Here is a 170,162-nt window from a genome sequence, read left to right as displayed (position 1 = left end):
CTCACCGAAGTGAGTCGGGGTATCAACATATCTGGCGTTGACTTTTGGCACGCTGTTGAGTTCTCAAGGAACGGACGCTTCCTTTGTACTCACCCGCAGAACATTTTCTGGGGCTTTCCTCCGGGCGCTTCCCTTCGGTGTTTCTTTTGTTCTTTGTTCTTGCGTTTCCGACTCTATCAGACTCTTTCGTGTCCGACTTCCTCGGTGCCTTTCCGGTTCCCGCTCCTGCCTTTCGGCTTTCGCGTTTCCCTTTCCGGCGGTTCCGACTTTATCAGAAGTTCTGAGTCGGAATTCCCGCCCCGCTCGGGTCGTCCCTGGGCACCTGAGTGCGCCGGGCTTCCCTCGCTGGCGGAGCCGTAAACCTAACGGAGCGGGGCGCCCCGATGCAAATCGAGGCGCCCCGCTCCGGAGCTCACGCAGTCGAGAGGGTCAGACCTCGACGACCACGGGCAGGATCATCGGCCGTCGGCGGTAGTTGTCCGAGACCCATTTGCCCAGCGTGCGGCGGATGAGCTGCTGCAGCTGGTGGGGTTCGACGACGCCGTCCTGGGCCGACTTGTCCAGGACTTCCTGGATCCGGGGCATGACGGCATTGAACGCAGAGTCGTCGATGCCGGAGCCGCGGGCCTGGATGGTCGGGCCGCTGGTGATCTTGCCGGTGCTGGAGTCCACCACCACGAAGACCGAGATGATGCCCTCGTCGCCGAGGATCTTGCGGTCCTTCAGTGCGGGCTCGCCGACATCGCCCACGGAGAGGCCGTCCACATAGACGTATCCCGCCTGGACCTTGCCGACGATCTTCGCCTTGCCCTCGACGAGGTCGACGACGACGCCGTCCTCAGCGATCACGATGCGGTCGTGCGGGACGCCGGTGAGGGCGCCCAGCTCGGCGTTGGCGCGCAGGTGGCGCCATTCGCCGTGGACCGGCATCAGGTTCTTGGGCTTGCAGATGTTGTAGAAGTACAGGAGCTCGCCCGCGGACGCGTGGCCCGAGACGTGCACCTTGGCGTTGCCCTTGTGGACGACGTTCGCACCCCAGCGGGTCAGGCCGTTGATCACGCGGTAGACCGCGTTCTCGTTGCCGGGGATGAGGGACGACGCCAGGATCACCGTGTCGCCCTGGACGATCCGGATCTGGTGATCGCGGTTGGCCATGCGGGACAGCGCGGCCATGGGCTCGCCCTGGGAGCCCGTGCAGACCAGGACGACCTCGCTGTCGGGCAGATCGTCGAGCGTCTTGACGTCGACGACCAGGCCCGGCGGGACGCGGAGATAGCCCAGGTCACGGGCGATGCCCATGTTCCGGACCATCGAGCGGCCGACGAAGGCGACCCTGCGGCCGTACTCGTGGGCGGCGTCCAGGATCTGCTGGATGCGGTGCACATGGCTGGCGAAGCTCGCCACGATGATGCGCTTCTGGGCACCGGCGAAGACACCGCGGATCACGTTCGAGATGTCGCGCTCGGGCGGGACGAAGCCCGGCACCTCGGCGTTCGTCGAGTCGGAGAGCAGGAGGTCGATGCCCTCCTCGCTCAGCCGCGCGAACGCGTGCAGGTCCGTCAGACGGCCGTCCATCGGGAGCTGGTCCATCTTGAAGTCGCCGGTGGCGACGACCATGCCCGCGGGGGTGCGGACGGCGACGGCCAGGGCGTCCGGGATGGAGTGGTTGACCGCGACGAATTCACAGTCGAACGGGCCGAGGTGCTCGCGGTCGCCCTCGACGACCTCGAGCGTGTACGGACGGATCCGGTGCTCCTGGAGCTTCGCCTCGATCAGCGCGAGGGTCAGCTTGGAGCCGATCAACGGAATGTCCGGCTTCTCGCGCAGGAGGTACGGGACACCACCGATGTGGTCCTCGTGCCCGTGCGTGAGCACGATGCCCTCGATGTCGTCGAGGCGGTCCCTGATGGACGTGAAGTCCGGCAGGATCAGGTCGATTCCGGGCTGCTCCTCCTCGGGGAAGAGCACTCCGCAGTCGACGATCAGCAGGCGACCGTTGTACTCGAAGACGGTCATGTTGCGGCCGATCTCACCGAGGCCGCCGAGCGGGGTGACCCGCAGGCCGCCCTTCGGGAGCTTCGGCGGGGCGCCGAGTTCAGGATGCGGATGACTCAAAAGACTCTCCTCACCACGCGCGCCACGTACCTCCAGGGCACGTGGCGCGTATGACGTTCGTGCATTAGCAGTTGTTGTGTGGGGTGCGGGCTGCGGTCGGCTTGCGACGCGCCCGCGGTTTTCCGCTTATTCAGTTGTGAAGTCTGTGGCTACAGCTGTACCCCGCCGGCCGCGAGATCGATCTTGAGCTGGGCCGTCTCGTCGGGTGACAGTTCCACCATCGGGAGGCGCAGCGGGCCCGCGGGGCGTCCCTGGAGGGCCAGTGCCGCCTTGGTCGTGATCACGCCCTGGGTGCGGAACATGCCGGTGAAGACCGGGAGCAGCTTCTGGTGGATCTCCGTGGCCTTCTGCACGTCGCCCGAGAGGTGCGCCTCGAGCATGGCGCGCAGTTCCGGGGTGACGACGTGGCCGACGACGGAGACGAATCCGCAGGCGCCGACGGACAGGAGGGGGAGGTTCAGCATGTCGTCGCCGGAGTACCAGGCGAGGTCCGAGCGGGCGATGGCCCAGCTGGCGCGGCCGAGGTCGCCCTTGGCGTCCTTGTTGGCGACGATCCGGGGGTGCTCGGCGAGCCTGACGATCGTTTCCGTGTTGATCGGCACGCCGCTGCGGCCCGGGATGTCGTACAGCATGACCGGCAGCTCGGTGCTGTCGGCGATGGCGGTGAAGTGCCGGAACAGGCCCTCTTGCGGGGGCTTGTTGTAGTACGGCGTGACCGTCAGGAGGCCGTGGGCGCCTGCCTGCTCGGCGGCGCGGGCGAGCTCGATGCTGTGGCGGGTGTCGTTCGTGCCGACGCCAGCGACGATGTGGGCGCGGTCTCCGACTGCGTCCAGTACGGCTCGTACGAGCTCGTTTTTCTCCGCGTCACCGACGGTCGGGGACTCACCGGTGGTGCCGTTGATGACCAGGCCGTCATTGCCTGCGTCCACCAGGTGGGCGGCGAGCTGCTGCGCGCCGTCGAGGTCAAGTGCGCCGTCCGCCTTGAAGGGCGTGACCATGGCGGTGAGGACCCTCCCGAAGGGGGTCTGCGGAGTGGAGGTCGGAGCCATGGGTAACACGCTACTCGCTGCTCAGCGCGGGGTCGCCCCTCGGGGGATGTGTGCGGACCTGACAAGTGTGGAGCCCGGCACTGCCTGCTCGGGGGTTCAAGCAGTGCCGGGTCCGTTTGATCAGGCTAGATGAACTTCACGAAGTGTCGCAATCCGGACACTTCACTCGGCGCATCCGCACATCAGTGCCTTACGGCGCCACACGTCCGTTCTTGTTGAAGGCCGCATGGGTGAGAGGCATCAGCTCGGCCCACTGCTGCTCCATCTTCTCGCCGACCATCTCGATCTCCCGCTGCGGGAAGGACGGGACCTTGGCGAGCTCGTGCTGCGTACGCAGACCGAGGAAGTGCATCAGCGAACGCGCGTTGCACGTCGCGTACATCGAGGAGAAGAGGCCTACGGGGAGCACCGCGCGGGCGACCTCGCGGGCGACGCCCGCGGCGAGCATCTCCTGATACGCCTCGTACGCCTGGCGGTAGGAGTCCTCCATGACGCGGCCCGTGAGCTCCTGCTGGGCCTGGCTGCCCTCGACGAAGACGTACTTCCCGGGGCGGCCTTCCTGGACGAGCTTGCGGGAGGCGTCGGGGACGTAGAAGACCGGCTGGAGCTCCCTGTACCGACCCGATTCCTCGTTGTACGACCAGCCGACGCGGTGCCGCATGAACTCGCGGAAGACGAAGATGGGGGCGCTGATGAAGAAGGTCATCGAGTTGTGCTCGAAGGGGCTGCCGTGGCGGTCCCGCATCAGGTAGTTGATCAGGCCCTTGGAGCGCTCCGGGTCCTTCTGGAGTTCTTCGAGGGACTGCTCGCCCGCCGTGGAGACTCGGGCGGCCCACAGGACGTCGGAGTCGGTGGCGGCGTGCTTCACCAGCTCGACGGTGACCTCGCTGCGGAAGCTGGGCTTGAGGTCTTCGGTGGGGGTCTCGCTCACAAGCGGGGGTCCTTCCATGTGCATCACTCGGGGCGGCGCCCACTCTATGGCCAGGCACTGACAATCGGCCGTTCGGTGACCCGCCACGACATTCTTCGACTAATTTGCCGAAACAGGGCACCTTTTGGGCGATTCGCGCGTCTATCCAAGTAACAGAGTTCACAGAGCTCGGTTCGAGACCCGTGAGGAGAAGCGCGCCCCATGTTCCGTCGGCGAGAGCCCGTCCCGTTCGCCTTCATCGCCGAAGCCGACAAGTTCCGCAGTAACGTCACTCCCCCGCCGCGCGAGCGTGCGTCGGCCAGTCAGATCATGGGCCGCACGCTCATCGGTCTGACCGTCGTGGCCGGTCTGGTGGGATCCCTGCTCTTCGGGATGCCCGCGATGTCGGCCGATCAGTCACCCGCACACAACCAGCAGTCGGAAGCATCCGAAGGCCGCTGACCGGCGCGGAGCTCCATCGTCCGGCACTGACTCGTCCGGACCCCCAAGGGTGGTAGCAGGGAGCACGGCTCGATAGCCTCACCGGGCACAGCCCATGTGTGGATTGAGTGAGGATCAGCCCGTGCCCCTGCCCTTCCTGACCGCGGACCGCGCCTTCGACGACGCGGCGGACGACGCCGCGCTGCCTTTCGACGACCGCGATCACTGGCGTCGGCCCTACCGGCCGGGGCCCTGGCGCGTGGGTGCGGGCGCACTCCTGCTGCTGCTCGCCTCGTTCGTCCTCTTCGCGGCCGTGATCATCGCGTTCGCGGACTCGCTCGCGGGCGCCGCCATCTGCGCGGGGCTCGCCGCCCTCATCATCGTGAGCGCCCTCCGGCTGCTGCGCATGGGCACCTGGGTGAGCGCCCACGGGCTGCGCAGGGTCGGCTTCCTGACGACGCAGACGGTCGCGTGGGCACAGATCTCCGCCGTACGGACCGCGCAGCAGCCGGTGCGCTGGCTGGGGCTCCCCCGCACGGTGCAGGGGCAGGCGCTCGTTCTCGTACGCCGTGATCAGCAGTCGGCCGGGGTGCAGCAGCCGCTCCTGACCGACCGGAACGCGGACTTCCTGGCGCGGCACGAGGCGTTCAACCGCGCGGCCGACTCCATCGAGGTGTGGGCCGACGAGTACCGGCCCACCGCCTGACCGGTCTGCTCCGTCTGCTCAGCCCCTAGACGTTCACCGGTCGGCCCGCGTGCAGGGCGATGGCCCGCTGCATGGCCTTCCGCGCGCGGGGCGTGTCCCTGGCGTCGTGATAGGCGACGGCCAGCCGGAACCAGCAGCGCCAGTCGTCCGGCGCGTCCTCGGTCTCGGCCTTGCGGCGGGCGAAGACCTCGTCCGCCGAGTCGCGGTCGATGCGGCCCGCCGGAGTCCGCTTCAACTCGTCCACCGGAAGGCCGCCTTCGGCCTCCAGCTCGGCCGCGAGGCGGTTGGCGCGCTGGACGAACTGGGTGTTCTTCCAGAGGAACCAGATGCCGATGAACGGCAGGATGAGCACCGCGATGCCGAAGGTGACGGTGAGTACGGTGCCGTGCTTTATCAGGAGCACGCCGCGGCTGCCGACCAGGACGAAGTAGACGACCAGGACGGCAGCCGTGACGGCATAAGTGATCTTTGCGCGCATGTCTCTCAGCTCTCGGGTCAGCCGAGATCCAGGAAGTGTTCCAGGCCGAACGTGAGGCCCGGAGTGCTCACCACGCGGCGAGCGCCGAGCAGGATGCCCGGCATGAAGCTGCTGTGGTGCAGCGAGTCGTGGCGCACGGTCAGGGTCTCGCCCTCGCCGCCGAGGAGGACCTCCTGGTGGGCCAGGAGGCCGCGCAGGCGCACGGAGTGCACCGGCACCCCGTCGACGTCCGCGCCGCGGGCGCCGTCCAGGGCCGTCGACGTGGCGTCGGGCTGCGGGGCGCTGCCCGCTTCCCTGCGGGCCTCGGCGATGAGCTGGGCGGTGCGCGTGGCGGTGCCGCTGGGGGCGTCCGCCTTGTTCGGGTGGTGCAGCTCGACGACCTCGACGGACTCGAAGTACGGCGCCGCGAGCTGCGCGAACTTCATCGTCAGGACGGCGCCGATGGAGAAGTTCGGAGCGATGAGCACGCCCGTCTCCGGGGACGCGGCCAGCGACGTGCGCAGCTGCGCGAGGCGCTCGTCCGTCCAGCCCGTCGTGCCGACGACCGCGTGGATGCCGTGCCGTACGCAGAAGTCGAGGTTGTCCATCACCGAGTCGGGGTTGGTCAGCTCGACCGCGACCTGGGCGCCGGTCTCCGCCAGCGACTCCAGCTTGTCGCCCCGGCCGAGGGCGGCGACCAGTTCCATGTCCTCGGCGGCCTCGACGGCCTTCACGGCCTCGGAGCCGATGCGGCCCTTGGCGCCGATGACCGCCACGCGCAGCTTGCTCATGTCCTTGATTCCTTAAGGGAGTTGGGCCCTCGGGCGGCCTAGGCGACCGCTTCGTGGAGGCGGGCCGCCTGCTTGTCCTTGAGCGGGCCGATGGCCGACAGGGACGGGCGGTGGCCGAGCACGTCGCGGGCCACTTCGCGCACCTCGTCGGGGGTGACCGCGGAGATCCTGGCCAGCATGTCGTCGACCGACATGTGCTCGCCCCAGCAGAGCTCGCTCTTGCCGATGCGGTTCATCAGGGCGCCGGTGTCCTCCAGGCCGAGCACGGTGGAGCCCGCGAGCTGGCCGATGGCGCGGCCGATCTCGTCGTCCGTCAGACCGTGCTCCGCGACCTGGTCGAGCTCGTCGCGGCAGATCTTCAGGACGTCGTGCACCTGGCTGGGGCGGCAGCCCGCGTACACACCGAAGAGGCCGGTGTCCGCGAAGCCCGACGTGTACGAGTACACGCTGTAGGCCAGGCCGCGCTTCTCCCGTACCTCCTGGAAGAGGCGGGACGACATGCCGCCGCCCAGTGCCGTGTTCAGCACGCCCAGGGCCCAGCGCCGGTCGTCGGAGCGGGCCAGGCCCGGCATGCCGAGGATGACGTGGGCCTGCTCGGTCTTGCGGTTGATGACCTCGACGCGGCCCGAGGTCCGCAGGGTGCGGGAGCCCTGGCGCGGGATCATCGGGGTCGCGTCGGTGTGCCGGAGCGCGCCTGCCTTCTCGAAGGCGGCGCGGACCTGGCGTACGACCTTGTTGTGGTCCACGTTGCCCGCGGCGGCGACCACGAGGTGGGTCGGGTCGTAGTGCTTCTTGTAGAAGCGGCGGATGCGGTCCGCGTTGAGGGCGTTGATCGTGTCCTCGGTGCCGAGGACCGGGCGGCCGAGGGGGGTGTCGCCGAGCATCGTGTGCGCGAACAGGTCGTGCACGCAGTCGCCCGGGTCGTCCTCGGTCATCGCGATCTCTTCGAGGATGACGCCACGCTCGGCGTCGACGTCCTCCTGGAGGATGAGGGAACCCGTCAGCATGTCGCAGACGACGTCGATCGCGAGGGGCAGGTCCGTGTCGAGCACGCGCGCGTAATAGCACGTGTACTCCTTCGCCGTGAAGGCGTTCATCTCGCCGCCGACCGCGTCGAGCGCGGCGGAGATGTCCAGGGCACTGCGCTTCTTGGTGCCCTTGAAGAGGAGGTGCTCCAGGTAGTGCGTGGCGCCGTTCAGGGAGGGCGTCTCGTCGCGGGAGCCGACGTTGGCCCAGATGCCGAAGGTGGCCGAGCGCACGGAGGGCAGGGTCTCCGTGACGACGCGCAGGCCGCCGGGGAGGGTCGTCCTGCGGACGGTTCCGATGCCGTTCTCGCCCTTGATCAGGGTTTGGGTACGGGCGACGGCCCGCGCCTCCGAAGAGGTGCGGGCCGTCGTCGTGGTGCTACGCGACGTCACTTGTCGGTGTCGTCCTTCTTGTCGTCGTCCTCTTCACCCTCGATGACGGGGATGAGGGAGAGCTTGCCGCGGGAGTCGATCTCGGCGATCTCGACCTGGACCTTCTGGCCCACACCGAGGACGTCCTCGACGTTCTCCACGCGCTTGCCGCCGGCGAGCTTGCGGATCTGCGAGATGTGCAGCAGACCGTCCTTGCCCGGGAGCAGGGACACGAACGCACCGAAGGTCGTCGTCTTCACGACGGTGCCCAGGTAGCGCTCGCCGACCTCCGGCATGGTCGGGTTGGCGATGCCGTTGATCGTGGCGCGGGCGGCCTCCGCGGCCGGACCGTCGGCGGCACCGATGTAGATGGTGCCGTCGTCCTCGATCGTGATGTCGGCGCCGGTGTCCTCCTGGATCTGGTTGATCATCTTGCCCTTGGGGCCGATGACCTCACCGATCTTGTCCACCGGGATCTTGACGGTGATGATGCGCGGCGCGTTCGGGGACATCTCGTCCGGAACGTCGATCGCCTCGTTCATCACGTCGAGGATGTGCAGACGCGCGTCGCGGGCCTGCTTCAGCGCGGCGGCCAGGACCGAGGCGGGGATGCCGTCGAGCTTGGTGTCGAGCTGGAGCGCGGTCACGAACTGCTTCGTACCGGCGACCTTGAAGTCCATGTCACCGAACGCGTCCTCCGCACCGAGGATGTCGGTGAGGGCGACGTAGTGCGTCTGGCCGTCGATCTCCTGGGAGATCAGACCCATGGCGATACCGGCGACGGCGGCCTTCAGCGGCACACCGGCGTTCAGCAGCGACATCGTGGAGGCGCAGACCGAGCCCATGGACGTCGAGCCGTTGGAACCGAGGGCCTCGGAGACCTGGCGGATCGCGTACGGGAAGTCCTCGCGCGAGGGGAGCACGGGCACGATCGCACGCTCGGCGAGCGCGCCGTGGCCGATCTCGCGGCGCTTCGGCGAACCGACGCGGCCGGTCTCGCCGACCGAGTACGGCGGGAAGTTGTAGTTGTGCATGTAGCGCTTGCGCGTCACCGGGGAGAGGGTGTCGAGCTGCTGCTCCATGCGGAGCATGTTGAGGGTGGTGACGCCCAGGATCTGGGTCTCGCCACGCTCGAACAGCGCCGAGCCGTGCACGCGCGGGATGGCCTCGACCTCGGCGGCCAGCGTACGGATGTCCGTGACGCCACGGCCGTCGATGCGGACCTTGTCCTTGATGACGCGCTCGCGGACCAGCTTCTTGGTCAGCGCGCGGTAGGCACCGGAGATCTCCTTCTCGCGGCCCTCGAACTGCGGGAGCAGCTTCTCGCCGGCGATCTCCTTGACGCGGTCCAGCTCGGCGTCGCGCTCCTGCTTGCCGGCGATGGTGAGCGCCTGGGCGAGCTCGGTCTTGACCGCGGCGGTCAGGGCCTCGAGGACGTCGTCCTCGTAGTCCAGGAAGACCGGGAAGTCGCCGGTCGGCTTGGCGGCCTTCGCGGCGAGGTCCGACTGGGCCTTGCAGAGGGCCTTGATGAAGGGCTTCGCGGCTTCCAGACCGGCGGCGACGACCTCTTCGGTCGGGGCCTCGGCGCCGTCCTTCACCAGCTGGATGGTCTTCTCGGTGGCCTCGGCCTCGACCATCATGATCGCGACGTCGCCGTCCTCGAGGACGCGACCGGCGACGACCATGTCGAAGACGGCGTCCTCGAGCTCGGTGTGCGTCGGGAAGGCGACCCACTGGCCCTTGATGAGCGCCACGCGCGTGCCGCCGATCGGGCCCGAGAAGGGCAGGCCGGCCAGCTGCGTGGAGCAGGAGGCGGCGTTGATCGCGACCACGTCGTACAAGTGGTCGGGGTTGAGCGCCATGATCGTCTCGACGATCTGGATCTCGTTGCGCAGGCCCTTGCGGAAGGAAGGACGCAGCGGGCGGTCGATCAGGCGGCAGGTCAGGATCGCGTCCTCGGAGGGGCGACCCTCACGACGGAAGAACGAACCGGGGATCTTGCCTGCGGCGTACTGCCGCTCCTCGACGTCCACCGTCAGGGGGAAGAAGTCGAGCTGGTCCTTGGGCCGCTTGGAAGCGGTGGTGGCCGACAGCACCATGGTGTCATCGTCCAGGTACGCCACGGCGGAGCCGGCGGCCTGCTTGGCCAGGCGACCCGTCTCGAAGCGGATGGTGCGGGTGCCGAACGTGCCGTTGTCGATAACAGCCTCGGCGTAGTGGGTCTCGTTCTCCACTGTTCTCCTACGTGTCTACGTTTCGTCTTCGCGCCCCTGGTCCCGTGTGGACCGGAGACGGTGTCCCGTGCATCCGCGTTCATCGCTCGTGCTGCGTCTGCTGCGTCTGCCGCAGCCGCGTCCATGCGTCCTGCATGGACCGGGACCGGGTGGAGAAGCGCGCCGTGTGTGCGGGCCGGTCTTCGATCGAAGCACCCGGAGATGTCTCCCGGGGGCCACTACCGAGGACCGGCGGCGGCTGGGTGCGCCTCTCCCTCGTGGGGGTTTTCGTTCTCGCGCCCCGGGGGCTTTCCCGCCCTCGGGGACGCGCGTGTGTCACCAGACTACAAAGTGTCGGCGGCACCGCGCATGTACAGCAAAGGGAGCGGCCCCCTTCGAGTGCCTCGAGTGGGAACCGCTCCCTTCACCATGTCTTACTCGGTCCTGCTTGGTCTTACTTGGCGCCGGCCGCACCGCGGCGGATGCCCAGGCGCTCGACCAGCGTACGGAAGCGCTGGATGTCCTTCTTGGCCAGGTACTGCAGCAGGCGACGACGCTGGCCGACCAGGATCAGCAGACCACGACGGGAGTGGTGGTCGTGCTTGTGCGTCTTGAGGTGCTCGGTCAGGTCCGAGATACGGCGGGAGAGCATCGCGACCTGAACCTCGGGGGAGCCGGTGTCGCCCTCCTTCTGGCCGAACTCGGTCATGATCTGCTTCTTCGTAGCGGCGTCGAGCGACACGCGTACTCCTCGTGATGTCTTCGAGTGCCTCCGAGTGCCCCTGGTCTCAATCTCAGGGAAGCTTCCGTGACTCGGGAGGCGGGGATGAGCCGTCCGGCGCGGGTCCGGGTCCTGGTGGGCCCGGGGTCCGGATCCCTGGGGATTCGGAGGTGCGCATACAGACGGTCGTTTCACAGGGTACCAGTCGGCTTGTGGGGGGGTTTGGCCGGGACGGGGCGGCCCCGGAGCCGCCGTCAGTGGCTGCTCGCGAATCCTCTCATCACCAGTTGGTGCGGATCGTCGTCCTTCGCCCGCTCTACGCCGGTGGTCGCGAGGAAGATCCTGCCGCGTTCGTAGACCACGTCCGGTGGGTCGACGGCGGTCATCTCCGGCATCTCGGCGTTTCCGAAGAGCAGCAGGAGGCTCTCCTTGCCCGAGTCCGGATCGAGGCTGACGGCCGCGGAGGGCGCGCTTGCGGCTTCCCTGTACGCGATGACCCGGTCGCCGCTCATCCGCAGCGGGAACATGGGGCGCCCCGGCTTGGCGTCGAATTTGCGCACGCCGTTCCCGGTGTCCAGGTCGAAGGCCACGACTTCGTTGGATGCATGGCCCCAAGAGGTCTCCGGGGAGAAGTCGCGCGGCCTTGTCGACATGTAGAGCTGCCGGTCCCCGACGACCACCCCTGTGCAGAGCTCCACCTTGGCGGCGAAGGTCCCGTCGCAGCCGTGTACGTAGCGGTCTTCCTCCAGCCGGATCGTGCTCCGCTGCCTGCCACGGTCAGTGAGGGCGATCAAGGTGGTGACCTGTATGTCTCCGGCCGCGACCGCGATGACGGGCGGCTTCGAGGAAGCGATCCTGACGCCCTGGACGCCCGGGGCGACCTTGTACGTCCACAGGGACTTGCCCGAGCGCGGGGCAATCTTCTGCACGCGGAACTCGGGATCAGTGGCATCCCCGCACTTCTTCAGGACGAGCAGACCGCGGCCTCCGGCGAAGCCGAGGTCGGCGCAGTTCGAGATCGTGGTGTCGACCCAGAACCGCCTGCCGCTGGTCATGTCGTACGCCACCGAGGCCTGCCCTGTGGCGGCGACCACGGCGCCCCGCGTCATCGTCACGTTGACGTCCATGGCTGAGGCACTCTCACCGGGCAGCTTCTTGTCCCAGAGCTTCCTGCCCGTGTCCACGTCGAACACAGCGATCCGGTCGCAGGCCACCGTCGTGCTGTCCTGCCCCTTGTCACCCTTCGCCGGGCGCTGCCCCGAGTAGGCGACGGCGGTCCTGCCGTCCACGCTGACGTGCCGGGTCACCGCGCAGACAGGCCCGCGGAACTTGATCTGCCACGCCTCTTCGGAGTCCTTCGTCCTGATGCCCCTGACGACGTTGCCGGTCCCTTTCGCGACGATCTTGTCGGTCGCCCACAAGCCGAGCGTCGAGGCTTGCTCACCCTCCTTGAGCGTCTTGGCCGTGTACTCGGCGGTGGTGCCGCCCTCAGGGGTCCTGGGACTCTTCTCGACCGTCTCCCGGATCGCGTCGGGAGGCTGCCCGGCCGACGCCGGCCGCGCATCCGATACGTCATCGCCGCTGGTCCCCCAGAGCGCCCAGGCGCCGGAGCACAGCGCCGCGACCAGAGCCAGGAGTACGCCGACGACGATCGACGTACGCCTCTTCTTTCCCTCGGCTGCCGCGACCGCGGACTGGGTGAAGCGGGACGGGGGCGGTCCGAAGCTCACGCTGACGGGGCCTCTCTGAAAGGTGAAGTAGGTGCGGCGTGGCTCATCAGCTGGTCATGGCCCTGGCCTCGGCGTACACCTCGAAAACCGCGAGGGTCAGCGGCACCAGGGTCAGCAGGACGAGAGACTCGGCGATCTCCAGGGAACGGCCCCAGAACGGAGTCACTCCGGTACGTGAGGCGACCAGGCCGATGCCGATGACCAGGGCCGCCGCCAGCGCGATCGCCGCGACGAGCCAGATGGTCCGCAGATCGAGGGCCGCGCTGTCACCGGCCGAACCGCCGGGCAGGTCGAGGCAGAGGCCGATGCCGAGCAGGACGAGCGCAACCAGGCCTGCGGCCAGCACGGCGGCAACCTGAGCGGTGTAGCGGAACAGGTGCGCCCGCATCAGCATCGCGATCCCCGTGGCCAAGGCCAGCACCTGTCCCCACCTGTCGCCGGAGAAGCTGAGGACCGCGGTGGAGCCGATCGCCACGACCGCGCAACCGCCGACGAGCCCGACGAGGAGTTCCTGACCACGGCGGGCCTGGGCCGCGATGCGCTCCGCGTCGACGGGCTCCTGCGGGGCCGGGTCCGTCCCGTAGCTGCCACGCGTACCGTGCGGAGGCTCGAAACCGATGGGCAGACGGGCGAACCGCATGGAAAGACCGGGCAGAAAGGCGAGCGCCCCCACGGCCACCGGAGCGCACAGGGCAGCGGTCTCGACAGGTTCCAGCTGCCACAGCGCCGCGAGGAACACGGCGAGCAGGCCCACCGCGGAGGCGAAGACGAAGGCGACGAACGGACCGACGCTGCGCGGCGAGAGCAGGCCGAGGATCACGGCTGCCGTCAGGACGGCGGCGCAGGCCAGCAGGAACTGCAGCCTGCCCACGCCCTCTCCGTCAGCCGTCGGGAGCAGGCCGGAGCCCGCCACCGCCACATTCGGCAGCGCGCCGAGGCCGAGAGCGAGGGCCGAGGCCCGGTCGTCGTACACGCGCGCGCGGACGGCGGCGAGCGTGAGCAGCAGTACGCCCGCGACGGCGGCGAGGATGCCCGGCAGTCCATGCATGTCGTGGCGCGGATCGGCGGCCCACGCCACGTAGGCGAGGAGTGTCGACAGGACGGTCCCGCCGATGAGTCCGGCGCCGCGCGTCAGGTCGCCGGTCCACAGCACGCGGTCGCGGGTCACCGCGGATGCGACGACCTCGGACACATCGTCGAAGACGGCGGGCGGCAGCGATTCGGAGAAGGGGCGCAGCGTGAGCAGTTCGCCGTCGAGGATGCGCTGGGCGGCGAAGGTGCGGGCGCTGTCCAGGACGGCGCCGTCACGTCGCACGAGGTGATAGCCGACCGGTGCGCCCTCGGCCGGCTCCTGCCGGGAGAGCCGCAGGATCTCGGGGTAGATGTCGGCGACAGGGACGTCGTCGGGCAGTGCCACGTCGATGCGGCTGTCGGGCGCAACGATCGTGACCCGGCAGAAGCCGAAGGCCGTGCCGGTGCCGGCTCCGGAGCCGTGTCCGGATGAGCCTTCAGGCGGGTTTCCGCTGCCCGGCCGCCCGAATCCGGTGGCCGTCGTGGAGGCCGTCGTGCTCACCTGCTGCTCCCCCTCAATGCTGATGCCGGTGTTGCTGCCGGTCACGGTCAGCTCCGGTGCCCGTGTTACTGATGTGGCAACCGCGCCTGTTCACCGACTGTGTCGTATTGCGCCGCACGTCGCGGGAAAACCGACCCACCTGGCTGATTCTTGGACGGCGCCCCCACCACGTACCACGAAATGGCCCCATTCTTCGGCCAGTTGACACCACCTGTCACTGGCCGAATCAACCGCCGCTCGTGTGCACATCCGGCACCCTATCCCCGGGTGGTGACTACCGGTATCAGTAGGATCACACGGCGATCGCATCGCCCGGCCATCCGGGCGGCGAACGGAACGCCCGCCCCTACAAGGGAATTGGTGCTCAGTGAGCCACATCGTCGTGAAGCGCCCACCTCGCACGCTGCCCTCCGCCGTCCCCACCGACGAGGTCGTGCTGCAGCCCCCGCCCGAGCTGCCGCGCGGGCAGCAGGAGGGCGCGATGATGCAGCTGCTGCCCATGCTGGGCATGGGCGGCTCCGTGGTGTTCTTCTTCATGCCGAGCGCACATCCGTTCATGAAGGTCATGGGCATGGTGATGGTGGCATCGACGGTGGCCATGTCCGTGGCGATGCTGATCCGCTACCGCCGGGGCAATCAGGGGCAGTTGGCGGACCTGCGGCGCGACTATCTCGGGTATCTGAAGCAGACCCGGCGTACCGCCGTCGAGACGGCGCGGGCACAGCGCGACGCGCAGTACTACCTCCACCCCTCCCCCGAGCAGTTGTGGGCCCTGGTCGCCGAGGGCAGCCGGGTCTGGGAGCGGCGCACAGGCGACGCGGACTTCGGACAGGTGCGCATCGGCCTGGGCCCTCAGTCACTCGCCACTCCGCTCGTACCGCCACAGACGGCGCCAGTGGACGAACTGGAGCCGCTCACCGCGGGCGCGATGCAGCGCTTCCTCGCCGCGCACAGCACGTTGGAAGACCTGCCCATGGCCATCTCGCTGCGCGCCTTCTACCACGTGACGGTCAGCGGGGACCCCGAGACGGCACGGAGCACGGCACGTGCGCTCACCGCCTCCCTTGCCTCGCTGCACTCCCCCCAGGACCTGGTGATCGCTGTCGGGGCGGGCACGGCCGCCGCGCCCGCCTGGGAGTGGACCAAATGGTTGCCGCACAGCCAGACGCCGGGGGTCGCGGACGGAGCGGGTAGCCGACGCCTCATCACCGGTGACCCGATCGGACTGGAGGCCATGCTCAACGCACGGCTGCAGGGTCGGCCGCGTTTCCACTCCGAGGGATCCCCCCTGCCGGACGAGCCGCACATCGTCGTCGTGCTCGACGGACTGTCGCTGTCCCCGACAGCGGCCCTCGCGTCGCCCGAGGGACTACAGGGCGTGACGATCGTAGAGGTGGTGCCGGGCGAACTGGCGCATGGGCGTGGCGGTCTGTCGCTCGCAGTGCATCCGGGGGCGCTGCGGATCGAGTCGGACCACGGCCTGGTGTACGAAGGAACTCCGGATGTCCTGTCGTACGAGGGGGCCGAGGCGCTCGCCCGGCAGCTTGCCCCGTTGCGCGTCCCCTCCGGAGGCGACGACGACGAACCGCTGCTGGCCAAACTGGAGTTCACCGACCTGCTCAATCTCGGTGACGCCGACTCGGTGGACACGAGGCGGACATGGCGCCCTCGCTCGCTCTCGGAACGGCTGCGCGTTCCCATCGGCGTCGGCGAGGACGGCCGTCCCGTGATGCTGGACCTCAAAGAGGCGGCGCAGGAAGGCATGGGTCCGCACGGGCTGTGCGTGGGGGCCACCGGTTCCGGCAAGTCGGAGCTGCTGCGCACGCTGGTGCTCGGCCTCGCGGTGACGCACTCCTCGGAGAGCCTGAACTTCGTCCTCGCTGACTTCAAGGGCGGTGCGACCTTCGCCGGCGTGGCGCAGATGCCGCATGTCGCCGCGGTCATCACCAACCTGGCGGACGACCTGACGCTCGTCGACCGCATGGGCGACTCCATCCGGGGCGAGCTCAACCGCCGCCAGGAACTGCTGCGGGACGCGGGCAACTACGCGAACATCCACGACTACGAGAAGGCACGTGCCGCGGGCGCCGCGCTCCAGCCGATTCCGTCCCTGGTACTGGTCATCGACGAGTTCAGCGAGCTGCTCACCGCGAAGCCGGATTTCATCGACATGTTCGTGCAGATCGGCCGCATCGGCCGATCGCTCGGCGTCCATCTGTTGCTGGCTTCGCAGCGCCTGGAGGAGGGTCGGCTGCGGGGTCTGGAGACGTACCTCTCGTACCGCGTCGGGCTTCGCACCTTCTCCGCCGCCGAGTCACGCGCCGCTCTCGGAGTGCCCGACGCGTATCAACTGCCGAACGTGCCCGGATCCGGCTACCTGAAGTTCGGCACGGACGAAATGGTGCGTTTCAAGGCCGCCTACGTCTCCGGCGTGTACCGGTCGGAATCGGGTCAGGCCACCACTTCGGGCGGCCCGCTCCCCGTGGACCGGCGTCCAGTGCTGTTCACCGCGGCCGAGGTGCCCGTGCGGTACGCGGCCGCGGCGGTGCCCGAGCCGCGTGCCGCCGCGGCGCCGGACACGGACGGCGCGGACGACGCCCTCGCCGACACCGTCCTCGACGTGATCGTGCGCCGCCTGGAGGCGCAGGGCCCGGCCGCCCACCAGGTGTGGCTGCCGCCGCTGGACAGCCCGCCGTCCCTGGACACGCTGCTCACGGGGCTCACGGCCGTGGAGGGCCGCGGCCTCACCCAGCCCGGCTACGAAGGGGCGGGACGTCTCGTCGTACCGCTGGGCCTCGTCGACAAGCCCTACGAACAGCGGCGCGACCCCCTGTGGTGCGACTTCTCCGGGGCAGCCGGTCACATGCAGATCGTCGGCGGACCCCAGTCCGGGAAATCGACCCTGTTGCGCTCGCTGATGGCGGCCTTCTCCCTCACCCACACCCCGTACGAAGTGCAGTTGTACGGACTCGATTTCGGCGGCGGGGGGATGGCGTCCGTCGCCGGACTCCCCCATGTCGGCGGCGTCGCCTCGCGCCTCGACCCCGAGCGGGTGCGACGTACGGTCGCCGAGGTGTACGGCGTTCTGTCCCGTCGCGAGGAGTACTTCCGCACGACGGGTATCGCGTCCATCGCCGACTTCCGCGCGCGCCGGGCCCGTGGCGACATCTCGGTGACCGACCAGCCGTGGGGTGATGTCTTCCTGGTCATCGACGGGTGGGGCAACTTCCGTTCCGAGTACGAGGGTCTGGAGCCGGCCGTCCTCGACATCGCCGCGCGGGGCCTCGGCTACGGCATCCACCTGATCCTCACCGCGTCACGGTCCATGGAGGTCCGCGCGAACCTCAAGGACCACCTCATGAACCGTCTCGAACTGCGGCTCGGCGACACCATGGACTCCGAGTTCGACCGGAAGGTCGCCGCCAACGTTCCCACCGGAGTGCCTGGTCGCGGCCAGACGGCACAGAAGCAGCACTTCATGGCGGCCGTCCCGCGTATGGACGGGCTGTCCTCCGACTCGGATCTCGCCGAGGCCACGGCGGCCCTGGCCACCGAAGTCGCCCGGCACTGGACGGTGCCGGGCGCTCCCGCCGTCCGCCTGCTGCCGCGCGAGCTGCCGGCCGACGAACTGCCCGCGGGCAACGCCTACCCGGACCGGGGCGTGTCCTTCGCCCTCGACGAGAACAACCTCGCACCGGTCTTCCTGGACTTCGAGCAGGACCCGTTCTTCCTCGTCTTCGGCGAGAGCGAGTCCGGCAAGTCCAATCTCCTGAGGCTGCTCATCAAACGGCTGACCGAGCGCTACAGCGGCGACGTCTGCAAGCTCTTCGTGGTCGACAACCGCCGCTCACTCCTCGACGCCGCTCCGGCCTCCCACCTGGCCGAGTACATCCCGATGTCCAACGCCATGGACCACCACATGGCGGCCCTGGCCGACCTGATCCAGCGGCGCACCCCGCCCACGGACGTCACCGCACGGCAGCTCCGCGAGCGCAGCTGGTGGCAGGGCCCGACGGTGTACGTGATCGTCGACGACTACGACCTGGTGTCCACGTCCAGTGGCAACCCGCTGGGCCACCTCACCGAGCTCCTCCCGTTCGCCCGGGACGTGGGCGTGCGCTTCATCATCGCCCGCTCGACGGCGGGTGCGGGACGGGCGGCCTACGAACCGTTCATGCAGCGGGTGAAGGAGCTCGGGGCCCAGGGCGTGGTCCTGGCCGGCGACCCGGACGAGGGCGACATCCTGGGCGGGGTACGACCCCGGCCCATGCCGGTCGGCCGGGGGATCTTCGTGTCGCGGAAGCGGGGGAAGCCGATGGTGCAGACAGGGCTGGTGGACGGGGAATTCTGAGGGGATGCCGTTCTTCCCAACCTCTGAACAGGGACAGAGCCCGCAAGTAGGGTGGCCCCACAGCTCTTTCGTACGTTGTGAAGGGACCCTCCGCCATGACCGACGCACCTGACACCGAGGCGCAGGAGAAGGCTCGCAAGGAACGCGAGAAGGAGGAGCTCTACGCTCTCGACATCTCCGGTATCGAGTGGCACAGCGCGCCGGGCACCGAGGAGCACGAGGAGCGGGTGGAGATCGCCTACCTGCCCGAGGGCGCCGTGGCCATGCGGTCGTCGCTGGATCCGGAGACCGTGCTGCGGTACACGGCGGCGGAATGGCGGGCGTTCGTCCTGGGCGCGCGGGACGGGGAGTTCGACCTGGAGCCTTCTGTGCGCAATGGCGGGGTCGCGACGGCCGAGTGAGGATGGGGCCGCTCGTCTGTCGGCCCCGTGAAGGACGGGGTGGACGCCTCCCGCGCGCGTCCACCCCGATTCGTCTACGCCGTGCCCCGGCTCGGGCTCGCTCGAAGCAAGCCTGCGCCGGCCCGGGCTCACTGGAAGTAGCTGGCACCCTTCAGGTCGCCGCCCCGGTAGTCACCGCCGGCCTGGCCGACCTTCTGCCCGATGTCGACCAAGGCGCGGTGGATGGCCTCGACGTGCTTGTCCCATTCCTTCTGCTTCGCGATGTACGCCGTGTGGGCCTCGCCTTCCCAGCCCTCGGCCACCTTGGCGACGGCCCGCTTGATGTCCGCGAGGTCCGCTTCCAACTGCTTGGCCTGAATACCGAGCTCAGTGGTGATGGCGTCAAGGCCGCCGTATTTGACCGCGAGTTCGTCCATGTGCACGTTTGCCATGCCTGCCCCGTCTCTCAGTAGTTGTGGGGGACTCGCCCCTCGAAGACCTCAGCGGTTTCAGTAGCTGCTGATCGCCGAGTGCTGTCCGCCGTACTGGACGTCGATGCCGTCCATGGTCGACCTGACCTGGTCCTCGAGCCCGTCGGTCAGCTTCTCGTTGCCGCTGATGCCTTCCAGGAAGTCCACCAGGATGTTTCCGACCGCCCGCATGTGCTCGTTGATCTCGGTCTGCTTCCTGTCGAAGGCATGCGCTCCGATGCCCCGCCAGTTGCCTTCCATCGTGTCGAGCGTGCCCTGGAGGCGCTTGAGCTGCTTCTGAACCGAGTCGTACTTGCCCACGATCTCTTTCTTCAGAAGCGCCACTTGCTCGTTGTTCAACTTCTGGCCGTCAGCCACGGCTGGGCTCCTTTCGCGAACTGTCGTCGGGGTGAGATGAGTCGGATGAATTGGGCGAAGCGTCGTCGTGATGTGCCGAGTTCAGGCGCGACGTCGAGCGCGCACCGCGAAAGCGCCGCCGCCGACCGCCACGACTGCGGCGAGGCCGCCCAGGACCGGCCACAGCAGGTTGCTGCCGTCTTCGTCGTCCGAGGCGCGCTCGGCGGCGGCAGTCTCCTTGCCGTCCGAGGCCGTCCCCTTCCCTGGCGGTGAAGGTGCCTCGGCGGGCGCGGATGCGGCAGGGGTCGAGCCGCCATCAGAACCGGCACCGGCGGTCTTCTTGTTGGTGATGGGATCGACGTCCGCGGGACCAGGCTTCCCTTCGCCCTTCACGACGTTGCGTGCGGGCCGGATCAGCCCGTAGCCGAGGTAGTCACTGGGCTCGTCCTTCGGCCAGTCGCGGCCCGCGGTGTCGATGAGGACGCGGAGGACCTGGTTGGCGGTCCAGTCGGGGTGCTTGGACCAGACGAGGGCGGCGGAGGCGGAGGCGATGGCGGTGGCCGCGCTGGTGCCGCCGCCGCCTTCGTCGCAGTAGGAGCGGAACGTGGCGTCGCACCAGCGGGGGATGTCGAGGCCGGGGGCGGCGAGATCGACGTACTCTCCGAATTCGGAGAATTTGGCGACCTTCCCGGAACGATCAGCTGCCGAAACTCCCACAACCTGGGGGTACGCAGCTGGATACCCTACGAAGTTCTTCGTTTTCGCATCGTTGCCGACACCGGCGAACAGCAACTTGCCCTTTGACGACGCATACTTCACTGCGGACTTCTCTGCCTGGGACATGAAGTCGCTGCCGAAGGACATGTTGATGATTCGCGCTTCGCTGTCGGCCGCGGCCCTAATGGCAGCAGGGCTGTCGCCCTCTTTCGCGCCCAGTTCCTTTCCCGTCGTGGTGCGGATGGGAATGATCCCGGCATCCGGAGCCAGCCCCTTCAGGCCACCGCTTCGACCGGAACCCGCGATGAGCTCAGCCATGGTCGTGCCATGCCCCGAATAGTCGTCCTGGGCACCGCCCGCTGCACCCGTGACATCTTTGCCGGGCAGCACATGCCCCTTCAAAGAAGGAGTCGCCCTTACACCTGAATCGACAACGGCGACTTTGACGCCTTCCCCAGTGCTGACCTTCCACAGTTCCTCGGCGCTCATCGCGTCCAGGTACCACTGCTTGGAGTGAACGTCGGCACCGGCCGCGGTCGGAGCCAGTCCCACCGCCACCAGGGTCAGCGCACCCACCGCAGAGCCCACGGTGACGGCTCTTCGCCGAGCGCAACGTGCGAGCGGCGCCCTACCGTCACGTCGACTGAACCCTGACTCCATGCCCTGCACGCCCTCGCTCACAACTAGTCGATCACTGGTGGTACGTGTCGCCGCACGGCATTCAGATGGGTCTCTTCGTCCTCGATCGCATACTCAGCCCGCCGCCCTTCGCCGCCCTCTTCTTTGCCGGGATCGCGCCGATCTCCCGCAGGCCGACGAACGAGGCCGGCACCGCCGACGGAGAAACCGCTCTTGCGGCCCGGCGACGCGGAACTACGGGCCTTCGGATTGCCGACCACACCGCCAGAGCTTCCGCGCTTACTGCCACTGCCACTCGTAGCTCGCAAATCAAGGGGGCCCTCAGCCCCTACCACCGGGCCGCGCGACACCCTGTACCCGCTCGAACCAGTGACGGGATTCGAGGCGGGCCGCCCACCCACCACGCCTCGGGTCTGCCCTGCTCCGGTGTGCGGGATGCCGGGTCGCTGTTCCGACGTACCGAGCGGACGCGGGGTCCCGCCGGTGACACTTCGTCCCGCAGGCGGGTGGCCAGGCGCCGACGGATTACTGATACTCCGCCCCTGGGCCGTCGGCCCCGTACGTCCTGTCGACGCCGAGGGCCCACGCCCAGGGCTCTCCTGTGCCCCCTTGGGCCCGCCCGTACCGGTTCGCCCCTGCGCGGGCATCGGGCGCTTCGCGTCTCCGCCAGGGCCGGGTGTGCGGACCGTGGGTGCTTTGCTGGTCGGATTGAACCGGCCCGCGCCCAGTGGAGGAGCACCGTCGTTGGGGGTAGGGCCGGATGTCGAGGGGTGCGGGCCCGGCACAGGACTGATGTCTTGTGGGGGCAACGTCTTGATGCTGTCGATCTCCGTACCCACAGGGCGCTCCGCAGAGGCTATGGGGGTGGGCGTCTCATTGCGGGACGACAAGGGCACGCTCGACGAACCCGTGTCGCCCGACGTCTTCATGTCACCCGGAGTGGGCGTGTCCCCTCCCGGCCCTTGAGATGACGCGGACACCAGCTCGCTGCCAGTAGACGCAGCGGGGGGCTGCTGTCCGCCGTCGCCCTCCCCGGGAGCGAAGCGCGCAGGCGGCGGTAGGCCGACATCGGGCATCGCCGAAAACGTAGGCGGCTCCTGGCTCGCCATCCCTTCTTGCGACACCTGGTAGAACGACGCCAACCGGTTCATCTGGTTGATCGCTTCCTGACGGTGCTTCTCCGCCTTGACCGCGGCGCCGTACTCCTCGTTCCCCTCGACCCGCTTCGGAGAAGGAATGTCCTCCACAGCCTTCGGGTCGACACGGCTGTCCCGGGGCGGCATGGACGCGCGCACGGACGTCAGCCCGGCGCTTGCCGACTCCATGTGGGAGCTCACAGCAGCGGCGAAGTCCGAAAGCTTGTGCGTGTCCTTGACCAGATTCTTGCCCCACTTGCGGAACGCCTCTCCCGCCTCGCCCTCCCAGTCGACCCTGTCGATGTGCTGACCGAGTTCCCGGGCGGCCGCGGCGATCGCGTTCCGTGCCCCCTGCAGCGCCCTTCCGGCACTCTCCATGTCCGTCGGTTCGGCCTCCTCGACCAAGTCGATCATGTCGTTGAGGCGGTGTCCTTCGAAACCCACTAGGACCACCCTGCATCGGACTTGTCGCTGCCGTGGCCGCCTTGGGCGTCCGGCTTGCCGCTGCGCTCTCGCTCGTCCTGCATCTGCTCGCGGCCGACCTTGGTCTGGATCGCCCAGAAGCGCTGCCGGAGGTCCTCTTCGAGGTTGTCGAAGCCGACGTCGGCGCCGTGCACGGCGATCCCCATGGCGTCGATCTGATCACTGAGCATCTTGGACAGCGACGTCAGCCGCTCGTGGACCTGGTCGTACTGCGAATACAGCCCGTCGGCCTCGGGAAAAGCGCTGCCCGGGCCGCTGAAGGACGCGCGGGAGACCTTCTGCGCGCCGACCTTCGACGAACCACCGGCCGAGCCTTCGAACTCTGTGAGAAGCGTGTTGATGCGCTGCCGGAACGTCTTCAACGCTTCCAGCCCGCGCTTGACATCGGCGCCTGACGACCCCGTGGCACCCCCGTGCACGTTCGCAGAAAGCACTAGGCCTTCCCTCCCCGTTACCTGCCTGCCCGACCCTCTCGTGATCGCGGTGGCTGATGGTCAACAGATACCCCCTACATCACTCTAACCACTACGCGCTGCGCCCCAACGCAACTGTTGACTATGGCAGTTGCCATCAAGCCAATGCGCGGCACAAGCCCGTGACCCGAAACCACACACAAGCCGCGATCACCCTCACTGCGGAACCAGTACCGGCCAAGACAGCCAGGCAGGCGCGCGACAACACCATTCGAAACGCGACACGTTGTTAAGTTGCTCGATACGCGGACATCCTGACGCTGGAGGTATGCCGTAACGATGCATGCGGCGCCACCCCCAACCGCCACCGATACCGCCGGGGCACGACGCAGTACAACTGGACGGGAGACGGGGCGACTTGTGATGAAGGCAGAGGCTCACGACGAAACGGATTACGGAGAAGGCGCACCCTCCGTCGGGACACAGCTGAATGCTCTTCCCGACGATCCGAGCGCAAACCCACCCATGCTGAGGCCACCAGACTTGGCGTCCTCCCCCGCCGAGAAGCAAGCCGCCGCCCGAGCAATCGAAGATCGCATCGAGCCAGACACCAAGGCGGCGGGCGCCTGGGCCAACGAGGAGACGATGACCGCCGTGACGGCCTTGAAAGCGGACGGCGGGTGGCTGACGTCCGACGCCCTCAGGGACGCTCACAAGACTTGGGGCGAGCAGGTGCAAAACCTGCTGCACCGTCTGTCGTCCGAGAAAGCGGCCCTACGAGGCAGCAACACCGTGCTGACCGCTACGGACGAGGCAGTTGAGTCCGGGGTGCGGAACTCGTCCTCGCTGGACGCCTACTGATCGCTGCCCATCGCCGCCCGACAGCTAATGGGGGACAGATGCCAACCTACAACGAGATCATAAATACAGACCTGTCAGCGCTAAGCAGCGCCGCCGACCGCTGGGAGGATATGGCGACGAAGAAACTGCACGGCCAAGAGGTGGCCTACAAGCGTGACATACGCCAGATCTCTATGGGGTCGACCTGGACGGGCCTAAGTGCAGAAGCCGCAGATAAGCGCTTCGAGGTCACTCTAAAGGAGTTCAAAAAGGCGCAGACGGAGGCAAAAGCCATCGCGTCCCTCCTCCGAGAAGCAGAGGCTCTGTTCCGCGCGTTACGCGACAACCTCAAAGGCGCCCGCGAAGACGCGATCGAAGCAGGCATGAAGGTTTCCGACCAAGGAGCCGTTTCTTACAACACCGAGAAGCTGAGCGCAGCGCAACTGACTGACTACCTCCATGATCCAGGATACCAGGACAGCGCAAAGAAGGCTGCCAGTTCCTGGCAAGAACTCATCGACCAGATCGTGAAGGACGTGGGTAGCGCCGACAGAGATGTTCAGGCAGCCCTACAAGGAGTAGCGATAGATGGGGACCTCGCCGATGGCACGCCGCATGGCTTTAATGGTCAAGCTCAAGGTGACATAAAGAATTACGCACGCGAACAGCACAAGGAGGAGCGAACTGACGCCTGGGACATCGAGGGCAATGTCAAACTGAACCTGCTCGACGCGGGTTTCACCGTAACCTCAGATCCAAAGTATGGCAAACAGGCCGCCGTAAAAGCATACACGGACGCAATACATGCAACCGCCGAGGGGACGCTTACCCGCGGGGACTGGAAGCTTGCCGGGATAGCAGACGGCTACTTCGGCGCTAGAGCAACCGCGAACTACGGATTCAACAAAGAGGGCATCGTCGGTAAGGCAGAGGTCTCCGGAGGTCTGCGGGCTCTGACCGAGGGACGCGCCGAATACGGCCCTTACGCCGCCGGGTACGGACGGGCCGAAGGCTTCGCCGGGGTCGAGGCAGGAGTGAATGCCAAGGTCACCAAGAGCGAGATCACGGTCGGGGCGAAGGCGTTCGGTGGGGCGAAAGGAACCATTGCGGGAGGTGGGGAAGTCGCCGGCATTGGAATCGGCGGGACAGCCGAGGGCTGGTACGGCCCGGGTGCTGAAGCCTGGTGGGGTTACAAAAAAGATGATGACGGCACGTTCCACCTCGGCGGAAAAGGGGGAGCTTCGCCTCTGGTCGGCGGCGCATTGGGAGTCGAAATTACTGTCAATCCTGACAAGTTCGCCAAGACCGCCTCCGATGCCGCTGACGTGCTGGGTGAAGGGGCCTCCGCAGTCGGCGACGGCATTGATGCCGTCGGCGATGGTATTGATGCCGTCGGCGACGGCCTCGGATCCTTCAAAGACTCCATCACAGGACTGCTGTGATCGGCTCCACAGCGAAGGAAGCACCTACTCATGACGCCCACGCCTGTCAAGTTTAGATTGCCAGACGGCTGGATTCCGGCTCACCCACAAGGAACTCTCGACGGGAATGCAGATTTTGCCGCAGTGCACCCTTCGCCAGATTCGAGTTTCGCGGCCAACATCACTATTAACTGCAAAGAACTATCAGGCATCAACTCTTTGGCGGACCTAGCAGATGAGTCGGCAGAGTACCTACACAGAGTTGCTGAAGACGTGACTCTGACCCTTCGCCGCGAAGTTGGATCGCGCAGTGCTCCCGCCCTGGTTCAACGACTACTCTTGGTAGTCGTCCGTGACGGAGTGCGCCAGAATCTCGCGCAATCGCAGGTTTACCTGCCTCTCACGGACGAAGAGAATCCCGGAGATAAGCGCATCTCTGCCCAAATCACCCTGACAGCCACCGAATCCCAGCATGACCGAGTTTTGGCTGACTTTCAGTCATTTGTTCGAACAGTCCGCCTGGATGTGGAGTCAGGAGATTAGCCGTGGGGATCTGGAACAAGCTGACCGGCACCAAATTTCCCGATAGTGGCGTGCCGTCAATACCCCCGTCCGAAGTCAGAAGTGCCCTACTCGCACTTAACGGACCTGGTGTGCCGTACCGCGTACGTGATGCCCCGCCGGCCGAGAAGGCGGATCTGGTAGCGGAGTGCCAGATCGCGAGGGTGGGCTTGAGAATGAAGATTAGGATGCGCCTGGTCCCTCATAAGCGCGAGGTACGCGTCCTGCACGAACGATGGGAAAATCGCTCGGGTGACAACTCTAGTTCCCAATATGGTCGCGGCCACGCACCCGCCGTATTTCGTCAGCGCGAAACTACGCAAGGAGACGACGGCAAGAGCCGCCAGGTTGAGGTGTACCGCTTCGACACGCGAGAGGTGACGGAGCCTCTCGCGAAGGCTGTACTGGCCGCCGGGTGGACGTGGCGGGGGGTATTGAAGCTATAACGTCACCCCAGACGTCGCCCGTGTCTGCGTCGCGCGTCCCGCACAGCCACCCCCACCCCTCCGAGCCCCGTCACCACAACCACCGCCCCCACGACGGCATACGTGGCCAGGCGGGCCGTTCGTTCCTCTGCGGTCTCGCCCAGGTGGAGTTTCGCGGGGGTTGGAGCGTCGGCGCGGGTTATCCCCTCTCGCGGAGTAGGGGATTCGAGGGGGTGATCGTCCTCCGTCAAGGCGCGGGTCGGGTCCGCGATGCCCCAGCCGACCAGCCGGTCGTGGCCCGCCACCGAGCGTTCCGCTGTCTGTTGGATCTGGGCCGTGATCTGTCGCGGGGTCCAGGTGGGGTGCTTGGATTTGAGGAGGGCCGCCAGGCCTGCGACGTACGGGGCCGCGAAGCTCGTGCCGCTGTCGGCGCAGTGGCCGCCTCCCGGGACCGTGGAGATCATGTCGACTCCCGGGGCCGCCACATCGACGAAGTCGCCGGACTGGGAGAAGGCGGCTCGTTCGTTGTTGCGGTCCGAGGCCGCCACCGCGAGCACGCCCTCGTAGGACGCGGGGTAGGTCTTCTTGACGTTGCCGCCCAGGCCGTCGTTGCCTGCTGAGGCGACGACCACCCGCCGCTTCCCCAGGGCCCTGTCCACCGCCCGCTTCAGTTCCGGCGCGGGCTTCGCCGCGTTCGCGGTGTCCTGGGAGATGTTGATGACGTCCGCGCCGACGTCGACCGCGTGATCGATGGCTTTGGCAAGCGTTGCCGCGGTGCCGTGGCCCTCCGCGTCGTTCTGTGTGATCGGGATGATCGTCGCGTCCGGGGCGAGGCCCACGAAACCGGTGCCCTTGGCGGGGCGTGCCGCGATGATGCCCGCCACCCGGGTGCCGTGACCGACGCCGTCCGTCGTGCCGTTCGACTTGCCGCGGTCGATCTTCTCGCCCTTGTCGTTCTTGGCGGGGAGAAAGTTGCGGCCACGGGACGCGTCCACCGCGGGCTTCAGCTGCGGGTTCTTGGTGTCCACGCCGGTGTCGATCACCGCTACGCGCACTCCCTTGCCCCTGGACTGGAGCCACAGTTCGTCCAGGAGCACGCGTTGCAGGGACCAGGGGCGCCCCTCGTACTTCTTGGACGGGAACGTGCACTGACCGGTCGGCGACGACGGGTCGGCGTCGGCCTGCGTCGGCGTCGCCACGGCGAGAGTCAGCGCGGCCGTGACCGCCCCGGCAGCCCTCCTCGCGCCACGGGAACGTACGACGGAAGCGTTCGTCATCTCAGCGGCCCCCTCATGCCTCAGGAGCCCTGCGGCTGGCGTGCCGCGGCCGTCGACAAGCGTGGCCCTGTGGGCAGGAACTTGGACCAGGCCGCGGGGATCGGCGTCACGACGGTGTCTTCGTACCCGAGGCGCGTCTGAGCCTGTTGCGCCTCCTGCTCTTGCTGCTTGCGCTGCTTCGCGGACGTCCCGATGCCCGCGTCGTCGGTCGCGCTGTCGCTGTTGGACTGCATCGCGTAGCGCAGGCCCGTGTCGGTGACCAGGAAGATGCCTCCGGCCTCGGTCTCGGAGCCGAGGAACTGGCGGTAGAGCTGGCCCGAGCCCGGCGTGACGTACGCGCTGGACGAACCGGTGGGAAGTGTGGCCGGGAAGTCGGTGCCGGCCCAGGTGCTGAGGGTGGGCGCGCCGTCGTCGGCGTCGACGTCGCGCAGGACGTTGCAGACGGTGTTGCGGCTGCCGCGTGTGCTGGACGCTTCGTTGGCGGTGCTCGGCTCCTCACGCGGCCATGCCTTCCCCGCCCCGAATTCCTTCGTCTCGGGGCTGAATGCCGCGGCGCTCAGTTGCCGAGCCCGGCCGTTCTGTCCGAGGACGACCAGGTCGGGGCTGCTGAGGAGCAGTTTCGCGGTGAAGTCGGAGACCGGGGCGATCCGGCCCGGGAGGACCACGTAGTGCTGGGGGCCTTCGCCGTCGGTCGCCTTGAGGATCATGCCGACCTTGTCGGCCGCGTCGTCCTGCAGGCCCGGCACGTTCGCGTCGGCGCCCGGGGGGCCGTCGATCTCGGGGAAGTCGATCGCGTCTCTCCGGAGCAGAGTGTCGAGCCACTGTTTGGAGACCCGCTGCGGTTCACGGTCGGACCCCACGAGGACGCGCAGCAGCAGTCCGCGCTCCTCCTTCTCCGAGATCCGGTACGCCCTGCCGCGGGCGTCGACCACATAGCGTGTCCGGTCCGGGCCCACGACGTACAACAGTTCGCCGCCCTGCAGGCGTTCACGGCCCTCGGTCCTGTTCCGGTCGCGGTCCCCCAGAACAAACGCTGCCTTCTGAATGCTGCTGCCGCCCTCGACAGGACGTTCGCAGACCGCCCAGCGCTTGGCGGAGCCGGCCTCCGGCGCCGAGGGCAGGCGGTCGGGGGCGTACGGGATGCCGATGGTGGCGCCGTGCGGGATCTTGCCCTTGTCGAGCACGGACTCGTCGACGTTGATGACCTCGCCCTTGTCGGAGTCGAGAAGGAGCTTCGCCGAGGCCATGTTGAGGACCGGGTGCAGTTGGGGTTTGCCGTGGGTCTCCAGGACGACGTAGCGGGTCGTCGAGTCGCTCGCGATGATCACGTGTGCCTTGGGATCGTCCCAGCCCGGTTTGGCCGCCGGCCGGAACATTCCCCACGCGCCGAAGACGGCCAGGACGATCACCGCGACGATGAGGCCGGGCACCACCGCACGCAGCGGGCGAGGAGCTCCTTCCTCCGAGCCCGAGGGTGAGGGCTGGATGAATGCGGCCAGCGTGCGGCGCTTGGCGAAGATGTACGCATTGAGCTCGTCCCGTCGTGATGCCATGCGTATCTGGTTCTCCCCGTGGGCGACCTGAGTGGCTGCTGCTCCCCCGTGCGGCGGCGGGCCATGCCCCCGCATTCCGTTGTCGGGCCGGACCCCTACTATGCCTGTTGAGTAATCGCACGTGCGGGCTGGGTGAGGTTATTGAGCTTCAAGCGCCTCTCCCTAGAGGGTGGTTCGGGAGACTTACGGGGGTTGGGCTGGTGACTTCAACGTCGCGCAGGCGGACGGCAGGACGGCGTGCGGAGTCCGCCACTCGGACGCCGGGGCCATCAGGCAACGATCTGCCGGGCAGGTCAGGGGCGTCCGGGAACCTCTCTGTCCATCTACGCTCGCCTTCGCGGCAGTTGGGATCATCTCTCCTGCTGCAACTCACGTTGCTGCAGGTCGCCGCCGCTCTGCTCGTGGCGGCCTGGCTCATCGGTCCGCTGGCTCTCGCTCCGGCATCCGTGGCCGCCGCGGTGCTGGTGCTGTTCGCCGTCGTACGTCGCCATGGTCATCCCTTGCATGAATGGCTGTGCACAGCCAGGGAGTTGCGGTCCCGTCGACTCAGTTCGGCGGAGAGAGCGATACCGCCGGGCACCGACCCTGCTTTCGCTCCGGCCGTCGAGTGTGACCCCGCACTGCGTACATACGCCTACAGCGGCCGGGACCGCCGTCAGGTCGGGATGGTCGGCGACGGAACGTTCGTGACCGCGGTGCTGCAGGTGGAATCGGACGTGAGGGCGCTGCGTGCCGATCGCGGACGACAGCCGTTGCCGGTGAGCCTGGTGCGGGACGCGCTCGAAGTGGACGGCATCCGGCTCGAGTCCGCCCAGATCGTGCTGCACACCCAGCCGGCCCCCGCGCTGCACCTTCCCCAACAGTCCTTGGCCGTCAGCAATTACGCGCCGCTGCAGGCCCTCACGGGTGCGCCCGCGGTGCGGATCACCTGGGTCGCCCTCAAGCTCGATCCGGAGCTGTGCCCGGAGGCCGTGGCAGCGCGCGGGGGCGGTCTGACCGGGGCCCAGAAGTGCGTGGTGCGCGCCGCGGACCAACTCGCGAGTCGACTCACAGGAGCCGGATTCCACGTGACCGTCCTCAACGAGGAAGAGCTGGCCTCCGCCATCGCGACCTCCGCCTGCGCCAACCCCTTGGTGACGGCTCAGGCCAACAGGTCCGACGTTCCGGAGCGCAGAACAGAGGAATCCCCGCGCGCGTGGCGGTGCGACAACCGGCGCCACACCACCTACTGGGTGAAACGCTGGCCTCAGCTGGGGGGATCCGGAGGGCCGTCGCTGCCACAGCTCGTGGCCCTGCTCACTGCGGTTCCTGCGCTGACCACGACCTTCAGTCTCACGCTCGGACGCGGCGCACGGCAGGAGATCGCCCTGCGCGGTCATCTACGGGTGACCGGGCGCGGCGATGCCGAACTCGTCTCCGCAAGGCGGTCTTTGGAGCAGGCTGCCCGTCAGGCCGGGACGGGACTGGTGCGGCTGGACCGCGAACAGTTACCGGGGATGCTCGCCACGCTTCCGCTCGGGGGTACTCGCTGATGGCTGTCTCGACTCCTCCGGTCACGGGTTCGCCGGACGAACCGACCAGGGATTCGTTCGTGTCCGCCGTGCGAGGCGGGTTCGGGCTGATCGGGCCCCGACACGCGAGGCATGCGCTCTCCGCCGACCAAGTGGACTCGCTCGAGCTGCCGATCGGTGATGACGGGGTCGTGATCGGTGCGGACGCGGAGGGGCGGCCCGCGACCCTTGGCGTCAATCGCCCCACGCCGCACGACATTCTCTTCATCGGCGGTCTGTGGACAGCTCAGATCATTGCGTTCCGGGCCGCCGCGACCGGGGCCCGGGTGGCGGTGGAGACCGGGCGGGCCGGGGCTTGGGCGCAGCTGGTGCAGGCGCTCGGGGTCGGGCAGAGCGGGATGGCCGTGCACGACGTGGGGCGGGTGCCGCCGCAGGGGGCCTCCGCGGGGAGTCCGGTGCTCGTCGTGCGGGACTGCGGGATGCGGCCGCCTCGGGGGCGGGTCGCCTCCGCGCCCTGGCAGTCCGTGCTGACGGTGCTGCCCTATCTGAGTCCCGTCGCGCCGCGACTCGTGCGGCAGGCGCGGCTGGTGGGTGTGCAGCGGGTGTCGCCGGACGAAGCGGCGCAGATCGGGCGGCTGCTCGGGCTGCCGGGCGGGGATGTGGACTCGCTGCCGACGCTTGCGGACGGGGTGACCCTGTGGTGCGCCGATCGGGACCGGCAGTACGTGATGACGCAGGCCACCGATGCCGAGACCGGATTGTTGGGTACCGCTCGACGGATGGACTGACGGCCCGGGGCATTGGGTAATTCGGGGTGCGGTGTCGGCCGTTGGGTGATTTGTCCGTCACGGTTTGATGTACGCGGAACACTCCCGGGTGGGGCGTGACGCAATGGACAGCATTGGTGGGGTGGACTGCCCTGCCGTGCTCGTGGTTTTGGTGATTAGGCTGGGACAGGGCGCGACGCCAGAACCCTCGAGCGGTTCGTGCGCGTCCCTCTACGGGGAGAGCCAGGCGGATCGGACGACAGGAACGGTCGCCCCCCACCACGGCACGAGGGTGCTCGACCACATCAGGAGGCATTGTGAACAGCGATCGGGACGAGATCCGCGGGGGCTGGGACTCACCCGTCGATGATCAGTCCGACGCGGAGTCCGCTGCCGAGACGACGGGCGAGTTCACCATCGACTACGCCCCGCCCGCCTGGTACACGCAGAACGCTTCGGGCAGTGCGGGTGAGACGCCTTCGGCGCCGCCCGTTTCTACGCCGCCTGTCTCTACGCCGCCGGTCTCCGCGCCGTCTGCCTCCGCGCCCACGGCGTCTGTTCCGCCTGTTTCCGGTTCGGCGGATTCCGGTTCGGTGGATTCCACCGGAGCGGGGTCCGGTTCGGATGCTCCGGCTGCCGCCGCTGCCGCGCCGCCGCCCGCCATGCCGTCCTTCTCCGCTCCGCCGCCTCCGCCGCTGCCGGTGGGTCCGCCTTCGGCGGGTGTTCCGGGTGCGGTGCCGAAGTTGCCCGTGGGGAGCGGGTTCCAGCCTGCCGCCTCGGATTCCGTGGACGCGGCGGATGACGCAGACAATGCAGACGATGCAGACAACGAAGGCAATGTGGACGACGCGGAGGAGACTGGCGCCGGGGCTCCTGCCGCCGCTCCCTTCGTGCCTTCCGTCGTGCCGCCGGTGGCTTCCGGTGGTGGCGTCTCCGACTGGAGCGGGGCCCTTGCCGGGCCTGCCGCTTCCGTGCATGTGACCGGTGTCGTGCCGAAGAACGAGGTGGACGCCCTCGCGGAGGCCCGGGGTCTCGACGAGGACAACGACGAGGGCGCGGACGCGGGTGCGGACGCGGGTGCGGGTGCCTCTCCCGCTGAGCGGCCGGTCGTCGAGCCCGTCGCCGAGAGCCTCGGCAGTGGTGACCTTGAGAGTGGCGCCACCATGCGGTTCTCCGCCCGTGCGCTGAAGCGGGAGATGGAGGAGCGGGCCGTCGCGGCCGATGTCGCCGAGGCGCCTTCGAGTGATGGTGACGGTGATGGTGATGACGCCGGGGAGGAAACGGGGCTCCGTGGCGTGGACGAACCCGATGAGGACAGGGGCTCGGACGAAGGTGAGCAGTCTGCCGCCCAGCAGGGCCTGGACAGCGGTTCGGACGCTGACGATGACTCCGTCTCCGTAACCGAGGAAGTGGGTTCGTCCGGCTCCGAGGAATCCGCGCCGCAGGATGCCGTGGCCGCCGCGGCTGACGACGCCGTGCAGGACTCGGCGCCGTCCCCGTGGCCCCCGCCGCCCTCGCCGCAGGACGTGCTGCCGCCGTTGCCGCCCGCGTTCCAGCCCGCGGCTCCGGCCTCCGCGCCGCAGTGGCCCGTACCTACGCCGACTGCGCCTCCCGCGCAGCAGCAGCCGGTACAGCCTGCGGCGCCCGAGCCCGCACAGGCGCAGACCCCGCCTGGTCAGCCGCAGGCTCCGCAGCCTGCGCCGGGCGCCTGGCCTGCGTCGACGCCCACGGCTCCGCCCGCCCCGGCCGCCCCTGGCGCGCCCTTCGCACCGGCCCCGGCCGCGCAGAACTCGGCGCCCGAGCCGTCCCAGGGCGGCTACGGATTCCCGCAGTCCACGCCCGCCACCCCCGGCGCACCCTTCGCACCAGCCCCGCCCGCCCAGAGCTCCACTCCGGAGCCGTCCCAGGGTGGGTACGGGTTCCCGCAGGCGCCCGCGCCTGCCGCCCCCGGTGCGCCGTTCGCACCGGCCCCGCCCGCGCAGAACTCCGCACCGGAGCCGTCGCAGGGTGGATACGGATTCCCGCAGTCCACGCCCGCCGCCCCCGGCGCGCCCTTCGCCCCCGCCCCGCCCCCGCAGAACTCCGCACCGGCCGCGCCCGCGCCTGCCGCTCCGGAGTCGTCTCAGGGCGGGTACGGGTTCCCGCAGTCGTCCGCGCCTGCCGCCCCCGGCGCACCCTTCGCACCGGCCCCGCCCCCGCAGAACTCCGCACCGGCCGCCCCTGAAGCGCCCGGCCAAGGCAGTGGGTACGGGTTCCCGCAGGCGCCCGCGCCCCAGGGGCAGCAGCCGGTTCAGCCGGGGCAGCCCGGCCAGCACGTTCAGCCAGGGCAACCGATCCCGCCCGGGCAGCCGTTCCCCGGGCAGCCGCAGGCTCCCGTGCCTCAGGGGCAGCAGGCGGTTCCGGGCGCGCAGCCCCTTCCGCACCAGCAGCCTCAGGCACCGCAGCCTCAGGCCCCTCAGCCCCCGGCCCCGCAGCCCCATGCGCCCCAGCCCCAGGCACCCCAGCAGTACGCTCCCCAGCAGCCGCAGCCTCAGGTGCCCGCCCAAGCCCAGGCCCAGGCTCAGCCGCAGGCACCTCAGCAGCCCCAGCCCCAGCCCCAGGATCCGCAGGTTCAGCAGGCGCAAGGGCCCATCGACCCCCGCACCGGCGCCGCCTGGCCGCAGGCCGTGCAGCACGATCAGCGGGAGCGTACGAACCCCGGGGCCCCGCTCGGTTACACCGCCGCCGTCGAGCTCTCCTCCGACCGGCTGCTGCGCAACAACAAGCAGAAGGCCAAGAGCAGTCGGCCCGCGGGCGGTTCGCGGTTCAAGCTGGGCGGCAAGAAGGAAGAAGCCGAGCGGCAGCGCAAGCTGGAGCTCATCCGGACGCCGGTGCTCTCCTGCTACCGGATCGCCGTCATCAGCCTGAAGGGTGGCGTCGGCAAGACGACCACCACCACCGCGCTGGGCTCCACCCTCGCCACCGAGCGCCAGGACAAGATCCTCGCGATCGACGCCAACCCCGACGCCGGTACGCTCGGCCGACGCGTGCGGCGCGAGACCGGGGCCACCATTCGTGACCTCGTCCAGGCGATCCCGTACATCAACTCGTACATGGACATCCGCCGCTTCACCTCGCAGGCGCCGTCCGGGCTCGAGATCATCGCCAACGACGTCGACCCGGCCGTGTCGACCACGTTCAACGACGAGGACTACCGGCGCGCGATCGACGTACTCGGGAAGCAGTACCCGATCATCCTGACCGACTCCGGTACGGGGCTGCTGTACAGCGCCATGCGGGGCGTGCTCGACCTTGCCGATCAGCTGATCATCATCTCTACGCCGTCCGTGGACGGGGCGAGCAGCGCCTCGACGACGCTGGACTGGCTGTCCGCGCACGGGTACGCCGACCTCGTCTCGCGGTCCATCACCGTCATCTCGGGTGTGCGTGAGACCGGCAAGATGATCAAGGTCGACGACATCGTGTCGCACTTCGAGACGCGGTGCCGAGGCGTTGTCGTCATCCCCTTCGACGAGCACCTCGCCGCGGGCGCGGAGGTCGACCTCGACATGATGCGGCCGAAGGTGCGGGAGGCCTACTTCAACCTTTCCGCGATGGTCGCGGAGGACTTCTCGCGGGCTCAGCAGCAGCAGGGGCTGTGGACGTCGGACGGGAATCCGCCGCCGCATCTGGCTCCGCCTATGCCGGGCCAGCAGGTGCCTCAGCCCTCGGCGCAGCCGTACGCTCCGGGGCAGCCGCAGCCGCAGCCGTACGCTCCTCAGCAGCCTCAGCCGCCGCAGCAGCCCCAGCACGGGCAACAGCCCCAGCACGGTCAGCAGCCCTACCCGCAGCAGCCGGGTGCTCCACAGGGGTGGCAGACGCAGCCGCCGCAGCAGGGTCAGCCTCCCCAGCAACAGCACCAGCAACAGCAGCCGCAGCCGCCCCAGCCCCAGGACGGGCAAGCACCCCCGCCCGCTCAGCCCGGGGCACCGTTCCAGCCCGGCGCGCCGTTCCAGCAGCCGCCGCCCCCGCAGCAGTAGCGGTAGCAATAGCTGCCGACAGCACCCAAGTGGGCCCGCACCGTTCCCCGGTGCGGGCCCACCGGCGTTCACGCCCCCGTTCGCCGCGCCCGGCACCGTGGGCTGTGCCCACCCGTTCCGCCGTGCGGAACGCCTGCCCACAGCGGAGGCGACCTCGGCACCCGCACCACCACCCACAACAGCCGAACCAACCCCACCCAACCGCCAGGTCAAGTCCCCCCTCCCCCCGCCGTCACCCCCTCACCAGCCATGCGTCAGTGGTCTTGACCAATGCGGAGCGGATCCCGGTCAACTCGTTATTTCCGCAGGCCACATGGGGTTCACACGCCGTTGACGCGCGCAGACCGGCGCTGGTAAACACACAGCAACCAGCTGACGTTCCTTGATCAACCAACGTGCAACCAAACGTGCAAACAATGTGCAACCAGCCATCCCTGCGCGAGCGATGACGCGAGGTCACCGACCCATGGACACACAAGATCAGCACGGCAGATCAGCAGTACCCCGGACAGCGGGCAGCAGGACAGCACCGCACGCAGCACCGCACCGCCCCCGTCCCCGACCCCGCGGCCGCCTGCGGCTCGTGCTCGCCGGTGGGGCCGCCGCGTTCACTCTGACGGCCGGTCTCGCCACACCGCTCAACCTGGCCCCGCAGCAGGCACAGGCCAAGGCCGATGACGGCAAGAAGGTCCTCACCGTCGCCGTGGCGCAGAGCGTCGACTCGCTCAGCCCGTTCCTCGCCCAGCGGCTGCTCAGCACCAGCATCCACCGGTTGACGTACGAGTACCTGACGAACTACGACCCGAAGGACAACAAGGCGATCCCGGGGTTCGCCACCAAGTGGAAGCCTTCCGCCGACAAGCTGACCTGGACGTACACCATCCGGGGCGACTCCAAGTGGTCGGACGGCAAGCAGGCGACCGCCGAGGACGCGGCGTGGACGTTCAACAAGGTGATGTCCAAGGAGGGCACCGCCACCGCGAACTCGAACTTCGTCACCAACTTCAAGAAGGTGACCGCGCCCAGCCCCACCAAGCTGGTCATCGAGCTGAAGAAGCCGCAGGCGACCATGGCCGCCCTCGACGTGCCGATCGTTCCCAAGCACGTGTGGGAGAAGGTCGACGACATCTCGAAGTTCAACAACGACAAGATGCCCGTCGTCGGCAACGGCCCGTTCGTCCTGACGGACTACAAGGTCGACCAGTACGTGAAGTTGAAGGCCAACAAGGACTTCTGGCGCGGTTCCGCCAAGTTCGACGAGCTGGTCTTCAAGACGTACAAGGACCAGGACGCCGCCGTCTCCGCCCTCAGGAAGGGCGAGGTCTCGTTCGTGGCCGGGCAGCCCGCGCTCACTCCCGCGCAGGCCGCGTCCCTCAAGAACGAGGACAACATCAAGGTGAACGAGGGGCCGGGGCGGCGCTTCTTCGCCCTTGCCACCAACCCGGGCGCCAAGACCCTCGACGGCAAGAAGTTCGGCGACGGGAATCCGGCGCTCCTGGACAAGAAGGTCCGCCAGGCGCTCTTCCTCTCCGTGAACCGTGAGGCGCTCGTCGAGAAGGTCTTCCAGGGCCACGCCGTCGAGGGCGCGGGGTACATTCCGCCGCGCTTCTCCGACTACGCCTGGAAGCCGTCGGCGGACCAGGAGATGAAGTACGACCCGAAGCGCGCCGCCGCGCTCCTCGACGAGGCGGGCTACAAGAAGAACAGCGACGGCAAGCGGGTCGGGAAGGACGGGAAGCCTCTCGACTTCCGCATCCTCTGCCACGCCACCGACCCCAACGACAAGGCCGTGGGGAAGTATCTGAAGGAGTGGTGGGGGGACCTGGGCATCGGGCTCAAGGTCAACTGTCTGGACGACGTCTCCGTGCCCTGGTACGCGGGCGAGTACGACCTCGCCTTCGACGGGTGGTCCGTCAACCCCGACCCCGACTTCGTGCTCGGCATCCACACCTGCTCCGCACTGCCGGTGAAGGCCAAGGAGAGCGCGGCCACGGACAACTTCATCTGCGACAAGAAGTTCGACAGCCTGTACGACAAGCAGCTCGCCGAGTACGACCAGGGCAAGCGTGCCGACATCGTGAAGCAGATGGAGTCCTGGCTGTACGACTCCGGGTACATGAACGTCCTCCTGTACCCGAACGCCGTCGAGGCCTACCGCACCGACCAGATCAAGTCCATCACCACCATGCCGACGGCCGCGGGCAACATCTACGGCCAGGACGGATATTGGAGCTGGTGGTCGGCCGTGCCCGCGGATGGGAAGAGTTCCTCCAAGGACGGCAGCTCGACCGGTGTCATCATCGGTATCGCCGCTGCCGCGGTGGTGCTCGTGGGCGGCGGAGTCCTGTTCGCCCTGCGCCGCCGTTCTACCGCAGAGGACCGCGAGTAACGCATGACCGCTGACAGCAATCCCGCACTGCTCGACACCGAGGGCCCCCAGGGCCCCGGGGCCGACGGCGACCCGGCTCCGGCCGGGGCGGCGTCGGCCCGCGGGCTCCGGGCCCGCAACACCCGCGCCTACCTCCTCTATGTGGCGGGCAAGATCGGCGGCGCGGTCGTGTCGCTGTTCGCCGTGCTCGTCACCAGCTTCTTCCTGTTCCGGCTGATCCCCGGCGACCCCGTCAAGCAGATGACGGGCGGCAAGCGCGTCTCGGCCGAGCAACTCGCCGCGATGCGCAAGGAGTTCGGCCTCGACAAGTCGGTCATGGCCCAGTTCTGGGACTACACCGGCAATGTCCTGAGCGGCGACTTCGGCACGTCTTACCAGTTCCACGCCCCCGTGATGGACAAGATCACGGAGGCGCTCCCCGCGACGCTCCTGCTCACCGGAACGGCGTACGTCCTCTACACGCTCATCGGCATCTGGCTCGGCACGCGCACGGCCTGGCGCAACGGCAAGCTCGGCGACCGCTTCAACACCGGGCTCGCCCTGACGCTGTACTCCGTGCCGTCGTTCTGGCTGGGGCTGCTGCTGATCATCACCTTCTCGGTGGGCATCGGGCCGATCCCCGGGATGTTCCCGACCGGCGGCCTGGAGTCCGGGGGTGAGACCGGCTTCGCGTACGTCGTCGACGTCGCGCACCACATGGTGCTTCCCGTCATCACCCTGGTCGCCGTCGGGTACGCGCAGACACTGCTCGTCATGCGGTCCTCGCTCCTGGACGAGATGGGCAGCGACTATCTGACGACCGCGCGTGCCAAGGGGCTCAGGGACGACCTCGTGCGGCGTCGGCACGCCGTCCCGAACGCGCTGCTGCCGACCGTCACGCTGATGTTCGTCAACCTCGGCACGGTCGTGGCGGGCGCCATCCTCGTCGAGACCGTGTTCTCCTGGCCGGGCCTCGGCGGGCTCTTCTACCAGGCGCTGAGCGTGCCCGACCTGCCGCTGGTGCAGGGGCTGTTCTTCGTCTTCTCCGTCGCGGTGATCCTGATGAACACCCTGGCCGACGTGATCTATCCGCTGCTCGATCCCCGGGTGGGCCGATGACGACCGAATCCGCACCGACCAACCCGCAGCCGACCGATCCGGCACCGACGGATCCGGCACCGACGGATCCGGCATCGGCCGCCCCGGCACCGTCCGCCGCCAAGAGCGCGCGGTCACTCGCCTGGACCAGGCGCAGGCACTCCGCCGTGCGCTTCTGGCGCGAGTACCGCACGCACCGCGCCGGGCTCGTCGGCCTCGCCGTGCTCGTCCTGATCGCCCTGGCCGCGGTCTTCGCGCCGCTGCTCGTCGGCACCGACGCGCAGAGCGTGACCGCGGCGCCGGGCCGGCCGATGGAGTCGCCGAGCGGGGAGTTCCCGCTGGGGACCGACCAGTTCGGGCGCGATCTGCTGGGCCTGCTCGTGTGGGGCGCGCGCATGTCGCTGACCGTGGGGCTGCTCGCCGCCGTGCTCTCGGTGGCCATCGGCACGCTCGTCGGGATCACCGCGGGGCACTTCAAGGGCTGGTACGCCACTGTGATCATGCGCATCACCGACTGGTTCCTGGTGATGCCGACGCTCGTGCTCGCCATCGCGCTCGCCGCGGTGATGTCCGGCACGGTCTGGACGATCATCCTGGCGATCGGCGTGACGACCTGGCCGACCACGGCACGCCTGGTCAGGGCCCAGACCCTCGCCGTGGAGTCGCGCCCCTACATCGAGCGGGCGCAGGCCCTCGGCGGCGGCCACGGCCACATCATGGCCCGGCACGTCCTGCCCAACGTCATGCCGCTCGTCCTCGCGCAGACCACGCTGGTCATCTCCGGCGCCATCCTCACCGAGGCCACCCTCGCCTTCCTCGGCCTCGGCGATCCGACGAACGTCTCGTGGGGCGGCCTGCTGCAGGACGCGCGCGAGGCGGGCGCGGTCAGCGCTGGGCACTGGTGGTACCTCGCCCCGCCCGGTCTCGCCATCGCGGTCGTCGCCCTGGCGTTCACGCTGTGCGGCCGTGCCGTGGAATCCGTGCTCAACCCCAGGCTGGGGGCCTCCCGTTGACCGACAAGACCCCGCTGACCGACGAGACTCCGTTGGCCGACAAGACCCAAGCGAACACGACGCAGCGCCTGCTCGACGTACGCGAACTCGAAGTGACGTACGCCAACGGGGCAGCCGCGGTCCGCGGTGTGAACCTCCACGTCGACGCGGGCCAGAAGCTGGGCGTGGCGGGCGAGTCCGGCTGCGGCAAGTCCACGCTGGCGCTCGCCCTGCTGCGGCTGCTTCCCGCGGGCACCAAGGTGTCCGGCGAGATCCTGCTCGACGGCGAGGACATCCTCACCATGAAGTGGGGGCGGGTCCGCGCGGTGCGCTGGGCCGGTGCCTCGATCGTCTTCCAGGGCGCGATGCACTCGCTGAACGCCGTGCACCGCATCGGCGACCAGATCGCCGAGCCGATCCTGCTGCACAAGAAGGCGACGCAGGCAGGCGCGAAGAGCAAGGTCGGCGAGCTCCTCGAACACGTGGGGCTGCCCGCCGCCCGCGCGGAGGCCTATCCGCACGAGCTATCCGGCGGCCAGCGCCAGCGCGTGATGATCGCGATGGCACTCGCCTGCGACCCGCGGCTGATCATCGCCGACGAGCCGACCACCGCGCTCGACGTGATGATCCAGGCCCAGATCCTGCGCCTGATCGAGCAGCTGGTGGCCGAGCAGGACCTCGGTCTGATGATGATCAGCCACGACCTGGCGGTGCTCTCCGACACCTGCGACCGGCTCGCGGTGATGTACGCGGGCCGCGTCGTCGAGGAGGGCCCTGCCTCCGAGGTCTACGAGAACGCCCGGCACCCGTACGGAAAGGCCCTGTCGGCGGCCTTCCCGCGCATCGGCGACATCACGTCGCGGTTCGCCCCGCGCGGCCTGCCGGGCGATCCGCCCGACCCGTCCGCGCTCCCCACGGGCTGTACGTTCCACCTCCGCTGCCCGGTCGCCCTCGACTCCTGCGCCACGGAGGACCAGGCCCTGCGGGACGCGGGGCCGCACCACCGCGCGGCCTGCGTCCATGCGGGCGCGCCGCTGCCCGCGCAGCCCACGTCGGCGCCCGTGACGGCGGAGCGCACCCCGTGACCGAGAGCCCCCGTGAAGAGGAACCGCGCATGACCACGCAGGAACCAGGCACGACCGCGCCGGGAACCGATGGCGCGCTGCTGAGCGCCGACGGCCTGCACATCGCCTTCCCCGGCCGCCGCGGCGGGCCGACCGCACGCGCGGTGGACGGCGTCGACCTCGACATCAAGGGCGGCGAGATCGTCGCCCTGGTCGGCGAGTCGGGCTGCGGCAAAACAACGCTGGCCCGCTCACTGCTCGGCCTCGTGCCCCCGACATCGGGCAAGGTCACGTTCGGCGGCGAGCCGCTGAACTACTCCGGCCGCGCCCTTAAGGCGTACCGCAAGCGGGTCCAGCTGGTCCTCCAGGACCCCAGCGGGTCGCTCAACCCGCGGCACACGGTGTACGACGCCGTGGCGGAGGGGCTGCGCATCCACGGGTACGCGGGTGACGAGCGGGAAGCGGTCGCCGGGGCCCTCTCCCGGGCCGGTCTGCGCCCGCCGGAACGCTTCTTCCTGCGCTACCCGCACGAGCTGTCGGGCGGCCAGCGCCAGCGCGTGGTCATCGCGGGCGCGCTGGTCCTCGAACCTGAACTCATCGTCGCCGACGAGCCGGTGGCCTCCCTCGACGCCTCCGTGCGCGGCGAGATCCTCGCGCTCCTGCTCCGGCTCCGCGACGAACTGGGCCTCTCCGCACTGGTGGTGACGCACGACCTGGGCCTCGCCTGGAACATCGCGGACCGGGTCGCGGTGATGTACCTGGGCCGGATCGTGGAGACGGGCACGGTCGAGGAGGTGCTGACGTCACCTCAGCATCCTTATACGCAGGCCTTGCTGTCCGTCCTGCCCGAGGCGCCCGGCGATCCCGTCGTCCTCACGGGCGAGCCCCCGGACCCCTCCCGCATCCCCGGCGGCTGCCGGTTCCACGCCCGCTGTCAGGTGCTCGCGTCCGGCGAGGCGGAGCGGGCGGGTGTGGCGGATCGCTGCCGCGGCGAGGATCTGGCCGTACTGTCCGGAGGGAGCGGGACGCAGGTCGCCTGCCACTGGGCGGCGGCGCGCTAGCGGGGTGGGGAGGGCGCCCGCAGGGCGCCCTCCAGGGGCGCGGGGAACTGCGCGAGCAACCACGAACGCACCCGCAGCCGCGCACAGCCGTCACCGCCAACGGCGACTAGGCGCGTTCCGCTGCCTCGACAAGCTCCCCGCACCGCTTCACGTCATCCGCCATCGCCACGAGCAGCGCGTCGATCGAGTCGAACTTGGCCTGGCCGCGCACGAAGGCCAGGAAGTCCACGGCCACGTGCAGCCCGTACAGGTCGAGGCCGACGCGGTCGATCGCGTACGCCTCGACCGTTCGCTCGGTCCCGTCGAACTGCGGGTTCGTGCCGACCGAGATCGCCGCGGGCATCGCCTCGCCCTCGACGTGCAGCCATCCGGCGTAGACGCCGTCGGCGGGGACGGCCGTGTGGGGCAGCGTCTCCACGTTGGCCGTGGGGAAGCCCAGCTCGCGACCGCGCTGGGCGCCGCGCACCACGACGCCCTCGACGCGGTGCGGGCGGCCGAGGATCTCCGCCGCTCCGGTGACGTCGCCCTCGGCGATCAGGCGCCGGGTCAGGGTGGAGGAGAACGGCTCGCCGCCACCCGCCTCGCCGCTCACGTAGAGGTCGATGACGTCGACTTCGTAGTCGTACGTACCGCCGAGCTCGGCCAGGAAGTCGACGTTCCCCGCGGCCTTGTGGCCGAAGCGGAAGTTGGGGCCCTCGACGACCACGCGCGCGTGCAGCTTGTCGACGAGGACCTTGACCACGAACTCGGCGGGCGACAGCTTCGAGAACTCGGTGGTGAAGGGGAGGATCAGGAGCGCGTCCACACCCAGCTCCGCCATCAGCTCGGCGCGCCGGTGGTGCGGGGCGAGCAGCGGCGGGTGGCTGCCGGGGCGCACGACCTCGCTGGGGTGCGGGTCGAAGGTGACGACCACGGCGGGCACGCCGAGCTCACGCGCGTGCTCCACGGCACGCCCGATGATCAGCTGGTGCCCGCGGTGTACGCCGTCGTAGGAACCGATGGTGACGACGCTGCGCCCCCAGTCCTGGGGGATGTCCTCCAAGCCACGCCAGCGCTGCACTTCTTTGCTCCTCGCCGAACCCGTATACGTCACGTACATCTGTACGTTCCCATTGCCGATTGCGCAGGACTAAGACTGCCATGCCGACACCTCGCGGCTCGCACCGGAGGGAGTGGCGGGGGTCACTCTCCTAGGCAGGGACGCGGACACCGCCCGCGAGGTTCTCGAGCACCCGGCGGGCGCTCGGGCCGACCAGGGCGGCCCAGTCCTGCGGAGCGGCGTCCATCCAGCCGGTGACGAGCGCGGCGAAGCCCGCACGGCCGCGGGCCAGTTCGACCAGGCGCCGGTCGAAGCAGTTCGCGCCCTCCGGGGTGCGGACGAGCAGCTGTCCGGTGCGGTGCACGCGCTCGCGGGAGCGGTCCTCGCCGCACTCCGCCACGCCGAGCGCCACCGCCCGCAGGACGCTCTCCAGGACCGCGGAGTCCCGCTCCTGGCTGAGCAGTACGTCGAGGAGCTCGCCGCGCAGGGTGCGTGAAGCGGTGGTGCCGGGCGCGGCGAGCACGGGGGCGAGGGCCATACGTACCTGTACGTGCCTGCTGTGCAGGAGTCCGGCCACCAGCGGGAAGAGGACGGGGCGCACGTCGGGGCCGTGTTCGAGGCGGCGGTCGATGTACGCGACGGCGGCGGTGGCCGCTTCGGGGCGGGCCTCGACGAGGTCGTGGACGAGGGTGGCGACGCGGCGCGCGAGGGCGGGGGTGGTCACGTCGGCGAGGCAGCACAGGATGGCGTCGGCGGCCTGGTCCGGCGCGTGCAGCCGGGTGCGGAAGGCGTCCAGGACGGGGTCGGGGTGGGTGGTCAGGGCGGCGGCGAGGGCGCTCGCGGGCAACTGGGGGTCTCCGGCGGTGAAGCGTTGCAGGGCGTGCGGCAGGTGCCGGGCACGGGTCTGCGGATCGCGGACGAGGAGGGCGAGCGCGGCGCCGTGCAGGGCGTCGTCGGCGGGGCGGGCGAGGAGCGTGCGGGCCGCGCACCGCAGGAGCTCGCGGGCGGCGCCGGTGGTGACGTGCGGGGCGGCCCGCAGCCCGTAGGCGGCGGCCGCTACGCGTCGGGCGGGGCGCTCGTCACGGGCCCAGCGGTCCACCGCACGGCACACGGCCGCGGGCTCCTCCTCGGCGAGCGCGGCGAGCACTTCGTCGGCGCGGGCGTGCCCGCAGTCGACCAGGGCCTCGGTGAGGTTGTCGATGGCGCGGTGCCGGTGGGTGTGGAGCAGCGCCTGCGCGGCGGAGGCGACGGTGGCGTCGGGCGCCGCGTCCAGCGGCCGCTCGTCGGTGAACCACCGTGCGAGGTGCGGCTGTACGGCCGCGGGGTCGGCGCGGAGCAGTTCGGCGACGGCGTCCAGGCGGCGGTCCGGGGCCCCCGGTGGTCCGTCGTGCACGACGAGCCGCCGCAGCAGCGCGAACCGGTCGGCCTCGCCCAGCGGCAGGCGCAGCCAGAAGGCGGTCCCGAACTCGCCCCGCTCGGCGAGCGGTTCGAGCACCGCTAGGTAGGGCGTCGCGTCGGGCACCCTCAGCAGCACCTCCCCGAGCAGGTGAGCGGCCCACCACGCGGCGTCTCCGAACTCGCCCGCCCCACCCGTCCCATCGGCGCCGCCGCCCTCTCCCCCGCGGCCGAGCTCCACCAGCGCGTCCGTGAGCTCGACCAGCCGCGACGCCAGTTCCGCCGCGCCCCGCTGCCTGCCCAGCAACAGCAGGGCCTGGATCACCGGGCCGATGCGGTGCCGGGGCACCGGCAGCGGCCGGGCGGTGGGAGCGGGGGCTTGTTTGCGCCTCCGTTGGTACGGGACCGACGGGTCCCGTCCCGTACCCCTGTGCCGGTGGACCAGCGCCGTCAGGGCGCCGTCCAGGTCCAGGTGCGTCCCCTGGATCCAGTCGGCCACTTCCTCGTGCGCGAAGCGGTAGCCCGCCCCCGCGGGCACCAGCAGCCCTTCCGTGAGCACCGCCGACGCCCATCCCGTACAGCCGAGGCCCTTTCCGCCGCCCTTGCCCGGCAGCGCCCCCCACGGGAAGACCGCTTCGAAAGAGGCCCTGTCCAGCTCCCCCTGGCCGGGCCCGAGACAGCGCCGCGCCGCCTCGTGGACCTGCCCCGACACCGCCGCGGCGAGGCGGCGCACGGCGCTCCCACGCAGCCCGTTCGCCGCCGCGAGCCGCACCGCGATCCGCAGGCACAGCAGGTCCAGATAGGCGCCGAAGATCTCCTCGCGGCCCGGGGTGCCCGGCGGCGGGGCGTCCGGCAGGGCGCCCCGCACCTCGGAGAGCAGCCGCAGGGCCAGCGGGTGCCGCTCGTCCACGGCGGCCAGCGCACCGTCCGGGATGCCGTACCTCGCGCGGGCCCTGCGCGCCTGCGGCTCCGGCAGATCCCCGATGCGTACGCAGCCGGGGAGCTCCGCGCCGTCGGCCGCCGTGTGCAGCGACGCCTCGTCGAAGTGGGCTCCGGCCTGCTCCCAGTACTCCGCGCGGCAGGCGACGACGAGCCGCGCGCCCGTGTCCCGCAGCCACCGGGCCGTGCCGCCGCTCCACTGTGCGAGGCGGTGGGAGAGCACGGTCGGCATCTCCTCGGGCCCGTCGAGCAGGAGCAGCAACGGCCGCCCCGCGTCCCGCACGAGCCGGGCCACCCGGCCCGCGGAGAGGTCGCCGAGGCCCCGGTCCCCCGGCTGGTCCCCCGACTCCCCTTCGGAGGCCGTGAGGATGCGTCCGGCGCGGTCGAGGGCCCGTTCCACCGCGTCGGCCACGGACGCGTCCGTGCCCCGCAGGTCGGCGCCGCGCAGCCAGAGGGTGGGGGCGGGCTCGGCGCCCCTGGCCCTTCGTGCGGCGAGCGCGGCCAGTTCCGTGGTGCGGCCGGTGCCGGGGTCGCCGACGAGTCCGAGCACCTGTGCGGTGCCGGTCGCGAAGGCGGCGAACTCCCGTGCCGTATCGGGTCGTTCGACCGGTTCGTGGGGCGGTACGAGCGGGCCGTCGGAGCCGGCCGAGGTGGCGGTGAGGTGGAGCGCGCCCGCGAGGTTGAGGTCGTCGCCGTACGCGGGCACGGTCGCCGCGTTGCGCGCGACGAGCTCGGCGAGCGGTCCGCCCGGGTCGGCGGCGGCCGCGTCCCGCAGCGACACCGCGAAGCCCGCCGGGCGGTGCGCGCAGACGTCCTGGTCCGGCGCGGCGGGCTCGGGGCTCTGGGGCAGCAGGGCGGTGCCGAGGACGGCGAGGACGGCGCCGGTCGAGGCGTCCACGACAGGACCGCCCGCGGCACCGCCGCCGAGCCGCAGCGCGTCGGCGCCGTCCGTGCCGATGGCCAGCTCCAGGGCGGCGCCGACCAGATGGAAACGGTCCGTGGCCGTGTAGGTGACCGCCGAGGTGCCGAGGACCCGTGCCTCGCGCCAGCCGCGGGCGGCGATCCGCACATAGGTGCCGGTCGCCACGGAGCCCCGTGCGGAGACGGGGAGGGGCCGCAGCCCGAGGCCTTCGGTGCGGACGAGTGCGAGATCGGTGCCTGGCAGCGGCACCACGGCCTCGGCCGGCACCACGCAGGTGCGTTCGCCCGGCGCGTGCAGGACGATCCTGGCGAGCCCGTCGACCGCTTCGTGACTGGTGATGACCGTGCCGTGGTCGTCGGCGGCGAACCCCGTGCCCCGCGGCCGCCCTGCGAGATCGCAGACCCGCACCAGGGACAGCTCCGGCGCCGGAGCCGAGAAGCCGTCCCGGCCGCGTCCCGCCATGCTCGAACCTCCCCGCCGTGCCCCGTTACTCCGACCGTAGGTCGACGGTGATCAGCAGGACAGGAGGCAACACGAACGCGCCCCCTTCCGACCCCTCGGTTCACTCCGAGCGCCTGCCCGAAGGGGTGAATGAGCGCGTGTCGGTGGATAGACCTCTAGAGGGGGGAATCGTGAAGCGGCGGACCTCAGTCCGCCGCTTCACTACATGCCGCCCGAAGAGGGCGCGTCACGCGAAGACGGCCAGGCTCTTGGCCTTGCCTCGCGACTCCTCCGCCAGGACCAGGAAGCGGCCCTCGGCGTCGAAGACGGCGACGGCGCCCACGCCCGCGTACTCATCGGGCATGTCGATCCGGACGCCGTTGAGCAGCAGCCGACCGCGCTTCTCGTCCACGTCCCAGCGCGGGAAGGCCCGGCCCGCGGCCTCGGCCACCGGCATCACGGTCAGCTCCTCCTGGAGCTGGTCGAGGGTCTTGGCCGCGTCCAGCTTGTAGGGGCCGACGCGGGTCCGGCGCAGCGCGGTCAGATGACCGCCGACGCCGAGGTCGGCGCCGAGGTCGCGGGCGATGGCCCTGATGTACGTCCCCGAGGAGCAGACGACCGAGACGACCAGGTCGAGCACGGGCGTGCCGTCCTCGGCGACGGCGTCACGGACGTCGTACACCGTGAAGGCGGAGATCGTCACGGGCCTGGCCGGGATCTCGAAGTCCTCGCCCTTGCGGGCGCGGGCGTACGACCGCTTGCCGTCGATCTTGATGGCGCTGACCTTCGACGGCACCTGCATGATGTCGCCGGACAGCTTGGCGATGCCCGCGTCTATGGCCTCACGGGTGACCTTCGAGGCGTCGGCCGACGAGGTGATCTCGCCCTCGGCGTCGTCGGTCAGCGTGTTCTGCCCGAGGCGGATGGTGCCCAGGTACTCCTTCTCGGTCAGCGCGAGGTGACCGAGGAGCTTGGTGGCGCGTTCGACACCGAGCACGAGGACGCCCGTCGCCATGGGGTCCAGGGTGCCCGCGTGGCCGACGCGACGGGTCTTGGCGATCCCGCGCATCTTGGCCACCACGTCGTGCGAAGTGAAGCCGGACGGCTTGTCGACGATGACAAGGCCGTCCGGCGTTGTGGTGCTGCTCTGGCTCATGCGCGGGCGTCGCCGTCCGTCTCGTCTGCTTCTTCGTCCTCGGGCTTGCGGTACGGGTCGGCGTCACCGGCGAAATCGGCGCCTGCCGAGACCTCCCGCACCTTGGCGTCGGACAGCCGTGCCTTGTCGAGCAGGTCCTCGATGGCCCGCGCGTTGTCCGGCAGGGCGTCCGCGACGAAGGCCAGGGTCGGCGTGAACTTCACGCCCGCGGCCTGGCCGACCGCCGACCGGAGCACGCCCTTGGCGCTCTCCAGGCCCGCGGCGGCTGCCGCACGGTCCTCGTCGTCGCCGTAGACCGTGTAGAAGACCGTGGCCTCCCGCAGGTCACCGGTCACCCGGGTGTCCGTGATCGTCACGTGCGTTCCGAGCCGCGGGTCCTTGATCCCGCGCTGCAGCTTCTGAGCAACCACCTCTCGAATGAGGTCCGCCAGCCTTTTCGCCCGCGCGTTGTCGGCCACTGCTCCGTCTCCCTTATCCCCGGGCATTCCCTGGGCTTGTCTTGCTGTGTTCAATCATCGTCGCCGTGCAGCCGCCGTCGCACCGACAGCAGCTCCACTTCGGGCCGGGCGGCGACGAGGCGCTCGCACCGGTCCAGTACGTCATGGAGGTGGCCCGCGTCACCGGACACCACCGCGAGGCCGATCTCGGCCCGCCGGTGCAGGTTCTGACCGCCCACTTCCGCCGCGCTCACCGCGTATTTGCGCTGGAGCTCAGCGACGATCGGACGGACGACGGAGCGTTTCTCCTTCAGCGAATGTACGTCGCCGAGGAGCAGATCGAAGGACAGAGTCCCCACATACATGTGTGTCCGGATGTCCCGCCGGTACGGGTTCGAGGCCCCGCCAACCGCTTGGCAGGGACACAAGAACCGTACACGGAACGGCCGGGGCCGATCGACGGAATTTTCCCCGTCGACCGGCCCCGACACTGAACCGAGCGGATCAGATCAGTGAACTGATCAGCCGCGCGGCTTCTCGCGCATCTCGTACGTGGCAACGACGTCGTCGATCTTGATGTCGTTGAAGTTTCCGAGGTTGATACCGCCCTCGAAGCCTTCGCGGATCTCGGTGACGTCGTCCTTGAAGCGGCGCAGACCCTCGATGTTGAGGTTCTCCGCGATGACCTTGCCATCGCGCAGCAGGCGGGCCTTGGTGTTGCGCTTGACCTCGCCGGAGCGGATGAGCACACCGGCGATGTTGCCGAGCTTGGACGAGCGGAAGACCTCGCGGATCTCCGCGGTGCCGAGCTCGACCTCCTCGTACTCCGGCTTGAGCATGCCCTTGAGGGCCGCCTCGATCTCCTCGATGGCCTGGTAGATCACCGAGTAGTAGCGGACGTCGACGCCCTCGCGCTCCGCCATCTGCGCGGCACGGCCGGCCGCGCGGACGTTGAAGCCGATGACGATGGCGTCGGAGCCCATCGCCAGGTCGATGTCGGACTCGGTGACCGCACCCACACCGCGGTGCAGGACGCGGATGTCCACCTCTTCGCCGACGTCGAGCTGGAGCAGCGAGCTCTCCAGGGCCTCGACGGAACCGGACGCATCACCCTTGATGATGATGTTGAGGTCCTGGACGAGACCGGCCTTGAGCACCTGGTCGAGGTCCTCGAGGGACACCCGGCGGGTGCGCTTGGCGAACGCGGCGTTGCGCTCACGGGCGGCACGCTTCTCGGCGATCTGACGGGCCGTACGGTCCTCGTCGACGACCAGGAAGTTGTCGCCCGCGCCCGGGACGTTGGTGAGACCGAGCACGAGGACCGGAGTCGACGGGGTCGCCTCCTCCACGTTCTCGCCCTTGTCGTCGAGCATCGCGCGGACTCGGCCGTACGCGTCACCGGCGACCATCGTGTCGCCGACGCGGAGGGTACCGCGCTGGACGAGGACGGTCGCGACGGCGCCGCGGCCCTTGTCGAGGTGGGCCTCGATCGCGATGCCCTGCGCGTCCTGCTCCGGGTTGGCCCGCAGGTCGAGCGAGGCGTCCGCGGTCAGGACCACGGCCTCGAGCAGCTGCTCGATGTTCTGGCCCTGCCGCGCGGAGATGTCGACGAACATCGTGTCGCCGCCGTACTCCTCGGCCACCAGACCGAACTCGGTGAGCTGACCGCGCACCTTGGTCGGGTCGGCACCCTCGACGTCGATCTTGTTGACCGCGACCACGATCGGCACGTCGGCCGCCTTGGCGTGGTTCAGCGCCTCGATCGTCTGCGGCATCACACCGTCGTTCGCCGCGACCACGAGGATCGCGATGTCGGTGGACTTCGCACCACGGGCACGCATGGCGGTGAACGCCTCGTGACCGGGGGTGTCGATGAAGGTGATGGCGCGCTCTTCACCGTTGACCTCGGTGGCGACCTGGTACGCACCGATGTGCTGCGTAATACCGCCGGCCTCGCCCGCAACGACGTTCGTCTTGCGGATCGCGTCCAGAAGTCGGGTCTTACCGTGGTCGACGTGACCCATGACGGTCACGACCGGCGGACGGGAGACGAGCATTTCCTCGCCGCCCTCGTCCTCGCCGAACTCGATGGAGAACGACTCGAGGAGCTCGCGGTCCTCCTCCTCCGGGCTGACGATCTCGAGGACGAAGTTCATCTCGTCCGCGAGGAGCTTCAGCGTCTCGTCGGAGACGGACTGCGTGGCGGTGACCATCTCGCCGAGGTTCATCATCACGCCGACCAGCGAGGCCGGGTTCGCGTTGATCTTCTCCGCGAAGTCGGTCAGCGAGGCACCGCGCGACAGGCGGACGATCTGTCCGTTGCCGCGAGGCAGCATGACGCCGCCCACCGACGGGGCCTGCATGGCCTCGTACTCCTGGCGCCTCTGCCGCTTCGACTTGCGACCACGACGGGCGGGCCCGCCGGGACGGCCGAACGCACCCTGCGTGCCACCACGGGCACCGGGGCCACCGGGACGTCCACCGAAGCCGGGACGGCCACCGAAGCCGCCGCCGCCACCGGGACGACCGGCACCGCCGCCACCCGGACCGCCGGGACGGCCGGCGAAGCCGCCGCCACCGCCACCGGGACGACCCGCGAAGCCGCCGCCACCGGGACGACCGCCACCGCCGCCGCCCGGGCGACCGCCGCCGCCGGGACCACGGCCACCGCCGGGGCCACCGCCGGGACGCGGACCCGCGGCGGGACGCTGCGGCATCATGCCCGGGTTCGGACGGTTACCAGCGGGACCGCCGCCGGGACGCGGAGCGCCGCCCTGCGGGCGGGGCATGCCGCCCGGGGTCGGACGGGCGCCGCCCTGACCCTGCGGACGGGGAGCGCCACCGGGGCCGCCCTGACCGCCCTGCGGGCGCGGGGCGCCACCGGGGCCACCCTGGCCGCCAGGCCCACCGGGGCCGGGACGTGCACCGCCCGGACGGGGCGCCTGCGGGCGCGCCATGCCGGTGGAGCCACCAGAGGTGAAGGGGTTGTTGCCCGGGCGCGGACCCGAGGGACGGGCACCGCCGGGACGCGGGGCGCCACCCTGGCCGCCGGGGCGCGGAGCACCCTGACGGTCACCACGGTCGCCGCGGTCACCACGGCCCTGACCCTGACCCTGGCCCTGACCGGGGGCCGGACGGCCACCGGGCTTCGGGGCGCCGGGACCCGGACGGGCGCCGGGGCGCGGGCCGGACGGGGCGGCAGGAGCCGCGGGTGCCGCAGGCGCGGCCGGCGGAGCGGTGAACTCCGGGGCGGCCGGGGCCGGGGAGGCCGGTGCGGGCTTGGGGGCCGGCAGCTTCGGGCCGGGCGTCGGGCGCGGGCCCGGCGTCGCGGGGGCCGCCGCGGGCTTCTCGGCCGCGGCGGGCTTGGGCGCCGGCGGCTTCGGCGCAGCCGGACCCGGACGGGCGGCCTGCGCGGGAGAGGGGGATGCCGGAGCCGCGGGGCTCGCCGGCTTGGGGGCGGCCTGCTTGCGCGGCGCGCCGGGCTTGGCGGCGGACTTGCCGTTGCCACCGCCCTGGTTCAATGCGTCAGTCAGTTTGCGTACTACCGGCGCCTCGATCGTCGAGGACGCCGAACGTACGAATTCACCGAGTTCTTGGAGCTTGGCCATGACGACCTTGCTCTCTACGCCGAACTCCTTGGCGAGCTCGTATACCCGGACCTTAGCCACTTCGCTCCTTTTAGGTCCGGGTTACGCCGGACCGTCGCTACTTCATGGGCGTACTCATCGCGTGCTCATCGAGTGCTCATCGCAATCTCGACCTACTTCCAACTCGCGGGGTACCAGGGCCACACGGGGTTCCGTGCGCCCACGTCTTTCGGTGTTGCCTACTGGGCAACTGTCTTGACCGCCCGGCGCAACGCCTCCGTGTCGAGCGGTCCCTGGGCTCGGAAGGCCCTCGGAAACGCTCGGCGGCGGACCGCCAGGTCTAGACAGACCAGGGCGGGGTGTACATACGCACCCCGGCCGGGCAGCGTACCGCTTGGATCGGGGACGCAGGCGCCCTCTTTCGCCACGATGCGCAGCAGATCGCTCTTGGCCGCTCGCTCCCGGCACCCCAAACAGGTGCGCTCAGGGCATGCGCGGGCATGCGTCCGGCCAGACACGCTTAAGTCTACCTCCCCGCACCGACCTCACCCCTTTGGGGCAAGAATCGAACGGCTACTCGCCACATACTGTCGTGATCCAAGCGGTGACCGCCCGGAATTTATTCCCGGAACGGCCCCACCGCCCGCTGCTAGTCGTGCTCGGGCTGCTCGGTGTCGGGCCTGATGTCGATCCGCCAGCCCGTGAGGCGCGCGGCCAGGCGGGCGTTCTGCCCCTCCTTGCCGATCGCCAGCGACAGCTGGTAGTCCGGCACGGTCACGCGGGCCGAGCGGGCGCCGAGGTCGACGACCTCGACCTTGCTGACACGGGCCGGGGAGAGCGCGTGGGCGACCATCTCGGCCGGGTCGTCGGACCAGTCCACGATGTCGATCTTCTCGCCGTTGAGCTCGCCCATGACGTTGCGCACACGGCTGCCCATGGGGCCGATGCAGGCGCCCTTGGCGTTGAGCCCCGAGCGCGTCGAACGGACCGCGATCTTGGTGCGGTGACCGGCCTCGCGGGCGATGGCCGAGATCTCGACGGAACCGTCGGCGATCTCCGGGACCTCCAGCGCGAAGAGCTTCTTCACCAGGTTCGGGTGGGTGCGCGACAGCGTCACGGACGGGCCACGGACACCCTTGGCCACCCGGACCACGTAACTGCGCAGGCGCATCCCGTGGGGGTACTGCTCGCCGGGCACCTGCTCCTGCACCGGCAGGATGGCCTCCAGCTTGCCGATGTCGACCAGCACGTTCTTCGGGTCGCGGCCCTGCTGGACCACGCCGGTGACGATGTCGCCCTCGCGCCCCGCGTACTCCCCGAGCGTCGCGTCGTCCTCGGCGTCGCGCAGGCGCTGCAGGATGACCTGCTTCGCGGTGGTCGCGGCGATGCGGCCGAAGTCGGACGGGGTGTCGTCGAACTCCTTGGCCTCCTGGCCCTCTTCGAGGTCGGCCGGGTCCTCGGTCGCCCACACCGTCACATGGCCGCTCTCGCGGTCCAGCTTCACGCGTGCGCGACGGAAGCTGCCGTCGGTGCGGTGGTAGGCGATGAGGAGGGCCGACTCGATCGCCTCGATGAGGAGGTCGAGGGAGATCTCCTTCTCCCGGACCAGACCCCGCAGGGCACTCATGTCGATGTCCACGGCTACGCCTCCTCTTCCTTCTTGTCCTTGCGGTTGAACTCGACCTGCACACGCGCCTTGTCGATCTCGTCGAAGGCGAGGCGGCGGGACGTGGCCTTGCGGCCCTTCACGCCGGGCACTTCGAGGTCGAGGCCTTCGTCGTCCACGGTGAGGATGCGGGCGGTCAGCTCGCCGCCCTCGGTCAGCTGGAACTTCACCAGACGGTCCACGGCTCGCACGTAGTGCCGGTGCTCGGTGAGGGCCCGCTCGGCGCCGGGGGATCCGACCTCCAGGTCGTACTCCCCCGCGCCCATGGCGTCCGTCTCGTCGAGCTTCGCGGAGAGCACGCGGCTCACTTCCGCGATCGCGTCCAGGTCCACGCCGTCCTCGGAGTCGATGACGACTCTCAGCACCCGCTTGCGCCCGACGGAGGCCACTTCGATCTCTTCGAGATCCAGGTCCTGCGAGGTGACGAGCGGTTCCAGTAGTTGCCGCAGCCTCTCGCTCTGGGTGGTGCTCATCCGGGTGACTCCTCGGCCGCGTGTGCTGTTGTGGGTGCGTTGCAAGTCTGCGTGTCAGGTCAAAGGGTATCCGGTCCGAAGGGGTGTTGCCGCCCACGAACGGGACGATGCGGCGCTCCGTTCCGAGCCGCTAGCGGGTGCCGGGGCGGTCCGAAGGTACGGTGATCACCGGGCCCGCGCCCATCGATCTCCCCTTCTGCTCCTTTGCGTTCCCTTCCACACCCTTCTCGCTCGCGCCTTTTGGCCTTCCTTCCGAGGACGTCTGCCGTGCCGTCGTATCTCACCGCCCCGCGCTCCCGTCCGGGACCGCGCCGAAGGAGTCTGCTCACTGGGGCCGCCGGTGTCGCGTCGGCGGCGCTGCTCGCGGGCTGCACGGACTCCGCCGACTCCGACGCCGACGAGCGTCCTTCCGCCACCCGGCGGCTGCGCGCCACGGCGGCGAAGGACAGCAGGAAACTCCTCCGGCAGTACGACGCCGTGGCCGCGGCGCACCCCTCGCTCGCCGAGCGGCTCAGGCCGCTGCGCGCCGAGGTGGAGCAGCATGCGGAGGCGTTCGAGGCCGACCCCGGCAACCGCGCCACGGGCTCCGCCGCTCCCTCTGCGTCCCCCTCTGCGTCCGCCTCTGCGTCCGCGTCTGCCTCCACAGCACCGTCGCCCTCCGTGGCCTCCGAGCCCAAGAAGGCCCTGCGCGAGCTCGCCGACGCCGAGCGCAAGCTGGCCGACCGGCGGGGCGACGCCCTGGTCGACGCCCCGGCCGAGGAGGGCAGGCTGCTCGCCTCCGTGGCCGCGGCGGGCGCGGCCCACGCCTATCTGCTGACGGAGACGGAGGACCACAAGTGAGCGACACGCACACACAGGGGTCGGGTTCGCGAGAGACCTCAAAGGCCTCGAAGGACGCAGAGCTGAAGGCCCTGCAGTCCGCCCTCGGCGCCGAGCACGCCGCCGTGTACGGCTACGGGGTCGTCGGCGGCCGGATCGGCGACAAGCGCAGGGCCGAGGCCCGCACGGCGTACGACGCGCACCGCGCCCGGCGCGACGAGCTGCAGCGCGCGGTGCGCGACCTCGGCGGCGAGCCGCAGTCCGCGGACGCGGCGTACTCGCTGCCCTTCCCGGTGCCGGACTCCGCGGCGGCCGTCCGGCTCGCCACGGAGCTGGAGGACCGGGTCGCGGGCGTCTACTCCGATCTCGTCCGCGCCACCTCGGGCACCCGGCGGAGCACCGCGGCCCGGGCGCTGCGGGAGGCGGCGGTCCGTGCGGCACGGTGGCGGGGCGGGAGCGTAGCCTTCCCTGGGCTCGCCGAGCGGTCGACACCGTCGTCCGCAGCGGCCACACCCAAGGCGTAACGCGCTCAGGAAGGGAACAACTCGCGCATGGCTTTCGAACCGCCGCGGCGCCTCGTCACAGCACTCGGCGAGACGGCGCAGGACGGCGACGACTGGCTGGAAAAGCTGCCCGAGGCAGTCGAACAGTCCGTCGCTCTACGCGAGTTGACCGTCGACCGGGTGCATGTGCCCGGCGGCCGCAGCAGCCTCGTGCTGCTGGTGCGGCGGGCCGACGACACTCCCGCGGTGCTGAAGCTCGTGCCGCCCCGGTCGCGTCCGGAGAGCGAGCGGGCCGCGCTCGCCCACTGGAACGGCCTCGGCGCCGCACGGCTGCTCGACCCCGAGCTCTCGGACGGGGCGCTGCTCATGGAACGACTGCACCGTGATGTGTCCGTGCGGTCGCTGCCCGAGGCCAAGGCGCTGCTCGAGGCGGCGGGGACGCTGCGCAGGCTGTGGGTGGAGCCGCCCGCCGGGCACCGGTTCGAGACGGTCGCCGAGCGGACGGGGCGGCAGGCCGACGCGATGCGGGCCTCCGCCGCGGCGGACGCGGAGGTCGCGCCGCTGGTCGACGCGGCGCTCGCGGCCCGGGACGAGCTGCTGGCGGCGAACCCGCAGCCCCGGCTGCTGCACGGCACGTTCCGGCAGAGCAAGGTCCTCGCCGGGGACCGGCTGCCGTGGCTCGCGGTGGGGCCCGACCCGGTGGTCGGCGAGCCCGCCTTCGACCTGGCGCGGCTGGTCCGTGACCGGGTCGAGGACCTGATCGCGTCGCCGTCGGGCGCCTCGATCACGCGGCGGCGCGTGAAGAAGCTGGCGGAGTCCCTGGAGGTCGAGCAGGAGCGGCTGCGGGGCTGGACGCTGTTCCGGGCGGTCGAGTCGGGCGTCCGGGCGCTGCGGGTGGGGCGGCCGCAGGACGCGGAGCTGCTGCTCGAGTTCGCGGGCTGGCTGTAGCGGTACGTACGTGAGAAGGGGGCGCCCCGCCGTGCGGAGCGCCCCCTTCTCGTATGCCGTCAGGCCGTCAGGCGGGCGATCGCCTCGTCGACCGGGAGCTCCTCGCGCTCGCCCGTGCGGCGGTCCTTGAGCTCGACGACGCCGTCGGCGGAGCGGCGGCCCGCGACCAGGATCTTCGGCACGCCCATCAGCTCGGAGTCGGTGAACTTCACGCCCGGGGAGACACCGGGACGGTCGTCGACCAGGACGCGGACACCAGCGGCGGCCAGCTTGTCGGAGACCTCCAGGGCCAGCTCGGTCTGCAGGGCCTTGCCCGCCGCGACCACGTGGACGTCGGCCGGGGCGATCTCCTCGGGCCAGATCAGGCCCTTGTCGTCGGCGTGCTGCTCGGCGAGGGCGGCGACGGCGCGCGAGACGCCGATGCCGTACGAGCCCATGGTCACGCGGACCGGCTTGCCCTCCTTGCCGAGGACGTCGAGCTGGAAGGCGTCGGCGTACTTGCGGCCGAGCTGGAAGATGTGGCCGATCTCGATGGCGCGGTCCAGCTTGAGGCCGGTGCCGCAGTTCGGGCACGGGTCGCCCTCCTGGACGACCACGACGTCGACGTACGTGTCGACCTCGAAGTCACGGCCCGCGACGACGTTCTTGGCGTGCACGCCGTCCTTGTTGGCGCCGGTGATCCAGGCGGTGCCGGGAGCGACGCGCGGGTCGGCGACGTACTGGACCTTCTCCAGGCCCTGCGGGCCGACGTAGCCGCGCACGAGGTCGTCGCGGCCCTCGAAGTCCGCGGCCGTGACCAGCTCGACGGCGGCCGGGGCGAAGTGGGCCTCGACCTTGTCCAGGTCGACCTCGCGGTCGCCGGGGACGCCGACGGCGACGATCTCGCCGTCGACCTTCACGAGGAGGTTCTTGAGCGTCGCGGAGGCCTCGACGCCGAGGTGCGCGGCGAGCGTCTCGATGGTCGGGGTGTCCGGGGTCGGGATCTCCTCGGCGGCGGACACGTCGGCGGCGTCCACCGGCTTCAGGGCGAAGGAGACCGCCTCGGTGTTCGCCGCGTAGTCGCAGCTCGGGCAGTCCGCGAAGGTGTCCTCACCGGCCGCGGCCGGGGCGAGGAACTCCTCGGACTTCGAGCCGCCCATGGCACCGGCGGTGGCGGCGCAGATGCGGTAGTCCAGGCCGAGGCGCTGGAAGATCTTCTGGTACGCGGCGCGGTGCATCGCGTAGGACTGGGCGAGGCCCTCGTCCTCCAGGTCGAAGGAGTAGGAGTCCTTCATCAGGAACTCGCGGCCGCGCAGGATGCCCGCGCGGGGACGGGCCTCGTCGCGGTACTTCGTCTGGATCTGGTAGAGGGTCACCGGCAGGTCCTTGTAGGACGTGCACTGGTCCTTGACCAGGAGGGTGAAGATCTCCTCGTGGGTGGGGCCGAGGAGGTAGTCGCCGCCCTTGCGGTCGTTGAGCCGGAAGAGCTCCGCGCCGTACTCGGTCCAGCGGCCCGTCGCCTCGTACGGCTCACGGGGCAGCAGGGCGGGCAGCGAGACCTCCTGGGCGCCCATGGCGTCCATTTCCTCGCGTACGACGCGCTCGACGTTGGCGAGGACCTTCTTGCCCAGCGGCAGCCAGGACCAGACACCGGCGGCGGTGCGGCGCACGTAGCCCGCGCGGACGAGGAGTTTGTGGCTCAGTACCTCGGCGTCCGCCGGGTCGTCGCGCAAGGTCTTCGCCATCAGTCGGGACATGCGCTGGACCTGGGCCATGGTGAACTCCTGCTGCTGGGGGTCCCCCCTGCTCGAGCGGAGCCGAGAGCTCGGGGGAGGGTGCTGCCAGGAGGTTAGCCGGGGGGCGCGGGCGGGCGGAAATCGGTTACGGCTCAGGACCGTTTCGGCAGGGGCAGCGGAGCGCCCATCACGGCGTACGGCTTGGCGGCGCTGGGGAACAGGACGCGGCGGGCCAGGTCCGCGTATCCGAGGGAGCGGTAGAGGCCGCGGGCCGGGCTTTCGACGTCGATCGCGGAGAGGATCGAGCGGGGCTCGGGGACGCCTTCGGTGATGGTCGTGATGAGGGCGCGTCCGATGCCGCGGTTCTGGTGGCCCGGATGCACGTGCAGCTCGGTGATGACGAAGGAGTCGTCCAGCCAGCCGTCCAGGTTCTGGCTGCGCAGGTACGGCTCGACGACCGTCGACCACCAGTGGCCCCGGCTGTTGGGCATGCCGTAGACGAAGCCGACGAGCCGGTCGTCGGGGGTGGTCGCGCCGAACGCGCGGGCGCCCGGGTAGGTGAGGTGTCGCAGGACGATCTGGCGCCGGACGGCCACTTCGTCCTCGCTCAGTCCGAAGGCGTGGGCCTGGACGCGCAGTGCGTCGTCCACGCGCGCGGCGAGGTCGAGCGGCGCGATCACGACATCGTCTGTCATGGGGCGACCCTACTTCGCGTTGCCCGCGTTCAGAACAGGACGCTCATGAAGGCGCCGACCTCCTGGAAGCCCACCCTTCGGTAGGCCGCCCTGGCCGCGGTGTTGAAGTCGTTGACGTACAGGCTTGCCACCGGGGCGACGTCCGCGAGTGCGTAGCGCAGGACGGCCGCCATGCCGGGGGCGGCGAGGCCGCGGCCGCGGTACTCGGGGGCCACCCAGACGCCCTGGATCTGGCACGCCTGTGAGGTGGCGGCGCCGATCTCCGCCTTGAAGACGACCTTGCCGTCCCGGTCGAGGCGGGCGAAGGAGCGTCCGGAGCCGACGAGTTCGGCGACACGGGCCTGGTAGAGGAGGCCGCCGTCGCCCGCCATCGGCGAGACGCCGACCTCCTCGGTGAACATCGCCACGCACGCGGGCATGATCGTCTCCATCTCGTCCTTGCGGACACGACGGACGTACGGGTCGGGGACGATGTCGTCCGGGAGCCGGTCGGTGACCATCAGGGGCTGCTGGGCGCGGACCTCGCGGGCGGGGCCCCAGGAGGGCTCCAGGAGCCGCCACAGCTGGGCCGTGGACTCGGCGGGGCCGACGATGGACGAGCAGCGGCGGCCGGACCTGCGGGCGCGGTCGGCGAAGCCTCGGACGGCTCGCGGGGTCGCGCAGATGGGGACGAGGTTGGCGCCCGCGTAGCAGAGCGAGGCCAGCATGCCGTCCTCGTACCAGCCCCACATCTCGCCGCCGAGGCGCCAGGGGTCGAGGCCCGCCACCTTGACGCGGGCGGTCACGAAGGCGTTCGCGACCGGCTCGCGGTCGAGCACGGCGAGCGCGGCGTCGAGGTCACTCGGTTCGAGGACCCTGGTGGTGGTCTGAGTCAACACGTGCGGGGGCCTCACCATACGGTCTGCTGATCTCCGCACTGTACCTGGCGGGGGCGCCTTGTGCGGGGGGTGCCTTTTGTCCGTTGGGGGGCTGGCTGTCGGGCGGGGTCTCCCCCGGTGGGGGCGGGGGTCTTTTCGCCGCTTCGCGGCGTTGCTCCCACCCACCCACCCGTTTGCCCCGCACCGTGCGGCTGGGGTGGGGGCGCTCCGCACTGGGGCGGGGGCGGGGGCACTCCGCACCGGGGCTGGGGTGGGGGCGACCCGCAGGGCGGGGGCGGGGGCGCTCCGCACCGGGGCGGGGTAGGGGCGACCCGCGCCGGGGCGGGGTAGGGGCTGGGTGGGTGGGGGATGTGTCGCGGCTCGGTGGTTTGGGGCGCGGCTCAAGAGCGGCGGGGCACAGGCAGGGGCGGGCAGGGCTCCTGCCCGCCGGGGACCGTACGCACCTGTGCCCCGGCGCTTCGTGAGCGGCGGGGCACAGGGGGAAGTGCGGGGAGGGTGTCTCGGGGTCAGCCTGCGACCGAGATCGTCGGCTCGCCCGACTCCACGCCGTCCTTCTCCATCTGCTCGGCGATCTTCATCGCCTCGTCGATGAGGGTCTCCACGATCTTGGACTCGGGGACGGTCTTGATGACCTCGCCCTTGACGAAGATCTGGCCCTTGCCGTTGCCGGAGGCGACGCCGAGGTCGGCCTCGCGGGCCTCGCCCGGGCCGTTCACGACGCAGCCCATGACGGCGACGCGGAGGGGGACCTCCATGCCTTCGAGGCCCGCGGTGACCTCTTCGGCCAGCTTGTAGACGTCGACCTGGGCGCGGCCGCAGGACGGGCAGGAGACGATTTCCAGGCGGCGCTGGCGGAGGTTGAGGGATTCGAGGATCTGGATGCCGACCTTGATCTCCTCCACGGGCGGCGCCGAGAGGGAGACGCGGATCGTGTCGCCGATGCCCTCGGAGAGCAGGGCGCCGAAGGCCACGGCCGACTTGATCGTGCCCTGGAAGGCGGGGCCCGCCTCGGTCACGCCGAGGTGCAGGGGGTAGTCACTCTGGGCGGCGAGCTGGCGGTAGGCGTTGACCATGACGACCGGGTCGTTGTGCTTGACCGAGATCTTGATGTCCTGGAAGCCGTGCTCCTCGAAGAGGGACGCCTCCCAGAGGGCCGACTCGACGAGGGCCTCGGGGGTCGCCTTGCCGTACTTCTTGAGCAGGCGGGCGTCCAGGGAGCCCGCGTTGACCCCGATGCGGATCGGCGTGCCCGCGTCCTTGGCGGCGCGCGCGATCTCCTTGACCTTGTCGTCGAACTGCTTGATGTTGCCCGGGTTGACCCGGACCGCCGCACAGCCCGCGTCGATCGCCGCGAACACGTACTTCGGCTGGAAGTGGATGTCGGCGATCACCGGGATCTGCGACTTGCGCGCGATCGTGGCGAGCGCGTCCGCGTCGTCCTGCGTGGGGCACGCCACCCGCACGATCTGACAGCCGGAAGCCGTCAGCTCCGCGATCTGCTGCAGTGTGGCGCCGACGTCGGACGTGCGCGTCGTCGTCATCGACTGGACCGAGACCGGAGCGTCCCCGCCCACGGCCACCGTGCCGACCTGGATCTTGCGGCTGACCCTTCGGTCGGCGAGCTTGGTCGGAACGGACGGGATTCCGAGCGATACGGCAGTCATCTGGCGAGCATCCCCAAGAGTGTGGATCACAGAGTACGGATCACTAAGTGTGCATCTGGGTCCCGAGATCGGCGGGCTCCGGATTCGAGATTACGGCACCCCGCAGGGCCCGGGCACATCACGCCCGGAAGTCCACCCAATGGTGGGCGGCCCGTCACACAAGGTGCCGGGCCGCCGCGAACTTCCCGTAATCAGGAGATTCTCACCGGATTCACCACGTCCGCGATGAGCACCAGGATCGTGAAGCAGATGAAGATGCCCGCCACCACGTAGGCGACCGGCATCAGCTTGGCGACGTCGAACGGGCCCGGGTCGGGGCGGCGCAGGACCTTCGCCGCGTTGCGGCGCACGGACTCCCACAGGGCGCCCGCGATGTGGCCGCCGTCGAGCGGGAGCAGCGGCAGCATGTTGAAGAGGAACAGCGAGAGGTTGAAGCCCGCGATGAGGAACAGCATCATCGCGATCTGGTTCTCCGGCGGGATGTCCAGGGTGAACACGTCGCCGCCCACCCGGGCCGCGCCGACGACGCCCATCGGGGAGTCCTGCTTGCGCTCGCCGTCACCGAACGCCGCGTTCCACAGATCGGGGATCTTGGACGGCAGGGCGATGATCGACTCGACGCCGTTCTCCATCATGTCGCCCATGCGGTCGACGGAGTCGCCGAAGGACTGCTGCACGATGCCGGTGGCGGGGGTGAAGCCGAGGAAGCCCGCGGAGACGTACTTGCCCTCCACGTAGGCCCCGTCGCCGTCGGTCTTGGTGACCTGGTTCTTGATCAGGTTCGCGTGCAGGTCCAGCCGCTTGCCGTCGCGCTCGACCGTGATCGTGGCCGGGCCGATGGTCTCGCGGATCTTGGACTGGAGCGCGGACCAGTCGTCGACGGACTTCCCCTGGAAGCCGACGATCTTGTCACCGGGCTTCAGGCCCGCCGCCTTGGCGGGCGCGGCCTTGTCGCCCTTCTCGCACTTCGCGCGGTTCTCGCTCTGCTGGATGACGCAGTCGGAGACCTTGCCGACCTGGGTCGTCTGGCTGCTGATGCCGAACGTCATCATCACGCCGAGGAAGATCGCCACGGCCAGGATCAGGTTCATGAACGGCCCGGCGAACATCACGATCACGCGCTTCCAGGGCTTGCGCGTGTAGAAGAGGCGGCTCTCGTCGCCGGGCTGGAGCTCTTCGAAGGCCGCCGAGCGGGCGTCCTCGATCATGCCGCGCCAGGGGGACGTCGACCGTGCCTCGATGCGGCCGTCGGCGCCGGGCGGGAACATGCCGATCATGCGGATGTAGCCGCCGAGGGGGACGGCCTTGACGCCGTACTCGGTGTCGCCCTTCTTCCGTGAGAAGAGGGTCGGCCCGAAGCCCACCATGTACTGCGGCACGCGGATGCCGAACATCTTGGCGGTCGACAGGTGCCCCAGTTCGTGCCAGGCGATCGAGAAGAGCAGCCCGATCACGAAGACGACTATCCCGAGGATCATCATCAGTGTCGTCATGCACGGGCCTCCGCGGTCGTCTTTGCTGCCAGTTCGCGTGCCCGAGCACGCGCCCAGGTCTCCGCTTCGAGGACGTCGGCAACGGTCAGGGAGGTTCCCGACCCACCGGTGACAGCGACGCCGTGTTCCTCCACGGTCCTCGTCACGGTCTCCATGATGCCGTTGAAGGGCAGCGCGCCCTTCAGGAACGCGTCCACGCATTCCTCGTTGGCGGCATTGAACACTGCCGGGGCCGTGCCCGCGAGCTCCCCGACGTGCCGGGCGAGCCCGACCGACGGGAACGCGTCGTTGTCGAGGGGGAAGAACTCCCAGCTCGACGCCTTCGTCCAGTCGAAGGCCGGGGCGGCGTCCGGGATGCGCTCGGGCCAGCCGATGCCGATGCCGATCGGACCGCCCATGTCGGGCGGGGTGGCCTGGGCGAGGGTCGAGCCGTCGGTGAACTCCACCATGGAGTGGACGTACGACTGCGGGTGGACGACGACCTCGATGCGGTCGAAGGGGATGTCGTAGAGCAGGTGGGCCTCGATGACCTCCAGGCCCTTGTTGACCAGCGTCGCGGAGTTGACGGTGATCACCGGGCCCATGGCCCAGGTGGGGTGCGCCAGCGCGTCCTCGGGGGTGACGTGCGCGAGATCGGCCTTCGTACGTCCCCGGAAGGGGCCGCCGGAGGCGGTGACGACCAGCTTGCGTACGTCCGCGCGGGTGCCTGCGGCCAGCGCCTGGAAGAGCGCCGCGTGCTCGGAGTCGACCGGGATGATCTGGCCGGGCTCGGCGATCGCCTTGACCAGGGGGCCGCCGACGATGAGGGATTCCTTGTTGGCCAGCGCGAGGGTGCGGCCCGCTTCGAGGGCGGCGAGCGTCGGGGCGAGGCCGATGGAGCCGGTGATCCCGTTGAGGACCGTGTGGCAGTCGGACGCGGCGAGCTGGGCCGCGGCGTCGGGTCCCGCCAGGATCTCGGGGAGCGGTTCCCCCGCGCCGTACTGCCCCTGGAGGGCCTCGCGCAGCGCCGGTACGGCGTTCTCGTCGGCGACCGCGACCGTCCCGACCCGCAGCTGGCGCGCCTGCTCGGCGAGGAGGCCGACGCGGCCGCCCGCGGCGGAGAGCGCCGTGACGCGGAAGCGGTCGGGGTTGCGCTGGACGAGGTCGATGGCCTGGGTGCCGATCGAACCCGTGGAGCCGAGGATCACGATGTCCCGCGGTCCGTCCCCCGTCACGGGGTCGAAGACGAGGTGCGGGTCGGCGAGGGGGGATGGGCTGTCGCTCATCCCCCTATTGTGGCCGCATCCTCCGTCCGGCCCGACAGGGCGTGCCCGATCGGGGTCACTGCTTCTTGTCGCGGGTGTCGAAGTCGCCCTCCAGGACGCCCTCCGCGGTGTCCATCGTCGGCGCGCTGAAGCGGAGTTGGCCGCTGGACTGGCGGGCCTCCAGGCTCTCGGCGCGGACGTCCAGGTTGAAGAGGTAGCCGACGGACTCCTCCTTGATGGCGTCCATCATCGCGGTGAACAGGTCGAAGCCCTCGCGCTGGAACTCGAACAGGGGGTCCCTGCCCAGGTAGGACCGCATCCAGATGCCCTCCTGGAGGTAGTCCATCTCGTACAGGTGCTCGCGCCACTTCCGGTCCAGGACGGAGAGCACCACGCGGCGCTCCAGTTCGCGCATGACGTCCGAGCCGAGTGCGCGCTCGCGTTCCTCGTAGCGGGCGCTCATGTCGTCGGCCAGGACCTCGGTGATCAGTTCGGCGGTCACGTCGGCGCGGGTGCCCGCCTCCCGGTCGAGGTCCTGGGTGGTGACGCGTGCGGGGTAGAGCAGGCGGCAGGCGGTCCAGAGCCGTTGCAGGTCCCACTCCTCGGCGAAGCCGTCGGCGGTCTCCGCTGCCACGTACGCGTCGAGGGTGTCGGCCATGAAGTGGTGGATCTGCTCGCGGAGGTCCTCGCCCTCCAGGACGCGGCGGCGCTCCTGGTAGATGAGGCTGCGCTGGCGGTTGAGGACCTCGTCGTACTTGAGGACGTTCTTGCGGGTCTCGAAGTGCTGCTGCTCGACCTGGGACTGTGCGGAGGCGATGGCGCGGGTCACCATCTTGTTCTCGATGGGCACGTCGTCCGGGACGTTGGCCATGAGCATGACGCGTTCGACCAGTTCGGCGCGGAACAGCCGCATCAAGTCGTCGCCCAGCGAGAGGTAGAAGCGGGACTGGCCGGGGTCGCCCTGGCGGCCCGAGCGGCCGCGGAGCTGGTTGTCGATGCGGCGGGACTCGTGGCGCTCGGTGCCGAGGACGTAGAGGCCGCCGAGGCCGGTGATCTCGTCGTGCTCGGCGGCGGCCGCGGCCGCGATGCGCTCCAGGGCCTCGCGGTACCGGTCCGGGTCGTCCTCCGGGGCCCGTCCTTCCGTTTTGAGCTCGGCCTCCGCCATGGCCTCGGGATTGCCGCCGAGCATGATGTCGGTGCCGCGGCCCGCCATGTTCGTGGCGACGGTGACGGCGCCCCTGCGGCCCGCCTGCGCGACGATCTGCGCCTCGCTCAGGTGGTTCTTGGCGTTGAGCACCTCGTGCCGGATGCCGCGCCCGGTGAGCAGGGCGGAGAGGTGCTCGGACTTCGCCACGGACACCGTGCCGACGAGGATCGGCTGGCCCGTGCGGTGCCTTTCGATGATGTCGGCGACGACCGCGTCGAATTTCACGGACTCGTCGCGGTAGATGACGTCGGGCCTGTCGGCGCGGACCATCGGCTTGTTGGTGGGGATGGGCACGACGTGGAGTTTGTAGATCTGGTGGAACTCGGCGGCCTCGGTCATGGCCGTGCCGGTCATTCCGGAGAGTTTTCCGTAGAGGCGGAAGAAATTCTGCAGGGTGATCGTGGCGAGCGTCTGGTTCTCGTCCTTGATCTCCACGCCCTCCTTGGCCTCGATGGCCTGGTGGACGCCTTCGTTGTAGCGGCGTCCGGCGAGGATGCGCCCGGTGTGCTCGTCGACGATCAGGACTTCTCCGTCGGTGACGACGTAGTCCTTGTCCTTCTTGAAGTGCTCCTTCGCCTTGAGCGCATTGTGCAGCTGGCCTATGAGGGAGGTGTTGGCCGAGTCGTAGAAGTTGTCGATGCCCAGCTGGTCCTCCAGGAATTCCACGCCGTTGTCCAGTACGGCCACGGTGCGCTTCTTGGGGTCGTACTCGTAGTCGTACGCGGCGCGCAGTTCCGCCAGTTCGATCTTGCGCTGCGGTGCCGTGAACTTCTCCTCCTGGATCGCGATGCCCCGCATTCCGCGCACGGCGTCGGCGAAGAATCCGTACCAGTGCGTGGGCTGGTCGGCCGGGCCCGAGATGATCAGGGGGGTGCGGGCCTCGTCGATGAGGATGGAGTCCGCCTCGTCGACGATCGCGTAGTGGTGCCCGCGCTGCACCAGCTCCCCCTTCGACCAGGCCATGTTGTCGCGCAGGTAGTCGAAGCCGAATTCGTTGTTCGTGCCGTACGTGATGTCGCAGGCATAGGCGGCGCGCCGGTCGTCCGGGCTCATCTCGGCCTTGATGACACCGACGGTCAGACCGAGGAAGCCGTAGACGCGGCCCATCCACCGGGCGTCGCGCTCGGCCAGATAGTCATTGACCGTGACGAGGTGGACTCCGTCGCCCGCCAGGGCGTTCAGATACGCGGGCAGGGTGGCCGCGAGGGTCTTTCCCTCCCCCGTCTGCATTTCGGCGATGTTGCCGAGGTGGAGTGCCGCGCCGCCCATCACCTGGACATCGAAGTGGCGCATGCCGAGGATGCGCCGGGCCGTCTCGCGGACGGTCGCGAAGGCCTCCGGGAGCAGATCGTCGAGGCTCTCCCCGTCCGCGTAACGCTCTTTGTACTCGTCGGTGAGGGCGCGGAGTTCGGCGTCGGAAAGCCGCTCGATCTCGCCCTCGATGGAGTTGACCTGAACCCTGACGCGTTCGAGCCGACGCAGCATTCTGCCTTCGCCCGCTCGCATGATCTTTCCCGTGAGGTGTTCCAGTTTGAGGACGGACACGGTGATCCCCTCCCTGGCTCGCCGGCCGGTCCGCTCATTGTGGGCGGGGCCACATCACGGCAGCAAGCAGACCGGTTACGGGCGGGGCGGAATGCGGCGCGCGCGAAAAGAACGGGTGAAAGGGGCGGTGTCGCTCACTTTGCGGTGTCGCCCATTCGGCGGTGTCGCTCATTCGGCAGTGTCGCTCACTCGACGTGCGCGGCGATGGTCCGCGCGCACTCCATCGACTCGGTGTGGGCGGTGTCGATCTCCACGTCGTAGACCATGCCGCGGTGGACCGTCTCGGCCTGGGACGCGGCCACGCCGACGGCCCGGTCCCCCCGTGCGATCTCGCGGGCCGCCGCGATCTCATCGTCGCACCGGACGCCGACCCACAGCACCGGCAGCCCGCTCAGGGCCTTCTGCCAACGGTGCTGCGAGTCCGCGCCGCCGAGGAAGATCTCGTCGACGACGATCCGGGCGCCCGCGCGGGCCATCGCGGCGACCCCCTCGATCCAGGCCGCCTCCAGGGCCCGGAACTCCGGCCCGACGCTCACCGTGCCGTCCGCGGCGAACTCGATCCCGGCGTCCGACGCCTGCATGGACGCGGGCATCGCGCCGACGAACGTGTCCGCCCCGAACGCCAGCCACGGCCCCGGCAGGACCGACTGCAGGCACCGCACGATCCCGGACTTCCCCGAGCTGGAGCCACCATTGAGAACGATCACCTGGGTCATCACCGGGCCACAGTAGAAGCGCCCGGATCCCGCTCCAAACGATTTCCCGTACCGGTCGGGCCGGGCCCTCACCCCTCCTTGATCACCCTGCGGACATCGGGCAGGGGCGTCTCGGGCAGCGCGGTGTCCGCGATCCACGGGCCGTCGCCCGAGGGGTCGACGACCCCCGCTTCGAGCCAGGTGTACGTCCCCGAGAGGACGCCCTTGACCACCTTGCGGTCCAGCTCGTCGGTGTTGGTCCAGAGCCGGTCGAAGAGCTCGTCGACCCGGATGCGGGACTGGCGGCAGAAGACGTCGGCCAGTTGGTACGCCTCGCGGCCGTACTCCTCGGTGGTGCGCAGGAGTTCGGCGCGCACGCACGCCGCGCTCATCGCGAACAGCTCGGCGCCGATGTCGACGATCCGGCCGAGGAAGCCCTGCTTGGTCTCCATCTTCCCCTGCCAGCGGGACATGGCGTAGAAGGTCGAGCGGGCCAGCTTGCGGGCGCCGCGCTCGACGTAGCGCAGATGGCCGGAGAGGTCGGCGTGGCCCGCCGGGTGGAACTCGGCGTACGAGCTCGGGAGTTGGCCCGGGCCCGCCACCAGTTTCGGCAGCCAGCGGGCGTAGAAGCCGCCCGCCTTCGCACCCGCCTTCGCCTTGTCGGACAGGGACTTGTCGGGGTCGATGAGGTCGCCCGCGACCTTCAGGTGCGCGTCCACGGCCTCGCGGGCGATCAGCAGGTGCATGATCTCGGTGGAGCCCTCGAAGATGCGGTTGATCCGCAGGTCCCGGAGGATCTGCTCGGCGGGGACGGCGCGTTCGCCGCGGGCCGCGAGGGACTCGGCGGTCTCGAAGCCGCGGCCGCCGCGGATCTGGACGAGCTCGTCGGCCATCAGACAGGCCATCTCGGAGCCGTACAGCTTGGCGAGGGCGGCCTCGATGCGGATGTCGTTGCGGTCCTCGTCGGCCATCTGCGAGGAGAGGTCGAGGACGGCCTCCAGCGCGAAGGTCGTCGCCGCGATGAAGGAGATCTTCGAGCCGACCGCCTCGTGGTACGCGACGGGCTTGCCCCACTGCTCCCGCGCGGCCGACCACTCACGGGCGATCTTCAGGCACCACTTGCCCGCGCCGACGCACATGGCGGGCAGGGAGAGCCGCCCGGTGTTGAGGGTGGTGAGGGCGATCTTGAGGCCCGCGCCCTCCGGGCCGATGCGGTTGGCCGCGGGGACACGCACCCGGTGGAAGCGGGTCACGCCGTTCTCCAGGCCGCGCAGGCCCATGAACGCGTTGCGGTTCTCGACGGTGACGCCCTCGGCCGCGGCCTCGACGACGAACGCGGTGATGCCGCCCTTGTGGCCCTCGGACTTCGGCACCCGCGCCATGACGACGAGGAGGTCCGCGACGACGCCATTGGTGGTCCACAGCTTCACGCCGTCCAGGACGTAATCGTCGCCGTCGGGCACCGCCATGGTGGCCAGGCGTGCCGGGTCCGAGCCGACGTCGGGCTCGGTGAGCAGGAACGCGGTGATGTCGGTGCGGGCGCACCTGGGCAGGAAGGCGTCCTTCTGCTCCTGGGTGCCGAAGATCTTCAGGGGCTGCGGCACGCCGATCGACTGGTGCGCGGAGAGTAGCGCGCCGATCGCCGGGTTCGCGGAGCCGACCAGGGCGAGGGCCTTGTTGTAGTAGACCTGCGTGAGGCCGAGCCCGCCGTACTTCGTATCGATCTTCATGCCGAGGGCGCCGAGCTCCTTGAGGCCGATGAGCACCTCGTCGGGGATCTTCGCCTCGCGCTCGATGCGAGCCGAGTCGATCTTCGTCTCGCAGAAGTCGCGGAGCTTGGCGAGGAACTCCTCGCCGCGCTGGGCGTCCTCGTCGGGCGGCATCGGGTGCGGGTGCACGAGGTCGAGACGGAATCGGCCGAGGAAGAGTTCCTTGGCGAAGCTGGGCTTGCGCCAGTCCTGCTCGCGGGCGGCCTCGGCCACCTGCCTGGCCTCTCGTTCGGAGACCTTCGCCCGGTGCTCGGGTGCGGGGGATGTTGCGGACATGAGGTTCACCTCGCCGCGTGTCGGGGCCACCGGCCCGGCCCGTTACCGACCGGTGCTACTCGATCGTATGTACCCGATTCGGGGCGGCCCCACCAGCCCTCGCGCAGCATCCGGCCGCACCTGATCACCCGGGCACCGGGGCGGGCGAGGAAATGCAGGGCAATTAATGGACTGAATGCGTGAATGCGGACGACCCTTCATTCATGAAGCCCCGCCACAACAGAACTGCTGTGCAGAATGCAGCCGTCACCCCCCCCCTGAAATTGGAGCAATGATGATTCGGAAGGTTCTGGCCGGCGCCGCGCTCGCCACCGCCGCCACCGCCGCGACCGTGAGTGCCGCCGGTGTGGCCTCGGCGACGACGAGTGGCCCCGAGGCCGAGAACACGACCAGCAGCGCGCACGACATGAACAAGGCTGCCCGGGTCGCCTACGGCGAGACGGTCAGCGGGACGGGCACCGGCTCCTCGGAGTTCGCCACCGACAACGGCGACGTCGCCATCGCAGGCGACACGGGCGGCGTGGCCAACGCCTACGGCGCCCCGTTCGTCGACGTCGACCTGCGCTGCGCCGTTCCCGCGGCCCAGGGCGTGGGCGGCAACGTCCTCGGCGGCCCGGTCACGACCTGCAACAACGCGCCGGTCGACCAGTTCGACGCCCCCGAGCGCATCCTCTGATCCCGCGCCGGGGATTCCGCCCTGCCGACAATTCGGGCCGGAAATCCCCGACCTGCAATCAGGGCCCGGCATTGACTCCGCGCGTCGAGTTCAGTAATTCCCCAGGCTGCCTGACTGAATGAAGCGCGAAATCCCCTTTCCTTATGGAGCAAAGATGATCCGGAAAGTTCTGACCGGTGCCGCGCTCATGGCGGCGGCCGCCGCCGCGACCGTCGGCGGTGCGGGCGTGGCCGCGGCCGACGCCTCGGAGTTCGCCACCGAGAACGGCGACGTGGCCATCGGCGGCGACACGGGCGGCATCCTGAACAGCTACGGCGCCTCGTTCGTCAACGTGGACCTGCGCTGCGCCGTCCCCGCGCCCCAGGGCGTGGGCGGCAACGTGCTCGGCGGCCCGGTGGCGGCCTGCACCAACGAGCCGGTCGACCAGTTCGACGCGCAGGAGCGCATCGTCTGACGCACGGCGCACAGCACGACGGCCGGAGCCCCCGCACAGTGGGCTCCGGCCGTCCGCCTTTGTGGCGCGGGTCTGCAGGTTCTGCAGGTTCTACAGAGCGAGGCCCGTCAGGACCATGACGCGCTCGTAGGTGTAGTCGTCCATCGCGAAGCGGACGCCCTCGCGGCCCACACCGGACTGCTTCACGCCGCCGTACGGCATCTGGTCGGCGCGGTAGGACGGGGCGTCGCCGATGACCACGCCGCCGACCTCCAGGGCGCGGTGCGCGCGGAAGGCGGTCTGCAGGTCGTGCGTGAAGACGCCCGCCTGGAGGCCGTACTTGGAGTCGTTGACCGCGTCGAACGCCTCGGCCTCGCCGTCCACCTTCTTCAGGGTGAGGACCGGTCCGAAGACCTCCTCGTAGGCGATGGTGACGTCGGCGGGCACGTCGGCGAGCACGGTCGGCGCGTACGCGGCACCGTCGCGCTTGCCGCCGGTGAGGACCTTGGCGCCCGCCTTCGCCGCCTCGTCGACCCAGGACTCCACGCGCTTGGCGGCGTCCTCGTTGACCAGCGGGCCGACCTCGGTCGCCGGGTCGGACGGGTCACCGGTGACCTGGGCCTCGACGGCCTTGATCACGCGCGGCACGAGCCGGTCGTACACGGCGGCGTCCGCGATGACCCGCTGCACGGAGATGCAGGACTGGCCGCCCTGGTAGTTGGAGAACGTGGCGATGCGCGAGGCCGCCCAGTCGAGGTCCTCGTCGGAGGAGTAGTCGGACAGGACGACGGCCGCGCCGTTGCCGCCGAGCTCCAGGGTGCAGTGCTTGCGCGGCACCGAGTCCATGATCGCGTAGCCGACCTTCTCGGAACCCGTGAAGGAGATGACCGGCATCCGCTCGTCCTGGACCAGGGCGGGCATCTTGTCGTTGGCGACCGGCAGGATGCTCCACGAACCGGCGGGCAGCTCGGTCTCGGCAAGCAGCTCGCCGAGGATCAGGCCGGAGAGCGGGGTGGCCGGAGCAGGCTTGAGGATGATCGGCGCGCCGACGGCGATGGCCGGGGCGATCTTGTGCGCGCAGAGGTTCAGCGGGAAGTTGAACGGCGCGATGCCGAGGACGACGCCCTTGGGGAAGCGGCGGGTCAGGGCGAGGCGGCCCTGGCCGCCCGCGTCGGTGTCCAGACGCTGGGCCTCGCCGCCGTTGAAGCGGCGGGCCTCCTCCGCGGCGAACCGGAAGACGGAGATCGCGCGGCCGAGCTCGCCACGGGCCCACTTGATCGGCTTGCCGTTCTCGGCGGAGATCAGCTGGGCGATCTCCTCGGTGCGCTCGACCAGGCGGTTCGACACGTGGGTGAGGGCGGCGGCGCGGACGTGGGCCGGGGTCGCGGCGAACTCGTCGCGCACGGCGTACGCGGCGGCGACGGCCTCCTCGACCTGCGCGTCGGTCGGTACGGCGGCCTTGCCGACGACCCGTCCGTCCCAGGGCGAGGTGACGTCGAAGGTGGTCTCGCCGGTGGTCTGGCGACCGGCGAGCCAGAAGGCGTGGATGGAAGTCATGTCGATTCCCGGCCCTTCCGCGGTGGTGTGTCTGGGGGTACGTCCCTCACCGTAGGGGCAGCGGGAGCCGCTGACGTTTATCCGACGCGGAGTACTGGCCTGGGGCCTCGCGCCGCTTTGTCAGGGCGGGTGGGACGAGGCGGACCGCGCGGCGGAACAGTTCAGTCCGATGCCGTCGACGTTGCCTTCAGTGACAGCCACAGCTCCATGCGGACGTCCGGGTCGTCCAGGGAGCGGCCGAGGATCTCCTCGACCCTGCGCATGCGGTACCGCAGGGTGTGCCGGTGGACGCCGAGGTCCGCCGCCGCCGCGTCCCACTGGCCGTGGCGGGAGAGCCAGGCCCGCAGGGAGGCGACGAGATCCCCGCGGCCGGTCGCGTCGTGCTCGTGCAGCGCCCGCAGCAGACCGTCCGCGAACGCCCGCACCGCGTCGTCCGCGAGCAGCGGCAGGACGGACCCCGCGGCCAGCTCCTCGTGCTCGACCAGGGCGCGGCCGCGCCGCCTGGCGACGGACAGCGCCTGCTCGGACTGCTTGTACGCGGTGGCAGCGGCGATCGGTCCGGCAGGCGCGGAAAGACCCATCACCAGCTCACCCTCCTCGCCGGAAGCGGTGGCCTCGCGCCCCGTGGCGCCGCGCCCCGCCTCCAGCGCCGCCGCGTACTCCGCACAGGCCCGCACGCCCGCGCCCCCGTCCACGACGAGCAGCACGAGCCGATCCCCGTACGGGACGACGAGCAGCGCCTCGCCGGAGCGCGCGGCCGCGGCCTCGACGACGTCGACGAGTCCGGCGAGCGGGTCCCCGTTCCCGGAGGCGTCGGCGACCGCGGCGAGCACCGCGGCCGATGCGGTCCCAGGTCCTGCCTCCGCCCCTCCGGCAGCCTCCCCATGGCCCTCGGCGCCCGCCCGCACCCGCGCCGCGGACGCCGACGCCACCTGCGCGACGACGAGGCGGAACGGCGCGTCGAGGAGCCCGCCGTACAGCTCGCCCGCGACGGTCCGCGCGTGGTCGGGCTCCCCCGCGAGCAGCATCCGCAGCACGGCCGCGCCGATCCGCTGCTCGGCGGCGTGCAGGGAGCGGGAGCGCTCGGTGGTCAGGGTGAGCAGGGCGATGGCGGAGTGCACCGCGTACCGCTCGGCGGTGCCGAGGGTCGACTCGGTGCCGACGGCGAGCGCGGCGCGCGGCCTGCGTCCCGTGCCGAGCGAGTGCAGCTCCACGCGGTCCTCGGCGCCCGCGACGACGGAGCTGGCGGGGGCCGGGCGCTCCCTGAGGCGTTCGACGTCGGCGGTGACCCGGGCGGCCCTGCGGTTGGCCCACTCCGGCGCGGCGGCGACGACGGCGCCCGACGCGTCGTACAACGCGGCCCAGCCGTCGACCTGCCCGGCGAGCGCGAGCAGCAGCCCTTCGGGGCCGTCGCTCAGCGCCTGCTTGGTCAGCTCGCGCTGGGCGGCGAAGCCCGCCGTCACCGCGCGGTACTGCTCGGCGGCGATGGCGGCCGACACCGCCTTGCTGATGGCGAGGAACGGGGTGCGCCGCGGCACCTCGATGAGCGGCAGACCGGCGTCGGTCGCGGCGTCGAGGAGGGCCCCGGGGATGTCGGGGTAGTGCACGCCGACGGCGAAGCCGAGCCCGACGACTCCGGCACCGGCCAGCCGCTTCACGTACCGCCGCATGGCGTCCGGGTCTTCCGCGTCCAGCTTGAGCGCGGTGATCAGGAGGAGTTCGCCGCCCTCCATGTAGGGCACGGGGTCGGCGAGTTCGCTCGCGTGCGCCCAGCGCACCGGGGTGTCCAGGCGTTCCTCGCCCGCGCGCACGGTCAGCTTGAGCGCGGAGTGGTGGACGAGCGAGGCGAGCGTGGGCGGCATGGGACCTTCAGGTCTGCGGCAGGCGGGGCGGGTGGGCGCGACGGGGATCTTCGCGATGTGGATCTTTTGGCCGGTCCGTATGAACGACCTGTGTCGATTCTGCCTCACCGTATGGTGCGACAGAGACCGAACACCACGTACGTGTGATCCGGCAGCTCATCCGCGTCGGGTTTTCCGAATGCCCCGTCCACGCCGCTTCAGGCCGGGCCCTTCCCGCTTCAGGAGCGCAGGTCCACCAGGAGCGGGGGCGCGTGCTCCCCGCGTACGTCGGTCAGCGACAGCACCGCGTGCCCCGGCGGCACCCCGTGTGCCAGTTCGGACGCGGACCAGCGCTCGCGCTCTACCTGACGGACGGTGACGGCGCGGGCGGTCGGCGCGTTGCCGGTGATGACGCGGCGCAGCATGTGCACGGTTTTGCCCAGTGGGGTCTCGGCGATGATCTGCCGGTCGGTCACATCGCGCGCCTCCGTCCACTCCTTGCCCCAGACCTCCGCGAAGTCCTGGCCGTCCCACGGGGTGAGGCCGGAGAGCGCCATGCGGCAGCCGATCGCGCCGAGGAGCGGTGTGCGCAGGGGCCGGGGTACGTCGTCGAGCGTACGCAAGGTCATGACGACGCCCGCGTTGGCGGACCGCAGACGCTGGATGCGGCGTACGGATTCCGGGGTGACCGTGCCCGACGCGTCGTCCAGGACCAGGCAGGCGAAGAGCGAGCGGTCCTCGCGCCCGGCGGCGGTCGCCGTGAACTGGGCGAGGACGAGGCGCGCCAGGATCCGTGAGGCGTCGGCGTGCCCGCGCTCGGGGAGGTCGATGCGGACCCGTACGGGATGGTCCAGGGCCCGCAGCGAGAACGGGGTGCTGCGGCCCGAGGTGTCGAAGAACGGGGCGAAGGCCGGGCGGTCGAGGAGCGCGATGCGGTCGGCGAGGACCGCGCCGGGGTCGCCGGGGTGGCCGAGCTGGCGCTCCCGGGCGTCGAGTTCGCGGATCATCCCGTCCTGCCCCGCCGCCTGCAGCGCCTTGCGCAGGGCGCCGAGCGGTCCTGGCGAGCCGTCGAGCAGGGCGCGCAGTTCCGGCACCGAGGGGAAGCGCCGGTGGACGGCGAGGAAGGGGCCGAGGAGTTGGGCCAGGCAGGTCGTGGAGCGGCGGCTGTCGCCGCTGGGGTGCGGGTCGACGAGGTCGCCGACGAGGGCTTCGGCGAGCACGGCCGCGGCCTCGTCGGGGTCGTTGGTGCCGCCGTACAGATCGAGGTCGTACGCGGAGTCGGGCTGCCCGATCCGCACCACCACGTCGTAGTCCTCTGCGGGCCCGAGCCCCGCGCCCGCGGCCCCGACGACCACCACGGCCGCCCGCCCGGCGAGTGCGCCCAGGCACAGCGACTCGGCGAGCGGCCACACCACCCGTGCGGTCTTGCCGGAGCCGCCGGGGCCGACTGCGAGCAGCGAGGTGCCGAGCAGGTCGGGCCCGAGCGCGAGCCCGGTGCTCCGGTAGGCGTAGGGGTTGCGGGGGTCGTCGGCGGTCGTCCCGATGCGCACCTGCGCCGTGGCGAGGTCGTGGCGGGCGGCCCGCGAGGGCAGGTCCCGGTCGCCCGAGGGGTGCGGGCAGGCGCGGGCGCCGTCGCGCAGGACGGCGTCGGTGAAGACGGCGAGCGGGCTGCGCCCGGCCCGCACGGACCGCCAGGCCCGCACGATCCTTGCGTGGTCCACGTCCCGCATCAGTCCGGCCGCCGCGTCGGCGGCGAGCCGGTCGGCGGCGGCCTCCGCGCCCGCGGCCCGCAGCTGCGGCCAGCGGGCGGGGTCCTCCTCGGGGGCGGGCGGCGGCGGGGGCGCGTCGGGACGGCGCAGGTGAGGGGCGACGAAGCGGCGCCAGACCTCGCCCCAGCGGCCGATCCTGCCGACGCCGATCATGATGGCGAGCGCGATGAGGGTGTAGTAGCTGTACCAGACGAACGCGTTGCCGACCTTGTTGCCGCTGTAGAGCCAGGCGTCGGGCAGGAACAGCTCGATCGGCAGCACCCACCAACCGCCCAGGTAGTTGTTCCACAGCAGCGACCAGAGCAGCCAGCCCACCAGGAACGAGATCAGCGCGCCGCTCAGCAGCTGCCGGGTCGGCACGGTCTCGGGCTCCTGCTCGGGCCGCGGCCTGTGCGCGAACCGCCAGATGCCGGGCAGGGCGGCGGGCCGCGGCGCGCGCAGCCAGGCGAGGAAGGCGGCCCCGTCGGGCAGCGGCGGCGCCCCGGGGGCCTGCGCGGGCCGGGGCGGCGGCGTCATGGACCCGCGCGAAGGCACCACGGACCCGTTCGGAGGCGACGCCGGGCGCGGCACCGGAGTGGCATGGGTGCCCTGCGCGTCCTGCGTGCCGTCGGAATCCACGATTCTTGCCCCCTGGCCTGCCGCTCTCTTGTTTCGCGGGTCAATCTAGTGCCCCCGCAGGGGGAGTTCACCGGATACGCGCCCGGGCCCGCGGCGATCCGGCCCCGGCGGGCGCCTCCGCGGCGAACGCTCCGCTATCCCCACCACTATGTCCACCACGGACAACCGCCACGCCGAACGACTCCCCCATGGAGCATGCCCACCCCATGGCCTCGCCCCTAACCTGCGAAGAAAGCAGTAGAGCGTCCGTATCGTCGCCCCACCCCCAGGAGCCCCTCATGACTGCCCTTCCGCAGGAGCGCCGCGTCGTCACCGCCATCCCCGGTCCGAAGTCGCAGGAGCTGCAGGCCCGCCGTACCGCCGTGGTCGCCGGTGGCGTGGGCTCCGTGCTGCCCGTGTTCGCCGCGCGCGCGGGCGGCGGCATCATCGAGGACGTCGACGGCAACCGTCTGATCGACTTCGGTTCCGGCATCGCCGTGACCTCCGTGGGCGCGTCCGCCGAGGCCGTCGTGCGCCGCGCCGCCGCGCAGCTGGAGCAGTTCACCCACACCTGTTTCATGGTCACGCCGTACGAGGGCTACGTCGCCGTCGCCGAGGCGCTCGCGGAGCTCACGCCGGGTGACCACGAGAAGAAGTCGGCGCTGTTCAACTCCGGCGCCGAGGCCGTCGAGAACGCCGTCAAGATCGCCCGCGCGCACACCAAGCGCCAGGCGGTCGTCGTCTTCGACCACGGCTACCACGGCCGCACCAACCTCACGATGGCGCTGACCGCCAAGAACATGCCGTACAAGCACGGCTTCGGTCCGTTCGCGCCCGAGGTCTACCGCGTCCCGGTGGCCTACGGCTACCGCTGGCCCACGGGCGAGGAGAACGCCGGGCCCGAGGCCGCCAAGCAGGCCATCGACATGATCAGCAAGCAGGTCGGTGCCGAGAACGTCGCCGCGATCATCATCGAGCCGGTGCTCGGCGAGGGCGGCTTCATCGAGCCCGCCAAGGGCTTCCTGCCGGAGATCGTGAAGTACGCGAACGACAACGGCATCGTCTTCGTCGCCGACGAGATCCAGTCCGGCTTCTGCCGTACGGGCCAGTGGTTCGCCTGTGAGGACGAGGGCATCGTCCCCGACCTCATCACCACGGCCAAGGGCATCGCGGGCGGTCTGCCGCTCGCCGCCGTCACGGGCCGCGCCGAGATCATGGACGCCGCGCACTCGGGCGGCCTCGGCGGCACCTACGGCGGCAACCCGGTGGCCTGCGCCGGTGCGCTCGGCGCCATCGAGACCATGAAGGAGCTCGACCTCAACGCCAAGGCGAAGCACATCGAGTCGGTCATGAAGACCCGCCTCACCGCCATCGCCGAGAAGTTCGACATCGTCGGCGACATCCGCGGCCGCGGCGCGATGATCGCCATCGAGCTGGTCAAGGACCGTACGACCAAGGAGCCGAACCCCGAGGCCACCGCGGCCCTGGCGAAGGCCTGCCACGCCGAGGGCCTGCTCGTGCTGACCTGCGGCACGTACGGCAACGTCCTGCGCTTCCTGCCGCCGCTGGTCATCGGCGAGGACCTGCTGAACGAGGGCCTGGACATCATCGAGGGCGCCTTCGCCCGCGTCTGAGCGTCGGGGCGTGTGAAGAAGGTGTGCGGGCCCCATGACGGGTTGCCGATCCGTCTGTCGGCCCGCCACCGCCTGCCGTACGGTTTCTGCAGATGAGAGAAACACCCCGCTCGCAGGGAACTGCGTGCGACACCACGGCGGAGCCTCCCCAGCCCCGTCCTGGTAGTGCCTCTGCGCACACACCCGGAGCTTCCAGCTCCGGAACTCCTCACCGATCGGACGGCCGCCCGCCCCAAACCCCCCGGGGCGCGCGGACCACCGATCCGGACGGCCGCTTCGGAGACTCCCCCGACGGACCCGCGTGAGCAGGTCCCCTCGGACAGTCCGGGCCGGTCGGCCACCGAAGGGCCAGCACACTCCCCCCCTTGTGCTGGCCCTTCGGCATGTCGGGCTCCCGACGGGCTCCCCGGTCAGCCCGGTCTGCCGGTTCTGCGTCCCCGTGCGTCCAGCAGGTTGCCCGCCCGCTTCGCCGTCCGCAGCGTGATGCAGCGGTCCGCGATCCGTACGCCCTCCAGGCCGTCCTCGATCTGCGCCTCGAGCCGGGTGACGTCCGCGAGCTCCCGCATCCAGACGCACACCGCCAGGTTGTACGTGCCGACGGTGGTCACCACCAGACGGGCCTCGTCCAGGCCCGCGAGCCGGGCCGCGGCCCCCGCCAGACGCCTCGCTGGGACCTGGAGGAAGAGCCAGGCCTGCACGGACCGGCCGCACCGCGCACGGGCCACGTCCGTCCACAACACCACCCGCCGGTGCAGGAGCAGGCGCTGCACGGCGTCGCGGGCCCGGCGCACGGGGACGCCGGTGCGGGCCGCGATGGTGGTGGCGGGCATGCGTCCGTCGGTGCGCAGGGCCGCGAGCACCGCGCGGTCGAGCGCGGTCGGCTCCGTGGAGGCGCCCGGTTCGCGCAGGCCGTGGCCGGTGAACCGCGCCGCCTGGTCCGCGGAGAGCTCGCCGAGCCGCCAGTCGCCCGCCTCCCGGACGAAGGACGTGACGAGCTGGGTGCGCACGGCCCGGATCTGCGGCCCGGTGCCGAGCCGCTTCAGGAGATAGTCGGCCAGCGCCACCTCGTCGGCGGCGCCGACACCGACCAGCAGATCGCGCCCGCCCGACGTGAGGTCGAGCGTCCGGCACTCCGGGTCGTCGACGATCGAGTCGGCCACCTCAAGGGGGTTGCCCGCGCACTCCACCTCGACGACCGCCAAGCGGCCCCCGGCGGGCCCCGGTTCGTACGCCGTCACCCAGGCGAGGCCCGCCGTCCGCAGCCGGTTCCAGCGGCGCGCGACGGTGACGGCGTCCACCCCGAGCACGGCGCCGACCTTCGCCCACGAGGCCCGCGGCTCGATCTGCAGGGCGCTGACGATCTGCAGGTCAAGCCGGTCGAGGTCCGGATCCGCCGCGAGCGGCTCGGCTGCGCCGCCGGTCGGCGAATGGGCTCTCACAACTCCCTGTATAACGCGCCTTCCTGCGCGAGGCAGGTCGTTTTCGCCGTGATCCTGCGCAGCACTCTTCGCCACCGGCGCTCTGCGTGAAGATCGCGAAGCACTGCCTTGTCGCCGGTCACCGTCAGCTTCACCGTTCACCATCAGCGTTCACCGTCAGCGTCACCAACAGGCCTTCGCGGGAGAAAAGTTGAGCATCCCCTACATATCGCGCCGCCGTTTCCTGCAGACGACGACGGCCGCCGGTGCCGCTGCCACGACGGGTGCGCTCACCGGCATCGGCCTCGGCAGCGGCAGCGCACATGCCGCCGCCGAAGCCGCCGCGACCCGACTGCGCTTCACCGCCACTACCAACGGCGCCGCGTCCCTCGCGGGCGACCGGATGATCGCCGAGGTGCAGGGCGTGCTGTGGTCCCTGCCGCGCACGGGCGGCGACGCCGTGCCGCTCACCCCGGCGGACCTGGAGCCGACGCGTCCGGTGCACTCGCCCGACGGCCGCCTGATCGCCGTCTGCGCGTTCCGCACGGGCAACTTCCACATCTGGACGCTGAAGCCGGACGGCTCCGAGCTGACCCGGCGCACCGAGGGCGACTGGGACGACCGCGGCCCCGCCTGGTCGCCCGACGGCAAGCGGATCGCGTTCTCCTCCGAGCGCGGCGGCGACCCGGTCACGGGTGCCCCCTTCCGCATCTGGGTCCTTGAGCTGGCCACCGGCGAGCTGACCCGGCTGACCGGGCGGCCCGGCCAGTCAGGACCCGTGCAGGACGGCGCGTGGGAGGACTTCGACCCGGTCTGGTCGCCGGACGGGAAGCGGGTGCTCTTCGTCCGGGCCGCGGTGAAGTCGGGTGCGCTCGACGCCCGCACGGTCGCCTCCGTGGCCGCCGACGGCAGCGGTGCGGTGACCGTGGAGCACACCGACGCCACCACCGCCCAGATCTTCGTGCCCGCCGTCTCCTCGAACGGCACCCTGGCGTATCTGCGCACGACGGCGGCGCCGAACGCCGCCTGCGCCCTCGTCGTGGACGGCGAGGCGGTCGCGGTGGGCGGTGACGTGGAGCCCGCGCCGCCCCGCTGGATCTCCGCGAAGGAGCTGCTCCTCACGGTCGACGGCCAGTTCACCGTCGTACGGCCCGACGACCCCGGCACCCGCAAGGACATCCCGTTCACCGCGCCGCTGCCCCTGGACAGGCCGGACTACCGGCTCAAGACGTTCGACCTGGACGGCACCGGGAGCCGCCCCGTGCGCGCCTTCGACCTGCCCGTCCTCTCCCCCGACGGCAAGCAGGTCGCCTTCACGGCACTCAACTCCCTCTGGGTGGGCGAGGTCTCGGGCGGCAAGGCTCCGCGCCGGGTGACGCGGGCCAAGGCGACCGGGTACCTCTACGCGGCCGCGTGGACGCCCGACGGCAAGGCGCTGCTGTACTCCGACGACCGCGACGGCATGCCCGCCGTCCGCCGCCGGGAGCTGGCCACCGGCAAGGAGACGGTGCTCGCGTCCGGCGGGCGCATCCAGGCGGCGCTCTCCCCCGACGGCAACCGCCTCGCCTGCTTCGACCTCGCGACCAACCTGCTGGTGCGGGACCTGCGGACCGGCGAGGAGAAGGTGCTTGCCGCCAGCCCGCCCGGTGGCGAGCTGTCCGGCAGGCCCAGCTGGTCCGCCGACGGCCGCCATGTCGCGGTGAGCTTCCGCAATCGGATCAACCAGCGCTTCCGCGAGGGCTACAACCTCATCCGCGTCATCGACACGGCCGACGGATCCGCACGGACCCACGCGGTGGCACCGCACGCCTCCATCTCCGACCGCAACAGCAACGGTCCCGTCTGGTCCCCCGACGGCCGCCACATGGCCGCCGTCGTCGAGTCCGCGCTGTGGCTGCTGCCCGTGGACTCCGACGGCACCCCGAACGGCAAGCCCCGCACCTTCCCCGCCGAGGCCGCCGACCACCCCACCTGGTCGGGCGACGGCCGCCACGTCCTCTATCTCTCCGCGGGCCGCCTCCGGCTCCTCACCGTGGCGGACGGCAGCGTCCGCACGGTCAAGCTGCCGCTCGACCACCGGCGCCCCGCGCCCGCGGACACCGTCGTCCACGCGGGCCGCTTCTGGGACGGCTCCGGGGGCGACGAGAGCGTCCGCGAGAACGTCGACGTGACCATCCGCGGCGGCCGCGTCACGGCCGTCGGACCGCACCGCTCCGGCCGCGCGGCGGGCCGCCGCGTCGACGCCTCCGGGCAGACCGTGATCCCCGGCCTGTGGGACACGCACATGCACCCGCAGCCGGGCATCTACGGCGGCCGCCAGTCCGCCCTTTTCCTCTCGTACGGCATCACGAGCGCCATGTCGATGGGCGGTTCCGGCTACGAAGGGGCGAGGCTCCGCGAGGCCACCGCCGCCGGTGAGCTTGCCGGTCCCCGGCTCGTGACCGCGAGCGAGGTCCTCGACGGGTCGCGCATCGCCTGGGACAACCGCGTCCACGCGACCCGCGAGGGCCTGCGCCTTACCCTCTCCCGGGGCAAGGCCCTCGACTGGGACTTCGTCAAGACCTACGTCCGGGCCCCGGGCTGGGTGATGGAGGAGGCCACGCGCTTCGCGCACGAGGAGATGGGCGTGCGCTGCGGCAGCCACAACCTCTCCCCCGGCATCCAGCTCGGCCAGGACCTGACGACGCATCTGCAGGCCACCCAGCGCGCCGAGTTCGGCCACGCGACGTCCGCGGGCGAACTCGCGTACCAGGACGTGACGGAGATCTACACCGCCACGGGCGACTTCCACCTGGTCGCGACGCCCTTCTCGGCCACTCCCCTGATCGGCGCGGCGCCCGGCCTCGCCGACGACGAGCGGGTCACGCGGCTGATGCCGCCGTGGGAGACCGCCCAGGTCCGGAGCCTGGCCGAGCAGCCGCCCACCGACGCGCAGCTGGCCACCCTGGCGCGGGAGACCGGCATCTACCGCAGGATCTCGACCGGCGGCGGACTGATCGCCCTCGGCACGGACTCCCCGGGCATCCCGACCGGCCTGGGCGTCCACATCGGTCTGCGCGCCCTGCGGCGCGGCGGCTACTCGGCCGCCGATGCGCTGCGCACGGCGACCTCCGCGCCCGCACGGATCTTCGGCCTCGACCGCGACCTCGGGACGCTGGAGGTGGGCAAGCTCGCCGACCTCGCGGTGATCGACGGTGACCCGTTCACCGACTTCGACTCGCTGGTACGCACGGTGTCGGTGATGCGGGGCGGAGTGCCGTACGAGGTGAGCGACCTGGTCTCGGCCGTCCCCGCGGTGAAGGTGACGGCGAAGGAGCGCGAGCAGTGGGCCCGGACGGGCAAGCAGTTGCGGAACAGGTGCTGCGACCACGGGCACTGAGACCGCCCGGTACGACAGCACGGACGAGCACACGCACGTCGTCGAAGGCCCCCGCCGGATCGTCCGGCGGGGGCCTTCCGCCGCGCGCCGACGCCCTGGCGCACGCGTCGGCGATCATCCCTGCCAGGCTGTGGCGCATGTCTGCATCCCCGGCCCCGCGACGGCCGGCCCTCACCCTCTCGCTGTGCGTCGCCCTCTTGGCCCTCTTCGCGCTCCTGACCTGGCAGGTCGTCGCCGGAGGACCGCTGCGCCGCGCCGACGAGCGCGCGGGGCGCGCCCTCGCGGGCAGCCGTCTGCCGGACCGCGCCGCGGAGTTCCTCGCCGACCTCGGCAACATCATGGTGGCCGTGCCGGTGCTGGTCGCGGTGGCCGCGTACGCCGCCTGGCGCGCGCGGCAGAGCGGTACGTCCCGGTGGTGGCTGCCCGCGGTCGCCGCGCTCCTCGCCATGGCCGCGGTGCCCGCGCTGGTCGCCCCGCTCAAGGCGCTGATCGACCGCCCGGGCCCGCCCGGCACGGCGGGCGACGGCGGCTTCTTCCCCTCGGGCCACGCAGCGACGGCCGCGGTCGCCTACGGAGCGGCGGTCCTGCTCCTGCTGCCGCTGCTCCGTGGCGCCTACGGCCGCCGCGAACTGGTCATCGGATGCTGTCTGCTGAACGTGGCGATCGGGTTCGGGCTGGTGCGGCGCGGCTACCACTGGCCGCTGGACGTGGTGGCGAGCTGGTGCCTGGCCGCGGTGCTGCTGCAGGCGATGCTGCTGCTGATCGGCAGGAGACGGTGCTGATCAGCCGAAGTACGCGTCGAAGTTCTTCGAGAACTCCCCGTTGTTGAAGCGGTCCCAGTTGATCGACCACGTCATCAGGCCGCGCAGGTCCGGCCAGCTTCCGTGGGTCTTGTACGAGCCGCAGTTGCTGCCCTTGGTGAGGCAGTCCAGCGCCTTGTTGACCTCTCCCGTGGACACGTGGCCGTTGCCCGCGTTGACGGAGGCGGGCATGCCGATCGCGACCTTCTGGGGCGGCAGCGCCCGGAAGACGTTGTTCTTGTCGCCCGCCACGGGGAAGCCGGTGAGCAGCATGTCGGTCATCGCGATGTGGAAGTCCGCGCCGCCCATGGAGTGGTACTGGTTGTCCAGGCCCATGATCGGGCCGGAGTTGTAGTCCTGGACGTGCAGCAGCGTCAGGTCGTCGCGCAGGGCGTGGATGACCGGGAGGTACGCGCCCGCGCGCGGGTCCTGCCCGCCCCATTTCCCGGTGCCGTAGAACTGGTAGCCGAGCTGCACGAAGAAGGTCTCGGGCGCCATGGTGAGCGTGAAGCCGGAGCCGTACTTGGCCTTGAGGGTCTTCACCGCGGAGATGAGGTTGACGATCACCGGGGTCTTCGGGTTCTTGAAGTCGGTGTCGTCGGCGTTCAGCGAGAGCGAGTGGCCCTCGAAGTCGATGTCCAGGCCGTCGAGTCCGTACTCGTCGATGATCTTGGAGACCGAGGCGACGAAGGTGTCGCGGGCCTGTGCGGTCTTGAGCTGCACCTGGCCGTTCTGGCCGCCGATGGAGATCAGGACCTTCTTGCCCGCCGCCTGCTTGGCCTTGATCGCGGCCTTGAACTCGTCCTTGGTCTCGACGTTCGGGCACTCCGTCTTGGGACAGAGGCCGAAGCGGATGTCCCCCGAGGTAGCGGAGGTCGGTTCGCCGAAGGCGAGGTCGATGATGTCCCAGCTGTCGGGGGTGTCGGCGAGCCGGGTGTAGCCGGAGCCGTTGGCGAAGCTGGTGTGCAGATAGCCGACGAGGCTGTGCGCGGCCGCGGCGTCCTGGCCTGCGGCCCGCGGTTCGGGAGCGGCTGTCGCACGGGTCGAGAGCAGGCCGGACGCGGCGAGCGCACAGGCCGCGACGGCGACCACGGCGGCACGTCTCACACGGCTCGCGGGGCTGGTTCGGGGCAACGAAGAGCGATCCACAACTGCCTCCGGGCATGGGGGGGATTGGAGGGCGGGTCGCGCATAACTTGGTCCAGACCAATTAAGTTGTCAAGGTTTTCGGCAGCTCGCTCCTCTCCTCGCCCCTCCGCTCACTCCTCTCCGTCGCCCGCCAGTTGCGCGGCCGCCTCGTGCATGGCGAGTTCGAGGAACCCCGGGTCGGTGAGCGTCCCCGAGCCGTCCGGCGGGACCAGCCAGCGGACGCCGCCCGCGGCCCGGCCCGGGTAGGGCACGACGACCCAGGTGCCGCGCCCCGCGCCGCGCACACCCGTGCCGAGCCAGCGCGAGACCGTGCCCGCGGGCACGAAGAACCCCATGCGTTCGTCGCCGAAGTCGGCGAGCACGGGGCCGGGGCGGTCGACGCAGCGCGTCAGCACGTCGAGCGTGGGATATCCGAGCTCACCGGGGAGGATCAGCACGTCCCAGAGCCGCCCCGCGGGCAGCAGCGCGACCCCGAGGGGATTGCGCTCCCACTCCCAGCGGCACGCCTCCGGATCCGGCGCCACCGACACCAGCCATTCGATCGCCGACCTCGTCCCCGAGTCATCCGAGCCAGTCATGCCGAGACCTGCCTTCCCTGTGTACGACAACATGCACGTCACGGGGGGAGACAGGCCTCGGGCCCAAGCATTACGCGGGTTTCGGCTGCCAATTGAACAGCGGGCGTCGGCAGCGGGCGTAGGGCCCCTCAGCTGTCGAAGCCGAGGCCCAGCTTGTCCATCGTCTTGAGCCAGAGGTTCCGCTTGCCGCCGTTGGCGTCGGACCTGGCGAGCGACCACTTGGTCAGCGCGACACCGGTCCACGCGAACGGCTCCGGCGGGAACGGCAGCGGTTTCGTCCGCACCATCTCCAGTTCCGTGCGCTCCGTCCGCTCGCCCGAGAGCAGGTCGAGCATGACGTCGGCGCCGAACCGGGAGGCCCCGACGCCGAGACCCGTGTAGCCCGCCGCGTACGCGACGCGCCCCTTGTGGGCCGTGCCGAAGAACGCCGAGAAGCGCGAGCACGTGTCGATCGCGCCGCCCCACGCGTGCGTGAAGCGGACCCCTTCGAGCTGCGGGAAGCAGGTGAAGAAGTGCCCCGCGAGCTTCGCGTACGTCTCGGGCCGGTCGTCGTACTCGGCGCGCACCTTCCCGCCGAACGGGTAGATCGCGTCGTAGCCACCCCACAGGATGCGGTGGTCGGCGGAGAGCCGGAAGTAGTGGAACTGGTTGGCGCTGTCGCCGAGGCCCTGGCGGTTCTTCCAGCCGATCGCCGCCAGCTGCTCGTCGGTCAGCGGCTCGGTCATCAGCGCGTAGTCGTAGACCGGCACGGTGTACGGGCGCAGGCGCTTGACCAGCGAGGGGAAGACGTTCGTGGCGAGCGCGACATGCTGGGCGAAGACCCTGCCGTACGGCGTGCGGATCGCCGTGCCCGCCCCGGAGGAGGACAGCTCCAGCGCGGGCGTGTGCTCGTAGATGCGTACGCCCTTCTCCAGGCAGGCACGCTTCAGGCCCCACGCCAGCTTCGCCGGGTGCAGCATGGCGACGCCCTCGCGGTCCCAGAGGCCGCCGAGGAAGGTCGGCGAGTCGACGTGCTCGCGCAGCGCGTCCGCGTCCAGGAGCTCGGAGCCTTCCGCCAGGCCGCGCTCCGCCATCTCCTCGTACATCTCGCGGAGTTCGGCGAGCTGGTGCGGCTCGGTGGCGACGTCGATCTCGCCGGTGCGCTCGAAGTCGCAGTCGATGGAGTACCGCTTGACGGCCGCCTCGATCTCGTCGAGGTTGCGGGCGCCGAGCTCCTCCAGCTTCCCGATCTCGCCGGGCCAGCGGGACAGGCCGTTGGCGATGCCGTGGGTGAGCGAGGCGGCGCAGAAGCCGCCGTTGCGGCCGGAGGCTGCCCAGCCCGCCTCGCGGCCCTCGACGAGGACGACATCGCGCCGCGGGTCGCGCTCCTTGGCGATGAGCGCGGTCCACAGGCCGCTGTACCCGCCGCCGACGACGAGCAGGTCGCACCGCTCGTCACCGGTGAGGGCGGGCTCGGGGACGGGCCTGCCGGGGTCGTCGAGCCAGAAGGACACCGGCTTGGCGTCGGCGAGGGACTCGGTGAAACGGGTCATGGCACCAGGGGCCATGATTTCCACTCCTTCAGAAACAGTTGGTGCGCTGTCACGCCTGCTTGTTGCGGCGCTTTCCGATGAGCATTCCGGAGAGTACGAGAAGGACGGCGACGAGGAACATCGCCGTGCCGATCACATTGATCTGAACGGGCGTGCCCCGCTGTGCGGATCCCCAGACGAACATGGGGAAGGTCACAGTCGAGCCCGCGTTGAAATTCGTGATGATGAAATCGTCGAAGGAGAGCGCGAAAGCGAGCAGCGCGCCCGCCGCGATGCCGGGTGCGGCGATCGGCAGGGTCACCCGCAGGAACGTCTGCACAGGACCGGCATAGAGGTCCTGCGCGGCCTGTTCCAGGCGCGGATCCATCGACATGACGCGCGCCTTGACGGCGGTCACCACGAAGCTGAGGCAGAACATGATGTGGGCGATCAGGACCGTCCAGAAGCCGAGCTGCGCACCCATGTTCAGGAAGAGCGTGAGCAGCGAGGCGGCCATGACGACCTCGGGCATCGCCATCGGCAGGAAGATCAGCGAGTTGATGGCGCCCCGCGCGCGGAAGCGGTAGCGCACGAGCGCGAAGGCGATCATCGTGCCGAGCACGGTCGCGCCGATCGTCGCCCAGGTGGCGATCTGCAGGCTCAGCGAGAGGGAGCCGCACATGTCGGCGACGCCGCACGGGTCCTTCCACGCGTCGAGCGAGAATTCCTGCCACGAGTAATTGAAGCGGCCTTTCGGTTTGTTGAAGGAGAAGACCGTGACGACGACGTTCGGCAGGAGCAGGTAAGCGAGCGTCAGCAGGCCCGCGATGACGACGACATTGCGCCGGAGCCAGCGGAAGAAGGCAGCCATCAGACGAGATCCTCCGTCCCCGACTTGCGGATGTAGAAGGTCACCATGAAGAGGATGGCGGCCATGAGGATGAAGGAGAGTGCCGCGGCCGTCGGGTAATCCAGAATGCGCAGGAACTGCGTCTGGATGACGTTTCCGACCATGCGTGTGTCGGTGGATCCGAGCAGGTCCGCGTTGACGTAGTCACCGGCCGCCGGAATGAAGGTGAGCAGCGTTCCGGAGACGACGCCCGGCATGGAGAGCGGGAAGGTCACCTTGCGGAACGTGGTGGACGGCCTGGCGTAGAGGTCGCCCGCGGCCTCGTGCAGCCGCCCGTCGATGCGCTCCAGCGAGGTGTAGAGCGGCAGGATCATGAACGGCAGGAAGTTGTACGTGAGTCCGCAGATCACCGCGAGAGGCGTAGCGAGAACCCGGTCGCCGTCCGTGACGCCCAGCCAGCTGGTGACGTCCAGGACGTGCAGGGAGTTGAGGGCGCCCACCACGGGCCCGCCGTCGGCGAGGATCGTCTTCCACGCCAGCGTGCGGATCAGGAAGCTGGTGAAGAACGGCGCGATGACCAGGACCAGGATGACGTTGCGCCAGCGGCCCGCGCGGAACGCGATGAGGTAGGCGAGCGGATAGCCGAGCAGCAGACACAGGACCGTGGCGGCGCCCGCGTAGAGCACCGAGCGCAGGAACTGCGGCCAGTAGTCGGCGAGCGCGTCCCAGTAGGTGGCGAAGTGCCAGGTGACCTTGAAGCCCTCTTCGAGGGAGCCGGTCTGTACGGAGGTCGACGCCTGGTAGACGAGCGGCAGCGCGAAGAAGACGACGAGCCAGAGGATGCCGGGGAGCAGCAGCCAGTAGGGGACGAGGCGCCCGCGTTTGCGCGGCTTGCGCGGGGGCGCGTCCTCGGGGGCGGGCGGTGGCTTCGGGGACGCGGGCGGTGGTGCGTCGGTCAAGGTCGTCATGCGGAGGCGTCCTCCTCGACCTTCTCGACGCCCGCCTCGACGTCCTGGGAGGCGTCCAGGCCGAACGTGTGCGCGGGGTTCCAGTGCAGGACGACGTCGGCGCCGGGGACGAGGCGGCCGTCGCGCTCGATGTTCTGCGCGTACACCTCGAAGGACGGGCAGACCGGGCTGCGGACGACGTACTGCGTCGATACGCCGATGAAACTGCTGTCGGCTATGCGTCCGGTGATGCGGTTGCGGCCCTCGGGGATCTGGCCCGCGTCGTCGGCGTGGGTGAGGGAGATCTTCTCCGGGCGCACACCGACGAGGATCTTGCTGCCGGTGCCGGTGGGGCCGGTACATCGGGCGATGGGCAGCGTCAGCTTGCAGTCGCCCGCCCTGAGGACGAGCTCGTCGCCGCTGCGCGCGGCGCCCTCCTGGATTTCCGCCTCTATGAAGTTGGACGTGCCGAGGAAGTTGGCGACGAACGTGGTGCGCGGGTTCTCGTACAGGTCGGCGGGGGCGCCGAGCTGCTCGACGCGGCCGCCGTTCATCACGGCCACGGTGTCGGCCATGGTCATGGCCTCCTCCTGGTCGTGCGTGACGTGTACGAAGGTGATGCCGACCTCGGTCTGGATGCGCTTGAGCTCAAGCTGCATCTGGCGGCGCAGCTTCAGGTCGAGGGCGCCGAGGGGCTCGTCGAGGAGAAGCACCTTGGGGTGGTTGATGAGGGCGCGCGCGACGGCGACGCGCTGCTGCTGGCCGCCGGAGAGCTGGTGCGGCTTCTTGCGGATGTGCTCGCCGAGCTGCACCAGGTCGAGCATCTCGCCGACCTGGTTCTTCACGGACTTGATGCCGCGGCGGCGCAGTCCGAAGGCGACGTTCTCGAAGATGTCCAGGTGCGGGAAGAGCGCGTACGACTGGAAGACGGTGTTCACGGGCCGCTTGTACGGCGGCAGGTCGGTGACGTCCTGATCGCCGAGGTGCACCGTCCCCGAACTGGGTTCCTCCAGGCCCGCGATCATGCGGAGCGTGGTGGTCTTGCCGCAGCCGGACGCCCCGAGCAGGGCGAAGAAGGAGCCCTGCGGCACGGTGAGGTCGAGCGGCTGCACGGCGGTGAAGGAGCCGTAGGTCTTGCTGATCCCGGCGAGACGGACGTCGCCGCCAGCTTCTTGAGCAGAGGTCATGGTGGGTCCAGGGGAAGTCGAGGGGGATGACGAGAGGGACTAGGCCCCGGTGAGGCGTGCGAACTTCTCTTCGTACGCGGTCTCTTCCTTCGGCGTGAGCGACCGGAACGCGCGGGACTTCTCCTTCATCTCCTTGTCGGGGATGATCAGCGGATTCGACGCCGCGTCCTTGTCGATCTTCGCCAGCGCGTCGCGTACCCCGTCGACCGGGCAGACGTAGTTGATGTACGCGGCGAGGCGGGCCGCGGGCTCCGGCTCGTAGTAGTAGTCGATGAGCCGTTCGGCGTTCTTCTTGTGCCGCGCCTTGTTCGGGACCAGCAGGTTGTCCGTGGACGTGATGTAGCCCTGGTCGGGGATGTGGAAGCCGACGTCGGGGCTGTCGGCCTGCAGCTGCACGATGTCACCGGCCCAGCCGAGGCAGGCCGCGATGTCGCCCTTGGCGAGGTCGGACGTGTAGTCGTTGCCGGTGAAGCGCCGGATCTGCTTCTTGTCGACGGCCTTCTGGAGGCGGGCGATGGCCGCGTCGAAGTCGTCGTCGGTGAAGTCCGCGGGGTCCTTGCCCATGTCGATGAGCGTCATGCCGACGGTGTCGCGCATCTCGGACAGGAACCCGACGCGCCCCTTCAGTTTCGGGTCGTCGAGCAGCTGCGAGACCGAGGTGATCTCCTTGCCGCCGGTCGCCTTCTTGTTGTACGCGATGACGGTGGAGATGCCCGTCCAGGGATACGAGTAGGAGCGGCCCGGGTCCCAGTCGGGGGTGCGGAACTGGGCGGAGAGACGGGCGTACGCGTGCGGCAGGTTGGCCGGGTCCAGTCTCTGGACCCAGCCGAAGCGGATGAGCCGGGCCGCCAGCCAGTCCGTGACGCAGATGAGGTCGCGTCCGGTCTCCTGTCCCGCCGCGAGCTGCGGTTGGATCTTGCCGAAGAACTCGACGTTGTCGTTGATGTCCTCGGTGTACTTGACCTGGATCCCGGTGCGCTCGGTGAACGCGTCCAGGGTGGGCCGCCGGTTCGCGTCCTTCTCGTCGACGTCCATGTACTCGGTCCAGTTGGAGAAGCTGATCCGCTTCTCACCGGCCGAGTGGTCCTCGGACGAGACCTCGCCCTGGCTCTTGCCCGCCGCGGGGATCCCGCAGGCGCTGAGCGCCCCGAGACCGCCGACGGCGAGCGCGCCGCCCGTGGCGGTGCGCAGTACCGAACGACGGGTCAGTGCGGCCCTGCCGTTCCTGAAGCTGCGGTGCATGGCGGCCAGTCGGGCCGGGGAGAGGGGGTCGGGCTCGTACTGCTCCATACGCGTGGTTGCCCTTTCGGGAGGAAGGCGGCCGCCGGTCACGCGGCCTGTGACGACGTGGCTACGTGATTACCGGTCCCCGAAGATCGTGCGGTGCCAGTCCTTGCGGACCTCCGCCGTGTTGTCGAACATGACGTGCTTCACCTGGGTGTACTCCTCGAAGGAGTACGCGGACATGTCCTTTCCGTAGCCGGACGCCTTGTAGCCGCCGTGCGGCATCTCGCTGAGGATCGGGATGTGGTCGTTGACCCACACACAGCCCGCCTTGATCTCGCGGGTCGCGCGGTTGGCGCGGAACACGTCGCGGCTCCAGGCGGAGGCGGCGAGGCCGTAGGGGGTGTCGTTGGCGAGCCGGATGCCCTCGTCGTCGCTGTCGAAGGGCAGGACGACGAGCACGGGTCCGAAGATCTCGGACTGCACGATCTCGCTGTCCTGCGCGGCGTCCGCGATGAGGGTGGGCTTGTAGTACGCGCCGGGGTGCTGGAGCGCCTCGCCGCCGGTGACCACGCGCGCGTAGGAGCGGGCCCGGTCGACGAACCCGGCGACACGGTCGCGGTGCGCGTGCGAGATGAGCGGCCCCAGGTCGGTGCTCGGGTCGAACGGGTCGCCGAGCCGCACGCTCTCCATGAGGTCGGCGACGCCCTGCACGAAGGCTTCGTAGAGCGGACGCTGGACGTACGCGCGCGTGGCGGCCGTGCAGTCCTGCCCGGTGTTGATGAGCGCCCCCGCGACAGCGCCGTGCACGGCGGCTTCGAGGTCGGCGTCGTCGAACACGACGAAGGGCGCCTTGCCGCCGAGCTCCAGGTGCAGCCGCTTGACGCTGGCGGTGGCGATCTCGGCGACGCGCTTGCCGACGCCGGTCGACCCGGTGAAGGACGTCATGGCGACGTCGGGGTGGCCGACGAGGTGCTCACCGGCGTCCTTGCCCGCCCCCGTGACGATGTTGACGACGCCGTCGGGGATGCCCGCCTCGGTGGCGGCCTGTGCGAACAGGAGCGAGGTGAAGGGGGTGAGCTCGGCGGGCTTGAGGACGATGGTGTTACCCGCGGCGATCGCTGGCAGGACCTTCCAGGCGGCCATCTGGAGGGGGTAGTTCCAGGGGGCGATCGACCCGACGACGCCGATGGGCTCACGTCGTACGTACGAGGTGTGGTCACCGGTGTACTCACCGGCCGACTGGCCCTGGAGATGCCGGGCCGCGCCCGCGAAGAACGCGGCGTTGTCGACGGTCCCGGGGACGTCGAACTCCCGGCTCAGCTTGATCGGCTTGCCGCACTGCAACGACTCGGCCTGCGCGAACTCCTCGGCACGGTCCGCCAGTACGCCCGCGAAGCGGTGCAGGGCGTCGGAGCGCTCGCCCGGGGTGGCGCCCGCCCAGCCGGGGAACGCCTCGGCGGCCGCGGCGACGGCGGCGTCGACGTCGTCGCTCCCGGCCAGCTCGTAGGTGTAGACGTCATCGCCCGAGGCGGGGTCGACGACCGTGTGGGAGTGGCCCGACGTCCCCTTGGTCAGCCGCCCGGCGATGTACTGAGCACCGTCCGCGAAGTGGTCCTGCGCCTGGAAGTTGTGCATGACGCTCTCCTCCGCCGCCCGCCCCGTCCCGCGGGGGTCGGCGTAGCTCCGGATCGATTTGAGTGCCGATCCTGACAGAGCAGTGGTAGTCCAACAAGTGATTCCGTTGTTGCCTTTTGGTTACGCGACGGAATCTGTCGACCAGGTGTCGAGTCGTCCTGGAAAACCCAGGACGGAATGTCAGTGGTGCGTGCCAGACTCGCGTGCATGACGAAGATCGACTCGGTGGAGGCGCTGGTCGGCGCGGTGCGCGCGGGCGAGAAGATCAAGTATCTGCGCTTCTGGGGCCACACCCCGCGGCGGGACGGCACGCTCGGCCCGAGCTGCCTGAGCCAGTGGTGGCCCTCGCCCTTCACGGTGGACGGTGTGGAGTACGCGACGGCGGAGCACTGGATGATGGCCGCGAAGGCCCGCCTCTTCGACGACGCGGACGCGGAGCGGGCGGCCCTGGCGGCCCGGACACCCGCGGAGGCGAAGAACGCGGGACGGCTCGTGCGGGACTTCGACGACGCGATATGGACCCGCGAGCGCTTCGGCATCGTGGTCGACGGCAGTCGCCACAAGTTCGCATCCGACCCCGCCCTGCGCGACTTCCTCCTGGGCACGGGCCGCCGGGTCCTGGTCGAGGCGAGCCCCCTGGACCGCGTCTGGGGCATCGGCCTGGCGGCCGACGACCCCCGGGCGGACGACCCCACCAAGTGGCGGGGGCCCAACCTCCTCGGCTTCGCGCTGATGGAGGCGCGGGCCCGCATCTGACGGGCGGGGCGCCTCAGGTGGTCCGGGGCGTCGCGGCTTCGTCTTCCGCGGCGTCGCTTTCCGCGGGGGCGGGGGCGCCTGCCACGGCGTGGCCTACGGCGTGGTCCGCGGGGCTCTGCCGGATCAGCCGCTTCCGTACGAGACGGCTCTGCGCCGCCACCGTCACGATCACGCCCGCGCCGAGGGCGGGCCAGGCCAGCGGTCCCGCCGCGATCACCGCGGTGACCAGGAGCGGTCCGCCGCTGCGCTGGGCCGACGAGGACAGGCCGTGCACCCCGAGGTAGGCGCCTTGGGCGTCGTCGGGGGCGAGCGCGATGGAGAGCTCCCAGGAGGCGATGGCGTGGAGTATCTCCGCGAAGGTGAGGGCGACGGCCGCGACCGTGAGGGCGGCGACGGCCAGCCAGGTGCCGCCGAGCGTGGAGGCGGTCAGGGCGGCGCACCCGACGACGAAGCAGGCCGCGAGCGGGATGAGGAGCCCACGGGCCTTGTCCGGAGTGCTGCCGAACCGGGACAGCGGGACCTGGCAGCAGACGACCAGCACGCAGTTGAGCACCATCAGGAGCGGCGCGAGACCGTGCGGGGCGTCGGTGGCGTGGACGATCCATAGCGGGATGCCGACCTGGAGCACCGCGTCGTCGAGGAAGAGGGCCGCCTCGGTCAACGTGAAGAGCAGGTAGGAGCGGTCGCGCCAGGGGTTGGACGGCGGGGTCGTGGGTGCGGGGGCGGATTCGGCTGCGGCTGCGGATTCCGTGGAGTCGGTGACCAGCCGGGACGGTGAGGGCGGTTCGGCGCAGCGCAGGGTGAGGGCCGCGGCGACGACGAAGCTGACCACGTTGCCGATGAGCAGCGCCTGGTAGGCGTGGGTGGTGCCGACGGCGAGCGCGAGCGCACCGGCGAGGCCGCCGAGCGCCCAGCCCGCGTTGGAGACGGTGCGCTGCACGGCCTGGTACGTGGTGCGGTCCGGACCCGCGATGCGGGCGGCGTACAGCTTGGTGAGGACGTTGGCGCCGCGGTCGGCGAGGCTGTTGACGGCCGAGTAGAGCAGGAGCAGCGAGAAGTTGTCCGTCGTGAGCAGCGCCAACAGCGCGACGGCCTGCTGGAGTTGGGCGCCGATGATGATGCGGGTGACCGGGAAGCGGTCGGCGAGGTGGCCCGCGAGCGGCGCGCCCGCGATCCCGACGGCACCGGAGACACCCAGGAGCACGCCGACCTCGGCGACGGACAGCCCGGTGACCAGAGTGAAGTAGAGGGCGGCCGCCCCCATCCAGAGACCGGTCCCCGCCTTGTTGATCAGGGCGATCCAGAGCATGCGGCGGCCGTCGGCACCCCCTGGTATGCGTGCGTACAGTGCGGACCGCTTACGGCTGAGGCTCACCCGTCCCCCTGGACTTCCAGCGTCGGCTTGACTCGCTTTTTTGTACCGGTACATAATTGGTTACGTGGCAGCACAATATGTGATCAGTGGGTCGACCGCCAAGGGCATCACCGCATCGGTCGAACGGGCCGTGGCCGACGGCGGGTTGGCACCGGGCGCCGCACTGCCTCCGGTGCGCAGGCTCGCCGACGAGCTGGGGGTCAGCGCGGGCACGGTGGCGACGGCCTACAAGGAACTGCGGCAGCGCGGGATCGTGGTGACCCGCGGCCGGGGCGGCACGGTCGTGGCGCAGGCACCGGCGGTCGGCACCCGCAGGCCGCCCAGGGCTCCGCAGGGGGTGCGCGACCTGGCGGGCGGGCACCCGGATTCGGCTCTGCTGCCGGTCCTGATGCCCCCTGCCCGGGTGGCGCCGGTGAGCGGCTCGCATCGCGCGGCGCCGCGGCTCGCGGGGCTGGAGGACGTGGCACGGGAGTGGTTCGCGCGGGACGGGGTGCCGGACGGCCGGGTGACCTTCGCGCACGGAGCGCTGGACTGCATGGCCCGGCTGCTCTCGGTGGAGCTGAAGCCGGGCGACACGGTGGCCGTGGAGGACCCGGGCTTCCACCATCTCCTCGACCTCGTACCGGCGTTGGGGCTCCGGATGGCGCCGGTGGCCGTGGACGACGAGGGCATCAGGCCCGAGGCCCTGCGGGGAGCGCTGCGGGCGGGCGCCAGGGCCCTGGTGTGCAGCCCGCGGGGGCAGAACCCGGTGGGCGGTCGCTTCACGGCGGCGCGGCGGGAGGCGCTGCTCGACGTCCTCGGTGGCCATCCGGACGTGCTCGTCGTCGAGGACGACCACAACGCGGAGGTGGCGGGGGCGGCCCCGCACTCCCTGGCGACCGGCGGACTCCCCCGCTGGGCGCAGGTGCGCACCGTCTCCAAGCACCTGAGCGTCGACCTGCGGTGGGCGGCCCTCGCCTGCGACGCCACCACGCTGGCCAGGCACGAGGGGCGGATGCTGCTCACCTCGGGGTGGGTCAGTCACGTACTGCAGGAGACGGTCGAGCGGACGATGACCGACCCCGCGGCCCGCGAGGTGGTGGGCCGGGCCGAGCGCGCGTATGCGGAGCGGCGCGAAGCACTGGTCCGGGAGCTCGCGCGGCACGGAATCGCGGCGCGGGGCGCGAGCGGGTTGAACGTCTGGGTGCCCGTGCGGGACGAGTCCGCGGTCGTCAACGGGCTGCGCTCGCGCGGGTGGTGGGTGGCCGCGGGGGCGCGGTTCCGCATCGCCACGCCCACCGCGGTGCGCATCACCACGTCCGCGCTGGACGTGGCGGACGCGGCCCGGCTGGCCGCGGACTTCGCCGCCGTGCTCGACGAGTCCGAGGCGACGTACGGGGGGTGAGACGTACGGGGGGGGGAGTCGCGCCGCGCGAGACGGCGCGAGGCCCCTACGCCTTGGACGCTACGGCCGACGTGGCCGAATGGCCCGGGTCGCCCGGCGGCGCACCCACGTCCGTGGCGTCGTCGGGCAGCACGATGAGGAGCACCAGCAGCACCACGCTCAGGACGAGTCCGACCGTGCCGCAGATGACCCCGGCGAGGGCCTGCCCACCGTTGGTCGCCTCGCCCCGCCGGGCCTTGCCCCGCCCCACCGCGCCGAAGATCACCGCGAGGATGCCGAGGACGATCGCCAGCGGCCAGACGCAGAAGCCGACGGCGGCGATGATCCCGAGGACGAGCGCGGTCACGCCCATGCCGTTCGCGGGCGCCATCGGCATGCCGGGCCAGCCGTATCCGGGCCCGCCCTGGTACCCCGGGTGACCGGGGTACCCCGGATAACCCTGCGAGCCGTTGCCCGGATAGCCGTAGGGCACCTGTCCCTGTCCGTACGGCGCCGGACCCGGCCCGTACGGCACCTGACCAGGCCCGTACGGCACCTGACCAGGCCCGTCCGGCGAGATCGGAGGCGGCGGCACCGGCTCTCCGGGCGCCGCGAAGGGGTTGCCGACACCGGCCTGCGGGTGCGGATGCGGGTGCGCGGGCGGAGACGGCACAGGCCCCTGCCCCGCCCCCGGCATCGACGTGACCGTCCACTGGTCGTGCACCGAAGGCGGCCCGGACACCGGCCCGGGCATGGCCCCCGACCCGTACCCGGCCCCGGGCGCACTCCCCGGCCGCGGCACCGCGTCCTCGGCGGGCGGCGCCCACGGATCGCGCTCTTCCGGCGCCCCCGCGCCGCCCGCGCCGGGCACGGCGTCGTCGTCGGACTTCGCGGACATGACGGGTCACCTCTTTCGTACGTTCCGTCATGCTACGGCCCCCGCTTTGCCCGCGCCGACCGCCGCCTACGATGATCCCGACCCATCGATCAGCCGATCAAACCCGTTCCTGGGGAGGAAACCGTGACCGAGCAGCAGACCGCAGCCACGCCCGACAGAGACACGCACGCCTTCATCGCCGGACTGCCCAAGGCAGAACTGCATGTGCACCACGTCGGCTCGGCCTCCCCCCGCATCGTCTCCGAGCTTGCCGCCAGGCACCCCGACTCCGCGGTGCCGACCGACCCCGAGGCGCTCGCCGACTACTTCACGTTCACGGACTTCGCGCACTTCATCAAGGTCTATCTGTCCGTCGTGGACCTGATCCGCACCCCGGACGACGTACGCCTGCTCACGTACGAGGTGGCCCGCGACATGGCGCGGCAGAACGTGCGCTACGCCGAGCTGACCATCACCCCGTTCTCCTCCGTGCGCCGCGGCATCGAGGACCGCGCCTTCATGGACGCCATCGAGGACGCCCGCAAGGCCGCCGAGAAAGAGTTCGGCACCGTACTGCGCTGGTGCTTCGACATCCCCGGCGAGGCCGGGCTCGAGTCGGCCGAGGAGACGCTGCGGCTCGCGACCACCGACAGCCTGCGCCCCGAGGGCCTGGTCTCCTTCGGGCTCGGCGGGCCCGAGATCGGCGTGCCCCGCCCGCAGTTCAAGCCGTACTTCGACCGTGCGATCGCGGCGGGCCTGCACTCGGTCCCGCACGCGGGCGAGACGACGGGCCCCGAAACCGTCTGGGACGCCCTCATCCACCTCGGCGCCGAGCGCATCGGCCACGGCACGACCTCCGCACAGGACCCCAAGCTGCTCGCCCACCTCGCCGAGCGCGGCATTCCGCTGGAGGTCTGCCCGACCTCGAACATCGCGACCCGCGCGGTCCGCACCCTGGACGAGCACCCGATCAAGCAGTTCGTGGACGCCGGAGTGACCGTCACCATCAACTCCGACGACCCGCCCATGTTCGGCACGGACCTGAACAACGAGTACGCCGTGGCGGCCCGTCTCCTCGACCTCGACGAGCGCGGCATCGCGGCCCTCGCGAAGAACGGCGTCGAGGCGTCCTTCCTCGACCCGGCGGGCAAGGAGCGGATCGCCGCCGAGATCGACACGTACACGGAGACGTGGCTCGCCCCGTAAGCCCTGTCCCGTGACCACAATGGGCCCATGCGCACCGTGACTGCAGTGGCCCACCGAGGCGATCCCTACCGCGTCCGCGAGAACACGATCCCGTCCCTGCGCTCCGCGTTCGAACGGGGCGCGGACGCGGTGGAGATCGACGTCCGACTGAGCAGCGACGGCGTACCCGTCCTGCTGCACGATCCGACGCTCGACCGCCTGTGGGGGTACGAACGGCCGCTCGCCGCCGTGTCGTCCGCCGAGGTCGAAGGACTCACCGAGGGCGGCGTCCCCACCCTCGCGGCGGCGATCGCGGCCACCGAGGGGCACCGGCTCATGCTCGACCTGCCGGGCGCCACGTACGAGGACGTGCGCGCGGTCGTCGGGGTCGTCGCGGAGTGCGGCGCGGCGGAGCGGGTGTACTACTGCGCGGGCGGTCAGACGATGCTGGCCGTGCGCGAGGCGGATCCGGCCGCGGAGATCGCGCTGACCTGGACGACCCTGGCCCCGCCACGCCCCGTCCTGCTGGACGCGGTGAAGCCGCGCTGGCTCAACTACCGCTTCCCGCTGGTCGACCACGACCTCGCGGTCCACGTGCACCGCCAGGGCCTGCTCGTCTCGGCCTGGACCCCGGACACCCGCCGCTCGATGCGCCGTCTGATCGAGGCGGGCGTCGACTCGATCACCACGAACCGCGTCGACGTCCTGCACGCGCTGCGCACTCCCTGAGCGGCGTCCGTCATGACATCCACGTGGAACTGGGAGAGCGGCGAGGGTCTGCTGCGCATCGACGACCCGGCCGACTGGGACGCCGCGTACGAACGCGGGGAGCCGCGGATCGGGACGGCGGCGATCGGGCTCGCCTTCAACTGCACGCTGGCCCAGGCCTCGCCGCGCATACTCAAGGCGATGCGGTCGGCGGACCGCGGCCAGCGGGGGTTCGCGTACACCGCGGCGGGCCATGCGGCGCGGCTCAACGGCGAGCTCACCCCGGAGCTGTACGCGGCGCTGCGCGCGGAGGGCCACCGCGGCTTCGCCGAGACCGCCGTCGACGACACGCTGACGTTCGTGCCGTTCCGCGAGCTGCCGCCGTGGTTCAAGTGGCGGAAGGTCGCGTCGAGGGTGGCGGACAAGCTGGAGGTCTGGCGGCAGCAGATCGCGGACGCCGCCGAGCATCTCCGCGAGGCCCTGCGCGGACGCCGCCGCTCCGGCTAGGGCCCTGGAGCGTCAGAGCCCTGGAGCGCGTCGAAGCGGTACTGGTTGTAGGAGAGCATCTGGAGGAGGCGGTCGGCGGCTCCTCCCGGTTCGTCGGGTGCCGACTGCACGGGGAGGGGCATGTCGCCGCTGGACGCCCACCGGAGGAAGCCGTTGCTGTCGATCGAGGTCCGGGTGCGGTTCCTGTTGTCCTGGTGGAGGCAGTAGGGGACGTCGAGGATGCCGAGCCGGAAGGCCTCGTGGAGGGAGTCGCCCACCGTGGCCTTCAGGGAGAGCGTGGCGTCGATCAGGGCCGAGGCCTCGCGGAGGACTTCGCTCCGCGGAGGGTGGGAGCGCGGGACACCGTAGGCGGCGCCCGCGGCGATGCGCAGGGCGGCGACGTTCTCCGCGACGGTGGGGATCCGCTGGGATTCGACCGTCGTCTTGACGATGAGCCGTTCGCAGCCGGAGGTCGCGGCGAGCTCGGCGCTCCCCCGCAGGAGCGCGGTGGCGCCGTCCGTGGACTTCGGATAGACGCCCATGAAGGTGTAGAGGACCACGTGCCAGTCGATGTCGCCGAGGTGTTTCCCGGCCAGGGTGCGCAGCGCCAGGATCGCGTCGCGGTCCTGCTGCGGATGCGTCTGCTGGGCGTAGCTGAGGGAGACGCTGCGGATGCCGTGCTCGGCGAAGAAGAGGCATTCGAGGACGCTGAGGGCGACCAGCAGCCCCGGGGGACACAGCTGTCCCAGCATGCAGCCGCCGAAGGTCTCCAGATGCGCGGAATCCTCCCCGCCGTCCGCGAGGATCCGGCACCCCTCGGCCCAGGCGTCGATGGACTCCCGCAGCGGCACCCTGCTGTAGGGCAGGCAGTACGAGACCGGGCCCCCCTCGGAGACGGTGAGCCCGAACCTGAGCATGGTGCGGAAGATCTCCTGGGGCCGTGGCGACCCGTGCCTGACCTGAACGGGGAAGGCGTCCAGGTCCAAGCCGCGCAGCAGCAGGGAGTTGTTCGCCGCGCTGTGCGACACGAGCGGATAGCCGTTGAGCGACTCCCCCGTGGCGATGGCCCGACCGGCCCGCAGGAACTGCCCCGTGCGCGTGAAGCTGTCCAGGGTGATGGTCCCGACCACGCGGGGCCCCGCGTCCCTGACGGCATCGAGACCGGCCCGCATGGCTTCGGGGCTCGCGAAGCCCATGCGGGACTGGACCACCAGCTCGTCCCGGCGCGCCGCCTCGGCGACGTAGGCACCGAAGCCGGAAACCCGTGTCTGCGGCGTCTGAGGCGTCCGCGGCATACCGATCGCCGACCCTAGGCCGCGGTCGCCGTGGAACCGACGGAGAAGCCGGACAGGTACGAGCAGAACGCGTCGACGGCCGTCTCTCTGACGAACACGTCGGCGAAGCCCATGTCGCGCAGGCGCTGCACTTCGCCGCCGCTGATCTCGCCCTGGGTGTTCAGCTTGCCGCCGAGGACGACCGGCGGGCGGACCCGCTCCGGCACCTGGAGGACGGCGTCGAGCAGGGCGGGAACCTCCAGCAGACCATGTCCGTTGACGGTGCTGACCACGAGGAGGTCGGCATCCGAATCGACGACGGACTCGACCACGAGGTCGACCGGCGTGCAGGAGCCGAGATTGATCACCTGCCACCCGCGCTCTTCGAGAACGAGCTGCAGATAGACCAGGTTCCAGGTGTGGGCGTCGGAGCTGATGGTGGCGACGACCGCCACCGGGGGCCGAGTACTCACGAGCGGGCTGTCTCCTTCTGCTGAGGGGTGGCCGATGGCGCTCCGTCGGCGATGCGCAGCACCGGGGTCATCGCGACCCCGGCGAGCGCGAAGGTCGCCCCGAGACAGATCCAGCCGACCGTTCCGTTCTCGATGACCAGGGTCGATATGACGAAGGGGGCGACCATCTGGGAGAACGCGAATCCCGTGGTGAAGAGCCCCTGGTACTGGCCGTTCTGTTCGGGCGGAGCGAGGTCGAAGCTGATCACCCAGCCCGCTGCCGACTGGATGATCTCTCCATAGAGATGGAGTCCTGCCGCGACGAGCAGGAGGACGCTGGCGCCGACTGCGGAAGTGCCGCCCGTCAGGCCGGTGAGGATGCAGGTGCCGAGGAACAGGAAACCGGCCAGCCGCCACGACCGCCGCGCCGATTCGAGCGATCCGATCCTGCGCGACGCGGACACCTGGAACAGGACGCAGCCCACGGTGTTGAAGAGGATCAGCGCCGCGGCCATCCAGTTCGGGGCGTCGGTGTGGTGCACGATCCACAGCGGGAACCCGATGTCGAGCATGGCGAAGTGGATCACCATGATCATGTTCACCAGGGTGGCGGCCGTGTACCGGCGGTCCCGCAGGACCGGCAGCCTGGCGACGCCGGGCTTCACGGGTACGACGGCGATGCGGGGCAGCGCGAAGAGGGTGAGGCCGCAGATGAGGTACGACGCGGCGTTGAAGCCGATCACGCCCATGTAGGCCGGTTCGGTGCCGACCCAGATCGCCAGGCCCGCGATGCCGCTGCCGATCGCGACGCCCATGTTGCCGATCGTGCGGATCTGGGCCCTCGCCAGGGTCGCGTCCTCACCGGCGGTGAGGGTGGCGAGCACCGCCTGCCGCGCCGCGTAGGCGCCCCGCTCGATGAACGTGAACACGACGGCGACCGCGGTGAACTGGACGAACCCGTCGACCACCAGGAAGAACACGCCGGCCAGCGAGCTGAGGATCAGGAGCACGGCGGCCACGTCACGCTGGCCACGGCGGTCGGCGAGGTGCCCGAACGGGACGCCGGAGACCAGCCCTGCGGCGCCCGCGATCGCGAGCCCCAGACCGAGCTGGCCGGGCGTCACGCCCGCGAACTTGGTGAAGTACAGCGCCGAGGACGCCATGAAGGCGCCCCGGCCCAGCAGGTTGAAGAAGACGGCGATGCCCAGGAGGCGGACATTGACCGACATGGATTGCAGCATCACGGGCGGCATCCCGGTTCGTCGTCGCGGTCGATCGGTTCGGCACCAGGGTCGAGCGGTTCGTCGTCGAGGTCGAAGGTGAGCGAGTCCACGGCCGCCCGCGCACGCTCCTCCGCCTCCTCCGGCGTCGCGCCGAGCGCCCAGGCGAACGCGAGCCGCGCGAGCGACCCGGTGAGATCGCCGATCCGCTGGCCGACACCGGCCACCGTGGCGACCTCCGCCACGCCGGGCATCACCCGCGCTTCCTCGATGCCGTGGACCGCGGCGAACACGCCGCTGCGGTCGGCGCACCGGTACCGGATCGCCGCGAACTCCGCGCGCTCGCCGCTCCGGTGACGCCTCATCGCCTCCTCGGCCTCCGCGGTGATCGAGTGGCCGACCGCCTGCCGGGCCCAGAGCTTCTGGATGTCGATCCCCGTCGCGGCCGCGAGCATGTTGGGGATCCGGTCGCCGCCGTAGCGCAGATGGGTCTCGATGATCCGGACGCCGTTCTCGGTGAGGATCACCTCGGTGTGGGTCGCGCCGTCCCGCACCTCCAGCGCGTCCAGCATCCGGCGCACGGTGTCGGCGACGGCCGCCTCCTCCGCCTCGGGCAGCGGAGCGGGCACCAGGTGCCCGACCTCGACGAAGCTCTCCTGGTCGGTGGACTTCTGGGTGATCCCCGCGACGAAGTGCCTGCCCGCCTCGCTGATGCACTCGACGCTGAACTCCCGGCCCTGGTGGAAGGGCTCGACGATGAGTTCGTCCGCGTCCAGGCCCTCGGTCCCCTCGGTGCTCCACGTGAAGGCCTTGGAGACGTCCGCGGGAGACGTCAGTTTGCTGATGCCCACGCTCCCGATGCCTCCCGCGGGCTTGCAGATGACGGGGTACCCGAGGTTCCCGGCGGCCTTGGCGAGCTCGTCGGCTCCGAAGACCTTCTTCGCCGGAGTGTCATCGACACCGGTCTCGACGAGACGGGCGCGCATGAGGTGCTTGTCGGTGACCCAGTGAGCGGTCCGCTCGGAGTAGCACCTCAACCCCAGCTGCTCGGCGATGTATCCGGTCCTGTCCGCGTCGGACTCGGTGAAGTTGACGATCGCGTCGATGCGGTCGTGCTCGTGGACGGCCCGGACGATGCCCAGCCACTCCTCCCGGCTCGTCCCGCGGTCGAGGATCAGCAGCCGGTGCAGGTTCTCCCTGTCCCAGACCTTGCCCTCGACCTCCCGGCGGCAGATCACGGTGATCCGGAGTCCCGGAGCGGCCTGGAAGCAGTTCCTCGGGACCTCGCGAGCCCCACCGATCATGAGCAGGTGCCGGACGACCTCACCGCCCTCCGCTGTTTCCTCACGCATCGGACCACTCCGAGTTCGCGTAGAACCACTCGACGCAGGCGCGCAGCCGCTCTTCGACCTGCTCGCTGGTCTCGCCGGTGACGAGGAAGGTCGCGATCTCGCCGTTGGTGTGCCGCATGGCCTGGTAGCGGCGTCCGGCGGGGGCGCAGGTGTAGTCGATGACCCAGTCGAACGGAACCGACTCGGGAACCTTGGTCAGGACCCCGGGCCGCGGGGAGATCGTCGTCTGCCCCGAGATCCGCTCCTGCAGGGCTTCCGTCAGCGGCCAGTCGTACGGTTCGAACCCGCAGAACGCACGGACCGCGGCCATCTTGAAGTCGACCCCGAACCCGGCCCGGTTCTCCTCGAAGATCGAGCCGCCGCCGAGCCGCTGTGCGGCCTCCCCGAGGACGAGCCGACCATCGGGGCGCTGCCAGAGCTCCACGTGGAAGAGCCCCTCGGGCCCGAACGGAAGCACGTTCTCCAGGAGGTTCCTGGTGAATGCGATCGCCTCCCGGGAGAGGTCGCTGCGGGCGTCGAGCATCGTGCTGCCCATGAACCCGCCGTGCAGGAAGTCGATGTGGCTGCCGATGTACCGGGCCGCGCTCATGAAGCGGCAGACGCCCTGGGAGTAGAAGCCGTCGACGCGCAGCTGCGTGCCGTGGACGAACGACTCGGCGAGCATGTCCGGTTCGCGCTCGATCCCGGCGAAGATCCCCTCGCTCAGGAGGGAGTCCAGCTCCTCCTCCGAGTCGAGGATGTACGTATCGGCCGAGCCCTTGCCCGCGATCGGCTTCAGTACGACGGGGAAGCCGACCGCGTCGGCGAAGTCGAGGAGCTCGAAGGCGTTGCGGACCTTCCTGAAATCGGCCACCGGCACGCCGCCCGCGGACGCGCACTGCTTCATGAGGAACTTGTCGCGCATGTAGACCGCGTCCTCGGGGCGGATACCGGCCAGTCCGTGCCGCTCGCGCAGCGCTGCCGCGCGCAGGACGTCGGCCTCCGCCATGGGGATGACCCGCTTGAACCCGCCGTTCGCGAGCAGGTGGTCGGCCCGCTTCCCGACCAGGTCGTTCATCGCGTAATTCGGGAAGCACTCGATCTCGGGGAATGCCGCACCGTAGTGCGCCTCGATCCATTCCGGCGGGTGGTCGCGGTCCGTGCCCGTCAACAGATGGGCCGTGTTCTGGGTGGCTTCGGCCCATTCTTGCGGTGTATTGCGGAGCAATACCTTGAGCGGCGACATGATTATGTTTTCCACGATGCCTCACCCTGCTCTGCTGAGTATGTGTCCGGCTATTGCGTCCGCATCATTGAAGAACTCGGCCCAGGGGCCGGGCCTGCCGCTTCCGACGAAGGTGAACCAGCGCGTGTTCTCGGTCGGGATGCCGAGCACGTGCAGGCCATCGGGCGCCGAGCCGTCGCGTGCCACCGGGTGGAATGGGGAGCCTGTCACCGCGACTCCGCCCGTACGGAAGACGCTTTCGCCGTTGCTGTTGACGTGCTCCGTCAATACGCCCCGATCGCGGAGGCTGCCCATGAGGCGGGAGCTGTCCAGGGCCAGGTCCGTACCGGGAACCCTGCCATCGATGAGGACATCGAGTTCTGCTTCGGAACCGGCGACTGCCGACGATCCGACGGTGAAGCATCCCGCGGATTCGCTCACGCCGAAACGAGTATCCGGACCGGCGATGCGCACGATTCCGGCTTCGAGGAGCGCGAGAAACTGATAAACGCGTCTTCGCGGCGGTCCGGAGGACAGCAGAGAGCTTCGGGGACCGAACCAGCCGAGGAAGTCTTTCGCGTGCGACTCCGCGGTGAGTCCTGAAAAGTCCACCAGTTTGCGTATCTCGCTGCGTGTGTCCCTCAGGACGTCGAGCGCGGCCTTGAGCGGATCGAGCCGGTTACCGGCCTCGGCGTGCTGGAGGTCCTCGCGCAGGAACGCCATCACATGGTGGGTGAAGTCCTCCGGCGATGCGTAGGAATGCCCGTCGAAGGGGCGCGCCAGGGCGAAGAAGTCGACGGGTTCGGCGCGGACCCCGAAGGCCTCGGCGACCTCTCTGATCGCCTGGGCGTCACGGGCCCCTCGCTCCTTGACCGCCTCGACGAACGCGGACTGCGCGGACTCTCCGGCCGCTTCTTCCGCTCCCGCCCCTGCACGCACCAGCGTCGAGAAGTACACCAGGTGCATCTCGGCCAGGACGCTCGGGACCACGTCCGACCGGAAGTCCAAGGGGCGGCCGTGGGAACGCTCAAGGATCTCGTCGGCCTTGAACAGAACGGGCCGGTAGGAGTAGTCGGGCGCCTTCTGGTTCCGCCCGCGGCCGGGCAGCGGCAGCCCGCTGCGGGAGCCAGCGACGATCAGCGGCTCGTGACCGCTGGGCTGGTAGCTGTACTCGTTCTCCGCGACCTCCAGGAACTTGCCCTGGCGCCCCTCGGTGAGGGAAAAGATCACGTCATAGGACGAGAGGCCGAGACCGATGACTCCGGTCGGTGCGCCCGCGGGAATTCCGTCGAGGTCCATCTCCGCGGGGGAGTCGCTCCGTACGTACTGGATCCCGCTTCTTCGGGCGGCGAATTCCTCGAAGGCGAGCTCGGCACCCTTGAGGCGAGGAACGCCGTGCCCGGTAGCAAGGACGACGCTGTCGGCCTGGATCGTCCGTCCGCTTTCGAGACGTACATGGAAGACTTCGGATTCCCGGTCCAGATCGATGACACGGTCCTGAATTCCCTCGAAAGAGACCGCGGGCGATAGCGTTTTCCTTATCGCCCCCAGGACGAACCGCATGTAGCGGCCGTAGATCCTGCGGGGAGCGTATTCATTTCTCCCCACCCGCGGATCCCGGGACCGCCACCATTCGGCGAGCGAAGGGCCCGCACCCGGACGGACCGGCCCCTTGTCCGAGGGTCCCGAGAACATGGTCACCTCATCGGCGACGGTATTCATCCGGTAGAGCTCGTCCTGGTCGGTGCGCCAGATGCGACCGCACCCGACTTCGGTCGAGTCGATCAGGTGGATTTTCACTCCGGAATGACTCGAGGTTTTCTGGAGCCGCGCCGCGATGCGCTCGAGTACGGCGAGCCCCCGCGGGCCCGACCCGACGATGGCGATCCGGTGGGCGTGCCGATGGCCGTTGACGTCGCTCACAGAATCCCTCGCTGATGGGTTAGGGAGATGTGGAACGTCGGGCGTTCCTTCCGAGCCGCATCGGACTTTATGCGCGAGAGATCATCGGGTAAATGCGTTTACGCAGGGGCTCAAGTGTGGCTTGAGTTCCGGAATTGTCTACGGAGCGTGACCGGGACGGGGGCGCGCCGAGCGGGGGACGGCATGGACCACGCCATAAGGGACCGCGGAATCCGGACATTCAAACCCGCGTATGCACGCTCGGTACGAACAGATCGAGAACAAGTCACCATGGCGTGATCTATGTCTCATCGGACGGCCGGAGGTGCCGGTGGGGACGACGCCGACCGTGGAGCCCCGTCGCCGCCTACAACCCCGCCAGCGCGTTCCACCGCTTCGCGAACTCCGTCCGCTCCTTCGACGTGATGTCCCGCGCGATGACGAGCCGCTTGCGCATCGCGTCGTCGGGAAAGATCAGCGGGTCCTCGGCGAGGGCGGCGCGCTCCTTGTCCTTGGCGGAGGCGAGGATGTCGCGGGCGGCCGGGACGGGGCAGACGTAGTTGACCCAGGCGGCCAGGTCGGCGGCGACCTCGGGGTCGTAGTAGTGGTCGATGAGCCGCTCGGCGTTCTGCTTGTGGCGGGCCAGGTTGGGGACCATCAGGGACTCGGCCCAGAGCTCGGCGCCCTCCTCGGGGACGACGAACTCGATGTCCGGGTCGTCCGCCTGGAGCTGGATGACGTCGCCGCTGTAGGCCTGGCAGGCAAGGACGTCGCCACTGGAGAGGTCCTTGATGTAGTCGTTGCCGGTGAAGCGGCGGATGTGGTGGCTGTCGACCATCTTCTCGACCTTGTCGCACATCCGGTGGAAGTCGTCGGCCGTCCACTTCGTGATGTCGACGCCGTCTCCCTGGAGGAGCAGCGCGAACGCCTCGTCGAGGCCGGAGAGGAGGGTGACGTGGCCCTTGAGGTCGTCCGCCCAGAGGTCGGAGACCTGCTTGATCTCGCGGCCGACCTTGCGCTTGTTGTACGCGATGCCGGTGATGCCCGACTGCCAGGGCACGGTGTACTTCCGGCCCGGGTCGAAGTGCGGTGAACGCAGGAGTGGGTCCAGGTACTTGGACACGTTGGGCTGGCGCGCGCGGTCCATCTCCTGCACCCAGCCGAGCCGGACGAAGCGTGCGCACATCCAGTCGCTGATGACGATGAGGTCGCGGCCCGTCTCCTGGTGGTTCATCAGGGACGGGCTGATCTTGCCGAAGAACTCGTCGTTGTCGTTGATCTCCTCCGTGTAGCGGACGTCGATCCCGGTCCGCTTCTCGAAGGCGTCCAGCGAGGGGCGCTTCGTCTTGTCGTCGTCATCGGTGTCGATGTACAGCGGCCAGTTGGCGAAGGTCAGCTTCTTGTCCTGCCGGGAGCGGTCGCCCGCGGCCCGCTCCCCCGGCTCGATGTACGCGGCGGGCACGCCGCACCCGGCGAGCGCGCCGAGGGTCGCACCGCCGCCCAGGACGCGCAGCAGGGAACGGCGGGACACGGGAGAAGCTACGGGGTTCGCTCGCACCCCGGCAGCATGCGCCCCCGCTCGGCGGCGCGGCAATGGACGCAGCGTCGAGCCCCGCCGCGTGGAGCCGACACCTTGTCGATCACCCGGCGCACGTCATGCCCCCACACACAAAATCACGCCCCCGCGTCACACGGGCTCCAGCCAGGCCGCCAGGTCGCCCGCCGTGATCCGCTCCAGCGGTGCGGCGTCCACCGGCCCGGGGTAGAGGCGGTAGGCCGTGCCGGACGCGGCGTCCTGCGCGCCGTCCAACTCGCCGTGCAGCAGCGCCAGCAGGGCGGCCCGGCCCGTCAACTCCGCCTCCGCACGCAGCGTGTCCGGCTCCCAGCCGTCCCGTATGCGCAGCGCGAAGTCGGCGCGCGGCTCGTCCTCGGCACGGCGGTAGCCCCACAGGACGTGGCCGCGGCCGCGCACGTACACGTCGCCGTCGGTGCGGGCCGCCGCCGTCCAGCAGGCCAGGTCCCACAGCGTGGCCCGGCCGCACGGCTGGAAGGTGTCGAGCAGGTCGTTGCCCATCCGGCCGATCTGCTTGCGGTAGCGCCCCACGGCGTGGTGGGAGCCCGCCGTGGCGAGGGTGACGTCCGTCCACCAGGCCCGCCGCGCCCGGAGGTCGACGATCATGGGCACGGTCAGCTTCGCGTCGCCCGCGAGGTCGAAGCGCTGGCGGACCGTCCGCGGGTCGTAGACGGCCCGCTCCTTGCCACGGATCGCCATGAACCCCGTGAAGGCGTCCGGGAGTTCGTCGAAGGGCACGTCGTTGTACGAGAACACCGCGGGCACCACGAACCGCACCCCGGTGTGCGCGAGCCGCGGCAGGTCGAGGTCCAGGTACTCGGTGGCGCCGTGCGGGGCGGGTGCGGCGGTCAGGTCACCGGAGTGCCGCGCCGCGCCGCCCGCGTACTCCAGATGCGTGTAGTCGCAGAGGGCGATGAAGCGCCACAGGTCGTCGTAGAGCGCGACGGACAGGTCGAGGTCGACGCGCGTGCCCTTGGACTGCATCCAGTGCAGGAAGAGCCGCAGGTTCTCGCTGTCCGCGGGCACGGGCAGGGAGCTGCCGCGCGGCACGGCGACCAGCGAGGCGGCCGACGCCCGCTCGGCGAAGGGCAAGGGCAGGTCGGCGAGCGCGGCGTCAAGGACGGCCACGTCGTACCGCTCGCCCTTCCGCTCGGCGAGGCGCCGCACGGCCTCCGCCTCGATCAGCTCACCGGCGCGGCCCGCGGTCCTGACGGGCAGCGGCGGCCGGTGGTCCTCGACCGCGTACGCCTTGGTGACCCGGCCGCGCGGGAAGAAGACGCGGCGGTGCCCCGGCACGGCGCGGATCTTCATCCGCCCGTACGCACCGAGCAGCGGTCCTGGGCCGGAGTGCGGCAGGGCGTCGGCGAGCGCCTCGCCGACGGTGTCCGGGAGCGTCACCGAACCGGAGCGGGCAAGGAGCAGGTCGAGGCGGCGCAGGAGTTCACCGGGGCGCTCGCGCAGCAGCCGCACCGCCGCCTCGACGTCCCAGCGGCCGAGCGCCTCCTCGACGCGCGCCTGCCAGGTGACGACGCGCAGCCGGTCACCGGCGATCCTGACGTCGTCGTGCCGGGCGGCCTCGGCGAGCAGGGTCTCGCCGAGCGCGCCGCCGCCGACGCGGGTGCCGCGCAGGACGGCGAAGGCGAGCGCCAAGCGCGCGTGGCGGTGGGCCTGCTCGAAGGGGTGCAGGATTTCACCGGCCCGCTTCCACGCGCGCGGGTGGCGTGCCATGTCCTCGGCGAGGCGCGGGAAGTCGAACCCGTCGAGCAGGGCGAGGAGCGCACGGCGCACCGGGCGCGGGAGGCCGCGCAGCCGCGGCGGTTCGAGCAGGTCGGGGTCGCCCCCGGACCGTACGACGAGGATGCGCAGCACGTCGGTGGCCGTGTCCGCGTACCGCTCGACCAGCGGGCGTACGTCGGGCAGGTCGAGGAGCGGCGTGAGCGCGAGTGCCTTGCTCTCGCGCAGCGGAATGGCGGCCGGGAGCCAGTGCGCGGCGGTGGCCGGGTCCAGGTGGCCGAGGAGCAGGACGAGGTCGTCGTGGTCCTGCGGGTTCAGGGGGGTGCGGCGGGCGAGCAGCGCGGTGAGCTCGGCGGCCGCGTCGCCGGGCGCGCCCAGGCGCAGGGCGCGCAGGACGGGGCCGCCGTCACCGTCGAGGCCCGCGCCGGTGTCGAGCCAGGGGTCGATGGGACCGTCGGTCTCGTAGCGCTTGTCGCAGATCGGGCACTCGTACCACTCGCAGCACTGGTCGCAGCAGAACCAGACGTCCCGCTTCGCGCCGAGGCAGTCGTCGCACAGGAGGTGGGCGCAGGGGTCGAGCGCACGCACGCGTGCCTTGGTGCTCCCGCAGTTCATGCAGGGCTGGTGCGGCTGGGCGGCGAGGTGCTCGGCGACGAGGAAGGCGTAGCGGTCGTACGCGTGCTGGTACGACGTCTCGGCGGGGAACCCTGCGAACAGCGGGGTGTGGCGCCGGTCGGAGCCCATCAGGGCGTCGACGTCGGCGAGCAGCTTGCGCCCGGTCGCCGCGAGGTCGTCGGCGGACAGCTCGGTCAGCGCGCGGCGCAGCGGGGCGGTCAGCAGGTGTCCGCGGTCGGCCAGTTCGGCTTCGAGGACGACGGTCCCCGCGTCCGTCACGGCGGACCGTCCGGTGCCTTCGGGGACGTACACGCTCTGCCGACGGCGCAGCAGCAGCCCCGCGAGGTCGTCGGTCATCGTCGTCATCAGGTCCCACCCCCGTGGTGCAGAGAAAGGCGGGGGCGGGGAGTGGGTGCGCTACGGATCTTTTGCAGAGAAGGAAAGAAGGAAGCACACCACGGAGCCGCCCCCGCGTACGCAACGGTACGCGGGGGCGGCGGGGCCTGGCATCCCAATTAGCCCTGGCCAAGGGCCCACTGGCCCTCGGCCGGGGCCGCGGCCGTACTAACCCTCGATGGACGTCATCACGTGCTTGATGCGCGTGTAGTCGTCGAAGCCGTACGCCGAGAGGTCCTTGCCGTAGCCGGACTTCTTGAAGCCGCCGTGCGGCATCTCCGCCACCAGCGGGATGTGCGTGTTGATCCAGACGCAGCCGAAGTCGAGGACCTTGGACATGCGCATCGCGCGCGCGTGGTCCTTCGTCCAGACGGAGGAGGCGAGCGCGTACTCGACGCCGTTCGCGTACTCGACGGCCTGCGCCTCGTCCGTGAAGGACTGGACGGTGATGACCGGGCCGAAGACCTCGTTCTGGATGATCTCGTCGTCCTGCTTGAGGCCCGAGACGACGGTCGGGGCGTAGAAGTAGCCCTTCTCGCCGACCCGCTGGCCGCCCGCCTCGACCTTGGCGTGCGCGGGCAGCCGGTCGATGAAGCCGGAGACCTGCGTCAGCTGGTTGGCGTTGTTGAGCGGGCCGTAGAGCACGTCCTCGTCGTCCGGCTGGCCGGTCTTCGTGTCGGCGGCCGCCTTGGCGAGCGCGGTCACGAACTCGTCGTGGATGGACTCGTGGACGAGCACGCGCGTGGCGGCCGTACAGTCCTGGCCCGCGTTGAAGAAGCCCGCCATGGAGATGTCCTCGACGGCCTTGGCGATGGCCGCACTGTCGAGGTCCTCGAAGACCACGACCGGCGCCTTGCCGCCGAGCTCCAGGTGGACGCGCTTGAGGTCCTTGGAGGCGGACTCGGCGACCTGCATGCCCGCGCGCACCGAGCCGGTGATGGAGGCCATCGCCGGGGTGGGGTGCTCGACCATGGAGCGGCCGGTGTCGCGGTCGCCCGTGACCACGTTGAAGACGCCGGGCGGCACGATGGAGCCGATGATCTCGGCCATCAGGACGGTCGACGCGGGGGTCGTGTCCGAGGGCTTGAGGACGACCGTGTTGCCCGCCGCGAGCGCCGGGGCGAACTTCCAGACGGCCATCATCATCGGGTAGTTCCACGGCGCGACCTGCGCGCAGACGCCGATCGGCTCGCGGCGGATGATGGAGGTCAGACCCTCCATGTACTCGCCCGCGGCGCGGCCTTCGAGCATCCGGGCCGCGCCCGCGAAGAAGCGGATCTGGTCGACCATGGGCGGGATCTCTTCGGACCGGGTGAGTCCGGTCGGCTTGCCGGTGTTCTCGACCTCGGCGGCGATCAGTTCCTCGGCCCGCTCCTCGAACGCGTCCGCGATCTTGAGCAGGGCCCTCTGCCGCTCGGCGGGCGTCAGGTCGCGCCAGGCGGGGAACGCGTCGGCGGCGGCCTTCATGGCGGCGTCCACGTCGGCCTGGGCCGACAGCGGCGCGGTCGCGTAGGCCTCGCCGGTCGCCGGGTTGATGACCTCGGTGGTCCGTCCGTCGGCCGCGTCCCGGAATTCTCCGTTGATGTAGTTGCGCAGACGGCGCAGCTCGGTGGTCACTTCCGCGGCCCTCCAAGTTCAGATGTCCAGTGGATGAGACACCCACCCTAGTCGCTGCACCGACGCTTTCAACATACCCAGCTGCCCAGAACTGCGGAATCCGTGAGGATTGAAGTCCCAGACAACGAATTTCATCGATTGAGCCTTGCGGAAGTGACGAGACGTCGTGCACAGTGAGGCTGTGGCCAGTCGCAGCGCAGACCCCAGCACCCCTCGCAGCTCCCGCACCGGAAACCCTGGCGGAAGCGGCAGTGGGAACGGCACCCCTCCCGTGGACGCCGTATCTCTGGCGATCATCGAACAGCTCCAGGAGGACGGACGCCGTCCGTACGCCGCCATCGGCAAGGCCGTCGGCCTGTCCGAAGCGGCCGTGCGCCAGCGCGTCCAGAAGCTGCTCGACCAGGGCGTGATGCAGATCGTCGCCGTCACGGACCCGCTCACCGTGGGCTTCCGCAGGCAGGCGATGGTCGGCATCGACGTCGAGGGCGATGTGGACCCGGTCGCGGACGCCGTGGCCGCCATGCCGGAGGCCGAGTACGTGGTGATGACCGCGGGCTCGCACGACCTCCTCGTGGAGATCGTCTGCGAAGACGACGACCACCTGCTCGAAGTCATCAACAAGCGCATCCGCGCCCTCCCCGGCGTGCGCTCCACCGAGAGCTTCGTCTACCTCAAGCTCAAGAAGCAGACCTATATGTGGGGAACCCGATAGCCGTGAGCAAGGACCTCAGCCAGACCGCGTACGACCACCTGTGGATGCACTTCACCCGCATGTCGGACTACGAGAACGCACCCGTGCCCACCATCGTGCGTGGCGAGGGCACCTACATCTACGACGACAAGGGCAAGAAGTACCTGGACGGCCTCTCCGGCCTCTTCGTCGTCAATGCGGGCCACGGCCGTCACGAGCTCGCCGAGACCGCCTACAAGCAGGCGCAGGAGCTGGCCTTCTTCCCGGTGTGGTCCTACGCCCACCCGAAGGCCGTCGAGCTGGCGGAACGTTTGGCCGACTACGCGCCGGGCGACCTCAACAAGGTCTTCTTCACCACCGGTGGCGGCGAGGCCGTCGAGACCGCGTGGAAGCTGGCGAAGCAGTACCACAAGCTCAACGGCAACCACACGAAGTACAAGGTCATCTCGCGCGCGGTCGCCTACCACGGCACCCCGCAGGGCGCCCTGTCCATCACCGGTCTGCCCGCCCTCAAGGCCCCCTTCGAGCCGCTGGTCCCCGGCGCGCACAAGGTGCCGAACACGAACATCTACCGTGCCCCGATCCACGGCGATGACCCCGAGGCCTTCGGCCGCTGGGCCGCCGACCAGATCGAGCAGGAGATCCTCTTCGAGGGCCCGGAGACGGTCGCGGCCGTCTTCCTGGAGCCGGTGCAGAACGCGGGCGGCTGCTTCCCGCCCCCGCCCGGCTACTTCCAGCGCGTGCGCGAGATCTGCGACAAGTACGACGTGCTGCTCGTCTCCGACGAGGTCATCTGCGCCTTCGGCCGCCTCGGCACGATGTTCGCCTGCGACAAGTTCGGCTACGTCCCGGACATGATCACCTGCGCCAAGGGCATGACTTCGGGCTACTCCCCGATCGGCGCGTGCATCATCTCGGACCGCATCGCCGAGCCGTTCTACAAGGGCGAGAACACCTTCCTGCACGGCTACACCTTCGGCGGCCACCCCGTCTCGGCCGCGGTCGGCATCGCCAACCTCGACATCTTCGAGAAGGAGGGTCTCAACCAGCACGTCCTCGACAACGAGGACGCGTTCTACCAGACCCTCCGCAAGCTGCACGACCTGCCGATCGTCGGCGACGTCCGCGGCAACGGCTTCTTCTACGGCATCGAGCTCGTGAAGGACAAGGCCACCAAGGAGACGTTCAACGACGAGGAGACCGAGCGCGTCCTGTACGGCTTCCTCTCCAAGGCGCTCTTCGAGAACGGCCTGTACTGCCGTGCCGACGACCGCGGCGACCCGGTCGTCCAGCTCGCCCCGCCGCTGATCTCGAACCAGGACACCTTCGACGAGATCGAGGGCATCCTGCGACAGGTCCTCACGGAGGCGTGGACGAAGCTCTGACCGATTCGTAGCAGTTTGTGATCAACACCGGCCCGGGGCCGCCGTTCGAGTGAGAACGAGCGCCCCCGGGCCGCGTCGTTTCCGGGCAAGTCCGCCTGAATCCCTACCGTGCCCAGTGACCGATCGGCCCCGCCTTCGTTCCCCCGTACGGGGGAGTCGAGCTGATCTGAACCGAGGTGTACGCCATGGTGGCCCCGCCGGACAACGACGTGCTGTGGGCACGCGCCCTGCATGTCACGCACAACGGCTCCCCCGCCCTCACCGGCGTCTCGCTCGGTGTCCGCGAGGGCGAGATCCTCGCCGTCAACGGCCCCCGTGGCAGCGGCAAGACGACCCTCCTGCAGTGCCTCTCGGGCCAGCTGCTCCCCGATCAGGGCGAGGTGTGGTTCAACAGCACCCCCGTCCACACGATGGGCCCGCTCGTACGCGAACGGCTGCGCCGCGACCGCTTCGGCTGGATCGATCCCGAGCCCCACCTCGTCCCCGAGCTCACCGCCTGGGAGAACGTCGCCCTGCCGATGATGCTGCGCGGCGCCTCGCACCGGGTCTCCAAGCCCGCAGCCCAGGAGTGGCTGGACCGCCTCGACATCGGCGGCTGCGCCCGCAAGCGCCCGCACGCGCTCCTCCAGTCCGAGCGGCAGCGCGTCGCCATCGCCCGCGCGCTGGTCACCACGCCGTCCGTGCTCTTCGCCGACGAGCCCACCGCTCCCCTGCACCGCGCCGACCACACGCTCGCGCTGCGCACCCTGACGACGGCGGCCCGCTCCCACGGCATCACGGTCGTCCTCGCCACACACGACCCGGAAGTCGCCACACTCGCCGACCGCACGGTCACCCTCCTGGACGGCCGCCGCGTGAGCACGGTGCATCTGCCGGGGGCGGCGGGGGGCGCCGACGCGTCCGGCGGCGCGGCTCGGGCGGCCGCTCCCCGGCCAGCGAAATCGACAGCGACAGCAACTGCAGACGCTTCCGGTACGCCGGGCACCACGAGCACGACGAGCACCACAGGTACTGCAGGCGCCACGAACACCACCGGCACCACAGCCACCACGGCCACCACCTCCGCCCAGACGGAAGGCCGGGCCGCGTGCTCGCTCTCCGTCTAGCCCGGGGCGCGCACCCGCTCGTCCAGCTGCGGCGGCTCCTCGTCGCCGCCGCGTCCGCCGGCACCGGCTTCCTGCTGCTCTGCACCCTGGCGTACGCGATGGAGCACCCCGGAGCGGGGGCCGCGCTGCGGCTCGCGTGGTGTCTCGCGCCGATCGCCGCCACCGTGTACTTCGCCGTCGCCGTCGCCCGTACCGACCCCGGCACCCGGCCCCGCAGCGGCCTCTCCGCGGTGGGCCTCGGCCCCGTCCGGCTGATGGTGCTCGCCGCGATCTCGACGGCCGTGGCCTGCACGCTCGGCTCCGTGCTGGCGCTGCTCTTCTTCCTGCATCTGCGCGGCGACGTCTCGGGGCTCCCCTTCGACGGGGCGGCGGCCGATCTGCTGGCCGCCCGCCGTCCGCTGCCGGTCGCCGCCGCGCTCACCCTGCTCGCCCTGGTCCCGCTCGCCGCGTCGGCGGCGAGCGCGTTCGTGCTGCGACCGCTGCGGCCACGGCGACCGGGCGCCGCCAGAGCCACCGGGGCCAACGCCGAGAAGGGCGCCGGGACGGAGAGCGCGTCCGAGCCCACGGGCGGGTCGGAGCCCGGCGCCCCCGCCACGCCGCCCAGCGGCCTGCCCTGGGGCGTCGCGCTGCTCGCGGCGGGCCTCGCCGTGGAGACGTACGCGAGCCGCTCCGGCAGCGGTCCGCGCTCCGGCTTCCCCATGCCGGGCAGCGCCGACGGCAGCCCCGTGGGCGTGCTCGCGGGCTGGGCGCTGACCGCGCTCGGCCTCGTCCTCGCGGGCCCCGGCCTCACCTACCTCTGCGGACGGGTCCTCCAGGCGGTGCGGCCCGGCGCCGTGCGCCTGCTCGCGGGGCGCGTCCTCCAGGAGGAGGCGCGGCGCATCGGACGTCCGCTCGGCGTGCTGTGCGCGGTGGCGTCGGGGGCGTACGCCTCGATCGTGCTGTACGCGGGTCCGCGCCCCGAGGCCGGTCCGCTCACCACGCTCGGCGCGCTGCTCGTCGCGGGCTGCGCCGTGCTGACCCTGGCCACGGCCTCCGTCGAGGCCCGGCAGTCCCGCTCGGATACGACGTCCGCGCTGCTGCGGCTCGGGGCGCCCGCGACGATGCTGCGCGGTTCGGCGGCCCTCCGCGCGGGCGCGCTCGTCGCCGTGTTCGGGCCGCTGACCTGGGTCGTCGCACAGCTGGCGGCAGTGCCGCTGACCCCCTGAAGAGAGACCCGAAGAAAGTTCGCGACGAGCGATGAGTTCCGAGTCGAACGGATGTCTATCCCTCCGTAAGCACACGCGCTGACAGCGCACACACACCGGGAGAGACACTCATGTACCAGCAGATGATCTTCGTGAACCTGGCCGTGTCCGACGTCGCCGCGTCGAAGAAGTTCTTCACGGAGCTCGGCTACACGATCAACCCGCAGTTCTCGACCGACGAGTGCGCGTGCGTGACGATCAGCGACACCATCGTCGCGATGATGCTGAGCAAGGAGCACTACGCGAACTTCACGCAGAAGGAGATCGCGGACGCCACCAAGACCAGCGAGGCCCTGATCTGTCTGAGCGCCGAGAGCCGCGACAAGGTCGACGAGCTCGTCGACAGAGCGATCGCCGCGGGCGGCACCGCGGGCAAGGTCCAGGACTACGGGACGATGTACGGCCGCGGCTTCGACGACCTGGACGGCCACACCTGGGAGATCATGTGGATGGACCCGTCCGAGGTCCAGGGCTGACCGAGCCCCCGGCATCCGGCCTGCTTAGCATGGGCGGATGCAGCCGACTCCCGAACGCGCGTCCACCCCGCAACTCCCCGGCGAGGACCGTGAGATCGAGACCCTCTCCGAGTTCGACGAGGTGACCGGCCGCGGCGCCCTCGCGGGGTGCCGCGTCCAGGCCGTCGACCTGACGGAGCGCACCTCCGCCCTCCTCGCGGCCGACGTGGCGGGCGCCGTCTTCCTCGGCTGCCCCATGCGGGAGGACGCGGCGGCGAAGGTGCGGGCGGGCGGCGCGCTGGTCTTCCCGCCCGTCCCCGGACTGCCGTTCAACCCGTACCGCGGCCTGCTGTACACCCCCGACGACCTGTTCACCGGCCTCGCCGACGGCGGGTACGAGGCGACGCCGGACGCCCACGCGTACGACTGGTTCCAGCGCACCAAGGCCGACGGCGACGTCTTCTCCTCGATGCTGCGCGCCATACACGACGACTCCATCTCCGACGCCCTCGACGAACTCCTCGTCGGGTCCCGAGTGGTCGGCGTCATGGGCGGCCACGCGATGGCCCGCGGCACCGAGGCGTACGCGGGAGCGGCCCGCCTCGGCCGCGCGCTGGCCCGCGCGGGCTTCACGGTCGCGACGGGCGGCGGGCCCGGCGCGATGGAGGCGGCGAACCTCGGCGCCTACGCCGCCCCCTTCGACGACCCCATGCTGGACAAGGCCCTCGAACTCCTCGCCAAGTCCCCGTCGTTCACGCCGTCGGTCACCGACTGGGCCCAGGCGGCCTTCGCGGTCCGCGAGCGGTGGCCGGACGGCGGCGCCTCGGTGGGCATCCCCACCTGGTTCTACGGCCACGAGCCGCCGAACGCGTTCGCCTCCCACCTGGCCAAGTACTTCGCCAACGCCACCCGCGAGGACGGCCTCCTGGCCCGCTCGAACGCGGGCGTCGTCTTCCTCCCCGGCGCGGCAGGCACCGTCCAGGAGGTCTTCGACAACGCCACCCCCAACTACTACGAGTCCCGCGGCGAGCCCACCCCGATGGTCCTCGTCGACCGCGCCCACTGGACCGAGCACCTGCCGGTCTGGCCGCTGCTGCAGTCGCTGGCCCGCGGCCGGTCGATGGAGTCGCGGACCGCGCTGGTGGACGACGTGGAGGAGGCGCCGGACGCACTGCGCAGGCTCGGAGCGGCGGCCCGCACGGACTGAGCCGCCGGGGTCAGGGGGTCGGTCCGCACCGCTGCAGCAGCCCCGCGAGCACCTCGTACGACCGCCCCCAGTCCCACTCCTCGCACACCCACACCCGCCCCTTCTCCCCCATCCCGCGGGCGAGTGCGCGGTCCCGCAGGAGTCGTACGAGGCGGTCCGCGACGGCCGCCGGGGAGCGGCCGTCGACCACGTAGCCGCTCTCGCCGTCCAGGACGGCGTCCGGCGCGCCCCCGGAGTCGCCCGCCACGACCGGCAGTCCGGCCGCGGCCGCCTCCAGGAAGACGATGCCGAGCCCCTCCACCTCCAGGCCGCGCCTGCGCGTGCGGCACGGCATCGCGAAGGCGTCGGCGGCGGCGTAGAAGTGCGGCATCGCGTCGTGCGGGTGGCCGCCCGCGAAGACCACGTCGTCCGCCACGCCCTCCTCCGCGGCCAGTTCGCGCAGCCGCGCCTCGTGGGGGCCCGTGCCCACGAACAGCAGCGTGGCGTCGGCGACGGCCCTGCGCACCATCGGCAGGGCCTCGATCAGGGTGTCCTGCCCCTTGCGCGGCACGAGGCGCGCGGCGCACAGGACGACGGGCCTGCCGTCGCCGAGCCCGTACCGCTCGCGCACCGGCCGTCCGTCAAGACCCGGCCTGAACGCCCGCGCGTCGACACCGGGCACGAGCCGCTCGAACCGCACCCCGGGATCCATGGCCCGGCGCACGGGCCCCCGCGTGCTCTCCCCCAGGTACGTGACGCGGTCGGCGCCCGCCCCGATCCGCCGGAGCAGCGCTCGGGCGCCCGGCGTGCGGGCCCACCACACCTCGTGCCCGTGCGTCGTGGCGACGACCGTGCGCACCGACGCCTCCCGCCGCAGCCGCCCGGCGAGCAGCCCGAGCGGCGCGGCGGCCCCGAACCAGACGCTGTCGCAGCCGTACTGCCGGGCGAGGGCGACGGCCCGCTCCCCCGTGCGCCGCGTCGGCAGGAGGGTGTGCGCCCGGTCGCGTACGACGGGATGGGGGAACGTACGGTCGTACGTCACGCCGCCCGGCTCGGCCGAGGTGTAGACGACGGCGGCGCCGGGCGGAAAGCGGCGTACGAGCGTGTCCACGAAGGTCTCGATGCCGCCCTGCCGGGGCGGGAAGTCATTGGTGACGACAAGAGTGCGGGGCATGCTCCGACGCTAGGAATCCCCGGTCCGCGGCGCGTCGCACGAGGCTCCGCACCCGGAGGTCAACCCGTGGCATGACATCGGGCTCCGGCCTCCACCCTGACGCCGACGCACCAGCACCGCGCGGCCCGGAAGAATCAGGGGCATGAGCACGACGACCCTGCGTCGGCGCCTGCGCGCGCTGACCGATGCCCCCGCCTACCCGTGGCTCACGGGCGCGGCCCTCACCGCGGGGGCGGCCGCCGAACTCGTGGCGTTCCCCGGCTCGCTGACCAACGCGACCGCCATCCTGTTCTCCACCGCCTCCCTGATGTGGCGCCGCGCCTTCCCGCCGATCGCCCTGGCCACCGTGGCCGCGGGACTGCTGAGTTTCGGCGCCGACACCTCGCTGTCCATCGCCGTCATGGTCAGCGGGCTCATCGGCTGTTACGTGCTCGCCCGCCACCGCGTCCTGCACCCGGCGCTGCTCGTGACGGGCGGCGCGCTCGGCGCCGTGGCGGCGAATCTCTGGCACATCCTGAGCTGGGCTCGGGACGACCGGCTGCCCGACGTGCCCGCGCTCGGCAACGCGGGCTCGCTCGGCCTCTTCGCGGAGGCGTTCGGGCTCTCCGCGGTGATCCTCGGCGCCGTCAGCATGGGCGACGCGGTGCGCGCCCGCGAGGAGACGCGGCACGAACGCGCCCTCGCGCAGGCCCAGTTGATCGCGGTGGAGCGGCGGCGGGCCGCCGAGACGGAGCGTGCGGCGATCGCTCGCGAGCTGCACGACATCGTCTCGCACTCGGTGTCGATGATCGCGGTGCAGGCGGAGAGCGCGACGTACACGACTCCGGGGCTGACCCCGCAGGCCAGGGACGGCTTCCAGCAGATCGCGGGGACGGCCCGCGACTCGATGGCGGAGCTGCGCCGCCTCCTCGGCGTCCTGCGCACCCCGCAGCGCGACGAGACGGCGGCCGCGGCCTCCCCGCAGCCCACCCTCGACCGCCTCGACGACCTCCTCGCGCAGCACCGGGCGGTGGGCGGCACCGCGGAGCTGCGCGTGACCGGGCAGCGCGTGCCGCTGGCCGCCGCATGGGAGCTGTCCGCGTACCGCATCGTGCAGGAGTCGCTGACGAACGCCCGCAAGCACGCGCCCGGCGCCCGCGCCACGGTCGAACTCGGCTACCGCAAGGACCGGTTGACGCTCCGCGTGACCGACGACGGACCCGGCCCCCCGGAACCGCAGGGACCCGGCAGCTCCCCGACGGGCCACGGCCTGACCGGCATGCGCGAACGCGCCGCCCTCGTCGGCGGCACCCTCAGCGCGGGCGCGGGCCTGACCGGCGGCTTCTCGGTGGAGGCGGAACTGCCGTGGTGATCAGGACCCTCGTCGCCGACGACCAGGCCGTCGTCCGCACCGGCTTCGTGAACCTGCTGGGCACCCAGGACGACATCCAGGTGGTCGCCGAGGCCGCGGACGGCGTCCAGGCCGTCCGTCTCGCCGCCGAGCACCGCCCCGACCTGGTCCTCCTCGACATCCGCATGCCGCACATGAACGGCATCGACGCCGCCCGCGAGATCCTCGCCGCGTCCGAGGGTGCGACGAGGGCGCTGATGCTGACGACGTTCGGGCTCGACGAGTACGTGTACGAGGCGCTGGCGGCCGGGGCCTCCGGCTTCCTGCTCAAGGACGCCACGTTCCCCGAACTCCTGCACGCCGTACGGGTCGTGGCGGCCGGTGACGCGCTGCTCTCCCCCGAGATCACCCGGCGCGTGGTCGCGGAGTTCACCCGTCAGCGGGCCGCCGCGCCCCCGTCGCCCGCGGGCGACGTCGACGGGCTCACCGCCCGCGAGGCCGAGGTGCTCGTCCTCATCGCGCAGGGCCTGTCGAACGCGGAGATCGCCCAACGGCTCACGATCACCGACCACACCGTGAAGACGCACATCAACCGCCTCTTCACCAAGATGGGGCTGCGCGACCGGGCGCAGGCGGTGATCCTCGCGTACGAACTGGGGCTGGTCAGGCCGTCGGCGCCCCGCTGACGCGGCCGCTGGAGCACTGGACCGGCCGGACCTGGACCGACCGAACCCCGATCAGCCGAACGAAGCCCGCTCCAGCCAGAAGTCCAGCAACTCCCGCTCCCCCAGGACCTCCACGTACCCGCCGTCCAGCGGCCGCCGACGGTAGAAGGCGAGCAGCACCTCCGTGAGCGGGCCGCGCAGCGCGACCGTCGCCTTCGCGTGGCCGCGCCGCCAGGTGAAGCCGTCGTCGCCGAACTCGATGAGCCACTCTGCGTCGAGGCCCGCGGGCGCGTCGGTCGCGTGCAGGTGGATGCTGCGCCCCGCGCCCCTGAGCTCGGACGCGCTGTCCTCGGGGTCGGTGCGCTGCGCGTGTGCGACGAGGTCCAGCCATTCGTCGATCGCGTCCGCGGCAACGTCAGGATCGATCTCATACGCGACATCGGCCGCGATGGCCGCGTCGGCGCGGTGGACGGCCAGCTCGTGCGTCATGCGGCGCGCCCAGAACGCGGCGCTCTGGTCGTCGGCCCATGACCAGACGGCGGCGTCGGCGCCCGCGGTGCGGAACGTCGTCGCGCCGAGCTCCGCGGTGCGGGCCAGCCAGGCGTCCAGGGCGGCCGGATCGTCACCCTCGGGACCCTCGCACTCCGGGATGTCCTCCTCCGGAATGTCCTGCTTCGCACGCGTCGCGACCAGGCGCTCGCTCCAGCGCACCGCGCCGCCCATGTGCCGCACGAGCTCGGCCAGTGTCCAGTCGGGGCAGGTCGGCACGGTGACCGAGAGGTCGGCCCCGGTCAGTGTGGTGCGCAAGAGGTCGAGCTGCCGGGCGACTTCGTCGCAGTACCGCTCGTGGCCGAGTGTCGTCATGGCCGAACACTAGATCGACACCGGCTGAATGACACCCGCGTTTAAGCACCTCGCTGTGCGAGCCGCCGCACTCAGCCGAGCACCACCACGTCCTCCGCGTCGAACCCGACGCCCACCGTCTCCCCGACCTCCGGCGCCCGGCGCAGCGCGCACGCCGCCTCCAGGCGCGGCCCGTCCACCGGCTGCAGATGGACGGCGACATGAGTGCCGCGGAAGGTGCGCGCCGTGACCACGCACGGCAGCCCGTCCTCGGCGGACACGAGCCGCACCCCGGCGGGCCGCACCAGGATCTTGTGCTGCCCGGCCGGGACGCCGTCGGGGACGGGGATCTTGCCCCACACCGTGTCGGCGGCCGTGCCCTCCACGGCCGCCCGGACGACGTTGTCGAAGCCGAGGAAGCGCGCCACGAACTCGTCTGCAGGGCGCTGCCACACCTCCAGCGGGGTGCCGGACTGGGCGATCCGCCCGTCCCGCATGACGACAACGCGGTCGGCGAGCGCGAAGGCCTCGCCCTGGTCGTGCGTGACGGCCAGCACGGTCGTGCCCAACTCGTCGAAGAGTTCCCTGAGCTCGACGACGAGGCGCTCCCGCAGCGAGCGGTCGAGCTGGCCGAGGGGCTCGTCGAGCATCAGGAGCCGGGGCCGCGGCGCGAGCGCCCGCGCCAGCGCCACGCGCTGCTGCTCGCCGCCGGAGAGCGAGGCGACCGCGCGCCGCTGCGCCTTGGGGAGGCCGACGAGGTCCAGCAACTCGGCGACCCGGTCGGCCTGTTCGCCGCGCGAGGCACCGTGCATGCGCAGCCCGAAGGCGACGTTGCCCGCCACGTCGCGCTGCGGGAAGAGCTGGTGGTCCTGGAACATCAGGCCGACGCCCCGCTTGTGCGCGGGCACCCCGCGCTGGTCGCGCCCGCCCAGGAGGACCTGTCCGGCATCGAGCCCCTGTAGCCCGGCGACCGCCCGCAGCAGCGTCGACTTGCCGCTGCCGCTCGGCCCGAGCACACAGACGATCTCGTGCTCGGCGACATCGAGGTCGACGGCGTCGAGCACGGCCCGCGCCCCGAAACGCACCGTCGCGTCCCGCAGGCTCAGCAAGGCGTCCGTCATCAGAACTCCCCCGTGGTGCGGTCGGTCCGGACGCGTTCCAGGAGCAGCAGGGACACCGCGCACACCACCATGAGAATCGTCGAGAGGGCCATCGCCTGGCCGTAGTTGAGGTCGCCCGCGCGGCCGAGCAGCCGTGCCACGGCGACCGGCAGCGTCGGGTTGTCGGGCCGCGCGATGAAGACCGTCGCCCCGAACTCGCCGAGCGAGACGGCGAAGGCGAACCCGGCGGCGATCAGCAGCGCCCGCCACACCATCGGCAGGTCGACCTCCCGCCACGCCCGCAGCGGCGACGCCCCGAGCACGGCCGCCGCCTCGCGCAGCCGCCCGTCCACCGCACGCAGGACGGGCAGCATGGTGCGTACGACGAAGGGCACACCGACCAGGGCCTGGGCGAGCGGCACCAGGATCCAGGAGGCCCGCAGATCCAGCGGCGGCTTGTCGAGCGTGATCAGGAACCCGAAGCCGACGGTCACCGCGGAGACGCCGAGCGGCAGCATGAGCAGCGCGTCGAACCCGCGCACGAGTCGGCCCGCGCGCCGGGTGAGGGCGGCGGCCGCGAGCCCGCCGATCAGCACGGCGATGGCCGTGGCCACGACCGCGTACTGCAGTGAGTTCCAGATCGCCTCGATCGGCGGCACGAGGAAAGCACCGCCGTCCGCCGAGGTCAGCTCCTTGTAATACGCGAGCCCGAAACCGTCGGGACCGTCAGCGCTGTCGAAGGAACGCTGGACCAGCACACCGAGCGGCAGCAGGATCAACAGGGCGATCGTCGCCATGACGAACCCGAGCAGCGTCCACTGCCCGGCGCCGCGCGGCCTGCGCGCCACCGCCGAGGCGTCGACGAGCTTCAGCGCGCTCTCGCGCCGCCGCACCGTCCATGCGTGGATCGCCAGGATCAGCCCGACCGCGACGAACTGCACGAGGGTCAGGACGGCGGCCGTCGGCAGATCGAGCAGCTGTGCGGTCTGCCGGTAGATCTCCACTTCGAGCGTCGAGTACGCGGGACCGCCGAGGATCTGCACGACGCCGAAGGAGGTGAAGGTGAAGAGGAAGACCATGAGCGCGGCCGCGGCCACCGCCGGTGCGAGCGCGGGCAGCGTCACCGTCCGCCACGACCGCCAGCGGGAGGCGCCGAGCATCCGCGCGGCCTCCTCCTGCCGCGGATCGAGCTGCGCCCAGAGCCCGCCCACGGTCCGCACAACAACTGCATAGTTGAAGAAGACATGCGCGAGCAGGATCGCCCACACGGTGGTGTCCAGGCGTACGCCCCACAGCTCGTCGAAGAGCCCGCCCCGCCCGATCAGCGCGAGGAAGGCCGTGCCGACGACGACCGTCGGGAGCACGAACGGGACGGTGACGACGGCCCGCAGCAGCCGCTTGCCCGGGAAGTCGAAGCGCGCGAAGACATACGCGCCGGGGAGCGCGATCAGCAGCGTGAGCGCCGTCGACGCGAGCGCCTGCCAGGTGGTGAACCACAGCACGTGCCGAATGTCGGACTGCCCGAGGACGTCCGTGATCCGCCCGAACTGCCAGCCGCCGTCGATGTGCAGCCCGCGCGCGACGATCGCCGTGACGGGGTAGGCGAAGAAGAGCGCGAAGAACGCGACGGGCACGGCCATCAGGCCGAGCCGCGCCGCGCTCCCGCGACCGGACCCGCCGCGAGGGCGGGGCTTGGCCGTGTCGTCGGCGTCGTCGGCGTCTTCGGCGTCTTCGGCTGCTTCAGTTACTTCAGTACGAGCGAGGTCCACGACTTGATCCACGGCTCGCGGTTGTCGGCGATCTTCTTCGGGTCCAGGGTCTCGGGCTTGTCCACCGTCACGCCGTGCTCCGTGAACAGCTTCGGCAGCTTGGTGCCCTCACGCACCGGGTTCACGAACATCTTCAGCGGCATGTCCTCCTGGAACTCCTGGCCCGCGAGGAAGTCGAGGAGCGCCTTGCCGCCCTTCTCGTTCCCTGCGTTGCTGAGCAGGCCCGCGTACTCGACCTGGCGGAAGCAGGTGCCGGTCGCGACGCCGGTCGGCGCCTGCTTCGGCTGCGGATCGGCGTAGAGGACCTCGACGGGGGGCGAGGAGGCGTAGGAGACGACGAGCGGCCGGTCGCCCTTGGCCTTCTTGCCGCCCGCGGACCCGGAGAACTCCTCGTTGTAGGCCTGCTCCCAGCCGTCGACGACCTTGACGCCGTTGGCCTTGAGCTTCTTCCAGTAGCCCTCCCAGCCGTCGTCGCCGTACTTGGCGGCGGTGCCGAGCAGGAAGCCGAGGCCGGGAGAGGAGGTCGAGGCGTTCTCGGTGACGAGCAGGTTCTTGTACGCGGGCTTCGTCAGGTCCTCGAAGGACTTCGGCGGCGCCAGCTTCTTGTCGGCGAAGTACTTCTTGTCGTAGTTGACGCAGATGTCACCGCTGTCGACGGGCGTGACCCGGTGCTTGTCCCCGTCGGCCCGGACCGCGGGCTTGATCTTGTCCGAGCCCTTGGCCTCGTACGGCTGGAAGAGCCCGTTGTCGAGCGCCCGGGACAGCAGCGTGTTGTCGACCCCGAAGAAGACATCGCCCTGCGGGTTGTCCTTGGAGAGGATCGCCTTGTTCACGGCGGCGCCCGCGTCACCGTCCTTGAGGACCTTGACCTTGTACCCGGACCGCTTCTCGAAGTCCTGCAGCACGTCCTTGGAGACGTTGAAGGAGTCGTGACTGACGAGCGTCACGCTCTTGGAGTCGGCCTTCCCCGACCCGCCGTCGGAGCTGCCGCACGCGGAGACGGCGACGAGCCCGATGCCCACCGCCACGGCGGTGAACGAGACCTTCTTGGTGGTACTCACTGAATTTCCTCCTGGGTGACCAGGAGAAGACGCGGCCCCGCCCGCGCACCGAGGCACGCGGGCAGGGCGCTACAGCTTGAGTGATGCCCGAACTTCCTACCCAGAATGACCTGGGCGAGGTTCAGAGGGTCTGCGGCCCACCTGTCCAAGGTGCCGCACTCTCAGCGCTGTGGCGCTCCCCTGTCGGAATATGCAGATGTGTGTACTCGACGACTCGTACTCGTACGAAGCCGCACGCCCGCCAGACTACCTCTCGCTTACCTCTCGCCTACCGCTCGGCAGCGGCGAGCTGGCCGCACGCCCCGTCGATCTCCTGACCCCGGGTGTCCCGAATCGTCACCGGCACACCATGGGCGGCGATGGCATCCACGAAGGCCTTCTCGTCCTCGGGCCGCGAGGCCGTCCACTTCGAGCCCGGCGTCGGGTTCAGCGGAATGAGGTTCACGTGCACCGGCTTGCCCTTGAGCAGCCGCCCGAGCCGGTCACCGCGCCACGCCTGGTCATTGATGTCGCGGATCAGCGCGTACTCGATGGAGAGCCGGCGCCCGGACTTGGCCGCGTACTCCCATCCGGCGTCCAGCACCTCCCGCACCTGCCACCGCGTGTTCACCGGCACGAGGGTGTCGCGCAGCTCGTCGTCCGGCGCGTGCAGCGAGATCGCGAGGCGGCACTTGAAGCCCTCGTCGGAGAACCGGTGGATGGCGGGCACGAGACCCACCGTCGACACGGTGATCCCGCGCTGCGAGAGCCCGAGCCCGTCGGGCTCCGGGTCGGTGAGGCGGCGAATGGCCCCGGCCACACGGTTGTAGTTGGCCAACGGCTCACCCATGCCCATGAACACAATGTTCGACAGCCGAGCAGGCCCACCCGGAATCTCGCCGTCCCGGAGCGCCCGCATGCCATCAACAATCTGATGCACGATCTCACCGGTCGACAGGTTCCGGTCGAGACCGGCCTGCCCCGTGGCACAGAACGGGCAGTTCATGCCGCACCCGGCCTGCGAGCTGATGCACATGGTGACCCGGTCCGGATACCGCATGAGCACCGACTCGACGAGCGTCCCGTCGAAGAGGCGCCACAGCGTCTTGCGCGTCGTGTCGTCGTCACAGCTGATGTGCCGCACCACGGACATCAGATCGGGCAGCAACGCCTCGCGCAGCTTCTCGCGCGCCCCGGCCGGGATGTCGGTCCACTCGGCCGGGTCGTGCGCATACCGCGCGAAGTAGTGCTGCGAAAGCTGCTTGGCACGGAACGGCTTCTCGCCGATGGCGGCGACGGCCTCCTTGCGCTCGGCGGGCGTGAGGTCGGCGAGGTGCCGCGGGGGCTTCTTGGCACCGCGGGGCGCGACGAAAGTGAGTTCTCCGGGTACAGGCATGGTCCTTCCAGTGTCGCAGACATACGGCAAGGGGCCCGCCGCCCTGTGGACAACGGACCCCTCACGCACATCTACGCAGGTCAGACCATGTATCAGCCGGTGCCGACGAAGGCCACGAGGAGCAGCCAGACCACCGGCGCCGTCGGCAGCAGGGAGTCCAGGCGGTCCATGATGCCGCCGTGGCCGGGCAGCAGCGTGCCCATGTCCTTGATGCCGAGGTCACGCTTGATCATCGACTCGCCGAGGTCGCCGAGCGTGGCGCTCGCCGCGACCGCGAAGCCGATCACGAGCCCCTGCCACCACGCGCCGTCGTCGATGAGGAACTGCAGGCACAGCGCGCCCGCGGCCATCGCGAAGGTGACCGCGCCGACCAGGCCCTCGCGGGTCTTGCCGGGGCTGATGCGCGGGGCCAGCTTGTGCTTGCCGAAGCGCCAGCCGATCGCGTACGCACCGGTGTCGCTGACCACGGTCAGGAGCAGGAAGGTGAGCACCCGCTGCGGGCCGTCGTCCGCGGTGAGCATCAGCGCCACGAAGGTGGCGAGGAAAGGAACGTAGAAGGCGGCGAAGACCCCCGCCGTGACGTCCTTGAGATAGCCCTCGGGCGGCTCGGTCATGCGCCAGACCAGGACGGCGAGCGCGGTGAGGGCCATCGCGACCCACGCGCCCTCGGCCCCGCGGACGTATCCGGCGACGACCATCGCCGCGCCGCCCACCGCGAGCGGCACGAGGGGCGCCTTGATGCCCTTGCGCTCCTCCAGGCGGGAGGTGAGCTCCCAGAGGCCGACCACGACGGCGACCGCTATGACGCCGATGAAGACGGCCTTCACGATGAACAGCGACGCGACGATCACCGCGCCGAGTCCCACACCGACTCCTATGGCTGCCCCGAGATCGCGGCCCGCGCTCTTCTTCTGCGGTGCTGCCGGGGCGGGCTGCGGCTGTGGTGCGCTGGGCATGGGCTCCTGCGGAGGCTCGTCACGGAACAGGGGGCCGCCCATCCGAGTGGCCCCCCGGCCGTCGTCCTGGTCTCCGCCGTTCACGGGTACGTCGGGCACGATGGGCATGGGCTGCGTCTCAGACGGAAACAGCGCGTCCTGCGCATCGTACGCGGGACCTGGCGGGGTCGCCCCCTGGCCGGGCCCCTGGTAGGACGGCCCCGAATACCCGGATCTGGGCGGCGCCCCCCAGGAAGAGTCGTTCACGGATGGATTCCCTGATTCCTCGGACTCGAGCCTCGGCTCAGACTTCGAGCAGCTCGGCTTCCTTGTGCTTGAGCAGCTCGTCCACCTGGGCGACATACTTCGCGGTGGTGTCGTCGAGCTCCTTCTCGGCGCGGCGCCCCTCGTCCTCGCCGACGTCGCCGTCCTTGATCGCCTTGTCGAAGGCCTCCTTGGCCTTGCGACGGATCGACCGGATCGAGATCTTGGAGTCCTCGGCCTTGGTCTTGGCGACCTTGATGTACTCCTTGCGGCGGTCCTGGGTGAGCTCGGGGAAGGTCACCCGGATGATGTTGCCGTCGTTGCTCGGGTTGACGCCGAGGTCGGAGTCCCGGATCGCCTGCTCGATGTTGCGCAGCGCGCTCTTGTCGAACGGGGTCACCACGGCCATCCGCGGCTCGGGCACCGAGAACGAGGCCAGCTGGTTGATCGGCGTCAGCGCGCCGTAGTAGTCAGCCACGATCTTGTTGAACATCGCCGGGTGCGCACGGCCGGTGCGGATCGCGGCGAAGTCCTCCTTGGCGACCACGACGGCCTTCTCCATCTTCTCCTCGGCCTCGAGGAGGGTCTCTTCGATCACCACTTGCTCCTGCGTGTCTTGAGTGGCCCGGCTAGCACGGGGCGGCCGGCTGCGTCGCGTCTCTTTCCTGCACGGTGTCCGACCGGCAGGGCTTTGTCCATCCCCTCAAGGGCCGTCTCGCGTACGTTCCTTGAGGCTGGCCCAGGTCCCTCGGGGTCAGGCCCGGCTTCCCTGGTCGCCCACGAGTGTGCCGATCTTCTCACCCTTGACGGCCCGCGCGATGTTGCCCTCGGAGAGCAGCTCGAAGACCAGGATGGGCAGCTTGTTGTCCCGGCACAGCGTGATCGCGGTCATGTCGGCGACCTTGAGGTCGCGCGTGATGACCTCGCCGTAGCCGAGGGAGTCGAACTTCACCGCGTCGGGGTTGGTCTTCGGGTCGGAGTCATAGACGCCGTCCACGCCGTTCTTGCCCATCAGCAGCGCCTCGGCGTCGATCTCCAGGGCGCGCTGCGCGGCGGTGGTGTCGGTGGAGAAGTACGGCATGCCCATACCGGCACCGAAGATGACCACACGGCCCTTCTCCAGGTGGCGCACGGCACGCAGCGGAATGTACGGCTCCGCGACCTGTCCCATCGTGATGGCGGTCTGGACGCGGCAGTCGATGCCTTCCTTCTCCAGGAAGTCCTGCAGCGCGAGGCAGTTCATGACGGTGCCGAGCATGCCCATGTAGTCGGAGCGGGCCCGGTCCATACCGCGCTGCTGGAGCTCGGCACCGCGGAAGAAGTTGCCTCCGCCGATGACGATGGCGATCTGGGCGCCGTCACGGACGACGGCGGCGATCTCGCGGGCGATGGCGTGCACCACGTCGGGGTCGACCCCGAGGCCGCCCCCACCGGCGAACGCCTCGCCGGAGAGCTTCAGCAGGAAGCGTCCGGCAACTTTGCCGTCATCACTCTTCGAGTCGGCCTGGGTGGTCATGTGGTTCTCGCTTCTCTTACTCGGCACACATACGAAGAAGGCCACTGCCGGTGGGGTGTCGTTCGCATCCCATGCTCGGCAGTGGCCTCCTCGTCAGATCCTGCGGTCGTACGTCGCGCACGAGGACCGTGCGCGGGCGACCGCTGTCGACCCTATCTGGGTCTACCGTCGATCGCGGTACGGACTCAGATGCCGACCTTGATGCGCGAGAAGCGCTTCAGGGTGACACCGGCCTCGGCGAGAACCTTCTCGACCGACTTCTTGTTGTCCAGCGCGTACGGCTGACCGAGGAGGGTGGCCTCCTTGAAGAAGCCGTTGACGCGACCCTCGACGATCTTCGGGAGCGCGGCCTCGGGCTTGCCCTCGGCGCGAGTGGTCTCCTCGGCGACGCGGCGCTCGGACTCGACGACGTCGGCCGGCACGTCTTCCTTGGTGAGGTACTTCGGCGCGAAGGCGGCGATGTGCTGCGCGATGCCCTTGGCCAGGCCGGCGTCGGCCTTGTCCAGCTCGACGAGGACACCGATCTGCGGGGGCAGGTCGGGCATCGTGCGGTGCATGTACGCGGTCACGTAGGTGCCGGAGAACTGCGCGAAGCGGTCCAGGACGATCTTCTCGCCGAGGTTGGCGTTGGCCTCGTCGACGTACGCCTGGACCGTCTTGCCGGCCTCGATCTCGGACGCGAGCAGCGCCTCGAGGTCGGCCGGGGAGGTCTTGGCGACGTGGGCGGCGAGGTTGTTCGCCACGGCCTGGAACTTCTCGCCCTTGGCGACGAAGTCCGTCTCGCACTTCAGCTCGACGATGACACCGGAGGTGTTGTCGTCGGCGATGAGGGAGACGACGGCACCGTTCTCGGCAGAGCGGCCCTCGCGCTTGGCGACGCCCTTCTGGCCCTTGATACGGAGCGCCTCAACGGCCTTGTCGACGTCGCCCTCGGCCTCGTCGAGCGCCTTCTTGCAGTCCATCATGCCGGCGCCCGTGAGCTCACGGAGCTTCTTGACGTCGGCGGCGGTGTAGTTCGCCATGATCGAAAATTCTCTCTCGAAGTCTGAAAGATCTACGGAGGTCTACGGGTGAACGGCGGGGGCCGATCGGGCCCCCGCCGTCAACTACCGAACCTGTGAGGTCAGGCCTGCTCGGCGTCCGCGGCCGCGGCGGGGGCCTCGGCCTCCTCGGCGTCGGCAGCCTTCTCCGTCTCGGCGGACTTCTGAACCTCGGCCTCGGCCTCGGCGGCCTTCGGCTCCTCGGCCTTGGGCTCGTCGGCCTTCGGCTCTTCGGCCTTCTTCTCGCCCTCGAGCAGGTCGCGCTCCCACTCGGCCAGCGGCTCGCCCTGGGCCTTCTCGCCCGGCTTCGAGTCACCGGTGGCAACGCCGGAACGGGCGATGAGGCCCTCGGCGACGGCGTCGGCGATCACGCGGGTGAGCAGGGTGACGGAGCGGATCGCGTCGTCGTTGCCCGGGATCTTGTAGTCGACCTCGTCGGGGTCACAGTTGGTGTCGAGGATGGCGACGACCGGGATGTTGAGCTTCCGGGCCTCGCCGACCGCGATGTGCTCCTTCTTGGTGTCCACGATCCAGACGGCGCTGGGCACCTTGGACATCTCGCGGATACCACCGAGGGTCTTCTCCAGCTTGGCCTTCTCGCGCGAGAGCACGAGAAGCTCCTTCTTGGTGAGACCGGAAGCGGCGACGTCCTCGAAGTCGATCTGCTCGAGCTCCTTGAGGCGCTGCAGACGCTTGTAGACGGTCGAGAAGTTGGTGAGCATGCCGCCCAGCCAGCGCTGGTTCACGTAGGGCATGCCGACGCGGGTGGCCTGCTCCGCGATGGCCTCCTGCGCCTGCTTCTTCGTGCCGACGAACATGACCGTGCCGCCGTGGGCAACGGTCTCCTTGACGAACTCGTAGGCGCGGTCGATGTACGACAGCGACTGGAGCAGGTCGATGATGTAGATGCCGTTGCGCTCCGTGAAGATGAAGCGCTTCATCTTCGGGTTCCAACGACGGGTCTGGTGACCGAAGTGGACGCCGCTTTCCAGCAGCTCCCGCATCGTGACGACGGCCATGGCCGTTCTCCTTGATTTTCTCGGTTGTGCCGCGTGTGCCGGACGGCACTCGCGCCTGACGCCCGCGTTGCGCCTTGCCACAAGGGACCGAGGGGCGCTGACACCGGCTTTTCATGGCCAGATGTCGGGGCGTGCGAAGTCGACCCGGTGACCCGGATCGCCACGAGAAGTGTACGGGACCCGCGAGGTACCGGGTGACGCCGCTTCCCTTGACCAGGTGAGCCGCTTCCCTCGACCGGGTGGGTGCGCTCCCCCGGCCCGGGTGACGGGGCTTCCCCTGCACGGGTGGTGGCGCTTCCCCTGCACGGGTGACGGGGTTTTCCACAACCTGCGGGTCGTCCACAGAATCGGTCCATGATCCCCGCGGACGGGCCCGGCACGGGACGGTTCTCGCATGCGCCCAGAACTGCTGCTGCCGACGCTGGCGGCCCTGCTCGTGACCTTTCTGCCCCCGGCCCCGGCCTCGACCTGGCCGGTGGGCACCCGACCCCCGGTCGTCCGCGGCTGGAGCCCCCCGGCGACCGCGTACGGCGCGGGCCACCGGGGCGTGGACCTGACCGCCGACCCGGGCTCCGTGGTGCGGGCGGTGGGGCCGGGCCGCATCTCGTTCGCGGGCCGGGTGGCGGGCCGGGGCGTGGTCGTGGTGGAACTGGACGGCACGGGGGCTCCGCCCCTGCGCACGACGTACGAACCGGTGCGAGCGACGGTGAAGAAGGGCGCAGAGGTCGCGGCGGGCGCCCCGGTGGGCTTCCTGGAGCTCCCGACGGGCCACTGCCCGACGAGCTGTCTCCACTGGGGCCTGCGCAGAGCCGAGACCTACCTGAACCCCATGACGCTCCTGCCCCCGTGGCTGCAGCACCACGGCCCTTCACGCCTACTGCCGACACAGGGCCCGCTGCGGCCGCCCCCGTACGCCTACGGGCGAGGGCTCAGCCCCGGACTCCCCGCAGCGCCATGGCCACGGCTGCCTCCGTGATCGCGTCCGGCTGCTCCGCCACCCCGAGCTCGATGCGCCGCACGGCGGCGTCCACGATGCCCTGCAACAGCATCGCGGCCATCCGGGGCTGCTCGTGCCCCAGCTCCTCGAGCGCCTCGACGATCATCGCGATCAGGCCGCCGTGCGCGGCGCGGATCTTCTCCCGCGCCCCGGCGTCGAGCTCGCTCGCGGAGATGGCGACCACGGCGCGGTGCCGCCGGTCCCCGACCAGGGCCAGCTGCCGCCGCACATAGGCCTCGACCTTGCCCTCGGCCGATTCCGCGCACTCCATCGCCGCCGAGACCTCCGCCGCCCAGACGGGGAAGTCGACCTCGCACAGCTCTTCGACCACGGCAGCCCGCGACCGGAAGTACTCGTACACGGAGGACCGGGCGAGCCCGGTGCGCTCGGCGAGTGCGGGGAAGGTCAGCGCCTCCGTACCGCCTTCGGACAGCAGGGAACGCGCGGCGTCCAGCAGGGCGCCGCGTTGCATCGACCGGTGCTCGGCCACGGAGGCCGCTCGAATCCTTGGCACAGCTCCACTTTACGGACGGGACGCCGCGGGCGGGAGCCGCTCCCGCGCTCACGCCCTCCGGGCAGGGACGATTCAGCGCACTCAGCGGCCAAAACTCGCCAGCTTCGCGCGCAGCTGCAGCACGGACTTGGTGTGGATCTGGCTCACCCGGCTCTCGGTCACACCGAGTACGTTGCCGATCTCGGCGAGCGTCAGACCCTCGTAGTAGTAGAGCGTGACGACGGTCTTCTCACGCTCCGGCAGCGTGTTGATGGCCCGCGCGAGCAGCCTCCGCAGTTCCCGGTCCTCGGCGACCTCCACGGGATTGTCGGCCGCGTGGTCCTCGAGCGTGTCCATCAGGCTGAGCCGGTCACCGCCGTCGCCCCCGACGTGCAGCAGCTCTTCCAGCGCCACCACGTTCGCCAGCGACAACTGGCTGAAAACCGCGTGCAGTTCCTCCAGCGCGATCCCCATCTCGGCGGCGACCTCGCTCTCTGAGGGGGTGCGCCTCAGCTGCGCCTCCAGCGTGGCGTAGGCCCGTTCGACGTTGCGGGCCTTCTGCCGCACCGAGCGCGGGATCCAGTCGAGCGCCCGCAGTTCGTCGATCATCGCCCCACGGATGCGCGTGATCGCATAGGTCTCGAACTTGATGGACCGCTCGATGTCGAACTTCTCGATCGCGTCGATCAGCCCGAACACCCCCGACGAGACGAAGTCGGCCTGCTCGACATTGGGCGGCAGCCCCACGCTCACCCGGCCCGCCACGTACTTCACCAGCGGCGAGTAATGGAGGATCAGCTGCTCCCGCAGCCGCCCGTCGCCCGTGTCCTTGTACGACCGCCACAACTCGTCCAGCGACGAGGGCGCGGGGGGCCGCTCCTGCTCGCCGCTACGGGCGGCGGGGGGAACCGCTGCCCGATCGGACCCTGAGGTGTGCTGGGGCATTCGTCGCCTTGAGCCGTTCTGCCGTGAACTGGGGAGGTCGCGCGAGCCGGTGGAATCATCGGAGTCGCTCGCGCCGGAGCGGTGAAGAGCGTGCGTGGAGTGAATGAGGTCGTCCGTCTGTTGCCTGTCCGCGTCGGAATCTGTGTGAGCGTAGCGTGACTGAAGTGTCGCAGTGTGCGAAGAGTATGGGATCGCACGTGCGCAGATACGTTCCGCTACCCCCCTCCGAGAGTCGGCGCCGTCGCTCTGCGTGACGGCACCAATGCGCCAACTCCACGATTTCCCAAGGTCGTCGGGGGTCATCCGTCCGGCGGAACACGCTCGGTCACGATTCACCTCCACCAGCGAAGACGGACAGAATCGCCTGGCGTGTCAACTGCCAGCCGTCGCCGTGTCGTTCGACGAACCCCAACGACTGAAGTTCGTACAGTCGCGCTACCGCGTCGTCCTCGGTCGTCCCCGCGCCGATCGCGACGTCCCGCACGGCCGCCCGCCCCCGCGCGGGCAGGGCGGCGAGGACGCGCTGCACCCCGGAAGCCAGCAGGTCACGCGGCACCACGGGCCCCCGCCGGGCCGGGGCGAGCTCCCCCATGTCGCCGACCAGCTCGACGACTTCGGCGGCATCGGTCACGAGCACGCCGTCACCCCGCAGCAGTTCGTGCACCCCGGCCGACAGGCCGCTGGTCGCGGGCCCCGGCACCCCCATGGTGAAGCGCCCCAACTCCTGGGCACTGCGCGCCGTGGCGAGCGCCCCACTGCGATACGCGGCCTCGACCACCACGGTTCCCCTGGTCAGCGCCGCGATCACTCTGTTCCGCAGGAGGAACCGGCTCGGCGTCGGATGGTCCCCCGGCGGCAACTCACCCACCACGAGGCCCTGTTCCGCGATCCGCCCGATCAGCCCGGCGTGCCCGCGCGGATAGGGCCGGTCGACCCCGCAGGCCAGCACGGCCACGGTTGCACCGCCCGCCCCGAGCGCCCCTCGGTGTGCGGCACCGTCCACGCCGTACGCCCCTCCGGAGATCACCACCCATCCGCGCTCCGCGAGCCCCGCGGCGAGACTTCCCGCCATGTGCGCGCCGTACCCCGAACAGGCCCGTGAGCCGACGACGGCCACCGACCGCAGGGCCCACATCCGCAGGGACGGCCGCCCCCGCACCCAGAGCCCGACCGGGCGCGCGTCCCCCAGGTCGTCCAAGGTCACCGGCCACTCCGCGTCCCCCGGACACACGAACCGCGCCCCGACGTCCCGCGCCGCCGCCAGATCCCGCTCCGGCCGCACCGCGACGGCCCGCACCCGCAGCCCTTCCCACCGCCGCGCCGTCACCCCCGGCAGCCGCTCCTCGTCCTCCGATCCGGCGAGCCGCCGCAGCACCTCACCGGCCCCGACCTCGCACAACCACCGCCCGCCGACCGCGTCCCCCGGTTCAAGGACCCGCGTCAACGCGACGCGGGCGATTCGCTCCTCGTCCGACGGCGGATCGGCGCTCACGAGGGCGCCCCGATGACCATCGGCACACCCCGGGCGATCCCCGTGCGCAACTGCAGCGCAAGGGCTACGTCCTGGGCGCGAGGCCTGTCGTGCCCCGCCAGGTCGGCGACGGTCCAGGCCACCCGCAGCACGCGGTCCAGGCCCCGGGCCGTCAGGAATCCGCGCTCCAGGTCCAGTTCGGCCGCGTCCAGCGCGCCGGGCGCCGCGGGCCAGCGGGTGCGCAGCGCATGTCCCGCGACCTCGCTGTTGGTCCGCCATCCGGTGCCGTCCAGACGAGCCGCCGCTCTCTCGCGCGCGGCGCGCACCCGGTCGGCGACGGTTCGGGTGGACTCCCCCGGCGTGCCGTACCCGGCCAGTTCGGAGCGGGTGACTGCCTCCACCTCCACCTTCAGGTCGACGCGGTCGAGCAGGGGGCCCGACAGACGGGCCTGATAGCGGCGGATGACGGAGGCCGGGCACTCACAGCCGTCACCCAGCAGTGTGTGCCGACCGCAGGGGCAGGGGTTGGCCGCGAGCTTGTGGACGTGGTTTGAAACTGACCGTTGACCAGCTTGTGAGCTCTGGTCTCGACCCCTGCGGGCCGGGCTTTGCCCGGCCCGCAGGGGTGTTGATGCTGTCGCGGCTCAGGTCAGGTTTCGCTCCAGCCAGGTCTTCGTGAGGGCCTTGATCTTGGTGTCCTGGTAGAGCCGGTCGGGGGTGCCACCGAAGTTGCGGACGGCGTCGAGGAAGGCGCGGTCGCCGCGGCCGGTGAGCTTCGGGTCGATCAGGTCGAGCAGTTCCTGCCACTTCTTGCGCGGCCATTCGTCCTGGAGCTTGAGCCGGATCTGCGAGTTCGCGAAGGCTCGAAGGGCGATCGCTGCCTGGTAGCCGTTGAACCGGCCGATGAGCTCCTTGTAGATCGGTTCCGCGTTCCAGGCGACCCCGTAACCGTTCGTCAGGAAGACATTGACCAGGTGGACGACGTAGCTGCGGACGGCCTGCTCGGGGATGTCTCCGTGGCGGCCGACGACATCCTTGAGTCGCTGTGCGGCCGGCGGCTCCTCGGCATAGTTGCGCATGTGCGCCTCGTGGGCCCGCTTGAGGTCGTCCAGGGCCTGCTGAATCTCGGCGACGCGCTCGGGCTCGGGGAGGTAGGAAGACCCGCCGACCAGCTCCAGCAGTTCCCTGGCGCGGATCGCCCGGTCGGTGTCGGCGTTGGCGGTGAACCGCGCGAGCTTGATGCCGATCTCGTTGCGAGCGTCCTCGCCGACCAGCGGCCAGAGGTCGGGCCAGAGCGAGCGGACGTTGTCGAGGATCTCGGGGGTCGCGTCGGCGGGCGTGTAGATGCCGAAGAGGCCAGCGGCGAGGTTGTCGGCCTGGTCCTGCTCCAGCCCGTCGAAGAACGCCGCGATCTTCTTCAGCTCGTCCTTCGGCAGCCGCTTGGACTTGATGTTGGTGAGGAGCTTGCCGATCGCAGCGACGACGTTGCGAGGCTGGATCCGGAAGACCTCCTTGATGCAGGTCTCCAGCCACTCGGCCAGCTTGAGGCCGGTCAGCTCCTCGATGTTCGGATGCGCGGCGCTCGCGTGGTTGCGCATGTAGTTGATGTGGATGAGCTGCTTGAAGCCGATGTCGCTGACGAGCTTGATCTTGTTAGCAGCTTCCAGCAGCTTGTAGTCGTCGATCTGGGAGAGGTCGTCGCGGGTCTTGAGGTTCTTGCGACGGGCGGGGTCGGTCTCGGCGAGGTCGAAGAAGTAGTCGACATCAAAGGCGGCGACGTGGTCCCGCAGCCGGTTGATCGTCTCGTTCCAGAGGTAGTTCAGCGCGGCGTCGAACAACCCGACCGAGCCTGCCATGATCATCTTGGCGACGTAGGGCGCGTTCGCTCGCTCCTCGGGGGTGAGCTCCTCGATGACGTCGGGGGTGTTCTTGAGGAGGGTCTCGCGCTGCTTGGCCGCGACGATGATGTTGTCCGTAGGCAGCCCCCAGGCTTCCAGCACCTGGAACATCAGGTCTTCGAATGCCTCCAGATCCGCGCGAGCGGCCTGGACCTGGACCGAAGCCTGCGGTGCAGGAACGGGCAGGTTGTCGGGGATGTCCTGGGGGCTCATATGTACCTTCTCTGATGAGAGCTGTTCCTCCTCGCCTCGCGGCGGGGAGTTCTGCGTCGTCTCTGTCGCGCCGTTTGCGACGCAGTCCGGGCGATCGTCCCGATGCCGCCGCAGCCTCCGGTTCACCCCGGAGCCCGACGTTGTCCCGGAAGCCGTTGGGGGCAGGCCGTGACGAGCGATTGGGCGCGTCAGTCTGGCATTTCGGGCGATCAGTTTGTCGCATCGCGTGCAGAAGGGGGAGGGAATTTCCTTTTCTGCAGGGGTCTTTGTCTCAGCGAGGAGCCCTGTTGCCATGGATGTTCGTGATCTTGGAGGCGCTCTCTAGTGCCTCGCGGAGCCGTTCGTTGGTCAGTGCAAGCTGCTGGAGCTGCGCAATGGCGAGAGCAAGGTCTGAGGTCAGCTCATGGTTCCGGCGGCGGAGCTTCGCGTTCCGGGCGATGAGCCTGTCGTGCGTGGTGGGCCCGTCGGCGGGATCGGCAGGGGTGGACCGGAGGGTGCCGAGCTCTTGGGCGATGTCGGGGAAGCGGCGGCGGAACGTGGTGTTACTCAGGCCGAGTTGATGGGCCAGCTTCAGAACGCTGGGTTTGGTGTTGGTCTGCCGGCAGGTCTCGATCATCTCCGCCATCCGCTTGCGGACCAGGGCTTCGGACAGGTCAGAGACGCGGGCGGTCATGCGAGGTACTCCGTGCGTGTGTTGGTGGCCAGGAACTCGGTGATTTCGGCGTGACGCTGCTGGAGGCGGTGCTGCCGGAGGGGAGGCATGGCCGGCCGGGCGGCCAGCCTCTTCTCCAGGCGAGCCAGTTCCCGGGTCCAGGCAGCGACGTTCTCCGGGGTGAGGGCAACATTTCTGCAGGCCAGAGGCTTGCAGCCTCCGTGGTCGGGCAGCCCTTCGCTTCCACCGCGCTTCGCCTTTTCGCAGAGGGCCTTGGCGGGGTCACGGACGCAGGTGATGTATTCGCCGGGATAGATCGCTGGATCATGCCGCTTCATGATCCGTTTCAGGCGGTGCTTGTCGAGGGCGATCTGTCCCTGGAACTGGGCTCGTTCGCCGAACTCGCCGAATCGCCGGGCGACCTCTTCGGCCGACGGGCCGGTCAAATCGGTGTGCTCGTGGGCGTCGATCATCGCGATGTAGGTCTCACCGCGGGCGAGGGCCTGTTCGCTCTCGACCTCGGCCCGGAATCCGGAGGCGCTGGTGCCTGCATAACCTTCGAACATTTGGATTGTTTGATGCCGATATTGCAGGGCGCCGGCGACGGCTCCGCCGGGCCGTCGTGCGATGAACCACGCCAGGGTCCTCCGAAAGACGCTGGTCTTGAACCCGGTGCGACTTCGACCGGCTGCGGGGATGCTGTCGGACCGGCCGGAGGTGTCGCAGAGCTGATTGACGTAGGTGATGAACTTGTTGATCTGCGTGCCCGTCGCCTTGGTCGTGAGAGCGTCGGCCGAGCCCTTCTTGGCGCCGGATCCGTGACGGAGGCGGGCGAAGAGGAAGTCCGTTTCGGGTGGCTGGAGACGTTCGAGGACGTCGATGGCCCGAGCGACGGGCTCGCCGACGACCCAGGTCGCCTCGACGCCTGCATCGTCGTCCTCGCCCTTGAAGGCCAGGCTGGTGACCGTCCAGCGGTAGGGGGTTTTGTCCTCGTCCCGCTTGATGTGCAGGCATCCGCGCCGAAGGTGCTTGACCTCAGAGTCGCGAAGTCCTGAGAGGTATGCGATCACGATGTAGCAGGCGGCCTGCAGGTGGCGGCCGAGCCGGGCCAGGCTGTGGGTCGCTGTGTGGTGGGTCGCGATCCCTTCGACCCAGGGGACGCCGTCGAGCCGGCCGGTGATCGGGTTGCCGAAGTAGCTGTCGGTGCCGATGCCGACGATCTCGGCGGTCGCGGTAAGGACGTCGGCGTGACGGTCGACGCTGGTGCGGTCGCATTGCAGCGTCCGGGCGAGGTGGACGACGTTCGGACGGCCGCGATAGCCGGGCAGCGGTTGCCCCGAGGCGACGTGCTCGTCCATCAGGGCTCGGATGCGAAGGCCGATGTCCGCGACGTCGTCCGGCTGGCGGAAGGTGTCGGTGCGGATGGCCCGCCAGTGGGCGTCGGCGGCCAGGATGTCCGAGGCGAACTCGTCGACGAACCGCAGGGCCCAGCCCAGCAGCGGTCCCATGGTCTCCTCGGGGAGCCGGTCGGTGGCGTTCTCGCTGCGGCGGGGCGCCTTGGACTCGCCCCACTCCGGGAGGTGGAGCGGGTCGAAGGACAGTGCGTGTTCGTCGAGGTGGGACCGCCAGCGCCAGAGGAGCCGGATGACGCCTCGCGCGAGCGTCCGGCGGTCGGAAGACCGGGGATGGAGCACGTTGAGATGCTTGCGGTAGGCGGTCAGGTCGTCCGGGGTCAGGGTGGACAGGTCGGTGCGGTGCGGTTCCCAGCGTTTGTCCAGCCAGGTCAGGAATGCCTTCATGTGGGTGAAGGTGATCCTGATGGAGGTGATGCCTGGCGAGTCCTCGCCGTCCGGCGGGTCGACGGACAGCAGGTGGTAGAAGAGCTTCTTCGCCGCCGACTGGAACCGCCGCGGAAGGCTCGGGAAGTTCAGGATGAGTGCGGTGTCGTGCGCTTTGAGCTGTGCGGGCCAGAGTCGCCAGATGTCGTCGCCGTAGCGGGAGGTGTCCTCCAGCCGGAACCCGGTCCGCAGCTGGCGGCCGTGCAGGACGTGGATGTTCTGCAGGGCGAGGTCGCCGGGTGGGGAAGCGGCGAACGCGGCAAGGCTCATGGCTGTTCCCAGGGGGCTTCGACGAGGTCAAGGAGGGCGTCGGGCAGGGGGTTCTTGCGTTCTTTGGCGACCTCGGCCGGCGAGAACTTGGTGAGGATGTCGCGCCGGATCGCGACCCAGGCCGGGCCGTAGCGCTTCCACCAGTCGATCTCGCTCATCCGCTGCCGCAGGGCGCCGAGGCTGTCGAGGAGGCTGAGGAGTTTGGGCAGGTGGGTGCGGGTAACCAGGCAGTTCCCGCAGTGGAAGCAGTCGAGGAATGAGTCGCCGCAGGGCGCTTGGGTCTCCGGGTTGTGATCATGGTCCTCGCAGGCGGTCCAGGCCGTGTCCAGTTCGCCGTCCGCCAGTTTGCGGGCGGTGTCCGGGGCCAGGCCGGCCTCCTCCAGGTCGTGCGCGGTGCCGACCTCGGGCAGGACCTTCGGGCCGCCGCCGCGGCGTTCGGCGGCTCGCTTGTGGGCGTCGGCGGCGGCGCGTTCGGCGTCGACGAGTGCTTCGGAGACCACCTCTGCGGCCCACTCCCGGGTCGGTTCGTCCGCCTTGAGGTAGTTGGCGTAGAGGACCTGGGCGGTGTTGCTCTTCGCGGAGGACGGCAGGTGGCCGCCCATCTGCCGGGTGCGTCGGGCATCCACGCTGGTCTTGATCTGGTTGAAGGTGACCCGCAGCGGCGGTGCCGGCGGCTGCTCGCCCTTTTTCTTCGGCGGCAGGTCCGCCAACACCGGCTTGGGACGCTCCGCGGCCCAGGAGGACATCTTCATCGCGGATCCGTAGCCGAGGTTCTTCTCGAACGGCGCCCAGTGCTCCTCGATGCCCGTGTTGCCGTCGCGGTGGTTGTTGCGCCAGAGCGCGAACGCGGTGGAAGCGGCACAGAAGGCCCGGCCGCGGGCGGTCAGCTCCAGCAGCAGGAGGTAGAGGCCGCCGGGCGTGTGGAGCTCACGGTTCTTCGGCCCGATCTCCCAGGTCACCGTCTCGAACCAGCGCTTGGCGCCGCGGCGGCGCTTGACCACGGACAGTTCGACGGCGCGGTCTTCGAGAAGCCTGTGCTTGACCGGCAACTCCTTGATCGACTCTCCGTTCCGCTCGGTGACGATCATCAGGAGGACCACCAGAGGTGCCAGGTCCTTCCAGGTCAGGAACAGCTCGGAGGCGAAGGCGACCCTCTGGGCCTGCCGTTCCTGACGGCGCCGGACGGGCTCGGGGACGACACCGCTGTCGGCCATCGAGGCCAGCATCTCGCCCCGCCGAAGATCGTCCTCGCCGAGCTGGCCGGGGTCCTCGCGATAGCGTCGCAGCAGGTCCTCACTGGCCCGCAGGCGCCGGGCGATCCGGGCGGTGTCGGCCCTTGCCGCGGCCGTCAGCCGGTCCAGTTCCCCGATCGAGTAGCCCCCGACCGGCTGTGCCGCTGGTTTCGGCAGACGTCGGTTGAAGGCGTCCAGGGCCTCGGCCGGGAGGTCGTCCTTCAGCTGGGGGTCGGTGAACTGCGTGCGCAGTTCCAGCAGCATCGAGTACTTCGTCCGCGGGGAGATGTCCGTGCGGCCCCGGTAGGCATCGACGTGTGCGCGGGTCAGCTGCTGCGAAGACTCGGGCGGCGCGTCGAGGGACGGGAGGAACTCGGCCCAGTTCTGGACCGCGTTCCAGGCGTGCCGCGAGCTCTCCAGGGTCCTGGCGCCGCCGCTGTAGCCGGTCCGCAGGGCAACGGACCGGGCCAGGAACAGACGCCAGCCCGGCATCGGCAGCGTACTGAAGTCGAAGGTGCGGCTGCGGCCGTCCTCGCCGTGGAAGTCGACGGCCAGGGAGTCCGCCGCGTCCATCCTGACCAGCGGTGGGGCCTCGTAGGCTCCGGAAGGTGTCACGGCCGGGCGGCCAGGTCCAGTGCTGCCCCGGCCCTGGCGCCAGCTCACCGCGTCACCACCCCTTCGGGCAGGTCGACGGGCGGCGTCTCGTCGCCGAGCTCGACGACCGGAGTGTCCCGCGGGTCCTCCCAGGTATCCGGGACAAGGGCCATGCGCGTCTCCATCTCCAGTTCTTGCAGCGCATGTAGATAAATCAAGGTCGACAACTGCGAGGCGTGACCGAGCCTGCGGCGGATCCAGTCCACCGGGTCTCCGAAGATCCTCTGGTAGTGCTGGCGCTGGGCCGGGTTCATCTCGCCGAGCGCCGCGAGGTGGCCGCGCTGGAGCTGTTCCAACGTGATCACGGCGAAGGTGTGCCGGCAGAGGTGGGCACGAGCCCTCTCCTCCAATCCCGCCTCCTCGCAGCGGCGGTTGGCCGCGGTGAACATGTCCTTCCAGGTCGACAGAGCCAGCGGCATCCCGTCCTCGCCGAGCCAGAACATCGCCGGCTCAAGCCCCTGCTCGGTGTCCACCAGCAGCCGGCGACGCTCCAGCGGGCCGAGAAGACGCACGTCCACCCGCTGCCCGGCCATCGCCCCCGAGGTGTACTGGGCAAGACGCGGAAACTCCGGGTCCGAGATCACCAACGGCCGCCGGATCCGCCGGTAACGACCCGCGGCCTGGGCCTCCTCCACCACCAGGGCCCGGTCCTCAAGGGCATAGGCCGTCAGATCCCGCCGCGAGGAAGCCGGCACATAGACCCACCGGGCGGAGTCCCGCTTCGCGATCGACTTCGGCAGCCAGAACTTGCTGTAGCCGGGCGGCCCCTCACCCAGCGGGATCTCGGACTTCAGCAGCGTGGACTGTTCCTCAAGCCGCATCCCGGTGCGGACCAGCTTGTCCGTGAACGTCGCGTTGCGTGAAGCCCACCGGCCCCGGAAGTTGTCCCTCGGCAGACCGTCGCGGTCGTATCCCCGCACCCCCACGTCCCGCCAACGCCGGTAGGCCGCGGCGGGCAACCACTCGATCGTCTCGCCGCCTTCGTCGTGCGCGTAGGACGCCGGGACCTTCTTGCTCTCCGTGACGACAGGTCGGCCGCCTGGCGAGGCCGCCCTCTCCTTGGCCTCCCGCAGGGGAATCGGGATCTCGGCGACCCACTTCTCCCGCTTCGCGTGCTCGTAGAACTGGAACACGTGCGAGGTGTTCTGGCTCCAGGTCGATCCGCCGATGCGAGGCCCTTTCACGTCCTGACGCCGCCAGTGACGGTAGGCCCGGTGGTCGTCCTCCGTGGCATCACGCCAGTCCCTGCCCCAGCGGGCCCGATGCAGGAACGTGAAGTAGCCGGCCAGGGCTCTCGCCCGGTTCCTCTGACTGTTCAGCGGCCCTTCGAGATAGTCCACCCGATGGAGGTACGAGTTCGGGTCGACGTCGTAGACGTACCGGGGTGACAGCAAGTACGGCGTCCCGTCAGGAATGCCCTGGTCATCGAGCCAGCACTCCCATTCCTCAGGACGAATCTGCAGGTACCAGAGCTCTTCACGCGGCTGCGGCAAGTCCCGCCACGTGAAGTGGACGGACCAGGCATTTCGACTCAACACCCGCGGACCGTACAGGTACGAGGTCAATGACCGGTCGTGCACAAGCCAGGACCATCAGGAACTTCGCGGGCAGCCGCACCACTCCCGCGCTGCGCGCGATCACCACGTGCCCCGATTCCAGGGGCTGGCGCAGCGAGTCCAGGGTCTGGCTGCTGAATTCGGGCGCCTCGTCGAGGAAGAGCACCCCTCGATGGGCGAGCGACACCGCGCCCGGCCGTGCGATTCCCTTGCCGCCGCCCACGAGCGACTGCATGGTCGCGGAGTGGTGGGGTGCGCAGTACGGCGCGATGTCCACCAGCGGTCTGCCCGGGGGCAGCATGCCCGCCACCGAGTGGACCGCCGTCACTTCCAGGGACTCCTCGCGCGTCAGCCGGGGCAGGACGGCCGGGAGGCGCTCCGCGAGCATGGTTTTGCCCGCGCCCGGTGGTCCTTGCAGGAAGAGGTGGTGCGCGCCCGCGGCGGCCACTTCGACGGCGGTCCTTGCCGCCGCCTGTCCGACGACGTCGGCCAGATCGAGCGCGTGGGCGTCGTCCATGGCGCCGCCGAGGCCCGTGCCGATGCCGGTGCCCGGCACGCAGAGCCCGGCGAGCATCGGATCGGGCCGCCCCGGCTCGGCCGGCTCCTCCTCGGGCACCGGCTCGTCGGTGAGCACCGCGATGAGCTGCCGCAGGCTGCGCACCCCGAGGACCGAGATGCCCGGCACCAGCGAGGCCTCCGCGGCCGTGCACTCCGGGACGACCACCTGTTCGTACCCCGCGTCGGCCGCCGCGAGGACCGCGGGCAGCACCCCGAGGACCGGCCGCACCCTGCCGTCGAGTCCGAGCTCTCCGATCATCACGATGTCGGCGAGGACCCGTGGGTCGATCCGCTCCGCCGCCCCGAGGACGGCACAGGCGACAGCAAGATCGAAACCGCTGCCGCCCTTCGGCACCGACGCCGGACTCAGCCCGACCGTGAGCTTCTTCTGCGGCCACTCGCCACCGGAATTGACCACGGCCGCCCTGACCCGGTCACGGCTCTCGGTGAGGCTCTTGTCGGGCAACCCCACCAGCGTGAATGCCGCGACCCCGGGCTCCAGATCGGCCTGCACCTCGACGACCACGCCCTCGACGCCCACCAGCGCCACCGAACACGTACGCGCGAAGCCCATCAGGCCACCCCCCGCGCGTGCTCGACCACGGGAACACCGCGCCGCGGGACGAGGACTCCGACCAGGTCGATGCGGACACCGCCCGGGGGTGGGCCGCCGCGCTCCTCGATCCAGCGCTCGGCGAGCCTTCGCAGCCGCTCCGCCTTGGTACGGCCGACGGCCGCCATCGGATGCTCGAAGGGAGCGGAGCCGCCCAGGCCCCCTCTGCGTGTCTTGACCTCGCAGACGACGAGGGCCTCGCCGTCCATCGCCACGATGTCGATCTCACCGATCCGGCCCGCGCGCCAGTTGCGCTCAAGGACCGTCATCCCCGCGTCGACCAGCCGCCGGGCGGCCAGGTCTTCGCCGTACCTGCCGAGTGCTCCCCGTGCGTTCATGTCGGCACCACCTCCGACATCCACGGTCACGGCTCAGCCCGCACCTATTGGATCTTGGTGCACTACTCGCCGGTTGTGGAAAACTCCGCCACCCCCGCGAGTGAACTTCGCCGTGCCGGGCCGGGCCCGTGCCGCCGCTCAGCTGCCCGGCAGCTCGAGATCGCTCTTGTTGAGCTCCTCGATGTTCACGTCCTTGAACGTGAGCACACGCACCTGCTTGACGAACCGGGCGGGCCGATACATGTCCCACACCCAGGCATCCGCCATCGAGACCTCGAAGAAGACCTCGCCCTGAACCGAGTGCACCTGCATCTCGTAGTCATTGGTGAGGTAGAAGCGACGCTCGGTCTCGATCACGTATTTGAACAGCCCGACGACATCGCGGTACTCCCGGTAGAGCTTCAGCTCCATCTCGGTCTCGTACTTCTCGAGGTCCTCGGCGCTCATGGCATGTTCCCCTTCAGCCGTGCGTCCCCCTATTGTGCGTCAGCCCCGCGAGCCCCTACACGATTTCCGTGTCGAGGATCTCGGGCCTTTCCGGGGGCCCCTCGTCGAGCAGTCTGCGAAGCAGCTCGGCGAGCCTGGTCGGATACACCGTCTCATGAGCCTCGGTCAGTTCTCGGCACGTCCACCAACGTGCTCCGTCGACACTGCGTCTTTCCAGCTCCGTAAGGCCCTCGGCGACGATCGCGGTCTGCGACGTACGTGCCAGGTAGTACCACTCGTCCTGGTCCCAGCGCCGCCCCGCGAACGGGAACGAGCAGACGCGCCGCCACAGGACCGGGCCGAGCTCGACCTCGGTGATACCGGTCTCTTCCCGCAGCTCGCGCAGGGCCGCCTGCTCCCGCGTCTCGTCGCCCTCCACACCGCCGCCCGGCGTGAACCACCAGTCGTTCGACGCGTCCTCCGGCTCATAGCCGTGCAGCAGCAGGATACGGTCGCTCGGGTCGAGCAGGATCACCCGCGCGACCCTGCGCAGATCAACCGACACCGGCGGTCTCCTGCGCACGGCTGCCCGCGCGCCCACGGCCCATGCGCTTGGCCACCGGCCCGTAGGCCGCGCCACCCAGGACGAGAACCATGCCCGCCACGATCGCGATCACCATCATGCGCAGCGGCCCGGGCTCGGAGATGCCGCCCGGCATGTCGGCGAAGCCGTCGGGCCGCTCCAGCATCCCGAACTTGTCCATCGGCCAGGCCACCGCGTCGACCCGTGCCTGCACCGCGTCACGCGGCACCGAACCGTGCTCCCCGTCGCCCAGATGCACGCTGGAGTCCAGCGAACCGCTGCGCTCGTCGCCGAGCAGGAACAGGCGCCCCTTGGGGACCGTCGTGGCGGGGATGCCGGTGGCCGCGGCGCCCTTGCCCTCGGGAAGATACGGTTCTGCGACTTCCTTGCCGTTCACGGTCAGCTTGCCGTCCTTGCAGCAGGCGATCCGGTCGCCGCCTATGCCGACGACGCGCTTGACCATGGGCAGGTCGCCCCAGGTGGACTGCTTGAAGACGACGACGTCGCCACGGCGCACCTCGTCGCCGTCGATCCGCTGCGCGAGCACGCGGTCGCCCGAGCCGATCGTCGGCGTCATCGACCCGGTGGGGACGGTGTACGGCTGGTACAGGAAGGCGCCCCAGACGAACCCTCCGAGGAAGAGCACACAGCCGAGGGCCACGGCGATGCCCGACAGCACGCTGCCGAGCCGTCCGTGGCCCTCGTTCGTCCGTTGTGTCCTGCTCATCCCAGTGCTCCCCTGTTCCGGAGACGACCCCGCCGCCCGTGCGTACGGACGGCGGAAGATCGGCGATCTGGGACGGCACCCTACCCGGCGGTACTGCCGCCAGAAACCCTCGCGTCGCGCGCGGCAGCCACCGTGAGACGGCGCCTGCGCCACAGCACGAGCGGCACGGCACCCGCGAGCCCGAGGACGCCCGGCGCCGCGCTGGACAGCGCGTTGATGCCCGGCTGGTCGAAGGTGTCGGGCTTGGGCAGCGTCGCCCAGCGGGTGGGCGGCCAGGCGATCACGATGGCGCGGCCCACGACGTTGTCCACGGGGACGGCGCCGCCGCCGGGCTGCTTCTGGTGGTAGCGGGAGTCCAGCGAGTTCTGCCGGTGGTCACCCATGACCCAGATTTTGCCCTTGGGGACGGTCACCTTGAACTGGCCGCCCTGGTCGTCGACGCTGCAGGGGGTGTTGCCCGCGAACACGTACGGCTCGTTCAGCGCCTTGCCGTTGACCTTCACCGGGCCGGTGCCCTTGCACTCCACCGTGTCGCCACCGACGCCGATGACGCGCTTGATGAGGTCCTTCTCGTCGGCGGACGGCATCAGGCCGACCCAGCCGAGGACCCGCTGGATCGCGTTCGGGTCGGGTGTGGGCTCGCCGTCCAGCCAGTGGCCGGGGTCCCTGAAGACGACGACTTCGCCGCGCTCGGGCTCGGAACCGAACCACGGCGTCAGCTTGTCGACGAGCACGCGGTCGCCCTGCTGCAGCGTGTTCTGCATCGAGTCCGAGGGAATCGAGAACGCCTGGACCAGGAAAGTCTTGATGAGCAGCGCCAGGACCAGTGCGATGCCGATGAGGAGCGGAAGCTCCTTCCAGAAGGACCGGGCCTTCTTCTTCGGTCGCTCGGGGTCCTGCTCGCGCGTCGCGCCGCTGTCGCCGCCGTCGCCGCCCACGGCGTCACTCCCGGGGGGCGTACCGTCCGCGACGGCGTCGACGCCAGGCTCGTCGGATCGTCCCGGCCGATCTTCGGGCCCCTCGTGTCCGGATCGTGCGCCGACCGCCAAATCCCCCACATCCACTCCTCAGTCCGTGCCGCCGCCTGCCCCAGATGCGATGCAGGCCCACCACTCCCATAACGAGCGGGAGTTCCGCAGGGGTCGGGAGCCGGATCAATCCGTATCGATCGTCAGGGGTCAGCCTATGCGACGCTCCTGTGGCGATGTCCGATCCCGCACGCGCGTCGGCAACTGACGCATATGTGTCCGGTGCTTCCAGCTTGCGCCAGTGGCCGAAGGGCCAAGCGATGACCATGGCGCGCCCCACCACCTGGTCCTCGGAAATCGTGCCGCTGAACTTCTCGGTGCGGTGGAAGCGGGAGTCGGCCGAGTCGCTCCGGTGGTCGCCCATCATGAACAGGCGCCCCTCGGGGACCTTCACCTGGAACTCGAAGGCGGAGGGCTTGTCCCCCGGGTTGATGTAGGGCTCGTCCAGCGGCACGCCGTTGACGGTGACCTTGTCGTTCTTGTCGCAGCACTTCACGGTGTCGCCGCCGACGCCGACCACCCGCTTGATGAGGTCCCGTTCGCTGTCGGACGGCAGCAGGCCGATCTGGGTCAGGCCTTCCTTGAGCTGCTTGACGACCACCGGGTCGTCCTTCTTCTTGCCCTGTTCCTCTTCCAGCCAGCTGCCGGGGTCCTTGAAGACGACGACGTCACCGCGCTCCGGCTTCGATCCGAACCAGGGGGTGAGCTTGTCGACCAGGACCCGGTCACCGACCCGGATCGTCTGCTCCATGGATCCCGAGGGGATCACGAAGGCCTGCACCAGGAAGGTCTTCAGTACGAGGGCTATCAGCAGCGCCACGCCTATGAGGAGGGGTATCTCCTTGATCGCCGAGCGTTGCCTGCGCCGCTTGACCTTCTTCGCGAGCTTGCGCCGCTCGGCCCGGCCCGGCAGGACGGGGCCGTCGGTCGGCCGGGATCCCGTGGGCAGCCGGGTGTCGACCCGGTGGCCGGCGCCACGGGTGCGGCCGCGGCTACCCATGGGCGCCGCCCGGTGCGGGCACGCGCGCGTAGCCGTCGGGGCGCTCCAGGGAGGTCCAGCGGCCGATCGGCCAGGCGATCCAGTCGGCCCTGCCGATGACCGCGTCGACGGGGATCATGCCGCCGCCGGGCTGTCCGAGATGGTCACGGGAGTCACGGGAGTCGCTGCGGTGATCGCCGAGGAGGAAGAGGCTGTCCTCGGGGACGACGACGTCGAAGGGCACCCGGGAGGCGACGTCCCCCGGGTACAGGTACGGCTCGTCGATCGGCTCGCCGTTCACCTCGACCCTCCCCCGCTTGTCGCAGCAGACCACCCGGTCTCCCCCTGTGCCCACGACCCGCTTGATGTAGTCGGCCTCTCCGAAGTAGCCACGTCCGTCAAAGACGACCGCGTCTCCCCGCTGCGGCTCGGAACCGAAACGGTACGCCAACTTGTTGACGAGTACCCGGTCCCCGGAGCGGAACGCGGGCTCCATGGAGCCGCTCGGGATCTGGAAGGGCTGCACCACGAAGGCACTGACCAGGAGCAGGGCCCCGATGCACAGCAGGAACGTCAGGGTGAGCCCGCCCCCCGGCAGCCGGTCGAGGAGCGACGCAAAAACGGAACGCGACCGTTCCTCCGTCTCCTCGGATGCTTCGGCGACGTGCGGGACGTCTCCGGAATCGGAGGGTGTGGAGGAGCGGTCGCGCTCCGTGTGGTGTGCTTCGGTGTCCATCGGGGCCAGATGCTATCCGGCCCCGCTGTGGACCCGTGCGGGAGCTCAGCGCTCGCGCTTCTCCTTGATCTTCGCGGCCTTGCCGCGCAGGTCACGGAGGTAGTACAGCTTCGCGCGACGCACGTCACCGCGGGTGACGAGCTCGATCTTCTCGACGATCGGGGTGTGCACCGGGAAGGTGCGCTCGACGCCGACGGAGAAGGAGACCTTGCGGACCGTGAAGGTCTCGCGCACGCCGGCACCCTGGCGACGGATGACTACGCCCTTGAACTGCTGCACACGGGAGCGGTTGCCCTCGATGACGCGGACGTGGACGTTGACGGTGTCACCCGGGCGGAAGGCCGGGATGTCGCTGCGCAGCGACGCGCTGTCGACGGAGTCGAGCAGGTTAGCCATGATCGTCTGCTTTCTTCACTGATGCCACAGGTCATCAGCGGTACGTGTTGATGAGGTTTCGGTAGCTGATCGCGTCGGGCGGGCGTCGTTCCCCCTGTGGCAGGGGCGCACGCTGGACGTACAGCAGCGTTCTATTCTTCCACGGCTTCGGGGTCTCGCCCAAATCGGCCGTCCGGCCCCGGCCGCCACCCCAGGATCGAGAGCATCTCGCGGTCCTTCCTGTCGAAGGCCTTGGGATCACAACGCTTAATGAGATCGGGCCTGTTGCGGGTCGTACGCCGCAGCGCCTCGTCCCGCCGCCAGCGCGCGATCTTGCCGTGGTGCCCGCTGACGAGGACGTCGGGGATGCCGTGCCCGCGCCACTGGGGAGGCTTGGTGTACACCGGGCCCTCCAGGAGGTTGGCCATGGCTCCGGGGGCGAAGGAGTCGTCCTGGTGGGATTCGGCGTTGCCGAGGACACCGGGCAGGAGCCGGGCCACGGCCTCGGTGACGACCAGGACGGCGGCTTCCCCGCCCGCGAGGACGTAGTCCCCGATGGAGACCTCGTAGACGGGCATGCGGGTCGCGTACTCGTCCGTGACGCGGCGGTCGATGCCTTCGTAGCGCGCGGGCGTGAAGACCAGCCAGGGGCGCTCCGAGAGCTCCACGGCGAGTTCCTGGGTGAAGGGACGGCCGCTGGGCGTGGGGACGACCAGGACGGGCCCGTGGGCCCCCTTCTCGTACCCGTCGGCCAGCACGTCGTCGAGGGCCGCACCCCAGGGGTCGGTCTTCATGACCATGCCGGGGCCACCGCCGTAGGGGGTGTCGTCGACCGTGTTGTGCCGGTCGTACGTCCACTCCCTGAGGTCGTGCACGTGGACGTCGAGCTGCCCACGCGCGCGTGCCTTGCCCACGAGGGAGACGTTCAGGGGGTCCAGGTACTCGGGGAAGATCGTGACGACGTCGAGCCGCATTACGCCTCGTCCCGCGTGGAAGCGATCTCGGCGCGGTCGTCGATCAGCCCGGGGGGCGGGTCGATGACGGCCTTCTGCTCCTCCAGGTCGATCTCGACGACGATCTCCTGGACGAAGGGGATCATCACCTCGCTGCCGTCGGGCCGCTCCACGATGAAGAGGTCCTGCGAGGGCAGGTGCGAGATCTCGGTGATCCGGCCGACTTCCTCGCCGTCCTTGGTGACGACGTCGAGGTCCATCAGCTGGTGGTCGTAGAACTCGTCCTCTTCCTCGGGGAGCTCTTCCGGGTCCACCTCGGCGATCAGGAGGGTGTTGCGCAGCGCTTCGGCGCCCGTGCGGTCGCGCACGCCCTCGAAGCGCAGGAGGAGGCGGCCGCTGTGCACCCGGCCGGTCTCGATGGTCAGCGGCCCCGTGGCCGCGGGGTCGGTGGCGAGCACGGCGCCGGGGCCGAGCCGCAGCTCGGGCTCGTCGGTGCGGACCTCGACGGTGACCTCACCCTTGATGCCGTGGGCACGGCCGATACGGGCGACTACCAACTGCACTGCGTTTCTCCTCATCCAACGACTACGGGCCGGGGAAGGCCCTGAAGCCCTCCCCGGCCCGAGCCGGTGCTGCTGTGGTTCTGCGAACCCGGTTCAGCGAACCTGGTCCACGTCGACGAGGTCGACGCGGACACCGCGGCCGCCGATTGCGCCCACGACGGTGCGCAGAGCGCGCGCGGTGCGGCCGTTACGGCCGATCACCTTGCCGAGGTCGTCGGGGTGAACCCGGACCTCGAGGACGCGCCCGCGGCGCAGGTTGCGCGAGGCGACCTGCACGTCGTCGGGGTTGTCGACGATGCCCTTCACGAGGTGCTCGAGAGCCTCCTCGAGCATGCTCAGGCCTCGGTCGACTCGGTGGCCGAGGCGTCAGCCTCGTCCGCCTTCTTGTCAGCCTTCTTGGCCTTCTGGGTGATGGCCTCACCCTTGGCGTCGTCGCCCTCGAGACCCTTGGTGAAGGCCTCGAACGCAGCGCGCTTGTCCTTGGGCTCGGCAACCTTCAGCGGCGCCGGGGCCGGCAGGCCCTTGTGCTTCTGCCAGTCGCCGGTGAGCTTCAGGATGGCCATGACGGGCTCGGTCGGCTGGGCGCCGACGGACAGCCAGTACTGGGCACGCTCCGAGTTGACCTCGATGCGCGAGGGGTTCTGCACCGGGTGGTACAGACCGATCTCCTCGATGGCCCGGCCGTCACGGCGGGTACGGGAGTCGGCGACGACGATGCGGTAGTGAGGCGAACGGATCTTACCCAGACGCTTCAGCTTGATCTTGACTGCCACGGGAGTGGTGTCTCCTGGTCTTGACGTGGGTGGGCACAACGGTGATGACCGCGTGGGGTTGCGGTACTCGAGTGCCCGATGGACGCGTCAGCCGGAGGAGAGAGGGGTCCTATGCGACTGTCGAGTACAGCTAGCCATTGTGCCATACGTCGGCGGGGCGCCCGCACCCGCACCGGGCGCCCCGCTCCAGCTCAGCCCACGCCCACTGCGACCCCTTCCGGAATTCGGAAGGGCTTTCCGCAGCCGCCGCACATGATCGGCGCCTGGGCGAGCACGGAAGGAACGACGCGGACGTTGCGCCCGCAGTCGCAGACCGCCTTCACGCGCACGCCGCCGCCGGAGGAGCCGTGCCGTGCGGCAGGCCCCCGGAAGCTGCGCGCGGTGTCCGCCGTCGTCGCTGCGGTGTGCGCCTTCAGGGCCCGCTGCAGTCGGTCCATCGTCGGGCGATAGCGCTTCTTCGCCTCGGGGTTCAGCGTGACCAGCGAGAAGCCACTGCTCGGGTGTGGCTCCTCGGGGTGGTCCAGCCCCAGCTCCTCGGCGATCGCGAGGAATCTGCGGTTGTGATAGCGGCCGGCACGTGAGGTGTCGCGTACGCCGCGCGAGGCGGCGATGCCATGGACTGCCTCATGAAGCAGTCGCTCGAAGGAGAGCTCGGCGCCGCAGGCGGACGACGACTCTCCGATCAGGGATTCGGGCGCGGCAAGGTCGGGCAGCTCGGGGTGGTGCCGCTGAATGTCGGCCCACGCCTGTGCCAGCTCTGCGGCGAGAACAGGTGGTGTCGTGCTCACGTCGTGAACAACGAGCCGAGGGCCCTGGGGGTTCCATTCCGGGGCATCCCAAATAATTTGCACGTACCCGTCAGTTGCCGTTGATGCGTCCGGACGAGGGCGGGTGCGCTGATCTGCGGAGAAGTCTCACAGCTCGCACCAAGCCGGTACGTAGTGGCGCGTACGCCCCGGCGCGTAGAGCAATCTTTCGCGCCGGGGCCCGAGTGGCTCGGGCAGGCGTACGAGCCGAGATCGAGCGCGTCGGTACCGAAGGCCCCGAGGGCACCGTCCTCAGTAGGAGCGGGCCACGAGAGCGACGTTACCCGGGGTCTCATCGGCGTCCGGCACCGCCCCGTCCTCCGTGACCAGACACCGTACGGTCACGGAGTGCTCGGCCAGCCTGGCCTCGCCTTCTTCGCCGAGGGCGGCCCACGGGACGCGCGCCCAGCCGCCGTCGGCGGTGGCCTCCACGGCCTCGTCGGCCGTGCGGACGTCCGAGGTGCGGGACTCGCGGCGGGCGCGGGCCTGGGTCAGGAGCAGCGCCTGGTCCTCTTCGAGGACGGTGGGCAGCAGGGCGGCGAGGGCGTCGATCGCGACCGGCTCCTTGCCACCGGGGGCGTGCTTGCCCACGATGCGGCGGACCAGCATCGCGGTGCCGTTCTCCAGGTCGCGCGGGCCGACCTCGACGCGTACGGGGACGCCCTTGAGCTCCCAGTCCACGGCGCGCCTCCCGAAGGGGGTGTCCGTGCGGTCGTCGACCTGGACGCGGATGCCGGCGGCCCGCAGGGTGTCGCCGATCTCGTGGACCTTGGCGAGTACGGCGTCGTCGGCCTTGATGGCGAGGACGACGGCCTGGACGGGGGCGAGGCGGGGCGGCACGCGCAGCCCGTCGTCGTCGCCGTGCATCATCGCCAGTGCGCCGATCATGCGGGTCGTGCTGCCCCAGGAGGTCTGCCAGACGAGTTCCTGCTTGCCGTCCTTGGACAGGTACCGGGTGTCGAAGGCCTTGGCGAAGTTCTGGCCCAGCTCGTGGCTGGTGCCGAGCTGGAGGGCCTTGCCGTCGGCCATCATGCCTTCGAGGGTGAGGGTGTTGATGGCGCCTGCGAAGCGCTCCTTGGCGGTCTTGCGGCCCAGTACGAAGTCCATGGCGAGGACGTCTCGCATGAAGTCTCCGTAGACGTGGCGGTGGATGCGGGCGGCGAAGTCGCGGGCTTCTTCGTACGTCGCGTGCGCGGTGTGGCCCTCCTGCCAGAGGAACTCCGACGTCCGCAGGAACAGGCGGGGTCGCATCTCCCAGCGGACCACGTTGGCCCACTGGTTGATCAGCAGCGGCAGGTCGCGGTAGCTCTGCACCCACTTGGAGAAGTACTCGTTGACGATCGTCTCCGACGTGGGGCGGACGACGACCGGCTCCTCCAGCTCCTTGCCGCCGCCGTGCGTGACGACGGCGAGTTCCGGGGCGAAGCCTTCGACGTGCTCCGCCTCCCGGGTGAGGTACGACTGCGGGATGAGGAGGGGGAAGTACGCGTTCTGCGTGCCCGTCTCCTTGATGCGGGCGTCCATGTCCTGCTGCATCCGTTCCCACAGCCCGTAGCCGTACGGCCGGATCACCATGGTGCCGCGCACCGGGCCGTTGTCGGCCAGCTCGGCCTTGTTGATCAGGTCCTGGTACCAGCGGGGAAAGTCGTCCGCCTGGGGCGTGAGCACGGGTGTCTTGGCCATGGCGCGCATGGTAGGGGCGAGCCTGCGGAGAGCGCGCATGTTTATCGCAGGGGGCGCACGACGGTGGAACGCAAGCATTGGCCCACAACCCCTGGACTCCACGACGGATGCGGAGTTCTCTGGCATACGGGGGGAGTGCGAGCGCACGGCACGGGGGCGGACGAACCATTGGATTACGTCACGGCACCAACTCTCGGCTGATTGGGGCGCATTCGATGACACCAACACTCGTGCAGTCGCACTCCCCCCGCGCGGGCGCGGCGCCCCGTGTGGATCTGTGTGCACGCGCGCGTGACTGGGCGGAAATCCAGGAACGGATGCTGGTCCCGCTCTATGAAGCGGTGTACGAACGGCTCGAAGTGGGAGACGGCACCCGGCTCCTCGGCCTCGGCTGCGGTTCCGGACTCGCTCTGCTGATGGCGGCCACACGGGGCGCCACGGTCACCGGCGTCGACCCGTCGCAGCCCGAACGGCTCGCTCTCGCGCGCGACCGGCTGCTGCCTGAGGCCACGGGGGACGCACGCGCGCGTGCGGGCACCCGCCTGGTGGAAGGCGGCCCAGCGGACGCGGCGGGCCCGGACCTGCCCGCGTACAACCTCATCACGGCCTTCCAGCCGATCGGCTGCATGGCGGGTGACTCCGAAGGGCTGTCCGACCTCCTGGAAGCGGCGTCCCCGCTCGCCGGGCACAGCACTCCAGTGGTGCTCGCAGGGTGGGGTCCTCCGGAGCGTTGCGCGACCTCGTCCGTGCTGAGGGTGGCGACGAAGCTCGCCGACCCGCTCCGCAGCACGGGCAGCTGGCGCCCCGCGCTCCGGGACGACCTGGAGGTGGTCGCCGAACGGGCGGGGCTCAAGCCGGACGGGTCGGGCCGGGTCGCGTGCCCCTTCGGGTACGCGGACGTGGAGAGCGCGGCACGCGGGCTGCTCTCGACGGGGCTGTTCGACGCGGCGGCGCGGGTGACGGATCAGGCGCAGGTCGACAAGGAGCTGACGGAGGCGCTGCATCCGCACCGGCGCAGGGACGGGACGGTGTGGATGCCGAACGTCTTCCGGTACTTGATCGCACGTACGCCATAGCCTCAGAGGCACGGCACGTCAGCCGCCCTTGGTCAGCCGAGTGATGCCCGCGATCCGGTACGCCGCCGCCTCCTCCAGCGTCTCGTTCTCCAGCAGCGCGGCGGACAGGGCGTCCAGTTGGCCACGGTGGTCGCGCAGTTGTCGGCAGGCGCTCTGGTAGCACTCGTCCACGATGCGCCGCATCTCGCCGTCGATCGTGTCGAGGGTCTCCGGGGCGGCCGCGAGACCGTACGCCTGCTGGGCGTCGTTCGGCAGGGCGGAGAGTCGGCCGACCCGCTCGCTCATGCCCCAGCGGGCGACCATGCCGCGGGCGATGTTGGTGACCTGCTCCAGGTCGTTCTCCGCGCCGGTGGTGATGACTCCGTAGACGACGTGTTCGGCGGCCATGCCGCCCAGAGCGCCGATGATGCGCCCACGGAGGTACTCCTCGGTGTAGGCGTACTTGTCGGAGTCCGGGGTCGAGAGCGTCACGCCCAGCGCGCGCCCGCGCGGCACGATCGTGATCTTGCGGACGGGGTCGGCACCGGGCTGGAGCATGCCGAGCAGGGCGTGCCCGCTCTCGTGATAGGCGGTGCGCCGACGCTCCTCCTCGGGCATCACCAACGGGCGCTCGGCGCCGAGCTGCACCTTCTCCATGGCTTCGGAGAGGTCGGACTGCGTGACCGTACGCTGCTTGCGCTTGACGGCGATGAGGGCGGCCTCGTTGGCGAGGTTGGCGAGCTCGGCGCCGGTCATGCCCGGTGTCGTACGGGCGACCTGGGCGAGGTCGACGTCGTCGGCGAGGGGGATGGGCCGCGTGTGGATCTTGAGGATGGCCTCGCGGCCTCCGCGGTCGGGCGGCGAGACGTTGACGACCCGGTCGAACCGCCCCGGCCTGGTGAGGGCGGGGTCGAGGATGTCGGCCCGGTTGGTGGCGGCGAGGACGATCACGCCCTCCGCGCCCGAGAAACCATCCATCTCGGTGAGGATCTGGTTCAGCGTCTGCTCGCGCTCGTCGTGCCCGCCCATGCCGCTGCCGCCGCCCCGGGCGCGTCCGATGGTGTCGATCTCGTCGATGAAGATGATCGACGGCGCGACCTTGCGGGCCTCGGCGAAGAGCTCCCGTACGCGCGAGGCGCCGACGCCCACGATCATCTCGATGAACTCCGATGCGGAGGCCGAGAAGAAGGGCACGCCCGCCTCTCCGGCGACGGCGCGTGCGAGCAGGGTCTTGCCGGTGCCCGGCGGCCCGGCGAGGAGCACGCCGCGCGGCATCTTGGCGCCCATCTCGCGATAGACGTCGGGGTTCTTCAGGAAGTCGACGACGTCGTTGAGCTCGCCCTCGACCTCGTCGATCCCCGCCACGTCCTCGAAGGTGGTCCGCTTCGCGCCGGGCTCCAGTTCGACCGGCTTGGGCGGCGTCTTGCGGCCGAGCATGCCGCCCCCGCCGCCCATCCCCGCGCTCATGCGCCGTGCGATGAAGATCCACAGCACGACGAGCAGGAGCATCGGGGCGAGGGAGATGAGGAGGTTCGACAGGAAGCTGCGCTCCTGCACGACGGGCTCGGCGGTGACGGTGACCTTGTGTTTGGTCAGGTCGTCCCAGAGCTTGTCGTCGGCGAAGGCGGGCCGCTGGGTGGTGAACTTGGTGTACTTCCCCTTCTCGCCGTCCGGCCTCGACTGCTCCTTCTTGAGCTGCCCCTGGATCGCGTCACCCTTGGAGTAGATCTTCGTGACGTTGCCGGAGTCGACCTGCTTGCTGAACTCCGTGTACGAGATGGTCGGCTCGTCGCCGTCGTTGAAGAAGGAGAGCACGAGGTTGGCGATGAGGTAGACGATCAGCGCCGTCAGGATCAGACCGCCCCAGCCGCCCGGCATCTTCTTCTTCGAAGGCGGCGTGGGGTCGGGTGAGGGCGCGCCCTCGGAGCGCCACGGCTTGTCGGGCGCGCGGTCCGGCGGCACGGGGTTGCTCATATCCGGACGTTACGACACAAACCTGCCCCGGGCACCCGCTCCCCCCTCGGAAGGCGCCTCCCGGAAACGCCTCCCGAAAAGCACCTCCGAGAAAGCACCCCCGGGAAAACGCTTGGGGCACCCCTCACCAGAGGGGCGCCCCAAGCGGCGTACGACCAGGTCCGAGCTCAGCCCATGAACTTCTTGAACTCGTCCGGCAGCTCGAAGTCCTTGCCCGGCTGCGCGCCCGGCAGCCCGAGGGCGGAGCCCGCCTGGTTCGCGGCCTCGCGGCGAGCCGCGGCCTCCTGCTCCTCCTGCTTGCGCTTCATCGGGTTGCCCGACTGACGCTTGCCCTTGGCCTGCTTCTGCTTCTTCTTCTGCTTGCCGGGGCCACCGCCCATGCCCGGCATCCCGGGCATGCCCGGCATGCCGCCGCCCTGGGCCATGCGGGACATCATCTTCCGCGCCTCGAAGAACCGCTCGACGAGGTTCTTCACCGCGCTGACGTCGACACCCGAGCCCTTGGCGATACGGGCACGGCGCGAGCCGTTGATGATCGTCGGCTCCTGACGCTCGGTGGGCGTCATCGACTTGATGATGGCGGCGGTCCGGTCGACGTCGCGCTCGTCGAGGTTGTTGATCTGGTCCTTGATCTGCCCCATGCCGGGCATCATCCCGAGCAGCTTGCTGATGCTGCCCATCTTCCTGACCTGCTCCATCTGGGCCAGGAAGTCATCGAGGGTGAAGTCCTGGCCCTTCTTGGAGGCCAGCTTCGAGGCCATCTTCTCGGCCTCTTGCTGTGAGAAGGTCTGCTCGGCCTTCTCGATCAGCGTGAGCATGTCGCCCATGCCGAGGATGCGGGACGCCATGCGGTCCGGGTGGAACGCGTCGAACTCGTCCAGCTTCTCGCCGTTCGAGGCGAACATGATCTGGCGGCCGGTGACCTGCGCGATCGACAGGGCGGCACCACCGCGGGCGTCGCCGTCGAGCTTGGAGAGCACGACGCCGTCGAAGCCGACGCCGTCCCGGAAGGCCTCCGCCGTGTTCACGGCGTCCTGACCGATCATGGCGTCGACGACGAAGAGGACCTCGTCGGGGCTGACCGCGTCGCGGATGTCCGCGGCCTGCTGCATCAGCTCCTGGTCGATGCCGAGGCGGCCCGCGGTGTCGACGATGACGATGTCGTACTGCTTCGTCCGCGCGAACTCGATGGAGTCCTTGGCGACCTGAACGGGGTTGCCGACGCCGTTGCCCGGCTCCGGGGCGTAGACCCCGACGCCCGCGCGCTCGGCGACCACGCTGAGCTGGTTGACGGCGTTGGGACGCTGCAGGTCGCACGCCACCAGGAGCGGCGAGTGGCCCTGCCCCTTCAGCCAGAGGCCGAGCTTTCCGGCGAGGGTCGTCTTACCGGCACCCTGCAGACCCGCGAGCATGATGACGGTCGGCGCGGTCTTGGCGAACCGGAGACGGCGCGTCTCACCACCCAGAATGCCAATGAGCTCCTCATTGACGATCTTGATGACCTGCTGGGCGGGATTGAGGGCCTGGGAGACCTCGGCACCGGCCGCGCGCTCCTTGACCTGCTTGATGAAGGCGCGGACGACGGGCAGGGCCACGTCCGCCTCGAGCAGGGCGATGCGGATCTCGCGCGCTGTGGCGTCGATGTCCGCCTCGGACAGGCGGCCCTTGCCCCGGAGGTTCTTGAATGTCGCTGCGAGGCGGTCGGAGAGAGTATCGAACACGGCGGTCGCGAATCCTCGGGTCGGGGGAAGGGGGACAGGTCGCCTTCCAGAGTATCTGCCGATGGCGGGTGCCCGGGGCGCTGGGCGGGACTTCCCGGCTGCTGGACCGGGGCATGTCACGGCGGCGGGTCACCCGCACCGTTGGACAGGCGCTGTCGGCAGCCGCCGTCAGCGGTCGCAGAACTCCGTCTCGACGGCCGCGTCCTCCAGTCGCCGCTCGCCCCAGTCGCCGTTGCGGTTCATGGTCATGACGCGTCGGCCGTCCGCCGAGGCGAGCGTCCGAGCGGTCGCGGAGGCGGGGGTCATGCCGTATGTCCCCGGTCGCCGCCGACGTGGACCGCGTCGAGCAGCTGCCGCTGCTGGGCCGGGGGCAGCAGCTCACCGGCGAGGAGCTTGGAACAACGCACCGAGCGGCTGTTCCCCCACCTCGCCACCCCGCCAGAACTAGCCTCGCAGCGCCTCCTCCACCCCCCGAGCCACCCCCGCGGCCCCCTCCCCCGCCAACGGCGCCCCGTCCACCCCCGTCACATAGAACGCGTCCACCGCGTTCGCCCCCAGCGTCGACACGTGCGCACTCCGCACGACCACCCCCGCCGCCTCCAGCGCCCGCCCGATCCGGTGCAGGAGGCCCGGCGCGTCCTGGGCCCGCACCTCGATCACCGTGGCGAGCCGCGAGCCCGCCGGTGCGACCGTCACCCGGGCCGGGGGCGCGACCGTTCCCCGGCGCCGGGGGTAGGCCGCCTCCCGTTCGGTGAGCCGTGCCTCGATGTCCAGCGACCCGTCGAGGACCCGCACCAGGTCGGCCCGCAACCGCGCCGCCTGCGGCATCGAGCCGTACTCCGCCGCAACCCGCCAACTGAGCAACAGCACCGAGGTCCGCGCCGAATTGGTCCGCGCCGGACTCCCCATGCCGGACGGCAGCGTCAGCTCCCTGAGCTCCGCCGTCCGCACGGCGAGCCGGTGCATCGCAAGGACACCGGCGACCGCGGACAGCACCCCCGGCCGTTCCGGCACCGCGACCACGAGCTCCACCCCGAGCGGCTCCGGATCCGCCCCCGATGAACCCGATGAACCCGCTGAGCCCGCCGAATCGCCCCCCTCGCCCCCCTCCACCCGCGCCCGCAACGAAAGCACCGGCCCACCCGTACGAAACGCCTCCACCGCGAGCCTCTCCTGCTCCGCCGTCGGTGCCGCGTCCTCCGTGTTCTTCTCCTCCGGCGCCTCACCGGACAGCACGGCCGTCACCCGTTTCACCAGGTCGGCGACGAGCGCCCCCCGCCACGCCGACCAGGCCGCGGGCCCGGTGGCCAGCGCGTCCGCCTCGGTCAGTGCGTGCAGCAGCTCCAGCGTGCCGACGGAGCCCACCGCCTCGGCGACGCCCTGCAGCGTCGCGGGGTCGTCGAGGTCGCGCCGCGTGGCGGTCTCCACGAGCAGCAGGTGGTGCCTGACCAGGCGCGCGACGACCGCCACGTCACCCGCGTCGAAGCCGATCCGCGCCGCGACGTCCCGGGCGATGATCTCCCCGGCCGCGGAGTGGTCGCCTGGCCACCCCTTCCCGATGTCGTGCAGCAGCGCGGCCACGAGCAGCAGGTCGGGCCGCCCCACCCGCCGCGTCAGCGCGGAGGCCCGCACCGCCGTCTCGACCAGGTGCCGGTCGACCGTCCAGGTGTGGACGGCGTTGCGCTGCGGACGGCACCGCACCCGCTCCCAGTCGGGAAGGAGCCGGGTGACGAGTCCTTCGGCCTCCAGCGCCTCCCACACCTGCACCATCGGCCGCCCCGCCCCGAGCAGCGTCACGAGCTGCTCGCGCGCTTCGGCGGGCCACGGCGTGGCGAGGGGCCGCGACGAGGTGGCGAGGCGGCGTACGGCGTGCCGGGAGAGCGGGAGGTCCGCCTGCGCGGCGGCCGCGGCGGCCCGCAGCGGCAGCACGGCGTCCCGTTCGGGCCTGGCGGCCCGGGCGAGCACCGCCTCCCCGTCCTGCTCCACGACCCCCTCGGCCAGCGGCGACCGCTCGGCCACGGCTCCCCGGCCGCCGCCTGCGCCCCTGCCGCCCAGCATCGCCCGCAGCCGAGGCCGTCCGGCCCGCCCCCGCAGCACGCGCCCGACCTCCCGCCAGGTGACGTCACCGGCGTACGAGACGACGCGCGCCGCCTCGTACACCTGGCGCAGCAGTGTGTCGGCGTCCAGCAGGCCGAGCTCGGCGGCGACCTGGTCCTGTTCCTGGAGGGCGAGCCGGTCGGTGGCGCGGCCCGTCGTCAGGTGCAGCGCGTCCCGCACGTCGAGGAGGCGGCGCCTGGCCTCGTCGAGTCCCTCGCGGGGCGCGTCCGCGAGCCATGACGCGGCGACGGCCCGCAGCGCGGTCAGGTCGCGCAGTCCGCCCCGCGCCTCCTTGAGGTCGGGTTCGAGCAGGTGGCTCAGCTCGCCCTGGCGCTCGGCCCGCTCCTCGCCGAGCTCGCGCAGCTCGGGCAGGCGTTTGGGGGCCTGGTTGCGCCAGTCGGCGAGCACGGTCGTGCGGAGCGCCGCGGTCATCCCGAGGTCCCCTGCGAGGTGGCGGGCGTCGAGCAGCCCGAGGTGCACCTTGAGATCATCGGCGGCGGTCTTCCTGGCCTCCGCGGGCGTGCGCACGGAGTGGTCAAGGGCGAGCCCGAGGTCCCACACGGGGTACCAGAGGCGATCGGCGAGCGCGGCGAGCTCCTTGGGGTCGGCGCTCCCGTCGTGCAGCAGCAGGAGGTCCAGGTCGCTGCGCGGCGACAGCTCGCCCCGCCCGTAGCCGCCGACGGCGACGAGCGCGGCGCCCCGGGGAACGCCCGCTGAGCCGCCCCCCGCCTCGAAGAGTCCGGCCAGCCAGTCGTCCGTCAGTTCGGCGAGGGCGGAACGGCGCGGCGGCCCGGACCGCGACTCCTCGTGGAGGAGCCGCAGCCGGGCCGCCGCGTAGCCGCTGGGTCCGGAGTCATCCGCTTCAGTACGTACGTCCACACTCGTCACCCGGCAACTCCCGTTCGGTTCTGCTCAGTCGACCCTGCTCAGCCCCCCGGCCCCGCTCACAGCGCGTCGGGGCCGCGCTCCCCGGTCCGTACCCGCACGGCCGTGTCGACCGGGACGCTCCAGACCTTGCCGTCCCCGATCTTGCCGGTGCGGGCGGCCTTCACCACGACCTCGACGAGCTCTTCGGCGTCGTCGTCGTCGACGAGGACCTCGATGCGGATCTTCGGTACGAGGTCGACGGTGTACTCGGCGCCCCGGTAGACCTCGGTGTGGCCGCGCTGGCGTCCGTATCCGCTGGCTTCGGTGACGGTCAGGCCGTGGACGCCGAAGGCCTGCAGCGCTTCCTTGATCTCGTCGAGCCGGTGCGGCTTGACGACCGCGGTGATGAGCTTCATGCGTCCACCTTCTTGTTGCGCTGCCCCTGAGCCGTTCCCTGCGCGCCGTCCACGCCGGGCGCGGGCACCGCCGTACGCGGCAGTGTGCCGCCGCCCGCCCCGCTGAAGTCGTATGCGGTCTCCGCGTGCTCGACCTGGTCGATGCCCGCGACCTCGTCGTCCTCGTCGACCCGCATGCCGATCGTTTTGTCGATGAGGAAGGCGAGGACCGCGGAGGCGACGAGGGAGTACGCGAGGACGGCTCCGACACCGGCGAGCTGCTTCCACAGCTGATCCAGGCCGCCTCCGTAGAAGAGGCCCTGGGCCTTGGACTGCCCGCCGCCGGTGGCGAAGAAGCCGACGAGGAGCGATCCGGCGACGCCGCCGACCAGGTGGACCCCGACGACGTCCAGGGAGTCGTCGTACCCGAACCGGAACTTGAGTCCGACCGCCATGGCGCACAGCACACCCGCGATGGCGCCGATGGCGATGGCGCCGAGCGGCGAGCAGGAGCCGCCGGACGGGGTGATGGCGACGAGGCCCGCGACGGCTCCGGATGCGGCGCCCAGCGTGGTGCACGCGCCGTGCCTGAGCTTCTCGTAGAGAAGCCAGGCGAGCATGGCGGCGGCGGTCGCGACCTGCGTGTTGACGAACATGAGCGCGCCGACGCCGTCGTCGTTGCCCAGCCACGATCCGGCGTTGAAGCCGAACCAGCCGAACCACAGCAGGGCCGCGCCGAGCATCACGAGCGGCAGCGAGTGCGGTCGCATCGGGTCCTTCTTGAAGCCGACGCGCTTGCCGATGACGAGGATGACGCCGAGCGCCGCGGCTCCGGCGTTGATGTGCACGGCCGTGCCGCCCGCGAAGTCGATGACGCCGAGTTCGAAGGCCCAGCCGCCGGTGCCCCACACCCAGTGCGCGACGGGGAAGTACACGATCGTGGCCCACAGGGCGATGAACAGCGCCCAGGCCGTGAACTTCACGCGGTCCGCGAGGGCGCCGCTGATCAGTGCGGGCGTGATGACGGCGAACATCAGCTGGAAGACGGCGAAGACGTAGACCGGGATGGTGTAGCCGTCCCAGAGCTGGTTGATGCCGAGCCCGCTGAGCCCTATGTAGTCGCCCTCCCACCCGAAGAGGCTGCCGTGGTCGGTGCCGAACGCCACGGAGAAGCCGTACAGCACCCAGAGGATGGTGACGATCCCGAGGCTGATGAAGCTCATCATCAGCATGTTCAGGGTGCTCTTGACGCGGACCATGCCTCCGTAGAAGAAGGCGAGGCCCGGCGTCATGAGCATCACCAGGGCGGAGCAGATGAGCATGAAGCCTGTGTTGGCGGCAGACAGCTCGGGGGCGTCTGCGGCGATCGTGATGCCTGGGGGCATCGGCGTCTCCTCGCTGTGGGGCCGGTTGTGCGCCAGAGACTGGCCGAGCGCCGTTTCGGCGGGGGCCCCTCGGTGTTTCACCGCAGTGACGAAGAGGTCGTGCGTGTTACGCGGCCATGAACTGCCGGGTCGCACGGGGTGTACCGATCACCCCTGTGCGCGGTACTAGAACCGGCCGCGGCGGCCATCCGGCTGACCTGGCGTGGGGGAGCCGAGTCGGGCTGTTAGGGATGGTCCTGCCGCGGCCGGGGCCGGTCGTGCCGGACGTCAGACCGCCTCCGCGGTCTCCGGCATCTCGATGGCGAGCCGATCGGTGAGCTCCACGACTTCGGCGACGTCCCCGAAGTCCCGAACGGCGGTGTCCACGGTCTTGCGCAGGCGGGTGTTGACCCGCTCGGAGCGCACCTTCTTGGCGATGTCGAGCGCTTGTCCGGCGAGCACCGTGCTCTGCTCGGGCTCGCGTTGGAGCAGGTGGACGGTGGCTTTGCCGATGAGGTTCAGCGCATACGAACGCTGGTGCTCGACGTCCTTCTGGAAGAGGTCCACGGCTCGCTCCATGACGGGCTCGGCGAGCGAGGCGTACGTCGGGCTGCGGCCCGCCACATAGGCCAGGTCGCGGAACGAGTGGGCGTTCTCCCCGTTCAGCTCGGCCTCGGAGAAGAAGCGGATCCAGTCCGGCTCGGGCTCGCCGAAGTCCTCGGCGTCGGCGAAGGTGTCCTCGGCCATCCGCACGGCCCGCTTGCACTTGCCGGGCTGGCCCATGCTCGCGTACGCCCGGGCCTCCATCGCATACAGCATGGCCTGGGTGCGCGGACCGGCGCAGTCCCGGCTGCCGTACTGTGCGAGGTGGATCAGTTCGAGCGCGTCGTCGGGCCGGTTCAGGTGGATCATCTGACGGCTCATGCTGGAGAGGATGTACGACCCGAGGGGCTTCTCTCCCGCTTCCTTGGCGGCGTGCAGCGCGAGGACGAAGTACTTCTGGGCGGTGGGCTGGAGCCCCACGTCGTAGCTCATCCAGCCCGCCAGTTCGGCCAGTTCGCCCGCGACCTTGAAGAGGCGCTTGGAGGTGGCTTCGGGCTGGGGCTCCTGCAACAGGTCCGTCACTTCGTGCAGCTGACCGACGACGGCCTTGCGCCGGAGCCCTCCCCCGCACTGGGCGTCCCACTGGCGGAACATCACCGTCGTGGACTCCAGGAGGTCCAGCTCCGGCTTGGAGAGCCGGGCCGGGCGGCGCGAGACGGCGGGCTCGGCGTCCTCGCGCGGTGTGGACGGCGAGGGCACCAGCCAGCGCTGCATGGGCTCGATGAGGGCGGGCCCGGCGGAGAGGGCGAGCGAGGTGCCGAGGAAGCCGCGGCGGGCGAGCATCAGGTCGCTGCGCGAGAACTCACTGATGAGGGCGACCGTCTGCGGCCCGGTCCAGGGCAGGTCGACCCCGGAGGACGCGGGCGTGCGGTGGGCGGTGCGCAGGCCCAGGTCCTCGACTGCGACGACGCAGCCGAACCGCTCGGAGAACAGCTCCGAAAGGATGCGGGGAATCGGCTCGCGCGGATTCTCGCCATCCAGCCAGCGGCGCACCCGTGAGGTGTCCGTGGAAATGTGGTGCGCACCCAACTGCCGTGCTCTGCGGTTGACTTGCCGGGCCAGCTCGCCCTTGGACCAACCGCTGCGCACGAACCACGACGTGAGCATCTCGTTGGGGCGCTTCTCCGCGTTCGCGCCGCCTCCGCCATTGCCGCTCACTGGAACGCCCCCATCCTTCAAGACACCTGTGCGCTGTACACGGCTAGCCCTAACAGAATGCCGCTACTCGCCGCCGTCCGTCCGGAGAATGTCACCCATCGAACAGGAAACCGACTTGCCTCCGGCATACCCGCGAGTGCTCGAACTTCCAGGGCCGTGTACTGAAAGTAATCCTACGATCACCCCTCCGGCGAGGGCGATCGCGGAAACGCCACCATTCGCCACCCCTTCGAATGAACTCCCTTGCCGCCACAAGCGATTCACTTGACATAGGACGAAGGAAAGTGGGCGCAGAGGAGCGCGCCAGGGCGCATGACACCGGGCGCACCACCCGCTGGACCACCGAGCGCCGTCAGGAACAGAGGGTCACGATCCGATTCCGTCACGTAACCGCGGCACGCTCGACCCGTTGGAGGGGGCATGGGCTTCACGATCGGCGGCACCCGGGGAACCGACAGGCCCCGGGCCGGATCAAGGCGGCGCGGCCGCACGTCGGACTGCACCGCGGTGGCGGAGTACACCGGGCTGTGGGGATGGGACGCGGTGCCCGGCGCCCGCGCCCTGAACGGCGTCTGCTCGTGCGGAGCGGCCGACTGCGCCACCCCCGGCGCCCACCCTCTGGGCTTCGCCTCCGAGGTCCCGGCGGGCGCCACGCTCGACGAAGTGGCGAAGGCCTGGGCGGAGTTCCCCGGCGCGGCGGTCCTGCTGCCGGTGGGGCGCGCCTTCGACGTCATCGAGGTGGCGGAGGCCGCGGGGCGGCGCGCCCTGGTCCGCCTTGAGCGGATGGGCCTCCCCCTGGGGCCGGTGGCGGTCACGCCGGACGGCCGGGCACAGTTCTTCGTCGCCCCCGGCGCCGCGGCCGAACTCCCCCAGCTGCTCTACCGCATGGGCTGGGACGACGCCGCCCTGGACCTGCACGGCCTGGGCCAGGGCACCCACATCACCGCACCCCCGTCCGACCACGGCGGCCTCGGCCCGGTCCACTGGCTCCGCTCCCCCGAGCTCGACTCGGCGACGAACCCGCCGCAGGCCCGCCTGCTGCTCGGAACCCTGGCGTACGTGGCGCACCGCTCCCCCGCGTAGCGCCCCACCCCGCCCCGCGAGCCGTCGCACAGCGCCATCCGATCCGGGGGACAGAAGGGCCCCCTCGCATCTGCACCATGCGAGGGGGCCCTTCACTTCGTACGGATCACTTCATACGAGGAGTGCTGACTCTCAGTCCCCGATGAGCGCGTCGACGAACGCCTCGGGCTCGAACGGCGCCAGGTCGTCCGCACCCTCGCCGAGGCCGATCAGCTTGACCGGCACGCCCAGCTCGCGCTGCACGGCGACGACGATGCCGCCCTTGGCGGTGCCGTCGAGCTTCGTGAGGACGATGCCCGTGATGTCGACGACCTCGGCGAAGACCCGCGCCTGCACCAGGCCGTTCTGTCCGGTCGTGGCGTCGAGGACGAGCAGCACCTCGTCGAGCGGGGCGTGCTTCTCGACGACGCGCTTGACCTTGCCGAGCTCGTCCATGAGGCCGGTCTTGGTGTGCAACCGGCCCGCGGTGTCGATGAGGACGACGTCCGCGCCGTCCGCGATGCCCTCCTTGACCGCGTCGAAGGCGATCGACGCCGGGTCGCCGCCCTCGGGGCCGCGCACCGTGCGGGCGCCGACGCGCTCGCCCCAGGTCTGCAGCTGGTCGGCGGCGGCCGCGCGGAAGGTGTCCGCGGCGCCGAGGACGACCGAGCGGCCGTCGGCGACGAGGACGCGTGCGAGCTTGCCGGTGGTGGTGGTCTTGCCGGTGCCGTTCACGCCGACGACCATCACGATGCCGGGCGTCTCCAGGCCCGACTCGGTCTTGACCGTACGGTCGAACTCCGGTCCGACCAGCGCCACGAGCTCCTCGCGCAGGAGGTTGCGCAGCTCGTCCGGGGTGCGGGTGCCGAGCACGCGGACGCGCTCACGGAGGCGCTCGACCAGTTCCTGGGTGGGGGCGACGCCGACGTCGGCGGTGAGGAGCGTGTCCTCGATCTCCTCCCACGTGTCCTCGTCCAGGTGCTCGCGGGAGAGGAGCGTGAGCAACCCCTTGCCGAGTGCGTTCTGCGAACGCGAAAGGCGCGAGCGCAGACGGACCAGGCGACCTGCCGTGGGCTCCGGGGTCTCGATCTCCGGTGCGGCCGGTTCTTCGACGACCGGCGCCGACGCCGACGGCTCGGCGAGCGGAAGTTCCACCTCCTCGATCGTGCGGCGCGGTTCGTCGCGCGGCGTCTCGGCCTCGTCGCCGACCTTCGGTTCGGCGGGAGGGGCGGTGATGGTGGGCGTGCTGGACGGGGCCTGCGGGGGCAGCTGCTTCTTCTTGCGGCTGCCGATCACGAGCCCGCCGAGCGCGCCGATCACGACCACGGCGATGACTACAGCAAGGATGACGATTTCCATAACCCGTCCAGTATCGGCCATGGCCCCCGGAGAGGCCCAGCTTGTGTTTTCCTCCAAAGAACATATGCCCTGGGAGGGCACTACTCGGACTAAAGTACGATGGAGCTCGCCGCATCAACGCGCGTAGAGTCCATCGCGATCACCCCCACCGACGGATCGCGACGTTGCGAGCCGAGCGAGAGGCACGGACCCACCCCCAT

At 70.3% G+C, this 170,162-nt stretch carries 135 protein-coding genes and 5 pseudogenes (1 of these 140 only partly in view); 40 read left to right on the top strand and 100 right to left on the bottom strand.

The window, feature by feature from the left end:
• Positions 1-429: 429 nt before the first annotated feature.
• From AC068B_RS30190 to thyX, 3 genes are all read right to left on the bottom strand, one after another.
• On the bottom strand, positions 430-2,115 hold the full coding sequence (locus AC068B_RS30190) for a ribonuclease J (RefSeq protein WP_356257575.1): 1,686 nt from the start codon (positions 2,113-2,115) through the stop codon (positions 430-432).
• A 149-nt stretch (positions 2,116-2,264) separates the two neighbouring features.
• Positions 2,265-3,164: a 4-hydroxy-tetrahydrodipicolinate synthase gene (gene dapA / locus AC068B_RS30185; protein ID WP_356257572.1), complete on the bottom strand. Its 900-nt coding sequence runs from the start codon at positions 3,162-3,164 to the stop codon at positions 2,265-2,267.
• A gap of 190 nt (positions 3,165-3,354) precedes the next feature.
• Complete coding sequence (gene thyX, locus AC068B_RS30180; RefSeq protein ID WP_306333382.1) at positions 3,355-4,095, bottom strand: FAD-dependent thymidylate synthase; 741 nt, start codon at positions 4,093-4,095, stop codon at positions 3,355-3,357.
• Between the two features lie 201 nt (positions 4,096-4,296).
• Between thyX and AC068B_RS30175 the strand changes: the two genes are divergently transcribed.
• Together AC068B_RS30175 and AC068B_RS30170 are read left to right on the top strand one after the other, a co-directional pair.
• A complete protein-coding gene (locus AC068B_RS30175) occupies positions 4,297-4,536 on the top strand; it encodes a hypothetical protein (protein WP_356257569.1) in 240 nt (79 codons plus the stop codon).
• Positions 4,537-4,657: 121 nt separating this feature from the next.
• A complete protein-coding gene (locus AC068B_RS30170; protein WP_468557692.1) occupies positions 4,658-5,221 on the top strand; it encodes a hypothetical protein in 564 nt (187 codons plus the stop codon).
• A gap of 25 nt (positions 5,222-5,246) precedes the next feature.
• On the opposite strand, the gene AC068B_RS30165 is transcribed toward AC068B_RS30170, so the two are convergent.
• The 7 genes from AC068B_RS30165 to eccD all read right to left on the bottom strand — a co-directional run bounded on the left by AC068B_RS30165 (position 5,247) and on the right by eccD (position 14,103).
• Entirely contained in the window at positions 5,247-5,699 is a 453-nt protein-coding gene (locus tag AC068B_RS30165; protein ID WP_478674739.1) for a hypothetical protein, read from the bottom strand.
• Between the two features lie 17 nt (positions 5,700-5,716).
• On the bottom strand, positions 5,717-6,469 hold the full coding sequence (gene dapB, locus AC068B_RS30160; protein WP_478674738.1) for a 4-hydroxy-tetrahydrodipicolinate reductase: 753 nt from the start codon (positions 6,467-6,469) through the stop codon (positions 5,717-5,719).
• A 38-nt stretch (positions 6,470-6,507) separates the two neighbouring features.
• A complete protein-coding gene (locus AC068B_RS30155; RefSeq protein ID WP_356257558.1) occupies positions 6,508-7,887 on the bottom strand; it encodes a M16 family metallopeptidase in 1,380 nt (459 codons plus the stop codon).
• Positions 7,884-10,100 carry a polyribonucleotide nucleotidyltransferase gene (locus AC068B_RS30150; RefSeq protein WP_478674737.1) on the bottom strand — a complete coding sequence of 739 codons (2,217 nt, stop codon included), beginning with the start codon at positions 10,098-10,100 and terminating at the stop codon, positions 7,884-7,886. The genes AC068B_RS30155 and AC068B_RS30150 overlap by 4 nt, the downstream gene beginning before the upstream one ends.
• A gap of 433 nt (positions 10,101-10,533) precedes the next feature.
• The gene (rpsO, locus tag AC068B_RS30145) at positions 10,534-10,821 is read right to left on the bottom strand and encodes a 30S ribosomal protein S15 (protein ID WP_356257552.1); all 288 of its coding nucleotides are present in this window, start codon (positions 10,819-10,821) and stop codon (positions 10,534-10,536) included.
• A 233-nt stretch (positions 10,822-11,054) separates the two neighbouring features.
• Positions 11,055-12,530, bottom strand: coding sequence for an outer membrane protein assembly factor BamB family protein (locus AC068B_RS30140; RefSeq protein WP_478674736.1), 1,476 nt, complete (start codon positions 12,528-12,530; stop codon positions 11,055-11,057).
• 46 nt (positions 12,531-12,576) lie between these two features.
• Positions 12,577-14,103 (bottom strand): type VII secretion integral membrane protein EccD, encoded by a 1,527-nt coding sequence (gene eccD, locus AC068B_RS30135; RefSeq protein WP_478674758.1) that lies wholly within the window; start codon positions 14,101-14,103, stop codon positions 12,577-12,579.
• A 367-nt stretch (positions 14,104-14,470) separates the two neighbouring features.
• Here eccD and eccCa point away from each other — a divergent pair, with 367 nt between their 5' ends.
• A complete protein-coding gene (gene eccCa, locus AC068B_RS30130; protein WP_478674735.1) occupies positions 14,471-18,454 on the top strand; it encodes a type VII secretion protein EccCa in 3,984 nt (1,327 codons plus the stop codon).
• 95 nt (positions 18,455-18,549) lie between these two features.
• Positions 18,550-18,855, top strand: a complete 306-nt coding sequence (locus AC068B_RS30125) for a DUF397 domain-containing protein (protein ID WP_478674734.1) — start codon at positions 18,550-18,552, stop codon at positions 18,853-18,855.
• Positions 18,856-18,983: 128 nt separating this feature from the next.
• Here AC068B_RS30125 and AC068B_RS30120 read toward each other — a convergent pair whose 3' ends face one another.
• The 4 genes from AC068B_RS30120 to AC068B_RS30105 all read right to left on the bottom strand — a co-directional run bounded on the left by AC068B_RS30120 (position 18,984) and on the right by AC068B_RS30105 (position 23,070).
• A complete protein-coding gene (locus tag AC068B_RS30120; protein ID WP_478674733.1) occupies positions 18,984-19,286 on the bottom strand; it encodes a WXG100 family type VII secretion target in 303 nt (100 codons plus the stop codon).
• A gap of 57 nt (positions 19,287-19,343) precedes the next feature.
• Positions 19,344-19,682, bottom strand: coding sequence for a WXG100 family type VII secretion target (locus AC068B_RS30115; protein ID WP_478674732.1), 339 nt, complete (start codon positions 19,680-19,682; stop codon positions 19,344-19,346).
• An 81-nt stretch (positions 19,683-19,763) separates the two neighbouring features.
• The gene (locus tag AC068B_RS30110; protein ID WP_478674757.1) at positions 19,764-21,038 is read right to left on the bottom strand and encodes a S8 family serine peptidase; all 1,275 of its coding nucleotides are present in this window, start codon (positions 21,036-21,038) and stop codon (positions 19,764-19,766) included.
• A 1,558-nt stretch (positions 21,039-22,596) separates the two neighbouring features.
• Positions 22,597-23,070, bottom strand: coding sequence for a hypothetical protein (locus tag AC068B_RS30105; RefSeq protein ID WP_478674731.1), 474 nt, complete (start codon positions 23,068-23,070; stop codon positions 22,597-22,599).
• Positions 23,071-23,472: 402 nt separating this feature from the next.
• Here AC068B_RS30105 and AC068B_RS30100 point away from each other — a divergent pair, with 402 nt between their 5' ends.
• Positions 23,473-23,910, top strand: a complete 438-nt coding sequence (locus AC068B_RS30100; RefSeq protein WP_478674756.1) for a hypothetical protein — start codon at positions 23,473-23,475, stop codon at positions 23,908-23,910.
• Between the two features lie 38 nt (positions 23,911-23,948).
• The gene (locus AC068B_RS30095) at positions 23,949-25,331 is read left to right on the top strand and encodes a hypothetical protein (protein WP_478674730.1); all 1,383 of its coding nucleotides are present in this window, start codon (positions 23,949-23,951) and stop codon (positions 25,329-25,331) included.
• Positions 25,332-26,319: 988 nt separating this feature from the next.
• Here the strand turns inward: AC068B_RS30095 and mycP are convergent.
• The gene (gene mycP, locus AC068B_RS30090) at positions 26,320-27,573 is read right to left on the bottom strand and encodes a type VII secretion-associated serine protease mycosin (protein ID WP_478674729.1); all 1,254 of its coding nucleotides are present in this window, start codon (positions 27,571-27,573) and stop codon (positions 26,320-26,322) included.
• A gap of 20 nt (positions 27,574-27,593) precedes the next feature.
• Positions 27,594-29,126, bottom strand: a complete 1,533-nt coding sequence (gene eccB, locus AC068B_RS30085) for a type VII secretion protein EccB (protein ID WP_478674728.1) — start codon at positions 29,124-29,126, stop codon at positions 27,594-27,596.
• Between the two features lie 200 nt (positions 29,127-29,326).
• Here eccB and eccE point away from each other — a divergent pair, with 200 nt between their 5' ends.
• The 8 genes from eccE to AC068B_RS30045 all read left to right on the top strand — a co-directional run bounded on the left by eccE (position 29,327) and on the right by AC068B_RS30045 (position 42,006).
• Positions 29,327-30,658 carry a type VII secretion protein EccE gene (gene eccE, locus AC068B_RS30080; RefSeq protein ID WP_478674727.1) on the top strand — a complete coding sequence of 444 codons (1,332 nt, stop codon included), beginning with the start codon at positions 29,327-29,329 and terminating at the stop codon, positions 30,656-30,658.
• A complete protein-coding gene (locus AC068B_RS30075; protein ID WP_478674726.1) occupies positions 30,658-31,425 on the top strand; it encodes a hypothetical protein in 768 nt (255 codons plus the stop codon). Before eccE ends, AC068B_RS30075 begins: the two co-directional genes overlap by 1 nt.
• A gap of 296 nt (positions 31,426-31,721) precedes the next feature.
• Positions 31,722-35,423, top strand: coding sequence for an SCO5717 family growth-regulating ATPase (locus AC068B_RS30070; protein ID WP_478674725.1), 3,702 nt, complete (start codon positions 31,722-31,724; stop codon positions 35,421-35,423).
• A gap of 466 nt (positions 35,424-35,889) precedes the next feature.
• Complete coding sequence (locus tag AC068B_RS30065) at positions 35,890-37,812, top strand: ABC transporter substrate-binding protein (protein WP_478674724.1); 1,923 nt, start codon at positions 35,890-35,892, stop codon at positions 37,810-37,812.
• A gap of 3 nt (positions 37,813-37,815) precedes the next feature.
• Positions 37,816-38,910, top strand: coding sequence for an ABC transporter permease (locus AC068B_RS30060; RefSeq protein ID WP_478674723.1), 1,095 nt, complete (start codon positions 37,816-37,818; stop codon positions 38,908-38,910).
• Positions 38,907-39,902, top strand: coding sequence for an ABC transporter permease (locus AC068B_RS30055; protein WP_478674722.1), 996 nt, complete (start codon positions 38,907-38,909; stop codon positions 39,900-39,902). The genes AC068B_RS30060 and AC068B_RS30055 overlap by 4 nt, the downstream gene beginning before the upstream one ends.
• A gap of 32 nt (positions 39,903-39,934) precedes the next feature.
• Positions 39,935-40,966 (top strand): ABC transporter ATP-binding protein, encoded by a 1,032-nt coding sequence (locus AC068B_RS30050; protein ID WP_478674755.1) that lies wholly within the window; start codon positions 39,935-39,937, stop codon positions 40,964-40,966.
• A 29-nt stretch (positions 40,967-40,995) separates the two neighbouring features.
• Positions 40,996-42,006: an ABC transporter ATP-binding protein gene (locus AC068B_RS30045; RefSeq protein ID WP_478674721.1), complete on the top strand. Its 1,011-nt coding sequence runs from the start codon at positions 40,996-40,998 to the stop codon at positions 42,004-42,006.
• A gap of 106 nt (positions 42,007-42,112) precedes the next feature.
• Here AC068B_RS30045 and AC068B_RS30040 read toward each other — a convergent pair whose 3' ends face one another.
• From AC068B_RS30040 to rimP, 9 genes are all read right to left on the bottom strand, one after another.
• The gene (locus tag AC068B_RS30040; RefSeq protein WP_468557667.1) at positions 42,113-43,066 is read right to left on the bottom strand and encodes a bifunctional riboflavin kinase/FAD synthetase; all 954 of its coding nucleotides are present in this window, start codon (positions 43,064-43,066) and stop codon (positions 42,113-42,115) included.
• Positions 43,067-43,196: 130 nt separating this feature from the next.
• Positions 43,197-46,763, bottom strand: a complete 3,567-nt coding sequence (locus tag AC068B_RS30035; protein WP_478674720.1) for a trypsin-like peptidase domain-containing protein — start codon at positions 46,761-46,763, stop codon at positions 43,197-43,199.
• 226 nt (positions 46,764-46,989) lie between these two features.
• Positions 46,990-47,898, bottom strand: a complete 909-nt coding sequence (truB, locus tag AC068B_RS30030; protein ID WP_478674719.1) for a tRNA pseudouridine(55) synthase TruB — start codon at positions 47,896-47,898, stop codon at positions 46,990-46,992.
• Positions 47,895-48,356, bottom strand: coding sequence for a 30S ribosome-binding factor RbfA (gene rbfA, locus AC068B_RS30025; protein WP_356257476.1), 462 nt, complete (start codon positions 48,354-48,356; stop codon positions 47,895-47,897). The genes truB and rbfA overlap by 4 nt, the downstream gene beginning before the upstream one ends.
• A 50-nt stretch (positions 48,357-48,406) precedes the next feature.
• Positions 48,407-48,700, bottom strand: a complete 294-nt coding sequence (locus AC068B_RS30020; protein ID WP_150172847.1) for a DUF503 domain-containing protein — start codon at positions 48,698-48,700, stop codon at positions 48,407-48,409.
• Positions 48,701-48,856: 156 nt separating this feature from the next.
• Positions 48,857-52,003, bottom strand: a complete 3,147-nt coding sequence (gene infB / locus AC068B_RS30015) for a translation initiation factor IF-2 (protein ID WP_478674718.1) — start codon at positions 52,001-52,003, stop codon at positions 48,857-48,859.
• 158 nt (positions 52,004-52,161) lie between these two features.
• Positions 52,162-52,440: a YlxR family protein gene (locus AC068B_RS30010; RefSeq protein WP_478674717.1), complete on the bottom strand. Its 279-nt coding sequence runs from the start codon at positions 52,438-52,440 to the stop codon at positions 52,162-52,164.
• A gap of 131 nt (positions 52,441-52,571) precedes the next feature.
• Complete coding sequence (nusA, locus tag AC068B_RS30005) at positions 52,572-53,561, bottom strand: transcription termination factor NusA (protein WP_468557658.1); 990 nt, start codon at positions 53,559-53,561, stop codon at positions 52,572-52,574.
• A gap of 2 nt (positions 53,562-53,563) precedes the next feature.
• Entirely contained in the window at positions 53,564-54,061 is a 498-nt protein-coding gene (rimP, locus tag AC068B_RS30000; RefSeq protein ID WP_478674716.1) for a ribosome maturation factor RimP, read from the bottom strand.
• A 267-nt stretch (positions 54,062-54,328) separates the two neighbouring features.
• On the opposite strand from rimP, the gene AC068B_RS29995 reads away from it, so the two are divergent.
• From AC068B_RS29995 to AC068B_RS29985, 3 genes are read left to right on the top strand one after another with little or no spacing between them, the layout of a single operon-like run.
• Complete coding sequence (locus tag AC068B_RS29995) at positions 54,329-54,901, top strand: hypothetical protein (protein ID WP_478674715.1); 573 nt, start codon at positions 54,329-54,331, stop codon at positions 54,899-54,901.
• The gene (locus AC068B_RS29990; protein WP_478674714.1) at positions 54,898-55,404 is read left to right on the top strand and encodes a ferritin-like domain-containing protein; all 507 of its coding nucleotides are present in this window, start codon (positions 54,898-54,900) and stop codon (positions 55,402-55,404) included. Before AC068B_RS29995 ends, AC068B_RS29990 begins: the two co-directional genes overlap by 4 nt.
• Before the next feature lie 27 nt (positions 55,405-55,431).
• The gene (locus AC068B_RS29985) at positions 55,432-56,331 is read left to right on the top strand and encodes an aminoglycoside phosphotransferase family protein (protein ID WP_478674713.1); all 900 of its coding nucleotides are present in this window, start codon (positions 55,432-55,434) and stop codon (positions 56,329-56,331) included.
• A gap of 59 nt (positions 56,332-56,390) precedes the next feature.
• Here AC068B_RS29985 and AC068B_RS29980 read toward each other — a convergent pair whose 3' ends face one another.
• The 9 genes from AC068B_RS29980 to AC068B_RS29940 all read right to left on the bottom strand — a co-directional run bounded on the left by AC068B_RS29980 (position 56,391) and on the right by AC068B_RS29940 (position 69,512).
• Entirely contained in the window at positions 56,391-58,085 is a 1,695-nt protein-coding gene (locus AC068B_RS29980) for a proline--tRNA ligase (RefSeq protein WP_478674712.1), read from the bottom strand.
• 113 nt (positions 58,086-58,198) lie between these two features.
• A complete protein-coding gene (locus AC068B_RS29975) occupies positions 58,199-58,741 on the bottom strand; it encodes a GNAT family N-acetyltransferase (RefSeq protein WP_359349119.1) in 543 nt (180 codons plus the stop codon).
• 29 nt (positions 58,742-58,770) lie between these two features.
• On the bottom strand, positions 58,771-59,619 hold the full coding sequence (locus AC068B_RS29970) for a GNAT family N-acetyltransferase (protein ID WP_478674711.1): 849 nt from the start codon (positions 59,617-59,619) through the stop codon (positions 58,771-58,773).
• A gap of 506 nt (positions 59,620-60,125) precedes the next feature.
• Positions 60,126-61,283 (bottom strand): flavodoxin-dependent (E)-4-hydroxy-3-methylbut-2-enyl-diphosphate synthase, encoded by a 1,158-nt coding sequence (gene ispG / locus AC068B_RS29965; protein WP_478674710.1) that lies wholly within the window; start codon positions 61,281-61,283, stop codon positions 60,126-60,128.
• A 191-nt stretch (positions 61,284-61,474) separates the two neighbouring features.
• Positions 61,475-62,776 carry a M50 family metallopeptidase gene (locus tag AC068B_RS29960; RefSeq protein WP_478674709.1) on the bottom strand — a complete coding sequence of 434 codons (1,302 nt, stop codon included), beginning with the start codon at positions 62,774-62,776 and terminating at the stop codon, positions 61,475-61,477.
• A complete protein-coding gene (dxr, locus tag AC068B_RS29955; RefSeq protein ID WP_478674708.1) occupies positions 62,773-64,041 on the bottom strand; it encodes a 1-deoxy-D-xylulose-5-phosphate reductoisomerase in 1,269 nt (422 codons plus the stop codon). Before dxr ends, AC068B_RS29960 begins: the two co-directional genes overlap by 4 nt.
• Before the next feature lie 55 nt (positions 64,042-64,096).
• Positions 64,097-66,733 (bottom strand): preprotein translocase subunit SecA, encoded by a 2,637-nt coding sequence (gene secA / locus AC068B_RS29950; protein WP_478674754.1) that lies wholly within the window; start codon positions 66,731-66,733, stop codon positions 64,097-64,099.
• A 224-nt stretch (positions 66,734-66,957) separates the two neighbouring features.
• Entirely contained in the window at positions 66,958-67,488 is a 531-nt protein-coding gene (gene cpt, locus AC068B_RS29945) for a chloramphenicol phosphotransferase CPT (protein ID WP_478674753.1), read from the bottom strand.
• Between the two features lie 68 nt (positions 67,489-67,556).
• A complete protein-coding gene (locus AC068B_RS29940; RefSeq protein ID WP_478674707.1) occupies positions 67,557-69,512 on the bottom strand; it encodes an acyl-CoA dehydrogenase family protein in 1,956 nt (651 codons plus the stop codon).
• A 271-nt stretch (positions 69,513-69,783) separates the two neighbouring features.
• Between AC068B_RS29940 and AC068B_RS29935 the strand changes: the two genes are divergently transcribed.
• Positions 69,784-70,188, top strand: a complete 405-nt coding sequence (locus tag AC068B_RS29935) for a hypothetical protein (protein WP_468557636.1) — start codon at positions 69,784-69,786, stop codon at positions 70,186-70,188.
• A gap of 154 nt (positions 70,189-70,342) precedes the next feature.
• The gene (locus AC068B_RS29930; protein ID WP_356257424.1) at positions 70,343-70,642 is read left to right on the top strand and encodes a hypothetical protein; all 300 of its coding nucleotides are present in this window, start codon (positions 70,343-70,345) and stop codon (positions 70,640-70,642) included.
• Between the two features lie 90 nt (positions 70,643-70,732).
• Here AC068B_RS29930 and AC068B_RS29925 read toward each other — a convergent pair whose 3' ends face one another.
• The 3 genes from AC068B_RS29925 to AC068B_RS29915 all read right to left on the bottom strand — a co-directional run bounded on the left by AC068B_RS29925 (position 70,733) and on the right by AC068B_RS29915 (position 76,406).
• A complete protein-coding gene (locus tag AC068B_RS29925) occupies positions 70,733-72,178 on the bottom strand; it encodes an aldehyde dehydrogenase family protein (RefSeq protein WP_478674706.1) in 1,446 nt (481 codons plus the stop codon).
• A gap of 161 nt (positions 72,179-72,339) precedes the next feature.
• Complete coding sequence (locus AC068B_RS29920; RefSeq protein WP_478674705.1) at positions 72,340-74,040, bottom strand: PucR family transcriptional regulator ligand-binding domain-containing protein; 1,701 nt, start codon at positions 74,038-74,040, stop codon at positions 72,340-72,342.
• Between the two features lie 218 nt (positions 74,041-74,258).
• Positions 74,259-76,406: an ATP-binding protein gene (locus tag AC068B_RS29915; RefSeq protein ID WP_478674704.1), complete on the bottom strand. Its 2,148-nt coding sequence runs from the start codon at positions 76,404-76,406 to the stop codon at positions 74,259-74,261.
• A gap of 278 nt (positions 76,407-76,684) precedes the next feature.
• On the opposite strand from AC068B_RS29915, the gene gabT reads away from it, so the two are divergent.
• Both gabT and AC068B_RS29905 read left to right on the top strand, forming a co-directional pair.
• Positions 76,685-78,019 (top strand): 4-aminobutyrate--2-oxoglutarate transaminase, encoded by a 1,335-nt coding sequence (gene gabT, locus AC068B_RS29910; RefSeq protein ID WP_478674703.1) that lies wholly within the window; start codon positions 76,685-76,687, stop codon positions 78,017-78,019.
• A 92-nt stretch (positions 78,020-78,111) separates the two neighbouring features.
• A pseudogene (locus AC068B_RS29905) lies at positions 78,112-78,318 on the top strand (phosphatase PAP2 family protein); the annotation flags it as partial.
• A gap of 111 nt (positions 78,319-78,429) precedes the next feature.
• Here AC068B_RS29905 and AC068B_RS29900 read toward each other — a convergent pair.
• Positions 78,430-79,458 carry an AsnC family transcriptional regulator gene (locus tag AC068B_RS29900; protein WP_478674702.1) on the bottom strand — a complete coding sequence of 343 codons (1,029 nt, stop codon included), beginning with the start codon at positions 79,456-79,458 and terminating at the stop codon, positions 78,430-78,432.
• A 190-nt stretch (positions 79,459-79,648) separates the two neighbouring features.
• Here AC068B_RS29900 and AC068B_RS29895 point away from each other — a divergent pair, with 190 nt between their 5' ends.
• Both AC068B_RS29895 and AC068B_RS29890 read left to right on the top strand, forming a co-directional pair.
• Positions 79,649-82,816, top strand: a complete 3,168-nt coding sequence (locus tag AC068B_RS29895) for an amidohydrolase family protein (protein WP_478674701.1) — start codon at positions 79,649-79,651, stop codon at positions 82,814-82,816.
• Between the two features lie 137 nt (positions 82,817-82,953).
• Complete coding sequence (locus AC068B_RS29890) at positions 82,954-83,598, top strand: phosphatase PAP2 family protein (protein WP_478674700.1); 645 nt, start codon at positions 82,954-82,956, stop codon at positions 83,596-83,598.
• Here AC068B_RS29890 and AC068B_RS29885 read toward each other — a convergent pair.
• The 8 genes and pseudogenes from AC068B_RS29885 to AC068B_RS29850 all read right to left on the bottom strand — a co-directional run.
• Positions 83,599-84,606, bottom strand: a pseudogene (locus AC068B_RS29885) (chitinase); the annotation flags it as partial.
• Between the two features lie 269 nt (positions 84,607-84,875).
• Positions 84,876-85,343: a hypothetical protein gene (locus AC068B_RS29880; RefSeq protein ID WP_478674699.1), complete on the bottom strand. Its 468-nt coding sequence runs from the start codon at positions 85,341-85,343 to the stop codon at positions 84,876-84,878.
• Between the two features lie 128 nt (positions 85,344-85,471).
• Positions 85,472-86,890: an NAD(P)/FAD-dependent oxidoreductase gene (locus tag AC068B_RS29875; protein WP_478674698.1), complete on the bottom strand. Its 1,419-nt coding sequence runs from the start codon at positions 86,888-86,890 to the stop codon at positions 85,472-85,474.
• A 34-nt stretch (positions 86,891-86,924) separates the two neighbouring features.
• Positions 86,925-87,725, bottom strand: a complete 801-nt coding sequence (locus tag AC068B_RS29870; protein ID WP_356257397.1) for an ABC transporter permease — start codon at positions 87,723-87,725, stop codon at positions 86,925-86,927.
• The gene (locus AC068B_RS29865; protein ID WP_478674697.1) at positions 87,725-88,672 is read right to left on the bottom strand and encodes an ABC transporter permease; all 948 of its coding nucleotides are present in this window, start codon (positions 88,670-88,672) and stop codon (positions 87,725-87,727) included. Before AC068B_RS29865 ends, AC068B_RS29870 begins: the two co-directional genes overlap by 1 nt.
• A complete protein-coding gene (locus tag AC068B_RS29860; RefSeq protein WP_478674696.1) occupies positions 88,669-89,838 on the bottom strand; it encodes an ABC transporter ATP-binding protein in 1,170 nt (389 codons plus the stop codon). Before AC068B_RS29860 ends, AC068B_RS29865 begins: the two co-directional genes overlap by 4 nt.
• A 39-nt stretch (positions 89,839-89,877) precedes the next feature.
• Positions 89,878-91,128, bottom strand: a complete 1,251-nt coding sequence (locus tag AC068B_RS29855; protein WP_478674695.1) for a polyamine ABC transporter substrate-binding protein — start codon at positions 91,126-91,128, stop codon at positions 89,878-89,880.
• A 69-nt stretch (positions 91,129-91,197) separates the two neighbouring features.
• Positions 91,198-92,700, bottom strand: a complete 1,503-nt coding sequence (locus AC068B_RS29850; protein WP_478674694.1) for a gamma-aminobutyraldehyde dehydrogenase — start codon at positions 92,698-92,700, stop codon at positions 91,198-91,200.
• 177 nt (positions 92,701-92,877) lie between these two features.
• Here AC068B_RS29850 and AC068B_RS29845 point away from each other — a divergent pair, with 177 nt between their 5' ends.
• On the top strand, positions 92,878-93,456 hold the full coding sequence (locus AC068B_RS29845; protein ID WP_478674693.1) for an NADAR family protein: 579 nt from the start codon (positions 92,878-92,880) through the stop codon (positions 93,454-93,456).
• Positions 93,457-93,469: 13 nt separating this feature from the next.
• On the opposite strand, the gene AC068B_RS29840 is transcribed toward AC068B_RS29845, so the two are convergent.
• Positions 93,470-94,765, bottom strand: a complete 1,296-nt coding sequence (locus AC068B_RS29840; RefSeq protein ID WP_478674692.1) for an MFS transporter — start codon at positions 94,763-94,765, stop codon at positions 93,470-93,472.
• 130 nt (positions 94,766-94,895) lie between these two features.
• Here AC068B_RS29840 and AC068B_RS29835 point away from each other — a divergent pair, with 130 nt between their 5' ends.
• Positions 94,896-96,215 (top strand): aminotransferase class I/II-fold pyridoxal phosphate-dependent enzyme, encoded by a 1,320-nt coding sequence (locus AC068B_RS29835; protein ID WP_478674691.1) that lies wholly within the window; start codon positions 94,896-94,898, stop codon positions 96,213-96,215.
• A gap of 46 nt (positions 96,216-96,261) precedes the next feature.
• On the opposite strand, the gene AC068B_RS29830 is transcribed toward AC068B_RS29835, so the two are convergent.
• Positions 96,262-97,092, bottom strand: a complete 831-nt coding sequence (locus AC068B_RS29830) for a DUF4190 domain-containing protein (RefSeq protein WP_478674690.1) — start codon at positions 97,090-97,092, stop codon at positions 96,262-96,264.
• Positions 97,093-97,138: 46 nt separating this feature from the next.
• Between AC068B_RS29830 and AC068B_RS29825 the strand changes: the two are divergent.
• The 3 genes and pseudogenes from AC068B_RS29825 to AC068B_RS29815 all read left to right on the top strand — a co-directional run bounded on the left by AC068B_RS29825 (position 97,139) and on the right by AC068B_RS29815 (position 99,471).
• Positions 97,139-98,277, top strand: a pseudogene (locus AC068B_RS29825) (adenosine deaminase).
• A gap of 27 nt (positions 98,278-98,304) precedes the next feature.
• The gene (locus tag AC068B_RS29820) at positions 98,305-98,985 is read left to right on the top strand and encodes a glycerophosphodiester phosphodiesterase (protein ID WP_478674689.1); all 681 of its coding nucleotides are present in this window, start codon (positions 98,305-98,307) and stop codon (positions 98,983-98,985) included.
• A 12-nt stretch (positions 98,986-98,997) separates the two neighbouring features.
• On the top strand, positions 98,998-99,471 hold the full coding sequence (locus tag AC068B_RS29815; protein WP_478674688.1) for a hypothetical protein: 474 nt from the start codon (positions 98,998-99,000) through the stop codon (positions 99,469-99,471).
• On the opposite strand, the gene AC068B_RS29810 is transcribed toward AC068B_RS29815, so the two are convergent.
• The 9 genes from AC068B_RS29810 to AC068B_RS29770 form a co-directional block, all read right to left on the bottom strand.
• Positions 99,468-100,745 (bottom strand): methylaspartate mutase, encoded by a 1,278-nt coding sequence (locus tag AC068B_RS29810; RefSeq protein WP_478674687.1) that lies wholly within the window; start codon positions 100,743-100,745, stop codon positions 99,468-99,470. The genes AC068B_RS29815 and AC068B_RS29810 overlap by 4 nt on opposite strands.
• Before the next feature lie 14 nt (positions 100,746-100,759).
• Positions 100,760-101,197 carry a cobalamin B12-binding domain-containing protein gene (locus AC068B_RS29805; protein WP_478674686.1) on the bottom strand — a complete coding sequence of 146 codons (438 nt, stop codon included), beginning with the start codon at positions 101,195-101,197 and terminating at the stop codon, positions 100,760-100,762.
• Entirely contained in the window at positions 101,194-102,405 is a 1,212-nt protein-coding gene (locus AC068B_RS29800; protein WP_478674685.1) for an MFS transporter, read from the bottom strand. The genes AC068B_RS29805 and AC068B_RS29800 overlap by 4 nt, the downstream gene beginning before the upstream one ends.
• A gap of 11 nt (positions 102,406-102,416) precedes the next feature.
• On the bottom strand, positions 102,417-103,748 hold the full coding sequence (locus AC068B_RS29795) for an ATP-grasp domain-containing protein (RefSeq protein WP_478674684.1): 1,332 nt from the start codon (positions 103,746-103,748) through the stop codon (positions 102,417-102,419).
• A complete protein-coding gene (locus AC068B_RS29790) occupies positions 103,741-104,988 on the bottom strand; it encodes an ATP-grasp domain-containing protein (protein WP_478674683.1) in 1,248 nt (415 codons plus the stop codon). Before AC068B_RS29790 ends, AC068B_RS29795 begins: the two co-directional genes overlap by 8 nt.
• 6 nt (positions 104,989-104,994) lie before the next feature.
• Positions 104,995-106,875: an FAD/NAD(P)-binding protein gene (locus AC068B_RS29785; RefSeq protein ID WP_478674682.1), complete on the bottom strand. Its 1,881-nt coding sequence runs from the start codon at positions 106,873-106,875 to the stop codon at positions 104,995-104,997.
• 346 nt (positions 106,876-107,221) lie between these two features.
• Positions 107,222-108,385 carry an ABC transporter substrate-binding protein gene (locus AC068B_RS29780; protein WP_478674681.1) on the bottom strand — a complete coding sequence of 388 codons (1,164 nt, stop codon included), beginning with the start codon at positions 108,383-108,385 and terminating at the stop codon, positions 107,222-107,224.
• 156 nt (positions 108,386-108,541) lie between these two features.
• The gene (locus AC068B_RS29775) at positions 108,542-111,142 is read right to left on the bottom strand and encodes an MXAN_6230/SCO0854 family RING domain-containing protein (protein ID WP_478674680.1); all 2,601 of its coding nucleotides are present in this window, start codon (positions 111,140-111,142) and stop codon (positions 108,542-108,544) included.
• A gap of 198 nt (positions 111,143-111,340) precedes the next feature.
• Positions 111,341-112,789 (bottom strand): gamma-aminobutyraldehyde dehydrogenase, encoded by a 1,449-nt coding sequence (locus AC068B_RS29770; RefSeq protein WP_478674679.1) that lies wholly within the window; start codon positions 112,787-112,789, stop codon positions 111,341-111,343.
• 166 nt (positions 112,790-112,955) lie between these two features.
• On the opposite strand from AC068B_RS29770, the gene AC068B_RS29765 reads away from it, so the two are divergent.
• The 6 genes from AC068B_RS29765 (at position 112,956) to AC068B_RS29740 (ending at position 118,877) form a co-directional block, all read left to right on the top strand.
• The gene (locus AC068B_RS29765) at positions 112,956-113,501 is read left to right on the top strand and encodes an Lrp/AsnC family transcriptional regulator (RefSeq protein WP_466144740.1); all 546 of its coding nucleotides are present in this window, start codon (positions 112,956-112,958) and stop codon (positions 113,499-113,501) included.
• Positions 113,486-114,865, top strand: a complete 1,380-nt coding sequence (locus tag AC068B_RS29760; protein ID WP_478674678.1) for an aspartate aminotransferase family protein — start codon at positions 113,486-113,488, stop codon at positions 114,863-114,865. The genes AC068B_RS29765 and AC068B_RS29760 overlap by 16 nt, the downstream gene beginning before the upstream one ends.
• A 185-nt stretch (positions 114,866-115,050) precedes the next feature.
• Positions 115,051-115,971, top strand: coding sequence for an ABC transporter ATP-binding protein (locus AC068B_RS29755; protein WP_478674677.1), 921 nt, complete (start codon positions 115,051-115,053; stop codon positions 115,969-115,971).
• Positions 115,953-117,176: a hypothetical protein gene (locus AC068B_RS29750; RefSeq protein WP_478674676.1), complete on the top strand. Its 1,224-nt coding sequence runs from the start codon at positions 115,953-115,955 to the stop codon at positions 117,174-117,176. The genes AC068B_RS29755 and AC068B_RS29750 overlap by 19 nt, the downstream gene beginning before the upstream one ends.
• 110 nt (positions 117,177-117,286) lie before the next feature.
• A complete protein-coding gene (locus AC068B_RS29745; protein ID WP_478674675.1) occupies positions 117,287-117,691 on the top strand; it encodes a VOC family protein in 405 nt (134 codons plus the stop codon).
• Positions 117,692-117,728: 37 nt separating this feature from the next.
• Positions 117,729-118,877: an LOG family protein gene (locus tag AC068B_RS29740; protein WP_478674674.1), complete on the top strand. Its 1,149-nt coding sequence runs from the start codon at positions 117,729-117,731 to the stop codon at positions 118,875-118,877.
• Positions 118,878-118,887: 10 nt separating this feature from the next.
• Here the strand turns inward: AC068B_RS29740 and AC068B_RS29735 are convergent, their stop codons facing one another.
• Positions 118,888-120,030 carry a glycosyltransferase family 4 protein gene (locus tag AC068B_RS29735; protein ID WP_478674673.1) on the bottom strand — a complete coding sequence of 381 codons (1,143 nt, stop codon included), beginning with the start codon at positions 120,028-120,030 and terminating at the stop codon, positions 118,888-118,890.
• A gap of 142 nt (positions 120,031-120,172) precedes the next feature.
• Here AC068B_RS29735 and AC068B_RS29730 point away from each other — a divergent pair, with 142 nt between their 5' ends.
• Entirely contained in the window at positions 120,173-121,381 is a 1,209-nt protein-coding gene (locus AC068B_RS29730; protein ID WP_478674672.1) for a sensor histidine kinase, read from the top strand.
• A complete protein-coding gene (locus tag AC068B_RS29725) occupies positions 121,375-122,046 on the top strand; it encodes a response regulator (protein ID WP_478674671.1) in 672 nt (223 codons plus the stop codon). The genes AC068B_RS29730 and AC068B_RS29725 overlap by 7 nt, the downstream gene beginning before the upstream one ends.
• Before the next feature lie 51 nt (positions 122,047-122,097).
• Here AC068B_RS29725 and AC068B_RS29720 read toward each other — a convergent pair whose 3' ends face one another.
• The 10 genes from AC068B_RS29720 to rpsB all read right to left on the bottom strand — a co-directional run bounded on the left by AC068B_RS29720 (position 122,098) and on the right by rpsB (position 132,947).
• Positions 122,098-122,889 carry a maleylpyruvate isomerase family mycothiol-dependent enzyme gene (locus tag AC068B_RS29720; RefSeq protein WP_478674670.1) on the bottom strand — a complete coding sequence of 264 codons (792 nt, stop codon included), beginning with the start codon at positions 122,887-122,889 and terminating at the stop codon, positions 122,098-122,100.
• Between the two features lie 71 nt (positions 122,890-122,960).
• Entirely contained in the window at positions 122,961-123,989 is a 1,029-nt protein-coding gene (locus AC068B_RS29715) for an ABC transporter ATP-binding protein (protein ID WP_478674669.1), read from the bottom strand.
• Positions 123,989-125,737 (bottom strand): ABC transporter permease, encoded by a 1,749-nt coding sequence (locus AC068B_RS29710; protein WP_478674752.1) that lies wholly within the window; start codon positions 125,735-125,737, stop codon positions 123,989-123,991. The genes AC068B_RS29715 and AC068B_RS29710 overlap by 1 nt, the downstream gene beginning before the upstream one ends.
• Positions 125,713-126,798 (bottom strand): thiamine ABC transporter substrate-binding protein, encoded by a 1,086-nt coding sequence (locus AC068B_RS29705; protein ID WP_478674668.1) that lies wholly within the window; start codon positions 126,796-126,798, stop codon positions 125,713-125,715. The genes AC068B_RS29710 and AC068B_RS29705 overlap by 25 nt, the downstream gene beginning before the upstream one ends.
• 268 nt (positions 126,799-127,066) lie before the next feature.
• A complete protein-coding gene (gene rlmN, locus AC068B_RS29700; RefSeq protein ID WP_478674667.1) occupies positions 127,067-128,173 on the bottom strand; it encodes a dual-specificity RNA methyltransferase RlmN in 1,107 nt (368 codons plus the stop codon).
• A gap of 92 nt (positions 128,174-128,265) precedes the next feature.
• Positions 128,266-129,375 carry a phosphatidate cytidylyltransferase gene (locus tag AC068B_RS29695; RefSeq protein WP_478674666.1) on the bottom strand — a complete coding sequence of 370 codons (1,110 nt, stop codon included), beginning with the start codon at positions 129,373-129,375 and terminating at the stop codon, positions 128,266-128,268.
• Positions 129,376-129,412: 37 nt separating this feature from the next.
• Complete coding sequence (gene frr / locus AC068B_RS29690; RefSeq protein ID WP_055565944.1) at positions 129,413-129,970, bottom strand: ribosome recycling factor; 558 nt, start codon at positions 129,968-129,970, stop codon at positions 129,413-129,415.
• A gap of 156 nt (positions 129,971-130,126) precedes the next feature.
• The gene (gene pyrH / locus AC068B_RS29685; RefSeq protein ID WP_150215952.1) at positions 130,127-130,888 is read right to left on the bottom strand and encodes a UMP kinase; all 762 of its coding nucleotides are present in this window, start codon (positions 130,886-130,888) and stop codon (positions 130,127-130,129) included.
• A gap of 185 nt (positions 130,889-131,073) precedes the next feature.
• Positions 131,074-131,910: a translation elongation factor Ts gene (gene tsf / locus AC068B_RS29680; RefSeq protein WP_478674665.1), complete on the bottom strand. Its 837-nt coding sequence runs from the start codon at positions 131,908-131,910 to the stop codon at positions 131,074-131,076.
• Positions 131,911-132,011: 101 nt separating this feature from the next.
• Positions 132,012-132,947 (bottom strand): 30S ribosomal protein S2, encoded by a 936-nt coding sequence (gene rpsB, locus AC068B_RS29675; RefSeq protein ID WP_356257277.1) that lies wholly within the window; start codon positions 132,945-132,947, stop codon positions 132,012-132,014.
• Between the two features lie 394 nt (positions 132,948-133,341).
• On the opposite strand from rpsB, the gene AC068B_RS29670 reads away from it, so the two are divergent.
• Positions 133,342-133,923: a peptidoglycan DD-metalloendopeptidase family protein gene (locus tag AC068B_RS29670; RefSeq protein ID WP_478674664.1), complete on the top strand. Its 582-nt coding sequence runs from the start codon at positions 133,342-133,344 to the stop codon at positions 133,921-133,923.
• Here the strand turns inward: AC068B_RS29670 and AC068B_RS29665 are convergent.
• The 24 genes and pseudogenes from AC068B_RS29665 to proS all read right to left on the bottom strand — a co-directional run bounded on the left by AC068B_RS29665 (position 133,877) and on the right by proS (position 156,307).
• Positions 133,877-134,434, bottom strand: coding sequence for a TetR/AcrR family transcriptional regulator (locus AC068B_RS29665; RefSeq protein ID WP_359349256.1), 558 nt, complete (start codon positions 134,432-134,434; stop codon positions 133,877-133,879). The two genes, AC068B_RS29670 and AC068B_RS29665, sit on opposite strands and share 47 nt — an antisense overlap.
• Before the next feature lie 105 nt (positions 134,435-134,539).
• A complete protein-coding gene (whiG, locus tag AC068B_RS29660) occupies positions 134,540-135,382 on the bottom strand; it encodes an RNA polymerase sigma factor WhiG (protein WP_468557543.1) in 843 nt (280 codons plus the stop codon).
• 325 nt (positions 135,383-135,707) lie between these two features.
• On the bottom strand, positions 135,708-136,874 hold the full coding sequence (gene dprA / locus AC068B_RS29655) for a DNA-processing protein DprA (RefSeq protein ID WP_478674663.1): 1,167 nt from the start codon (positions 136,872-136,874) through the stop codon (positions 135,708-135,710).
• Positions 136,871-137,389 (bottom strand): annotated as a pseudogene (locus AC068B_RS29650) (magnesium chelatase subunit ChlI family protein); the annotation flags it as partial. The pseudogene AC068B_RS29650 and the gene dprA, both read right to left, overlap by 4 nt.
• 108 nt (positions 137,390-137,497) lie before the next feature.
• Positions 137,498-138,964 (bottom strand): hypothetical protein, encoded by a 1,467-nt coding sequence (locus AC068B_RS29645; protein WP_478674662.1) that lies wholly within the window; start codon positions 138,962-138,964, stop codon positions 137,498-137,500.
• 271 nt (positions 138,965-139,235) lie between these two features.
• Positions 139,236-139,637, bottom strand: a complete 402-nt coding sequence (locus AC068B_RS29640; RefSeq protein WP_478674661.1) for a hypothetical protein — start codon at positions 139,635-139,637, stop codon at positions 139,236-139,238.
• Positions 139,634-141,724 carry a hypothetical protein gene (locus AC068B_RS29635; protein WP_478674660.1) on the bottom strand — a complete coding sequence of 697 codons (2,091 nt, stop codon included), beginning with the start codon at positions 141,722-141,724 and terminating at the stop codon, positions 139,634-139,636. Before AC068B_RS29635 ends, AC068B_RS29640 begins: the two co-directional genes overlap by 4 nt.
• Positions 141,721-143,571, bottom strand: a complete 1,851-nt coding sequence (locus tag AC068B_RS29630; protein WP_478674659.1) for a hypothetical protein — start codon at positions 143,569-143,571, stop codon at positions 141,721-141,723. Before AC068B_RS29630 ends, AC068B_RS29635 begins: the two co-directional genes overlap by 4 nt.
• A gap of 44 nt (positions 143,572-143,615) precedes the next feature.
• A complete protein-coding gene (locus AC068B_RS29625; protein ID WP_478674658.1) occupies positions 143,616-145,175 on the bottom strand; it encodes a tyrosine-type recombinase/integrase in 1,560 nt (519 codons plus the stop codon).
• 16 nt (positions 145,176-145,191) lie between these two features.
• A pseudogene (locus AC068B_RS29620) lies at positions 145,192-146,298 on the bottom strand (YifB family Mg chelatase-like AAA ATPase); the annotation flags it as partial.
• Positions 146,298-146,705, bottom strand: a complete 408-nt coding sequence (locus AC068B_RS29615) for a YraN family protein (protein ID WP_478674657.1) — start codon at positions 146,703-146,705, stop codon at positions 146,298-146,300. The gene AC068B_RS29615 and the pseudogene AC068B_RS29620, both read right to left, overlap by 1 nt.
• 108 nt (positions 146,706-146,813) lie before the next feature.
• Positions 146,814-147,122, bottom strand: a complete 309-nt coding sequence (locus AC068B_RS29610) for a DUF2469 domain-containing protein (RefSeq protein ID WP_005311352.1) — start codon at positions 147,120-147,122, stop codon at positions 146,814-146,816.
• 55 nt (positions 147,123-147,177) lie between these two features.
• Positions 147,178-147,666, bottom strand: a complete 489-nt coding sequence (locus AC068B_RS29605; RefSeq protein WP_478674656.1) for an NUDIX hydrolase — start codon at positions 147,664-147,666, stop codon at positions 147,178-147,180.
• Positions 147,656-148,411 carry a signal peptidase I gene (lepB, locus tag AC068B_RS29600; RefSeq protein WP_478674655.1) on the bottom strand — a complete coding sequence of 252 codons (756 nt, stop codon included), beginning with the start codon at positions 148,409-148,411 and terminating at the stop codon, positions 147,656-147,658. The genes AC068B_RS29605 and lepB (AC068B_RS29600) overlap by 11 nt, the downstream gene beginning before the upstream one ends.
• An 80-nt stretch (positions 148,412-148,491) precedes the next feature.
• Entirely contained in the window at positions 148,492-149,469 is a 978-nt protein-coding gene (gene lepB / locus AC068B_RS29595) for a signal peptidase I (RefSeq protein WP_478674654.1), read from the bottom strand.
• Complete coding sequence (gene lepB, locus AC068B_RS29590) at positions 149,354-150,439, bottom strand: signal peptidase I (protein ID WP_478674653.1); 1,086 nt, start codon at positions 150,437-150,439, stop codon at positions 149,354-149,356. Before lepB (AC068B_RS29590) ends, lepB (AC068B_RS29595) begins: the two co-directional genes overlap by 116 nt.
• Positions 150,432-151,154 carry a signal peptidase I gene (gene lepB / locus AC068B_RS29585; RefSeq protein ID WP_478674652.1) on the bottom strand — a complete coding sequence of 241 codons (723 nt, stop codon included), beginning with the start codon at positions 151,152-151,154 and terminating at the stop codon, positions 150,432-150,434. The genes lepB (AC068B_RS29590) and lepB (AC068B_RS29585) overlap by 8 nt, the downstream gene beginning before the upstream one ends.
• 45 nt (positions 151,155-151,199) lie before the next feature.
• A complete protein-coding gene (gene rplS, locus AC068B_RS29580; RefSeq protein WP_356257250.1) occupies positions 151,200-151,550 on the bottom strand; it encodes a 50S ribosomal protein L19 in 351 nt (116 codons plus the stop codon).
• 131 nt (positions 151,551-151,681) lie between these two features.
• Entirely contained in the window at positions 151,682-152,503 is an 822-nt protein-coding gene (trmD, locus tag AC068B_RS29575) for a tRNA (guanosine(37)-N1)-methyltransferase TrmD (RefSeq protein ID WP_478674651.1), read from the bottom strand.
• The gene (gene rimM / locus AC068B_RS29570; RefSeq protein WP_356257244.1) at positions 152,503-153,045 is read right to left on the bottom strand and encodes a ribosome maturation factor RimM; all 543 of its coding nucleotides are present in this window, start codon (positions 153,043-153,045) and stop codon (positions 152,503-152,505) included. The genes trmD and rimM overlap by 1 nt, the downstream gene beginning before the upstream one ends.
• 93 nt (positions 153,046-153,138) lie before the next feature.
• Positions 153,139-153,378 (bottom strand): RNA-binding protein, encoded by a 240-nt coding sequence (locus AC068B_RS29565; protein ID WP_014176063.1) that lies wholly within the window; start codon positions 153,376-153,378, stop codon positions 153,139-153,141.
• Between the two features lie 2 nt (positions 153,379-153,380).
• A complete protein-coding gene (gene rpsP / locus AC068B_RS29560) occupies positions 153,381-153,818 on the bottom strand; it encodes a 30S ribosomal protein S16 (protein WP_356257241.1) in 438 nt (145 codons plus the stop codon).
• A 191-nt stretch (positions 153,819-154,009) separates the two neighbouring features.
• Positions 154,010-154,606, bottom strand: coding sequence for a hypothetical protein (locus AC068B_RS29555; protein ID WP_055569034.1), 597 nt, complete (start codon positions 154,604-154,606; stop codon positions 154,010-154,012).
• Between the two features lie 270 nt (positions 154,607-154,876).
• Positions 154,877-156,307, bottom strand: a complete 1,431-nt coding sequence (gene proS / locus AC068B_RS29550; protein ID WP_478674650.1) for a proline--tRNA ligase — start codon at positions 156,305-156,307, stop codon at positions 154,877-154,879.
• Between the two features lie 215 nt (positions 156,308-156,522).
• Here proS and AC068B_RS29545 point away from each other — a divergent pair, with 215 nt between their 5' ends.
• Positions 156,523-157,383, top strand: a complete 861-nt coding sequence (locus AC068B_RS29545) for an SAM-dependent methyltransferase (RefSeq protein WP_478674649.1) — start codon at positions 156,523-156,525, stop codon at positions 157,381-157,383.
• 18 nt (positions 157,384-157,401) lie between these two features.
• On the opposite strand, the gene ftsH is transcribed toward AC068B_RS29545, so the two are convergent.
• The 7 genes from ftsH to nsdA form a co-directional block, all read right to left on the bottom strand.
• Positions 157,402-159,336: an ATP-dependent zinc metalloprotease FtsH gene (gene ftsH / locus AC068B_RS29540; protein ID WP_478674648.1), complete on the bottom strand. Its 1,935-nt coding sequence runs from the start codon at positions 159,334-159,336 to the stop codon at positions 157,402-157,404.
• Positions 159,337-159,503: 167 nt separating this feature from the next.
• Positions 159,504-161,057, bottom strand: a complete 1,554-nt coding sequence (gene ffh / locus AC068B_RS29535; protein ID WP_356257230.1) for a signal recognition particle protein — start codon at positions 161,055-161,057, stop codon at positions 159,504-159,506.
• Positions 161,058-161,225: 168 nt separating this feature from the next.
• Positions 161,226-161,363 carry a hypothetical protein gene (locus AC068B_RS29530; RefSeq protein WP_478674647.1) on the bottom strand — a complete coding sequence of 46 codons (138 nt, stop codon included), beginning with the start codon at positions 161,361-161,363 and terminating at the stop codon, positions 161,226-161,228.
• A gap of 138 nt (positions 161,364-161,501) precedes the next feature.
• On the bottom strand, positions 161,502-164,042 hold the full coding sequence (locus AC068B_RS29525) for a [protein-PII] uridylyltransferase (protein WP_478674646.1): 2,541 nt from the start codon (positions 164,040-164,042) through the stop codon (positions 161,502-161,504).
• Between the two features lie 56 nt (positions 164,043-164,098).
• Positions 164,099-164,437 carry a P-II family nitrogen regulator gene (locus AC068B_RS29520; protein ID WP_466144696.1) on the bottom strand — a complete coding sequence of 113 codons (339 nt, stop codon included), beginning with the start codon at positions 164,435-164,437 and terminating at the stop codon, positions 164,099-164,101.
• The gene (locus AC068B_RS29515) at positions 164,434-165,801 is read right to left on the bottom strand and encodes an ammonium transporter (RefSeq protein WP_478674645.1); all 1,368 of its coding nucleotides are present in this window, start codon (positions 165,799-165,801) and stop codon (positions 164,434-164,436) included. Before AC068B_RS29515 ends, AC068B_RS29520 begins: the two co-directional genes overlap by 4 nt.
• A 267-nt stretch (positions 165,802-166,068) precedes the next feature.
• Positions 166,069-167,541 (bottom strand): transcriptional repressor NsdA, encoded by a 1,473-nt coding sequence (gene nsdA, locus AC068B_RS29510; protein ID WP_478674644.1) that lies wholly within the window; start codon positions 167,539-167,541, stop codon positions 166,069-166,071.
• Positions 167,542-167,961: 420 nt separating this feature from the next.
• Here nsdA and AC068B_RS29505 point away from each other — a divergent pair, with 420 nt between their 5' ends.
• Positions 167,962-168,624 carry a bifunctional DNA primase/polymerase gene (locus AC068B_RS29505; protein WP_478674643.1) on the top strand — a complete coding sequence of 221 codons (663 nt, stop codon included), beginning with the start codon at positions 167,962-167,964 and terminating at the stop codon, positions 168,622-168,624.
• Between the two features lie 132 nt (positions 168,625-168,756).
• Here the strand turns inward: AC068B_RS29505 and ftsY are convergent, their stop codons facing one another.
• A complete protein-coding gene (gene ftsY, locus AC068B_RS29500) occupies positions 168,757-169,962 on the bottom strand; it encodes a signal recognition particle-docking protein FtsY (RefSeq protein ID WP_478674642.1) in 1,206 nt (401 codons plus the stop codon).
• Between the two features lie 198 nt (positions 169,963-170,160).
• Between ftsY and AC068B_RS29495 the strand changes: the two genes are divergently transcribed.
• Positions 170,161-170,162, top strand: partial view of a purine-cytosine permease family protein gene (locus AC068B_RS29495; protein ID WP_478674641.1) — a 2-nt sliver only. The gene runs 1,453 nt beyond the window's last position; just 2 of its 1,455 coding nucleotides fall inside the window; only part of the start codon is in view: it crosses the right edge, with 2 bases visible at positions 170,161-170,162; the stop codon falls past the right edge of the window.

The sequence above is a fragment of the Streptomyces sp. NPDC042371 genome (genome assembly GCF_056437465.1).
The sequence above is the reverse complement of the archived record's forward strand: the minus strand, read 5'-3'. Positions and strand labels throughout refer to the sequence as shown.

What these genes read in the sequence shown, in the direction of transcription:
- dapA (WP_356257572.1), bottom strand. Translation starts at nt 3,164, where the DNA reads ATGGCTCCGACCTCCACTCCGCAGACCCCCTTCGGGAGGGTCCTCACC.
- AC068B_RS30175 (WP_356257569.1), top strand. Translation starts at nt 4,297, where the DNA reads ATGTTCCGTCGGCGAGAGCCCGTCCCGTTCGCCTTCATCGCCGAAGCC.
- AC068B_RS30165 (WP_478674739.1), bottom strand. Translation starts at nt 5,699, where the DNA reads ATGCGCGCAAAGATCACTTATGCCGTCACGGCTGCCGTCCTGGTCGTC.
- dapB (WP_478674738.1), bottom strand. Translation starts at nt 6,469, where the DNA reads ATGAGCAAGCTGCGCGTGGCGGTCATCGGCGCCAAGGGCCGCATCGGC.
- AC068B_RS30125 (WP_478674734.1), top strand. Translation starts at nt 18,550, where the DNA reads ATGACCGACGCACCTGACACCGAGGCGCAGGAGAAGGCTCGCAAGGAA.
- AC068B_RS30120 (WP_478674733.1), bottom strand. Translation starts at nt 19,286, where the DNA reads ATGGCAAACGTGCACATGGACGAACTCGCGGTCAAATACGGCGGCCTT.
- AC068B_RS30110 (WP_478674757.1), bottom strand. Translation starts at nt 21,038, where the DNA reads ATGGAGTCAGGGTTCAGTCGACGTGACGGTAGGGCGCCGCTCGCACGT.
- AC068B_RS30100 (WP_478674756.1), top strand. Translation starts at nt 23,473, where the DNA reads ATGAAGGCAGAGGCTCACGACGAAACGGATTACGGAGAAGGCGCACCC.
- AC068B_RS30095 (WP_478674730.1), top strand. Translation starts at nt 23,949, where the DNA reads ATGCCAACCTACAACGAGATCATAAATACAGACCTGTCAGCGCTAAGC.
- mycP (WP_478674729.1), bottom strand. Translation starts at nt 27,573, where the DNA reads ATGACGAACGCTTCCGTCGTACGTTCCCGTGGCGCGAGGAGGGCTGCC.
- eccB (WP_478674728.1), bottom strand. Translation starts at nt 29,126, where the DNA reads ATGGCATCACGACGGGACGAGCTCAATGCGTACATCTTCGCCAAGCGC.
- AC068B_RS30075 (WP_478674726.1), top strand. Translation starts at nt 30,658, where the DNA reads ATGGCTGTCTCGACTCCTCCGGTCACGGGTTCGCCGGACGAACCGACC.
- AC068B_RS30065 (WP_478674724.1), top strand. Translation starts at nt 35,890, where the DNA reads ATGGACACACAAGATCAGCACGGCAGATCAGCAGTACCCCGGACAGCG.
- AC068B_RS30060 (WP_478674723.1), top strand. Translation starts at nt 37,816, where the DNA reads ATGACCGCTGACAGCAATCCCGCACTGCTCGACACCGAGGGCCCCCAG.
- AC068B_RS30055 (WP_478674722.1), top strand. Translation starts at nt 38,907, where the DNA reads ATGACGACCGAATCCGCACCGACCAACCCGCAGCCGACCGATCCGGCA.
- AC068B_RS30045 (WP_478674721.1), top strand. Translation starts at nt 40,996, where the DNA reads ATGACCACGCAGGAACCAGGCACGACCGCGCCGGGAACCGATGGCGCG.
- AC068B_RS30035 (WP_478674720.1), bottom strand. Translation starts at nt 46,763, where the DNA reads ATGGCGGGACGCGGCCGGGACGGCTTCTCGGCTCCGGCGCCGGAGCTG.
- truB (WP_478674719.1), bottom strand. Translation starts at nt 47,898, where the DNA reads ATGAGCCAGAGCAGCACCACAACGCCGGACGGCCTTGTCATCGTCGAC.
- AC068B_RS30020 (WP_150172847.1), bottom strand. Translation starts at nt 48,700, where the DNA reads ATGTATGTGGGGACTCTGTCCTTCGATCTGCTCCTCGGCGACGTACAT.
- rimP (WP_478674716.1), bottom strand. Translation starts at nt 54,061, where the DNA reads ATGAGCACCACCCAGAGCGAGAGGCTGCGGCAACTACTGGAACCGCTC.
- AC068B_RS29985 (WP_478674713.1), top strand. Translation starts at nt 55,432, where the DNA reads ATGGCTTTCGAACCGCCGCGGCGCCTCGTCACAGCACTCGGCGAGACG.
- AC068B_RS29980 (WP_478674712.1), bottom strand. Translation starts at nt 58,085, where the DNA reads ATGGCCCAGGTCCAGCGCATGTCCCGACTGATGGCGAAGACCTTGCGC.
- AC068B_RS29975 (WP_359349119.1), bottom strand. Translation starts at nt 58,741, where the DNA reads ATGACAGACGATGTCGTGATCGCGCCGCTCGACCTCGCCGCGCGCGTG.
- ispG (WP_478674710.1), bottom strand. Translation starts at nt 61,283, where the DNA reads ATGACTGCCGTATCGCTCGGAATCCCGTCCGTTCCGACCAAGCTCGCC.
- AC068B_RS29960 (WP_478674709.1), bottom strand. Translation starts at nt 62,776, where the DNA reads ATGACGACACTGATGATGATCCTCGGGATAGTCGTCTTCGTGATCGGG.
- dxr (WP_478674708.1), bottom strand. Translation starts at nt 64,041, where the DNA reads ATGAGCGACAGCCCATCCCCCCTCGCCGACCCGCACCTCGTCTTCGAC.
- secA (WP_478674754.1), bottom strand. Translation starts at nt 66,733, where the DNA reads ATGCGAGCGGGCGAAGGCAGAATGCTGCGTCGGCTCGAACGCGTCAGG.
- cpt (WP_478674753.1), bottom strand. Translation starts at nt 67,488, where the DNA reads ATGACCCAGGTGATCGTTCTCAATGGTGGCTCCAGCTCGGGGAAGTCC.
- AC068B_RS29940 (WP_478674707.1), bottom strand. Translation starts at nt 69,512, where the DNA reads ATGTCCGCAACATCCCCCGCACCCGAGCACCGGGCGAAGGTCTCCGAA.
- AC068B_RS29935 (WP_468557636.1), top strand. Translation starts at nt 69,784, where the DNA reads ATGATGATTCGGAAGGTTCTGGCCGGCGCCGCGCTCGCCACCGCCGCC.
- AC068B_RS29930 (WP_356257424.1), top strand. Translation starts at nt 70,343, where the DNA reads ATGATCCGGAAAGTTCTGACCGGTGCCGCGCTCATGGCGGCGGCCGCC.
- AC068B_RS29925 (WP_478674706.1), bottom strand. Translation starts at nt 72,178, where the DNA reads ATGACTTCCATCCACGCCTTCTGGCTCGCCGGTCGCCAGACCACCGGC.
- AC068B_RS29920 (WP_478674705.1), bottom strand. Translation starts at nt 74,040, where the DNA reads ATGCCGCCCACGCTCGCCTCGCTCGTCCACCACTCCGCGCTCAAGCTG.
- gabT (WP_478674703.1), top strand. Translation starts at nt 76,685, where the DNA reads ATGACTGCCCTTCCGCAGGAGCGCCGCGTCGTCACCGCCATCCCCGGT.
- AC068B_RS29890 (WP_478674700.1), top strand. Translation starts at nt 82,954, where the DNA reads ATGTCTGCATCCCCGGCCCCGCGACGGCCGGCCCTCACCCTCTCGCTG.
- AC068B_RS29880 (WP_478674699.1), bottom strand. Translation starts at nt 85,343, where the DNA reads ATGACTGGCTCGGATGACTCGGGGACGAGGTCGGCGATCGAATGGCTG.
- AC068B_RS29875 (WP_478674698.1), bottom strand. Translation starts at nt 86,890, where the DNA reads ATGGCCCCTGGTGCCATGACCCGTTTCACCGAGTCCCTCGCCGACGCC.
- AC068B_RS29870 (WP_356257397.1), bottom strand. Translation starts at nt 87,725, where the DNA reads ATGGCTGCCTTCTTCCGCTGGCTCCGGCGCAATGTCGTCGTCATCGCG.
- AC068B_RS29865 (WP_478674697.1), bottom strand. Translation starts at nt 88,672, where the DNA reads ATGACGACCTTGACCGACGCACCACCGCCCGCGTCCCCGAAGCCACCG.
- AC068B_RS29860 (WP_478674696.1), bottom strand. Translation starts at nt 89,838, where the DNA reads ATGACCTCTGCTCAAGAAGCTGGCGGCGACGTCCGTCTCGCCGGGATC.
- AC068B_RS29855 (WP_478674695.1), bottom strand. Translation starts at nt 91,128, where the DNA reads ATGGAGCAGTACGAGCCCGACCCCCTCTCCCCGGCCCGACTGGCCGCC.
- AC068B_RS29850 (WP_478674694.1), bottom strand. Translation starts at nt 92,700, where the DNA reads ATGCACAACTTCCAGGCGCAGGACCACTTCGCGGACGGTGCTCAGTAC.
- AC068B_RS29845 (WP_478674693.1), top strand. Translation starts at nt 92,878, where the DNA reads ATGTCAGTGGTGCGTGCCAGACTCGCGTGCATGACGAAGATCGACTCG.
- AC068B_RS29840 (WP_478674692.1), bottom strand. Translation starts at nt 94,765, where the DNA reads ATGCTCTGGATCGCCCTGATCAACAAGGCGGGGACCGGTCTCTGGATG.
- AC068B_RS29830 (WP_478674690.1), bottom strand. Translation starts at nt 97,092, where the DNA reads ATGTCCGCGAAGTCCGACGACGACGCCGTGCCCGGCGCGGGCGGCGCG.
- AC068B_RS29820 (WP_478674689.1), top strand. Translation starts at nt 98,305, where the DNA reads ATGCGCACCGTGACTGCAGTGGCCCACCGAGGCGATCCCTACCGCGTC.
- AC068B_RS29815 (WP_478674688.1), top strand. Translation starts at nt 98,998, where the DNA reads ATGACATCCACGTGGAACTGGGAGAGCGGCGAGGGTCTGCTGCGCATC.
- AC068B_RS29810 (WP_478674687.1), bottom strand. Translation starts at nt 100,745, where the DNA reads ATGCCGCGGACGCCTCAGACGCCGCAGACACGGGTTTCCGGCTTCGGT.
- AC068B_RS29800 (WP_478674685.1), bottom strand. Translation starts at nt 102,405, where the DNA reads ATGTCGGTCAATGTCCGCCTCCTGGGCATCGCCGTCTTCTTCAACCTG.
- AC068B_RS29795 (WP_478674684.1), bottom strand. Translation starts at nt 103,748, where the DNA reads ATGCGTGAGGAAACAGCGGAGGGCGGTGAGGTCGTCCGGCACCTGCTC.
- AC068B_RS29775 (WP_478674680.1), bottom strand. Translation starts at nt 111,142, where the DNA reads ATGACGACGATGACCGACGACCTCGCGGGGCTGCTGCTGCGCCGTCGG.
- AC068B_RS29755 (WP_478674677.1), top strand. Translation starts at nt 115,051, where the DNA reads ATGGTGGCCCCGCCGGACAACGACGTGCTGTGGGCACGCGCCCTGCAT.
- AC068B_RS29745 (WP_478674675.1), top strand. Translation starts at nt 117,287, where the DNA reads ATGTACCAGCAGATGATCTTCGTGAACCTGGCCGTGTCCGACGTCGCC.
- AC068B_RS29740 (WP_478674674.1), top strand. Translation starts at nt 117,729, where the DNA reads ATGCAGCCGACTCCCGAACGCGCGTCCACCCCGCAACTCCCCGGCGAG.
- AC068B_RS29735 (WP_478674673.1), bottom strand. Translation starts at nt 120,030, where the DNA reads ATGCCCCGCACTCTTGTCGTCACCAATGACTTCCCGCCCCGGCAGGGC.
- AC068B_RS29730 (WP_478674672.1), top strand. Translation starts at nt 120,173, where the DNA reads ATGAGCACGACGACCCTGCGTCGGCGCCTGCGCGCGCTGACCGATGCC.
- AC068B_RS29720 (WP_478674670.1), bottom strand. Translation starts at nt 122,889, where the DNA reads ATGACGACACTCGGCCACGAGCGGTACTGCGACGAAGTCGCCCGGCAG.
- AC068B_RS29715 (WP_478674669.1), bottom strand. Translation starts at nt 123,989, where the DNA reads ATGACGGACGCCTTGCTGAGCCTGCGGGACGCGACGGTGCGTTTCGGG.
- rlmN (WP_478674667.1), bottom strand. Translation starts at nt 128,173, where the DNA reads ATGCCTGTACCCGGAGAACTCACTTTCGTCGCGCCCCGCGGTGCCAAG.
- pyrH (WP_150215952.1), bottom strand. Translation starts at nt 130,888, where the DNA reads ATGACCACCCAGGCCGACTCGAAGAGTGATGACGGCAAAGTTGCCGGA.
- tsf (WP_478674665.1), bottom strand. Translation starts at nt 131,910, where the DNA reads ATGGCGAACTACACCGCCGCCGACGTCAAGAAGCTCCGTGAGCTCACG.
- rpsB (WP_356257277.1), bottom strand. Translation starts at nt 132,947, where the DNA reads ATGGCCGTCGTCACGATGCGGGAGCTGCTGGAAAGCGGCGTCCACTTC.
- AC068B_RS29670 (WP_478674664.1), top strand. Translation starts at nt 133,342, where the DNA reads ATGCGCCCAGAACTGCTGCTGCCGACGCTGGCGGCCCTGCTCGTGACC.
- whiG (WP_468557543.1), bottom strand. Translation starts at nt 135,382, where the DNA reads ATGCCCCAGCACACCTCAGGGTCCGATCGGGCAGCGGTTCCCCCCGCC.
- AC068B_RS29645 (WP_478674662.1), bottom strand. Translation starts at nt 138,964, where the DNA reads ATGAGCCCCCAGGACATCCCCGACAACCTGCCCGTTCCTGCACCGCAG.
- AC068B_RS29640 (WP_478674661.1), bottom strand. Translation starts at nt 139,637, where the DNA reads ATGACCGCCCGCGTCTCTGACCTGTCCGAAGCCCTGGTCCGCAAGCGG.
- AC068B_RS29635 (WP_478674660.1), bottom strand. Translation starts at nt 141,724, where the DNA reads ATGAGCCTTGCCGCGTTCGCCGCTTCCCCACCCGGCGACCTCGCCCTG.
- AC068B_RS29610 (WP_005311352.1), bottom strand. Translation starts at nt 147,122, where the DNA reads ATGAGCGCCGAGGACCTCGAGAAGTACGAGACCGAGATGGAGCTGAAG.
- lepB (WP_478674655.1), bottom strand. Translation starts at nt 148,411, where the DNA reads ATGAGCAGGACACAACGGACGAACGAGGGCCACGGACGGCTCGGCAGC.
- lepB (WP_478674653.1), bottom strand. Translation starts at nt 150,439, where the DNA reads ATGGGTAGCCGCGGCCGCACCCGTGGCGCCGGCCACCGGGTCGACACC.
- lepB (WP_478674652.1), bottom strand. Translation starts at nt 151,154, where the DNA reads ATGGACACCGAAGCACACCACACGGAGCGCGACCGCTCCTCCACACCC.
- rplS (WP_356257250.1), bottom strand. Translation starts at nt 151,550, where the DNA reads ATGGCTAACCTGCTCGACTCCGTCGACAGCGCGTCGCTGCGCAGCGAC.
- trmD (WP_478674651.1), bottom strand. Translation starts at nt 152,503, where the DNA reads ATGCGGCTCGACGTCGTCACGATCTTCCCCGAGTACCTGGACCCCCTG.
- AC068B_RS29565 (WP_014176063.1), bottom strand. Translation starts at nt 153,378, where the DNA reads ATGCTCGAGGAGGCTCTCGAGCACCTCGTGAAGGGCATCGTCGACAAC.
- proS (WP_478674650.1), bottom strand. Translation starts at nt 156,307, where the DNA reads ATGGCCAAGACACCCGTGCTCACGCCCCAGGCGGACGACTTTCCCCGC.
- AC068B_RS29545 (WP_478674649.1), top strand. Translation starts at nt 156,523, where the DNA reads ATGACACCAACACTCGTGCAGTCGCACTCCCCCCGCGCGGGCGCGGCG.
- ftsH (WP_478674648.1), bottom strand. Translation starts at nt 159,336, where the DNA reads ATGAGCAACCCCGTGCCGCCGGACCGCGCGCCCGACAAGCCGTGGCGC.
- AC068B_RS29530 (WP_478674647.1), bottom strand. Translation starts at nt 161,363, where the DNA reads ATGACCCCCGCCTCCGCGACCGCTCGGACGCTCGCCTCGGCGGACGGC.
- AC068B_RS29520 (WP_466144696.1), bottom strand. Translation starts at nt 164,437, where the DNA reads ATGAAGCTCATCACCGCGGTCGTCAAGCCGCACCGGCTCGACGAGATC.
- AC068B_RS29515 (WP_478674645.1), bottom strand. Translation starts at nt 165,801, where the DNA reads ATGCCCCCAGGCATCACGATCGCCGCAGACGCCCCCGAGCTGTCTGCC.
- AC068B_RS29505 (WP_478674643.1), top strand. Translation starts at nt 167,962, where the DNA reads ATGGGCTTCACGATCGGCGGCACCCGGGGAACCGACAGGCCCCGGGCC.
- ftsY (WP_478674642.1), bottom strand. Translation starts at nt 169,962, where the DNA reads ATGGAAATCGTCATCCTTGCTGTAGTCATCGCCGTGGTCGTGATCGGC.